The following is a 230686-nucleotide window of genomic DNA, read 5'->3' on the forward strand; positions in this document are numbered from 1 at the left end:
TTCCACTCCATCGATCTGAAAATAACCTTCGCCTGCAATCGTATAGGTAATGAGCCAATCACCCATCCCTTCTGACCGTTTAATGGAGTAGTTGTCGGGCTGTTGAAAATGGTTGGCGATGACCCTATTTCCGCCTTGTTCCTTGATATAGGAAGGTAATTCGGGTCCCTTTGTGCTCATGTCCGGCTCACTCCTCTGAAACTCATTATAGCAGGATAGTAGGAGTAATTAGCAACATTCTTACTTCTGCATTCGCATGAAATTAACTACAATAAAGATACAGTGATGTACTGTTATCATCTACTTATTTACTAGGGGGAAGTGGCATGTCAGACGCTTTGCGAGTTCTCACGGCAGAACAAAAGCAGCAATTCGATAAGGAAGGGTATCTCATTGTGAAAGGGTTATTCGCGCCTTCAGATCTGTCTGAAATTGTAGAGACCTTCGATACGATGAGCCATGAGACGATTCCGGGCTATTTTGAACCTAACCTTGAGCAGGGTGTTACCGATCCGCTGCAGCGTTATCCGCGTGTCATGCATCCGCATCGGTATAACGACACGGCGATGAAATATATGCTCCATCAACCGGTTATGGAAGTGCTGGCTGATCTATACGGAGAAGAAGCGTATGCGGCGCAAAGTATGTTCTACTACAAGCCGCCCGGCTCCAGAGGCCAAGCGCTGCACCAAGATAATTTCTATTTGCAGGTTGAACCCGGCAACTGCATTGCGGCATGGACAGCAGTCGATGATGCTTATGAAGAGAATGGCGGACTGCTCGTTGTTCCGAAGACGCATGCACATGAAATTTCATGTCCGGATGAGGCCGATACGACGGAATCTTTCACGACCCATTATGTGAAACCGCCTAAAGACGGCGTTGTCATGCCTGTCATTATGGAGAAGGGCGATGTGCTGTTCTTTAATGGAAATTTGATCCACGGCTCATATCGGAACAAAACGAAAGACCAATTCCGCCGTGCGTTCATTTGCCATTACGCGAACTCTTCCGCGAGCCGGATAAATGTACATTACAACCCGCTCTACAAAGCAGACGGAACAAAGGTCGAGCTGGAAGGAAATCCGGACGGCGGTCCATGCGGCGTCGAAATGGGAGAATTTACGTATCATTAATGAGCTGATAACGCGAGCCGCAGCACCGGATGGTGCTGCGGCTTGTATGGATTGCCGAAGATATGCATACTTTATCGGTAAAGATGCGAAGCAGATGGATGCCGAAGCGAGCGATAATAGAAACAGATTAATATCGCTTAGGAGGCATTCAAATGTCCAATATCGCAAACGGTCGATTGACACAAGCAGAAGTGGATTTTTACAATACAAATGGATATACCCTGTACAAGAACCAATTGTTCAGTGCCGAGAAGCAAGCTGAACTTTCCGCAATCTTCGAGGAACAATGGGAGCTGGTCGGCCGTCGCCTGAACAGCGAGCTCGACACGCCGCATTTCCGCGACGAGCGTCTCTTGAAGTTTCTGCTAAGCGATGAAGTGCTTGATTTGGTGGAGCCGATCATTGGACCGAACATCGGTTTGTGGTCGAGCCACTTTATCTGCAAGGAGCCGCTCATTGGCAAACAGACACCTTGGCATGAAGATTCCGCGTATTGGAAAGGCCGTCTGAGCCGCTATGACAAAATCGCAACCGTATGGCTTGCAATTGACCGCAGCTGGAAAGAAAATGGTTGTATGCGCGTCATTCCGGGTACTCACAGCAACGGCTTCTCCGATTATGAAGACGTCGATACAGATGACAGCATCTTCAACACGCAAATCAAGAATATTGATGAATCCAAAGCCGTATACTTCGAGCTGGAGCCGGGACAATGCTCGATCCACGACTCGCGGATCATTCACGGCGCTACGCCGAACCCGAGCCCGTTCCGCCGCTGCGGATACACGATGCGTTACTTCTCTACCGAAGCACGCGTCATTCCGGAGAAAAACCCGAACTTCAAGATTTGGCTTGCCCGCGGTAAAGATATCGCAGGAAGCGACTTCGTTAACGTATAATACGGATAACGAAGAGAACCGCACACGAACCATCAACTACAGGCGAAAGGCAGAGTGAGATGAGCGTCTATAAAGGCCCAGAACGATTATTAAACGACAGTTATATGACTTTGTCTGCTCCCTTCCGCCTCTTCAAGCATTCCATTGACGGATTGATTGATACGCATTGGCATGAGTTTTTTGAAATGGGCTTTGTTGTATCCGGCAGCGGTACGCATGTGCTGAACGGCGTGCCAACTCGGCTGACGAGGGGCTCGGCATTTCTGCTGACCCCGGCCGACTTTCATAGCTTAAAGTCCGATCCGGGAGAGACGCTCCAGCTGTACGACTTTATATTCAAAGAGCAATTTATCCGAGAACCGCTCTTCGAGCTGCTTTTCGGTCCGAATACGGAGCATACGTACTGGTATGTTGGGGAAGAAATCGATACGATTGAACGGGAGTACGAGCGCATCTGGGATGAAACGCTGCACTGGCAAGCAGGCAGCGACCTGCTGATCCAAGGCAGTGTAGAGCGATTGCTCATCGACCTCTCGCGCAAATGCAAAGGAACCCAGCCGACGCAAGTCTCAACGCCTGACCCTATGCAGCCGGTTCAATCATCGGTACGTAAAGCGCTGATCTATATCCAGCATCATTTCCGGGAAGCCATCCCGCTTGAAGAAGTGGCATCCTATTGCGGACTGTCCGCTAATTATTTCAGCGAATGCTTCCGGAAAGGGACAGGCTCCACCTTCCAAAGCTACGTACAGGAGCTGAGGCTGCAATTTGCCAAGTCGCTGCTGAAGACGACACAGCTGCCTGTTACGGAAATTTGCTTTGCATCCGGCTTTAATACGCTTCCGCATTTTGAACGTGCCTTTAAGAAACGGTTCAGCTTGCCGCCAAGACTATTCCGGAAACAATAATAGAACCGCTCGGTATCACCCGGCCCGGCTCTCGCCCCCCAGCAGAGCTTGGTCGGTTTTTTTTGCGTTCACGAACCGAGCACTCAATGTGAAGTTTGAGTAGACGGGAAGAAGAAGTAATCCCTTTTCAACGCAGAATGCAGCGTCGCGATGCTGCAGTTTTTTGCGATTTTATAGGGTTTGCCGACGATCTTGTAGAATCGCTATTTGCTTTTGGAATCGGTATACTAATAAAGTGAGTTTAAGAGAGACAAAGAAATAAGAATTCGTGGAGAAGCTCCATGCGGGGAGGCACTATGGCCGTTAGATTGACAATCATTCTATCGATATTTCTAGGCTTGCAGGTTTACATCGGATGGCATTTGCAGTTATTTCTTTCAGAAGCGGGCGGCAATGTTCCTTCGGGGTTGTTTTGGCCGGTGTTTGGCATCGTAGCATTCTCTTATCTGCTAGCGAGGCTGCTTCGCAAAGCATTGCCCGGATTTATGGGGGAAGGTCTGAAATGGATCGGGTCTTATTGGATTGCAGTGATGCAATATAGTGTGCTGCTTCTTCCCTTCGCCGATTTGGCTGCATGGGGCATTCGCGCTGGTTCGATCTCAAACAGAGATTCGATCCTAATAACCGGTATAGCGGTCATCGCGATTTTGTGCATCATCCTGGCCATTGGCTCATTCAATGCCTGGAGTCCGATTATTCGGCGGTACGAGGTTGCGATTCCGAAGTCAGCAGGAGATGAGGGGCCGCTTCATATCGCAGTTGCTTCGGATCTTCATCTCGGATCGACAGTACGCGGAAGGCATCTGCAGCGTCTGGTGGATCAAGTGAATGCGCTGAAGCCGGATCTCATGCTGCTGCCTGGTGATGTGCTGGACGATGCTGTAGAGCCATTCGTGAAGCATAAATATGGACGCAAATTGGCGGAAATCAAAGCGACGTACGGCACGTTTGCGATACTGGGCAATCATGAGAATTACGGCGGCGGTGTCCCTATTTATGTCAAAGAAATGAAGGAAGTTGGCATTCCGGTACTGCTTGACGAAACGCAGCTCATTGACAATCGCTTCTACCTCATCGGGCGTAAGGACAAATCCGATCATCACCGAAAACCAGCTGCGGAGCTCGTAGAGGGGCTGGATCGCTCACTTCCGCTTATTCTTATGGATCATCAGCCAAGCTCAATCGGAGAGATTGCCCAAACAGGTGTTGATCTATCGGTGCACGGTCATACGCATCGAGGTCAGATGGCACCGAATCACTTGGTGACCAAACGGATTTTTGAGCTGGATTACGGATATTTGCTCAAAGGACAATTGCATGCATTTGTTTCTTCCGGATTCGGAACATGGGGACCGCCAATACGGATTGGTAGTCGGAGCGAGATTCTATCCATTCAGGTGACTTTCGCGAAACCCAGCAATGACAACAAATAGCTGTTGGTTAGGGCTCGAATGCGGCGTATAATCGAGATATAATCTATGAATCCGAGGAGCCATCTATGGAACTTGAACTCATAACGCCGATGCCGGCGCCACCTGCGAGAGAGAGTTTCTTGAAGAGACTTGCGAGTTGGCTGCTGGATCGGGCTAAACATACTTTTCAATACGACACGACCATTTGGCGGTACGCTTTAGCCGGCGTGTGGATGGTTTGCAGTACATTGCTTATTATTGCAGCGCTCGGGATGCCGACAGGGATTGGTGTCCTCTTTGACTGCGTACTTATTATTCTGCTTGGTGTCATCGTGATGGGTGCAGCAGGTGTGATCGGTGCGTATTTGCTGACACTTTGTTATGTGCCCGTCCCGCGGCTCACATTGGCCGTGTTTGCTATTGCCGGGACGGTTATGTATAAAATCTGTGATGAAACAGATATCGGGGATCCGTTATCTATTATCTTGAGCATAAGCTTCGCATTGATCGGCGTATTAGGCGGACTGTTTATCGGCATGCTTGCAAGCCGCCGGATCGCGGTGCTTGTGAAAGTGACGTTGGTTATTGTCATTACGCTGGCCGGTTTGACCTTTGATAAATGGCCGATGAATGTACAGTCTGCCGCGCTTCCTGTGACTGCGCTGCCTACCGAGGGTTCGGATTCGCCGACTTCTATGGGAGTAGAGCTTCTGACTGGCGACAATCCCGCGGATCCCGGACTTTACCGTGTTCGTAGTTTCACCTATGGCAGCGGGAATGATACGCATCGCGACGAATTCGGCTCGGGTGTAGAACTAACTTCGCAATCTGTGGATGCTTCGCCATACATTAAACGCTGGAATTGGCTGCGTCAATTCTTCTGGGGATTCGATCAACACGAGCTGCCTGTGAATGGCCGTGTATGGATGCCCGAAGAGAAGGGCAATTATCCGCTTGTTCTCATCGTGCACGGGAATCATTTGATGGAGCAATTCTCGGACGCTGGCTATGAGTACCTAGGTGAAATGCTTGCAAGCCGAGGCTTCATCGCGGTTTCCGTCGATGAGAATTTTTTGAATTACTCCTTCTGGGGCAATATCCCGAACAACGATATGAAGGTTCGGGCATGGATGCTGCTGAAGCATTTGCAGCAAATTGCGGTGTTTAGCGAGCAGAAGGATAATCCGTTCTATCAGTCGGTTAATCTGCAGCAAGTGGCCTTGATTGGCCATTCCAGAGGCGGACAGGCCGTTGCTATGGCGGCGGACCGCAACAAATGGTTTAAGGATGACAAGACGCTGGCCAGCATGAACAACATCAACATTCAAGCCGTTGTAGGCGTGGCGCCGACAGATACGAACGTGGATAAAATGAAGGCCGAATTGAAAGATAAATATTATTTGTCGCTGCAAGGTGCAAGTGACGGTGATGTGGATACATTTAACGGTGAACGGCAGTATATCCGTACGACGTTTTCTCCGGATTCGGAGCGATTCAAGGCGACGCTCTATATTGGAGAGGCGAACCACAGCCGGTTTAACACGGACTGGGGCACGATGGACGATAGCTTGCCCGGCGGTCTGCTGCTGCGCAGAAGCGGGATGATTCCGGCAGAAGATCAGCGTGAAATTGCCAAAGTGTATATCAGCGCTTTTCTGGAAGCCGCGCTTTATGGGAAGAAGGAATACGAGCCGCTGTTCAGCGATTATCGCACGGGTTTGGAATGGCTTCCACAAGCCACGTTTATCAACCGTTACGAAGACAGTAGCTTCTTACCGCTCGCTCGAATTGACGAGGATTACGACAAGTCGAAGATGAGCAGAGGCGTAAAAGCGAAAGCCGAGAATCTGCAGTGGACAGAAGAAGGTGCGGAGGATCGAGACGGCAACAACAAAGGCTCCCGCGGCGTTGTGCTGCAGTGGAAAGAAGAAGATGGCAGCTTTACTTTGGAACTGCCGGATAGTGTCGGCGAGCAGGTCGGTGAGGCCGGCGATGACAAGCAGCTCATGTTCTCGATGACGAACCTTGAGCAAGACTTGATGGATGATGATGAAGGAAGCGACGTCCCGCTTCCAGATATAGATGTGGAGCTGAAGAGCGTGGACGGCGCGACGGTTCGCCTGCCGCTAGACGAGTTCAAACCGGTTACACCGCTGCCTTATACGATCTTTACAAGGTTTCCGTGGCTCGAGAAAACGATCAAGAACGGCAAGTATAAAGTGCCGACTGAAGCGGTATTTCAGACGTACAATCTGCCATTCGAGCGGTTCGAGGAAGCGAATCCGGCGTTCGACCCTGCAGAACTGACGCAAGTTACCTTCTATTTCACGAGCGATCAAGGCAAAGTGATGATGGATGATATCGGGATCAGCGACGAAGTGTCGGTTAATTAAGGAAAAGGTCACCTAGTACCTACTAGGTGACCTTTTTTCTATCTATCCCTAACTCTAAGAGCTAAATCCAATCTGATCCACCTGGTAGTACGCATTCCAGATCGAAGTAGAATTGGCGCTGAACCAGATTTTAATTTTGTCGATGCTGCCTTTGTATGCCCAGCCGCTAAGATCCATCGAATACTTGTTCCACGTATCCGGTGTCATCGTCGCTTTACCTTCAATGATGTTGCTGCCGCTGTAAAGTCGGACGGTCACATTATACTGCGTGGCACCTGGGCAAGCCCCATACGAATCTAAAGCAAATTGGAACTTAGGCGTGCCCGTCACGTTGATAGGCGAAGAGAGCACCTTCGTGATGCCTTTCTCCGCCCGTGCACCGCCTTCGCCATCGCCGGTTGTGGCGTTGTTGATGTTAATCTCTAAGGCTTTGGTACCGCTGAACGGAGTACCCGGACTATTGGCGAAGCTGGATACGGTCGATGCCGATTGCGAATATTCGGAGATGGCCCAGCCATCCGTGGAAGATTCGAAGGTGGACACATTAGCCGTCGGCGTGATGGAGCCCACAGACGAGAGCGTGCCAGCTACCGGAGGCGTTCGGTCGGCTAGTAGAGATGCATTATAACCTGGGATGACGGAAGCCCAGTCGCTAATCCCGATAATCGCTTTCGCAAAATCCGTCACCGCCGCGGAATCGCTCGTATCGATCTTCTGGAACACATTGTAGATGTACTTCTGATCCTTCGGCGCATATAGCACCGATTTCGTCGTATCTCGTGTCCATAATCCGAGGTTTAAGCCGCCTTCTCCGCCGTGGTCTACATGTCGATGCAGAATGAAGGAGTCGATGCCGCCAAGGAATTTCGCCTTGTAGTAGGAGTAGGCGTACGCGGCAGCCTGCGTTTTCTGATCCGCCAGCGAGTTGCTGAGGGAGTGGAACCCTTGCTCGGACAATATAATTCGCCGTTTATTCCCGCCATACAAATAGTTCGAAGCTCCGATGTAATTGGTCAGCACTTGCAGGTTCTTGAAATTAATTCGGACGGTATCTGAACTGTTCGTCACGCTCGTATCGTTCCAGATCGTCGGATCAAACAGATCCTCCGGATAAGGATGGTAGGCGATATTCCACGGGATGTTCCCCTCCGCAGTGATTCGCTTGTTGAATTCATCCATAATTCCTTTGCCTTTGTAGGTTCGCAGCGCATCGGATCCTACGCTTCCGTTCCAGTAATGATCCAAGGAGATATAGGTTCTTGCATTAGAGTAATACTTCTTCACAGCAGTCTCCGCAATGCGATACGCCCGTGCGTACTGCTCTACGAAGTCCTGCAGCAGCTTATTGCCCATGTCGTACCAATAGGCTTGTGAGTCTACTTCGTTGCCGACAATATAGTTAACGGCTCTTCCGTACAACTCATCACTTCTCGTGTATCTGCTTGCGAGGAACTCGACCCCTGCTTTCCAATACCTGACGCCATCGGCATTGGTTGTATTGATTGCCGCAACAGTGCCGCCGGCATAATCGGGATGAAGGAGCTTCGAGTTTATCGTGCCGGCTGCATAGTACATGATCAGAATAAGGCTCACGATGACATCGTCATCCGACAAGGTCTTGATGTCATGGTCAAGCCCATTAATGTAAGATTGCTTGAAATAATAAGTAGTGCCGTCCATCACGAATGGTATGGCTCCTGTTGCGCTATCTAGAAACAACTCGTTGAAGGACACATTTAATGCCGCGTGGCTGATGCCGAGCTTCTGCGCGTCATCGACCGTTTGGACCTGCAGTCCTTTGATCGAGCTTGCCGTTGGAAAAGCGAACGTGTTGACGGAGGCCGTTTGCTGCGTGACATAAGTGGGACTTGCTACGAGTTTCTTGGTGGTGTGATCGATGACTACGAACTTGGAGTAGACTTTGTCACGGGAGGAGGCATAACGCGCGGTGGAGAGTGAGAAACTGGCAACCCCGCCGCTTGGCGTTACGGTTTGTGTGGCATCAGCGGTGTAAGTGGTGTTGATGTTGTATTGTTCATAGGTTTGAAGCTCGATCAGGTCAAGCTGGACCGAGGACGCGGTGGTGTAGGTGCCGGCTGCTGTAATCTGCGTAGAACTGGCAGATACCGAACTAATCGAGCCGGGATAAGAGGCGGGGTAAGCAGAGAATCCGATATTATCGAGCTGATGTTTACCGTTCCAAGCGGAAGTGTAGGTGACAGAGCGGTAAGCTACTTCGATCTGCGTAATGTTCGTCCGATAAGCCCAGCCACTGAGGTCGACACTCAGCTCGTTCCAGGAGTCACCGGCAATGGCTTGCGTGGAGACTAAGGTTTGGGTGCCGCTGGTAAACGTAATTCTCACCTCGAACTGCGTATGCGATGGGTTTATGCCATAGGTGTTGAAAGCGCCGTGAAAGTACGGTGTCGCGGAGACGTTGAGAGCAGGGGAAAAGTTCTTGTAGGTCGATCGCCACGTCGTTCCCGCTACCGATGAGGTTGTCAGCTCGCCCATGCGGTTGCCGCTGTATGGCGTTTGCGGACCATTCAGACTGCTCGTTACATTCGATAATCCGGTGACGTTGCTGCCCCATTGCCAGCCGTCCGTTCCCGACTCAAAGCTTCCGATATCCGTCTGCAGCACAGCGGCCTCGGCTGCTTTTGGACCCGGAATGAACGGAATGAGCACCGCCAAGCAAGTCATCAAAATCATCCAACGCTTTACCTTCTTCATAATTAACCTCCTTAATAAGTATACTTACACATACTAATATATACTTTAAAGAAGGCGTTTTCAATGATGGATTCGCTGTATTAACGAAAAAATTCAGGTCTTTACAGCGTTATGATTAACTTCATGTTTAAAGTATACTTTGTAAATAATCGACAGCTTTTCACGGCATCCAGCCGTAAATGTTGACACGCACGATATGGACAAAACAAAAAGACGTGCATCGGACAAGCCGATCGTCATCAGAAAACGAAACGATCGCTGCCCAATCACACGTCTCTTCTAGCAGTTCTAACCTTGTTTCTTCACCGAACGCCGCACAATGAGCTCCGCAGGCAGCATGATCCGCTTCCACGGAGGCGCGCTGTTGCGTTCTTGAATCCGCTCGATCAGCATTTGCATCCCTAAATAACCGAATTGATAGGCTTGCTGCGCGGCCACGGTGATGAACGGGTCCATCTCGGAGTTCAACCCGAAATCATCGAAACAGACAACCGAAATATCTTCCGGAATACGCAGTCCGCGTTCGCGAAGCAGTCGGATAAGTACCACCGCAAGGACATTGTTTCCTGCCATAATTGCAGTAGGCATCGATTCCCCAACCATACTGTCAATCCATTGCCCCAAGGCCTCGACATCCAGATGCGGTCCGAAGGTTGTTTCATGAATATCCTGTTCGCGCAGCGTCAGATCGTTCAGCTTGATCGCTTCTTGGAAACCCTGCAAGCGAAGCCTGGCGCTTGAGATCGAAGGAGAACCGTTCACGAGTGCGATACGACGATGTCCTTGCTCCACGAGATGTTCAACCAAAGAGCGAGCGCCATCCTTGCTGTCGCCGAGGACGATATCGCAAGCGATGCCTGGTACCTCGCGATCGAGGAGGACGAACGGAACATTGTGCTTCCGCAGCTGCTCCAAGTGGGGGAGCGAAGGATCGCCTGCCGGCGCGAGAAGCGCACCGTCCACCCGGGTGGTCAGAATGGTATTGATATATTCCCCTTCCTTATCCAGGCTCTCGTCGCTGTTGCCAAACAGCAGGCGGTAGCCTTGTTTGCGTGCAGCATCCTCAGCACCGCGCGCAAGTGTCGTATAGAAAGGATTCATAATGTCCGTTATGAGCAGGAACAAGATACGGGTTTGCTGTAATACAAGGCTGCGCGCCATCTGATTAGGCACATACCCCAGCTCATCCATCACCTTTTTCACCTTCAAACGGGTTTTCGCGCTGATTTTCCCAGTGTTATTGATAACCCTCGAAACGGTCATTGCCGACACATTCGCTTGCGCCGCAATATCATAGATTGTAACCATGCTATCCGTACTCCTTATCGACAAATCATGCACTAATATTATACAACAAACGGATTGACAGCAAGCGGTTTCATTGCTATTTTTATGTTATCGGTAACATCGTCTCAAAACATTGATTATGGAGGGATTAACTGTGGCAGATATCGGCACTCGATTTGAATCCTCATTTCCCAAGATTGGGATTAGACCTGCAATTGATGGCAGACGCAAAGGAATCCGTGAGTCGCTCGAGGAACAAACGATGGAGATGGCGAAGTCGGTAGCGAAGCTATTCTCGGAAAATCTGCGCTATCCAAACGGGGAACCGGTAGAATGCGTCATTGCAGATACCTGCATCGGCGGCGTTGCGGAAGCTGCGGCTTGCGGCACCAAATTTGCACGTGAGAACGTTGGGGTATCTATCACGGTAACACCTTGCTGGTGTTACGGTACGGAAACGATCGATTTGGACCCTTCGATTCCGAAAGCCGTATGGGGCTTCAATGGTACAGAACGTCCGGGTGCGGTATATCTTGCTGCGGTGTTGTCCGGTTACGCACAGAAGGGACTCCCTGCCTTCGGCATTTACGGGAATGAAGTGCAAGATACGGGCGATACGTCGATCCCATCGGATGTGCATGATAAGTTGCTCGGGTTTGCCCGTGCGGGACTTGTTGTCGCCTATATGAAAGGGAAAACTTACCTGTCCATGGGTTCGGTTTCCATGGGGATTGCAGGTTCTATCGTAAACGATGCTTTCTTCCAAGAATACCTCGGTATGCGTACCGACTATGTAGATATGACCGAGTTTGTTCGCCGCATGGAACAGGGCATCTACGATCCTGCCGAATACGAGCTTGCGCTCGAGTGGGTGAAGAAGAACTGCTTGGAAGGGCCGGACAACAATCCGGAATCGATCCGTACTACCCGCGAACAGAAGGATAAGGACTGGGAGACGGTTGTCAAAATGACGCAGATTGCCCGAGACCTGATGGTTGGCAATCCAAGGCTCGACGAGCTTGGGTATGGCGAAGAAGCGCTTGGCCATAACGCCATCGTTTCAGGCTTCCAGGGGCAGCGGGCGTGGACCGACCATTTCCCGAATGGCGACTTCTTGGAGGCGATGCTCAATTCCTCCTTCGATTGGAACGGCATTCGTGCGCCTTACATAGTGGCCACAGAGAATGACAGTCTAAACGGCGCAGTGATGCTGTTCGGCTCCCTCTTGACGAATACCGCTCAAATCTTCGCCGATGTGCGCACGTTCTGGAGTCCGGATTCCGTTGAACGCGTGACGGGGCACCGCTTGGAAGGCCATGCCGAGAACGGCATTCTTCATCTGATCAACTCCGGGCCGGCAACGCTTGACGGAACAGGTCAGCAGGAGCGTGACGGCAAACCGGTCATGAAGCCGTTCTGGGAAATCAGCGAGGAGGATGCGCAACGCTGCTTAGATGCTACCTCATGGCGCCCGGCCTCTTTGGAATACTTCAGAGGCGGCGGCTACTCTTCGGATTACTTGACCCGTGGCGGAATGCCAATGACGATGTCCCGCATCAACCTCGTGAAGGGAATCGGACCTGTTCTGCAAATCGCAGAAGGCTATTCGGTCGACCTGCCGGAGCATGTCCATGATACGCTCGACAAACGTACAGATCCGACTTGGCCGACAACGTGGTTTGCACCTACGCTGACCGGCAAAGGTGCGTTCCGCAGCGTTTACGATGTGATGGACAATTGGGGCGCGAACCACGGCTCCATCAGCTATGGCCATATCGGTGCGGATCTGATTACGCTGGCTTCCATGCTCCGTATTCCGGTCAATATGCACAATGTGCCAGAAGCGAACATTTTCCGTCCACGCGCTTGGTCGCTGTTTGGTACGGACAATCCGGAGAGCGCGGACTACCGGGCATGCAACAATTTCGGAGCACTATACAAATAAGAATAACTACCTCAAGGAGGATCATTCATGTTATACGGAATCCCGAATATCATCTCACCTGAATTGCTCAAGATCTTAATGGAAATGGGCCACGGCGACGAAATCGTCATCGGGGACGGGAATTACCCTGCAGCCAGCAACGCGCAGCGTTTGGTGCGCTGCGATGGCCACAATGCGCCGGAGCTACTGAACGCCATTCTGCAATTGTTCCCGCTGGATCAATACGTCGAGAAGCCGGTGACGCTGATGCAGGTTGTACCCGGTGACAAGGCGGAGACGCCGATCTGGGGCACCTTCGAAACGATTATCCGCGAGCGGACCGGGAAGAGCGAGACCTTCGAAATGATTGAACGCTTCGAGTTCTACGACCGTGCACGCAAAGCCTATGCCATCATTGCTACAAGCGAAAGTGCTTTATATGCGAATCTCATTCTCAAGAAAGGCGTTATCGCCTAATTTGAACGAATCCAATACAACAAAAATGAATTACAGCATTAAAAACCCTGTTTCCCGCTAGTGGATTCGGGGTTTTATGTTGTAGTAAGTTTGTTGGCTACGACTCGACAACTGATCTGCGCTTCAAGGTGTCAACTTTGCTGGAACATCCCCCTTACTGAACTTCTTCCTTACCATGGTAAGGAAGAACACAATCGGAATGTAGATGAAGGCAAAATAAAACCCAACTTTCGAATGCAGCATTTTCATTGTTCTTAAATGCTCGGGGTCTTTAATAAACAACTGTAAGATTACATATAGGACAAGGATAACAATTAAATTGTGAATGGGTTTTGTCCGCCAAGACATCTTCAAACTATGACAAGCAATCCATAATCTGACAGAGACGCAGGCAAGCGTTTTAAGCAGCCATATCGAAAGTAGAATGTACTCCACTCTTTGAAACAGCGGTATTTCAAGTATTCCGATCACTTTCAGCGCCGGCCACACCATGTGAAGAAGTTGACTTTGGCTGAAATACAATAGGCAAACGACCAAGGAGACTAAAAAAAACAAGCCAGAAATCCCCACTGCAATATGCGCCCATTTTTGCGACTTCGCTTGCGTTTGTATATACGGATATATCCCTAGTAAAACCTCGGCTCCCAAAAAGCTAAACGCCATCTGATGAGTTGACTTCAGGATCTGCATCGGGGAATGATTGAAGAAAGGCAATAAGTTTTGAGGATACAGATTAGGTATTAACATTAACAGGATAATAATTGGCAGTAATATAATGATTACAATAAAGAAGGCCCAGAAACAGATCCCTGTAACGGTTTGAAAGCCGCCTGACACCGTGTAGTAAATAAGCACGAGAAAGACAATACTGATTGGCCATAAATTCATTGTGGGAAATGCGGAAATTTGAATCAAATCCAGGTAACCTCGATACGTAACGAGTGCTCCTAAAACGAAATACAGGATAATCGCCTGGTTCAGGCATGCGCCAAGGAATTTCCCGAAATAGGCAGGATTGATGGAAATGAAATCGGGGGTAACGGGATTCTGATTGGAAAGGATTTTAAACATCATCCAGACTAAAAGATGTGTGCATAGCCAGATAAGAAGAGTAGAGACCCAAGCATCTTGGGCTGCATCCATTACAACATCATGTTGAAAGCTCAAATAATTGATGTCTATGATATTCACGTACACAATAAAAAACAGATGGATAGGAGAAACGGTGAATTTTTCGCTAATCATGCTGCTCATAAGCCCCTTTCTCCTCTTCCTTAAAGCCTTTATTCGTAAAGACCGGTCTGGACAATTGTAAGATCAATCTTGATCATGGTCTTTAATGACGAGTAAGATGCTTGAAATTCTTTTTCATTCCACCCCCTCGATTTGCTTCGCAAAAAGTCGCCTAGTCCAATCGGATCGACCTGTTTCGACTTGCATAGGGAGATAAAGTCTTCGGCTTTCTTAACTATATACGCAGCCAATTTTTGTTCAAAAGCAGCTATCTCCTCTTTCGTTTCAAAATGTAAATACTCAGGTGAATCCCGTAAGGAAACCTTCATCTTAATTTTTATGAGGATGGCAGGTGCCGGTTCCTGTGAGACGAGTTGGAAAGTCCTATTCGAAGCGATGTTTCTCATCAAAACAAAATCATCATGAAGCGAGCCAGACGCTTTCAATGGCATTAAAATGCTTCCATGCCGAGCGTTTTCGGTAAGCAGTTTCAGAATGAAGGCATCGCGATTATCCACGTTGGTTACGAATTTATCATCCTTAAACAAGGCGATACCATCGATTTTTATAGCGTCGCCTTCCATATTTAAATAAGGCAGGAACAGGTCTCGTCCCGCTGTATAATAATTATACAGCGAGGTTTGAAGATTCAATTTCGGCAAGTTACCCCACTTCCCATTTTGCTCGACCAAATTCGTGATAAACACAGTGTCGTGCGTTTTAACGGTAGAGGACAAAAGCTCAGCAGCCGTCGTACCGGATACTGCCAGCTGCATTCGGCTTGAAATCGAAGGTTCGCGGAATAATCTTTCCAATATGGTTCCGATTCCTTGTCTGGCAAACTCTTTGCCGAACAACACCATACTCATCTGACCGGTTTGAATGGATTTGTTGGATTTTGTGTTTTGCTTCTGCAAAGTTTCCAGGCTGGAAATCGATTCGGTACTTAGTATTTTGATATTTGTTTTCTCTTTCTCCGAATAATCGCCGAACAATAGCGTGCTTTTGACGCGCTTTCCGTCTATATCATAACCTGCGCTTTGTATAAGCGTAACTTGATCCACGATTTTTCGGTCGCTGCAAGAACTAATAAGCAAACAGGTCAAAACCAGGATCCATATGCAGCCTGTATACCTTAAAAATCTTGCCCGAACGGCAGCTTTATTCCTCATTAAAATCACTCTTCGATTTCACTTTTTTAGGTCTATATCTAAGGTGGGAGTCCGGTTTTAAATAACCTGGTCTCGTGTTGGTAAATTGCAGACTCGATCGTACAAAGCTGTCGTTCATATCTTTGATCCGAAAAGGGTACAACGGCACGCTGTATGGATATCCCAGAGATCTCAGTCTCGTGATATGGACGAGCAAAAAACTGACGCCGATAAAAATGCCGATGCCTCCCCAGAGATCGGCTAGGATGATAATGGGGAATCGGAGAAAGCGAATCGTGCTGGACATCTTGTAAATCGGAGTTACGAAAGAGGCTAACGCCGATAAAGAAATAATGATGATGAGAATGTTACTGGTCAATGCTGCATCTACTGCAGCAGTACCCAAAACAATGCCGCCTACGATGCCGAGTGTTCCGCCGACCCTGCTCGGCAGCCGCGCACCGGCTTCCCGAAGAGCTTCAACCGTGATCTCAAGGAGCAGTACCTCAAGAACGGGGGGGAATGGGACATTTTGTCGTGAATAAATCAAGCGGACAAGCAAATCCCGCGGTACCACCTCGTAATGATATGTCGTAATAGCAACATACAAGGCGGAAGCAAAGAGCGAGAATATGACACCGAATATTCGGATTGCTCTGAAGAAAGAACCTAATAACCATGGCAAATAATAATCTTCGGGAGAGGTAAAAAAGTCATATAACGTCGAGGGCCCCGTTACAAAATAGGGAGAACCTTCGCTGATCATGGCCACTTGACCCTGCAGCAAGGCATAGACGACCCGATCCCTTCGTTCCGTTGTAATAAACAAAGGAAACGGGGAAAAGGAATTGTCGGAGATGAGTTGATCCAGAGTCAGCGTATCAAAAATAACATCGAAATCGATAGCCGATAACCTTTTCTCAACTTTTGCAACGTTTTCGTTATTTGCGGCGCCTTCAATATGGAGAATCATTACTTTCGATTTGGATAGACTTCCGATCGTCAATTCTTTCGCGATCAGATTCGGGACGTTCAATTGCAAGCGAAGCAGATGAAGATTCGTGTCCAGATCTTCGACAAACCCGACTTTCGGTCCCAGAACGCTGAATTCATTCTCGGTTTCATTGGACTTGCGTAAGCCATCTTTGCTTTCCAATGGAACTAATGCGCATAATGGATCATGTTTTTTCCATTGAACGATGGCGTGACCCTTCAACAGCTTGGATTGGATGACATCGATTTTGTCGGTAATTTCGATTCCATCAAAGGGAAGGAGCGCTTTTATGTCCTCCAGACAGTTAAGTTCTAATCGATTATGAATTTGCAGCGCGCTCATGAATTGTTGTTGAAGCAGTTTACTATCAATCATTGTTTTGTAATATGAAATATATAATGGAGGTTCGGTGAACGATAGCTTATTCGTAACGAAATCACTGGATTGCCGGGACATTGTGAGCAATTTTTCAAGATCTTTAGCATCCACGTTCACCTTGGAAATATTCATCCTCTCTTCATTTTTTTGGTATTTTGTGTTTAAGCTTTTTATTTTATTCGGGCAAAGGAAAAACGAACGATTCAGCAGCTTGTTTCGTCTCATCGTTACATCCTACATTCATCCATATGACCGCTAAAAGCATCCATGTAGAACGAAGTCAATTAGCCCTATACTGGTAAACGACTAGGGTTAAATAAGTCGTTTTAGACGGCCTCCACGGAGAGTCGTTTATTCCATAATAGGGAGAGCTGCTCATGTCGATTATTTTTGATTCCGCTACGAATCTCTTTCACCTTCAAACCCGTTCGATGAGCTATGTTTTCCAGTCTCTGCACGGATTTCCGACTCATTTGTATTGGGGTCGCAAGCTCACTAATCCGGATGCATCGCGTCTGTTGCAGCGCATGGAACGTTGTTCGTTCAGTCCGAATCCAATTCCGGAAGACCGTACGATTTCACTCGATACGCTTCCGCAAGAATATCCAGGCTACGGCTCAAGCGATCTGCGGAACCCGGCCTACGCGGTGCAGCTGCCCAACGGAACAACCGTGACGGAGCTGCTCTACGTCTCGCATCGCATCGTAAACGGCAAACCGGTGCTGGAGGGGCTGCCTGCCGTCTACGCGGAATCCGATGAGGAAGCGCAAACCTTAATCGTTACATTGGCGGACAAGCTTGCCGGCCTTACGGTAGAGCTTTCCTATACGGTGTTCGCTGCGTTTGATGCCGTCATTCGATCGGCTCGCATCGTGAATGACAGCCAATCTGTCATGCAGTTGACGAGAGTGCTTAGTGTTAGCGTCGATTTGCCGCATGATGGATTTGAGCTGCTGCAGCTTTCCGGCACGTGGGCGCGTGAGCGTTATATTCATAAGCGCGCTTTGACGCCTGGGGTTCAGGCAATCGAAAGCCGCCGCGGATCAAGCAGCCACGCCAACAATCCGTTCTTCGCGCTGCTTGGCGAAGGGGCGACTGAGGATCATGGCGACGTTTATGGCTTCAGTCTCGTATACAGCGGCAGTTTCACGGCCGGTGTCGAGGTGGATCAGTACCACACGGCGCGCGCATATATCGGCATTAATCCGTTTGATTTCTCGTGGCGGTTGGAGCCGGGTGAATCATTCCAAACGCCGGAGGCTGTTATGGTCTTCTCCTCGGCAGGTCTTGGTGCCATGTCCCATACGTACCACGAATTGTACCGTACGCGTCTGTGCCGCGGTGCATTCCGCGATGCGGTAAGACCCATCCTGGTCAACAACTGGGAAGCTACCTATTTCAACTTCAATGCTGACAAAATCGAAGCGATCGCGAAAGCGGGCAGCGAGCTCGGGCTTGAGCTGTTCGTGCTGGATGACGGCTGGTTTGGCAAACGCGACAGCGACAACAGCTCGCTCGGCGATTGGATCGTTGATCCGAAGAAGCTGCCGCAGGGCTTGGAGGATTTGGCTGAACGAGTACGCAGCCATGGCCTGCAGTTTGGACTATGGTTTGAGCCGGAGATGGTATCGCCGGACAGCGATCTTTATCGCGCACATCCGGACTGGTGTCTGCATGTGCCGGGACGTCGCCGTTCTGAGGGCAGAAAACAGCTTATTCTCGATCTCTCGCGCGCAGATGTACAAGCTTATATTGTCGAGGCAATAGGCTCGATTCTGAAGAGCGCTCCGATTACGTATGTGAAATGGGATATGAACCGCAACATGTCGGAGATCGGCTCGGCACTGCTGCCGCCGGAACGCCAGCGTGAAACCGCGCACCGTTACATGCTCGGACTTTATAATGTATTAGAGCAAATTACGACTGCATTCCCGCATATTTTGTTCGAGAGCTGCTCCGGCGGTGGCGGTCGCTTCGATCCCGGAATGCTGTACTATATGCCGCAAACATGGACAAGCGACAACTCCGATGCGATCAGCAGGCTGAAGATTCAATACGGCACGAGTATCGTTTACCCGATCAGCTCGATGGGCGCCCATGTGTCGGCATCGCCGAACCATCAGGTTGGCCGTGTTACGCCGCTGAAGACGCGCGGGGATGTGGCGATGTCCGGCAATTTCGGCTATGAGCTTGATTTGACGGCATTTACGGAAGCGGAGAAGGAAGAAGTGAAGCGCCAAGTCGAGCTCGTGAAGGAAGTGAGGGAGCTGGTGCAATACGGTACCTTCTACAGGCTGCTCAGCCCGTTTGAAGGCAATGAGACGGCATGGATGTTTGTCTCGCCGGATCAGAAGGAAGTGCTGGTAGTCCATGTAGTGGAGCTTAATGAGCCGAATGCGCCGCTTAGCAGACTGAAGCTTAAAGGATTGCGAGAGGACTACAGCTATGAATGGATCGGAACGGACGAAGTTGTTGGCGGCGATGAGTTGATGTATGCCGGTGTAGCCAAGGCCATCCCGCGCGGCGATTATTTCAGCACTGTATATCGATTCGCAGCACGAGATTAGTTAACCTTAGTTATCTGAAAATCTAACGAAAACCTATACAAACGATATACGTTTCTAAGGCGATTTGACGGACAACCTCATACTCTCCTGCATATGATAGATTGTAAGCGCACTACGAAGGGAGAGTGAGGTTGTGCCGCACACCATCGTCTGTACCATAACAGCTTTGTTTGGATCACTTGTGACCTTCTCCTTCGGAATGTGGCCGGAATCCTTAACCCTCCTTCTCGTTGCCATGGGGACGGATTATATTACAGGGATAACGGCTGCTATTAAGGAGAAGAAACTAAACAGTTCCATAGGATCATGGGGAATTGCCAGAAAAGGGATCATGCTAGTCGTGATCCTTCTGGCGCACCGAATTGACATATTACTGGAGCTAAGCAGCATTGCAATGGGCGGAGCCATTTACTTCTATTTGGCGAACGAGCTGATTTCCATAACGGAAAATTTAGGCCGGATCGGCGTTCCCATGCCGGACCGCCTCCGTCAACTTATAGAAGTGCTTAAGAACAAAAAGTAAGTATAGCTCGCTTGTTTTGAGGCCATCCTGTTTGGGATGGTCTTTTTCTTATCCTTACACCGCTTACACGGCTTGCAACTTCAAATCGCACTTGTTATAATGAGAACAAATGTTCTTATGCGCAGTGCTTTGGAGGGGTCAATATGGCTGTAGATATGGTGGGGTCTTCACCGCCCGTTCAGATTGGCAAGGAGCTGGAATTAGTGAAACGCTACGTGCTGCTTGGTATCGTGAATCAAATTCTCGACCACGATATTCGAATCATTGGCGCCACACCTACGAAGCTGCCAAGGCTTTATGAATCGATGATTCGGGGGCTCCAAGATCGGGTGCTGCTGGAGCTGGCTGCCATGCGTAGACAATTTCGGGACAGCGGCATCGGCGTCGACAAGGAGAAACGAAGTACGGCAGGCCTCTGTGCAGCATACAGCTGCATGGGCTATCGACATTCGTTCTCGATGCCTTGGACCTTCGTAAAGGCGGAATCCGAGCGGCTGTTGAAGAACTACTTGACGAAGTGACGTTCATCATTTTGTCAAAAAGCCGAAAAAAGTTTATTTGCAGAAGCGGTTTAAGGTTGAGAAGAACGGACGATCTTATGTAATATAGGGAGTAGACATTTGATGAAAAGGGGAGCAAGAAGCAATGCATAAGTGGATTATGTTTATCGTTTTCGCAGCGGCTTCGGTTTTGGGCGTATACTTGCTGACTACTCAGCTTCCGGGTAAGCCGGTTGACGAGGCAGCGACATTGCCGCCGGGCGTTACATTAATGAAAGTGGAAGCTTCCGCTGACTTCGTATTCGACAAGAAAGAATACAAAGTAAAGACAGGCGATAAAGTTAAGATCAAACTGATTAACAAAAGCGGACTTCATGGTCTGGCTATTCCTGATCTGGGTATCGACTTGCAAGGCGATAAGATGGAGCAAGAAGTTGTATTCGATAAACCGGGTAAATATGAGATGCACTGCGCCGTTATGTGCGGAACAGGCCATCAGGATATGAAGTCCGTTCTAATCGTTGAATAACAAGCAAAAAGGAGCCCGCTAACGGCTCCTTTTTTATCATTATCACTCCATTAGTCATACGAGCGGCGACGGCCTCTGCGGCTTCGCCCAACTGCATAGTCGCAGATGAAGCCGAGCAGCGCCCAGCTGGCAATCGTAAGCACATACATGAGGTACACGTTAACCTCATGAATGTCCACGATCATGTCTGTAATCCATGCAGGAACGCTGAACATGAAGAACACCAGATTGTGGGGATCATAGCCTGTGGAGTTATAAAGGCATAAAGCGACGCCGATAAGCGTTGCTGCAATCGTTACCGGATAGCGCATGCGTTGAATCTCCTTTACTGGAAGATTGCCGATAGTCGGCACCTTGGGTTATTATGTGACAAAAGGATGCTTTGCATCCCATTCCACTCTCGAAGGAGCGAACTTATTATGATAACGCATATCGTATTGTTTAAATTGAAGGACGGCAGCCCGGAAAGTGTTGCTCGTACCGTTCAAGTGCTCAGAAACATGGAAGGCAAAATCGATGAGCTGCTGTCCATTGAAGTAGGTACTGACGTTCTGCACTCGGAACGTTCGTATGACATCGCGCTTATTACGAAATTCGAATCCATGGACACGCTGGCGGCTTATCAGGTTCATCCGATACATAAAGAAGTTATTGCGCATATCACGGAGGTTCGCGAAGCATCCGTATCCGTGGACTTCGAGAGCTAAGAAAAAGGGTAAAGGGCGATTTAAATCATGGGTGATGTATTTGAAATGATGACGTACCTGATCGTCGTGATCATCAGCGCGATTGTCATGACGGTTTGGCTGAAACGGAAAGCACGTAAGAACAAGAGGTAATTACGGAACAGGGGTTTTGCAGGTATGTATTATGTGAACCGCGAGCAGCTGGCTGTGCGGCTGTCAGTCATTCCGGAAGTAATAACTGCGTTAACGCAGCTTAAGCAGAACTGGGACGGCAGCTTGCTTCAAGGGCTTGCACAGGAGCGCGCATTGCATTTAGCAATCGAAACCGTTACGGATATCGGAAGTTATCTGATTGACGGATTTATTATGCGAGATGCGAGCAGCTATGAAGATATTGTTACGATTATCGAAGGGGAGCGCGTGTATCCGGCAGAGCTGCAGGAAACTCTTCTTGAGCTCGTTCGGCTGCGCAAACCGCTCGTCCAGGATTATTTTGAATGGAACCGGGCTGAACTCCATCCCTTAACGACTCAGCTGCCAATGACGTTGTCTGCATTCAAATCCGCTGTAGAAGCGTATCTCATCCAAGAGCTGGGCAGTTAGCTGCCGGAGGCTGTTGTCGATTTACGAAACGGCGAAAATGCGTTACAATGACGACATTAGAACGTGCTGAAGTGCCGAAGGTGGTGAGGGAATGGAACAGGATGGAACTCCGATGAGTATGCAGAAGGAGCCGTTATTCAGGCTGGAAGGCTCGACAAGGCAAACCGTGCTCACGCTGCTCAAAACAAACGGACAGATGAATGCCGGTGAGCTCGCGAAACATCTGCAGATTACAGAAATGGCTGTACGCCGCCATCTAAGCACGCTTGAGCGGGATGGTCTTATTGCGCCGACTATCGTGCGTCAGGCAATGGGGCGACCGACTCATATGTTTCGTCTAACGGAGCAAGCCGAGCTGTTATTCCCGAAGAACTACCATGTTTTCGCACTGGACTTGCTGGAAGAGCTGGAGGACGATCCGGAGACGGCTATTATCGTTGACCGATTGTTTGAAGGCCGTAAACGCAAGCTGATCGAACGCTATGCCTATCGCATGGATGGGAAGTCGCTGGAGGAGAAAGTAACCGAGCTTGCTTCGATTCAGAACGAGGGCGGCTACATGGTTGCACTCGAGAATGACGAGAACGGCCTTGTGATGCACGAATACAATTGTCCCATTGCGCAGGTCGCAAATCGCTATCAGCAAGCCTGCCAGTGTGAGCTGTCATTATTCCAGCAGCTCCTTGGAACGGACGTGGAACGAACGGAATGTTTGGCTAAAGGCGGGGGCAAGTGCAGCTACCGAATAGCCGGTATATAAGGATAAAGAGGTGTTAGGAGATGGTCCTAACGCCTCTTTTTTTTTCGTGAGTTGTGTCAAAACAAGCCCATGCTGGGTATTATGTCAGTAAGTAAATGGGCATTAGCCCGCAAGGCAGTACGTTAGGAGGTGTCCGCTCATGGATTCGATATGGCTTGAGGGAGTAGCTGTTGCAGCGTTCGTCGCGTTGGTAATTGGGATTTTGCTCTGGCTGCGATCCGCGGATCGTAAGCTGGCGAAGCTGATTCAAACGGCCGAAGCGATGGAGCATTATACGCAGCATGCGGCAGCTCAGGTGAGTGCGCTGATGGATCCGGTGACCGCTACCGTCAGAACTGTGCAGAAGCAGCTGGACGGCATGTCCAAATTAGCCGAAGCGACAAAACGAATTGGCGATGCAGCGAATCAATTGTCCTTCACCGTGAACCGGGTTTCCACAGACCTGAACGATACGGTCGAGCGGCATGCTGCAAGGTCAGGCGAGAAAGTGAAGCATGGCATCACAGAAGCGCTTGATTGGGCTGAGGTTAGTTATGCGGTGTGGCAGTTTTGGCAAAACAAACGGAAAGATAACCATTCCTCTGCATGCTCAAGCTATGACCAAGGGCAGGATACTACTAACTAATTATACAGTTGCTATGCTGCTGCGTGTACGAAAGCAGCGCAAGCCGCTGTACCAAAGGAGTGTATTGAAGATGGCAAAAAGCAGTGGAAAAAGTTTCTTATTTGGTGCAATTGCAGGTGGCGTAATTGGTTCCGTAACAGCTCTGTTGCTTGCACCTAAATCAGGTCGCGAGCTTCGTAAAGATATCGCAGACGGAACACAGGTTGTTTCCGAGCACACCGTTCGCATTGCCGGTCAAGTCGGCGACTCGACGACTCGTATCGCGAAACAAGTGGGCAGCGGCGTAACGGTAGCTGCTAGCAAAGCGAAAGAAACAGCAAGCTCGGTCATTGACAATGTTCGCAGCTGGCGCCATGCAGGCAAAGAAGAAGTGGCTGAAGTGCTGGATGATGCCGGAGACCTTGTGCAAGAAGCCGGAGATGCAGTACATGATAAGGTTGAAGAGCTGACGCAAGACCGCAAAGAAGAGCTTCAAACGATCAGCTAATTGATTGCAATTGATGGTTGAATCATGAAGAAGGCTACGCTGCATGAGATCATGCGGCGTAGCCTTCTTTTTTCTTTTATTTGAAGTTTCGAGCGTGCAGGCGGTATTCGGAAGGCGAATAGCCGAATGTTTTGCGGAACTGTTTGGAGAAATAGAGGGCATCGGTGTAGCCGACAGAAGAAGCGACCTGGTCGATCGACAGGTGATACTGCCCATTCAGCAGCTCCTTCGCCCGCTCCATCCGTACCTTGAGCAGAAATTGCATCGGTGACACGCCGGTTACTTGCTTGAACATTTTGGATAAATGCGTCCGATGGTAGCCTAAGCTTCGCGACAAATCCTCGATTGAAATTTGCTGTGCATATTGATACGACAACCAGCGAACCGCTTGTTTAATTTGTCTGTCGATGTCGGATACGATGGCGATGGAATTAAAGGCCAGATTGCCTGCATTCAATAGCCCAAGCTCCTTCAGGAAGATACGCAGCAGCCCGTTTGCTTCCAAGTCGGCAAGCTCCGGAAACGGAGTCGATTCAAGCGTGCCACGGATTTTGCGGTAAAGCGCGGCAAGCGGACGAACATCATCCGTATGAACGATGGGGCGTGCCGGGGAGAAGCCAAGCGTCAGCAGCAGGTGCTCGGAGATATGGCCTTTGAAGGCGACCCACATATAATGCCAGGGTTCTTTCTCATCGGCTCTATACGTGAACAGTTCATCCGGAAAAATAATAAAGGTGTCGCCTTTCACGCACGAATAACGGACACCGTCAATCTCGAAGGTCCCGCGGCCCGACAGAACGGTGTGAATGAGATAGTAGTTATGAACGGCCGGTCCAATGAAATGGCCGCCAACCGGCTTGCCTTCCCCGCTGAAGAGCAGCGATAATTCGCCTTGAGCCGGCTGCGAATTATTGTAATCCGTAAATTTATAGTGATCCGAGGTGCGGTACAGACTATCTTGCTTGCTGCTTGTCTTCGGCATCGTGAAAGCCCCAATCCTTATCATTTCAGTAGGATAATTGTAGTTCAAAAAACTACAAATGTACATATAAAACATGCTTTATTTCCTACTCAATCCGTTATTCCCTGCACTATAGTAGAGAAGAGAAGAATACATTAATCCGCTTACATGGCGGACCATTTTCAAGGAGGATACGATGCCGAAAATTACTTTTATTGGCGCAGGAAGCACTGTGTTTGCGAAAAACGTACTAGGCGATGTATTGCACACACCAGCACTCCAAGGATTCGAAATCGCATTGTTTGACATTAACCAAGAACGCTTGTCCGACTCCGAAACGATGCTGAACCATATCAAGAATACGTGCGGAAGCACTTCAACTATTAAAGCGTACACGGACCGCAAGGAAGCGCTTCGCGGTGCCAAATTCGTCGTTAATGCGATCCAAGTTGGCGGCTACGATCCTTGTACCATTACGGACTTCGAAATTCCGAAGAAATACGGCTTGCGCCAAACAATTGCGGACACTGTAGGGATTGGCGGTATTTTCCGAAACCTGCGTACGATTCCGGTCATGCTTGATTTTGCTAAGGATATGCAAGAAGTATGTCCGGACGCGTTGTTCCTCAACTACACGAACCCAATGGCGGTTCTGACGAACGTCATGAACACATACGGCGGCATCAACACAGTTGGCCTTTGCCATAGCGTTCAGGTTTGCGTCGATCACCTCTTCTCAAACCTCGGCATGGATATGACGGGTGTTAAATCCAAAATCGCCGGTATCAACCACATGGCTTGGCTGCTTGAAGTTTCCAAAGACGGCGTAGACCTGTATCCGGAAATTAAACGCCGTGCGCGTGAGAAACAAAACGAGAAGCACTGGGATATGGTGCGTTACGAAATGATGCTTAACTTCGGCTACTACATTACCGAATCTTCCGAGCACAACGCCGAGTACCACCCGTACTTCATCAAGCGCAATTATCCGGAGCTGATCGAACGCTTCAACATTCCGCTGGATGAGTACCCGCGCCGCTGCATCGAGCAAATCGGCAACTGGAAGAAGCTGAAGGATGAGCTTGTTCGCAATCCGGAGCTTCAGCATAAACGTACGCACGAGTATGCGTCGTACATATTCGAAGCGATCGAAACGAACGTACCGTTCAAAATCGGCGGTAACGTGATGAATACCGGCTTGATCACGAACTTGCCGAAAGAAGCTTGCGTAGAGGTTTCCTGCCTTGTCGACCGCAATGGCGTAACGCCGACATTCGTTGGCGATCTGCCGCCGCAATGCGCTGCGCTGAACCGCACGAACATCAATACGCAGCTGCTCACGATCGAAGCTGCGATTACAGGCAAACGCGAGCATATCTACCATGCGGCGATGCTTGATCCGCACACAAGTGCAGAGCTGTCGATGGATGATATTAAAGCAATGTGCGATGATCTGATCGAAGCGCATGGCGACTGGCTTCCAGCGTATAAATAAGTCGAAATCATAAACAAAGCCGCTCCGGCTGCATGAGCAGATTTAGATGCTCATGCAGTACGGGAGGCTTTTTTCTTTATTTTCCAGCTATACCTAGGCATAGCGGCGTTTGTTGAACCTTGTCTGGTTTTGCGCTAAGATGTAGGTACCTTTTCTTCATCGTATTCATATTCTATTGAAGTCCTGCCAAAACGTTCAAGAAAGCGGTGTGTCTGTGCAACAACCGATCGCAATATTGGATTCTGGTGTAGGCGGTTTAACAGTCGTCAAGGAAGTCATGCGCCAGCTTCCCCGGGAAAAAATCATGTATTTCGGCGATACCGCTCGTACCCCGTACGGCCCGCGGCCCGCTGAAGAGGTGACTCGGTTTACTAGGCAAATCGTTGAGTATTTAATCCAATATCGTCCGAAAATGATCGTCATTGCCTGCAACACGGCAACGGCTGTCGCCCTAGAGGATATCCGCTCCCGTGTCGCGATCCCGGTAGTCGGTGTGATTCATCCCGGCGCTCGCGCTGCGAACGGCCGCACACAAACTGGGAAAGTCGGTGTCATCGGTACGGAAGGGACGATTCGCAGCAGCGCCTACGAACATGCGCTTAAGCAGCTATCTCCGAACATTGAAGTGATCAGCTTGGCTTGTCCGCGGTTTGTTCCTCTTGTCGAACAAGGTAATTTCCGCTCGAGAGAAACACAAGAAGTGGTGGAATCGTCATTGGCACCGCTGAAGAAACGCGACATCGATACGTTAATTTTAGGGTGTACCCACTATCCGTTCTTATCCGATACGATTGCTGCGGTAATGGGCAGCGATGTAACGCTGATCAGCTCCGCGGATGAAACCGCTCGCGAAATCAGTACGATCCTGCATGATCGCAACCGATTGACGCGCGACGGAGATATTCCCGTGCATCAATTCTTCTGCAGCGGAGATCCGCGCATGTTTAGGAAGATTGCCCAACAATGGTTAGGTGAGCAAATCGAGCTAACGCCTGTCGTATGGCAGGTGCCCAATATCGTATAGATGTTCCGCCAACAAACCGGAGCCGTCTCCTTCAGTCAGATGACAGGGGCGGCTCTTTCCTATGAATTGGCATGCCGGGCAGCGGAGCGGCATAGCATGTGACTAGACCTATTCAGAGGTGATCACATGCTGCATCCTTATGTTGTTCAAACCGGCGATACGCTGCTGCGGATTGCCCGCAGCTTTAGAATAAATCCCGAAGCGCTGTTAGCTGCCAATCCGCGCATCCTTGCGAGCGAGCGATTGCAGCCCGGGCTGCTGCTTACCGTACCCGCTCTGCCTACGATCACTTATCGGGTAAACGCTGGCGATACGCTGCTGCGTATTGCAGCTCTTTTTGCTGTTTCCACACATGCATTGATAGCGGTGAACAGCCATATTGATCTTACGTTATTACAGCAGGGTCAGCTAATCAGCATTCCGGTTGGAGGCTCCTCGGACCGCATAGTGGATGGAAGCGCTGAGTATGGCGCTAGGGAGCTCATGAAGGACATTGAGCAGCTTCAGAACAGCTATCCATTTCTGCAGTCCAGACGAATTGGGCAAAGCGTCATGGGCAAGCCAATTACGGCGATTCGTCTTGGCGAAGGGCCGGCCAAAGTGCATATCAATGCAGGCATGCATGCAAATGAATGGATTACAACGCCGCTCTTAATGGCATTTGCAGAGGACCTGGCACAGGCAGCAGCTGCCGGGAATCAGATTTGCGGCGCTGATATTAGGTCGTTGCTGCGTCAGGTGACGTTGTGGCTCGTACCGCTCGTAAATCCGGATGGAGCTGAGCTCGTCCAAGAAGGCATGAATGAGGAACATCCGTATTATCATGAGCTGCTGGACTGGAACAAGGGTTCATCTCGATTCTCGAAGTGGAAAGCGAACATTCGCGGCGTAGATCTGAATGATCAATTTCCGGCCTTCTGGGAAGTCGAAGCGGAGCGGCGCGATGCGGCGGGGCCGGGCCCACGGGATTATCCCGGCTCGCAGCCGTTATCAGAGCCGGAGGCACAAGCGCTCGCCGCCTTTACCGAGGAAGAGCAGTTTGACCTCGTCGTTGCGCTGCATACGCAGGGGCAAGAGATCTACTGGAACTACCGCGGCTATGAACCGCCTGCCGCGGAGCTGCTTGCTGCGAGATTAGCCAAAGCAAGCGGGTATAAAGCCGTGAAGCTGATAGGCAGCGATGCCGGATATAAGGATTGGTTTATTCAGGACTATAGGAAGCCGGGTTTTACGGTAGAGGTTGGTTATGGGGTGAATCCGCTGCCGATCTCGTCGTTTCACGATCTGTATGACGAGGTAAGGCCATTGCTCATTACTGCCATGGAGGCGGCCATTCCGGATATGTTATAATAGACGGAAGAAGGAGGCGGTTCCCATGAGGAAGTTGCTTTCGCTCCGCCACTGGCGGACGGTGTTTGTCCGAATCTACCGCTTGCTGACGGCAAGGGAAGTTCGGCTGATGGACAAGCTGCTCTACGTAATTCCTGTGCTGATTTACTGGGTAATGCCTGACGTGCTCCCTTTTCTGCCTATCGACGATATCGCGGTTACGATGATTGCCGCCGAATGGTACACCCGATATATGGAACGCAAATACAGCAATCGATTGAGATAGCGGTTGAACAATGCTCCTTGTTTCTTTACAATAGGGGAGATGAAGGAAAAGAAGGAACGCCGGATTTACGGTAAACGGCTGCATCCATAAATAAGGAGATGAATCGACGATGAATTGCAAAATTACACGCAATGCCGCGAAAGTGCTTCGTGAAGAAGTGGACAAGCCTGAGAACGAAGGTAAGTTTCTGCGTATTTTCATTACGCATTCGCACGGTGATCATGCCCACTATGGCATGAAGATGGACGATGCAACGGACAATGACGAAATCATTGAGACAGATAAAGACATCAAGGTTGTTCTGGAGAAAGGTGTTGAACTCCTGGACGGTGTCAGAATCGACTATTTCTACGTGCCTCAGGAAGGCTTCATGATTTCCAACCCGACTAAAGGCAACCACGGCGACCATTAATTCGTAAACGGTTAGGGAGAGAAACATGGCAAACGATATTATCATTTGCGATAAATGCAAACATACGCGTACCAAGACCATGCTATCGAAGCTTGAGCAGATTGCACCTGGTACGGAAATCAAAGTTGCATGCAAATCGTACTGCGGTCCATGCTCGAGGTTTGCGTTCATTTTCATTAACGGCCGCTATATTACGGCTCCGACTGAGGATGAATGTATCGAGAAGGCACGCAAATATGTGAAGAAATAAGAAGAAGAACCCCCGGCAGGCTTCATCAAGTGAAGCTTGCCGGGGGTTCTTTGTATACATGCAGGTTATCGATTCAGCATCGACTTGACTAGGTCATGCTCGATCACGAGGTCTGACGCTTCAAGCTCAAGCCTAGCAGCCGCTGCCCCTGCAGTGCAGACACTAGGATCCGTGAGCGCCTCACCGGTAGTGAAGGCGTAACACTTACTGTGCTGAGTTAATCCATCCTCAGCCGGCAGGTAGAGGACGGCTCCGTCCGTGAATGCGCCGTTTCGGAAAACGATCCTTTTCTGATATTGCTGCATATCCTTCTGCGCAATAATGAGCGGTGTTCCGATCATCGCTTTATCGGCGCTGGAGATCCCGAGAAGATGGAGAACTGTCGGTGTAATGTCCAGCTGCCCGCCAACCTGCTCATAAGTACCGGCTCTCTCGTCATGGGGCAAATGCACGACGAACGGTATTCCTTTTAGAATCCGGAATTGTTCGGTTTCGTTTAAAGGATGACCGAGGAACGTTTCGAAAGGCTCCCATTCCCGGATGGAATTATCGTGGTCGCCATAGAACATGAAGATCGATTGATCCCACAAACCGGCTGCTTTCAGCTCATCCACCAGGCTGCCAATTGCAGCGTCGACATAGTGAACAGCCTCCAGGTAGTCGCCGAAGATGGTGTTCTTGAAGGGACCAACATCCAATGTCTGCGCGGATTTCGGCAGCTGGTAGGGATGATGGCTGGAGAGCGAAATGAGGAACGAGTAGAAAGGCTGCTTCTCGTTTTTCATCCGATCCACGGACTGTTTAAAGAAGGATTTGTCCCCAAGCGACCAACCGATGGGTTCATCGATCCGATAGGCGTTTTTGCTGAAGAAGGTATCGTATCCTAATCGGTCGTACATCATATTGCGGTTCCAGAAGCCTCCGTCATAGGCGTGAAAGACGTTGGCGGTATATCCGTGGTCTTTCAACGTTTGCGGCATACTATCGTAGTCATGCTGTGCATAACGGATGAAGACAGAGCCGGTAGGCAGCGGTTGAAGGGACACATTGGCTGCTAGGTCGGCATCCGATGTGCGCCCCTGCGCGGTTTGATGATAGAAGTTGCTGAAATAGATGGATGATCCCAGCAGTTTATTGATGTTCGGCGTTACCTCGATGCCATTCAGCCGCCGGTTGATGACGAAGCTCTGAAAAGCCTCCAGCTGAAGCAGGATGACATTCTTGCCTTTGTATTTCCCGAATAAGGCGTCGGATTCGAGTGTTTTGCGCTGGTCTGCGCGGGTTTCGAACCATTGTTTCGCTTCGGCTGTCTGTTCGGCCGTAACGGTGTTGTTTTGGAACCAATGCTCATTCGCATAGCGATACAGATCATAACCATGGAAGCCAAGCACGCCGGTCACATTGTATAGAGATAGATTCCACCAGTTGCCCGTGAAGAGTTCCGCGGCCCATGTCTGCTTCGCTTTATGAACGGGGACGTAGACAAGCATGAACCCGACTATAAACACGAGAAGTCCTGCGGTCAAACGACGAAAGGCGGTTCTGAGCCGATTCGGTTTGATGAAAGACAGCTGCGCGCTGTCGCTTCTGTTTCGAAGCCTCTGCATCCGCATCCGGTAGAAGGTATAGATGGCAAGGGGAAGCAGCAGCAGCCAATCGGCGAAAAACCACAAATCTACGCCTTTGAGCAAAGAATCGATGCTCTCTCCGAGTGCACCGACTTGTCCGGCCTGCATCAATACGGGTATCGAAATTAGATCCTGAAAGTAGCGGAAGTAGATGAGATCAGAGTAGATAATAGCTGTCAGGATAATGTTTAGTGCAATTAGCGCGATCCTTCGGCCCTTTGCCGGTAACCATAAGGACCAGAAGGAAGTAAGCGCCAGTGTTCCGGCCGCAGTCATCAGATCATCGCGGTTCATAGCCATGTTCGGCACATGAACGAGTCGGTCGAACAAGATTAGCTTAAACAGCATGAGTCCGATGAAGAGCAGCGGGTCAAGCGCGATAAGGAGGGGAATAGCATAAAACGACGTCCGTTGCCGGCGCCGTTTTATGCTTCGAGAAGGTATATTCATCGAGTAGTCGTTTCCTTTCACAGCAGCTACGATTTGGCAGGACTGTCCGTTTTGTTGCGTGGAGGGAGCGGTCCGAAATACTGATAATACGTACATTCAATGCGGCCGTTGAATAGCTTGCGCTTCTTATCCGCCTTGCGGCCGATCGTATCCTCGAACGTGCGGGATTGTGTCAAAGCGAACATCGACCATGTCGGGATATAGAGAGAACTGAGGCCAAGCTGCCTGATCGCTTTCTCTGCTTCGTCCTCGTCGCCGAGCCTTGTACCGTAAGGCGGGTTGGTGATGATGCAGCCATAGTCGCCTTCCGGCTTCACGCGGGAAACCGCCATCTGCTGCAGCTTGATCTCCTTCGCGAAGCCGGCTTTCTTCACGGCAGCCTCTGCGATTTCAAGTGCGCGCGGGTCGATATCCGAGCCTGTAATGTGAAGCGGGACGTTGTCCTTCACCGAGTCGAAAGCTTCCTCGCGTGCTTGCTCCCAGAGCTCTTCGGGGATAATGGACCAGCCTTCGCTGTTAAACGTACGACGTAGTCCGGGCGCGATGTTCCAGCCGATCATTGCGGCTTCGATCGGAATCGTGCCGGAACCGCAGAACGGATCATACAGCGGGCGTTCAGGGCGCCATCTGCTGAGCAGCACCATTGCCGCTGCCATTGTTTCTTTGAGCGGTGCTTCGGTAACGAGTTTGCGGTATCCGCGCTTATGCAGGCCGGGGCCGGTAGTGTCCAGAGTCAGCATCGCCATGTCATTCAGCAGCCAGACTTCAATGACGTAGCGCTGTCCGTTGTCCTCGTGGAACCACTCGGTACCGTAGACCGATTTCATTTTCTCGACGATCGCTTTCTTTACGATACTTTGGCAGGCAGGCACGCTGGTCAGCTGCGACTTATGCGAGCGTCCTTCCACCGGAAATTCAGCGTCCTCGGGAATCCAATCCGGCCAATTGACCGCCTTGGTGCCTTCGAACAATTCTTCAAACGTTCTGGCAGGAAATTCCGCCATCTTAATCAATACGCGGTCAGAGGTGCGGAGCCATAGATTGGCGCGGCAAATATCTGCCAGACCACCCGTAAAAATAACGCGTCCGTTCTCCACCTTCTGATCCGTATAGCCAAGATCCATTAATTCGCGTGCGACGACCGCCTCCAGCCCCATAGGAGCTGTTGCAATCAGCTGCAGTTTGTCCATTTGTGTATCACTCCGCCTTCACGACTCCGGTTGTTTCCGGTCCAAGGTGAAACGGCTGTCGTCGTCCATTAGGCGGCGCAGCGCGTTTCATTCCAGAGAAAGATATGCATCGTATAAGGTGAAACTTATACTTTCTTATCTTTCATAAAAATCATACAATCAAGTATAGGTCATCCAAGGGATTAATTACAAACATTACATTCGTTATTATGGAGAGGGGCAGGAATCGATGTCGACGGAACAGTATGTAGAACAGCTGCTTGGGGAAGACGCGGATTTGGCTCGGGTACATCAGACGATCCAACAATTAGGTATGCCGGAGATTTCGATTGCGGCCGGTTATGGTCGTCTGCTTACGATGCTTGTTCGCATGTCCGGTGCGAAAAACGTGCTTGAAATCGGCGCGCTTGGCGGCTATAGCGGGATTTGCCTTGCCAGAGGCTTAACGGACGGCGGGCGTTTGACTTCTCTTGAGCTGCTGCAGAATTATGCGGATGTTGCGCGCGGGAGCTTAGAAGCAGCCGGTCTTGGCGACCGCGTGGAATACCGAGTCGGGGATGCCAAAGAAAGTTTGGCTGTACTCGCAGAAGAAGGCCGCAAGTTTGACTTCTTCTTCATTGACGCGGACAAAGAGAGCTATCCGCTCTACCTGGAGTGGGCGATCAAGCTCGCTAACCCAGGCGCGGTTATTACAGGAGACAACGCGCTGCTGCATGGCAGAACGATCGACCCGGAGAAGAACGGCCCATCCGTTCTCGCTATGCGCGAGTTCAACGCATCGATGGTCGGCGACGAGCGGCTCCTCGGTACGCTGCTGCCGGCTTATGACGGCCTCGCTGTTGCGGTTGTGAAGTAGGAGTGAACAAAGTGGCTGAGCATATATGATGCTCAGCCACTTTGTTTGTTTGATTTGGAAGCGAGGGGGGCTCCGTTATGTGAGGTGCTTCGTTCGGCTAGCGGCTAGTGCACGGGGCAAAGTGAATGCGCTAACGAATCGTACAGGGCTTATTTGTCCATAAAAGGCTCGGATAAAATTCTAACGAATCGTAGCGGTCTTATTTGATGGTATTTGGGGTGTTAGGAGTCAACTAGCACCAAATAAGGCTTTTACGATTCGTTAGAATCTCGAAACTCCGAAATCGCGATGAATAAGGCTTCTACGATTCGTTAGAGTTTCGCGGCTAGTGAGATGACGGTACGAGAGAAACGATTCGTGATTCAGAGTGCGAATAACGGAACATGCGAGATCAGGGATGTGGACGCGGAGCGTGAGAAGTAGGTATGTGGGATGTAAATGTGGACGCGGAGTTGGGAAGTGAGTATGTGTGATGCGAGTGAGATGTGGACGAGGAGTGAGAGATGCGGGAATGCGAGAGCAGGTATGCGAATTGCCGCTTGGCGGAGGGACACCGGGCAGCGGGCGCCTGGCACGCAAGCGTGCGAACGTTCAGCTCCCCGTGAGCAAATCACAACTTTCCCCAACAGCGAAAAGCTGGCACAGGGCTCACTCCCTGTGCCATTCTTTTATTCTCGCTTAGTGCCAGCGGATACTGCTCGCTTCGACACAACAAGCGTCCGCCTAACCCATACGGCATTGATGACAAACAACGCCGATGAGATGAGAAACACGCCGCGTATCCCTGTCCAGCCCGAGATGATGCCGCCGACGATGGGGCCAATCATGTTGCCAAGTGACAGCATGCTGCTGTTAATGCTGAACGCTCGGCTTTCCATCCCGTCCGGCGTGAACCGGCGGACGAGCGAATTGACCGACGGGATGAGACCGCCTAAGAAGCAGCCTTGCAGCAATCGGAAGAGCAGCAGCTGCCATACCGAACCGGCAAATGCCTGCGGGATGAACATCAGCGCCGCCCCAATCAGCGAAATGCCGAGGATGCGTTCTTGGCCAATCCGGTCGCTCAGCCTGCCTAGCAGTGGGGAGGCGACCATGTTGGAGAGACCGGCTGCGGAGCCGACGAATCCGGCCCAGAAGGCCAAATTGACGACTGTGCCGTGCAAATCCTGCACATAGAGCGGCATGAGCGGCATCGGGCCGATGATCGCAAACTGCAGCAGGAAGGTAACCGCGAAGAGGGACATCAGCTGAGGCACACGTGAGAGCTGTCGAAAGCCGGCAATGACCGACATGTTTGGACGAGCCGCAGCCTCCTGCCGATTGAAACTCTCCCGAACGATAAAGTAGGCCAGCAGAGAAGCTAAGAACAGCAAGCTGCCGGTTAAATAGAAAATCGGGCGGTACCCGACGGCATCTGCAAGCAGCCCGCCGATAAACGGCCCCAGAATGCTGCCTGCAATCCCACCGGATTGCAGCGTTCCCATCGCGAAACCCATCCGCTCCTTCGGTGTCGAAACCGAGATGAGCGAGACGGCCGCGGGATTAAAGCCGGAGATCGTGCCATTGACCATCCGCAGCAGCAGCAAATGCCATGGTGATGTGGCGAAGCCCATAAGAATCATAACGATGGCCATGCCGAAGCCGGAGCGAAGCAGCATCATTTTGCGTCCATAGCGGTCCGATAGTTTTCCCCATAAGGGTTGAAAGAGGAATGCCGTCACGAAGTTACCTGCGAAAATCACGCCGGCCCAAGTCGCGATCTCATGTTTATTGGTTAATCCGATGCGTTCCGACTGCAAATAAAGCGACATAAATGGGATAATCATCGTCATTCCGCCCATGACGAGAAACTGACCGATCCAGAGGACGGCCAGATTTTTCTTCCACTGTTCCATTTCGATTCTCCCATCGTAAGACTTCGAATTGTAAGACTGTAAACACCATATCGACAGTATAGCATAGCCGAAACCTAACATTGTCATATGTTTGTCAATGATAGCAGCGGGCGGGCGGTTGTTACACTTGGGCAAAAAGGGCATAATGGAAACGTAGGGAAAACGATAGAAATGGGGAACTTCAATGAGCTACAACGACATTTTCATCCGCGCGTGCCGAGGAGAACAGGTCGATCGCTTACCCGTCTGGTATATGCGACAAGCGGGACGTTACGATCCCGATTACCGTAAAATAAAAGAAAATTACTCGCTGCTGGAAATTTGCAAGAGACCGGAATTGGCCGCTGAGGTAACCCTCATGCCGATTAAGAAGCTCGGTGTGGACGCAGCGATTTTGTATTCCGATATTATGAATCCGGTCGCGTCGATCGGCATTGATTTTGACATTGTGGCTAACGTTGGCCCGGTCATTGCGAATCCAATTCGCTCGGCCGCGGACGTGGATAAGCTGAAGCCGATCGATGTGGAAGGCGACTTGTCTCACGTGCTAGAGACGATTCGTATCTTGGATCGCGAGCTTGATGTGCCGCTTATTACGTTCGCAGGTGCACCGTTTACGATTGCTAGTTACTTGATCGAAGGACGTCCATCGAAGTCGTACATCAGAACGAAGTCGCTTATGTACTCGGAACCCGCAGTTTGGTTTAAGCTGATGGACAAGCTTGGCGACATGGTCATTGCTTATCTTCGTGCCCATATCGGCGCAGGCGGCAAGGCGTTCCAACTGTTCGACAGCTGGGTAGGCGCACTTGCTCCTCATGATTTCAAGACGTTTGTGCTGCCGACGATCGAACGGATTTTCAGCGAGCTGTCGGATCTGCCGCAGCCGAAAATCTACTTCCCGGGCGTAGCATCTGGCGAGCTGCTTCCAACACTGAAGAATGTCAAAGCCGATGTAATCGGTCTTGACTGGCGCGTGCCAATTAATGAAGGTCGCCGCAGACTTGGCGGTTCCTTCGCTGTACAGGGCAATCTTGATCCGTACGTACTTACTGCACCAATGGAAGTCATCAAGGAGCATGCGAAAGCAATCATTGATGAAGGCATTAAGCAGCCGGGCTTCGTGTTCAACCTGGGACATGGCTTGTTCCCGGAAGCGTCGCTCGACAAGCTGCGCGAGCTGACCGAGTTTGTGCATGACTACTCCGCTGAAGCGATTAAAGCGTTGAGCGGCAAGCAGGAGGAGCTTCGCCATGGCTAACGCTACAATCGGCGTACTCGTCATGTCCTACGGAACGCCGGAGAGCATGGACGGGATCGAAGAATATTACACGCATATTCGCAGAGGTCATGCGCCGACGCCGGAACAACTGGCTGAGCTGAGCAGTCGCTACGAAGCGATTGTCGGCGGCGTGTTCCCGCTGCGAGAGAATACAAACCGTCAAGTAGCCGGCCTGCAAGCCGCACTTGACGCTGCAGCACCCGGCCGCTATAGCTGCTATCAAGGTTTGAAGCATGCACGCCCATATATCGAAGATGGCGTTTCCGCTATGGCTGCGGATGGCATTAAGCATGCGGTAAGCATTGTCCTGGCGCCGCATTACTCCACGATGAGCGTCGGCAGTTATATGAAACGTGCGCAAGAGAAAGCGGAAGAGCTGGGCATTCAATTCGCAACGGTAGAAAGCTATCATACGCATCCGAAGCTGATTGAAGCGCTCGTGACTCGGGTCAAAGCCGCACATGAAGCCCTTCAGGATGTACAGCCTGTAAAAGTGCTCTTCAGTGCACACAGCTTGCCTGTCAAAATCCGGGAGATGGATGATCCTTATGAGGAGCAGCTGCTGGTAACGTCCAAGCTTGTAGCGGATGGAGCGGGTGTTACGGATTGGCAGTTCACCTGGCAGAGCGCGGGACGTACCCGAGAGCCGTGGCTTGGCCCGGACATTCTCGAAACGATGAAGGAAACGGCTGCCGCGGGCTACAAAGGCATACTGGCTGCCCCGATTGGATTCGTATCCGAGCACTTGGAAGTGCTCTACGATGTTGATATTGAAGCGCAAGCCGAAGCCCGTAAACTCGGGATTAAGCTGCGGCGTATTGAGATGCTGGGCACAGATCCGCTCTATATGGAAACCTTGGCCGATTCCGTTCAGGACGCGGCAAGAGCGGTTTTCGCTTAGCGGATAGCGTTATTACAGAGGAGATGACTCGCATGCGGGGGAACGGTAAGCTCGATCGCTTCGTCGTTATCGGAGGCGGTATCAGCGGACTCAGCTCCGCTTTTTATTTGCTCAAGGAAGCGAAGCAGCGCGGCCGGGAAGCGGTCATTACGCTCGTGGATCCGTCGGAGAGAATCGGCGGCAAAATCAACACGCTTCGGCGCGACGGCTTCATTATTGAACGCGGTCCGGATTCCTTCCTGGCACGCAAGACGCCGATTATTGATTTGGCCTATGATCTTGGCATCGAGCATGAATTGACCGGCACGAACCCGGCTGCCAAGAAAACGTATATTCTTCATAATGGCAAGCTGCATTCCATGCCTCCGGGTCTCGTGCTTGGCGTACCAACGGAAATTGCACCTTTTGCGAAGACGAGCTTGCTGACATGGAAAGGCAAGCTTCGCGCCTTGATGGATTTCGTACTGCCTGCGAGCAAAGAAACAGGCGACGAATCAATCGGAGACTTTCTGTCCCGCCGATTGGGCAGTGAAGTGATGGAGCGGGTTGCAGAGCCGCTGCTTGCGGGCATTTATGCAGGTGAGCTGCGGAATTTAAGCCTCGCCGCGACATTCCCGCAGTTTCGAGATGCGGAGCGGAAGCATGGCAGCTTGATTCGAGGGATGCGCGCCAATAAGCGGAAGGCGGCATTGGCGCCCCCAAGTGTGAGCAGAGTGCCTGCAGCCGTCAAGAACAGCATGTTCCTGACGTTTAAGGGCGGACTTGCTACGATGCTGGATGCACTGGATTCGGCGCTGTCCACTGTGGAGCGGCGAATGGGACGGAAGGCAGTCGCTTTCCGCCAAAATGATCCCGATGAGCATGGCGAAGATTCTGCGCCGTACGAAGTGCTGCTGAGCGACGGTGAGATTCTGGAGGCAGATGGCATCGTCATTACGGCACCTGCCTTTGATGCCGCAGATTTACTGGAGCCGCATATGAACGTTGATGCGCTTCGTGACATTCGTTACGTATCGGTAGCTAATGTCGTCATGGCCTTCGATAAAGCGTCGCTTGGCATGAATTTCGACGGATCAGGATTTGTTGTACCGCGTTCGGAGGGCACGACCATTACAGCTTGTACATGGACATCGGCCAAATGGCTGCATTCAAGTCCTAGCAATAAAGTGCTGCTGCGCTGTTATGTTGGCCGCGCCGGCGATGAAGCGGTTGTCGATTTGCCGGATGAGGTATTGAAAGAAGCCGTTCGGAGCGATGTTCGCTTGGTGATGGGCATTACAGCCGAGCCGCTGTTTACAGAGATTACTCGTCTGCATCATTCCATGCCGCAATACCCGGTCGGTCATCTTCAGAAGACCGCGCAGCTTCGTACAAAGCTGCGCGCAGAGATGCCCGGAGTATGGTTAACCGGCGCCGCATTCGATGGCGTTGGACTGCCGGATTGCATCCGCCAAGGGAAAGAAGCCGCTTCCGGCGTCTACAAGTCGCTGCTTGGGGAATTTAAATAAGAGAAGGGCCACGGGAAACGTCTGCGACAGACGAACCGCGTGGCCCTTTTTATTTTGCAAATTAATCGATCGGAGGCCCAACTCTCCCTTCACGCTCCGCCTGCTTTCGGTGAGCAACCCGGCTGCTTGCGGCAGCTGCGATCGCTCCGACGATATCATCGAGGAACGTGTGACACTGCGCATCTTCTTTATCGTTCAAGCGCTTTAGAATGCCTGGTTTTAATTTATCGACATAACCGAAGTTCGTGAATCCGATACTGCCGTAAACGTTCACGATGGACAGGGCGAGAATTTCATCGCACCCGTAGAGCCCCTCGTCATTTTCTATCATTTCTTGAAGCGGCGACAGCAGCTTGCCTTCCTCTGCAAGCAGATCCAGCTGAATACCGGTCAAGATGGCGTTCTGCACCTCGCGCTTGGTCAGCACGGCTTCCACATACATTTCACATTCCTGCATCGTGAGCTCCGGATAATAATCCTTCTGCAGAAATAGAACCAGCTCTGCGATTTGCGGGATCTCGACACCGCGTTTGGTGAGCCATTCGCGCGTCGCTTCTGCGATTTTCGTACTGTTTAGGCGGTAATCACTGGACTTCGTCATCGCTACACCCCTTGTCTCAAAATGGTGGACAAAACTGGTCTAATTGATTTGGAGGGCTCGTATATATAGTACTACAAAAGCAGAACTTGTACCAAAGCAATCGAACTATTCAAATGGGGAGGAAAATGAACAATGACTTACAATCGACTGTTTCGCCGGGCTGCGCTCGCCGGAGTGCTTGCTTTGCCCATTTTGACGACCGGCTGCGGATTATTCTCACAGCCCGCCAGTGAATCGATCGATCCACCGCAAAACAGCACTCAAAACGTCGACGCCGACATTAATCCCGGACAAACGGTAACCGAGGGCGATCAATCGCAAATGACGCTGTACCTGAAGGACCGCAATGGCCTGCTGGCACCTGTCACGGTTATGGCAACGCTCGGACCGGATGAGAAGCTGGGGCAGAAGGCGCTTGAGATGATGGTGGAAGGCGGCGCTTACGAAAGTGAAATCCCGGATGGCTTCCAAGCGGTGCTGCCGAAAGGGACAACTGTGAAGGGGCTCAATATCGTTCCGGATCAGAAGCTGGCCGTTGTTGACTTCACGAAATCGTTTGTCGACTACAATGTATCGGACGAGCGTAAAATCGTTGAAGCCATAACATGGACGCTGACAAGCCTTGAAGGTGTGCAGAACGTCGAGATCGATCTTGAAGGGCAGAAGCTGAGCGAAATGCCGCAGGATGGATTGCCAATCGACGATCAACTGACTCGCGCTGTCGGCATTAACCTTGAAGCTGCCGATAACGTCGACTACAGCCAATCGACACCGGTTACGATCTACTTCTCCGCAGTTACGCCTGACAACGAACAGTACTATGTACCGGTGACAAGACTCGTGACGCGCTCGAACAACAAAGCCAAAACAGCGATCGAGCAGCTAATTAGCGGACCGCTCAATGATCTGCCGCTCAAAGCCGTTATGACGCCGGATGTGCTGGTCAAGAATGTCACGAAGAAGAATGATATCGTGACCGTCGAGCTCCAGGATGACAGCTACCAGCAAGGTCAGCAGGAGCCGGCTGAAATGTTGGAGGCAGTCGTGCTTGCTCTGACCGAGAACACAGGGCTAAGCAAGGTTCAAATCAAGCTCAATGGTAAAACGGACTTCGTCGATACGAAGAACCAGTCCTACAGCGCGCCGGTCAGCCGACCTGAACATGTGAACGCATTTAAATCGTAATGAAGCTTCGCAAATAGAAGACCTGCCGTGATGCGCCAATGGCGTGCGCGGCAGGTCTTTGGTTTTGGTGCGAGAGTACGGCAGAGGGCTTCGTGCATGCGATGTAGGTGGACAGCGTCGCATGAAGCGCAACAGGAGGTCTATATTAGAGCGAAGTTGGTGGACAGCGGCACATGAAGGGCAAGAGTCACACATGCACATCAATCGCCAAATTTGAGCGCATGTGTAGCTCTGGGTGCCACACATGTGCAGGCAATCGCTGAATTTGTGCAGATGTGTAGCTCTGTGAGCCACACATGCGCACCAATCGCTGAATTTGTGCAGATGTGTAGCTCTACGAACCACACATTTGCGGCAATCGCTGAATGTGAGCAGTTGTGTAGCTCTACGAACCACATTTGTGGAGGGAATCTGGTGGAAATCGCAACAAAGCACAACAGTACATCTAAAAGGGGGCGAAATCAGCAGCTATATCGGAGCAAAACCCTCAATACCTACGCAGGTATACAACATTTACAAATTGGGTATTATAATAAAAATAGTACCTTGACAGTCATAGTAGTGTGCTGTATTATGTGTTTAGGAGAGGTGATCAAATGAGCGAGAACAAAATTACATCCGACCTCCTGCGGGGACATACCGATACGATGATTTTACGGCTCCTTTCCGAATCGGATCGATATGGGTACGAAATCGTCAAGTTAATTGCCGAGCGATCGAGCGGCGAGTATGAGTTAAAGGAAGCGACGATGTACTCCAGTGTCCGGAGGCTTGAGACGGACGGCGATATCGAGTGGTATTGGGGCGATGAATCGCAGGGTGGAAGACGCAAGTATTTTCGAATTACCGCGAAGGGCAAGGACACCTATGTTCAGAACAAAAGCAACTGGGAGTACGCACAGCGTGTACTAGAAAACTTATTATAAGGAGAGTTGATCCTATGAATTCCAAATTAACCAACTATTTGAACGGTGTATTTACGCCCTATGAAGGCGTAAGAAGCGTCTCTGAGCTGAAGGCTGACCTGCATTCCGATTTACAAGAGCGGTACAACGAACTAAGGGCTGAGGGCAAAGACGAAGAAACGGCTTTTAAGCTGACCATTGAGAGTATCGGCGATATCGAGCAAACGATTCTGGAAGTTTCCAACCTCTCCCGCTCTTTGGAGCGGCAGGTACTGACAAACTTTAGCGCGAGCAACCTGCCTCAGAGCGACTTTGCAGGCGTTACGGCACGTAAGGGACAATTTAATGCCAGCGCATTACGCGGCTCCGACTTTGCAGGCGCAGATTTGACCGGCAGCACATTTAAGAGCAGCGACGTTAGCGAAGCTAATTTTGACGGCGCCAATCTGACGGACTGCAGCTTCAACACGCTTGACCTGAGAAATGCAAGCTTCAATAAGTCCATTCTGGTACGTACCAATTTCAGCAAGTCTGGTCTGGATGGCGTTACTTTCACAGGAGTAAGAATGACCGACGTAACCTTTTCGATGACCGATCTCAGAAAAACGGTTTTTGAACGTTGTTTGTTTGATGGGGTTGATTTCAAGTACGCCGATCTGACCGGAAAATCTTTCGAGGGACAGACGTTTGTAGGCGTTAAGTTTGACAAAGCGGCATTGACCGAAGCATCGTTCAAGGGTGCTACATTGAATAATGTATCGTTCCAGCCTGGATTTACGCTAACGAATAAGTACTACCGCATGATCAAAACGATCAGCTTTGACGGCGCAACGATGGATAAGTTGACTTATGCCTCGCTCAAAGGAATGGGAGCCGATTTGTCCAACGTTACAGTTCACTAAGGGAGGAATGAATATGCAAAGCAAAGCGATTCAAGTAAAGGGACTACAGAAATCCTATAAGCAGCTTCAAGTCCTAAAAGGCGTTGATTTCGCGGTGGAGAAGGGCAGTATCTTCGCATTGCTCGGCTCCAACGGCGCGGGTAAAACCACGGTTGTCAAAATTCTCACCACGCTGCTTAAACAAGACAGCGGGACCGCCATCATAAACGGTTTCGATGTTGGCTCCAAACCGGATCATGTACGACAAGCGATAAGTCTAACCGGACAATTCGCGGCCGTAGACGAAATTTTGACCGGACGGGAAAATCTGATCATGATCGCCAAGCTGCGCTACCTCCCAAATCCGCGCCAGATCGCGGATGATCTACTGAAACGCTTCGGCTTGACGGAGGCTGCCGACCGCAAAGTATCCACCTATTCAGGCGGCATGCGTCGAAGGCTTGACATCTCCTTGAGTTTGGTGGGGAAACCTCAAATTATTTTCCTCGACGAACCGACCACCGGGCTTGACCCCGAGGCGCGCATCGAGGTTTGGAAGATAGTGAAGGACCTTGCAAACAGCGGAACCACGGTATTCCTCACCACGCAGTATCTTGATGAAGCAGAGCAGCTTGCCGACCAAATCGCGATTTTGCATGAAGGTAAGATTATTGCTAACGGTACGCTATCGGAGCTCAAAAAGCTGTTCCCGTCGGCAAAGGTGGAATACGTGGAGAAACAGCCTTCGTTAGAAGAGATATTCCTCGCCATAATTGGCAAGAAAGAGGGAGCATAAATGGAGACAGTAAAGAAACATTTTTTCAGCGATCTAAGCATCATGCTCGGACGCTCCATGCGCCATATTACGCGCAGTATGGACACGATCATTTCCGTTACCATTACACCTATTGCACTCATGCTGCTCTTCGTCTATGTATTCGGCGGTGCGATTCAATCCGGCGCAGATAACTATGTGAATTATTTGTTGCCCGGGATACTGCTCATCGCGATTGCCAGCGGAATCGCCTACACGTCCTACCGCTTGTTCATTGATGTACAACGGGGCATATTTGAGCGATTTCACTCCATGCCGATTTCACGTTCTACCTTGCTTTGGGGCCATGTGCTAACTTCGCTTGTATCCAACGCCATATCGCTTGTCGTCATCATCATTGTCGCGTTGATTATGGGCTTTCGTTCCTCAGCCGGGGTACTAGACTGGCTTGCCGTAGTAGGCATACTCGCACTATTTACGCTAGCCTTAACCTGGGTCGCGGCTATTGCCGGACTATCCGCTAAATCGGTCGATGGTGCCAGCGCCTTCTCCTACCCGATTATCTTCCTGCCATTCATCAGTTCAGCATTCGTGCCGACAGAAACAATGCCTAAAGTTATTCGTGCATTCGCCGAGAACCAACCCGTAACTTCAATCGTTGCAGCCATCCGCTCATTGCTTTCAGGCCAGCCGGTGGGGAACGATATTTGGGTCGCGCTAGCATGGTGTCTTGGTATTCTGCTCGTAGCTTATTTCTTTGCAATGAAGGTATATAAGAATCGATTCTGACCGGTCGAATCACGATCATAGGTCGAAATCAAGCTGCCGGCACTATGACCGGCAGCTTGTTCTGTTATTTGGAAGTGGACCGGTTCAGGGGGACGGGTGCTTTTCCAGCGCCATTTTGGTAAAATGGTTTAGATTGCGCTTGAGCCAGGATATGGCACATGAAACTGCTGCAGAAAGATGGAGGCTACACAATGAGAATAGATGGACGTCAGGCAAACGAGCTGCGGCCGGTTACGATTACAATGAATCCCAATAAATATGCGGAAGGTTCGGTGCTGATTGAGTTCGGCGACACGAAGGTGCTCTGCACTGCTTCGACCGAGGAACGCGTTCCGCCTTTCATGAAAGGGCAAGGCAAAGGCTGGATCAACGCGGAATATTCCATGCTGCCACGCGCCACGCAAGTCCGCAATCAACGGGAATCGGCCAGAGGGAAACTGACGGGCCGTACGATGGAGATCCAGCGTTTGATCGGCCGCGCACTGCGTTCGGTTGTGGATTTACATGCGCTGGGTGAGCGTACGATTACACTGGATTGCGATGTTCTTCAAGCAGACGGTGGAACACGTACAACGTCGATTACCGGGGCGTTCGTAGCACTAGCCCTGGCTGTACATAAGATAAACAGCAATAATGAGTTTGCCAAATACCCGCTCACAGATTTTCTCGCGTCGGTTAGTGTAGGCGTGATCGGCGAGCGCACGCTGCTTGACCTCAACTATGAAGAGGACTCCAAAGCGAAGGTCGATATGAATGTTGTCATGACCGGGGCAGGGAAATTCGTAGAGGTGCAGGGAACAGGTGAGGAGTCGCCGTTCTCGCGTGAAGAGTTTAACGAGCTTCTGGCCAGCGCTGAAGAAGGAATCGCGAGCTTGATTGCGAAACAGCGGGACGCGCTTGGCTTAATGGGCAGCCGGATCGGGAATCCGAAAGCATGAAGCAGGGCGATACGGTAGTTGTAGCGACCAAAAATGCCGGCAAGGTACGTGAGTTCGCGCATGCGTTCGGCAAGCTTGGCATGCAAGTCGTTAGCATGTTCGATTACCCGAATCTGCCGGATGTGGTGGAGGACGGAGTAACCTTCGCGGAGAATGCCCGCAAGAAAGCGAAGACAGTTGCCGAAGCACTTGGACTGCCTGTGCTTGCGGATGATTCCGGTCTTCAAGTTTCCCGGCTCGGCGGTGAGCCCGGCGTGTACTCTGCGCGATACTCGGGTGAAGGTGCGACAGATACTCGCAATAACGAGAAGCTGCTGCAGGAGCTGGCTCGTCTTACAGAGGGCGAAGCGGAGCTGGAGCGGCTCGCGGATGGAACGAAGCTGCTAAGCGAAGCGAATTTTATATGCACGTTGGCGTTATATGATCCTGCTGCAGCAGTCTTTATGGAAAGTGAAGGCTTGGTTGACGGATATATCATGGACAGGCCAAGAGGGAACGGCGGCTTCGGTTATGATCCGTTGTTTTATTTGAAATCGCAAAACAAAGGAATGGCAGAGCTGACGACAGAAGAGAAGCAGGCGATCAGCCACCGCGGTAAAGCGCTCGCGGAACTGTTGAATAAGCTGGCATCGAACGACTAGCAGCTGCGTTCCGATATATCCGCTCAATATAGAGTCCGCAAATTAGCAATTAGCGGGCTCTTTTTCTTGTGCTGTTATCCAATGAAAAGGCTGTCTCCTAAGCGTGCGGTCGCACACTTAGGAGACAGCCTCTTATTTCAGAACATTAGCGAATCACTACCTTGTATTCCCTCAGCCACATATCTACCTGCAGCAGGTAAGCGAACAGCTGTGGTCCTGACATTAATTGACCAAACCATGGCAGATTGCTGCTGGCGGCTTCGGATTCCGCAAGCTCCCGAATCTTCTTCACATTGATGAGCTGCAGCAGTGGGGAGGTGCCTTCATGGATGATCTCCAGCACCTGCTTGCGAACCGCATTGAGATAGTTCGGGTTATGCGTTTTCGGATAAGGGCTTTTCTTCCGATAGAGCACATCATGAGGCAATACGCCTTCAAGCGCCATACGGAGAATCCCTTTCTCCCGGTCCCCGGCTGTTTTGATCGCCCACGGTATGTTGTAAACATACTCCACGAGCCTGTGATCGCAATAGGGAACACGTACTTCAAGGCCAACCGCCATGCTCATCCGGTCTTTGCGGTCAAGCAGCGTCGGCATGAATCGAGTGATGTTCAGATAAGACATTTGACGCATTTTGCGAGCTGCGGCATCTTCGCCGGCCAGATGCGGTACTTCGGCTATGGCATCCGAATAACGATCCCCAAGGTAGTCTAACGGTCGAATCCATGCGGCCACGTCCTGCGAGAGCAAGTCGGCTCTCATGCCTGCCGCAAGTGACCATGGGAACGTGCCTGCATTCAGCGCTTCCTCGCGGTGGAACCATGGATATCCGCCGAAGATTTCATCCGCCGCTTCACCGGAAATCGCAACGGTTGCTTCCTTCTTGATTTCGCGGCAGAAGAGCAGCAGGGAAGAGTCCACATCCGCCATTCCCGGCATATCGCGCGCATGCATCGCTTCACGCAGCGACGCAACCAGCTCAGGCGTATCAAAGACCATGGAATGATGAATCGTGCCCAGATGAGTAGTCATCCGTTCGATCCATGGCGCATCGGCATTCGGCTGGAACGCATGGGCTTTAAAGTGTTTATCGTTATCTACATAATCGACGGAGAACGTATGGACGACGCCTTGCCCCGTTTCATTGTAGTAATTGACCGCGAGTGAAGTGAGTGCGCTGGAGTCTAATCCACCTGAGAGCAGCGTACATAGCGGCACATCGGATACGAGTTGTCGCTCTACCGTATCTTTCAACAGATCGCCGACTGTTTTGGCCGTCTCCTGCACGGTTTCGGTATGAGGCTTGCTTTCCAATTTCCAATAGGTGCGGACGCTTAAGCCGGCACGGCTATAGATAGCGCAGTGTCCCGGCAGCAGCTCACCGATATCGCGGTAGACACCGACCCCCGGCGTACGCGCAGGTCCGACGATAAAGATCTCGGCCAAACCTTCCGGTCCAACCTCCGGTTTGACGGCAGGATGTTGGAGCAGTGCCTTCGGCTCGGAGCCGAATATGAACCGTCCCAGCTGTTTCGCATAGAAGAACGGTTTAACGCCGAGTCTGTCTCTGGCGATGAACAGATGCTGCTCCTTGGAATCCCATAAGGCAAATGCGAAGATTCCATTAAATTTCTCCACACAAGAAGGGCCCCATTCCATGTAGGCAACGAGCAATACCTCCGTGTCGCAGGTAGTTGTAAACCGTCTGCCCCTGCTTTCGAGCTCGCGCTTCAGTTCCGGTGCGTTATACAGCTCCCCGTTATAAACAAGGACATACGAATCGTCATCAGACGTACGAACCATCGGTTGTGCACCGTTCGCAGGATCGATAACGGAGAGTCTCCGGTGGCCAAGCGCACAATGCGGCGAGATCCAGGTTCCCGATGCATCCGGGCCGCGGTTTGCCAGCGTTCCGGTCATTTTCTCGAGAGTGATGGATTGTTTTGTCAGGTCATCGGTCCAGTCGATCCAGCCCGTGAATCCACACATGGTGCTCATTCCTTTCTCTTAGAGCTTCAAACAGCGATACTATGATGGTTATGCGAAAAATATGGATAAAATGTCTGTCCGTGGGGGGATGCTAGAGCAATGAAGGAGGGTGCTTTCGATATGGTCAATGATCACGATGAGTCATTTTACGCACGCAAACCCTATTATGTGTCCGTACAGGCAGGCTCAATATTAGAGGATCCAGAAGCGACTGCATTTGAGTTTGCCGTCACCGCAAATGAAGAAGAATTAAACCGTTTGCAAGAGTTGTTCGAGGAATATGCTTCGATGGATGAAGCACAAGCGGGACAGTATGCTACAACGCCGTTCAGTTCGGCAAGTGATAAGCAAATGAACGCAGGCGTGGACGGCATTCTTCTCGATGTCTATCGGCTATTGTACGAGCTGGGGACGGACGAGACTAAGCATCATATTGCAACGATGGGATTATTTCCAGAGGGGAGTTTGAAATGATCGTGACGGATGCACGCGTTAGACGCGCGGTGAAACGCGAGGGGATGCCCAGCTGTGAAATCGAAGTTCATACCAATGACGCGGGCACGCCTGAATTACTCGCTTATTTTGGCGCTTCACGGGATAACGATTACGATATGATCGCGGTCGTGAAGAACGATGCGAAGACGGAAATCGACTGGTACGACAACAATATGCATAACGCCTTTACCAATGTTACGGATGACTTGTTCGATACGCCGACGATGAAGACGGATTGGGGGGAGCGGGAGTCATTCAAGGAACAGGTGCTGTCGTTCCCGGGGATTCGAGCGGAGATCGGCCGATTGATGGATTGGTCCTAATGCTGTAAAATGCTGCCTCTTTCCTATGCACCCATGGTACAATGTAAGCATAATTGACAAACCATACCACGTAGTCCAAGTGAGGGAGGCGAGGCAGCCTTATGGGAACAACCTTGGTACGAAATGCAACCATTGTCACCATGAATAAACAGGACGAAATTGTAGTAGGCGATGTATTGTTCAAGGATGATGTCATTGTCTCTGTTGGCGGCCAAATTACGAGCGGCTACGATGTCGCTTCGACGACGGTCGTAGAAGCCAAAGGAAGGCTGCTGCTGCCCGGTTTCGTGCAAACGCATATCCATTTGTGTCAGACGTTATTCCGTGGCCGTGCAGACGATATGGCGCTCATGGATTGGCTTCGCACTCGGGTTTGGCCGCTTGAGGCGGCGCATGATGAGGAATCGGTTTATTACTCCGCTATGCTTGGCATCGGGGAATTATTGCGCAGCGGGACAACGACGATTCTCGATATGGAGACGGTGAGCCATACCGACTTTGCCTTCCAGGCCATTGCGAGCAGCGGAATTCGAGCGATCTCGGGCAAAGTGATGATGGATGCCGGCGGTGATGTGCCGGTTGGTTTACAGGAAGATACAAAACGTTCGGTCGAGGAAAGCACGGCGCTGCTGGAGAAGTGGCATGGTTACGACAATGGCCGAATCGGATACGCCTATTGCCCGCGTTTCGTCGTTTCCTGTTCGGAGGAACTTTTGAAAGAGGTGCGGGATTTATCGTTCCACTATCAGGTGCTCGTCCATACCCATGCAGCAGAGAATCGCGAGGAGATCGAGCTGGTTATGCGCCAGCGCGGGATGCGCAACATCGTGTATTTGGATCATATCGGGTTGACCTCGCCGCGACTTGTCCTTGCGCATTGCATCTGGCTCGATGATGAAGAGAAGGATATTCTCAAACGTACGGGAACCAAAATGACCCATTGTCCGGGATCCAATCTGAAGCTGTCATCCGGAATTGCTTTAGTTCCCGAGCTACTGGAGCAGGGCATCGGCATGGGCATTGGTGCGGACGGCGCGCCTTGTAACAATACGCTGGATATGTTTCAGGAGATGCGTTTAACGGCGATGCTGCATAAGGTGCGATGCGGTCCGGAGTCTATGAATGCGCGAACGGTGCTGCGTATGGCAACGATGGGCGGAGCCGAGGCGCTTGGGCTGGATCATCTGATCGGCAGTATCGAACCAGGTAAGAAAGCCGATCTTGTTCTGCTGGATTTGAATGATTTTCATACGTTCCCCTCCTATGATGCGGATCCGTACTCACGGGTTGTCTATGCGGCTTCAAGAGGAAATGTATCCGATGTGTGGGTTGACGGCAAGATGGTTGTGGAACGAGGGAAAGTAAGAACGATCGATAAACGAACGGTGCTGCGCGAGGCGGACCGATCCATAGCGCGACTGTTAAAACGAATCTAGATAAAAGCCGACCGCTGCGTGAACTCGAAATGAGATCACGCAGCGGCCGGCTTTTGTTGGTATGGGCTGATGATTAGCCGTTCACGATCTCGCCGCCATTCACATGAAGGACCTGGCCGCTCATGTAAGAGGAATCTTCGCAAGCGAGATAGACATAGGCAGGTGCAAGCTCTTCGGGTTGTCCTGCTCGTTTCATTGGCGTGTCGGAGCCGAATTTAGCGACTGTCTTCTCATCGAACGTCGATGGAATGAGCGGCGTCCATATTGGCCCCGGTGCTACGGCGTTAACGCGAATGCCTTGAGGAGCAAGATTCATCGCGAGGGAGCGGGTGAAAGCGACCTGGGCCCCTTTGGTCGAGGAATAATCGAGCAAATTAGCACTGCCATGATAAGCGGTTATTGAAGTCGTATTGATGATGGTCGCGCCTTTAGTTAGATGTGGCAAAGCTGCTTGAGTCAGGTAGAACATGCCGAATACATTGGTTTTGAACGTTCGCTCAAGCTGCTGTGGAGTAATAAGCGCAAGCGAATCCTTCGGATGCTGCTCAGCGGCATTGTTCACGACAATATCGAGGCCTCCCAATTGCGAGGTCGTATCATAAATGACCTTCTTGCAAAACTCAGGATCCCCGATATCGCCGGCGATCGTCAAGCATTTTCGGCCTAACCCCTCAATTAATCCTCGTATCTCACTCGCATCGCCATCTTCGTCTAAATAGACGATCGCGACATCCGCGCCTTCCTTGGCGTACATAAGTGCGACCGCACGGCCGATCCCGCTGTCTCCTCCGGTAATAACGGCAACCTTGCCCGAAAGCTTGCCTGCTGCTTTATAAGCCGGCGACTCAAATTGTGGGCGAGGGGTCATCTCGCTTTCAAGCCCGGGCTGGCGATTCTGATGCTGCGGTGGGAACGACGTCGGTCTTTGTGGTGCTTGCTGATTGGATGGCATTTTGTTAACCACTCCTTTCCAAGGAGTAGTTTGCGTCATTACAACAGTGTTGATTCGGCTTTCTGTTTACCTGCTGAGACATTGAGCAAATAGTCGGTGAATTGATGCAGCTGATGCAATAGAACACCGTTCTGCTGATCCAGCAGTTTAACGGCGTTACCGCTGACAAGACCTTCACGGGATAACATCGCCGTTTGCTTCAAGTACAGCGCGCCGCCTTCAGGGAAGACGCCGAATGTGCCGAGCGGGAGCTGGATGTTGAGGATGCTGATCGCCTTAAGCAGCTCCGCTTCATGATCTTTCGAAGTTTGATGAGCCAGCACAGCGAAGGATTGGAAGAGATACACACCTTCCTGATTCAGCTCTTGCAGCCCAGGCAGGAAACTCATCTCCAGGTCGATGTTCGCTTCGTGCTCTCCGATTTCCGTGAAACGGATAATGAGGGAGGTGTAAGGCGCTTCTTCTGTCGGCCCCATCAGTTTGGAGGTGATGCCAATATTCTCATAGAAACGAAGCGTCCGCTTCAAGTAATCGATACTGATCACGTCTTCTTGCAAGGACATGCGGGTCAGTCTCCTTTGTTAGTTATGCAGTTTCTTCGCAATCATTTCTTTCGTTGGTTTCTGTTTGGCGCTGTCAACGCGAAGCCCGATGCTCTCGATGATCGACTTGCTGTCCGCATCGTCGCCGCGCACGCCGCTTTCAAACAGCATACCTGCCAGATCCGTCACGATTTGGGCATAACACTGGTCTACGCTGTTAAAGCCTTTCTCTTCGATAAGCTGCTGCCTAACTTTATCTTTGCCCGCTTTCTCATTCTCAGGCTTCTTCATCGCGTCATCGACCTTAAGAACGCGATCGACGAACGATTCTTTCCGTTTATATTTCTTGTAAAATTTCACGATCGCCGCAACGCCGCCGAGAATCGCAGCGAGTGCGATCAGGATCGGGCCGGCAGGCGAAGCGGCTGCGATTAAGAGTGCGGCGCCGCCTGCGACCATTAGCGCGCCTTTGACGGCTGTCGCTTTGTTCTTTTCTTTGTTCATTTCCTGCGTTGAACCGCCAAGGTTAGCGGCATGGCCGAGATCAGTGGCACGCGTATCGCTGGCCTGTTTCATTTTGTCTTCCATCTCATGCAGGTTCTTGGCGTTCTTCTTGTTCTCACGGTAACCGGCAACGCCGCTGACCATATAGGCCGCGCCGCCAACGATGCCAGCCGCACCGGCAGCAACGGTTGCTCCGGCGTTCAGCCCCATGTCCGCAACCGTACGGACACTATTCACGGTACCGGCGCTGAAACGTGCCAGATCGGCGGCGCCTGCGCCGCCTTCTCCTATGACTTGCTGTGCTTTGCCAGTATTGCTTAACGATTCATCATAGTTATCGGTTGCATTGTAGATCTGGGAGATCGAAGCTAGGCCGCTTAGTGCACCTGCCGCGGGTCCGATTCCTTCCGCTACAGGCAAGGCGTCCTTCGCCCCTAATCCGGCGCTAATGGTAGCCGAACCGCCGGCACCGCCTGTAGAAGCCGAAGTGCCAATTGCAGCGTAGCCGAGATAGTCCTTGTCCGTATCTGCATTGTAGTTCTTCGTATCGGTCTTGCTGGCATCGCGAGAGAAAACCGAAAACTTATCCCAATCGACGGATTTACTGATGATACCTTTGACCATCGTTTTCTTCACTGTATCCAGGTCAACGAATCGTTTGCTAGCTCCGTTCATCGCACGAATCGCAGACATTTTCTGTTCCGGCGTCAAGGCGTCGAAGTAGGCGAAGAGAGCGGATTTCTTTTCTTTCGTGGACTGCTCTTTCAGCCAGTTATAGACCTCGCTGTATCCTGCCTTGCCCTTCAAATTGGCGGGGATCGGCGGTGGAGTGAAGGCTGCTGGAGCGGCAGCCGCAGCCGGAGCTGATGGTGCGGCAGGGGCTGCAGGACTGGCCGGTGCGCTTGCGGTAACGGTTGGAGCTGTTACCGGCGCGGCGGCCGCTTCTTGCGCTTGTTGTTCCGGCGCTGCCGGGGCAGGTGCTTGAGTAGGCGCTTGTGTCGCAGGCATTGTAGAAGAAGCCGGACTATTGACTCGGTCAGGTCTGCCCATCCGAGCTGCGCCGGTTTGACGCATAATCGTTCTTTTGCCTGATTGCATCATCTGCAGCACGGCTTGGTTGCCGGATGCGCGCTGCATTTGTAGAAGCTTTCCGGGTTCCGATTCGCTTTCTCGGCTGTTAGCTGGCGAGGCTGCTGCTCGGCTGCTCTGCTCGGCGCTTTCACGCTGGATGGGTGAAGCGGTTTTACGCGTATGGCGATTTGATTCGGCAAATGAGCTCATTTCGACAGCCTCCGACATTGAAAGTCATTATTCGCTAGAATGATAGACTAATAGTACCACATTTTGAGAGAAATCACGGGAATAATTGAAGGCGCTATTTAAGCATTTAATGAGGGGATATGGCATTCTAACGAACTGGCGAAGGGAGAGAGGGGCGTACGGAGGGATTCCATAATTCCAAAGCATTGTAGCTCGAAGGACGCTGAAGCGTCCTTCAAAAGCTGAAATAACAAAAAAAGCCTCCCGGAAAATGTGCCGAAGCACAATTCAACAGGAGGCTGTAATTAATGAAGCAGTGTCTGAAACGCTTGGTATAAATGGCGTCCCAGGAGGGATTCGAACCCCCGACAACACGCTTAGAAGGCGTGTGCTCTATCCAACTGAGCTACTGGGACACGTAAGAAGTAGTATATCACGGAGTGTTCCGGTAGTGCAACTACTTTTTTTTGAAAGGAATAAATCTAAAGCAGATGAAGGGAATACTCGGAATTCTTCCCGAATTCCTAACCGGATGGTTATATGTAAATCATGGAGCGGGTGAAGGGAATCGAACCCTCGCCTCAAGCTTGGGAAGCTGGCGTTCTGCCATTGAACTACACCCGCACAGAAAAAACAAAGTAGACAAATAATAGCACAGGCTAAAATGGAAATCAACAGCAGAGAGTGATATAATCGAAATCTAACTGTACATAATACGCATTTCTGCAGGCAGTTTGACTGATAAGGCGGTGATTCTATTACAACCTCAGGCCCCTCGCAGGGTGATAACAGAGAGAATGTATATTTGTTTCCGAATATGCTGGATCAATATCAGAACCAACTGACGCGCATGCTCGAATCCGAACAATATGGAGAAGCTAAGGGACTGCTTCGTTTCTTGCTGAATTGCCAGGGCGAAGAGAAGCGTCACTACGAAGAATGGACCAATTTATTATCATGGCTTGATGTTGCTTTTCCGGGCTATGGAGACTCGAACGACAGCATACATACGGATTCAACTGAACCAGAGGGCGATGAGGAGACACTTCGCCGGGAGGCCTTGACTTCCGGTGAGCACGATGAAGCTTACGTGCAGCAGGTTCTTTATATCATGCAGCATCATCCCGTTGCCGATCAGCAAATTTTGGCATTGGAGCGGGCTGCATATCTCAAGCATCCCAGTGTGGATGAAGCAATCATTACGTGGCTGACGAGAACGGATTTGCATCCTGCCCTTCAATTCAAGGCGCTGCAATCCTTGAAGAAGCGCGGTGTAACCGGAGCCATTAGGTTGGATCGACTTGGGGAGCAGGTGGATCTCGAGATCGAAGCGACTCCGCTTTCGATGGATGATTTTCCGCCGGTGGTTACAAGGGTCGTAGAACGGGTAGAATCGGTAACAGAGGTACAGGAAGCATCGATGCCCCATTTTGCAAGAGAGCTGTGGAAAGAGTGCTTGCAATGCTTATACGGCACGACGGCATACAGCCGGCTGCTATCTGACGACGATGAGACTGTGGATTGCTACTCAGCTGCACTCCATCAAGTGCTTGAACTGTCACTTTATGGCAGAGTAGATGACGACGATGTGCGGGAAACTTACGGGATTACCGATGCTCTACGGTTCCGTTATGAGCAGGCTTGCAGGTCGTTACGGCAAATCGCGCAATTAAAATTGGACGGTGATGGTGGCTAGTCTTGAAATTAATGAAAATGTTGATTATAATAGAATGGTTTATTACGGGTAAGATCTGACGCAGAAGCGTTATTTAATTTGGAGGGGAAAGCATAACATGACAGCAACTTGGGAAAAAATAGACAAGAATCTTGTCTCCATCAACGTAGAGGTTGAGGCAGGACAAGTTAATGAAGCGATTGACAAGGCATTTAAGAAGGTCGTTCAGAAAGTAAACGTACCTGGTTTCCGTAAAGGTAAAGTACCGCGGGGTATCTTCGAGAAGCGTTTCGGAATCGAAAGCTTGTACCAAGATGCAATCGACATTTTGCTTCCTGACACGTATGCAGCGGCACTGAAAGAAACTGGTGTTATTCCGGTTGATCGTCCTGACATCGATGTTGAGCAATTCGCGAAAGACCAAACATTCAAGTATGTTGCAAAAGTAACTGTTAAGCCGGAAGTTGAGCTTGGCGAGTACAAAGGCATCGAAATTCCTTCTGCTGAAGCAGTAGTGACAGAAGAAGAAATTACAGCTGAACTTACTCGTCTGCAACAACGTCACGCTGAGTTGAACGTGATCGAAGAAGGCGCAGCTGAGAACGGCGACACTGCAGTAATCGACTTTGACGGTTATGTTGACGGTGTAGCGTTCGATGGCGGCAAGAGCGAGCGTCATTCCCTTGAGCTTGGTTCCGGTGCGTTCATCCCAGGATTCGAAGATCAAGTTATCGGTATGGCTACTGGCGACTTCAAGGATATCGAAATTACGTTCCCTGAGGAATACCATGCGGCACACCTTGCTGGCAAACCTGCAGTATTCAAAGTGAAACTTCACGAAATCAAACGTAAGAGCCTGCCGGCACTTGACGATGAGTTCGCGAAAGACGTAAGCGAGTTCGATACTCTTGAAGAGTACAAGCAAGATCTGGCAACAAAGCTTGCTGACAGAAAAGCAAAAGAAAACGAAGCAGCTCGTGAAACAGCGGTCGTTGAGAAAGCAGCTGAAGCGGCTGTCGTTGAAATTCCAGACGCAATGGTTGAATCCGAAACTTCGTTCATGCTTCGCGATTTCGAGAATCGTCTTCGTCAACAAGGCATGAACTTGGATCTGTACTACCAGTTCTCCGGTCAAGACGAAGCAGCTCTTCGCACTCAAATGCACGCTGACGCAATCAAACGCGTTCGCAACAACCTTGTTCTTGAGCAAATTGCGAAGAACGAAGGCATCACTGCCGGTGAAGAAGATCTGAACGAAGAGCTTGAGAAACTTGCGAAACAATACAGCCGTACGGCTGAAGAGCTTCGTTCGATTTTCACAGCTAACGGTAACTTGGAAAACATCCAAGAAGATCTTGTACTGCGCAAAACAATCAAGTTCTTGCTTGACAACAGCAAAACAGCTCCAGTAGTTGCATAAGAAATGAAACGATAAGGCACGTATTTACGTGCCTTATTTTATCCTCATCGCGGCTTCGCGGCATGCGGCAGGAACCGAAACATACATATGTATTTACCCTTATCGTATAATGTAATAGTCAGAAAAATGACATTACAACTGGAACATGTTAAAATAAGAACGGATTAGAAGAAAAAGCTTTCGGCGCTAGACGTTGCCGCGGTGAATATCTTCAAAAAGTCGATTACGAAAGAAGGTTGATCGCATGAATCTGGTGCCTATGGTCGTTGAGCAAACGAATCGGGGAGAACGTTCTTACGACATCTACTCCCGCTTATTGAAGGATCGGATTATTTTTCTAGGAAGTGCGATCGACGACGATGTTGCCAACGCCGTCATTGCGCAATTGCTATTCCTTGCAGCCGATGACCCGGAGAAGGACATCCATCTGTACATTAACTCGCCCGGCGGTTCGGTTACCGCGGGAATGGGTATTTATGATACGATGCAGTTTATCAAGCCGGACGTTTCTACGATCTGCGTAGGCTTGGCTGCCAGCATGGGTTCACTTCTGCTTACGGCAGGAGCCAAAGGCAAGCGTTTCGCGCTGCCAAACGCTGAAGTTATGATCCATCAGCCTCTTGGCGGAGTTCGTGGTCAAGCTTCGGATATTAAGATTCACGCGGATTGGATTCTGAAGACCAAACAGAAGCTCAACCAAATTTTAGTGGATCGTACAGGTCAGCCTTATGAAAGAATCGATCGCGATACGGATCGTGACTATTTCATGAGTGCTGAAGAGGCGTTGAATTACGGTCTGATCGATAAGGTCGTAAACTCTCTGTAATTCGCGCGAATCAACAAGAAGGGGTGAAAACTCATGTTCAAATTTAACGACGAGAAGGGCCAGTTGAAATGTTCGTTCTGCGGCAAATCGCAAGATCAAGTTCGCAAACTCGTAGCCGGACCTGGCGTCTATATATGTGATGAATGTATCGAACTGTGTACGGAGATCGTTGAAGAAGAGCTCGGTCATGAAGAAGAGCTGGATCTGAAAGATATTCCGAAACCGCGCGATATTCGCAACATCTTAGACCAATACGTTATTGGTCAAGAACAAGCGAAGAAGTCGCTTTCTGTAGCGGTTTACAACCACTACAAACGCGTAAACTCGCAGAATAAACTTGAAGATGTAGAACTGCAGAAGAGTAATATCTTGCTTGTAGGTCCTACAGGTTCAGGTAAAACACTTCTTGCTCAAACCATGGCCAAAATTTTGAACGTTCCGTTTGCTATCGCGGATGCGACTTCCCTTACGGAAGCCGGTTATGTCGGTGAAGACGTTGAGAATATTTTGCTCAAATTGATTCAAGCAGCAGACTACGATGTAGAGAAAGCTGAACGCGGCATCATCTACATCGATGAGATTGATAAAGTAGCGCGCAAATCCGAGAACCCGTCGATTACACGCGACGTTTCCGGTGAAGGCGTACAGCAAGCGCTCCTCAAAATTCTTGAAGGCACTGTTGCTTCCGTTCCACCGCAAGGCGGCCGCAAGCACCCGCATCAAGAATTTATTCAAATCGATACAACAAACATCTTGTTCATTTGCGGCGGTGCTTTCGATGGTCTTGAGCAGCTGATCAAACGCCGGATTGGCAAGAAAGTTATCGGATTTAACGCGGCCGGAGACGGTCAGAAGGATCTGAAACCGGGTGAATATTTGTCGATGGTACTTCCGGAAGACTTGCTCAAATTCGGACTTATTCCGGAGTTTGTCGGCCGTTTGCCTGTCATATCGACACTAGAGCCGCTTGATGAGAGCGCCCTTGTCCGTATCCTCTCCGAGCCGAAGAACGCGCTCGTGAAGCAGTATCAGAAGCTGCTTGAGATGGACAATGTGAAGCTCGAATTCGAAGCTGCAGCACTTGATGCAATCGCGAAAGAAGCGATTAAGCGTAATACAGGTGCTCGTGGTTTGAGAGCGATCATTGAAGGGCTGATGCTTGACGTGATGTACGAAGTACCTTCACGTGACGATGTAAGCAGCTGTCTGATTACAGAGAAGGTCGTTCAAGACCGGATCATGCCTGAGCTTGTTTCCAAGAAGGGCAAGAAGAAGGAAGAAAGCGCCTGATCCAATAAATAACACCTCAAATGCTTCCACCCTTGCGGCGCGGCAACGCTAATCGCAAGGGTGGACTTTGACGTTCATGGGAGAGGTTACCTGATGTATTTGCGTAAAGATACGGTACCGGTCAAAGTCGGCCCGCTGACGATTGGCGGTAGTGATGAAGTTATTATTCAAAGTATGTGTACGACCAAAACAGCAGATGTTGAGGCAACCGTTGCCGAAATCCTGCGTCTGGAAGAAGCAGGCTGCCAAGTTGTCCGGGTTACGGTCAACAACAAGGAAGCTGCCGAAGCCATTAAAGAAATCAAGAAACGCATTCATATTCCGCTTGTTGCGGATATTCATTTCGATTACCGCCTTGCACTTGCTGCGATTGAGAACGGCGTAGATAAAGTTCGGATCAATCCGGGCAATATCGGACGCCGCGAGAAAGTCGAAGCCGTCGTGAAGGCTTGTAAAGAGAAGAACATTCCGATTCGAATCGGAGTTAACGCCGGCTCGCTTGAGAACCATTTGCTTGAGAAGTATGGTTACCCGACTCCCGAGGCTATGGTAGAGAGTGCACTTTTCCATATCGGTATTCTTGAAGAGCTTGATTTCCATGATATTATCGTTTCGCTTAAAGCTTCTGACGTGCCGATGGCAATCGAAGCCTATCGTATGGCTGCGGAAGTGATTCGTTATCCGCTTCACCTTGGGATCACGGAAGCCGGTACGCTTCACACCGGTACGATTAAGAGTTCGGCAGGTATTGGTGCATTGCTTGCAATGGGCATCGGTAACACGGTTCGAATCAGCCTTAGCGCAGACCCGGTAGAAGAAGTGAAAGTGGCGCGTGAATTGCTGAAGACCTTCGGTCTGATTACGAACGCGGCAACACTGGTTTCTTGCCCGACGTGCGGACGACTGGATATCGACTTGTTCTCTATCGCCAATGAGGTTGAAGAATACATCAGCAAAATCAAGGTGCCGATCAAGGTTTCCGTTCTTGGCTGTGCTGTTAACGGCCCGGGCGAGGCGCGTGAAGCGGACATCGGGATTGCAGGAGCTAGAGGCGAAGGCATGCTCTTCCGTTACGGAGAAATGATTCGCAAAGTGCCTGAAGCCGAGCTGCTCTCGGAGCTGAAGAAGGAAATTGACGAGATTGTACGCGTCTTTGAAGAGACCGGCGAAATTCCGGGGCGCAAGCATCAGCCCGGACCTCATGTAACCACATAGGAAAACCGTTCAAACTTTACGTATTCATAGCGATTATTCCATCCGGCCGGGGGCAATACTGAACAGTATGAGCCCCGTAAAGCCGGATTTTTTGTATGAAGAAAAACGGCGTAAGCCGTTTCTTTTCTTTTCATCCCGAGAAGGAACGAAACTGCCCGCGCCGCTAGTCTTCTTAAGAGAGGAGTAATTGCTATGAGTTTAAGTTTGATTTTGATGTTGATCCAGGTGTTTTTCGCAATTGTGATTGGTTTGTACTTCTGGAATTTGCTGCGCAATCAGAAAACAAATCGAACGGCTGTCGACCGAGAGTCACGGAAAGAAATGGATAAATTGCGCAAGCTGCGCTCCGTTTCGCTGACGAAGCCGCTGTCTGAGAAAACACGGCCGCAAACGATTAATGATATTGTGGGACAACGGGACGGTCTGCGCGCGCTCAAAGCGGCGATGTGCAGCGCGAATCCGCAGCATGTCATTATTTACGGCCCTCCGGGCGTTGGGAAAACGGCTGCCGCGCGGGTTGTACTGGAGGAAGCGAAGAAGAATCCGACTTCACCGTTCTTGCCCGATGCGAAATTTACGGAGATTGATGCCACTACGGCTCGCTTTGACGAACGCGGGATCGCGGATCCGCTTATTGGATCGGTACATGATCCGATTTATCAAGGGGCCGGCGCCATGGGAGTAGCCGGTATCCCGCAGCCGAAGCCCGGTGCTGTAACGAAAGCGCATGGCGGGATGCTGTTTATTGATGAAATAGGTGAATTGCATCCGATTCAGATGAATAAGTTGTTAAAAGTACTGGAAGATCGCAAGGTGTATCTGGAAAGCGCGTATTACAATTCCGAGGATAACAATATCCCGATGTATATCCATGATATTTTCCAAAATGGCTTGCCTGCTGATTTCCGTCTTGTGGGTGCTACGACGCGTTCACCGCAGGAGCTCCCGCCGGCGCTGCGCTCGCGCTGTATGGAAATCTATTTCCGTCCGCTGCTGCCGGACGAGATCTCGCAAATTGCCGTGAATGCGCTGAAGAAGATCGGCCTGCCTCCTTCTCAAGAGGCCATTGATGTCGTAACGCGTTACGCAACCAATGGCCGCGAAGCTGTAAACGTTATTCAACTCGCCGCAGGACTTGCGCTATCGGAGAAACGAGACACCATTTCGGCCGCAGATATTGAATGGGTCGTCAACAGCAGTCAAATCCCTCCGCGTCCTGACCGTAAAGTGCCGTCTGCACCTCAGGTTGGTTTTGTGAACGGACTGGCCGTCTACGGGCCGAATATGGGGACGCTGCTGGAAATCGAAGTAAGCGCAATTGGTGCAAGAGCCGGAAAAGGCGTGTACACGATCACAGGCGTTGTAGATGAAGAAGAGCTGGGCGGCGGAAGCAGCCGTACGCTCAGACGCAAAAGCATGGCTAAAGGCTCGATCGAGAACGTCCTTACTGTACTTAGAAGAATGGGCATGAAACCGGAAAACTACGATTTGCACATTAACTTCCCCGGTGGAACACCGATTGACGGGCCGTCTGCCGGTATCGCGATGGCTACGGCAATCGCTTCTGCCATTAAAGGAGAGCCAATCAGCAATAAGCTTGCCATGACCGGTGAAGTAGGGATTCATGGTAACGTGAAGCCCGTCGGCGGTGTGCTTGCTAAAGTAGAGGCGGCTTTCCAAGCCGGAGCAGATACCGTATTGATTCCAAGGGAAAATTGGCAGGCTATCTTTGCTGATTTACAAGGTGTGCAAGTTATTCCTGTAGAGCATGTGGATGAGGTATTCCGCCATGTGTTTGGTGCTGAAGATACGCAAATGCAGTCTGCTTCGCAGGCGCCTGCAGCCGACGTATTTATCGCAACAGGACTGCCCTATTTGCAGGCGGATTCCGTTGAGTGATAAAATGGATGAAAGCCCTAAGACTTAAGGCCGAGGGAATCGGTTACGAAAGATCTGTGAGGAAGCTTCAAAGACGGAGGTGCTGGAATGGGACCTGCTAAATGGAAAGGTCGTCGTATGCCCCTGCTGCCGCTTCGGGGGCTGCTTGTATACCCCAGCATGGTGCTGCATCTGGACGTAGGCAGGGAGAAATCTGTGCGAGCGCTGGATCGCGCAATGCTGGACGATCATATGATTTTGCTTTGTTCGCAATCGGAAGTGAATATTGAAGAGCCGTCACAGGAAGATATCTACCGCGTCGGCACGGCTGCAAGAGTCAGACAAATGCTCAAGCTGCCAAACGGTACAATCCGCGTACTGGTGGAAGGCGTTGTCCGTGCCGAAATCGTAGATTATTTGCCGAATGATGACTACTACGAGGTCACGATTAAAGAACTGCCGGAGGCGGAATCGACAGATCCGGAAATTGATGCACTCATGCGGACGGTGCTTAACCAGTTCGAGCATTACATCAATTTGTCGAAGAAAGTAACACCGGAGACACTGGCGGCTGTCTCGGATATTGATGAGCCGGGCAGGCTTGCCGATGTGATCTCCAGCCATCTGTCGCTCAAGATCAAGGATAAGCAGGATATTCTTGAAACGATTGATGTACGTGAGCGGCTTGAGCGCCTGCTCGATATCTTAAACAACGAGCGCGAAGTGCTGGAGCTGGAACGTAAGATCAGCCAGCGCGTGAAGAAGCAGATGGAGAAAACACAGAAGGAATACTATTTGCGCGAGCAAATGAAAGCCATCCAGAAGGAGCTCGGCGAGAAAGAAGGCCGTGCCGGCGAAGTTGAAGAGCTTCGCGCACAGATGGCGGACTCCGGTATTCCGGATAAAGTGAAAGAGAAGGTCGAGAAGGAAATCGACCGTCTGGAGAAGATGCCATCGACTTCGGCCGAGGGCGGTGTCATCCGCAATTATATTGATTGGCTTCTTTCCTTACCTTGGAACAAGCTGACGGAAGATGATCTGAATGTCGCGAAAGCGGAGGCTATCCTTAACGAGGATCATTACGGACTCGAGAAGCCGAAGGAACGCGTGCTGGAATACTTAGCGGTACAGCAGCTCGTGAAGAAGCTGAAGGGCCCGATTCTCTGCTTGGTTGGCCCTCCGGGGGTCGGTAAAACCTCTATGGCGCGTTCGATTGCAAAGTCGCTTGGCAGACAGTTTGTCCGTATCTCGCTTGGCGGCGTACGCGACGAAGCTGAAATTCGCGGACATCGCCGTACATACGTCGGCGCGATGCCGGGCCGTATCATTCAAGGCATGAAGACGGCAGGATCGCTCAACCCGGTGTTCTTGCTTGATGAAATCGATAAGATGGCCATGGATTTCCGTGGAGATCCGGCTTCGGCACTGCTTGAAGTGCTTGATCCGGAGCAGAACAATACGTTCAGCGATCATTTCATCGAAGTGCCGTTCGATCTCTCGAATGTCATGTTCGTGACGACGGCGAATGCTATTCACAACATTCCAAGGCCGCTGCTAGATCGGATGGAAGTGCTGTACATTCCCGGCTATACGGAGCTTGAGAAGCTGCAAATCGCCAATCGTTATTTGCTTCCGAAGCAGAAACGTGAGCATGGCTTACTTGAAGAGCAAGTAGATCTCGGAGAAGACGGCCTACTTCAAATCATTCGCGAGTATACAAGAGAATCCGGCGTGCGTAACCTTGAGCAGCAAATTGCGGCGATGTGCCGGAAAGCTGCGAAAGCGATCGTGACGGATGAGAATGTTACTCCGATTAAGGTCGACTCTGCGAAAATCAAGGAATGGCTCGGGCCGTCCAAATTCCGGTACGGCATGGCGGAGGTCGAGGACCAGATCGGCGCCGTTACCGGCCTTGCTTGGACCGAGGTTGGCGGCGATACGCTCGTTATTGAGGTAACGGTGCTGCCGGGCAGCGGTAAGCTTACGTTGACAGGTAAGCTCGGCGATGTGATGAAGGAATCTGCGCAAGCAGCATTCAGCTATACACGCTCCCGAGCCAATGAGCTTGGTATTGACCCGCTGTTCCATGAGAAGAATGATATTCATATCCATATTCCTGAGGGTGCAATTCCGAAGGACGGACCGTCTGCAGGCATTACGATGGCGACGGCACTTATTTCTGCTTTAACGAATCGTCTGGTGGATAAAGAAGTGGCGATGACCGGTGAGATCACGCTTCGCGGCCGTGTGCTGCCAATCGGCGGTCTCAAAGAGAAATCACTCGCAGCACACCGGGCGGGCATCAAGAAGGTGCTGATTCCTAAGGACAACGAGCGTGACTTGCGCGATATACCGGACAGCGTCAGAGCCGATTTGGAATTCGTTCCGGTCAGCTCGATGGATGAGGTTATCAAGCATGCGCTTGTGAAGGTGGAGGCAGCAGCGCCGGTACAGACGCATTAAGAAAGCAGGTTGCTCAAACGTGAAGATTAAGAATGTTGAATTTGTTATATCCGCAGTAAGGCCGGATCAATATCCGGTCGATGCCTTGCCAGAGTTCGCTCTGGCAGGGCGTTCTAATGTCGGCAAATCATCACTCATCAATAAGATGATTATGCGCAAAGGCTTAGCCAGAACAAGCTCGCAGCCGGGGAAGACGCAGCAGCTCAATTATTACCGTGTGAACGACGAAGTTTACTTGGTCGATTTCCCCGGTTACGGCTATGCCAAAGTATCGAAAGTACAGCGTGCGCAGTTCGGCACGATGATCGAGACTTTCCTGAGCGTCCGTGAGCCGCTGAAGATGGTATTCCTTATTGTCGACATCCGTCATGAGCCATCCGTGGATGACTGTCTCATGTACGACTGGTTGAAGCATTATGAAATTCCTGTTTGTGTCGTGACAACAAAGGCTGATAAAATCCCGAAGAGTAAATGGGACAAGCATGTGAAGATCGTGAAGAAGAAGCTGGGCTTTCAAACAGGAGATTATCATGTTCTCTTCTCTTCTGAGACAGGCCTCGGCCGCGATGAGCTTTGGGCAATCATAAATCAAACGATAGCGGAAACAAGCGAAGAAGCGGAAGAAACCGAAGAAGTTTCAATCGAAAAGTGAGGATAACGCATAAAAGCAACGACTCTTCGTAAAATCTCCTTGATTATTCAGAAATATGCGTGAATATCGCGAATGGGCGGCAGGAATAAACCGCTTCGATCGGGTATAATATAGGTAAGCAACTGATTTACAAACGCGTTACTTTATAGAATTGAGGAGATTTTTATGGCTCAGCGGATAGCCACGGAGTATGTCAATGCTTCTCTGCAATTAACGGCTGAAGAGATGGCGGGATTTGTCCAGTTTTTTGAAGACCAGCATATTAAGCAGCAGGTGCGGGTACTAGAGAATGGCAATCACGAGATGGTTCTCGAGGACGACGCAGGACGAGAAGAAGTCCGCCTTACTTTCGAACGTAAGCAAGATTTGTACGTATGCGCACTTTCATGCCGTATCGTACATCCAAGACTTACGAACGCAATGCGCAAAGCGGTATCGCTGTTCCGCGGAGATGCAGTCGTCAATCGCATTTATCCACATTATACGATGATCTATCATTATGCTGAAGGAACTGTTCGCAAAATTGTCGAAATCAAGAACAATGAGTCGAGAGTCATCTTTGAATTCAAAGATACCGTCGGTCAGCTTGAAGCGACATTCCGCGTGAACGACATCGAGAAGGAAATTGAAATCGTGCAAGGTGCGATTAATCAATTGCTCGATTTGCGCAATCAATGCAGTGATCGCGGGCAAATTTCGCTTATTGACCAACGTCTGGCACAGCATGCAAGAGCGCTGTTCTTGATGGAGGCATAAGTAAAACCGTAGAGAATCATTCTTCCAAAGCCGCTCATATGCGGCTTTTTTATTTGCGATAAATTTTGCTGAGGACCATCACCAGCTCAACAATTCGTACATACGTTGTTTACTGGAGTTTACTGCATGTTGTCAACTTAATTCTGCCCAAAAAAAACTGTTGCATTTCTGAGCGATAGATGTTATTTTTATTTTCGTTGCAATGAATAGGAACCAGGATTCACTCAGGACATGGTAATGTTGCGAGAGGAAAGTCCCTCGGGCAGTGAATGACGTAGGTCCTAGCGGATGAAATTACAAAACATTTTATTCCTAGGAAGGGGGAACCGAGAGATGGAATATTCAACTTTCGGAAGACACGTTGCTGTTGACACTTGGGGTGTAGATTTTGACCTGCTCAACAACGCGGAATTTTTACAAGCCCAAATGGTAGAGGCTGCAGAAGCATGCGGCGCTACAGTACTCTCAGTTCAAGCGAAACAATTTGAGCCACAAGGCGCAACAGTGCTCGTACTGCTGTCAGAAAGTCATCTTTCCATTCACACGTATCCTGAGAGAGGCTTTGCGGCTCTTGATTGCTATACATGTGGAGAAACAGTCGATCCACAATTGGCGATTGACTACATGATGTCTGTTTTGAAACCAAAAGTAACACATGCTAAGAAACTAGTTCGCGGTATGGGTGAATTGCAAGTCGTGGAAGCGGATATGAAGCAAGTTGAACTTGTGTAGCATTTTCATATGACTAAAGAGGGGCCATGGAGAAATCCGTGGCCTTTTTTGATGCCATAAACCAGGTTGCGCGTTTTCAAACAATTTTCATATTTGCAGGGGTACATCATGTCTAACTGTGCTATACTAAATGATGAAAAAATGATTAGTGAAGGGCAGGTGAACGCGCATGCACATTATAGTCGTCGGTCTTAATTATCGCACAGCACCGGTTGAAGTGAGGGAAGGATTTACATTCTCCGAACGAGATCTGCCTGAGGCGCTTGAGCAGTTGAAGCAAACGAAAAGCATTATGGAAGGTGTCATTGTTGCGACCTGTAACCGCACTGAATTGTATGCTGTTGTTGACCGTCCGACGTTGTGCGGACATTATATACGCAGTTTCATGGAGAAATGGTTTAATACGCCGAGACAGAAATTTACCTCGGATCTATATATGTATGAGGATGAGAAGGCGATCGACCATCTGTTCCGTGTCACTTGTGGACTTGATTCCATGGTCATTGGCGAGACTCAGATTCTGGGTCAAGTGAAGAATGCGTTCCTTCTTGCACAGCAGCAGAAGACTACAGGCACATTGTTTAATACGATCTTTAAACAAGCTGTTACTTTAGCGAAGAAGGCACATTCCGATACAGCTATCGGTGAAGCCGCGGTTTCGGTCAGCTACGCAGCAGTTGAGCTGGGTAAACGGATCTTCGGACAATTTAACGGCAAGACGGTCATGATCGTCGGCGCCGGCAAGATGAGTGAATTAACAGCTAAGCATCTGTATGCGAACGGTGTGGAACGAGTATTCGTCGTCAACCGTACCTATGACCGTGCCGTGCAGCTGGCAGATAAGTTTAACGGAACTCCGCTGTCGATGGCAGATGCGATTTCGCGATTGCATGAAACGGATATTGTTATCAGCTCCACAGGTTCAGATGGATATGTACTGGGCCGTGAGCAGGTTGCCGCAGCTATGCAGAAACGTAAATCCCGTCCGCTCTTTATGATTGATATTGCGGTACCGCGTGACCTTGACCCTGCAATTGCATCGGTGAAGAACGTGTTCCTATACGATATCGATGATCTGGAAGGCATCGTGGAGAGCAACATGGAGCAGCGTCGTACGGAAGCTGCGAAGATCGAAACAATGATTGCGGCTGAACTGGATGTGTACCGCGGATGGTACAAAACATTAGGCGTTGCACCGCTGATTCGCGCGCTGCAGGATAAAGCGACGGACATTCATGCGGAAACGATGGACAGCTTGGCGAACAAGCTTCCTGGTCTAAGCGATCGTGAGCTTAAAGTCATCCACAAGCTGACGAAGAGCATCGTCAACCAAATGATGCATGATCCGATTCTGCGCATTAAAGAAATGGCAGGAGAGAAGCATGCAGACGAAGCTATGGATATGTTTGTGAAATTATTCGCCTTGGAAGAGAAGCTTGAACAAACGAAGAACAACGCAGAGCAACGTAATCCGGCAGGGGCGAAAGAAGTCGCATCCAATGGAGATACAATGCCGGTACTTAAGGGTACAATTGCGGCAATTACAACCTAAAGTCCCGGTCGTAATAACAGGACTTTAGGTTACCAGATAACTTGTTCAAAGTTTGCGGAGGCCATCTATGGTTACACAAAATTGGTTTTATGATGGAATGCTGTATATCTATGCCCTGAGCCTTCTGTTTTACTTCTCCGATTTCGTTGATCGAAATCGGCAAGCGAAACAAGTGGGAACAGGGCTGCTTATTTTCGTCTGGGTGCTGCAAACAGGCTTTATTGTGAATCGGATTATTTCGCATCTGGACATGACCAACATCTCATTGTTCGAATATTTGCTCGTTTTCTCTTGGCTGCTTATCACGGTTTCACTTGTGATGAGCCGTTTTTTTAGGATGGAGTTTATCGTCTTCTTCGTAAATGTTATCGGTTTCGCAGTATTGACCGTCAATTTGTTCGGCATCGGCTCAGGCGCATCTCTAGCGAGATGGGAATTGGCGCAGAACATGCTGGTCGTTCATATCATTCTCATGATCTTGGCGTATGCCGCGTTGACGATCAGCGGGATTTTCTCAGGCATGTATATGTTCCTGTTCGCTCGCCTCAAAGGCAAGCAATGGACCAAGAGTATGCAGAGAATGCCTAGCTTGGACGTAGCGGATCGCTTCATGTTCAGAGCAGCGCTGATCGGCACGCCGCTGCTTACATTATCGCTCGCAATGGCTGTTACTTCGATTCTCATAGAAGGCCGCTATGGACTTCTGCTTGATTTGAAGGTTATTTCATCTTTTATAGCGCTGTCGATATATATCTGGAATTTGCTGGGGCACAAATGGTTTGACGGTTCAGGCTGGAAGTTCGCGCGGCTGAATTTGATCAGCTATGGCGTCATGCTGCTTAATGTATTGATGAATCAAGCCTCGAATTTTCACGGCTGGTCTTAAGGAGAGCCAAGGAGTTGGTTGCATTCGTGAAGATCTATTATCCAATGATGGTGAAGCTTCAAGGAAAGCGCTGTGTTGTAGTCGGAGGCGGCTCTGTTGCAGAGCGTAAAGTGCAAGGATTGCTGGATGGGGGAGCGGATCAGGTAGAGGTGATTGCCCCTGCTGCATCATCTGTGCTTCATGAGCTTGCTAAGGCAGAGTCTATACGGCTTGTGCAAAGGGAATACAGGGAAAGGGATCTGCAAGGCGCGATGCTTGTTTTTGCTGCGACGAACAATCGTCAAGTCAATGAAGAGATTGCAGCCTTGGGGGACCGGCTTGGCACACTCGTAAATGTTGCCGATCTTGGCGAAGAAGGCAGCTTCGTGACTCCTTCCACAGTAAGACGCGGCGAGCTGCTGCTAGCTGTCACGACTGGCGGAGCAAGCCCGGCTTTGGCTGCGATTGTGAAGCGGCGGTTAGCTAAGCAATTTGGCGAAAGCTTCGGAGATAACGTCGAAGGACTTCGATTGCTGCGGACGCGCGTGTTGTCGAGCGGCTTGAATCCGGAGCTGAGAGGCGCAATATTGCGAATGGCTGCAGAAGAGGTTGCAGAGCAAGCAGGGCAAAACGTTGGACGAGTTACCTATACAGAGAATCAGATCGAAGAATGGATGAGCAGGCTGCTGCAAGCGGCTGAGAGGAGCAACTAATATGTCCCACAGAAATAAAGAACCCCGCGTTATTGTGGTCGGAACACGCCAGAGCGCACTCGCTTTGACGCAAACCGGTCAAGTTATAGATCAGCTTAAAGCGCTAAGCGAGCAGCATGGATTGCCGTATACGTTCGAGATTCGCAAAATCGTGACAAAAGGCGACCGCATTCTGGATGTCACCTTATCCAAGGTCGGAGGTAAAGGTCTGTTCGTGAAAGAGATCGAGCAGGCATTGTTTGATAAAGAGATTGATTTAGCTGTACATAGTATGAAGGATATGCCATATGAGCTTCCAGAAGGATTGATGAACGGTGCGGTGCCTAAGCGGGTTGACCCGAGAGACTGTATCATTACATCAAACGGTTTTACGTTCTCTGACTTGCCTAAAGGGGCAAAGGTTGGGACAAGCAGTCTGCGTCGTTCCAGTCAGCTCAAGAACGCTCGCCCGGATTTGCAGATCGAGTCCATTCGGGGCAATATCGATTCCCGAATCAAGAAGCTGGAGAGTGAAGGCTTCGACGCAATTGTGCTGGCAGCAGCCGGACTTCATCGCATGAGCTGGGAATCGAAAATTTCTTCCTATCTGCCGGAAGATCTGTGCGTACCTGCGGTTGGTCAGGGTGCACTTGGCATCGAGTGCAGAACAGAGGACGCAGAAGTACGTCACTTGCTGTCCCTTCTCAATGATCCGCTCACAGCGCTCACCGTATCCGCTGAACGTAGTTTCCTTGGCGCGCTTAACGGGGGCTGTCAAATTCCGATTGGGGCACATGCTACGATCGTCGAGACCGATGAGAATGGAGAATCCTGTCTGCTTGAATTGACGGGAATTGTCGGTTCGCCGGATGGCGGTATTTTGCTTAAAGAAACGTTGCGCGGACAAGACCCGGTAGCATTAGGGTTACAAACAGCAGAAGCATTGAAAGCTAGAGGAGCAGATCGTATTTTAGCAGAAGTAAGGGGATGAACGTTTTGCTGAAGGGGAAGAGCAAAGGGAAAGTCTACTTGGTTGGAGCCGGACCAGGCGATCCAAAGCTGATTACGCTGCGCGGAAAAGAATGCATCAGTAAATGTGATGTCGTTGTATATGATCGACTTGCCAGTCCCAGACTGCTCCGGTATTTAAAGCCGGGTGCTGAGAAGGTTTACGTGGGCAAGCTGCCGGATCGGCACACCATGAAACAAGAAGATATCAATCAGCTGCTTGTGGATCTGGCGCTCGAGGGCAAGATCGTGACCCGTCTGAAAGGCGGCGATCCTACCATCTTCGGACGTGTCGGTGAAGAGGCTGAATTGCTGTATCACAATGACATCGAGTTCGAAATCGTCCCAGGCATCACCTCAGCCATTGCTGTTCCGGCCTATGCGGGTATTCCTGTGACACATCGCGATTTGGCTTCTTCCTTATCGATTATTACCGGACATGAAAGTCCGGACAAGCTTGATCAATCCATCCACTGGGATAAAGTAACCCATGCTACAGGGACGCTTGTTTTCTTAATGGGTGTCGCTAAGATCGGCTATATAGCAGAACAGCTTATTAAGCATGGTAAGCCTGCACAGACGCCTGTTGCTCTGATCCGCTGGGGGACAAGAGTGGAACAAAGAACGGTGACGGGCACGCTTGAAACCATTGAGGAGATTGTTAAAGCAGCCAACTTCCAGCCGCCGGCAGTCATTGTTGTCGGTGATGTAGTCAAGCAGCGCGAGAAGCTGAAGTGGTATGAGCTTAAGCCGCTGTTCGGTACTCGCGTGCTGATTACACGAGCCAGAGCACAGAGCAGCGACTTGGCGGAGCGGATTGAGGAGCTAGGCGGTGAGCCATGCGAATTCCCGGTCATTGAGACTCGTGAGCCTAAGGAAGCTGCGATTGTGGACTCGGTTAACAATGCGCTGAATGAAGCCGAGCAATACGACTGGATTATGTTTACGAGCGTAAATGGTGTAGACTATTTCTTCAGCTGGTTAAACAAGCTGCGTATCGATATCAGACGGTTCCACAAGGCACGTATTGCCGCCGTTGGGCCTAAAACAGCAGAAGCGCTGGAGAAACGCGGATTGTTCGTCGATGTACTGCCAGTGAAGTTCCAAGCAGATGATCTGCTTGACAGCTTGTCGGATCACTTAATTGCCGGCCAACGTGTCTTGCTGCCAAGAGGTGATCTCGCTCGTGAAGTTCTGCCGAGAGACCTAAAGGCGAAGGGACTAATCCCAGTAGAAATCGACGTGTATGAAACGATTCTTGCGGATAATCAAGATGAGGAGACGCTTGAGCTGCTTCAGAAACGAAGCGTTCATGTGATTACGTTCGCCAGCTCCTCCACCGTTACCAACTTATTCGAAGTACTGCGTCGCATGGGGGTGCAAGATCCCCTTGAGCTGCTGCAAGGTATAGACATCGCCTGTATCGGCCCGGTAACGGCGAAGACGGCTGAAGAAGCCGGTCTGAAGGTGACGATACAGCCGGAGGATGCAACGATTGATGGACTTATTGATGCTATAGCCGAGTCACGGCTCGTGCATCGCAATTAAGAAGGAGGCTTTCTAATTATGGCATTTCCAATTACGAGAAACCGCAGACTTCGCTCATCAGGCGCGCTGCGTTCGCTGGTGCGCGAAACACATTTATCTGTAGACGACTTTATATATCCGTTATTTGTTACCCATGGTACAGGCGTGAAGGAAGAAATCTCTTCGATGCCTGGTGTTTATCATCTTTCCCTCGATCTGCTCAAGCAGGAAGTGGCTACAGTAGTGGAATCAGGCGTGAAAGCCGTTCTGCTCTTCGGCGTTCCGGATTCGAAGGACGCGGCTGGTTCCTCCGCATACGATCCGAACGGAATCGTTCAACAGGCAACAAGGGCAATCAAAGAATGGGCGCCGCAGCTTCTGGTCGTTGCAGATACGTGCTTGTGCCAATTCACGGACCATGGCCACTGTGGCATGATCCATCATGATGCCCGCACCGGCAATGCCGAGATTGACAATGACTCTTCGCTGGAATTGTTGGTCAAAACAGCAGTGTCGCAAGCAGAGGCTGGCGCAGATATTATCGCACCTTCGAATATGATGGATGGGTTCGTGGGAGCGATTCGCGAAGGACTGGATGCGGCAGGCTTTGAAATGGTGCCGATCATGTCCTACTCGGTTAAATATGCTTCGGCTTTCTACGGACCTTTCCGTGAAGCCGCACATTCCACGCCGCAATTCGGCGACCGTAAGACGTATCAAATGGATCCCGCAAATGCGCGCGAGGCGCTTCGTGAGGCTGAAGCGGATATTATCGAAGGGGCAGACTTCCTTATGGTGAAGCCTGCGCTTGCTTACATGGATGTCATACGGATGCTGAAAGAGCACTTTGACCTGCCGGTTGCAGCGTACAACGTGAGCGCTGAATATTCCATGGTTAAAGCAGCTGCGGCGAACGGTTGGATTGATGAGCGCGCAGTCGTTCTGGAGACTTTGACGGGGATGAAGCGTGCAGGCGCGGACTTGATTATTACGTATCATGCATTGGATGCAGCACGCTGGCTGAGAGGCGAAGCGTAACAAATGGCCGTAAAAAAGCCTGGACGGCGTTAACCGTTCAGGCGGGCCAAGTCGAGTTTGTATTCGTTAAAGCCAAACGTTAATATTTTGCGATCCTCAAGGTCTCGAAGCACTTGGGAAAGTGCCAGCTTGGCTACACCGGCCATTTGAGCGAGTTCATCGTAGTTGAGCGGCATCTTGATCGTAATAATGTTTCCGGCCCGTGTGCCATGTCGGTTCGCCATCAGAATGACATTCTTCAGCACCCGAGTACGCGAATCAACAAAGGTAAGATCGTAGACATGTTGATTGGTATCACGCAGTCTGCGGCAAAGCTCGGTCATAATATGGCGCGTTATTTCGAATTGCTCGCGAAGCAGGGCATGAAAGTCATTGGCGGAGATAACGAGCAGTGTCGAGTCTTCCAGCGTTTGAGCAGATGCAGAGCGTGGACGACCGTCGAGCAGCGACAGCTCGCCGAAGCTTTGACCGGACTGAATCAGCGATAACACTTTCTCGTCACCGGAAGTACTGCGGGTATAAATCTTAATGGAGCCTTTAAGCAAAATATAAAAGGCTGCCCCAGGGTCCTTCTCTTGAAAGAGCACTGTCCCGGGCGTGAATGTTTGTTTTCGAGTAATCGACAGTATACGCTGCAGCTGATCTTCGTTTAAATTTTCAAATAGCTGTACTTGCTTAAGCAATTCAATCACGTATGACCAGCCTCTCCCTATGAACTGCACAACAGTTATAACCTGATAATCTCTTAGCAGTTTACCATACGAAAGTCACAATTTAACAGGCAGGTGCGAGAAATGAGCGAAAAGAATCATAAAAGAGCGGATGAACGTTCCAAAGAAGCTTTTGCACGCGCGAAAAAAGTCATTCCGGGCGGCGTAAACTCCCCGGTTCGCGCATTCAAATCTGTTGGCTTAAATCCCGTCTATATGGACCGTGGCGAAGGCTACAAAGTCTATGATATCGACGGCAACAGCTACATCGATTATGTAGCATCCTGGGGACCGCTAATTATGGGCCATGCCCATCCGGAAGTTATTGAAGCGATCAAGAAAACGGCAGAGAAAGGCACCAGCTTTGGCGCCCCTACTGAAATCGAGACGTTAATGGCGGAGCTCGTCTGCGAGCGCGTGCCATCCGTAGAGATCGTACGCATGGTCAATTCCGGGACGGAAGCGACGATGAGCGCGCTTCGCTTGGCACGCGGTTATACGAAACGCAGCAAAATCCTGAAATTCGAAGGCTCTTATCACGGTCATGCCGACAGCTTGCTAATAAAAGCAGGTTCAGGCGTAGCCACTTTAGGCTTGCCTGACAGCCCCGGCGTTCCGGAAAGTGTAGCTTCGCATACGATAACGGTGCCTTACAACGACCTTGCTTCCGTGAAGCTTGCTTTCGAAAGCTTCGGCGAAGAAATCGCTTGTATCATCGTTGAGCCGGTTGCCGGTAATATGGGCGTTGTACCACCGCTTCCCGGCTTCCTGCAAGGGCTGCGCGAGGTTACGGAGCAGTACGGCAGCTTGCTCATCTTTGACGAGGTTATGACCGGCTTCCGCGTGCACATGAACTGTGCGCAAGGTCTGTACGGCATAACACCGGATCTCACTTGCCTTGGCAAAGTAATCGGCGGCGGTTTGCCCGTTGGCGCGTACGGCGGTAAACGCGAGATTATGGAAATGATGGCGCCTAGCGGCCCGATCTACCAAGCTGGTACGCTCTCAGGCAATCCGCTTGCCATGGCGGCCGGCTACACTACGCTTAGCCTACTCACTCCGCAAACCTATGAGCACATGGAGCGGATGGCGGTTCGTTTGCAGCGCGGGTTCGAAGCAAATGCAGCGAAGCATGGTATTCCAAACACGATTAACCGCGTTGGATCGATGGTGTGTCCGTTCTTTACCGAGCAGCATGTCATCAACTACGATACGGCGAAAACATCGGATCTGGAGCGGTTCAAAGTATATTTTGCGGCAATGCTCGATCTCGGTATTAGTATTGCGCCTTCCCAGTTCGAAGGGATGTTTGTCTCCGGCATTCACGATGAAGCTGCCATTGACGCGACCATTGCGGCGCATGATGAGGCGTTTCGTCGCTTGTAAGTAAGCGTATTGTAGGAGCTGAGCAATAATGAGAAATACGATGAGCTACGAACGCAGTGGGGAATGGCTGAAGCTGCCTTCGGCAACGCTGGCCAGCTTCGCTGGTTCCGCCGCTGTTCCAGTACTAGAGGCCGGGAGTCATCCGCATCATGTGCGGCAATGGCTGCTGGCCCTTGGTTTATTTCCGGAGAAATGGCTGAACCGGCTGTTCTCTGTCGGTGGTATTCGGATGGAGGGAAGCAGCATTCTGCTGCGCACCTTTATCTCGGCGGATGCAGGGAGCGATGCCATCTTCCGTATGATCTCGCAAGGAGATGCAGCGCAAGCTTCGTCGCTAAAAGCTGGCCTTCTCTACTACGATGATTGGTGCCTTGTGATGGATAAGCCTGCAGGCATGCCGGTGCATCCTTCTGCACCTGGTCAGCGCGGAACGCTGGACGAGGAGGCGGCGCGTGCGGGGCTTCTTCGCGGGGATGGACTGCCTGCCAAGCATATTCATCGGTTAGATGATGACACGGCCGGCCCGGTACTCTATGCGAGGAATGAACTCGCACAGCTGCGGCTCGACGAAGCGATGCGAGAGAAATCAATCGGCAGGCAATATGTCGCCCTGGTGCAAGGTGTATTGAATCGGAGTCGCGGCACAATCGATAAACCAATCGGCAAAGACCGTCATCATAGTGGCCGTAGACGCGTTTCACCGAATGGTGAGCATGCGATTACCCATTACGAAACGATTGCGGTTTATAAGCGCGCTTCGCTGGTCCGAGTATGGCTCGAAACCGGGCGGACGCATCAAATTCGGGTACATATGAGCGATTTGGGACATCCGTTAGTCGGCGATACGCTTTATGGCGGCTCAGACAGCAAACTTCGTCATCAAGCCCTCCGTGGCGAGCAGCTGACATTTCGACACCCTTGGACGAATGAGGAGACGGTTTTGTCCGCCTCCGAGCCGGATTGGTTTACTGAGGTCCGAGAGCGGTACGCGTCTCTGTGAAAATCGTAGTCATGCCTACCCACCCCTTGCCATATAGATAAATAGGGAAGAAAGCTGTAACCAAGCTTCTTGACAAGGGGAAAGGAGGACGACAAGCGTGCCCAGTCCGTCTAGTGGTTTGCGTTTTGACATTTATGAACGTGTACATTTACCCGAAGATGTAGCAGCGATCGATGAGCTTGATGAGATCGAGCTTGTGCCGCGAATCGGGATTGTTCAGCAAGACGAGCAGGTTTTATTAAAAGGCCATTTGCTCCTTACAGGAGTTTATCGAGCACAAGATGAGCCTTTAGCCGAACAATCTCTGGAGCATTGGATTCCTGTCGAAATTACGCTGCCTTTGAATCGTGTACATCGATTGGATGACATTTCCGTTGAGATTGATAACTTTGACGTGGATCTGCTCTCCACTCGAACACTCAATATTACGGGGGTTCTATCCTTATTAGGTATCGAGATCGAGCAATTCGAGCCTGAACAATCCTGGCAGCGCGAGGAACCAATTACGGTCGTTCATTCTAGGGAAACCGAGGAAGCGCCGCAATTCACCCAATATGATTACGAGCAGCAGCGATTAGCGGCGGAATATGAACGGCAAGCAGTAGAAGAAGCAGCTCTGCGTGAGGCTGCTGAGAACGAGGCGATCGCGGCAAGAGCGTCGGCTTGGGCAAGGGAGCAGGAGAGACAGGAAGCGCTGAATCGTGAAGCTCAGGCTGCCTTATTTCAAGTGCCGATTGCAGAGCCTACCGTATATGAACCGAGCCCGTTTTCGGTGAATGCCAGCGCCTCTGAACAGGAGGCCGTCATACCGGCTGCTGCTGAGCGCGAACCACAGGTTCGCCCGCAAGTTCAGGCCGCGACGGTTCCCGTAGAAGCTCAGCAATACGGCGACGTCTCCGCATCGGAGTCAGAAGCCGCCCGCAAGCAGATGCGCGTCGCACTCGCAAGCAAGCAAGCCGAGGAGGAGGCCGAGCCGCAGTCTGCCGGCGGAGTCGGGTTCAGAGCGCTGCTGCAATCGAGCCGCAGGGAGCAGGAAGCCAGGGCCGCTGCTGAGCAAGTTGCAGAAGCGAAGGCTGCAGAAGCTCGCAAATCGAGCGGTGACGAGATCGAGTGGAAGAACTTGTTCTATGGCAGAGCAGGCGATGAGCAATCGTTCCGGAAGCTGCGCATCTGCATTGTGCAGCGTGAAGAGACGCTTGATGTTATTGCCGGGCGCTACCAGCTGCAAGCCCGCGAGATCGCACTTTACAACCGACTCTCCGACCAAAGCGTCAGTGAGGGCCAGGTGCTCTATATTCCGTAGTCCGGCATGGTGATGGCAGGACTCGCGATACTTAAGTGAACGACAGCGAACAGCCCCTTTAGGAGTGACCTTAACCGGTCCCCGGAGGGGCTTTTTGCCAGTTGTGGAAAGCTTGAATTAGGCCGCTATCCTGCTGGGATTGACGTGAACAAATAATAACGTGTATGATAGAAAAAATAGGGTAATACTTTTATTATAATGAACGTTGATGGGGAATATTGGCAGGAATGCCTTCAGAGAGCAGAACCGCTGCGCTGAGAGGTTCTGTAGGATATGAACTGCGATTTGTCGCCCCGGAGTTGCTGGATGAACGAAGCGTATTTTCTTCGTAAGTACCGGCCGGCTGCAGCCGTTATCTGTTTAAAGTTGTCGAGCCGATTGCGTCATGCAGGGCTCGGAACAAAGGTGGTACCGCGGAAGCTAAACCTTTCGTCCTTTGAATTAAGGGCGAGAGGTTTATTTTTTTTCGTTAATTATGCGTATTGGAATCCTTGAATGGATTAGAAATACAGTGGAGGTAGGATAAGCTGATGACACAAAAACAAGCAACGACTGAAATGCCGACAACGTACGATCCGAAGACGGCAGAGGCGAAATGGTATCCGTATTGGATGGAAGGCAAGTTTTTTGAAGCGGGCAAGCGCCCTTCGGCAGAGCCATATACAATCGTGATTCCGCCGCCAAACGTAACGGGCATGCTGCATATCGGTCATGCGCTCGATTTTACGCTGCAGGATATTCTGATTCGTACGAAGCGGATGCAGGGCTATGATGCCCTATGGCTGCCGGGCAGTGACCATGCAGGTATCGCTACGCAAACAAAGGTAGAGCAGAAGCTTCGCGAAGAAGGTCAGTCTCGTTATGACCTGGGCCGTGAGAAGTTTTTGGAGAAGGTATGGGATTGGAAAGCGCTGTACAATGAGACGATTCGCGAGCAATGGGCCAAAATGGGCTTCTCTCTCGACTATTCGCGCGAGCGTTTCACGCTCGACGAAGGTTTGTCGCAGGCGGTACGCGAAGTGTTCGTTCGTCTCTACGAGAAGGGACTTATTTACCGCGGTAAAAAAATCATTAACTGGGATCCGGCTGCCCGTACGGCGCTATCGGATATCGAGGTTGAGCATAAAGAAGTAAACGGTCACCTGTACCACCTGCAATACCCGCTGAAGAACGGTTCCGGTTTCATTACGGTTGCTACGACGCGTCCGGAGACGATGCTTGGCGACACTGCGGTTGCGGTACATCCGGAGGATGAGCGCTATAAGCACCTGATCGGCGAAATGATTGTACTGCCGATCATCGGCAGAGAAATTCCGATCATTGCGGATGAGTATGTAGAGAAAGAATTCGGTTCCGGCGCGGTTAAGATTACACCGGCTCACGACCCGAACGACTTTGAAGTAGGTCTTCGTCACGACTTGCCGCAAATCGTTGTGATGGATGAGAGCGGTACGATGAATGCCGAAGCAGGTCCTTACAATGGCATGGATCGCGCAGATTGCCGCAAGAAGATCGTAGCTGATATGCAGGAGAGCGGCGTTTGCATCAAAATCGAAGATCACGTTCATCAAGTCGGCCACAGCGAGCGCAGCGGAGCCGTAGTCGAGCCGTACTTGTCGACGCAATGGTTCGTTGATATGAAGCCGCTCGCGGAAGCTGCAATTAACGCGCAGCAGTCCGGTAAAGGCGTAAACTTCGTTCCGGATCGCTTCGAGAAAATCTACCTGCAATGGATCGAGAACGTACGCGACTGGTGTATTTCCCGCCAGCTGTGGTGGGGTCACCGCATCCCGGCTTGGTACTGCGACTCTTGCGGCGCCATGCATGTTGCCCGTGAAGATCAAAGCGCGTGCTCCGCTTGCGGAAACGAATCGCTTCGTCAAGATGAAGATGTCCTCGACACTTGGTTCAGCTCAGCGCTATGGCCTTTCTCGACTCTGGGCTGGCCGGAGCAAACGAATGATCTGAAACGGTTCTACCCGACAGACGTACTTGTAACCGGCTATGACATTATCTATTTCTGGGTTGCTCGCATGATCTTCACCGCGCTTGAATTTACGGACGAAATTCCGTTCAAAGACGTATTGATGCACGGTCTCGTTCGTGATGAGAACGGTAAGAAGATGTCGAAGTCGCTCGGCAATGGCGTTGATCCGCTTGATGTGATTGAGAAATACGGCGCAGATGCGATGCGTTATATGATTTCGACCAGCAGCACGCCTGGACAGGATCTGCGTTTCCGCTGGGAACGTGTAGAGCAAGCGCGTAACTTCGCGAACAAGATCTGGAACGCATCCCGCTTTGCGTTGATGAACCTAGAAGGCGTAACCGCTGCGGATATCGATATTAACGTGAAGCTTGGCACGGCTGACCGCTGGATTCTGCACCGTTTGAATGCTGCAGTTGCCGATGTTACACGTCTGATCGACAGCTACGATTTCGGCGAAACCGGCCGTGTATTGTATAACTTCATTTGGGATGATCTTTGCGACTGGTATATCGAGTTCGCGAAGCTGAACCTGAATGGTCAAGATGCGCATGCCAAACGCGCTACACAATCGGTGCTTGCCTACGTGCTTGATCGCACGCAGCGCCTGATTCATCCGTTCATGCCGTTTATCAGCGAGGAAATATGGCAACACTTGCCGCATGAAGGCGAGACCATTACACTTGCAGAGTGGCCGGTCTATGATAAAGCCCTTGAAGCACCTGATGCAGTAACCGAGATGGAACTGCTTATGGATATGATTCGCGCGGTTCGGAATATTCGTGCCGAGGTTAATGTCCCTATGAGCAAGAAGGTCGAGCTGCAAATTAAGCCGTCCAGCGAGAGCGAAGCTGCTATTCTGGCACGCAACGAAGAGTTCATTATCCGCTTCTGCGGTACGTCGAAGCTTACCATGAGTCTGGATCTGGCTGCGCCGGATAAAGCCATGACGGCGATCGTGACGGGCGCTCAAATGTATCTGCCGCTGGCAGGCTTAATTGATATCGAGCAAGAGATTGCTCGTCTTGAGAAAGAAATTGCCCACCTGACGAACGAGGTAGAGCGGGTAGAGAAGAAGCTTGGCAATGAAGGCTTCGTTGCGAAAGCGCCTGCTAAGGTAATCGAAGAAGAGCGTGCCAAGATGGCTGATTACGCCGAAAAACGGGATATGGTGAAAGCGCGGATTGCCGAGCTAAGAGGCTAATCCGGACCGCCAGGAAGAAGGAAGAGAATCATGACAGAACAACAGATGACTACGGAGTCGGATACGGCGGCATCGCTCACCAGTTATGAAGAAGCACGAGATTGGATCGAAGGACTCGTTGCCTTCGGCATCCGTCCGGGCATGGAACGAATCGAGAAGCTGATGGAGCTTACGGGTCATCCGGAGCGCCGGCTCAAATTTATTCATGTCGCCGGGACGAACGGCAAAGGCTCGGTCTGCGCTTATTTAACAAGCGTCCTGCTTCGCTGCGGGTATGATGTGGGGACGTTCACGTCCCCTTATATCACGAAATTCACGAACCGTTTCCAATACAATGGAGCGGATATTCCGGAAGAAACGCTGCTGAAGCTCGCCAACCGGCTGAAGCCTTTGGTGGAAGAGATCGCAGCCACGGATCTTGGCTCCCCATCGATGTTCGAGGTATCGACGGCGCTTGCCATTCTCTATTATGGCACCGTAGCTTACCCGGATTTTGTTGTATGGGAGACCGGACTTGGCGGCCGTTTGGACGTGACGAACATCGTCACTCCGATTGTTTCGGTCATTACGAATGTCGGGCATGACCATATGGACATTCTCGGGGATACGATTGAGGCTGTGACAAGAGAGAAGGCCGGGATTATTAAAGCCGGTGTTCCGGTCATCAGTGCAGTCAGCCAACCGGAAGCAGCCGCGATCATTAAGGAAACAGCTAAAGCGAAGAATAGCTCGCTCTATATGCTCGGAGATAAGTTCGCGATCCAACCGCTGCATGTGGAGGAGAATGAACAAACCTTCCGTTTTGAAGGCATGTTCCGTTCGATTGAGCCGCTCACCATTACGCTTAACGGTGTACATCAGCAGTCGAATGCCGCTGTTGCGGTGATGACGCTTGAAATTATGCGACAATACTATGCGCTTATTCTCGAAGATGAGGATTTAAGAGAAGGGCTTCGCACGGCCGCTTGGCCGGGAAGGCTTGAAATGATCGGTACATCGCCGCGACTTCTGATCGACGGCGCACATAATCCGGAAGGCGCGCAAATGCTGGCGGAGTCGCTGCGAAGCACGTACCGGTACGACAAACTTCATCTGATGATGGGTATGCTCGCGAACAAGAATCATCGTGACACATTGCGGCATATACTACCTCTAGTGGATACGCTTGTCGTGACCGAGCCGGATTTTCGCAAAGCTTTGCCGGCGCAAGAGCTGGCAGCGCTTGTTCAGGAAATTCGGGAGACAATCGACCGTTCCTTCGAGCTCATCATCGAACCGAATTGGAAGCTTGCACTTGAGCGGCTGCAGTCGCTCACGAATGCGGATGATTTGGCAGTCGTAACCGGAACACTCTATCTGATTGCCGACGTCCGCTCCCAATTGCTCTATAATAAGGATTCTGAAAAAGGTTGGTGAACCGTCTTTGAATACGGCAGAACACGTACATTTCATCGGAATTGGCGGTTACGGCATGAGCGCAATCGCGCGCGTTATGCTGGAGATGGGCTATAAAGTGACCGGCTCTGATGTTGCTCGGCAAGAACTTACAGAGAAGCTTGCTGCTAATGGAGCCCGCATTTACATCGGCCATGAGCCGGAGCATGTCAAAGGGGCAGATCTGGTCGTCTATTCGACTGCGCTGTCTCGAGACAATGTGGAACGCAAAGCGGCAGAAGAGCTGAACATTCCGATTTTGCACCGCGCTCAGATGCTTGCAAGATTGATGAATAACGGCAAAGGCGTCGCAGTAGCAGGAGCACATGGTAAAACGACGACATCTTCTATGATCGCGCTGGTCATGGAAAACTGCAAACTCGATCCTACTTATATTATCGGGGGCGAAATCGTCAATGTCGGCACAAATGCTAAAGCGGGCAAAGGCGAGTATGTCGTTGCGGAAGCAGATGAGAGCGACGGATCTTTCTTGCAGTACCATCCCACAATCGCAATTGTAACGAACATTGAACCGGATCATCTCGAAAATTATGACGGTGATTTCAATAAATTGAAAGCGGCTTACGTGCAGTTTCTAAGCCAAGTGAAGGACGGCGGCAGCGCGATTGTGTGCGCGGACGACACGAATATGCAGGTGATGCTGCCAGAGCTGATCGCAGGTCCACTCGGCAGTGAAGGCGTGCTGACGTACGGTATCGATCAAGAAGCGACATACCGTGCACAGAATATCTCGCTTGGCGATCGCAAAGCCTCTTTCGATATGACACGCGAAGGTCAGCTGCTCGGTCGAATCGAGCTGTCTGTTCCTGGGCGCCATAACGTATATAATGCGATGGCGACCGTTATTACTTGTCTGGAAGCAGGTGTTTCTTTCGAGGCAATCGCGGCAGCTATCGTTGATTTCCGCGGGGCGAAACGCAGATTCCAGGTGCTCGGCGAAGTCAATGACATTCTGGTTATTGACGACTACGCGCATCATCCGACGGAGATTGAAGCTACAATCAGTGCAGCAAAGTCGACCGGTAAACGGATCATCGCGGTATTTCAGCCGCAGCGTTACACCAGAACCTTCTTCTTGCTTGATCAGTTCAGCCGTGCTTTCACAGAGGCGGATGAGGTGCTGATCACGGATATTTATTCTCCGGCCGGCGAGCAGCAAATCGAAGGCGTGAACTCGAAGAAACTCGTAGAGCTTATCATAAAGAACAGCAATGCGAATACATCCTACTATCCTACGAAGGATGAGGTGCTAGCCGTCCTGACCGATCAAGTGCAGCCTGGTGATCTCGTGATTACGATGGGTGCGGGCGATATTTGGAAGGTAGCGGATTCGCTTGCGAAGACGCTGCGCGCTAGAGCGCAATAGCATGCAGTAGTATCGGCGTGAATGCCGATAGTAAAGAACCCCCACTTCTAAGAGTGGGGGTTCTTTTGTAATGGGATGCTTATCTATACCTATCTATCTAAACGACGACCGCCCCTCCTACTCTCCGGCATTCTCATCTTTCCCTTGCAGCTTCTTTAAATATTCATCTAATTGATCGAATCTCTCTTCCCATGTACGGCGGAAGGAACTTAACCAATCGTCGAGTTCTTGGAGCGGTTTCGTCCCGAGTTTATAGATTCGCTTGTTGGCGACGGGGTGAACCTCGACGAGACCGGCTTCCAGCAGAACGCGCAAATGTTTGGACACTTGCGGCTGATGAAGGCCAAGCCTTTCGGCGATTTCACCAACAGTCAGCGGGCCGTCCCGCAAGAGCTCGACGATTCGTAATCGATTAGGCTCGGCAAGAGCGCTCATTGTGGAATTCATAAACTGAATATACCTTAGAAGGAATATACCGGTCAAGGAATGCAAAACGTCCAATCTTGCAGCTTCGAGCGGCGGGTCATATTCCTCTTAACTTTTTCATAGACTCTTACTAGAGTATGTGGACAAGGAGAGAATGCGATGAGTGCTAAAGGACGCATTACGTACCGTTTCGATCGGCAGAGCGGAGCACGAGTAGAGCAGAAACCGGAACAGAAGCAGGAACAGAGGCAGGAACAGAGGAATTCCTCGAATGTCGTGCCGTTCTTTCAAGAGGAAATGAAATTCACGTCTGAAATAGGTTCATGGAACAGCCCCTTCCAAAATGATGCCCATGCCCTGGAGCAGCTCATTCGTGAAGCAGACGGCCAGAAAACAAGGAAGCCGAGCCCGAACGAGCCGGCGCGGACGATAAAGCATGACAATCAACTATACGATGCTCCGCAGGAGCAGCTGCCACCGCATATCGAACAGACGGATACGATCCTGCTGGGAGACGAGTATGAGGAGCCTCGCAAACGGATCCAAGCGGATCGGAACGTAATCGATATGTATCCGATTCTCGATGAGGAAATGGAAGAGCGTGAGAGACGGCGGAACGAGATGCAAATGAATGCCCGCACATCATTCGGTTCGTATATGAACGGAACAAATCAACGGCCGTCCAAAGGACCGTCATGGTTTAAAGTGTTTGCTTCTGTAACCGGGGCTATTGCGACAGGCGCTTTATTCGGGTACTTTGTGTTGGCGCTGTTCACGGGGAACGGATCGTTTGGATCGGATAGTTCCACCAATCAGCCGGAGGCCTCCGTAAGCGGTACGATTACTGACGGGGCAGGAACGACTGGCCAAAACGCAAGCACATCCGCTAATGGCAAGGTCAATACACCTTCATCCAATGGTGCCACTAACAGCAGCGGCGCAGTCGATAACGGCGGAAACGGCTCAACAGCAGCCCAGCCGATGATCAAAGTTCATATACCGGAGAGTTCCTATTACATGCTTCAATATGGCGTATTCAGCAACGAGGAAGGTCTGAATGCAGCGGTTGATGAGCTTGCGGCTAAAGGGCTGGCAGCTGCCCCGCTTACAACGCAAGAGGACTACCGGGTCTATGTAGGGATGTCGCCGGATCGTGATGAGGCGCAGATGCTTGGCCATTTGCTGACGAATATGGACGTATACGTCAAGCAAATCGATCTTCCTGCAGTGACCAGCATCGCCTTCAAAGGTGACGCATCTGCGGTGGAAGCCTTCTTCGAGCAAACGAACGGACTGATCGCCAGCTTGGACCGCCTTACGGTAGAACGGTTGAGCGGCACTACAGATGATGCGGGGGACTGGAAAGAGCTGCACCAGCAGTGGATCACTTCTGCTAATGCGCTTGCCGCTGGTTTAACCGATAAAGTAAACAAGTCATCGCTTCAGAAATTGACGCAATTGATTAACACAGCAGCCGTGGCAGCTGATGAGTATACGAAGAAACCTTCCGATGCTTATTTATGGTCGATGCAGGCCTCCCTCATGAAAGCCGTGTTCGCAGAGAAAGCCTGGTTTGAATCGATGGATGCATTGTAAAGCGTTCCCGTGGCGCGTATAATAAAGTATACGTGTCAAAATATGGCGAGGGACGTTGGAAGATGAAGAAAAACATCTGGGTTTTGCTGCTTTTCATTCTGATCGGGCTGCTTACGGGCGCACTGGTGTCCCGCTGGTTGTCTCAGGTGCCGGGGCTTGCTTTCCTAACCAAAACGTCACCTGTCGTATGGTCACCGGCTGCGGATTTACTCGTTCTGAGCTACTCGTTTACGCTGCGGATCGAGATTAGTCTCCTAAGCATCATCGGACTGATCGTCGCAATATGGGTCTACCGCAAGCTTTAGGGAACCGACACAACGCGTTAAGGAGCGCTGCATCCATGAAAGTATCCCTTCCTACAAGTTCATCGAACGTTCGCCGGCTCGTGCTGGCTTCATCATCTCCTCGCCGGCGGGAATTGGTCGCAGCTCTTGACCTTTCCTTGCCGGTTCTCATTTTGTCAAGCGATACCGATGAAAGTACCCCAACAGATTGGCTGCCGGCTCAAATTGTCGAGCAGCTTGGCTTGCGTAAAGCACGAGCATCCGCGGAGATGCTGCATGATGACGATGCATCCCATTCGCTTGTAATTGGTGCGGATACAATCGTCGTACTGAATGGACAAGTGCTGGGCAAGCCAGCGGACGAGCAGGATGCGATCCGTATGCTGACCGAGCTGCAAGGCCGGGAGCATGAAGTTTATACGGGAATTGCCCTTGTCGATACGTCTTCAGGACGAGAGCTGATTCATCATCGCATGACGCGGGTAATGATGAAATCTATGAATAATGATCAAATTATACGTTATGTCGCATCCGGCGAGCCTATGGACAAAGCAGGCAGCTATGGCATACAGGGACTTGGCGCAACACTTGTTGACCACATCGACGGCTGCTATTTTAACGTGGTAGGACTTTCTCTATCTCTGTTGTCGGACATGCTGGCTGAATTTCATATCGATGTCATTTGACCGATCAGTTCGCGGGAAGGCAGGGAACAGAGATGGAATCGCAACGAGAATCCTATGCACTGAAGGATATTCCAACCACCGAGAGGCCCAGAGAGCGGATGCTGGCCGTTGGCGCTGAAGCATTAAGCCATGCGGAGCTGCTGGCCATCTTAATACGTACCGGCACGAAGCGGGAATCTGCTGTGCTGCTTGCATCCCGGATTCTCGGCCAATGCGGCAATTTGCGCGGACTTGTGGATATGAGCGTTGCCGAGATGACCAAGATTCGCGGAATCGGCCCGGCTAAGGCGGTTCAGCTGCGTGCAGGGATCGAGCTTGGCCGCCGAATTGCAAGGAGCGAGCAGGGTGAACTGCCGACCATTCGGAAGCCTGCAGATGCGGCGAACCTCTTGATGGAGGAGCTTCGTTATCTGAAACAGGAACATTTCATCTGTTTGTTTTTAAATACGAAGAATCAGGTTATTTTAAAAGAAACGTTGTCGATCGGAACACTGAATGCGACACTGGTGCATCCGCGGGAAGTTTTTCGGGCCGCGATCAAATGCAGCAGTGCCTCTCTCATTTGCGTACATAATCACCCAAGCGGTGACCCCACGCCAAGTTCGGAAGACATTGCGCTGACTCAGCGTCTCATAGAAGCCGGAGAGCTCGTCGGGATTGACGTATTAGATCATTTGGTAATAGGTGACAATCGCTTTATAAGTTTGAAGGAGCAAGGTCACATGTAATATAATAAGAAGTATTGTCTTAAGAAAGAAAGGAAGATTAAACATGTTTGGTGGATTCACAAAAGATTTAGGTATTGACCTTGGTACAGCGAATACGCTGGTATATGTGAAAGGCAAAGGCATCGTAGTAAGAGAGCCTTCCGTAGTTGCTATACGTACAGATACGAAAACAATTGAAGCTGTAGGTGAGCATGCCAAGAAGATGATTGGCCGTACACCTGGCAACATTCGTGCGATTCGTCCGATGAAGGACGGCGTTATTGCGGACTTTGAAACAACTTCAACGATGATTAAATATTTTATCCGCCAAGCCCAGAAGCAGCGTTCTCTATTCCCTCGTCATCCGAACGTTATGGTATGTGTACCATCCGGGATTACAGCGGTTGAACAACGTGCGGTTAAAGATGCTACGGTGCAAGCAGGCGCGCGCGAAGCGTTCACAATTGAAGAGCCGTTCGCAGCAGCAATAGGCGCGGATCTACCGGTATGGGAGCCGACAGGCAGTATGGTCGTCGATATCGGCGGGGGTACGACAGAAGTTGCCGTTATTTCGCTGGGCGGTATTGTAACCAGCCGTTCGATACGTATCGCAGGTGACGAGATGGACGAAGCGATTATGCAGTACATCAAACGGATGTACAACCTGATGATCGGTGAGCGTACAGCAGAGCAGCTGAAGATGGAGATCGGCTCTGCACTCTCCTTGGACCGTCAGGAAACGATTGAAATTCGCGGACGTGACCTCGTGTCCGGTCTGCCTAAGACATTGCCAATCTCGTCGGAGGAAATTTGCGAAGCGCTGTCCGATACGGTTAATGCGATTGTAGATGCGGTCAAAATTACGCTGGAGAAGTGTCCGCCGGAATTGTCTGCGGATATTATGGACCGCGGTATTGTACTGACAGGCGGCGGCGCGCTGCTGAAGAATTTGGACAAGCTGCTTTCCCGCGAAACGGGCATGCCTGTTATTGTGGCCGAGAATCCGCTGGATTGCGTGGCAATCGGTACTGGCCGCGCGCTGGACAATATCGAGCTGTTCAAAACACGTGGAGGCCCGGTTTCTCGTTCCAAGCGATAATATCCGGATAGCTGTCTAGGGGAAAACGGATGAGCGACGCTGATTGGTTTGTACGAGCCTTCTGGTCGTTCAGCATTGAGCGTGGAATGGGCGGGTGAAGAGAAGTTGTTTAATTGGATGCGTAATAAGCGGATGTTTGTATTAATGATCGTGTTTATCCTATTCGTTGCTGTCATGGGCTTCTCAATCGGTGACCGGAAGAAGCTGACATGGCCGGAAAACTTCTCGCTCGATTCCACGGCATTCGTGCAGGAATGGCTATATCGTCCAGCCGGATATGTGTCCGGACTGTTCAAGGATTTATCCAACCTGCACGCCATTTACAAGGAGAACGAGGAGCTGCGCATTGCGGCCGCTGCCTATGCAAGAGACAGCATTAAGTATAATTTTGTGGAAGCCAAGAACAAAGAGCTGCAGGAAATGCTGAACTTTACGGAACGGCAGAAGCAGCTGTACAACTATAAGTACTTGATCGCGCAAGTAGTTGCCGTAGGCAACGACCCTTATTCGGAAACGATCCGCATTAATTTGGGCTCCAAAGACGGCATCAAGATAAACATGGTTGTCGTTACAGACAAGGGGCTTGTCGGCCTCGTGAACCGTGTGGATCCGTTCTTCTCGTCGGTCATGCCGATTACGAAGTTAAGCGAAACTTCACCGGATACGAAGGCGATCGCCGCTACGGTGCTTGGCAAAGAGAAAGATTCCTTCGGGATTGTTGATAACTATCATTCGGACACAGGCAAGCTGTCGATGTCCAAAATTTCCGAGCATGATCCGCTTACCAAAGGCGATACCATCATTACATCAGGACAAGGCAATGTATTTCCACGGGGGATGGTTATCGGCACAGTCGATTCCAGCCAAGTCGGAGATTTTGGTTTGACGTACACGGCAACCATTACGCCGGCTGCGGATTTTGACCATCTGACGGAAGTATTTGTCGTACAATTGCCAGAGACTGGAGAGAAAGCAGAATGAGTATGCAGCGTATCGTTGCCGTCATTCTGCTGTTCTTCCTTGTCGAAGGTACGTGGTTCTACTGGCTGCTGCCTGATAGCATGGTAGGACGGATCATTCCTCATTTCACTCTAGCGTTTGTACTCTTTGCCGGATTATATCGAGGCAGACATACAGCGCTTATCCTTGGATTGGCGTTTGGACTCCTGCAGGATTTGGCTTTCTATGGCCGGATTCTTGGGGTTCACTCATTCTCTATGGGACTGGTTGGCTATATGACCGGTTTTCTTCTGGAGCGCAAAAGAAGCACCTTGCTGATGGCGCTGCTCATGATCTGCATGTCCACACTTGCCTATGATACCATCGTATATTTCATCTATCGTGTGTTCCGGTTGACGGATCAGACGTTTGAATGGGCAGTATCCCATCACATCATTCCGAGCGTTTTTCTTCAAATTCTGTTTGCATTAGCGATTTACGTGCCTGCAAGGCGATGGTTTGAACGAACTGGCAGCAATGCTAAGTCGGAAGAGGAAGAAGAATAGCGAATGCCAGGCAGGAAAATACGCATCCGTGAAAGAATCGTATAGAGAAGGGGTGAAGACGAGCGTGGCCGAGAAGCAGCATATTACGATCAAAGGCGTCAAAGATGGTCTGATTTTCCTTCTTGACGACACATGTGATTTTTCCGCATTGCTGGATGAGCTGCAATTCAAATTGGAAAAGTCGCATCAACAGCTGCTGACAGGTCCCATTGTTCACGTTCAAGTGAAGCTCGGCACCCGGCAAGTGAATGAGGAAGACAAGGAACGAATAAGAACCGCTATTCGGAACCAGGGCAATTTGCTTGTGCAGTCGATTGAAAGCGAACCGCGCCCGGAGCCGAAGGTGGAAGACGGAAACAATTTGAAGGTGCTGACCGGTATTATCCGTTCAGGCCAGACACTTGAGCATGACGGAAACCTGCTGCTAATGGGGGATTTAAACCCAGGCGGCTCGCTGCTCTGTACAGGTGATATTTATGTGCTCGGCGCTCTTCGAGGCTTGGCGCATGCAGGCTACAAAGGGAAAGAAGATTCCATTATCGCGGCATCGCTCCTAAGGCCGACACAGCTTCGGATTAGCGAAGTAATCAGCCGGCCGCCGGATGAGTGGATGACCGGTGATGCCACGATGGAATTTGCGTATTTGAGCGAAGGCGTCATGAAAATCGACAAAATGACACAGCTGCAGCGGCTGCGAAAGCTGCCGGTCGTGTTTCGAGCCTAGCTGGCGCAGCAATAACGGGAAACAATTTTGCAGCAGGTCTGTATAGCAGCAGTACCAATGGCTGGAGCGGGGAGAGTTGAGTCATGGGAGAAGCGATCGTAATCACATCGGGTAAAGGCGGCGTTGGCAAGACGACGACCTCAGCGAATATTGGAACGGCGCTTGCGTTATTGGGGAAAAAAGTTTGCATGGTCGACACCGACATCGGCCTGCGCAATTTGGATGTCGTCATGGGGCTGGAGAATCGGATTATTTATGACTTGATCGATGTAGCGGAAGGACGCTGCCGTCTGAATCAAGCGCTTGTCAAAGATAAACGGTTCGAGGAGCTTTACATGCTTCCGGCCGCCCAGACGAAAGATAAATCAGATGTGACACCGGAACAAGTTCGCGATATGATCCTTGAACTGAAGAAAGACTTCGATTATGTCATCATCGATTGTCCTGCGGGCATCGAGCAAGGCTTCCGCAATGCAGTAGCAGGCGCGGATCGTGCAATCGTTGTCACTACACCGGAGAATGCGGCTGTCCGTGATGCGGACCGTGTCATCGGTTTGCTGGAGCAGATTCATGTGCCGGCGAGACTGGTCATTAACCGTATTCGCGCCAATATGGTACGCAGCGGAGAGATGCTCGACATCGATGAAATCTGCCAAGTGTTAGCCATTGATTTGCTGGGTATCGTTCCCGATGACGAGAAGGTCATCCGCTCGGCGAATGCAGGCGAACCCACCGTGATGGACCCTTCCTCACGTGCCGCGATTGCTTACCGGAATATCTCGCGCCGCATGCTCGGCGATATGGTGCCGCTGATGCCGCTTGAGGAGAAATCAGGCGTCATTAAACGGTTCCGCAAGTTTCTTGGAATAGGATGATTGCTAGGTGCTAAACAAACTGAAAAAGGTTGACCTTGGCATGATAATCATTCTGCTGGCATTTATGGTCGTCAGTACGATGCTGGTACATAGCGCGACTTACGGGAATCCCGATTACGCCAATTACGACGTGAAGACGGTCATCTTTTACGGGTTGGGATTTTTCGTAGCGTTAGTAGCCACCTTGTTCGATTACCGGGTGTTTCTCAAAGCATGGATGTTTCTTTACGGCCTGGGGATTGTATTGCTCGTAGTCGTTTTCTTCACGGCCGTTGAAATTAACGGTGCGAAAAGCTGGTTCGAGCTGCCCGGCGGACTTCAGTTCCAGCCCGCGGAGATGGTGAAGATCATTCTGATCATTACCGTAGCTTACCTGATGGGCAGAAGGAATGGAGATGCGCTGCGGGTCCGGCAGGATTTGCTCGTTATTGCCTTCTTCTCTTTTATCCCGTTCGCTCTGGTTATGATTCAACCGGATCTGGGTAATGCCATTATCTATCTGGTTATCGTCCTTGGCATGCTATGGATCGGGAATGTCAAATATACGCATGTTCTGTTAGGTCTCGGCATCACAGTCGGATCGCTTGTCCTGTTCATGTTTCTGTTCAACACGTACAACAAGCAAATCCACGACTATTTGCAAGAACACCAGAAGACGCACTGGTATGAGCGAATTAACGGATTCATTAATCCCGAGACGGCCTCCGAGAAAGAAGTCTATCAAGCCCAGAAGGCGAAGATTGCGATTGGCTCCGGGGGATTAACGGGCGATGGTTATATGAAAGGCGAGTCGAAGAACCGGAAGTTTATTCCTTATCCGTATTCGGATGCGATCTTTGTCGTCATCGGCGAGGAATTCGGGTTTCAAGGAGCCGCCGTCGTGCTTATGCTTTACTTCTTATTGATTTACCGCATGATTATCATTGCATTCCAGTGTTATGACTTGAAGGGCTCATTTATCATAATCGGGATTGTCTCGATGTACGTCTTTCAAGTCTTCCAGAACATTGGCATGATGATCGGGCTTATGCCGATAACAGGTATAACGCTGCCATTCATCAGCTATGGCGGTACATCCTTATTGCTCAATATGCTCTGTATCGGTCTTGTTTTCAGCGTCAAGGCGCATCAAGAGAAATACGAAATGGCCACTTAGCCGCTCAAGCAATCAGCTTGGCGGCTTTTTGCTGTTTACGGAGGTGTCACAACATAACTAGTCCCACATGCTCATATATATTAGCGATTAGAGATGGAGGGATTAGTATGGATACAAAAAGCAGTATCCGCGAGCGCAGACAAGAGCGTATCCGCCGGATCATGGAGCATAACACCAACACACTTCCGCTAAAGCAGGCGATGCAGCAGCCCCAGGCCCGCATTCAACCTTTGCCATTGCCAAGCCCCGCCGATCATCAGCCGAATCCCGACAAGAAGACCGCATCTTTGTCTGTGCCTGTGCAGCTCCCTGATATAGAAGATGACCCCGAGCGATTGTGGAAAGCGAATCCGAATCCGTGGGAAAGCGCCGGCTGGCGGATTGCCCCATTACCGAGTAAAGATGTGAAGGCCAGCAAGCAAGGCGGTCCGCCGAAAACACCGGCTCCGCGAGATTTTCGGTTCATCGTCAGAGGGCTGTTCATTCAAACGGCGATTGCAGGGGCGCTATTCATCATTGTGTTTGCGCTCTTTAAGCTGGATATACCTGCTGCGAAGCAAGGCCAACAGGTGGTGACGTCTGCGCTGACGGAGGAAATGAATTTCGATGCTGCTGCGGCATTATATAAGGATTGGTTTGCGGGTGCACCATCCTTCATTCCGTTGTTTGGCGACCACAGTGGTGAGAAGTCTGAACTAGCCGAGGGCGCTGTCGATCTCCCGATTGTGCCTCCGCTCTCTTCCAGTACCGTTGTCAGAACGTTCGCGGAAACATTAAGTGGAATCGAACTGGCAGGGGAGCCCGGTCAAGCTGTAGTTGCTGTTGAGACGGGCCGAGTGCTGGTCGTATCCAAGGATGATGACTTGGGCGAAACAGTTGTGGTGCAGCATGCCAATGATCGCGTGTCCGTCTACGGTCATCTGGGTTTAGTTCGTGTAGCCGTGAACGATTGGATCGAAGCGGGGAAAACGATAGGTAAGCTGCCGGTAGCGGAGGAAGGCCAGCAAAGCCTGTTGTATTTCGCTGTGAAGGAGAAAGGCCAGTACGTCGATCCGGCGGACGTCGTTCCGATTGATTAAACTTGGCGGCATCCGCTGGTCTGTGCACCCGCTCTTCGTGCTGGTCATGCTCGCCTCCGTTGTGACCGGGTATTTTGTTGAGCTGCTGACCTTATTTGCGATCGTTCTAGTGCACGAGCTCGGCCACATTATGATGGCAAAAGGTTTCGGTTGGCGTATTCGAGAAGTGAAGCTGCTGCCGTTTGGCGGTGTGGCTGAGGTCGAAGAGGGCAGCGGCGTCCCTGTTAAAGAAGAAGCTATTGTCGCGATTGCCGGACCGCTTCAAAATGTATGGATGGCGGCCGTAGCTTGGCTCTTCGGCCAGCTTGGGATTTGGAGTCATGAATGGGCCGAGTATGTGTGGCAAGCCAACGTGATGATCGGTCTGTTTAATTTGCTGCCGATTCTGCCGCTTGATGGCGGGAAACTTATGCAAGCCGCACTCAGCCGTTCGCTCACATTCTATGGAACGCTTGTCTGGGGCGGGCGGGTCAGCTTGCTCTTCAGCTTTATGATGCTGCTCTATGCCTTTGTTCCAGCGCTGGTGGAGAGAAATGCCGTCCATATTCACATGAATTTGTTCGCGGTCGGGTTGTTTTTACTGCTCACGAATTGGACAGCCTATCGGAATATCCCCTATTTGTTTCTGCGGTTCTTAACGACAAGAGCCATAGCATCGTCGCGAATTGTTGCAAGAGGGGTTTGGGCGATGCCCATCATCATTCCGAAAGGGTATACGGTTCAAAACACATTGCAGTTGTTCAAACGGGACAGCTATCATCTAATTGTCATTATGGAAGAAAAAGGTGACATCCTCGGTGTAGTCCCGGAGCAGCGAATCGTGAACGGATTTCTTGCCGATGGGAAGGCTGACCGTGCAGTCTTGGAGCTTTTCATGTAATATAAGTATCAGTAAAGACCGACTGGACAGGAGGTCGAAAGATGAGAAGAATGCTGGTACACAAGCAGAAGGATTGGCTGCAAATTGCCGTAGTGGACAACAACCGTCTATACGAATTTTATAGTGAAAAAACCGAAGATGCCGGTCAATTAGTGGGCAGTGTCTACAAAGGCAAGGTCATTAATGTGCTCCCAGGGATGCAGGCGGCATTCGTTGATATTGGCTTGACGAAGAATGCATTTCTATATATTGACGATGTGCTGCATCCGCATCTGGAACGACAGAGTAAGGAAAAACCGCAAATAAATCAATTGCTCACCGCCGGACAAGAGCTGATTGTTCAAGTGATGAAGGAGCCGCTCGGCGGCAAAGGAGCTCGTGTCACGACGCATTATTCGCTGCCTGGCCGCTTTCTGGTTTATATGCCTGCTGCCGATTACATAGGCGTCTCCAAGAAGGTCATTGGAGAAGCGGAGCGCGTCAGAATGCGCGGCATCGGCGAGCAGATTCGGTTGCCAGGCGAGGGCGTCATTATGCGAACCGCAGCGATCGGCGAGAGCAGTGAATCGCTCCGGCATGACGTGCAATTCTTGCGCGAGCTGTGGCAAGGAATTGAAGCACGAAGTGGAACATCTTCTGCGCCGTCATTGCTTCACCGCGAAGCGGATCTTGTCCATCGACTGGTGCGGGATTTGCTGACTGTGGAGATGGACGAGCTGTGGATCGATGATCGAACAGCCTTTCTCCAAACTGAGGCGCTTATGAAGCAAATGGCACCAGCGATGCTGCCAAGGTTGAGGTTGTTTGAGAAGCAGGGGCAAGCGCTATTTCAACATTACCGCATTAATGAGCAGTTGCATGAAGCCTTCGAGCGGCGTGTTCGTTTAGGCTGTGGCGGAGACTTGGTCTGGGATCAAACAGAGGCACTGACAGTAATTGACGTCAATACCGGCAAATTCGTCGGAACAAGCAATTTGGAAGATACAATATTCCGTACGAATTTGGAAGCAGCGGAGCAGATCGCAAGATTGCTGCGGATTCGCGACGTCGGCGGCATTATCATTGTGGATTTTATCGACATGGAGAAAGAAGAGCATCGGGACGAAGTGATGCAGCTGCTTGAGCGGCTCGTTCGTGCGGATCGAACCAAATGCCAGGTTGTCGGCTGGACAAGGCTGGGTTTGCTCGAAATTACCCGCAAGAAGGTCCGGGAGCAAACAACGTCTCCGGTCTTGCAGACGAATGAGTCTACCTCTTCACGGCAGTCATAACTCGTACATGCGAATGAGTTTATAAAAAGTAATTGCCATTGGGTGTTTGGATGTGCTATTATGTTATGGTGTCTGCAGAGGATATCTGGGCTGCAGTCAAATACCGCGCAGAACAGGTTTCTAAGCTCGGCCTTCTAAGGTCGGCACCTGCATCAGGCGAGTCTTCGATATAAGGAGGTGCAACATATGTTTGCGATTATTGAAACTGGTGGAAAACAGTACAAAGTTCAAGAGGGCGACGTTCTATTTCTTGAGAAGCTGAATGCTTTTGAAGGTGAAGAGGTAACGTTTGACCGCGTCTTGGCTGTTTCTAAAGGCGACGAGCTAGTAACTGGCGCTCCGGTTGTTTCCGGCGCTACTGTAACAGCTAAAGTCGAAAAACACGGCAGAGGTCAAAAAATCATCGTTTATAAATACAAAGCGAAGAAAAACTACCGCCGTAAGCAAGGTCACCGTCAGCCGTACTCCAAAGTAACGATTGGCAAAATCCAAGCTTAAGAGGTTAAATTATGATTACGGTCACCATTGAACGGCAATCCGCCGTTGATACACGGATCGTATCGTTTGCAATAGAAGGACATGCCAAGTTTGCAAAGGCAGGCAAAGATATTGTCTGTGCTGGTGTATCAGCCATTTCGGTCGGTACGGTAAACGCGATTGAGGAGTTGGCGGGACTAGCTCTCCCTGCTTCCATGAAGAGCGGCTGGCTCCGATCAGATATACCGGTAACGAGCGATGCGAGCTCTAACGAGAAGACGCAGCTGCTGCTGGAAGGTATGATCGTGATGCTGAATTCCATTGCAGCCTCATACGGGAAGTATGTTGATATTCGTCATCAATTTCGGGAATAAAGGAGGGAACATCCATGTTGAAACTGAATCTTCAGCTTTTCGCTTCGAAGAAAGGTGTAGGTTCCACGAAGAACGGACGTGACAGCCAATCCAAACGTCTTGGCGCTAAACGCGCTGACGGTCAAACGGTAACTGCTGGCAGCATCCTGGTTCGTCAACGCGGAACGAAAGTTCACCCGGGCAACAATGTTGGCATCGGTAAAGACGACACTCTTTTCGCGAAAGTGGAAGGCGTTGTGAAATATGAGCGTTGGGGACGCGATCGTAAGAAAGTCAGCGTTTACCCGATTGCACTTGCTCCGGTAGCGGCGGCAGAATAGTGAAAAATCCCTGGTCTGCATGCAGACCGGGGTTTTCTTTTTTTTATGAACAAAGCCATATGCAAAGATGATCTTTCTACTTTCTCGTGATATACTGTTTAAGGCTAGGAAAGAACAGGAAAGTAGGCTCGGCTCATGAATCGCATCGGAATGACCAAACAATTTGCGGCTGCATCCCTTTTGGTTCCTGCTGCTGCTGTTTTCATTTGGCCGGCGGAACTCTGGCTGCTGGCTGTGTTTATAGTCTGGGTGTTCCTTGTTGCTGTGTTCTGGATTCATACGGAACGAAGGGAACAAGAATCGCGGATGGCAAGGGCTGCTGCTGCGATGCAGCAGGCATCCATTCGAACGCTTAATCATCATCGCCATGATTGGATGAATGATCTGCAGGTCATATACGGATATATTCGAATGGGTAAAGCGGATAAGACCGTTCAGTACGTGGAACAGATAAGAGAACGGATGTTAACGGAGAGCAAGATCGCTAAGCTTGGCATTCCGTCGCTTGTTCTGTTTATACAGTCGTTTCGCACGATATCGCACTCATTGGTAATTGATGTGGAGATTGACGGTGATGTGAATTTAGCGGAGCTGCCGCTAGACGGTGAGCTTGCTGCGGAATCGATCGTAGGAATTATTAATGCCTATCGGTTCGCCATCAGACCAAGCACAGGCGATGCTGATCGGCTCGTTGTACGGATTACGCAGGACGAGCAGCAGCTAAGCGTATCTTTCCACTGTGAAGGTGTCATTAAAGAGATGGATGATTGGAAGATGAAATGCAAGCGGGCGCTTGATAATTCACCGCTTAAGCTGGCGGAGGACAGCCTGCAATCAGCAAGTGTCATGCTGCAGGCGCAGCTTGGGAAATAAACGGAGGCTAGGACATGTTTGTCGACAAAGCAAAGATATTCGTAAAAGGCGGCGACGGAGGAAACGGAATCGTTTCCTATCGCCGGGAGAAATACGTACCGAACGGCGGACCGGCCGGCGGTGACGGCGGAAGAGGCGGCGACGTTATTTTCCGCGTAGATGAAGGGCTTCGTACCCTGATGGATTTCCGCTACCAGCGGCATTTTAAAGGGGAGCGCGGCGAGCGCGGCAAAGTGAAATCGATGCATGGCGCTAACGCGGAGAACATGATTGTTCGGATCCCGCCGGGAACGGTCATCATCGATGATGAATCCGAAGCAATCATTGCGGATATGACGCAGCACGGCTCGGAGATTGTTGTAGCCAAAGGCGGACGCGGTGGACGAGGCAACTGCCGTTTCGCTACGGCGGCCAATCCGGCTCCGGATTTCTGCGAGAACGGTGAGGAAGGCCAAGAACGCACCATTACGCTTGAGCTTAAAGTTATGGCGGACATTGGCCTTGTCGGCTTCCCGAGCGTAGGGAAATCGACGCTGTTGTCAGTCGTGTCGGCTGCAACACCAAAGATTGGCGCTTATCACTTTACAACGCTGTCGCCTAATCTTGGCGTAGTTGATGTTGGCGATGGACGCAGCTTCGTGATGGCGGATCTTCCGGGTCTAATCGAAGGAGCAAGTGAAGGCGTCGGTCTTGGCCATGATTTTCTGCGGCATGTTGAACGTACAAGAATTATTTTGCACATTCTCGACATGTCGGGGTCCGAGGGGCGCGATCCTTTCGACGACTGGGTGAAAATTAACCAAGAGCTCAAGATGTACAATCCGATTCTGGCAGAACGCCCGCAAATTATTGTGGCGAACAAGATGGATATGCCGGATGCTGAGGAACAGCTTGCCTTGTTCCGCGAACAGCTTGAAGCAAGCGGCGATGCCGAGAAGCATCAGCTGGTTGCGATGTCCTCACTCACGAAACAAGGGGTTCAAGAGCTGCTGTACAAGGCTGCCGATTTGCTGGCGACCGTTCCGGATACCCGCTTGATCGAGGAAGTTAAGGATGTAGCGGAGCGCAAAGTATACACGCTCGAGCAAGAAGAAGATCGTTCGTTCAAAGTGGGCAAGGAGAACGAAGGCTTCTACGTGGAAAGTGCCACGATCGAGAAGTTCATGAAACGGGTTAACCTCAACAATTCCTACGATGCGATTATGCGTTTTGCTCGTACGATGCGTAAGATGGGCGTTGACGCGGAGCTTCGTAAGATCGGTGCGAAAGACGGCGATATCGTTCGAATCGGCGACTATACGTTCGAGTTCTTCGAGGGCAGCGATTTCTCCTATCACGAATAAGTAAAGCGAAACTGCTGCGGCGGTGTCTGTGCATGAAAGTGCAGACACGCTGCAGCAGTTTTTTGTTCATTCCAAGGATAAAATAGGTATAATGAGAATGTTGTGTTTCTCGATTGCCTATTGCCGCATTCGCCATTATTCGATATAATGTCCTCTATGGAAGAACAAATGTCTCTTGAGGGAGGACGGCAAGTGGAAGAACGATATTTTGTCGTCCGCGAGGACATGTTGCCGGAAGCGATCGTGAAGACGATCCAAGTGAAAGAGATGCTCCGGCGCGGCGAAGCCGCCACTGTTCATGAAGCGACGGAACGGGTAGGCTTAAGTCGAAGCGCCTTCTACAAATATAAAGACGGCGTCTACACACAGAATCAATTGAAACGGGAAGCGATCGTAACCATTTCCATGGATCTCGACCACCGGTCGGGTGTCCTCTCGAAAGTGCTTGGTCTTGTAGCCGGCACGGAAGGAAATGTACTTACGATTCACCAAACCATCCCGCTGCAAGGGCTTGCCAATGTCATTATTTCCGTTGATACCTCGATGATGAACGGCTCGCTGTCTGAGATGATTGACGGCATCCGCAAGCATGACGGTGTACGCAAAGCGACGATCATTGGGCAAGGATAGAGAATTTGAGAGTTGAATTGGAGGATATCAGAATAATGAAGCCGATCAGAGTAGGTTTGCTAGGGCTGGGAACAGTCGGTACAGGTGTGGTACGCATCGTAGAAGGACATCAATCCGATTTGGAAAGCCAAGTGGGTTCCCCGATCGTCATTGAGAAAGTACTCGTGCAAAATAAAAATAAAGTCCGTTCCATCAGCGTTTCTCCAGAGAAGCTGACAGAGGACGTTTGGGAAATTATCTATAATCCTGATATCGACGTCATCGTTGAAGTGATGGGCGGCATTGAATTAACGAAGAACTATATACTTGAAGCATTATCCCGCGGCAAACATATCGTTACAGCGAACAAAGATTTGATGGCACTGCACGGACCGGAGATTCTGGCTAAAGCCCAAGAGAATGGCTGCGACGTGATGTATGAGGCGAGTGTTGCCGGAGGTATCCCGATAATTCGCACACTTGTGGAGGGCTTCTCGTCCGATCGCATTACGAAGATTATGGGTATCGTAAACGGTACTACGAACTATATCCTGACTAAAATGAGCAAAGAAGGCGCAGCTTACGGCGACGTGCTGAAGGAAGCGCAGGATCTTGGCTATGCCGAGTCCGATCCGACTTCGGATGTTGAAGGTTTGGATGCTGCTCGCAAAATGACGATTCTCGCGACGCTTGGCTTCCGCGCTAACGTTGCGCTTGAAGATGTGGATGTAAAAGGGATTTCCTCGATCACGAAGGAAGACATTCTCTATGCGAAGCGCCTTGGCTATGAAGTAAAGCTGCTTGGTATCGCTGAGCGACAAGACGACTATATCAGTGTCAGCGTACAACCAACGATGGTCAAGCTTTCTCACCCGATCGCATCCGTTAACGGCGTATTCAATGCTGTTTATGTATATGGCGAAGCAGTAGGCGAAACGATGTTCTACGGAGCAGGTGCAGGCGAACTGCCGACGGCCACTTCCGTAGTCGCGGATCTTGTCGCTGTCGTGAAGAACCTGAAGCTTGGCGTGAACGGCAAACAGGAGAAGCTCGCTTATAAAGAGAAGAAACTCAAAACCGACGAGCAAATTGCTTCGAAATATTTTATGCTGCTCCATGTGGATGATCGTGCAGGTGTTCTTGCGCGCATCACGCAAGCTTTTGCCGAGTATGAAGTGAGCCTCGAGTCTGTGTTGCAACAGCCAAACCCGAGCATCCCTGAAGCGGAAATCATCATCATTACGCATGATGCCAATAAAGCCGCTGCGAAGAAAGTGCTTCAAGCACTGGAAGGCATGGAAGTCGTAAAAGCGATCAAGAGTGTGTACCGCGTAGAAGGCTAACTATAATTTCACATAAAGGAGTCCTATTTTCCATGAGATATCTAGGCTTGCTCGAAACGTACAAAGAATTTCTACCTGTCAACGAAAATACGCCGATGCTCACGCTTCAAGAAGGCAATACGCCGCTTGTACGTGCCGAGAACCTGTCCAAGGAGCTTGACTTGAACCTGTTCTTCAAATATGAAGGCTTGAACCCGACAGGTTCTTTCAAAGACCGCGGTATGGTTATGGCAGTTGCGAAGGCGATGGAAGAAGGCAGCACAACGATTATGTGCGCGTCTACAGGCAACACTTCGGCAGCGGCTGCAGCTTATGCGGCACGCGGGGGTCTGAATTGTATCGTGCTAATTCCGAATAACAATATTGCGCTGGGCAAGCTGGCCCAAGCGATTATCTACGGTGCCAAAGTCATTGCGATCAATGGCAACTTCGACCGCGCGCTTGAAATCGTTCGCGAGATTACGGCGAAGCACCCGATTACACTGGTAAACTCCGTCAACCCTTACCGGATTGAAGGCCAGAAAACAGCAGCATTCGAAGTTGTGGATCAGCTTGGCGGCGAAGCGCCTGACTACTTGGCGATTCCGGTTGGAAACGCGGGCAACATTTCGGCGTATTGGAAAGGCTTCAAGGAACTGCACGCACATGGCAGAATCACTTCGCTGCCGAAGATGGTCGGTTTCGAAGCTGAAGGCGCTATGGCAATCGTGAAGGGCGAACCTATTGCCGAGCCTGAAACGATTGCAACAGCAATTCGGATCGGTAACCCGGCCAGCTGGAAAACAGCTGTTGCTGCTGCGGAAGAGTCACAAGGCCAAATCAACTATGTGACGGATGAAGAGATTCTCGATGCGTACAAGTTGATCGCACGCCGCGAAGGTATCTTTGCAGAACCGGCATCGGCGGCCTCGATTGCCGGCGTTCTTAAGCTGAAGCGCGAAGGTGCATTTAAAGGCGGCGAAACGGTAGTTTGCGTATTGACTGGCCACGGCTTGAAGGATCCTAACATCGCCATTAAAAGTGTACAAGCAGAGCCTATCGTTGTTGATGACAACGAAGAAGCGGTCATGAACGCGATCCGTCAGCTTGAAGGTGCGGCAAAATGATGAACCGCCGGGTAATGGTAAAGGTCCCGGCCAGCACGGCGAATCTCGGTCCGGGTTTTGACACGCTTGGTATGGCGTTGTCGCTCTACACATGGATCGAAATGGCGATCCCAAGTGATGGAAACACCGTCATTGAATTGCATGGGGACGGTCTGGAAGGTATTCCAACCGATAAGTCCAATTTGATCTATAAAGTTGCGCAGCAGGTGTTCGAGGCTGCCGGTATGGAAGAGCCGGAGCTGCATATCGCGATGTACAGCGATATTCCGCTGACACGTGGGCTTGGCAGCAGTGCATCCGCCATTATCGGAGCGCTAACGTGTGCGAATGCGTTGATCGGCAAGCCGCTTAGCGACGATGCGCTGTTTCAGATAGCCAGTGAGCTTGAAGGCCATCCGGATAATGTCGGCGCATCCCTGTTCGGGGGAATCGTCGTCTCGGCCTGGGATGGATCGCGGGCGGAGAAGGTTCGGTTAGAACCGCATGCCGATATGGACGTGCTGGTAGCCATTCCATCGTTCCAGCTATCGACAGAGAAGGCACGCCATGCGCTCCCGACTCAAATCGCAATGAAGGATGCTGTCTTTAATGTAGGCAGCAGCTCGCTGCTGGTCGCGGCATTCGCAAGCGGCAACTTGGATCTGATCGCTTTCGCGATGCGAGATCGTCTTCATCAGCCATACCGGGCGGCAATGGTTCCGGGTATGGAGGAAATTCTGGATCATGCTACGGAGCACGGCGCTTTAGGCGTTGCGCTTAGCGGAGCGGGTCCGACGCTTCTTACGCTCGTTCACAAGAACAGCCCCCGTAAGGCGGAGCTGGAGGCTTTTCTCAGTGATACCCTAGGCAAACACGGCATTCAGGCAGAGACCATGTGGCTGAAGCCTTGTGCGGAAGGTCCCGAGATCACGGTGAGCGGCAACCAGCAGGAACAATCATTCATGGAACGGATTAAAGGAGAAGTCAGGGCATGATTAGCGTAGCATGTTTGACGAAAGGCTCAACGTCAGATGAAGCAGCAAGGTACTTATTAAACGGTCATGGTGCCGATATTCACTATTCCTATCATCGTATGATTGCGGATGTGTTTCTCTCCACCGCGGAAGGCAAGACAAACTATTCTATTATTCCGATTGAGAATACGATCGACGGTTCCGTTGGTCTGCATACCGATTGGATCGTGGATGAAGTAAACCTGCCTATTCAAGCGGAATGGGTATACCCTTCCATTCAAAACTTGATTGGCGAAGCGAACGAGCTAACGACTGACGGCGAGCTCGCGTACGACAGGATCGTTAAGGTGCTCAGTCATCCCGTAGCCATGGCGCAATGTACCCAGTATCTGAAGAAACACATTCCGCATGCAGAGCTTGAGCATGTTGGCAGTACTTCGGAAGCTGTGCGCATTGTTCGCGATAATCCGGGACGCGGCTGGGCGGCAATCGGACAAGTGTCGGCAGCGGCAGATAATGAATTGGCCGTGCTCGAAACGGCCGTAACCGACCATGACAACAACTTCACTCGTTTCTTGTTAGTGGGAACTGAGCCGTTTACGCTTCGTGACTCACAGAAACATAAGACGAGTATCTTGATTACGATGCCAGAGGATTATCCGGGTGCGCTGCATCAGGTGCTGTCCGCGTTCTCCTGGCGCCGCATCAACCTTTCGCGGATTGAATCCCGTCCAACGAAGAAGCAGCTCGGCAATTATTATTTCTTGATCGACATCGAAATGTCGCTGGATACGGTCCTGCTTCCGTCTGCTATTGCTGAGATTGAAGCGATCGGCTGTCAGGTGCGGGTGCTCGGAAGTTACCCAAGTTTCAAATATGCAGCCTCTGAATAGTCATGATGGCGTGATGAAATGCGCAAATTTGTAATTGAAACACCCGGAAAGTTAAAGCTCTGCCTCGTCTAAATGGGGTGGAGCTTTAACTTTTTTTTGTAAGGAAGGGTGACACTCGCCCATCTCATGCATAGGATGTAGGGATTGATAACGGGCGTTTACCACGTCTGCCCAAGGCGTACAAACGTGACAGGAGGTTTTTGACGGGTGAAAATTCATATTGTCAAAAAAGGCGATACACTATACCTCATTGCCCAGAAGTATAATGTTTCGCAGGAAGAAATCATGAAACTGAATCCTACTATCACCAATCCCGACGTGATTGACATCGGAATGAAAATCAAAGTACCGACTTCTCAAACGGGAAATATGGAGTTTATGCACCAGCATGTTGTACAACAAGGTGATACATTGTGGAAACTCTCCAAAGCATGGGGGATCCCGCTCAGTGATATGATTAAAGCTAATCCGCAGCTGAAAAATCCAAACGTGCTGCTGACCGGCGAAGTCGTAAATATACCTAAGCCAGGCTCGTCACATCATATGCATGAGACGCATATGCAAAGTAACAACCAACACGCAAACGGTCATCATCCGCTTCACCCTTCATCGGTGATGCAAGGCGTTCAAGGCTTGATGGGCAAAATGTCAACAGCGCCTTCGTTACTCGGCGGTAAGAAATCGACAGGTCAAAAAGCAAACACAGCGCCGGTTCCGACGCCGATGCCGGTGGCACCGGAGCAAATCGCTCCGACACCGATGCCAGAGCCGGCTCCAATGCCGATGCCGGTGCCTGAAATCATGCCTGCCGTTGAGAAGAAATATCCGGTCTACAATTCCTATGACCAGCATGTCGATTTATTCAAACAATACGGCGTTCCGGCCACTGAGGTTATGTCGCTTTATGATATGCCGAAAATGCCAGAAGCGGTATCTCCGGTATCGATGGGCGGCGGCTATGGGCAGCCGACAGCCGTATCACCGGCATCGATGGGTGGCGGCTATGGGCAGCCGACAGCCGTATCTCCGGCATCGATAGGAAGCGGCTATGGATATTCGACTCCGACAGCGGTATCTCCGGCATCCATGGGAAGCGGTTATGGGTATTCGAATCCGACCGCGGTATCCCCTGCATCGATGGGAGGCGGTTACGGGCAGCCGACAGCGGTATCTCCGGTATCGATGGGAGGCGGCTACGGTTATCCGTCTGCTGTATCTCCTGCTGAAATGGGTCCGCAAGGCGGCTATGGCTATCCATCTGCAGTCAGTCCTGCAGAAGACATGGAATGGTGTCCGCCGGTAACATTGCCATGGGGAGCGCCAAGCTATGGCTGGGGTCCGCAGGCTGTATCTCCGGCTGAAATGGGTCCACAAGGCGGTTATGGTTTCGATCCGTCAATGGTATCTCCGGCCAACATGGGCCCGCAGGGCGGTTATGGTTTCGATCCGTCAATGGTATCTCCGGCTAACATGGGCCCGCAAGGCGGCTATGGTTACCATGATCCGTCGATGGTATCCCCGGCCAACATGGGTCCGCAAGGCGGCTATGGTTACTATGATCCATCAATGGTATCTCCTGCTGAAATGGGTCCGCAGGGCGGCTATGGTTACTACGATCCATCGATGGTATCCCCGGAGAATATGGGTCCGCAGGGCGGCTATGGTTACTACGATCCGTCGATGGTATCCCCAGCGAATATGGGTCCGCAGGGCGGCTATGGTTACTATGATCCGTCGATGGTATCCCCGGCTAACATGGGTCCACAAGGCGGTTACGGCTACATGGGTGGCGGTCAAATATCGCCTGTCGTAGCAGGAGCTTCAACGGGGAAGAAAAATTGTAACTGCGGCTGCCATGAGAAACGCGATGACGAAGTCGAGCAGTTCGAAGAAGAAGACGCCCTGGTTGCGTCCCCGGGCAAATCGGCTTCACCGCGCAAAACAAGCAAAAAAGTAGTCGTTCGCCAAACACGCACCGTGAAACCGAAACGCCGCGGAAGTTTACCGTGGATTAATCGCTAAGCGATATAACGAAATAACCCCGGCAGTCATTGCGCGCATGGATACATGCGGCGATGATGCCGGGGTTATTTTTGTGAAATGAATAAGACGGCAACATCCATTTCTACTTAACGGAGCAAAATGTGCATAATTCTCCAGCAGAGGTGAGACACTAGCAAAAAAGGTAAAAAGGGGAGTTCCCGATGATGGAATTCAGCCTCTGGAAGAAATTGAAAAAAAGGTTGCTGCGAAATCGACGGCCGATGTGGCAATTAGGCTGTCTGCTTGCTGTGACCTTACTCTCGCTTACAAGCGTCCGTTCTGTACAAGCTATGAAGCAGATAAATCCGCCTTCCACCGGAGCAGGAACACGAAGCGTAATCGAAGTGCTGGCATCGCCTGCAGAGCAGGTGACCGTCAAGCTGCACCGTATTTTCTTATGCGGCGAAGAGATGAGCACACTTGGACAGATGACCTCGAAAGAAGCGCTTCGTTTACTCAAGGAGCATCCGGAGTGGACGGCCGTGCTTGATACAGAGGCAGCGGTGGTAATGGAGCAGCGCATTGACGACTTATCGGAAGCCTGCAAGCAAAGCGGCTATATCAGTATGGATAAGGCAGGCAACTTAACGTTATTTGATGGCTCTCCGAAGAAGGAGAAGGTGCTGCGTACTTTTTTTCAACTGGATGTCAACTACATGGAGAGCAGCTTGCCGAAGGAACGGATCGAGGAGCTGGTGAACGGAATTCGGATTACGGACAAGGACGAGTACAACAGTGTATTGTCCACCTTCAGTGATTATGCGGTCGATCGCACGGAGAAAGTAATGAAACGAGACTTCTGACCGGCTGTTTCTAACAGCCAGGCCCAATAATCGATCGGACGAGAGACGGACGCACGCAGCGTCCGTCTTTTATGTTGTTCCGGGAGCGTTCCCGAAGGACAAAACGCGTGTTCTCATCGTGCCTATCATTTGCTATAATAGATGGAAGCCAATTTTTGATCATACTATTTTTTGGCATGGGGAGAGAAGAGGCTTGCGTGTTTTAGGGATAGATCCAGGGATTGCAATCGTTGGATTTGGTTTCATTGACAAAATCGGGAGTAAGCTGGTTCCCGTCCAATACGGCTGTATTCAAACCGAGGCGCATACCCCTCAAGAGGAGCGGCTCAAGCAGGTCTACGAATCTACTTGTGCGCTGATGGATCGCTACAAACCGGATACCGTCGCCGTAGAGAAGCTGTTTTTCAATAAGAACGTGACGACGGCATTTTCTGTCGGTCAGGCACGTGGCGTTATGATTCTGGCAGCAGCCCAGCGCGGATTGCCTGTGACGGAATACACGCCTTTGCAGGTGAAGCAGGCGGTTGTCGGATACGGCAAAGCGGAGAAGAAACAGGTGCAGGAGATGGTCCGCATGTTCCTGAAGCTTAGCGCAATACCTAAACCGGATGACGTTGCGGATGCGCTTGCGGTGGCCATTTGCCACGCCCATTCTTCCGTTCTGATGGATAAAATTAACGGGGTGAACCGGAAATGATCGATTATGTACGAGGACGCATCGTCCATTTGGATACAGAGTTTGTCGTGGTAGATGTTCGAGATATCGGTTACCGGGTGTTTACGCCAAACCCGTACGCTTTTGCCAAGAGTGATGAGCCTGTGACGATTTATACCCATCATCATGTTCGGGAAGACGCGACGCTGCTCTTCGGCTTCGCATCTCGTGAGGAACAGGCTATGTTCCGCAAGCTGCTTGAAGTGTCCGGCATTGGACCGCGCGTGGCACTGGGAATTCTGGCGGGCGGTAAGCCGGAAACGATCGCGGCTGCCATCCAGCAGGAGAATTTGACGTTTCTAACCAAGCTGCCCGGCATCGGCAAGAAGACGGCGCAGCGGATGGTGCTTGATTTGAAGGATAAGCTTGATGCGATTCCGGGAGGCTTCAGCTTCGCAGCGGCAGGCATCGTACTGGACGATGGCGCAGACAGCGGAACGTTGTTCGGCGGCAATCCGAATTGGAAGGAAGCGCGAGAAGCACTCACGACGCTCGGGTATACGGCAGCTGAGCTTGATCGCGCATGGCAGGGCATGAAGGATGACGCGGCAGCTGATGAATCTGTGGATGCACTGATGAAACGGGCGCTGCAGCAATTGTTTAAAGGCTAGCAGAGAGGGGTAAGCGTGAATGGACGATCGGATTATTTCCGCCAACCTCATGATGGAAGATCAAGCGGTGGAGCTGAGTTTGCGTCCTCGCTATTTGGCTGAGTATATTGGTCAAACTCAAGTGAAAGAGAATCTGAAAGTATTCATTGAGGCGGCAAAGCTGCGCAAAGAAGCGCTGGATCATGTCTTGCTCTATGGTCCTCCGGGACTTGGCAAAACAACATTATCGAATATCATCGCCAACGAGCTTGGTGTTAATCTACGAACCACGAGCGGTCCTGCAATCGAGAGGCCCGGCGATCTTGCCGCGCTGCTGACGAATTTACAGGAAGGCGATGTCTTGTTTATCGATGAAATCCACCGCTTGCATCGGACGGTGGAGGAAGTGCTTTATCCGGCGATGGAGGACTTTGCGCTCGACATTATGATCGGTAAGGGTCCCAGTGCACGATCAGTCCGCTTGGAGCTTCCGCCGTTCACATTGATCGGCGCTACGACGCGAGCAGGTTTGTTGTCCGCGCCGCTGCGTGACCGTTTCGGGGTAGTAAGCCGGCTGGAGTTCTATTCGGTGGATGAACTTGCATTCATCGTGTCGCGGGCAGCGGAAATTCTAGGTGTGAGCGTTATTGGAGAAGCCGCGCAGGAAATTGCGATGCGCTCCCGTGGGACGCCGCGGATTGCGAACCGATTGCTGAAGCGGGTCCGTGATTTCGCACAGGTACGGAACGACGGGATTGTTACGCATGAACTGGCCCAGTCGGCGCTTGGTCTCATCCAAGTGGATCCGCTCGGGCTAGACAGTATTGATCACAAGATGCTCCGTGCCATGATTTCCATCTATCGCGGCGGTCCGGTGGGACTCGATACGATAGCGGCTACAATCGGTGAAGAAAGTCAAACGATTGAAGATGTCTATGAGCCTTATTTGATGCAGATCGGTTTCCTCCAGCGCACACCGCGCGGTCGCATGGTAACGCCGCTTGCCTACCGGCATTTGGGCCTCCCTGTGCCGCAGCAGCCAGGTGCTGACGCCGATAATGGTGAGGGAGGTAGCTCCGTATAATGGCCAAGAAAGAACGCAGTACGGATGAGAGCAAACGCGAGAAGCTTATTGTCTTGTATGATGGTACCTGCAACTTATGTCTGGGCAGTGTTCGTAAGTTAAAGGAGCTGCAGTCGACTGCCGTGCTGCGATTCATTCCGGTTCAGTCGTTAGATGAAACCTATGAGACCATCCCCGGTCTGGCATCGCTTAATACGGAGACTTTATTGACGAAGATGCATGTTGTCGAGGCAGATGGGACGCTGCATGCCGGAGCGGCAGGCGTCATTCGAATTATGCGTACGGTTAAAGGCTTAAGATGGCTGGCTTGGCTGTACCGTGTGCCCGGTCTTAGAATCGCGGCAGATGGAATCTACCGGGTCATCGCGGCGAAACGTTATGACTGGTTCGGCCGAACAGATGACAGCTGTCACGAAGGCGTTTGTGCGTTACCCAAAAAAGATTAATGGCGAGGGGGAATGGATGTTTTGCCGATGAAAGGCATAAACGTCGTTCATGCGAACGAATCCACAGAGCCGGCAGTGAAACGCTCAAGACTGCCGAAGACGATGCGAACATTTACGTTGCTGTTGACCGGAGTCATAGGCCTCTCGGTTTGGACATCTGTACCTTCCAGTGGTGCGGCTGTACCTAAACTGGATAATATACGTGTAGCCATCTTCCTGAATACCAGTAAGTATAAACTGGATACGGCGGCAGCGACCTTCAGTTCGGCTGCTGCGCTGCAAGTTGGCGTTCGTCAGCCTTCAGGCGTTGTCCCGATGTTTCAAAGTGCAATCGGTGAAACGACGAGATTCACTCTTGACGATTACAAGCCGCTGTTGCTGGAGACATCCGATTATATGACGGCGTTAGCCGCATATAAACGGCTCAAGGCAATGGGAGCGGCAGGTTTCATGACAGCGGTGAACGACTCTCGCGGTAAGGTGTATCAAATCGAAGAAGGTTCTTATGCCACTGCTGCGGAAGCGAAAGCTGCCGGAGACCGCTGGTTGAAGGATGCAACGCTGGCTGGTTATGCCGGCAAATCGAGTAAAGCAGACCTGATCGGACCGCTGCATTTGGATACCGGTATGGTCTATGCCTCCAAAGACGAAGCTGTGAAAGCGGCGCAGGCACTCGGCTCAAGCGGGGTAGAGGCTTATGCTGCCATGAAACAGACCGGGATGGATGCAGGTGTTTATACCGTCGTAATCGGCTCAGAGAGCGATCAGACGGCGCTCGGTCAAGTCAAAGCCCAGGCGCAGAAGGTGAACGGTGCCTTGACGCTGCGGCAGACGGATGCGGCATCCGCTTATTTCGTAATCCGGGACGACTACACGACGGTTGATTCAGCTTCGAAACCGCCTGTCTCGCTCTATTCCGTACCAACCGCAGGAGCAAAGCTATGGATTTCTGCAACCTCCACTACAGGCGTTAAGCTGATGGAACGTTATAATCGGAGCTATCGCGGGCAGTTTGAGGTAAGCGGATTAAACAATAAGCTTGCCGTCATCAATGAATTACCGTTTGAGCAGTATTTGTATGCCGTTGTAGGCGCGGAGATGCCGGCATCCTGGCCTGCCGAAGCATTGAAATCGCAGGCGGTTGCAGCACGTACATATGCGATTTACCAGGGATTTGGCTTTCAAGTTGCACATGTCGTAGACACTACACTCAGTCAAGCCTATGGAGGCATCGGTTCCGAGAAGCCTTCAACGATTGCGGCGGTTGATGCGACAAACGGCGAAGTGGCGATGTACAACGGCAAGGTCATCGAGACGGTATTCTCATCCAGTGCCGGCGGCGTAACAGCCGATTCGAGTGAGATATGGGGCAATAGCATCGGCTACTTGAAGAGTGCGCAAAGTCCGGATTCTTCGTCGGAGAAAGGGTTGTATCAGTGGTACCGGATCGCTCTCCCGAATGGATCGGTAGGCTATATGCGAGAGGATTTGCTGGAGGTTACCGATCAGAAGTCAAAGGTCGGACAACCCCTTCTGCGCGTGAATGCGGATGGTGCGAAGCTGCGTCCGATTCCGCTCATTCAAGACAATGTACCGGTCGTGGATCAGGCAAACCGTGGAACAATGGCCGTCCAACTGGAGAAAGTGCCGCAATCCAATGAAATGTCATGGGTAAGAGGAACGTATACGGCCGCAGAGCTATTGGCATTCACGAACGGTAAGCTGCAGAAGCCGATAACAGGCAAGATCGCGACACTGGAGATCAGTCAAAGCGGTCCGTCGGGGCGTCCCACTGAGCTGCTAGTGAACGGAGAGAAGCTGCAGGTGAAGTATCCGGATGTGTATCGCGCTGCGTTCGGAGGATTGCCAAGCACCTTGTTCAAAATCGATGAAACCGCCAGAATGACCATTGAAGGCGGCAATCATGAAGTAAGAGAACGCCCGACTTTGAATGATAACGGCACGATGTACCTCATTGGCGGAGATGGGGCAACGAAGGAATTGAAGGATCGCAATGTCTTCATCATGAATGGCGAAGGCGAAGTGCGGGCCGCGACGAAAGATCCCGGCTTCCGATTCGTCGGTTCCGGTAACGGACATGGCGTGGGCTTGTCTCAGTATGGAGCGCGCGGGTTGGCAGACCTTGGGTATGACTATAAATATATAATGCAATACTATTACAAAGACGTGACGATCGTTAAGGAATGAGAACTAGTCGATGAATGTAAATGAGTTTGATTTTGAATTACCGGAACATTTAATAGCACAAACGCCGCTTGCGGACCGCACGTCCTCACGGCTGCTAACACTAAATCGCGAGTCGGGTGCAGTGGAGCATCATACGTTTACGAAGCTGGCTGAGCTGCTTCAGCCGGGGGATACCTTAATCCTTAACGACACTCGGGTGATGCCGGCTCGATTGATGGGGATGAAGTCCGATACAGGCGCTAAAGTCGAGCTGCTGCTGCTCAAGCAGCTTGAAGGTGACCGCTGGGATACATTGGCGAAGCCGGGCAAGCGGTTAAAGGTTGGCGCGCAACTATCTTTCGGTGACGATGGTAACGGACAGCCTCTACTGCGGGCAACCGTGGTAGGGGAAGGTGAAATGGGCGGTCGCGAGATCGAGTTTCATTATGAAGGTATCTTCCCTGAACTGCTGGATCGGCTAGGAGAAATGCCGTTGCCGCCTTACATCAAAGAGCGTCTTGGCGATCGCGAGCGCTATCAAACGGTGTATGCCAAGCATGAGGGATCAGCTGCGGCACCGACGGCGGGTCTTCATTTTACAAGACCGTTTCTCGATCAGCTGGCGGCTAAAGGCGTGCATATCGGTTATATTACGCTGCATGTTGGTCTTGGCACGTTCCGTCCGATGTCGGTTGATACAATCGAAGAGCATACGATGCACACGGAATACTACGAATTAAGTGAAGAAACAGCAGCGATGCTTCGGTCCGCGAAGGAACGAGGCGGTCGAATTGTTGCGGTCGGCACAACTTCCGCAAGAACGCTTGAAACCGTTTCGGCTCGGTTTACGTATGAGGATATACAGGCTTGCAGCGGCTGGACAGATATTTTTATTTTCCCAGGCTACGAGTTCAAGCTGGTTAATGCACTGCTAACGAATTTCCACTTGCCGAAGTCAACGCTGGTGATGCTCGTCAGCGCATTAGCCGGACGGTCAGCAGTTATGAATGCGTACAAGGAAGCGATTGAACGGGAATATCGATTCTTCAGCTTCGGCGACGCCATGTTTATTTACTAGGACAGAAAGAGGAAGTGCACGAGTGGCAATCACATACGAGTTAATTAAGACTTGCAAGCAATCGGGGGCGCGCCTTGGACGCGTACATACGCCTCACGGAATTATCGAAACACCTGCTTTCATGCCGGTAGGCACGCAGGCTACAGTAAAGACGATGAGCCCGGAAGAACTGAAGACGATGGATGCTCAGATTATTCTGAGCAACACGTACCATCTGTTTATCCGGCCGGGACATGAAATTGTTCGCAAAGCGGGCGGCCTGCATAAATTCATGAATTGGGATCGCCCAATTCTGACGGATAGCGGCGGATTTCAAGTATTTAGCTTAAGCAATATGCGTAAAATCAAAGAAGAAGGCGTAGAATTCCGCAGCCATTTGAGCGGCGACAAGCTGTTCTTGTCACCTGAAGTGGCGATGGAAATCCAAAATGCGCTCGGCTCCGACATTATGATGGCATTCGATGAATGCGCACCTTACCCAGCCGATTACGACTATGTTAAGAAATCGCTGGAGCGTACGACACGCTGGGCAGAGCGCTGCTTGGCTGCCCATGCTCGTCCGCATGATCAAGGATTGTTCGCGATCGTGCAGGGAGGCATGTATGAAGACTTGCGCCGTCAGAGCGCGGCTGAGTTGACTTCCATGGATTTCCCGGGGTATGCTATTGGAGGATTAAGCGTCGGAGAACCGAAGAATCTCATGTACAATGTGCTTGATTGTACGGTTCCTTTGCTGCCATCTAACAAACCGCGCTACTTAATGGGCGTAGGCTCACCCGATGCGCTGCTCGAAGGCTCTATCCGCGGAATCGATATGTTCGATTGCGTGTTGCCTACTCGAATTGCTCGCAACGGTACTACGATGACGAGCTCAGGTCGATTAGTCATCCGCAATGCGAAATTCACAGAAGATTTCGGTCCGCTGGACCCGGAATGCAGCTGTTACACCTGTACGAATTACTCCCGAGCGTACTTGCGTCACTTGATCAAGGCTGACGAGACGTTCGGAATTCGATTGACTACCATTCACAATTTGCATTTCCTTCTAGAGATGATGCGAGGCGTGAGACAAGCAATCATGGATGACCGATTACTTGATTTCCGTGATGACTTCTTCAATAAGTACGGCCTGCACGAGAACGATAAAGGATTTTAAGGAAAGGGGTGAACTAATATGGGATCAGCAGCATCTTTACTCCCGTTTGTACTTATGTTTGCGGTATTTTATTTCCTTCTGATTCGTCCGCAGCAGCGTAAATCGAAGCAGCGCAACTCGATGCTTAGCTCGCTGAAGAAAGGCGATAAAATCGTAACAATCGGCGGTATGCACGGAACAATTATGGAAATCTCGGATGACGTTGTTGTCCTTCGCGTCAACGATGCGACGAAGATTACATTTGACCGCAGCGCGATTAACACGATTACAACGAGCAGCGCGGCAGTTGCAGCAGCTCCATCTGCGCCAGTGGTAGAGAAGAAAGAAGATCAAGCAGAGAATATTAAAGCGTAATCCAGCAGTACTATTGAAAGAAGCCGGAACGAGAGAGGACTAGTAGTCCTATTCGTTACGGCTTCTTTTTATTCCCTATATGAGGGAGGGTTGACTCATAATTTCCAGCATTTGCGCACATAATGAACGTACGTGCTTGGCGCGATGGAGGTGGAGAACAGTGGGTAATTGGATGGAGATCATGTGGCGGACGTTAATGGCTGTCGTCTTCTTGCTCTTGATGACGAAGCTGCTTGGGAAACGCCAGGTTACAGAGCTGTCCGTTTTTGAATATATCACAGGTATCACAATAGGTAACTTGGCAGGGTATATTTCACTTGATACGGATGCGAAATGGTACTTGGGTATGTTGTCCTTAGGGGTATGGGTTGCAGTCTCCCTTGGCATCGAGCTGCTTCAATTAAAAAGCAAGAGAGTCCGAAACTGGATTGACGGGACGCCGACAGTATTGATTCAGAAGGGCAAAATACTAGAAAAGAACTTGAAGAAAGAGCGTCTGACAACCGATGAGCTGATGCAGCAGCTGCGTATGAAAGATGTGTTCAAAGCAGCTGACGTCGAGTTCGCGATCATGGAGGCGAGCGGAGCGATCAATGTGCTCCTGAAGTCCGAGAATTTACCATTAACCCCGAAGCAGCTTGGTATTAAAGTGACGCCGGAACGAGAGCCGATGGCAGTCATTATGGATGGCGTGGTGCTGACGGATCCCCTTCATGTGAGAGGCTTTAACGAGACATGGCTGGTCAAAGAGCTCAAGAAATCGGATCTTCGCGTTGAGGATGTGTTTCTGGCTCAAATTGACGATTTCGGCACGCTGACTATTGATTTGTACGATGATAAGGTTAAACAGCCGAAGAGTCAGAATCAAGCAACACTGCTGGCCGCATTGAAGAAATGCGAAGCAGACATGGAGATGTATGGGCTGCTGACAGCGGACGAAGCCGAGAAGCAGAAATATGCAGCCTGCTCTAAGCAGCTGCAGCACTTGATTGATGAGGTCAGACCGCTTATTTATCAATAGAACAAAAAGAGACCGCCCGGTTACACATGCAACCGGCGGTCTCTATTTTGTTTATTTCGCATCCTCGCGCAGATAAGTAATATTAGCTGCAGGTATGGATCCGTTGCGACGACCCCGGCGGAGCGACAAGTTCAATGCGCTTAGGCGCATGCCCATCGTGGAAGCGAATGTAGCGAGCACCAGGCCGCCGCACATGTCGATCAGCCAGTGGATACCCAGATAGAAGATTGCAAAGATAATGATTACGGCACAGATACAGCAGAACCATGCCCATCGTTTGATACCCGAGCGAACGGCCAATATCGCAAGCGTAACGGATATCGAAGTATGCAAGCTTGGGAAGCAGTTATCCAGGCCCGATAAGGCGCGGTACTGGTTCTCGAAATCCGGGAACACGTTTAACATCAGGAACGAAACGTGCGTCGGATCGTGATACCAGACTTCATTAACCGGCAGAAACAAGTAGAACGGGATCGCGATTAAATAGTTAATCATAATCGCGTAACATAAAGCGTAGAACATGCGTTTATTTTTGCTTCGTTTGGAGTAAATTCCGATTGATGCAATGAGCATCGCTTGGAAGACGACCACGTACATGAAAGCCAGAAAAACAGTTAAATACCGATTCTCAAACGTATGTTGAAGATTGGCGACGAAGTTTCCTTCAATCGATTGGAAGAATGTAGCGAAATCATAAGTGTACGTCATATGATGTTCGATGCGCATCTCCAGCTTGTTGCAGAACAAGATCAGCATCAATGCGCCGAAATGCAGCAAATATTTGCGGTTCAGTGCCATCTCTTTGAGAAATAATCCGCCAACCTTGAACGGGTTCGTTGCAGCTCCATACCAGATCAGAAGCGTCACCGTAATGGCCGAATAGATCGCGACCGTCGTCATGTTGTCAAACAAAGTCATGATACGTTCTTTCCTCCTAAAGCACCTTCGTAATTTCAGCTCGATCTAGTATATCACAATCTATACCCAAGTGAGACCATTTCCAAAAGTGTTCACAAACGGGACAAGCTGTCAGGACCGTTTGGTGTTCACGCCAATCATGCCGCCGAATGCTCCGCAAAGCAGCGTTTCGACCAGCATTGTAAATGTTCTGCCACTGATACCGGTGTTCGTGGAAAGAAAGCTGACTAGCAGTATCAATAAGCCATAGGCAATGCCGAGCATGCCGCCATAATACCATCCACGCATCCCGGATCTTCTGCCGGATACGAATCCGCCCGCAAGGGAGCAGTAGCCGTGCACGATCAAACTGTAAAGCGGCAGCTGGGTCTCCTGCATGCTCCCCCATCTCAGCATAGTCGAGAGCAGAATAGCCCCTAAGGCCAGCCAAATGGATGCATACAAAATGCCTGCGAGCATCGGTGAAGCCATGTGCACTTTAGGAACATTTTTCATGGCGTTGATTGGTTTCATATCGCTATCCCTCCAATTATTTACGCTCGTGTTCACGATTATTACAAGATATGGTCAAGCTGATCAGAATAGTACAAGTAGGCCCGCAGCAGCAGGGACTCCGCTTGATTACCAAATATTCGAACATCAACCTTCGTATGATGTACTTTGCAACAGGTGACAATAGTTGTACTTTGTGCTGGCATGAAACAACTACAGCTGGCAGCGATAAATCAGCCAGATGCGAATGCGGGGATGCAGCAGCCTCGCACTACATCCAAGGAGGGCGGCTCAAGTGGAATACTTGACACTGATGTTCCGGACGCTTCTCATCTACTTTATCGTGTTTCTCATTATGCGGCTTATGGGGAAGAGGGAAATCGGTAAACTTTCCGTATTTGACCTCGTCATTTCCGTCATGATTGCCGAAATCGCCGTCTTCGTTATTGAGGATACGGATCGCCCGCTAATGGACGGCATATTGCCAATGGTCTTTCTGCTCGTCATTCAGATCGTCATTGCCATCATTTCGCTGAAGAGCCGTAAGCTGCGCATTTTGTTCGACGGTGAGCCGGTTGTACTGGTGGAGCGTGGCAAGCTCAACCGTGAAGCGATGCGCAAACAGCGATATAATTTAGATGATCTGATGCTACAGTTTCGGGAAAATAAAACGAATATTGCGGATGTGGAGTTCGCCATATTGGAGACAACCGGGAAACTTTCCATTATTCAAAAGGATCGGCATGAGCATCACCATCGGGGGTCATCGAGTGAAGAGGGTCAGGGAGGGCAAGGCCATGGGCAGGATTCCCATTTCCCGAAGCCGTTCCCCAAAAATTACCGCTTCGAAACGCTGCCCGTGCCGCTCATTATGGATGGTGAGATTCAGAAAACGAATTTGGAGCAGCTTGGCAAAGACCGCTTCTGGTTGAATAATCAGCTGCGTCAGCGTGGAATTACAGATGTAAAGCAAGTATTCTTATGCACGATCGACCATCGGGGCAAAATCTTTCTCGACGCAAGACGGGGGAGACATCCACATAAGTAAGCGACTTACAGACGGACACCGGCTTAACTATAAGCCGGTGTTTTGTTAGGATTTGAACCATCTGCCGAGATAAGGGATGCGCTCTGCATCATAGCGGTCGATGATGCGCATTAGCACCATGAGGATGAGATAGACGATAATGCCGGCTGTGCAGGCGACGAACAGGTTATGCCACAAGGCAGGCAATACCTGCAGGTTCATTACCCATAATGAGGCAGCTCCCATAATGAACATTGCCGCGCCGACTTTGAGGAAATCAAGGATGTCCATGCTGAAACCAACGGAGCGAACAACGGCAATCCAGTGCAGCACCGTGACAAGTACGATATTTACGTTGATGGCGATTAAGGCTCCGTATATGCCAAGGGATGGATCTGATGCGAGCTCAACGATGAGAACAAGCTTCACAACCGCGCCGATAAAGGTGTTCATAAGAGCGGTGGTCGGTTTATCGAGCGCTTGGAGCGCTGCTTGAAGCGGAGCCTGCAAGTAGATGAATAAGCCGACAGGGGCCATCCATTGCAGCATCGGCGCAATTTCAACATGGTTGTAAAGAATACGGCAAAGCGGTTCTGCGAAGAGAACCATGACAACAACGAAGGGAGCCCCCGTTACAAGCGAGAGGCGCATCGACTGATGCAGCCGTTTATGGATCGTTGCGCGGTCGCCTTTGGCTGCTGCTTCTGAGAGGGAAGGCACAAGCGAAACGGCAAGGGAGTAAGTGAGTGCAGTCGGGAGCAAGAGAATCGGAATGATCATCCCTTGCAGGGCACCATATTGGGACGTGGCCACGCCAACAGCAATCCCTGCCGCGAGCAAAGCACGTGCTGTCAGAATGGATTCCAAGAGGTAGGATAATGACCCGATCATCCGGCTGCCGGTTACAGGAACTGAAAGACTGATCAATCGGCGCATAACCGGAACACGCCGTTTATGAAATGGAATATGGGATTTTAAACTGCCAATGGTTGGCGCTGTACCTTGTAATGCAGTCTCAGATTCAGAATTCTCTCTGATTACTGCGAGCTTGACTCGTTTACGATCCATGGCATATTGCCAGAGCAGAACGACAAGACCACCGATCTCTCCGACCACCACGCCGAGCATGGCTCCTGCAGCTCCCCAGGCTAGTCCAAATGGAAGCAGCCACTTCGCGAATAACAGCGCAAATACGATGCGAATCACCGTTTCGAGCGTTTGCGAAAGGGCAGTCGGGATCATGTTCTGCTTGCCTTGGAAATACCCCCGATAGACCGATGAGATGCCGATTATGAGCAGAAGCGGGCTCATCATGAGGAACGTCTGATAGACGCGCGGATCTGTCATAAGACGTGTCGTAATCCATGGCGTCAGCCAAACAAATAAGCCGGTAAGCAGAAGTGATAGCAGCACTGTAAGTGCCATGGCCGAACGGAAGATTTGCTTGACCCGTTTAGAATCGCCCTTGGATTCGGCTTCGGCGATCCATTTGGCCACCGCAAGTGGAATCCCGCCGGTAATGATGGTGAGCAGGACGATCAAAAACGGATATCCGAGCTGGTACAACCCTACTCCCTCTGCACCGATGATGCGGGGAAGCGCAATACGCGGTACAAAGGCAAGGATACGATTCACAATGCCTGCAAGCAGCAGAATCAACGCGCCTTTAATAAAAGATTGCTTCGTCACAGTCGGTTCCTCTCCCTTTACGTTCGATCCCTATCGTTCACTTCCCATTACCAGCAAGACCTGTCCTGTTCTATCCTTATGCTTATGCGCAGCATGTCCGAATCCATGTCATTTTTTCAAGATGCCGATGGGAGAAGCAGGAATGTGAGGAGAAGACATCGAATGAATATAGGATAAAGGGCATAGTAACGTGAGGAGGTCGTGAGTATGACGGGCGAACTATTACCATTAACGAATGAAGAATGGATCGCGACCATCGAGCATTTATGTGATAGCAAAGCGGATGAATTCCGATTGATCGGTTACGAGCATGTAACGGGAAATGATATTTGGCAGTGCGTGAAGGACCGGTACACCAAAACAGGCGAACCGGCCATGCATCAGGTCGTCAACGATATTTTGTCGCTGAAAGTGACAAAATTTATGAACTTTTTGACGGTAAGTGCCTATAAAGGGACCCATTTTTAACGAGTGGGCTCTTTTTTTTGACTCGTTTTTCAGGCATCGCTATAATAGGAATGTTGACACAAGAGAATTTAAGGGGGAACTGAGGGTATTATGAATCGTCTGTTAGCATTCGTACTCATCGTCGTGCTATCTGCCGGCGTAGTAGCGGGAACAAGCTCTTGGCTTTTCAACGACGTAAAACTAGGACTTGATTTGAAAGGCGGATTTGAAATCCTGTATGAAGCTCAGCCTATTGAGGCTGGCGGAAAAGTGACGAAGGAGTCTCTGATCGAGACGGCTAAGAGCCTTGAGGCACGTGCCAATGCAACAGGTGTAGCAGAGCCGGAAGTAACAACAGAGGGCAGCAATCGGATTCGCGTGAAGATTGCGGGCGTTTCTGACGAGAACAAAGTGAGGGATATCCTCAAGAAGCCTGCAGAACTGACATTCCGCAGTGCGCGCGGCTGCGCAGCTGATAAAGGATACTGTAAAGTCGAGCTTCACGGCAGCGACTTCAAACAGAACGGAGCTTCGGTTCACCAAACGAACCTGAATGCTTACGAGATTTCTATTAAGCTCAAAAGCGCAAGTCAATTCGCTGAAATCACACGCGAAATTGCTAAGCTGAGCCCGAACAACCAATTGGCTATCTACTTGGATGACAAAGAGTTGTCCGCGCCAAACGTTGCGGCCGAAATTAACAGCAACGAAGCGGTTATTACGGGTAACTACACGCGTGAAGAAGCGAATGACCTTAAAAATACAATCAACTTAGGTGCGTTGCCGCTTAAGCTGACCGAGAAATACACGCAAAGCGTCGGTGCTACGCTGGGTAAATTGTCCCTGAAAGAGACAATTGTCGCCGGTGCTATCGGTACTGTGCTGATTTTGCTCTTCATGATGGTGTTTTATCGTTTACCGGGTCTTATCGCGAGCTTCTGTATCGTTGTTTACATCTGGTTGCTGCTGCTCGGCTTCAACTTGATTGATGCGACGCTCACATTGCCGGGTATCGCGGCCTTCATTCTCGGAATCGGGATGGCGGTTGACGCCAATATCATTATGGCGGAGCGGATTAAAGAAGAAATGCGCAGCGGCAAGAGCATTCTGTCGTCGCAAAAAGCAGGCTCCAAGAGTTCGTTCCGTACGATTATCGATGCGCACGTTACAACAACAATCGCTGCGCTCGTATTGTTCTTTATCGGTGTCGGCTCGGTTAAAGGTTTTGCAGTAATCCTGCTTCTAAGTATCGTTATCAGTATTTTGACGAACGTATTCTTCTCTCGCCTGCTCCTTACTTTGATTATCCGCAGCGGCATTGTGAAGAAGAAATCCTACTTCGGTGTCAAGGAGAGTGAAGTACGTGCGCTTTAGTGGATTTGCAGAGGTTTCGGATCGTAAGTTCGATTTCGTGAAGAAGGCTCGATACTTCTTTATTTTCTCGATTATTATTACGGTGCTTGGTATCATTACACTGGGCGTCCATGGCTTAAATTACGGGGTCGACTTCCGTGCCGGCTCGAGCGTTGATATTGCAGTGAAGAAAGATTTGACGGGTCAGAAAGATGAGATTGAGAAGTACCTGAAGGATAACGAGTTTGGCGAACCTGGTTTAACGGTTGGTACAAGCCGTGTCACGCTTCGTTTCGACGATGTGCTGACAGATGCGAAGGAGAAAGCGCTGAAGCAAGGCTTTGCCGAGAAATTTGACAAGGACGCTTCCGCCGAGGTAAATACGGTAGACGTTGAAATCGCCAAAGAGCTTCAGACGAATGCACTTTATGCGGTCCTCGTAGCCAGTATCGGTATTGTGATCTATGTCAGCATCCGGTTCGAGTGGCGTTTCGCCATTGCTGCGATCGTCGCTTTGCTCCATGATGCATTTATCGTAATCAGCTTGTTCTCGATCTTCAAACTGGAAGTGAATCTGCCTTTCATCGTAGCGATCTTGACCATTATCGGTTATTCCATCAATGATACGATCGTTATCTTTGACCGGATCCGTGAGAATTTGCGATTCGCCAAACTCAAGAATGCCGCGGATATTGCTAAACTGGTAAATGAGAGTATCTGGCAAACATTGACGCGTTCCATTAATACGGTTATGACGGTTGTCGTGGCTGCGCTTTGCTTGCTTATCTTCGGCAGCGAGTCCATCAGACTGTTCTCACTGGCGATTTTGTTTGGTCTTGTCAGCGGAGCTTATTCCTCGATCTTTATCGCGAGTCAACTCTGGCTTGTCATGAAAAGGAAGCAAAAACCAAAATCAGCAGTCAAGTCTCCGGCTGCATCGTAGTATGATTAGTAGAGGGTGGCCGAACCTGGCTCATCCACATGAACAAAACTTAAGCGAATATGCTTGAACAGGAGGCGTCCATGACAGCGACCCAACGTTATGCCAAAGCCGAGTCTGCCGCATGGACCGGACTTATAGGTAACGTCTGTATAGCAGTAATTAAAGGCGGAATCGGTATGTTGTCAGGCAGCAAAGCGTTACTGGCTGATGCTTGCCGTTCCGCTTCGGATGCCGCCGCCTCATTCGTCTCCTTAACAGGTGTCCGTCGATGCAGGCAGCTGGGATCGCCCCATGCACCTGTACCGGCAGCCAGAGGACGTGCGGAGGCAGCAACCGGCGTAGTGGCATCCATTCTGCTTATGATTATAGGTCTGGAAATTGGCATCTCTGCCATCAAATCCATCGCAGACGGTGTTGATGAAGCACCTGGCTGGCCTGCAGCCCTTGTCGTATTCCTTGCTTTCATTCTTAAAGAGGTTCGCTTCCCGATCAAGGAACGGGGAGCGGACTTATATGCTTCACTTGCAGCGCTTGTCGGAACAGGCGGTGCAATGCTGGGCAAGCCGCTTGGCATGCCTGTCATGTATTACTTGGATCCGGCAGCTTCGCTGATCATCGTTGTGATTGTCTTCTCCAGCGGGTACCGAGTCGCATCCGCTTCCGTTATGCGCAGCCGGTTCCTGGAAGTCGAGCCTGCTGATATGTCGGAGCTCAAAGCAGTCGTGCTTCGCATGGAAGGCGTAATCGGCGTCGAGGTGCTTCGCGCCAGAGAGCACGGTCATTACGCAGTTGCTGATGTGGTCATCAGCGTCAATCCGCGCATTTCGGTGCTGGAGGGCAATGAGATCGCGAAGCGCGTGAAATATTTTCTGATGAAACGGTTCAGTCATATGACAGAGGTTACTGTTCATGTGGAACCGTATGATCCGGGTTACCCGTATAAAACAAATCACGATCCCAGTCAGGAACAACTACCGACGCTACTGCAATAGCAGCAGCGTTGATTTTTTTTGAGAAAAGAGGTGTCAGGCCAATTGATGCAATCCAAAACACGCTGGAGTCTCGCTTCGTTTGATTTGGAGGGAGAGGCGCGTGCAGCCGGCTTAGCGCGCAGCTTGTCCCTTTCACCGCTTGTCGCGAGACTGCTGGTTCAGCGCGGCTACGACCGCGTTGAATCTGCGCGTCAGTTTTTGAACGGGGGCATCGAATGTCTGCATGATCCTTTTCTGCTAAAGGGCATGAATGAAGCCGTAGCTCGCATACGAGCGGCGGTGGAGAGCGGCGAACGGGTGAGGATTTATGGCGATTACGACTGTGATGGCGTGTCGTCCACGACACTCATGACGTATCTGTTCACGCGGCTTGAGCTGAATTTTGATTATTATATCCCCCATCGAACATTAGAGGGGTATGGTCTCAACAAAGCTGCCCTACGCGCAGCTGCCGATATTGGCATTACGCTGATCGTGACCGTCGATACCGGTATTAGCGCGGTTGAAGAAATCGCCTATGCAAACGAGCTTGGCATCGATATTGTGGTTACCGATCACCATGAGCCGCCTCACCAGCTTCCGGAAGCCTATGCGATCGTGAATCCGAAGCAAGAGGATTGCGGTTATCCGTTCAAGGGGTTGGCCGGTGTAGGTGTCGCGTTTAAGCTTGCGCAGGCGCTGCTGGACGAACCTCCGATAGAATGGACGGATGTCGTCGCGTTAGGGACGATCGCCGATCTTATGCCGCTTACAGATGAGAACCGGGTGTTAGTTAGATTCGGGCTGGAGCAGCTTCGTCAAACCGACAAGCCGGGCTTCCGAGCGCTTGCCGAGGTTGGGGGCATCGAGCTGGCCTCCCTGCAATCGTCGAATGTGGCATTTGGGATGGCGCCGCGTATCAACGCAGCGGGCAGACTCGAGCATGCGCAGCAGGCAGTGGCACTGCTGACTTCAACAGACCATGAGACGGCAGCCGCGAGCGCGATCAGTCTGGATGCGTTGAACCGTCAAAGGCAGCTCATTGTAGAGACGATCGTGCAGGAAGCGCAGGACATGTGGACGGCCAAATGCAAAGCGGCAGCGGAAGCAGGAGTGCCGGAGCCATCCGTTATCGTGCTTGCAGGCGAAGGCTGGAACGTGGGCGTTGTCGGCATCGTGGCATCGAAGTTTATTGAGAAATACTATAAACCGACGCTGATTCTCGGGATCGATGGTGAAACAGGCAAATGCAAAGGCTCTGCTCGTTCTATCGAAGGGTATGACCTGCACGCGGCATTAACCGAATGTGACGCGCTTCTGGATCATTACGGAGGGCATCAAGCGGCGGCTGGCATGACCTTGCATCGAGACAACCTGGTGGCCTTTGAAGCACAGCTTAGCGCGCTTGCCGACAGCTGGTTGACGGAAGAAGACTGGATTCCGAAAACGATGATCGATTTGACCTGCAAAATGGAAGATGCGACGCTGCGCGTCAGAGAACAGCTCGCGCACCTGGAACCATTCGGTATCGGTAATGAAGCGCCGAAGCTGCTGCTGACAGGCGTCACGCTTGCCGATCGCAAAGCGATGGGGAAAGAGAGCAAGCATTTGAAGCTGTCCATCAGCGGACAAGGTAAAATGCTCGATGCGGTCTGCTTCGGCAGCGGACATTTATCCGAACATCTGTCCCATGGTGCTGCCATTGAACTGGTCGGAGAGCTTTCAGTAAACGAGTGGAACGGGCAGCGAAAAGCCCAGTTTATGGTGAACGATCTGCGTGTTCCGCATGTTCAAGTCTTCGATAAACGTACGGACGCCGGCAGCGAATCGCTCCGTGCACTCAGCAAACAGCTTTCTTCAGGAAATTACCGAGCCCCTGTTGTCCTGGTTCCAAGTGAGGCTTGGCTCGAGGCAGCTCAAGCTTCGCAGGAAGTCGTGACAGACGTATCGTTTATGACTTATGATGCCTTTGTACAGCAGCAGAAGGTCACATGTTGCCATTTATTCGTGTTTGGCAGACCGCAGTCTGCCGAGAAGCTATCATTTGCTCTTGCAGCCTGTGAAGGACTTGAAGCCGTTCATCTTCATTACGATATTAGCCGAGCCGGAGCGGCATTCCCAACCCGGGAGCAGTTCGGGGAAATGTACAAGCTGCTGCGACGCGAATGCCCGATGGATGAAGAGGGCATAAGTAAACAATTGGCATCTAAGCTCAGCGGAATCGCCGAATCCTCCATAGCGTTCATGATAAAGGTGTTTACCGAATTGCAATTTATTCAGACCGAAGAGGGTTTTGTGAACCTAAGCCCAGTAACAGTGAAGCGAGAGCTGTCGCATTCAACGGAGTACCGTGAAGCGCAGCGCATTGCCGAACTGAACGAAATCATTAGTGCACCGATTAAAGCGATGACCGATTGGATCACCAAAGAAGTGCAGAACTCATTATTACACCTAAACGAAGGAGTCGTTATTTCATGAATTACAAAGACTACATCCGCATCATCCCAGACTATCCACAGCCGGGAATCCGTTTCAAAGACATCACTACGCTGACAAACAACGGTCCTGTTTATGCGCATGCCATTGATGCTATTCGTCAAGCGGTTGCCGACAAACATATCGACCTGGTTGCCGGACCGGAAGCCCGCGGGTTTATTATCGGCGCTCCGCTTGCCGTCACGCTCGGCGCTGGATTTGTTCCAATTCGCAAGAGCGGCAAGCTGCCTGCTGAAGTCATTGAAGCCAGCTACGATTTGGAGTATGGCAATGACAAGCTGGCTATTCACAAAGATGCGATCAAGCCGGGTCAACGCGTACTCATTGCAGACGACCTTCTTGCGACCGGCGGTACGATTGCGACTTCGATCAACCTCATCCGTCAGCTTGGCGGTGAAGTGGTCGGTGCAGTATTCCTGATCGAGCTGGGCTACCTGGATGGCCGCAAGAAGCTTGACGGAATCGATATTTTCTCGCTTATGACGTATTAATTAACGTGAGGTTACCATGGCGCCGGACATGGAAGGGCAACCTTCTGCTGTCCGGCGTTCTCTGTACCTGCCTGTGCCGGCATAGCGAGAGGTTGACGGAAAGGCTTTAAAACAGGCATAATAATAGGAAAACTCGGGCGAATCTGATTATCGAAGTTAGGTTCATCACTTTAAATGATTTGGGAAGCAAAACGCGAGGCAGCGTGCTTTTCCGGAAAGGGACATTCATGGGCATAGAGCAGTTACTCGACAAAGCATCGACCTATATGAAGGAGCAAGATCTGACACGGATCAAAGAAGCATACGAATTTGCCGATCAAGCCCATCACGGGCAAGTGCGTAAATCGGGAGAGCCGTATATTTTACACCCTGTCGCCGTAGCTGAAATTCTCGTCAACATGCAGATGGATGTGTTGTCGATCATCGCTGCGCTCCTTCATGATGTCGTTGAAGATACAACTGTCCCGCTTGAAGAGGTCAGAACCCGTTTCGGTGAGGCTTGTGCCGCTGTTGTAGACGGACTCACGAAGCTGGAGAAGATTCAATTCCGCTCCAAGGAAGAGCAGCAAAACGAGAACTACCGTAAAATGTTCGTCGCGATGGCACAGGACATGCGTGTTATCCTCATCAAGCTGGCTGACCGTCTTCATAATATGCGGACGCTGAAATATCAATCCGAAGAAGCACAGCGTCGTATCGCATACGAAACGTTGGAAATTTTCTGTCCAATCGCCCACCGGCTCGGGATCTCGGCCATCAAGTGGGAGATGGAGGATATTGCGCTTCGTTATTTGAATCCGCAGCAATATTATCGCATCGCCAACCTTATGAAGAAGAAACGTGCAGAGCGGGAGCAATATATCGCAGATGTTATTACCCGGATCACGGAGAAGCTTGAGGATATGGGGATCGAAGGCGACATTTCCGGTCGTCCGAAACATATTTACAGCATTTATAAGAAGATGACCGCACGCAGCAAGCAGTTCACGGAAATTTACGATCTGCTGGCGATTCGGATCATCGTTGACAATATTAAAGACTGTTATGCAACGCTCGGTATCATTCATACGTTATGGAAACCGATGCCCGGCCGTTTCAAAGATTATATTGCGATGCCCAAAGCGAACATGTACCAATCTCTCCATACGACGGTTATCGGTCCTACAGGTGAGCCGACCGAAGTGCAGATCCGGACTTGGGATATGCATCGCACGTCCGAATTCGGGATCGCTGCCCATTGGGCTTACAAAGAAGGCGGCGTCGTTCCGGGTGGTTCATTCGAGGAGAAAATGACATTATTCCGCGAAATCATTGAGCTTCAGCATGAAGCCAGCGATGCATCCGAATTTGTCGAATCGCTGAAGATGGACTTTTTCTCTGACCTTGTATTTGTATTTACGCCGAAAGGTGAGGTTTTCGAGCTGCCGGCCGGCGCGGTGCCGCTTGATTTTGCCTACCGGATTCATACGGAAGTCGGGAATCGCACCATTGGCTCTAAAGTTAACGGCCGAATCGTGCCGCTCGATTATAAGCTGAAGACCGGCGATATCGTCGAGATTCTGACCTCGAAGCATTCCTATGGCCCAAGTCAAGACTGGATCAAGATCGCTCAATCGTCGCATGCACGCAGCAAAATCAAGCAGTGGTTCAAGAAAGAACGACGTGAAGAGAACGTTGTGAAAGGCCGTGACAACATTGAGCGCGAGCTCAAACGTCTGGGACTTGAAGCGTCCGCCTTTATGTCGGATGCCCAGCTGCAGGAAGCGGCTTATAAATTTACGTTTAACGATATCGACGACATGCTGTCTGCTGTTGGATTCGGCGGCATTACCGCTGCTCAGATCGTAACGAAGCTGACGGAGAAAATGCGCAAGGAAGCCGAAGAGGCGAATCAGATCGAGCTTACGAACGAGATGAAGGAGATGAAATCCTCCCCTTCGCTTCGTAAAACCCGTCCGACGCACGGCGTATCTGTTAAAGGAGTAGACAATCTGCTTGTTCGGTTTGCACGCTGCTGCAATCCGGTACCCGGCGATGCGATTGTCGGGTATATCACACGTGGACGCGGTGTATCGGTTCACCGTTTGGACTGTTTGAATGTGAGCCCTAATGGAGATGGGGAAGAAGCTGCTCGCGTAATAGAGGTAGATTGGGAACAGTCTGTCGAGGCGAACTATAGCGTTGATATTGAAATTACCGGCCATGATCGTCCGGGATTGCTCAATGAAGTGCTGCAAGCCGTGTCCGAGAGCAAAACAAATATTTCGGCCGTCTCCGGACGTTCGGATAAGAATAAGCTTGCCATGATCCATATGACGGTGTTGATTCGTAATATTGAGCATTTACAATCCGTGGTTGAGCGTATTAAACGGGTGAAAGATATTTATTCCGTGCAGCGGATTATGCAATAAAGGCAAATAAGGTAATAAACGCAGATACTGATTTTTGATTACGTTTGGGCAAGGAGAGTTTGTACGGGGATGAAAGTAGTTGTGCAACGAAGCAAACAGGCGTCTGTATCCGTAGACGGGGAAACAGTCGGCTCGATTGAAATGGGACTGATGCTGCTCGTAGGCATTACCCATGAGGATGATGAATCCGATATCCGCTGGATGGCGGAGAAGATTGCGGGCTTACGCATCTTTGAGGATGAAGAAGGTAAAATGAATCATTCCGTCAAAGACGTGGGCGGTGCGATTCTTTCGGTATCGCAGTTTACGCTATATGGCGACTGCCGCAAAGGCAGAAGGCCGAATTTCATGGCAGCGGCACGACCGGAGCAAGCGGAAGCGCTGTATGACGCATTTAATAAGCAGCTCGAATTAAGTGGACTAGCTGTGGCGACCGGCAAATTTGGAGCGATGATGGACGTGTCATTGACCAATTGGGGACCCGTTACCTTGATTATCGACAGTAAAGCTTAACCCAAGTCTCTGTTGGTTTAAGTGTTAGAATAGCTGCGAACGGGAACACTATCCTTAGACGTGCACAGCTCTACTCGTGCACGACAACGGTGGGGGGATTCTCGTTATGCATCAGTCGCGTAAGGAGCAAAGTGTCGAACGGGTTTCGCGGAGGCTGCTTCATGCGGATCGACGTGAAGCACTCATTTTCGCGGAAATGGAAGAAAATATAGAAGCCTCCGCCGACTTCGGCGGCTTCGCTGCAACGCCCAGACGTTCGCCGGTTGGCGAGCATATGTAACGGAACAGGAAGGACGGGCCGCTTCTTCGTCGAAGCGCTCCGTCCTTTGCTGTCGGTTGCTGCGGAAAAGGTGAGAAATCGCTTTATATTTTGTAACCAAACTGTAATGTGTTTAAAATGATTCTCTAACATGGGCGGGCTATAATAAAAGCCGACCCCCTTTTTTGAATATATTATTTGATGGACCTACAACTTGTTTGTAGGTCCCTTTCTTTTGTGGAGACCCCCTAAATCCCCCTAGAAGGGGGACCCCGAGGGACCCGTCCCTCTGGACACCCGGAATTTGAATAACGTCGGAGTTACAGTGTACCGCTCGCGATTATCGTTTGGGTAAAGGCGCGCTTTCGTCCCATACGGGACACGCTTTACTTCTGGCGGGGTTTATCGACCTGGTGTCCCTCACGGGACCATCCTAACGTGGCCGCCTCAGAGGCGCATGTGATCGGGTGCGTGCTTGTGCTCGCTTTCGTCCCATACGGGACACGCTTTACTTTAGGCGCGGGAAGGGATGGGGTTACCAGGTGCTCGCGGCTTTGCCGCTCGCACGGTAACCTGGAGGCCCGCTCGTAGCCCGCGGGGATGTTAGTGGGTTGGTCGCTTTCGCGACCTAAGAGCGAAGGGCATGGCCGCTATCGCGACCACAGGGCAAGAGCAGGGGCGAGGTATGTGGTGCAGTGATATGGGCATAATGGGAAGTGGAAATGATTGTGCGTTGATCTCTTGACACACGGTAAAGTGAACGGTACAATAAAGGTTATATTATGTCGATCCGTTGAAGGGACCGATTCGTTCTACCCGCACCGATTCAGAGAGGGATTCCTTGGCTGGAAGAATCCTTGGCGTGCTTGAGCGGACAGACTTCCCAGAGGACATGCGGTGAACCTGCAGGCGTTACGCTTGCTCATTAGCTGTATTGCGTAGTCGGGCGTTAACCGATTGAAGCGAATCAATTGCATTGATTCGGAATGTGGGTGGTACCACGGTAGCTTTGTATTTTACAAGCTCTCGTCCCTTTGCCTTTTTTGAGGCGGAGGACGAGGGCTTTTTTTGATGATCATCTCTGATCGCAGTACTTTTAGGGGGAATGGACATGGGCTTTCAGAAGCCTCCGGGCACGCAGGACTTTTTACCGGGCTCGGTAGAGAAATGGCAGTTTGTCGAGAGCAAAGCGCGTGAGATTTGCCGTCGCTTTAACTTCCGTGAGATCCGCACGCCGATGTTTGAAATGACGGAGCTGTATAAGCGCGGCGTCGGCGAAACGACCGATATCGTGGAGAAAGAAATGTACACCTTCACCGACCGCGGTAACCGCAGTTTAACGCTGCGTCCGGAAGGTACGGCAGGCGCGGTGCGTGCGTATGTCGAGAACAAGCTGTATGGCGAGCCTGATCTGACGAAGCTGTATTATATCGGGCCGATGTTCCGTTATGAGCGTCAGCAAGCTGGGCGCTATCGTCAGTTCCACCAATTCGGCATTGAAGCGCTTGGTGCCGTAGATGCTGCGCTGGATGCTGAAGTGATTGCACTTGGCTATACGTTCTACGCCGAAGTGGGATTGAAAGACGTTCGCGTTGAAATCAATTCTGTCGGCACACCGGCTGTTCGGGCAGCGTTCCGCGAGAAGCTGCTTGGTTTCTTGGAGCCCAAACGCGAGATCCTGTGCAAGGATTGCCAATCGCGTATGGATCGTAACCCGCTGCGGGTGCTGGATTGTAAGAATGATCAACATCATTTTGAAGGTGCGCCTTCCATTCTGGATAGCTTGGATGAAGAGTGCAGCACACACTTCGAAGCGCTGCAAATGCATTTGACGGGAATGAACATTCCCTATTCCATCAATCCACGTCTGGTGCGCGGTCTTGATTATTACACGCACACAGCCTTTGAGTACAAAGCTGAAGGCATCGGCGCCATCGATACGATCGGCGGCGGCGGTCGCTACAACGGGCTTGTGGCCGATATCGGAGGACCGGATCAGCCGGGCGTAGGTCTTGGGATTGGTCTGGAGCGTACGGTTATGCTGCTTGAGAGTCAAGGCGTGCAGCTGGCCAATTTGCATCAGGTTGATGTGTACATGGTAGGTCTTGGCGAGGCGGCTGATCGCGAAGTGACGCGTCTGCTGCACGGACTGAGAATGCGCGGTATTTCCGCGGAGCGGGATTATCAAGGTCGTAAAATGAAGGCGCAAATGAAGTCTGCCGACCGCCTTCAAGTTCGATTCACGGCTATTCTCGGCGACGATGAACTGGAACGCGGGGAGATCATGCTGAAGAACATGACAACCGGTGAACAGCAGTCTGTTGCGCTTGATCAGCTTGCTGATGAAATTTTGAAATAAAGCAACGCCCCATAATTCCATTATAAAAGGAGCCTCTAACCTATCATGATGTTAAAAACTCATTCATGCGGAACACTGACGAAAGCAGAAGTAGGACAAACGGTTACATTGAACGGCTGGGTACAACGCCGCCGTGACCTTGGCGGAGTATTGTTTATCGATCTGCGCGACCGTACAGGAATTGTGCAAATCGTATTCAACCCTGATTTCTCGGGCGATGCACTTGCGATTGCAGACCGTGCACGTAATGAATTCGTGCTTGCCGTTCGCGGTCAAGTCGTAGAACGTGATGCGGAGACGGTTAACAAAAACATCGCAACTGGCGAAATTGAAATCCGCGTGACGGAAATCGAAATTATGAATGCTGCGAAGACGCCTCCATTCCCAATCGAAGATGGCGTTGAAGTGGATGAGTCGCTTCGCCTGAAATATCGTTACCTGGATCTGCGCCGCCCTGAGATGCAGAAGACGCTTCTACTTCGCTCCAAGGCAGCTAAAGTGTTCCGCGACTACTTGGACGGTCAAGGCTTCATCGACGTTGAAACGCCGATTTTGACGAAGAGCACACCGGAAGGCGCACGTGACTACTTGGTTCCAAGCCGTGTTCACCCGGGCGAGTTCTTCGCGCTGCCGCAATCGCCGCAAATTTTCAAACAGCTCCTTATGGTAAGCGGACTTGAGCGCTACTACCAAATCGCCCGCTGCTTCCGCGATGAGGATCTTCGTGCAGACCGTCAACCGGAGTTCACGCAAGTCGACATCGAGACTTCCTTCTTGTCGCAGGATCAACTGCTGAACCTGATGGAAGAGCTTGTTGTTAAATTGTTCCGTGAAACGGTTGGCGTTGAAATTCCTACTCCGTTCCAACGTATCACGTATGCGGATGCGATGAACAAATACGGCTCTGATAAGCCTGACCTGCGTTTTGGCATGGAAATGGAAGACATTACGGATATCGTTGCTAACAGCGACGTGAAAGTATTTGCATCCGTCAGCGCAAGCGGCGGCGTCGTGAAGGTTCTGAACGCGAAAGGTTGTGCGAGCTGGAGCCGTAAAGAGCTTGACGATCTACAGCCGTTTGCAGCGCGTTACGGCGGTAAAGGTCTGGCTTGGGTAACGGTGAAGGAAGGCGAATGGCGCGGCCCGATCGTGAAATTCTTCAAGCCCGAAGAAATCGCAGCGATGACGGAGCGTCTTGGCGTAGAAGAAGGCGACTTGCTGCTGTTCTCCGCGGACAAGAAGAAAGTCGTTGCAGATGTTCTTGGTAACTTGCGTCTCAAAATCGGCAAACAGCTTGGTCTGATTGATGAGTCCAAATTCAAGCTGGAGTGGGTTGTTGACTTCCCGCTGCTTGGCTACGATGAAGAAGCGAAACGTTATGTGGCGGAACACCATCCGTTCACACGCCCGAACGATGAAGATCTGCCGTTGTTCGAAACAGATCCGGGCGCAATCCGCGCACAAGCTTACGACCTTGTACTTAACGGCTATGAAGTCGGCGGCGGTTCGATGCGGATCTACAAACGTGACGTACAAGAGCTTATGTTCAAAGCACTTGGCTTCTCCCTTGAAGAGGCGCATGAGAAATTCGGCTTCCTGCTCGATGCTTTCGATTACGGAACGCCACCGCACGGCGGATTTGCATTCGGATTTGACCGCCTTGTGATGCTGCTTGCCGGACGCACGAATCTTCGTGAGACGATCGCGTTCCCTAAAACAGCCAGTGCAACAGATCTGCTCAGCGATGCGCCATCCGAAGTGGATATTTCCCAGCTTCAACAGCTGCATATCCGTACAATTCAGAAGCCTGCGAAACAACCTGAGGTTGCAGCAGCCGGTGCTCCCGCACAGCCAACTAACTAATCCAAACAGCCGGCTTTCGTCCGCGTGTAGCGGCGAGAGCCGGATTCTTTATGTTTATCGCAGGTACAAATTTAAGCCAAGAGGTGTATTTCGATTATGCTGCACCAATTTTCACGAACGGAGCTCGCCATCGGTCCCGAAGGTCTGGAACTGATGAAAGGCAGCACGGTTGCGGTGCTCGGTATCGGCGGTGTCGGTTCCATTGCCGCAGAAGCGCTCGCGCGGACAGGGGTTGGCCGCCTGATCCTCATCGACAAAGATGTTGTGGATATTACGAATATCAACCGCCAAATACATGCACTCACCACGACGGTCGGGCAGCCCAAAGCGGATCTCATGCGCGATCGCATCAAGCTGATTAATCCGGATTGCGATGCGATTTCGCTGCGGATGTTCTACACAGAAGAAACGTACGAGAAGCTCTTCGAATATCCGCTCGATTATGTTGTTGATGCTTCGGATACGATATCCTATAAGATTCATTTGATCAAACAGTGTTTGGAGCGCAAAATCCCAATCATCTCCAGCATGGGTGCGGCAAACAAGATGGATCCGACCAAATTCCAGGTTGCGGACATTTCCAAAACCTCGATGGATCCGATCGCACGTGTCGTCCGCCAGAAACTGCGCAAAGACGGCATTAAGAAGGGCGTAAAGGTCGTATTCTCGACCGAAGAGCCGATGAAGCCGCGTGAGGATGTCACGCAGCGGATCGTGCCTGAAAATGCGCCTGAAATTCGTAAAGCACAGCAGCCGCCGTCCAGTAATGCTTTTGTCCCTCCGGTTGCGGGACTTATTATGGTGAGCGTAGTGGTGAAAGACTTGCTCGCTAATGGAGGTATTTCCTAGATGAACGCGGAACTCGTTAACAAATTACGTCTATCGCTCGATATGCGCATTGCGGTACTGGAAGCGCCTGCTCCTTCCTATGAGGAAGAGCTGGGTGTGGAGGACCACGAGCCGTTCGATGAAATGGACGCCGGCACCTATGATTTTGTCATGCTGTTCGCCAAGGACATTGCAAGCTTGAACGAACATGCGCCTAAGGCGCTTAAAGCGGTTAAGAAAGAGGGGCTCCTCTGGATCTGCTACCCGAAAGGGACGGCCAAAATACGGACAGATATTAACCGTGACCGCGGCTGGAAAGTCGTTAAGGAAGAAGGCTGGGAAGGGGTGGCACTCGTTTCGATCGATGAGACGTGGTCAGCTATGCGTTTCCGTCCAGTAGGTATGGCTCAGACTTCAGCGAGAGCAAGCCGTGCTGCCGATATCGGCCGTACGACCACAACTGCAACGAAGGAACTGGTTATTCCGGATGATGTCACTGCAGCACTTGCAACTAAGCCGGAAGCAGCCGCTTTCTTTGCAGAACTCGCTCCTTCGCATCGCAAAGAGTATATTCGCTGGATCAATGAAGCGAAGCAAGAAGTGACGCGTGTGAAACGCATTAATGAAATGGCGGAAAAGCTGCAGAAACAGCTTAAACGTCCGTCTGATAAATAACGCAAACAAGCCCGAATTTTGCAGGTGAATCCTGCAGATTCGGGCTTTTTTTTATTGGGAGATTTGTCCCAGTCAACAAAAGTTGCCTTTGACAAACTTTTTTGTATGTGTACAATGAAAGTAGGCAACAACAGTTTCACTCCTGCATATGTGTAAGGAGTATACAATACATTTGATGTTTACATGAGGTGAGAACAATGAGTGATCAATCGGCTCCGCTGGCACCAGAGAAAGGCTGGCGAAATCCAAGAACGTCGAATACACTGCCGGAAGTGTATCGTTCCATGAAGATTCCGAAGACGGGTTCGTGGTTTCGTAAATTTTTAGCATTCGCAGGACCGGGTTATCTCGTGGCTGTTGGCTACATGGATCCGGGCAATTGGGCGACTGACTTAGCGGGCGGCTCAAAGTTCGGCTATACGCTCTTATCCGTTATTTTATTATCCAATCTCATGGCGATTCTGCTTCAGGCACTTGCCGGCAAGCTTGGTATCGTAACAGGACGCGATCTGGCACAAGCTTGTAAGGACCATTACAGTAAACCTGTCGCAATGGGATTATGGGTGCTCTGCGAGCTCGCTATTGCTGCTTGTGACCTGGCAGAGGTCATCGGAACGGCAATCGCGCTCAATTTACTGTTTGGCATACCGCTCATCACGGGCGTCATCATAACGGTACTGGATGTACTGCTCATTCTCCTTCTGCAGAATAAGGGATTCCGATATATAGAAGCGCTTGTTATCGTGCTGATCGTGACCATCGGCGGCTGTTTCCTGGTCGAAATCTTCTGGTCGCAGCCTCAAGTAGGCGAAGTCATGAAGGGATTTATTCCGAGCTCGGAGATTATTTCGAACCCGGCGATGCTGTACATCGCGATTGGTATACTAGGTGCGACAGTCATGCCGCATAATCTGTATTTGCACTCCTCTATCGTACAAACGCGTCAAATCGAACAGACCGAGCTTGGTAAACGCCAAGCGATCAAATATGCGACTTGGGATTCCACCATTGCTTTGTTCTTCGCATTATTCATTAATGCAGCTATTCTCATCATTGCTGCTGCAAGCTTCTATGCGACGGGGCATACGGAGATAGCGGAGATCGGCGAAGCGTATCACCTGTTAGCCCCTATGCTGGGAACAACAGCGGCAAGCGTCCTCTTCGGTGTCGCGCTGCTCGCAGCCGGCCAGAATTCAACCTTGACCGGCACGCTCGCTGGCCAGATCGTCATGGAAGGCTTCCTGAACATCCGTCTGGCACCATGGCTGAGAAGACTGATTACGCGGCTTATCGCGATCATCCCGGCCGTTATTGTTACGTGGCTGTACGGTGCTAGCGGAACAGCGCAGCTGCTTATTCTAAGTCAAGTTATCTTGTCGCTGCAGCTCTCATTCGCCGTCATTCCACTCGTTAAATTCACAAGCGATAAACAGAAGATGGGTAAGTTTGCAAATCCGCTCTGGCTTAAATTACTCGCTTGGATTGTCGCAGTCGTCATTGCGGGATTGAATCTTTACTTGCTCTATCAGACATTTTTCGGCTAATTAACGCCAATCGTATCAGAAGACCTTCTCCGAACAGGGGAAGGTCTTCTTGCTTGTAGGGGATGCGTAACAATAGCGAACGTTTGTGCTAGTGTGCTATGATAAGCAGGAAAGGAACGGGTGAGCGATGGATTTATTTACCTATCAGAATGAGGAACAAGCGCCAAGAGCAAAGCTGCTCGCAGACCGTATGCGCCCTCAAACGATTGAAGAATATATCGGCCAGTCCGACATTGTAGGGCCGGGCAAGCTGCTTCGACGGGCAATCGAAGCCGATCAGATCACTTCCATTCTGCTGTATGGACCACCGGGCTGCGGCAAGACGACGCTTGCGCATATTATCTCGAAACGTACGCAAGGGGAGTTTGTGAAGCTGAATGCCGTGGATGCGTCCGTCAAGGACGTCCGGGAAGTGATTGAGCAGGCAAGGATCACCAAGTCGATGTACGGCCGCAAAACGATCCTGTTCTTAGACGAGGTGCATCGCTTCAATTCGGCGAGGCAGGACGCGCTGCTGCCGGCAGTTGAGCAGGGAATCATCATCTTTATTGGGGCAACTACGGAGAATCCGTTCCATTACGTGAACGGGGCCTTGCTTTCGAGATCGACGCTGTTTCAACTGGAGTCGTTGACTCGAGAGGATGCACTTACCGCCATGCGCCGGGCACTGGCAGACCGCGATCGTGGTCTTGGGTTTATGGATTTAACAGTCGAGGATGAAGCGCTGCAGCATATGGCATCCATGGCAGGCGGAGATATTCGTCGTGCCCTGAACGCGCTAGAGCTGGCAGCCGTGACGACACCGTCACAGCCGGATGGCTCCGTAATTGTGACGCTGGCAGTCGCGGAGGAGTCTATTCGCAAGCCGACCATTCGTGCAGACGAATCGACACAATACGACGTGCTGTCCGCCTTCCACAAGAGCGTGAGGGGTTCCAGCGATGCTGCATTATTTTGGTTTCTCTATGCCGTAGAGAAATTGGGCATGGATCCCATGACATTCATACGGCGGCTGATCGTAGCGTGCAGCGAGGATATTGGTCTTGCGAATCCGCAAGCGATGGTTCAAGCGGTAACGGCGATGGACGCTTATCATAAGATTGGCTGGCCGGAAGCGAAGTACAATATTACGCAAGCGATTCTGTTTGCAGTGGAAAGTCCGAAGTCCAATGCCGCTGCAGTGGCGATCGGGAATGCCATGAATGCCATTGAACAGCTTGGAGCAGCCGAAGTACCGCATCACTTGCGGGATACGCATTACAGCGGTGCTGAGCGTCTTGGCCATGTTGGCTACAAGTACCCTCATGATTACCCCGGGCATTATGTGAAGCAGGTGTATTTGCCTGAGCGAATCGCGAAGAAAACCTTCTATCATGCCACCAATCAGGGGATGGAGGACAAGATTCGACAAAATCAGGAGCGGCGGAAATGACGAAAATAACAGCTGAATCCCCAAAAACGTTAGCAGGAGCTAGAAAATAGCGCATAAAGGCCGACCTTTATGGAATAAACATAACTAGAACCGCGAATACGGGCTAGAAGGTGGGATGACGGCATTTGACGTAAAGTTGCTTCATCGACTACTCTAGTATTATAACGTTTCTTTATAATTTTAAGTTCCAGAAGGAGGTGCACCTGTTCGTCGCAATTGCGGCAAACAGGGAATCGTTGAGTAGTGACCCGTTACCCATATTGTTAAACTTACTTTTAATCGTTTTACTTGTTTTTCTGAATGGTTTTTTCGTAGCTGCGGAATTTGCCATGGTGAAAGTAAGAAGCAGCCGGATTGATTCACTGGCGCTGGACGGCAACCGCCGTGCCCATTTTGCATCCAGGCTAACTGGCAATTTGGATGCGTACCTGTCGGCTTGTCAGCTAGGTATTACGCTTGCATCGCTTGGTCTCGGCTGGGTAGGTGAGCCCGCCATTGCAGCGATGATTGAGCCTGTGCTCGAGAAGTTCCATTTTAGCCCGGTTGCCATATCTACGGTTGCGTTTATTATTGCATTCACAATTATTACGGTATTGCACATTGTACTTGGAGAATTGGCTCCCAAAACCTTTGCGATTCGCAAAGCTGAATCGGTCACATTGTGGACGGCTATGCCGCTCATAGGTTTTCACAAAATCATGTATCCGTTTATCTATCTGCTTAACGGTACAGCCAACTGGATGCTTAAGCGTGTTGGTATCGAACCTGCGGCAGAACATGAATCCGCCCATACCGAAGAAGAAATTCGCATCCTGATGAAGGAAAGTCATAAATCCGGACTAATTGATAACACGGAGCTAACGCTTGTCGATAATATATTTGATTTTGCCGAAACCCATGCGCGGGAGATTATGATTCCACGTACGGAAATGACCTGTTTGTATGCTAACCTGTCGTTCGACGAGAACCAGGCCATTGCGCTTAAAGAGATGCATACTCGCTATCCGGTTTGCGACGGTGACAAGGACAATATCATCGGATTTGTCCACATTAAAGACTTACTTAAAGTGACGCATCAAGGCTTGCCCGATATTCGCACGATTACGCGTCCGATGACTACCGTGCCTGATTCCATGCAAATCAGCAACCTGCTTAAGCTGATGCAGAAGAAGAAGACTCAGATCGCCATTCTTATCGATGAATATGGCGGAACGTCCGGACTTGTAACGCTTGAGGATATCATGGAAGAAATCGTCGGTGAAATTCAGGATGAATTTGATGAAGAACGCCCCGATATCGAGCCAAGAGATGACCAATCCCATTCCATCAACGGCATGATGCTGATTGAAGAGGTAAACAGCTTCTTCGGATTGGAAATCGAAAGCGACGATTACGATACGATCGGCGGCTGGTTTTACGCACAGATCGAGAATCCTCCGTCCAAAGGCCAACGTGTCGTGCATCCGGACGGCTTTGAGTTCGTGATCGAAGAGACGGATCACTTACGGATATCCAGAATCATCATCCGCAAACAGGGAAGCCACGTAGAAGAAGAAAGTATCGAATTGCAAGCAGAAACCGGCTAACCGCCATCATAATACTCATAAGAAGCTGCCCCAAAGTGCAAGATGACTTTTGGGGCAGCTTTTGTTTATATCATTTGATCAATGATACTTTCTTATTACAGACAGCCGCCAATTCGCGGTTAAGCCAAACAGCAGCATCAAACAGCCGACTACGAGCATAATGGCTCCGGAACCATACAGATCTGCGTAATACGAGGAAAGAACAAGACCCAAGGAAGGCGCTACACCCGTTAATGAGCCCAATGTGCCAAACATGCGACCCTGCAGCTCCTCAGCCACTTCTACGCGCAGCATGATGTTAATGAGCAAAGTACAGAAGGAAAACATAAATCCAATCAACACGATAAGTGGAATTGCAGCCGCTGCGCATTCTGTTCTTGCAAGCAGCATGTAGAGTGGACCGAGCAGCATGAGATTGATCATAATCCATTTCCCACGATGCCGCATACGGCTGCCGAGCAGCACAATCAGGCCAGAGCCGGCCATATAGCCGATCGGGATACAGGCTTCAATAAGACCGAATTCAATAGGAGAAGCATGCCATACTTTAACGGCCATCACTTGTGTCAGCATGAAAGCAGTCATGAAGAATAGCAGCAAGCTTGGAATGAGAATCATAACCGACTTTGCGAAAGGATTGCTGCGTACGCTGCGCATGCCGTCCATAAAAGCTTCTTTGAACGTCGAGCTTGACTTGTTCATCATCGAATTATTCGGAACCGATGTGGCGGTCAGTGAACCGGCACTCCACACGAGCAAGAACGAAGCCAAATACATCAGAGCGTCAATGATTATAGCCCAAGCCCCGCCGAAAGCCGCTACGAATATTCCACCTACTGCAAAGCCGACTGTTCGAGCGATGTTGTCCGAAATATTCATAAAGCCTACTGCGCGCTGGATATGAGCCTTTCCAACGATAGGTGTGATGGAGGCTTGCAAGGCGGGGGATTGAAATAATCCCAGGATGGTAACAAGTGCAGATAAGACAGCTATGATGGCAAAAGGCGTATGAGACAATCCGACACAGAGAGCGATGAGCAGCACGACTACAAAGCGCAGCAGATCAGCGACTAGAATGACAGTCCGCCTGTTCAGACGATCGGTGACGGTGCCGGCTACCGTTCCAAGCAAAGCGCTGAGCACAAGATTGGTCACCATCATGACGGTCATCAGCTTAGCGCTGCCGGTAACGCTGAGTACCCACAGGTTAATCGCGATGCTGTGGAAGGAGTTGCCGAATATCGATAAGGTATAGGCGGTAAAGAGATGAATGAATGGAATATTGCGGGATAAAGCCGTCGATGTTGACTGTTGAGATGGTTTTGAAGCTTCAATCGGAATGGACATAGGTTGAGGAATACCTCCTTATGATGGGCAACTTAATCGTTTAAGTAAATCGCAAAAAAATTTCTATCGCACGGAAACACGAAAAATAGTTTGTTCTTCATGCGTCGTTATTTCACGCTTTGAAAGCAGCATAGTCATGACTGAATAAGCAAGCTCTGCCTTGCTGCTGAAGGTAATGGGAATGATGTCGTTTCTTAGCATTTCCGGGCAACCGCATGTGCAAATAACGGCAAGTTTCTCCATGATCCCCTTATTACAGATTTGATTCGCGGCGAATTCATTCATGACGATCGCCTGTCGATATGGCAGCCCAGCAAGAAGCAGCGCATCAAGTTCATTCAAATTTCCATATGTGTAAGTTGGAATTTGAAGGGCAGTCGCACAATCCTCGATGAAGTTCATATAACCGGAATTATTACTTTTCCCAATCAATAAACAATGTGGAGCATCAAGCGCTTCAGAAGCCTTAATCAGCGCAGCTTCATGATCATAGGTAACCTGCTTAAACAAGTTATCCGGAATCAGACTGTCAATAAGAATCAGAGGGACGCCCATCCCGAAATTCCCGGATACCGTATAGAAAATATCGTCCATCACATCGAGCAGAAACACGACGTCGAGCTTTCTTTCCGTAATGACATTCAGGGAAGCGGGATCTGTCCCGTCAAATGTAAGCATGATCATATGGTAGCCTGCAGCAGTGAGGAGGTGCTCCAGTTCGCTGATGAAAGCCAACTGTTCGAAGGAAGCTCGCGGCGTAAGGGGCTTGCTATCGCTCTTGTTGATAAGTACACCGGCTAAGCCTGTTTTGTTCTTGATCAGCGAGCGGGCGGCTAAATTCGGCACATACCCAATTTCCTTAGCGATTTGCAGCACTTTCATCCGAGTGGATTCCGGTATGGACTGATTGTTGGCTTTATTGATAATATAACTGACGGTTGCAACGGAGACGCCGGCTTGCACCGCAATATCCTTCATCGTAACTTTACGCATAAGTCCGAATCATCTCACTTTCATTGGGGGACTGTCGCCTTAACTCGTGTTCAAGTAGTAGAATATCATATTCTACGCTTAACTTAAACGATTAAGTAAAAATCTCATAGCAGCATAAAAAAAGCATCTCCGATCATGAAGATCAGAGATGCCGCAACACGTATAATCAAACTTACTTGTTCACAATATCAATCGTTCCGCCGCCCAGACATACATCGCCGTCGTAGAAGACTACGGCTTGCCCAGGTGTAATGGCTTTCTGCGGTTTCTCGAACACGACATCGCCTGTTGTGCCATCTTCGTGCAGCGTCAATGTGACGGCTTGATCGGCCTGCCTGTACCGGAATTTCGCTGTAACCGTTATGGGTCCTTCCGGAATAACCGGAGAGATCCAGTTAATTCCGGTTGCAATCAAGCTCTTGGAATACAAACTTGCATGCTGGTCACCTTGCACGACATACAGAATGTTCTCTTTGAGATCCTTGTCCGCTACGAACCAGGGTTCGCCGTTGCCGGAGCCGCCGATTCCAAGGCCTTGCCGCTGCCCGAGCGTGTAATACATCAGGCCATCGTGACGGCCTTTCGTTTCGCCTGATTCAATATCAATCATCGGACCTGGCTGAGCAGGCAAGTAGCCGCTTAGGAACTCCTTGAAATTGCGTTCGCCGATAAAACAGACGCCTGTGCTGTCTTTCTTCTTAGCCGTATGAAGACCGAATTCCTCGGCGATTCTTCTTACTTCGGGCTTCGGAAGATGACCGATGGGAAACATGGCTTTCGCCAGCTGATCTTGACGAAGCGCGTGCAGGAAGTAGGTTTGATCCTTGTTGGAATCTACGCCTCTGAGCAGCTTAGCTTCCCCGTCAGCTGTTCGTTCCAACCGCGCGTAATGGCCGGTTGCCAAGTAATCGGCGCCAAGCTCAATCGCTTTCTGCAGGAAGTCGCCGAATTTAATTTCGCGATTGCACATAACATCCGGGTTTGGCGTACGACCGTTACGATATTCATCGAGGAAATAAGCAAACACCTTATCGAAATAGGCTTTCTCGAAATTAACCGTATAATAAGGAATGCCGATTTGATCGCAGACGCGGCGAACATCTTCCGCATCTTCTTCAGCCGTGCAATGGCCGAACTCGTCGGTATCATCCCAGTTTTTCATGAAAATGCCGATGACATCATAGCCCTGCTGCTTGAGCAGCAATGCAGTAACGGACGAATCCACACCGCCGGACATGCCTACAACGACTCGAATAGAAGAATTGCTCATCTTAAATACCACCGCCTTGATAGTTCAAAGCCGTTCCGGAGAAGCATTTTCGCCGTACGACCGATTCAATTCATCTATTGTAGCATAGATTGCGCATGATTTTCATGAAAGTGTCATGGTTTTTCAACAAATTATGTTTCCGATATGTTAACATAGATATGATATGGGAATACCATGAATTGTAATCCATGATCGCTCCAGCCTTTAAATACGATATAGTTTAGCCCGGGAAGAGGTGTCGCAGTTGAAAATTTCAACCAAAGGCCGGTACGGTCTAACCATTATGATGGAGCTTGCAGGTAAGTTCGGAGAAGGTCCAACATCATTGAAGAGCATCGCAGAGCGGAATCATCTTTCAGAGCACTACCTCGAGCAGCTTATTGCACCACTGCGCAATGCGGGTCTGGTGAAGAGTATTCGCGGCGCTTACGGCGGATACATTTTGTCGAAGGAACCGCAGGAAATTACGTCCGGCGATGTCATTCGTATTTTGGAAGGGCCCATTTCACCTGTCGATTTCACGGAAGAGGATGACCCTGCTAAGCGGAATTTGTGGCTCAGAATCCGCGATAGCATTGCCGAAGTGCTTGATTCGACAACGCTCGCCGATCTCGTGACATATAAAGAAGAGGAGCCTCAGGACTCCTACATGTTCTATATTTAAGGATGATTGTATAATGGAACGAATTTACTATGATCATGCAGCAACTTCACCTATGCATCCCGAGGCAGCGAAAGCGATGCTTGAAGTTATGACCGGTATTTACGGTAATGCTTCGAGCACGCATAGCTTCGGTCGTGGGGCAAGACAGCTCGTGAACCGTTCGCGCGATATAATAGCGCACGGCATCGGCTGTACGGCCGGCGAGCTAGTCTTTACCAGCGGTGGAACAGAAAGTGATAATACAGCGCTTATTGGCGCTGCCAGAGCTGCCCGCAAACAAGGCAAGTCCCATATCATTACGTCCGCAACGGAACATCAGGCAGTGCTCCAAACTTGCAAAGCGTTACAGCGCGAAGGTTTTCGCGTGACGATTCTGCCGGTGGACGAGCAAGGCCTAGTACACGTCTCTGACGTAGAACAAGCTATCGAAGCGGATACAGCGCTAATTAGCGTCATGTATGTAAACAATGAGACCGGAACGATTCAACCGATTGCAGAGATCGGTGAACTCGCCCGGTCTCGTGGCGTGCTTGTACATGTCGATGCGGTACAAGCGTTAGGAATTATTCCGATCGATTTGCGTCAGCTTCCGGTCGACTTGATGAGCTTCTCAGCTCATAAGATTAACGGGCCTCAAGGTATTGGTGCTCTATATATCCGCAAAGGCACGGCTGTGGAACCGTTGCTCAGCGGCGGCTCGCAAGAGCGCAAACGGCGTGCGGGTACTGAAAACATCGCAGGTATCGTTGGATTCGGCAAAGCGTTTGAACTTTCTGTGAATTCGATGGCAGAACGGAAACTTTTCTTAGACAAGCTTCGTTATACATGGATAGAACGGCTGCGCGAGATTGCAGGGACAGACCGACTTATCATCAACAGTCCTGCTGAACACTATGCTCCTCACATTCTGAATGTGAGCTTTATAGGAGTAAGCACGGAGTCGATGCTGATGAATCTGGATTTAGCCGGAATTGCGGCATCCGGTGGGTCTGCTTGTACATCAGGAGCCATCGAACCCTCGTATGTGCTCATAGCAATGAAGGTTTCGCAAGAAAGACTAGCTTCCGCTGTACGTTTCAGCTTTGGTTTGGGGAATACTATGGAGGAACTCGAACTGGCCGCCAAGAAAGTTGCAACTTTTATGGAGCGCGTTCGTACTAATGCCTAGGAGGCTCTGCCATCGATGTTGCGTTTACAGCATTTGATTGGTCTTCCTGTCATCGAAATGAGTGCCGGCAAGCAAGTCGGACATGTGAAAGATGCATGGTTTGACGAGCATTGGCAGCTTGGCGGAATCATATTGGACGCCGGCAGACGGTTTCTGACTGCGATGAAATCAGTGATCTGGAAGGAAGTTATGGTTTGCGGTGAGGATGCGGTCATTATTATGAATGAAGCGTCCGTACGGAAGTCGAAACAAGCCGATATTCAGCGCTCTTTTCATACCGGATCGATCCGATTGAAGGATTTACCCGTCATAACGGTGGATGGAGAACAACTTGGTCGTGTATCTGATGTTTATTTTGACGAGATACAGGGTACACAAATAGTAGGATATGAGCTGACTGACGGATTTATCGCGGATATTATGGAAGGCCGCAAGTGGCTTCCTGCTCCACGGCAAGCTGATGAGGTTATGCTTGGCGAGAATGTAATAATAGTACCGGCCGGAAGTGAGGCTTTTCTCTCACCGGTCGCAGTTTCTGAGTCGGATATAGGGAGAAATGAATTATGAAATGCCCAAATTGTAGTTCGAAGGATATCGGAAAGATCGGATCACACCAGTATTACTGCTGGGGCTGCTTCATTGAATTGACGGTTAACGGTGACAAAATGTCGGTCTATCAAGTAGAAGAAGACGGCACATTGAGCTCACTTGATGATTTGTTTTTTGAAGACGAAATGCCGCAGGTTCATGCGAACTAAGCGGAATTTAGTGGAAGAGGCGACCTTGCTCAAGGTCGCCTTTTTTGTGTTCACGGCGATGCCGAACAATCGGAAGGATGATTTGAACAACTTGTACATATACTGACAGTAAAGGGTATCGCGAGTCGAGGGGGAGTGAAGCCGTGGAACGGTTTACGAACAACCGTCTGTTTGCATGGCTTGTCTATCTCATATTGGGGCTGACGGCTCTATATCTATTGCTGCTGTTAAAACCGATCATCATCCACATTTACGTTTTTTTGCGCGCGGTTCTGGCACCGTTTCTGATTGCGATGATTATATCGTATGTACTCAATCCGATAGTCAGCCTTCTGAATGAACGCAAGGTGCCGCGCACGATCGCGGTGCTGCTTATTTATGCCGTTTTCTGCGCGTCGCTTACGGTCGTGCTTGTGAACGCTATTCCGATGTTTTTGGATCAGCTCAAGGAACTGAACCGGCATATGCCGGACATCACCATGCAGGCTAGGAGTATGGTCAACGACCTGAACAACTCGTCCTTTCTCCCGGAGAGCATCCGATCCGGAATAGAGAAGTCGCTCTATAAGCTGGAGAAACAGGGCTCCGATGCCATATTTGCGTTTATCAACAACATTGGTGAAATGATTAACGTGATCTTCATTGCGTTTATTATCCCGTTCCTCGCTTTCTACATCTTAAAGGATTTCGAGGTGTTTGAACGAACGCTGCTCACCTATGTACCTAAATCGCATCGTAAGCATGCCGTTCGATTGCTCAAGGATATCGATCATGCGCTTGGCAGCTATATTCGGGGGCAGTTCCTCGTCTGTGTTATTGTCGGTACGCTGGCTTATGTTGGCTACTTGATTATCGGCATTCCGTATCCGCTCCTTCTGGCGAGCGTTGTCGCGGTGACGAACATCATTCCGTATTTGGGCCCGTTCTTCGGCGCAGCACCTGCGCTTATTGTGGCTTCTACCGTTTCGATCAAAATGATGCTGCTGGTTGCGGTCGTGAACTCCGTCTGCCAAATTCTCGAGGGGAACATCATTTCGCCGCAAGTGGTCGGAAGAACGCTGCATATGCATCCGTTATCCATCATTTTTGCCCTGCTGGTTGGCGGGGAGCTGGCAGGCATTGTAGGCATGATATTGGCTGTGCCGATCTTTGCCGCGGTGAAGGTTATCGTGCAGCATATCTTCGCCTATTATGTTAGGCGAAAGACGATTTGACAGACCATGCCAAAAGTCGCTATACTTATGACAATTACGCCTGACTATCAATAAAAACGTTGATGAAACCGTAGTAGGTCATAGACCGCCAAGCAGAGAAAGAATTCCTTCGCGCATGCCGATTGGGCTTCGCGTTGGCTGAGAGAATTCTAGGGGTGAAGGATGACTGAAGGCTGGTTTCGGAGTGTGAATGAACTTCACCGGATCAGACCCGTTAACGTCTGTCTAAGGAGATCGTTTGTGCCTGCTCATCGTGAGCGGCTGGGGCGATAACCAGGGTGGTACCGCGAATGATTCGTCCCTGTTTTTTAGGGGCGTTTTTTTGTTTTTATTTTAAAATTGGAGGCTGAACCGTGATGAAAGCAAGTGAAATCCGTTCTAAGTGGCTCGCATTTTTTGAGAGCAAAGGGCACAAGATTGAGCCCAGCGCTTCATTAGTTCCTCATAATGACCCTTCATTGCTATGGATTAACGCAGGGATGGCACCGCTGAAGTCTTATTTTGACGGTCGCGTTATTCCTGACAATCCGCGGATTACGAACTCGCAGAAGTGTATCCGTACAAATGATATTGAGAATGTCGGTAAGACGCGCCGTCACCAAACGATGTTTGAAATGCTGGGCAACTTCTCCATCGGCGATTACTTCAAAGAAGAAGCGATTACTTGGGCTTGGGAGTTTCTGACCAGCAAAGAGTGGATCGGCTTCGATCCGGAACGTCTGTCCGTCACGGTTTATCCTGAAGATGAAGAAGCCTTCCGTTTCTGGAATGAGAAAATCGGACTTCCGGAGAAGCGCATCTACCGTTTGCAGGATAACTTCTGGGACATCGGCGAAGGCCCTTGCGGTCCTTGTACCGAGATTTTCTATGACCGCGGCGAAGCTTTCGGCGATCTGAATGATCCGGAATGCTGGCCAGGTGGAGAAAACGAACGTTTCCTGGAAGTATGGAACCTTGTATTTTCGCAATATAATCATAATAAAGACGGCAGCTATACTCCGCTTCCGAATAAAAACATCGATACAGGCGCTGGTCTGGAGCGTATCACTTCGATTCTGCAAAATGTAGACTCCAACTTCGACACGGATCTGTTCCGCCCGATTATCGATCGGACCAGCCAAATCGCAAACGTAACGTACCATGCGAATGCGGACACGGACATCGCGCTGAAAGTGATTGCCGATCATATCCGTACCGTGGCGTTTGCTGTTGGCGATGGCGTCATGCCTTCCAACGAAGGTCGGGGCTATGTCATCCGCCGTTTGCTTCGCCGCGCAGTGCGTTACGGCAAAACACTCGGTGTGGATCGTCCGTTCCTGTATGATCTGGTGAAAGTCGTTGGCGACATTATGGGCGGCCACTATCCGGAGGTTGTGGAGAAACGCGAGTTTATCGAGAAGGTTATCCGTACAGAGGAAGAACGTTTCCACGAAACGCTTTCTGACGGTTTGGCACTTCTGGGTGAGCTTGTGAAGACGGCAAAGGCTGGCGGTCAAACGCTGATCAGCGGTCCCGATGCGTTTAAGCTATACGACACGTATGGCTTCCCGTTCGATTTGACCGAAGATTACGCGGCTGAGCACGGCATGACTGTTGACCGTGACGGCTTCGACGCTTCGATGGAAGAGCAGCGTACACGCGCACGTGCAGCTCGTCAGGACACTGGCGGTATGAATGTGCAAGGCGGGCCGCTTGCTGATTTCACCGTGAAATCGGAATTTGTGGGCTATCAGGATCTGACGCTGGAAGGCGCGAAGGTAATTGCGATCGTTAATGGCGATGCTCTCGTAGACTCAGCGGTTGAAGGCAGCCATGTGCTTGTTATCCTGGATCGTACGACGTTCTATGCAGAGAGCGGCGGTCAAGTGGGGGATAGCGGTACGATTACAGGCAACGGGTTCACGCTGACGGTTGAGAATGTGACAAAAGCTCCGCATGGCCAGTCGGTGCATCATGCCGTTGTCGCAAGCGGTACCGTATCGGTAGGCGATCAAGTTCAAGCGGCTGTTTCCACGCAAACGCGCGAGGATACGATTAAGAACCATACGGCAACGCATTTGCTGCACCGTGCGCTCAAAGATGTGCTCGGCGAGCATGTTAATCAAGCGGGCTCCCTTGTTGAACCGGATCGCCTTCGTTTTGACTTCTCGCACTTTGGCAGCATCAGTCAAGAGGAGCTTACGGAAATCGAACGCCGCGTCAATCAACAAATTTGGCTGGGCACGACGCTCCAAATCGACTACAAATCGCTTGCAGAAGCAAAAGAGATGGGCGCTATGGCACTCTTCGGCGAGAAATACGGCGATGTTGTGCGTGTCGTTCGCGTAGGCGATTACAGCCTGGAGCTATGCGGTGGCTGCCATGTGACCAGCACAGCGCAAATCGGCTTGTTCAAGCTGGTGAGCGAGAGCGGTATCGGTTCAGGTGTTCGTCGTATTGAAGCTGTAACAGGCCGTAATGCGTACCTGTACATGGAAAGCCAGCTGGATCTGTTGAAGCAAGCAGCTGCACAGTTGAAGTCGAACCTTGCGGATGTGCCAAAACGCATCGAAGCGCTGCACGGTCAAGTGAAAGAGCTGACTCGCGACAATGAATCGCTGCAAGGCAAGCTGAGCCGTATCGAAGCGGGTTCCCTGGAATCGAAAGCGAAGGTAGTGGGCGACGTCACTCTGCTGGCTGCAGAGGTTAATGCTCCTTCGATGGATGCACTCCGCGGTATCGTGGATGAGCTGAAAACGAAGCTGGGCAATGCGGTAATCGTGCTTGGTGCGGTTGCAGACGACAAGGTAAACCTTGTTGTAGCCGTTTCACCGGAGCTCGTGAAAAAAGGCTTCCACGCCGGCAAAATCATCAAAGAAGCAGCTGCAGCATGCGGCGGCGGCGGCGGCGGACGCCCGGATATGGCCCAAGCCGGGGGCAAAGAGCCATCTAAATTGGGTGAAGCGCTCCAAATTGCCGAAGAACTGGTTCTATCACAAACAAATGTGATATGATAAGAGTATTAAACGGCTGTTAAGCGGCTTGGAAAGTGAGGTGCTGGCGATGAATTCGATGGACAAGACAATGAAATTCGACGTGAAGGCGGAAGGGCTTCAAGCTTCCTCGAGGGAAATTATGCTGTCTGTATACGATGCGTTGCTCGAGAAGGACTATAACCCGATTAACCAGATCGTGGGTTATCTATTGTCCGGAGATCCCGCATACATTCCACGGCATAACAATGCTAGAAGTTTAATTCGCAGGAAAGAGCGAGACGAGCTTATTGAAGAACTTGTCCGTTCCTACCTGAGTCAGCACAGCAAATAATTACCTTCAAGGAAATGAGGCAATCTGTCGTATGCGTCTTATGGGATTGGATTACGGTGACCGCAGAATCGGCGTTGCCGTCAGTGATGCATTCCGCTGGACCGCGCAAGGTTTAGGCGTCGTTGAGAAACGCCGCGATAACAGCGAAGACGAAGTCATTGCCAAGCTTATGGTTGAACACGAAGTATCCGAGATCGTAGTCGGTTTACCGAAGAACATGAATGGCACCATCGGGCCGCGTGGCGAAATTTGCATCGCATTCGCACAACATTTACAGCAAAAGCTAAATGTACCCGTACACCTTTGGGACGAACGGCTCACGACCGTTGCCGCAGAGCGCACATTGCTCGAGGCAGACGTTAGCCGTAAGAAGCGAAAGTTAGTGGTGGACAAAATGGCGGCAGCGCTAATTTTGCAAAATTATCTCGATTCTAAAACGAAAAGGTGAGGGTAACGATGACAAAGGACAACATGCAGTTTGAAGAGCCGGAAATCATCTACATTCCGGATGAAGACGGCAACGAAGAAGAATTCGAGGTAGTCATGAAGTTCGAGGTAGACGGCTCTGATCAGAAATATATGATGGTGGTTCCGCTCAACGTGGATTCCGAAGACGAGCAAGACGAAGACTCCGATGAAGTCTACGCTTTCCGTTATGAGGAAGATGGCGATGATTTGAAACTGTATACCATTGAAGATGAAGAAGAGTGGAACATGGTTGAAGAAACGTTCAACACCCTTCTTGCTGAAATTGACGATAACGACTAGGATTGGGGTCCATGGGATCCATTTAGTGCCATAGTCGAAGGGAGCTTAACGCACGTGTCTGATGTAAAACGTATTTCCGTTCTGAAGGACATCTACGGTACGGAAGTGGACCTGATTGGAGAAGAAGGCGCTACGGAACCATTCCAAATTATCGCCGAATTCCAAATGGGAGACCACTCCTACGCAGGATTGCAATCGCATGACATGCAGAAAGAAGACGAAATCGCATTCTTCCGCATTACGTTCAAGGAAGGCGCCGACCCGGAGCTGGAATCCATTGAAAGCGATGAAGAGTGGGAGCTTGTTTCTGAAGCTTATGACGATTTGCTGTTCGAAGGCGAAGATCAGCCTTAACATGCACCTCTAGCTTTAAACAGGGCAGCAAGGGCCCGGTTTTACTTATAGGAGTTCGGAAGGGGCGGCGCCGACCGCCCTTTTTCCGCGCTGATATAGAAATGGAGGATAGGTCGCTTGAGAAGAGCAGAGCATCAGATTGCAGAAGATTCACCGGATGAAGGAGCCATGCGGCCCTCCGGACCAAGACGCGGACGCATTACATTCTGGGTGATCGTATCGATACTCAGCTTTATGCTTATTACCGCGGGAAGTCTTTATCTCTACATCTGGAATGGCTTACGGCCTGCACCGGCAGGCGATGTAGTTCAAGTGGAGCTGAAGAAAGGGACATCTCCATTTCGATTTGCTGAAGTGCTCGAAGATCAAGGGATTATTCGCAATGCTTTTATTTTTAAATATTACTTGCGTTTGAAGGATGAAGGACCGCGGTTTCAAGCCGGTGTGTACGAGCTGTCACCGGGGATGGACAAGGATGCCATTATTGCAAAATTGAATGCCGGAGAGACGTTAAAGGTAGAAACAATGCGTTTCACCATTCCGGAAGGGTTTACGGTTGAGCAAATAGCGGAAACACTAGATAAAGCAGGCTATGCGAAGAAAGCGGATTTCATGGCGCTTGCAGATAAGGACCAAGTATGGAGCGACGTGGATGCCGTGAAGAGCATTCCGAAGAATCCGGACCTTCGCCATCGGCTAGAAGGATATATGTTCCCGGACACGTATGAGCTTGTGAAAGCAAGCAAGCCGGAGGATATCATCAAACGTCTGCTGCAAGAGCTGGATCATAAGCTGGATACGCTCCCTGAGAATTGGGAGGATTCGCTTGCTGCCAATAAGGTTGATTTTCATGGCATGATGACGATTGCCTCGCTTGTGGAGCGTGAAGTTGTCGTGGATGAAGAACGTCCAATTGTTGCTGGCATTATCTACAACCGACTGAAGAAAGGCATGCCGCTTCAGATTGATGCGACCGTGCAATACTTACTTGATAAACAGAAAGAACGGCTGCTTGTAGACGATTTGCAAGTGGACAGCCCCTACAATACGTACAAAGTTAATGGTCTCCCTCCAGGGCCAATCGCATCTCCGAGCTTGAAATCGATCGAAGCTGCGCTTTTCCCGAAAGAGACGGAATACTATTTCTATGTGACGAAGAAAGACGGCAGCCACGAGCATCTGTTTGCGGAAACGCTCAAGGAGCATAACCGCAACATCGAGAAGAGCAATCAAACGGCTGGACAATAGGAGGATTTACAATGGCAACAAAACCGGAGCTGCTCGTTGATGCGGGTTCTCTTGCGGATATGGAGCGGCTCATTGCTGCAGGTGCGGATGCATTTATACTTGGCGAATCCCGCTATGGGATGCGTCTGCCAGGAGAATTTGACCTAGCCCTGATGGCAGAAGCAGTGAAACTGGCACATTCGCATCAAGTTTCCATATATGCAGCGGTCAACAACTTGATGGATAACGAAACCGTTGATTCTTTGCCTGGCTACATTCGTGGTTTGGCTGAAGCGGGTGTAGACGGATTAGTATTCGGCGATCCTGCAGTACTGATGACTGCGCGCGTTGAAGCACCGAACATGAAGCTGCACTGGAATGCGGAGATGACCTCCACGAACTACGCGACAGCGAATTATTGGGGACGCCGCGGTGCAACAAGGTTCGTTCTGGCGCGTGAGCTGAACATGGACCAAGTCATCGATGTGAAATCCAATACTACGCTTGAAGTACAGGTGCAGGTGCACGGTTTGACTAACATTTATCATTCTAAGCGTCCGCTTGTTCAAAATTATTTCCAGCATCAGACGAAGGATGGGGAAACGATTGAGGTTCCGGTTCATGGCAAGCGGGAAGATGGCTTGTATTTAGTGGAAACCGAACGTCCCGATGAACGTTTCCCGATCTACGAAGATGCTGGCGGAACCCATATTATGAGCTCTGATGATCTGTGCATGATCGAGAACTTACATGAACTTATGGAAGTTAATATCGATAGCTTTCGGATTGAAGGACTGTTAAAATCAATTGAGTACAATGAGACGGTCGTTAAAGCGTATCGTGCTGCAATTGATGCCTATTGTGAGGATCCGGAAGGTTATGCCTTCAACGAAGAATGGTTGGATAGCATTGTGAAAGTACAGGATCCGTCCCGTGAGCTTTCGTACGGATTTTTCTATAAGGAACAAGTATATTAAACGTCACCCATGGAAGTTGTGGAGGTGAAGCAGGTGACCACAAAAACATCCCCCCGCTTTACGGGGAAGAGAAATCGTCTAGATAAACCGGAGCTGCTTGCCCCGGCAGGTAATTTGGAGAAACTTAAGTTTGCCGTACATTACGGCGCAGATGCGGTATACATCGGCGGTCAGAAATACGGCCTTCGTTCCAATGCCGATAATTTCACCTTTGCTGAGATGAAGGAAGGCGTTGAGTTTGCGGCGCGTTATGGCGCGAAAGTGTTTGTTGCAACCAATATTTATGCCCATAACGAAGATATTAGCGGTCTGGAAGAGTACTTGCGTGAGCTCGAAGCTGCCGGTATTGCTGCGATCATTGCTGCCGATCCGATCATTATCGAAACAGCACAGCGAGTAGCGCCTAAACTCGAGGTTCATTTGAGCACGCAGCAGTCGACGCTGAATTGGCAAGCTGTTCAGTTCTGGAAAGAAGAGGGGTTACCGCGTGTCGTGTTAGGCCGCGAGACGAGCCTCGAAGAAATTTCGCAAATTAAAGCGCATGTCGACATCGAGATCGAAGCGTTCATTCATGGCGCAATGTGTTCTTCTTTCTCGGGGCGCTGCGTACTTTCAAACCATTTCACGGACCGGGATTCCAATCGCGGAGGCTGCTGTCAGTCCTGCCGATGGAAGTATGATATCTACGAAGACGACCTTCAAATGGTTGGACCTGAAGCGGATAAATTCACGATGGGCTCCAAAGACTTATGTATGATCGAGCACATTCCGGACTTAATCGAGGTTGGCGTGGACAGCTTCAAGATTGAAGGACGGATGAAGAGTTTGCATTACGTTGCTACAGTCGTGAATGCTTATCGTCAAGCGATCGATTCATATATGGCAGATCCGGACAATTACGAGCTGAAGCAAGTGTGGCTGGATGACATTCAGAAAGCAGCGAATCGTCCGGTTAATACAGGTTTCTTCTACGATACGCCGGGACCTGAAGACCATATTTATGGACCTGAAGATAAGGCTGCACCTTACGACTTCGCTGGCGTTGTTATTTCGTATGACGAGGCAACAGGACTTGCGGTTGTTCAGCAGCGAAATCATTTCAAACCGGGTCAAGAAGTGGAATTCTTCGGACCGAACGGTACCTTCTTCAAACAAGCCGTTGGCCCAATTATGGACGAGAGCGGCAATGCACTTGATGCAGCCAGACATCCGTTGCAGCACATCGTGCTGAAGACGGAGCATCCGGTGAAACCGATGGACATGATGCGCAAACGAGTTCGTTAATAAGCATTTGGACCCAAATAATCCTAATCGATCGATCGATTAGGATTATTTTTTTTTTGAGAAAATATTCCCTATTTCCCTAACAATACGGAGATATGAAGCCGATATTAAGAATAATGCGTGTATTTTGTCGATAATTGGATTTGCGTGACGTAGGCATTTAGCAGCTAGTGTAAGTCAACAGACACATACCCACACGAACGCACCAGCTCCACACACGGAAAACTATCCTCAGATTAGGTGGTGTCATGAAGTGAAATTGAAGTTGAATTTGAAGAAAGAAAAGATGAAAACGCAAACAGAAGGTGAAAGTAACGGGGCGAATGTGAAAGCTTTATATTCTTCCTCCATAAATGGGATCAAGAATGTAAAGCTGACGAATCCGATTAAGTCTGTTGGACTTATGTTATTCCTTATTATTTTCAGCGCGATTCTCGTTTGCGTACTGGTAGTCGGACTGTTCTCCTACTCGACCTCGAAGAGCATCATCAAGAATAAAGTAGCGGATTCCAGCGCGGTGGCAATTGCTCAATCCAAGGGTAAGCTTGATTTAATGTTTAAGAACTATGAAGCTTTGTCGATGCAGATTCTGCTCGATAAGATTGTTCAAGACAATTTGTTGAAGTATGAACAAACCACGGACGACTATGAGCGTTTCGATGTGATGAAGAAGCTTAGTGATTCTATTCAATCTTACATACTCGGCAACTCGACGATTGTTGGTGCGGCAATCATCCCAATCGGAAGTGATGCGGCTTCGGTAACGGTTGGTTCATCCAGTATCAGTACGGAAGATGCGAAAGATACGGAATGGATGAAGACGATTGTAGATGGCGGCGGTAAATTGATGTGGCTTCCTGCTCAAGTGAAAGGGTACAGCGGCAGTGCATCAGAGCCAACGATTGCGATGGGCCGTGTGATGAAGAACACGGTAACGAATGAAGGCAAATTTATTATGATCGTTGAGATCTATTTGAAAGAGTTCTCTAAGCAGCTAGAGGATCTTAAGATCGGCGATAATAGCGATGTCACGATTGTCGATAGCGAGAATAAATTGGTTTACAGCAAAGATCTAGCGCAAATCGGACAACCGTCCCCGATTGCGATTTCAGCGAAACAGAAATCCGGATCTACTACACAAGAAATCGCAAGTGGAGAAGTACTTGCTATGTATAATCAATTCGCAACGGTAGACTGGAAGTTGGTTGGATCGGTTCCGGTAGCTGAGCTTGTGAAGGATGCATTGAAGATCCGGAATGCCACTTATATTATTGCAGGTATCGCTGCATTGTTAGCGATTGGTATCGGTTTGCTCGTAATTCGCATGGTTGCTATTCCGCTCGTTAGTTTGCGCAACCTGATGAACGAAGGCGAACGTGGTAACTTGACTGTTCGTTCGACGATCAATAAGAAGGATGAAATCGGTCAGCTGGCACAAAGCTTCAACCAGATGATGACCCAAATTACCGTGCTTGTCGCCCAGACGAACCAATCCGCACAGGATGTTCTGGCCACAGCAGGCGAGCTGTCTGACGCTTCGAAGAAAACGGCAGTATCTGCTCGTGAAATCGCAGTTGCGACCGAAGAGATTGCCAACGGTGCAACGAGCCTTGCGATGGAAGCAGAGAAAGGCAGCGACCTTACTTCGGAAATCAGTCAGCAAATGCAGCAAGTCATGACTGCGAATCAAGATATGGGCCAAGCTGCAAGCGAAGTGGAGAAAGCCAGCCGCCAAGGTACGGCATATATGAACAGCTTGATCGAGAAAACAGGTATGACAGAAGAAATGACGCGTTCGATGGTAGAGAAGGTTGACCGCCTCAAAGAAAGCACGCGCTCCATTCGTAAAATTCTTGAAGTACTCAATAATATGACGAAACAAACGAACATTTTGTCACTGAATGCAACAATTGAGGCAGCGCGTGCAGGTGCGGCCGGTAAAGGATTCATGGTCGTAGCGGACGAAATCCGTAAATTGGCGGATCAATCCCGTCAGTCCATCGATGTTGTTGGCCAAATTACAGAAACGATCCAAAAGGAAATCGACGAAACGGTACATGTTTTGTCTGATGCTTATCCGATTTTCCAAGAGCAAATTCAGTCGGTTAAAGAAGCGAATCAAATTTTCTTGACCGTTCAAGGTCAAATGGGCGATTTCGTTGGCAGCCTAAGCTCGGTAACAGATTCCATTAGCATGTTGGAGCGCTCGCAAGTGGTTCTCTCCGAAGCAATGGGCAATGTCAGCGCAGTTGCTGAAGAATCATCCGCTACTTCCGAGGAAGTGGCATCGCTGAGCAATGAGCAAAACAGCATCAGTGAGGGACTTGTTCGACTATCCGATAAACTTGAGACGGTATCAACAGGCCTTAAAGAAACGCTTAGCCGTTTCCGCACCTAAGGAATGAAAAAGCTGACACCGAGCATTCGATGTCAGCTTTTTCATTTACACTGGCACAACGAGAAAGAGGCGGGGGGACTTGATCCCCCGCCTCTTTACGATTTCAACATATTAATTAATCTCGGCTCTGCGTAAAGATCATAATGTACTTGATCAGCTCGAGCAGCGAAATCAACGCTGCTGCGACATAAGTCAGTGCTGCGGCATTAAGGACTTTCGCTACACCGCGTTCTTCCTCGTTTGTAATAAAACCTTCGGAGATCATAATTTCACGTGCTCGACTGCTTGCATTGAACTCTACAGGCAAAGTAACGAGCTGGAATGCTACTGCACAGGAGAAGAACAAGATACCAAGTCCGATCAGCCCAGTGGCTTGAAACAGGAAACCGGCGATTAGCAAGAAAGGTGCTACTCCGGAAGCAAAGTTAACGACTGGGAAAATTCTATGGCGCAATGCCAGCATCGGGTAATGTACGCTATGCTGAATCGCATGGCCGACCTCGTGACAGGCTACAGAAACGGCTGAGATTGAGTTCTCGTAGTACACGGGCTCTGACAGTCGTACAACGCGGTGTATAGGGTCGTAGTGGTCAGAGAGCGTTCCTGGCACCGGTTCAACCGGTACATCATGCAATCCGTTGCGATCGAGCATCATGCGAGCGGCCTGATAGCCTGTTAGACCGCTGTTAATTGGAACTTCCGACCAGCGGTTAAATGTGCCGCGAACTCTGAACTGTGCCCATACCGATAAAATGAAGGCGATGATGATAAGAAAATCCATTGGGTGAAAAAACATAAATAGTTCCCTCCATTAGTGTTGAAATCCTACATGAGGCCGCCTTTGTTAATAAGAAGCATCAAGGCTTCGACGCATGCGGCTGTTTGAGGCACCAGTCGTTTAAACACCTGCTTGGCCTGCTGGGGCTTCAATTGGTTCAGGACGGGTTCGATATCCTGAACTTCACGTTGCAGCTGTTCCAGATGAAGCTGGAGCTCCATTAGCCTGCCGGACACTTGATCCTCTGTCGAGACTTTGCGCCAGCCTGCCATATTTGCCTTGATTTCATCGAGCGTATATTTGTCTTTCTTCAACTGTACTATACGTTTGAGCCGATTCAAGGTTTCATCACTATAGAGACGATAATTTTTGGCTGACCGCCGTTCGGGTTCGATAAGACCCATTGATGTGTAGAAATCGATTGTACGTGGACTTACGCCGGCTAACTTGGATAATTCACCAATCCGGTGCAGCGCATGTTCGGACAATGGAATCACCTCTCTCTTTAAAACGGTTTGGGCTTCATTCTTCTAGTACCTATGATACAGAATCTATAACCATACAGTCAAACGTAATGCTTTGACGAATTTTGTTAGTAGTAAACCTAACATGAGGCTTAGCTACTAGATTGGATAATCGTAATTTATAGGAAGGATGTGACATAGGATAGGAGAAGAAATCGTTCAAAACGCGAAGGATAAGGCGGTGAAATGGCGGTTTTGATGCCTAAACTGTAAAAAAACTTAACATTCGATTCATTTGAAGAAGCGAATGTTAGATTTTTTTCGAGAAAGTGAAAAAACTGTATTGTCAAAAGTGGTACTTCTGACTATAATGACATTAAGTCTTTCCTAGCATGTCAAGAAACATTACATTAGGGAGTGGTCGTAGTGGTCAAAAAGTTGATTTTATCTTTAGGTGCTCTTTCGTTGTTATTTCCAGCAATGGCTTTCGCAGACGACCCGTCTGCAGGAACACTGAACATGGGTTTGAACTCGATCTGGGTTCTGGTCGCAGCAGTGTTGGTTATCTTGATGCAAGGTGGATTTATTCTTCTTGAATCCGGTTCGACACGCATGAAGAATGCCGGGCATATTGCCGGTAAAACAATCTTCACATTAGGACTTTGTACCTTGGTTTACTGGGCAGTAGGTTATGCATTTGCTTTCGGCGCAGATAACGCTGAGAATTCAATCAGTAAATTTATCGGATGGGGCAGCTACTTATTCGCTCCTGCAGTATCTGCAGCAGAAGGCGAAGCACTTCCTTCCACAATCTTCTTCGTATTCCAACTGGCTTTCGCCGCAGTATCGCTTTCCATCGCATGGGGCGGTTTCGCAGAACGCGCTAAGCTTTCCGCATACCTGGTCTTTACCGTATTGTTTACAGCACTGATCTATCCGGTCATTTCCCACTGGATCTGGAGCCCATCCGGCTGGTTGTTCGCTGAAGGCGCACAAGACTATGCTGGTTCCACAGTAGTTCACTTAACGGGAGCAATTGCAGCTTTCGCAGCAACCGTACTTCTGAAGCCGCGTATCGGTCGCTTCAATAAAGATGGCTCCGCAAATGAAATTCTAGGTCATAACCAAGTATTTGGTGCTTTGTCTGTTCTTATACTATGGGTTGGTTGGTTCGGCTTTAACGCAGGTAGCGCACTCGGTGTAGGCGATGGATTCTTCGGATACGTTGCCTTCAACACACAACTCGGCGCAGCAGGCGGCGCAGTAGCAGCACTCCTGATCTCCTGGCTGGTAAACGGCAAAGCTGATATTACAACAACATTGAACGGTGCACTTGCAGGACTTGTTGCGATTACCGCAACTTGCGCATTCGTTGACCCTTGGGCAGCGGTTGTAATCGGTTTGATCGCCGGTGTTCTCGTATTCTTCAGCGCTAAATTCTTCGAGAAAATCAAAGTTGACGATCCGATCTTTGCGCTTTCCGTACATGGTGCGGCAGGGGTTTGGGGTACGCTGGCAAACGGAATCTTTGCTACGGATGTACTTGCGAAGAAACTTAACGTTGGTCAAGGCGGTATTATTGATACAGGCAACTGGCATCAAATGTGGGTACAGCTTGAATCCGTACTCGTTTGCGGCGGCTATGTACTCGTAGTTTCCTTCGTATTGCTAGGAATCATGAAAGTTGTTATGGGCCTTCGCGTTACGGAAGAGCAAGAGATTATCGGTCTTGACCTTTCCGAGCATGGTACATTCGGCTATCCGGAGCAAATGAAAAAAGCGCAACAAAGCATGTAAGAGCAGCAAGCACAGCCTTAATAAGTTGTTCGATATACTGACATAGGGGTGAGCACAGCATGAGCGATCCGGTTCGTGCGAAGCTGCTTACACGCATCGGGACAACCGATGATGTGGTGACGCTGCGCGGCTTGCGGGATCAAATCCACGAGCGAATGGAAGCTCTGCACGCGAAACAGCCAATTGAACAATTTAATACGGATCTGAATGAGGTACATGACGCATTCATTCGTCGGGCGATCTCACTTTCGGAAGGGCAAATGGCACGGCTGGGGCATGGTTCCCCACCCGTGCCTTACGCGTATTTATTGTTCGGCAGCGGAGGCAGGGCGGAACAAACGCTGTCAAGCGACCAGGACAGCGGTATGATTTACGACGATCCGAAAGAGGAGTCGATGCGGGAGCAGGTAACGGTTTATTTTCATACCTTCGCCGAATTGATTGTCGCCATGCTTCAGAAGCTCGGTTATCCGCCTTGTGAAGGAGAGGTCATCAGCTCGAATCCGTTCTGGTGCCAATCGCTCTCACAGTGGAAAGCGAAGCTAGACAGCTGGTTTGAAGAGCCGGACTGGGAATGTGTCAGGTATCTTCTCATCGTAGCCGACAGTCGAATGATTTATGGTCAGAATCAGCTGCTGCAATCATTGAAGGATCATTATTATACGGATATGTTAAATCACCGTGTCATCGTTCGTCACATGCTTAACAATACGATGCGACATAAAGTGCTGATCGGTGTGTTCGGCCAGCTGCTTAAAGAACAATACGGCACAGACGCCGGCAGTTTGGATCTGAAATACGGTGCGTATATTCCAATGGTCAATGCGATGCGATTGTTAAGCATACAAGCAGGTGTGCGTGAAACGTCGACAATCGCGCGGATTCATCGATTACGTCAGCTAGACGTCTTAACGGAAGAGGACTGTGTCATGTATACCGGCATTTTTCGTCTATTCATGCGTCTTAGGCTGATGAGTACGGAGAAACGAGAAGATGGGTTATATATGAACAACGGCAAACTGCCGCAAGTGAAGCTGACGAAGGAATTAATCGAGGAGCTGAAAGCCGGACTCAAAGGCGTAAAGAAGCTGCAACGCTTCGTTCAAAAGCAGACGACGGGAAGGCTCTAGAGCAGCGGAGGGAGAACCATGAAGGAGCAAAAAAGTGTAGGCAGGATGTGGCATTTATACAAAATGGGCGGAATTACACCGGCGATTGCTTCGATGATGGGCGCTCAAAACGCACAGCAAATGGCCTTCATCCGCTCGATGTCGAAGGAGCAGCGCAAGGAATCGATTATGGACCAGCCGCTGCAAGATATGGAGGTCGTCGTATTTGATCTGGAGACGACCGGATTCTATCCGACAAACGGGGATGAAATCTTATCGGTTGGCGCTGTGCTCGTGAAAGGGGATCAGCTTGTAGAAGGCGGAACGTTCTACAGCCTAGTTAATCCTAAACGAAAAGTGCCAAAGCATATTACGGAGCTAACCGGGATAACGAATGAGATGGCCCGGGATGCACCGGATCTGATGCAGGTGCTTCATGATTTCATGGAGTTTGTCGGCAAAAGATTGCTCATCGCACATGCCAGCGGCCATGACAAGCAGTTTCTCAATGCCGCGCTGTGGCGGACATCGAAGGTTAATCTGACACATCGCGTGCTTGATACGATGCTTGTAGGGAAATGGCTGGAGCCCAATCGGCTCACGTATAACTTGGACGACATGCTCACATTGAGCGGAATTGAAATAACGCAGCGGCATCATGCGCTGGAGGATTCCCTCATGACAGCCAAGCTGTGGATACATTATTTGAAGCGAATGCATGATCGAAATGTGATTACACTTGAGGACTTATATGCTTATTTGAGTCAACATTAACGGTGTGAAGAGACCGTTCTCCGCCCAATAGGGCTGAATAACCGGTTGGTCCATCTGTTGCAGCGATACGATCCAATAATGAATGCCCGATTCCGAAGTATGCAGGCCATTCCAATCCGCAATGCTTGGGATCGGCTTTGACGAGGGATGGGAGTGAAAGTAGCCGACAAGCGATTGTCGGTTTTTTTGCATGCTGTAATAGACCCGAATCCATTCCTCAGGATCGAACGCGAACCGATTCGTCGGCTGATGCGACCGATTGCGAATGGCATGAATGCCTGTTACGGTCACGAGAGGCTGCCTTTCTTCCCTGGTTGGACCGGTCAATATCCCGCATGCCTCCTCTGGTAATGCCCTTACGCAGCATTCTACGAGGGCTTGATAGGCATCGGTTGTCATTGTCGCTTGAGTTAGCCCTGCTTTAGCAGCATTAGATTCTGAATCGTTAACGGCTTTGATGAAGTTGTTCATCTACACAATGCCTCTTTTCATTTCGAAGGTCATTGTCTCATTATAGCGATTCCTTTCCTTGGAAGACAATGAGCGGTTTTACTGCGTATCGCCGGCCTTCTTAGGCGGATGGACGAGGAAAATAATGATGAGAAGGGCGCCAAATGAGAGCACAGCGACAACACTGTACAGCAGAGTGTCGGAACGTTTGGCCATCCAACCGAATAAGGGAGGACCAAAAGCGACACCGAAGAAACGTAAGCTGCTATAGAGGGAGGTGACCATTCCCCGATGCTCACGATCTACCGAGCCGGTAATGAGTGTATTCAAACAGGGGAGCAATAGTCCGGTCCCGGCGCTGCTGAGTGCCGCGAAGCCGATTAATGCATATACACTGTTGTGGATGAAAGCAGCGGCTGCCAATGCCAAGCCCATCACGGTTAAACCGATGATCATGAGCCGCCGCATGAGTGCGCCGTTATTTTTGATTTTGCGGCCGGTTACGTAAGCTGTAATGACTAAGAAGAGGAGCGGGATCGCCAGAACGCCACCTTTCGCGACGCCGTCAATATTGTAGGGGGCCTCTTCTAAGACGTCGGATAGCCGGAATAGGACGCCGAACAGGATAAAGAGTCCAAGAGAACCGGATACGAAGGCAGAGATGAGCCAGCGCCCTTTCTCCTTGAAAACCTTGGCGATACCCGCAACATATTGTTTGACGGGCGTTTTCTCTTTATTTTCTTTGGGCGGTTCCTTGATTAAGAACATCATGGCGAAGAATGACCCTGCACAGAATAATGGAAAGGCAAACAAAGGGGCATACCAAGCCATTAAGGCGAGCAGAGAACCGATAATCGGACTGATGACTTTTCCGGCTCCATTCGAGGCTTCGATTAGCCCCAATGCTTCGCTTTCGCTCCCGTCCTTGTACATGTCGCCGACTAGCGCCATTGCGATGGGTGAGGTACCTGCAGCGCCTATTCCTTGGAGCGCGCGTGCGGCAATAAGCAGCCAGTAGGCATGCATAACGGCTCCTATGCCTGCAACTATCCCCGCAATTCCATAGAGAGCTAGAGAAGGCAGAATAACGGCTTTACGAGTGAAACGATCGGATAAGTATCCTGAGATCGGAATGATGAGACCGGCTGCAACCGAGAACAATGTAATAACAAGACTTGCTTGAAATCCTGAGATGCCAAGCTCCTTCTCCATATCCGGCAAAATAGGGACCAACATCGAATTACCTAGTACGAGCACGAGCGGTACAGTTGCGAGCGCTCCGTATTCAAGCCATTTGCCTTTGCCCTGTTCACCTTGCTTTTGCTTGTTCTTACTGCCGCTGCTCGATTCGCTCGTGCGCAGCTTGCCCGGTTTCCCTTGGGTCCATCCGGATTTCGTTGCTTGCTTCATTAGAACAGCTCCCATGGCGAATTTGTGTCATCTCGACGGTAATGTTCCCACGAACTTGAGCATCCATTCCCAAGCGTGGTAACATGTAGGAAGGTTGTCCAAAACAAGATATTGCATACGAAAGAAGGCGCAGGGATGAAACGTTCGATCGTACTGATCGTCATCGTGCTGGTATTGGCCGGTGCCGCAGTATACCAAAATAGAGGCAAACATAACGAAGCGCTTGCCGCTTCGAGCGACATGCTCCCCAAACCGGGCTATACGGCTCCCACACTGGAGCTGCCAAACTTAACGGATCAAGCAACAGCCATCGGCGGTAAACGCGAGAAGCTGCTCATGGTGAATTTCTGGGCATCCTGGTGCTGGCCTTGTGAGATGGAGGCGCCGGATATGCAGGCACTATCGGAGAAGTACGGCGATAAGCTGGAGCTCTACGGAATCAATGCAACAAGCTTGGATAAAGAGCGTCAGGCAAGAGAGTTTGTCACCGAGCAGAAGCTTAAATTTCCTATCCTGATGGATCGGGACGGCAAAGCGACAGACTTGTACAAAGTGAACACGTTCCCTACTACACTCTTGATAGACAGCAACGGGATTGTAAGAGAGCGGATAGGCGGGGTCATTTCCAAGAGCAAATGGGAAGCGATCATCGACAAATGGATTGATGTGCAAGAAGAGCAGCATACAGGCACATAACTACAAACCATGCGTAAAATAAAGAACGCCGTATCAGCCCATTAAGGCGGATACGGCGTTCTGCCGTTTAGTGATTGACCAATCCGAACTGTTCACGAGGTTCATCCATGGCATTATCGATCTTGGACATATTGAGCAGCGCATAACGAATGCTGTCCACCAGCGCTTCCCAGCTTGCTTCAATGACGTTGTTCGAGACGCCGACTGTGTTCCAAGTGTTCTTGAAGTCTGTCGATTCCATTAACACACGGACTTTGGCAGCCGTTGCATCCTTCTCATCAATGACCCGAACCTTGTAGTCGGATAAGTGGAAGTCGTTAATGCTTGGGTAGAACTGCTCCAGCGATTTGCGAAGCGCATTGTTCAGCGCATTAACCGGACCATTGCCTTCAGCCGCCATATAAACGGTTTGGCCTTCGACATTTACCTTAACGATCGCTTCGGCATTCATGTTGTTGCCGTTTGTTTTCTCAACGATCATTTTGAGTGATTCCAACTTGAAAATTTCTTTCATTTCGCCGAAGGCATCGCGCAGCAGCAGCTCGAGCGATGCATCGGCACCTTCGAATTGGTAGCCTTGGTGCTCCAGATCTTTGATCCGTTCCATAATTTCTTTGGTCTTGTCGTTATTCGCATTAATATCAAGTCCGAGCTCTTGAGCTTTGGAGATGATATTGCTTTGACCTGCAAGCTCAGAGACGAGCACACGCTGCTTATTGCCGACCAGCTCAGGGCGGATATGCTCGTACGTCTTGGAATCTTTCATAATCGCGGAAACGTGAATGCCGCCTTTATGCGCGAATGCAGCGTTACCGACATACGGCTGTGCTACAGGCATGTGGACATTCGCGATCTCGCTGATATAGCGGGCAGTATTCGTAAGGGATTGAAGCTGATCGTCACTCACGCAGCGATAGTTCATTTTGATTTGAAGATTCGGGATGATCGAGCATAGATTCGCGTTGCCGCAACGCTCGCCGTATCCGTTGATCGTGCCTTGCACCTGGCGAGCGCCGGCCTGTACAGCTGCTAAAGTGTTAGCTACCGCAAGCTCGCAGTCATTGTGCGTATGAATACCGATCGGTGCGTTAAGCTCCATTCGGATACGTGTGACGATATCATGCACTTCGCTTGGCAATGTGCCGCCATTGGTGTCGCAAAGCACGATCCAATCCGCGCCGGCATCTTGCGCTTTACGCAGTACCGAGAGCGCATATTCAGGGTTATGCTTGTACCCATCAAAGAAATGCTCCGCATCGAAGATCGCTTCAACGTCATTGCGTTTCAGGAAGGCAAAGGAATCATAGATCATTGCCAAATTCTCTTCAAGCGTCGTCTGCAGAGCGGTATGTACATGGAAATCCCATGACTTGCCGACCAGCGTCGCAGCAGGTACACCGGACTCGACAATGCGCAGCAGGCTGCTATCTTGCTCTGCCAGTGAATTTTTGCGTCTTGTGCTGCCGAATGCGGTGATCTTAGCTCCCAGCTTCAAATGCTTGACACGTTGAAAGAACTCGATATCCTTGCTGTTGCTGCCTGGATTTCCGCCTTCAATATAATGAACGCCAAGTAAATCAAGCTTCTGGGCAATTTTTATTTTGTCGTCTGCGGAGAGGCTGATTCCTTCGCCTTGCGTGCCATCTCTCAGCGTAGTATCGAAAATGGAGATTGTGTTAGCCATCATTTGCAGAAGCCCCCTTCACTAGTAAATCCTATGCGTAGTCATAATTTTTTATTATAGCATTACTTGTGCGGTGCGTAAATGTTAGGTTGCCACTCCCGAAAAGCCGCAAGTTGACTGGCCTTATCGGCAATTGTATGCTGAAGTGAGAAGCATATTTTGCGGAATAGGAGGAAGTTGGCCATGTCTGCGGATCAACAGAAACCAGCTGCTAAGAACCGGATTATTTTGCATCTGGACATGAATGCATTCTATTGCTCTGTACATGAAGCGGAGGAACCGCATCTATATAAAGGAAAGCCAACAGCGGTTGCCGGCAGCGTAGAGCTGCGCAAGGGCATTATTGTCACTTCTTCCTATGCAGCCCGCAAGCAAGGGGTGAGGACAGGGATGACCGTGCGTGAAGGAATGCGCCGCTGCCCGGATCTGATACTCATTCGCCCTGACTTTGATCTGTACCGCACCTATTCGCGAGGTTTCATGTCTATTGCCAGGCAATACACGCCACTGGTAGAAGCGATGTCAATCGATGAATGCTATATGGATATTACAGGCTCATCCACTTTCGGAGAACCACTGGAAATTGCGCATGCCATTCAGGATCGCATTCGCAACGAATGGAACCTGCCATGCTCGGTCGGCGTCGCGCCGAATAAGCTGCTGGCGAAGATGGCCTCAGATATGCAGAAGCCGAACGGGTTCACCGTGCTCCGCATTCGAGATGTTCCGAAACTGCTGTGGGATAAACCATGTGACTCGCTGTTTGGAATCGGGCGAAAGACAGCTGATAAACTGACGAAACTCAATATACGAACAATCGGGCAACTGGCGGAAGCCGATGAAGCCATGCTGACGAAACATTTTGGCGTACTCGGTTCATGGATGAAATCGGCATCGTATGGATATGATCATTCGCCGGTTAATGCAGCCAGAGAACGGAACAAATCCGTCGGTCATACGACGACACTGCCCAAAGACGTGAAAGATCGCGCGGATGTGCACCGGATCTTGCTGAATTTGGCCGATCAAACCGGACGCAGAATGCGTCATCAGAAAATGATGGCATCCACCGTACAGATCGTTATCCGCAGACCGGATATGACTACAGTGAGCAGATCCATTACGCTTCCTGTGCCTACAGATTCCGCTGCAGACATCCATAAAGAAGCTTGTAAACTATTCGATAAACATTGGCCGCTTGGCGAGCCTGTCAGGCTGCTAGGGATCACACTGCAGAATCTATCATTGCAGGAAGAAACGGCTGTTCAGCTAGACTTGTTCGAGTATAAAGAGCAGCCAAAGAAAGCCGCACTAACGAAAGCTATGGATATGCTTCGCGATAAGTTTGGCGAGGATGCTGTCCTAACGGCCGGCATGCTTGGAGACGATCCTTCCGCATTAATTCGTAACAAACGAATTAGGGGGACATCCTTGCAAACAGACGAGCATATGTTATATAGTGATGAGTGAGGGTTGTTCGCTAAAAAACCACACAATCGTAAGTTTCTTGGCTTACAATTAATAGGAGGGAATACGATGTCGAAGTTTACTTGGGTTGAAAAAGATACGTGCATTGCTTGCGGAGCATGCGGAGCAACGGCACCGGACATTTACGACTACGACGATGAAGGTCTAGCAGAGGTTATTTTCGGCAGCGACGGTAATCACGGCAATACAGAAATTCCATCTGACCTATACGATGATTTGCAAGACGCGGCAGACGGCTGCCCGACGGATTCCATCAAAATCGCAGACGCTCCTTTTAATAACTAATTCTGCTAAATAGGATTGAAGAATAATCCCATTTCTTGTTTCGACAAGAGGTGGGATTTTTCTTGTTGTTTCGACATGTTTATATTGCCATATCTTCTGAAGGTGAACTAGAATAGAAGGAAGATTACTAGGAAAAATTTACTGATTTTTGCGGGATTAGGGGGACATTATGCTTAGGCGGAAGTGGTTGATAACAACGGCCTCAGGGCTGCTGATTTGTTTGTTCTGGTCGTTTCTAAGCAGCCTGGGAACAGGCGGCACGCTAGGCCGGCTAGAGTCGATTTTGCAGGATAACATCATGCAAAAGGCAGATGCGGATCGTGCACCGAATGTGAATATCAAGCTCATCAAAATCGACCAAGCCTCGCTCGACAATTTAGGACAATTTCCATGGGACCGTGGACTCTATGCACAGCTAATCTCGATGTTGGCGGAAGCGGGTGCTAAAGCCATCGCACTGGACGTCGTGCTGGCTGAACCTGGGAATGATCCGGAGAGCGACAAGCTGATGGCAGAGTCGATGAAGAAGTACCCCAATGTCATCTTACCTGTCGTCTTTAACTTCAAGGCGAGACAAGATGAAGCCGGAGAGATTGAAACGGAATCGATTTCCTATCCTGCCGAGACAATCGGAGCAGGACCTGATCAATTAGGACATATCAATGTCCTACAGGACAAAGACGGAACAGTCCGTAAGCTGACGATCGGATTGAAAGATGATAAAGGCCAAGTGATTCCGGCATTCAGTGTGAAGCTGGCCAATTATTTGTTGGATCAAGCGCATCAAATTGCGTGGAATGAGGAGAAGAAAGATTGGTATCGCGGAGAGCAGCGAATTCCGGCAGACAGCCGTAATCAGATCGCCACGGAATTCTATACGGAGCCTCGTGAAGAAATGAGCCTAGCAACAGGTTATGATTCACAATCCTTCTTCGATGTGCTCTCTGGAAATATCCCGGCGGATTACTATCAAGGCGATGTTGTGCTGATCGGACCATTCGCGCCGGGCTTGCAGGACGAGTACTTAACTCCGCTCAGCCCGACGCTGAAGATGTATGGAGTTGAGATTCACGCCAATATGATTCAGTCGCTGGTTGCCGGGAAGTTCTCAACGAAAGCAAGTCCTGTTGTTAATTATGCTTTGATCATTCTACTGACGCTGCTTGCAACGCTTCTATTTGAACGGGTTACCGGCAGGAAGGCGTTTGCCGTATATGGAGCACTCGCAGCAGTATTTATTTTGGTGTGGATAGAGCTTTATCAGCTTAAATCATTCTTTATCACCTTTACCTATCCGTTCTTGGCATTAACTACGGTCTTCATATGGTCCGTCGTCAGCCATTATATTACGGAACGAAGAGAACGCAGCCGGGTCACGAATATTTTTGGACGTTTCGTGCCGCGTACGGTCGTGGATGAAATGCTCGCTTCCGGCGAGGAAGTAACAGTTGGCGGTCAACGCCGGGATATCAGCGTTATATTCGTCGATATTCGAGGCTTTACACCGATGTCCGAGAAGCTGGAACCGGAGCAGGTTATACAAGTTCTTAATGAATATTTGGATATTTGTACGAAGGCTGTTTTCAATTGGAATGGCACCCTCGATAAGTTCATCGGAGACGGTGTGATGGCGATCTTCGGCGCGCCGATATCGCAGCCGAACCATCCTGAGCTCGCTGTGCGTGCCGCGCTAGAGATGAAACGCCAATCGGCGGAGCTCGAGGAACGTTGTTTGCGCGAGATTGGTGTCCCCGTTCGATTCGGTGTCGGCGTGAACAGCGGCCCTGCCGTTGTCGGCAACATAGGCTCTCAGATGCTGCGGCTTGACTATACGGCGATCGGCGATACCGTCAATCTGGCAGCGCGATTGGAGTCTAACGCGAAGCCGGGGCAAATTCTGATCAGTGAAGAAACACTGGCCCGGGTGCAGGGCAAATTCATTACGCAATCGATCGGCGAAGTGAAAGTGAAAGGGAAAGAGAAGCCTGTCCTGGTTACGGAAGTATTAGGCGAGGCGGATGAACATAGCGAAGTGGATACTACGAATAAAGAGGCGATCTAGAAGGATCAGCTGAAAGGGAGAGTAGGAACATGATCAGCACAAACTACCGCAGGCTGCTCACGATGTTATGCTTGCTGCTCGCGATAGGACCGGCTTCATTTTTCGCAGGTGCGGGTAAGGCTTCGGCTCAAGTGATGCGCGTTGCGATCGTAGATTCGATGAAAGGTTCCGTTTCTGTTCTTAAATCGGGCGGAGCTAAGCCATTCGCGGCCTTTAAAAACATGAGCTTAAATGAAGGCGACCAAATTGCAACGAGTAAAGATGGCAGTGTTGTGCTTCAGCTAGCCAGTGATGATGCCAATAAGGATACGATTACAATCGGTCCAAGCTCTCAGGTTACGTTCACGAAACTGAAGGAAGCGAGCGGCACCAAAACCAAAATGAGCGTATGGGCAGGCTCGCTGTGGGTGAAAGTGAAATCCGTTTCCAATGCGAATGATCAATTTGAAGTGGAAACGCCAACCTCGATCATGGGCGTACGCGGAACTCAGTTCTTTGTCGGCGTCAATCCGAGAACGGGGCTGACGAGCGTGTTCTTGGCAGCCGGCGTAATTGAGTCCATTACAGGTGGTATTCGTCTTGGGACAGATGGGGAGTCGGAGCAAGATGATACAGTCTTGTTGTATCCAGCTCAGCAGCTAGATGAAGCGAACGATGCAGACGGAGAAGGTTTAATGACCTCCGTTTCGATCATGGATATTACAAACTTCATTAATAACGCTTCTCCGGAAATCATCAAAGCCATCCTTGAGGATGCCGCTAACATTCGCAAGGAGCAGGATGAAATGCTGGAGAAAGCGAAAAACAGCATGGATGATCCTGCGGGCAAAAATAACTTCGGCGGTACGATTAAATCGCAAGAGGATCTGCAAGCAGCAACCGATAATTTGACGAACCTGCTGTCGATCATGGCTCGCGAAGCGGTGGAGAAGCAGAAGATCGATAAATCTGTCATTGATCAGATTAATAAGGATGCCAAAGAGAAGCTGCTAGACCTGGACACAGTTGCAGAGCTGAAGCTTTCCGAAGCAGATAAGTTGAAGCAGAAAGCAGCTGAAGAGCTCAAGGAGAAGCAGAAGAAGCTTGGCGAAGCCAAAGAGAAGCAATTGCAGGAACAGAAGGAAAAAATGGCTGAAGCCGTAAAGAAGGCGAAGGAACAGCAGGCGAAGCTGGCCGAAGAGAATCGGAAGGCTTTGGACGAACTAACGAAGAAGCTGGAGCTGCTTTACTTCGAGAAGCTGACTAAAGCAGAGCAGGACAAGTTTAATGCGGACCGCGGGGAAATCGCGAAAGAGCCGATTAAAGAGAATAGTTCAAGCAGCGGTACCAACAATGGTACATCAACGAATGCGCTTGCCAGCTTGAAATTCAGTCAAATTGCCTATGCTACCTCGCCGCTCATCCTGTCCGGTCCTACGGGAGCGGTCGATCTGGAAGTCGAGTTTAGCGGGTTTATCGATTCACGTAAAATCAAAGGGTATCAAATTGAGATCGAATACGATGCAGGGCCGGCCACTTTCGATATAGGCAGCTTTGATGGCGCATCAACTTCCCTCAATTACCGCTCCGGTGGAGGCGGTTTCGTGGTTGAGCCTGAAGGAAAGAACGTATCAGGCGCAAACAGCGTAGACGACTATCGGATCGTAGACGGCGAAACGAGCAAGACGCTGGTTTATACGGTAGCGAAATTCTCAGGTGATTCTGTTCAAATCAGTAATGCCACGTCGGTCTTGAAGCTGCCGTTCCTTGTCAGAGCGATAATGCCTGGCAATGAGGAAATTGGCCCGGATACACTTGCAACGCCGATTCACTTCCGGATTAAATCCATTACTGCTGTAGATGCAGCCGGTGTTCCGGTAGCGACTGTTAAGGGACCGGAGCTAACGCTTCAAGTGAAGCCCGCCAAAAATTGACGTAAGGGGAAAAGCAGCTCATGATCAATAAACAGAAAACTGCCGCGCTTACACTTGCAGCGGCGGTACTGCTAGGTTCATTCAGCAGCAACCTATATGCTGCTTCATCTACAGCGACGGTTGATTCCGTGCTTAGAAACAAACCGCTTTATGAGGTGTATACGGCGGCAGGCACCGGCGCTTATGAATTGACTAATGGCAAATCAACGGCAGCAGCATTTCGCGAACCGACATCGCTGCTCTATGATGCCGGCGCCGATGCCTTTCTGGTTGCAGATTCCCGCAATCAGAATTTGCGTGTTGTGACACCTTCGCAGACAGCTACTGCAGCGGGGGTTTACATCGGAGATGACGAGTTCAATTCTCCACTTGGAAGCTTGGTAGATGGTTCCGTAGCGGAGTCCGCATTTAATCGTCCATCCGGATTGGCGGAAGATGCGAGCGGTGCCGTTTACATTGCAGATGCCGAGAATAATGCAATCCGTAAAATTTCGAATGAAGGTAAGGTGACAACCCTTGCCGGGAATGGAATCATTGGCTCGGCTGACGGCACCGGTGAAGCAGCGCGCTTCTATCATCCGCTGGATCTGGCTGTTACAGGCGATGGCGTCATTTATGTGGCGGATACGTTAAATCATGTCATTCGCCAAATCAAAGCGGGCAAAGTGACGACGCTGAACGCCGCTTCGACTCGGATTATCGAATATTTCCCCGGCGTAGTCGAAGGCGTCGGCGATTATGCGGACGGCCCGCTCAGCCAAGCGAAATTCAATGAACCGAGCGGCCTTGCACTAGATGCGAAAGGCAATTTATATGTTAGTGATACCGGCAATAATCGCATTCGTTATATTGATTTCAAAACGCAGACAGTTACAACGGTTGCCGGAGGCGTAACGGGTACGGCTGCCCAATATGAAGCCAAAGCTCCATACGCGGAGGGCGGTTATGCCGACGGCAAGGCAGCGGCTGCTAAATTCCAAACGCCGCGTGGATTGACCGTCACACCGGAAGGCGGCGTACTTATCGCCGATTCGCTCAATCATGTTATCCGTTATTTGAATCAAGGCGTGGTAACGACGGTTGCGGGTACGCCCGGTGAAGAGGGCAGATCCGGCGGAGTTGCGGGAAGTGCGACACTGAATCGGCCGACCGATGTTGTATGGATGGGACAAGGCGCATTCGGAATTGCGGATGCTGGAAGTAATACGGTTCGAGTAGTAGTCCCGTATACAGTGCCAGAGCAATTGAAAGCTGATGGAAGCATCCATTTGCTGTATCATCAGAATGTGATCCACTCCGATGCGGCGCCGATCATTAAGGCGGGAACAACGTTCGTACCGCTTAGAGTGCTGACCGAGAAGCTAGGTTTCCAAGTGAAATATTCAGGTGGATCGGCTGTGCTGGCGCTTAATGGCGTGAGCTATACGGTGAAGAGCGGCTCCGCTCAAATCGTGAAGAAGCTGCCAAGCGGAGCATCCGAAACATTGACACTTCGCTCGGCATCATTCACATCTGACAGCAGATTATTCCTGCCGGTTCGTTTCTTCGCGGAGGAGCTTGGACTTGATGTGCAGTGGTTAGCCGATTCCCGATCCGTCTTGCTGCGCGATAAGAAATTCTAAGATCGTACATTAAAATTTTCACAAAAAAGCTGTGCGGTGCAAACCGTACAGCTTTTTTTGCCGATATAGTAGCTACAACAATTCGAAGAACCGGAGGTTCAGTTTCATGTTCGAGGATCAGAATGACAAATCCTATTTGAAGCGCTACGTACAGAACCATCCGACCAATCGAATGGCGTGGTATCTACTAGGCAAACAATATATGGAAGAAGGCAAGGAAGCGAAGGCCAATTACTGTTTTCTGCAGTCGGGCAGTGTGTATGAAGCCTATGAACGTAAGCAGCATGAGCTGGCTCATGATCCGAGCGTTATGATCGAGCAGTGGAATAAGAAGCGACGGGTTAGAAATCTATTGATCCGCGTTTCTATTGCTTCAGTAGTCTTTCTCGGGATCGTACTGGCAGCGCCTTTCGGGATAGCGAAGGATGAGGCAGAGCAAGATACCGGCAAGGATACCGCAGCTATGCAGAGTCAAACCAATGCGAAAGATGAGCTGAGGGTTGCCTTCATTAAACCGGCAGGAGAGAAGACATTAGGCAATGCACTAGGAGCTTTGTTAACCGGTGGGGGGAATGTCTCGCAAACCGGATTAGCAGTCATGCTGCAGCGTGATGGGAAATGGAGCATATGGACAGGGAAGACGCGTATATTGGCGGAGGCGAAGCGGGAAACGAAGGCTGATGCTGCCGCGGTTCGTCTGCTTGATCGTCAAACCTGTGATTGCCAGCCGGGAAATACAGCCTCGGCTTACAAAGCCTATACCGAGTGGAGCCGCGAGCAAGAAATGCGCTGGACGCTTGGGAGTGCGATTACGCACTATCACGAGCGTACTAAGGCTTGGCCCTCCGGTATGGATGATCTGACGCGCTCTTATCCGAATAATGTCCTGTCCGGAACGTCGCCGCAGATGAAGAAGCTGTTTCCGGAGCTGCTGCAGGCAAGCAAGGATCGTGCAGCTGGGAAACCTGCAAGTGGTGGAGGTTCAACAACTAATGGAGGGAAAGCCGGAAGTGAAGGCTCAATTTCCAATTCAGCCTCGCAAACCACGGCTTCCGGTTCTTCCGAGACGAAGCTCTCCGATGAACCGTTATCGATTATTGTAGATCCAGACAGCCATCAGCTTGCAGTCGTCTCCGGTGATATTATTGTCCGCAGTTATACCGTAGGTCTTGGCGGCAAGAAGACACCATCGGGTCAGTTCTTCATCAGTGAGAAGGTGAAGAATCCGAACGGACGGGATGACAGCGAATTCGGCAGCCGCGGCATGACGCTCTCCAATACCCTTTATGCGATTCATGGGACGGATGATCCGGATAGTATTGGGAAGGATGAGTCACATGGCTGTGTGCGGATGAATAAGAAGGATCTGGAGGAGCTGTACGATCTGGTACCGCTCGGAACAAAAGTGGATATAAAAAGCGATGTTCTCCCCGGCGCTGCGACCCCGGCTGCTGAGCGTTTCCGCTTGAAGCCGGTGCAGGACGAGACGAACACCGCTGTTGTTTATCGCTGGTTAAGTTAGAACGAGATGCTATTTATTATCAAGAATTAGCAGCACGGCCATCACGATGACGACAACACTGAAAATTGATCCAATCCAAACGAGCGCCTTCTTATTGATTTGTTCTTTGGGCTTGCTCTTCATAATGGGGGGTCTCTTCTTGGCTTGGCTCATGTGGATCAACCTTTCTTTTACTTTAAGTGGGTTTGTACCCTTATTGTAATCGTTTTCTTACCTAGATACAACTACTCTACCGGTTGTAAATAAGGGGTTTGCGCGCAGGAAAGCCGCGGCAGGCTCTTTCTTTTTCCCTTCTAACACGTTAAACTGTTCGGTAGAGCTAACACGAAGAACGGAGTGAGTTACGTTGTTGTATTCAAAATTGGCCAAGCCTTATTTCTTCCGAATGGACCCCGAGAAAGCCCATCATATGGTCATTGATGGACTACATACCGCAAGCCGTGTACCGGGAATACCGGCACTGATGCGTGCGATGTACGGTGTTCCGGAAGCGAAAGAGCTTGAAGTCGATCTGTTTGGCCTCCATTTTGCCCATCCGATTGGACTTGCGGCAGGTTTGGATAAGAATGCCAAGGCTGTCGATATGTTCGCGAATATCGGCTTCGGATTTGCCGAGGTAGGAACAGTTACACCTAAAGGACAGATCGGCAATGATCTTCCGCGATTGTTCCGGCTGCCATCCGATGAAGCGCTGATTAACCGAATGGGCTTCAATAATGAGGGTGCGGCTGCAATGGCGGCTAGACTGGCGCAGGATACGAACAGACGTATACCGATCGCGGTCAACATAGGTAAGAACAAGACAACACCGAACGAACTGGCCCACGAGGATTACCGTGCTTGCTTGCAAGCCTTATATACATACGGCGACTTCTTTGTCGTCAACATTAGTTCTCCGAACACCCCGGATTTACGGGCGCTGCAGCATGGTGATGAATTGAGACTTCTGTTATCGACCGTAATGGAAGAAATGGCTGTTCAAGCAAAGAAGAACGGCGGTACGCGGAAGGCGGTTCTGGTCAAAATCGCGCCGGATATGACGGACGAGCAGCTCGGCTATACGGTTGATACCATTAAGGCGAGCGGCGTAAACGGCATTATCGCAACAAACACGACAATTAGCCGTGATGGCCTGCAGCATGCGAATGCGAAGGAAACAGGCGGCTTAAGCGGGAAGCCGTTAAAGGACCGATCAACGGAGGTTATTCGCGAGGTCTATCGACAAACTAGCGGAAAACTGCCTATTATTGGTTCAGGCGGCATCTTTACTGCTGCAGATGCATACGATAAAATTCGCGCAGGTGCAAGTCTTGTTGAAATCTATACGGCACTCATTTATCGGGGGCCGGAATTGCTGCGGGAACTTGCGGACGGGCTGAAGGATGCCTTGCGCAGAGATGGATTTAAGTCGATTAATGAAGCAGTAGGAGCAGATCATCGGTCTTAGACAGGAGGCGGCCGGATGGACGGTAGAGACTGGGGACTTTTTTTGCAGCCTTACGAGCAAGCGGTAGAAGAATTAAAGGTGAAGCTGAAGACGCTTCGCACGGAGCTAAAGAATAGGGAAGCTTATTCACCGATCGAGTTTGTAACCGGCCGGGTCAAGCGGATTTCCAGCATACTGGAGAAGGCGAAACGGTTGTCGGTGCCAATGGAGAATATCGATACCGGCATTGAGGATATAGCGGGCATCCGCATTATGTGCCAATTCGTCGATGATATTCATCGCGTAGCGTCATTTATACGGTTACGGCAAGATTTGAAGCTTGTTTATGAGAAGGATTATATTACGAATTTCAAAGACAGCGGCTATCGAAGCTACCATATGATCGTCGAGTATCCGGTGCAAACGGCTATCGGACTCAAGCATGTATTGGCTGAGATTCAAATCCGTACGCTGGCTATGAATTTCTGGGCGACGATCGAGCACTCGCTCAATTATAAATATAAAGAGAGCCTACCGGATGAGGTGCGCGGCCGTCTGAAGAAAGCGGCGGAAGCGGCATCTGTGCTGGATACCGAAATGTCGAGCATTCGCAAAGAGATTCTTAACGCACAGCGGGAATTTGAAGAGAAGTCGAATATGGTATCCAGCGTGCTCAGCGATATTCAGGAGCTGTATTTCTTCCATCGCGTTCGTGAAGCCGTTCAGTTCCAACTGAGGTTTAATGAGCTGTGGGAGCAAGAAGACGCCTATGGAATCCGGATGCTGTCCGATGAAATTCGCACAGCCATCAATCGGGCGAAGAAAGGCGGCACAACTTAAGTGGGAACGGATCATACGTATGATGAGAGGTTCGTTCACTTTGTAGTGCTGTTTAATGTAGATGAGGATTATTTCGAATGCCATGAAGTGATGGAGGAACTGTGGCTCGAGGAGGGCCGCAATGTCCTCTATCAAGGGCTTCTTCAGGCGGCAGTTGGCCTGCATCACTTCCGTAATGACAATTTCTCCGGTGCGGTTAAGCTATTCACGCAGGCGGAGAATAAGCTTGTCCATTATCCGGACGAGCTGATGGGATTGGACTTAAAGCAGCTGCGGGCAGATATCGCCCAAAGCTTGGCACCGCTTCGTGCGTGGCAGGAGCGAGGGGCAGCGTCCTCTGGCGAGGCACCGCCTGCTTTTGCTCCATTCCGCCTTGCCGTGCTCGATGCTGAACTGCGCGAACTTACGAAAGCGCTTGCGGAAATTCCGTTAGAAAATCGTCTTCATGGAGAGGATTAATCGATGATAGAGGTTCAAGGGTTAACGAAGGTGTACCGCGTCCACGTCAGGCAGCCCGGCTTTGCCGCTTCCCTGCGAAGCTTATGGCACCGGGAATACCGGGAAGTGCGAGCGGTAGACGGTATCGATTTTCATATCCCGGAGGGACAGATTGTTGGCTTCCTTGGGCCAAACGGGGCGGGCAAAACAACGACAATGAAGCTGCTAACAGGTCTTCTGCATCCGACTTCGGGTCAGATCAAAGTGGGCGGCTTTATTCCGTTTCAGCAGCAGAATGCGTTCAAGAAACGAGTGAGCCTTGTGATGGGACAGAAAAGCCAGCTGATCTGGGACATCCCGGCCTCTGAAACGTTTCTCATTCACAAAGAAGTCTACGATATTGCGCCGGCTGATTATCGCCGGCGGATCGATTATTTTACGGAAATGCTGGATCTCTCCGCAGTAATGGATAAGCCCGTTCGTCAACTGTCGCTCGGGGAAAGAATGAAATGCGAGCTGGTCGCCGCACTGCTGCACCGGCCTGATCTGGTGTTTCTCGACGAGCCGACCATCGGACTCGATGTGAATATGCAGGAAGCGATGCGCAGGTTCATCTCCTCGTATAACCGAGATTATAAAGCAACCATCCTGCTGACAAGCCACTATATGGCAGATGTATCTGCTTTATGTGAGCGGGTGCTGGTTATCAACCACGGTAAGTTGCTCTATGATGGCGCAATCAGCAAGCTCATTGATCGGTTCTCGCCGTATAAACGGATTTCCCTGGTATTAGGTGATCCGGTTGCGGCAGAAACCGTTCAAGCGGCTGTACATAGCGGCGGCGGAAGACTTGTATCGTATGTGTATCCACAGCTCGAAGTGGAAGCACCGCGCGAGGATGTGACCGGTTTATCGGCTAAGCTGCTCACTTCGCTGCCCGTCGTAGATTTGACGATTGAGGATCCTTCCCTAGAGTCGGTCATCGGAATGGCTTATGCGAATGGAGAAGAACCGCAGCAGGAGCAGGTCCAGCTGCCGAAGGAGATCGGGGTATGATGCTTGCGGCAGGGGCTTTCTGGCGTAAGTATGCGGTCGTCTTCAAAGCGGATTGGGCGATCATGATGGCCTATCGAAGCGAGAGTTTAATCTGGATGTTCGGTGCATTCGTGCAGCCTCTGGTCAGCTTGGCCGTATGGACATCACTTAGCGGCAGCGACTCTATTGCCGGGTATCGTGCATCAGATTATGTGCTCTATTTCTGTGCGGTGCTGGTCGTGGACCGTCTCACGCGATCATGGGATGTTTATGAGCTGGACAATGATATCCGGCAAGGGACCTTCTCTGGTAAACTGCTTCGGCCTTTTCATCCGATCCATTGGAGTATTAATGGGAATCTCGTCTACAAAATCTTCTTCGCGGTGCTGATGATTCCGTCTTGGCTCATTCTTGCCCTGTTCATTCCCTCGATGCGAACGACAGTCGGGCTCGGAACGTTTGGTCTTGTGCTGCTTGCTGTTGCGCTATCGTCGGCGTTACGGTTTCTGATCGGATACATGTTCGGCTTGCTTGCATTCTGGAGCAATCGGGCGACTGCAGTGTACGCCTTGTACGAAGGGGTTCATCTGTTTCTATCCGGACGGATCGCACCGTTGTCGATGTTTCCGGATTGGGTTACTTATGCGGCTAAGTATTTGCCTTTCTACGTAACAGTCGCGTTCCCTGTTGATCTGCTTACGGGTAGATTGCAAGGTGAGCCGCAGCAAATCTTAGTTGGATTCGTACAGCAGCTGGGCTGGCTTCTCGCATTGCTGCTCTTATTCCGTGTCATGTGGCGGCAGGGACTTAAACGCTACGGCGCGTCGGGAGGATGATGGCGATATGAGGCGAGCTTATCGATTGTTTCGAACTTTCTTCCATGCGTGCCTGGCTGAAGAATTTGAATACCGGGCGAACTTCGCGGCAAATTTAGGCTCCACTTTGTTCTCGCTTGCGATGTCGATTCTGACGGTCGTACTATTCTTTTACCGTTCGTCTTCGCTTGGCGGCTGGTCGTTTGATGAAGTACTTGCCCTTCTGGGCGTATTCAATGCGCTGCATGGCTTCGTGGAGCTGTTTCTACAGCCCAATATGTCGCGGCTGGTCGCGCACATTCGGCAAGGGACGCTCGACTTCGTCTTGCTGAAACCGGTGGACAGCCAGTTTTTCGTCAGTTTCCGGCATCTCGTGCTGTGGCGTTTCGCCGATATTGGTCTGGGGCTTGGTTTGACCGGTTATGCAGTATGGCGAATAATGGGGCTGCCAAGCGTTAGCGGCATAGTGATGTTTGGTTTGTTGTTTATAGCGTCGCTTGTTATTATCTATGCGCTCTGGACAGGCATGATGGTCATGTCCTTCTGGGCGGTTAAGGTCGATAATTTGGCGTTCCTGTTCGGTTCGTTATTCGAAACATCACGATATCCGGTCAGCGTCTATAAGGGTGCGCTTCGATTAGCTCTCTTGTATGTCATGCCGATCGGGCTTGTGACGACGGTTCCCGCTGAGGCATTAATAGGACGGTTCGATGCCTCGCATGCAATCGGCGCTTTGCTGCTGGCGATGCTGTTTCTACTCGCGGCTCGCTTGTTATGGAAGCGGGCATTGCGGGCTTATACGAGCGCCAGCAGCTAAAATGATAGTCCCCGTTTGCGGCAGAATGCCCGCGGGGGCTGTTTTTGTTTTTACCCGGGTGTTGGTCAAGCCAGCGCCTTTATTATACAATGGTTGAAGATGATGCATGTTGGAGGCGTAAAGGGAATGGCAAAGCGGATGCGGCTGGATAAGCTGCTGGCAAATATGGGGTTTGGAACGCGCAGTGAAATTAGACGGGCTGTGAAGCTGGGAAGAGTGACCGTGGATGGTGCGGTGGTCAAAGATTTCGGCTTGCAGCTTGATCCTGAAGCAGCGGTGGTACGCTTCGATGAAGAAGAAGTGATTTATCGCGAGACAATCTATGTCATGCTGCATAAACCGCAAGGCGTGGTATCGGCGACGGAGGATTCGCGAGATCGTACCGTGATCGACTTGTTGGATCCTGAGGATCGGGTGCTGCAGCCGTTTCCGGTTGGACGGCTGGATAAGGATACAGAAGGATTGCTGCTGCTGACAAACGATGGGAAGCTGGCACATGATCTGCTTTCCCCGAAGAAGCATGTACCGAAGCTATATGAAGCAATCGTCCACGGAGACGTGGATGCGCGTGATCAAGCGGCTTTCGCAGCAGGCGTGACGCTGGATGACGGCTATGAGACGATGCCGGCCGAGCTTGTTATTGGCGAGAAGGAAACCAAGGAAGACGGCATTTACAGCCGGATTACGCTGACCATTCACGAAGGGAAATTTCATCAGGTGAAGCGGATGTTCGAAGCCGTCGGCAAGACGGTTGTTTATCTTCGCCGCAACGCGATGGGACCGCTTCAGCTCGATCCGGAATTGCCGCTTGGATCCTATCGTCCACTTACAGAAGAAGAATTAATGCAATTGCAATCCGTTCATAAGAAGGCGGATGCATCCGAAGACTGACGGAGATAAAGAGAGGCTGACATAGGATGGGAACAATTAACTACGATATTATCGCATTAGATGTTGATGGAACGCTGTTAACGGACAATCATGAATTGACTCCTGCCGTGAGAGAGGCCGTAAGAGAAGCTCACGCACGTGGCGCGGAAATCGTTTTATGCACAGGCAGAGGGCCGGCTAATGCATTGCCTGTACTGGATGCGCTGGGGTTATCGGGTACGATGATTACTCACAATGGCGCAGCTACAATCGATGCGGCGCAGCGTAAAGTGCTGCACCAATATAGCATAGATGCCACTGAAGTAGCTCGGTTCCGTGATTATAGCTTACAGGGCGGGCATCATTTTGACATTAATACCGCGTTTGACATGCTGGTCGAAGGGATAAGTCCGGAGGCGGCAGAGATGTACCGCAAGTACGAAGCCAAACCGGTCATGCGCGATCCGAAGGATCCGTTGCCGGATGGACTTGTGAAATTTACGTTGTTCGGCAGCATTGAAGATCTCAATCTCATTGAAGCGGAATGGAATGGCTGGGAGCATGGGCTGCAGCACATTCGCAGCGGCGACTATTTCATCGATGTTCAGCACAAAGAAGCGAGCAAAGGAACGGCACTGCGGAAGCTTGCCGAAGTGCGGGGCGTCGATCCGAGCCGCGTGATGGCGATCGGGAACTATTTCAACGATGTGGGCATGCTGAAGTTTGCAGGTCTCGGTGTTGCGGTTGCGAACTCGCCGGATGGCGTGAAGGAAGCGGCGGATGTCGTGACCCTATCCAACCAAGAAGATGGCGTTGCAGCAGCACTACAAACCTACGCGTTCGTATAACATGAAAAACCGTCGAGGGGGTTAAATCCCTCGACGGTTTTTGCATATCAGATCGTGGCTATATTCCTACAGGATTAGTACATAAACCCGCGGGATACGATGACCAGCAGTATGAAAAGTACCAGGATCACGCCAGCAGAAGTAAAGCCTCCGTGCATACCGGACATGCAAATTCCTCCCTTAAAGGTAATTTCCGGCGCCAGATTGTGCAACTTGCGGTTGTTTTCTTGGCACTCGGTATACAGTATTGTATGAAATCTACGTCACAGCGATTGGACAGATGCCCTCGTTCTCTCACAATTGGGCATTTGTCTTAGGGAGAATGTCTTCGGTTTGAGACAGTCGTACCTGAGACAGATGGAGGCGTTACAATGCCTATAGACGTTTGCGGAATGGTCAAGTATGCTAGGAAAAACAGGTAATTAGTGGGAATGGAGGGGCATCTATGAACGTTATTTATAAGGAATTTGAAATTAGCGATGATAAAGCACGGCTGAATCTAGAGACTGTGAAACGGTTTTTGGAACAAAGCTATTGGGCAAGCAATCGCTCGCTTGAGCGCGTGGAGAAGTCGATCTCCAATTCGTTAGTTTACGGGATCTACAAAGGGGATACACAAGTAGGCTTTGCCCGGGCTGTGACGGACGGCGCGACGATGTACTGGTTATGCGATGTTTTCATAGATGATGCCTTTAGAGGCCAAGGACTTGGCAAGAAGCTGGTAGAAGTGATAACGGAATCGGAGCCGCTCAAGGAGCTAATGGGGTTGCTTGGCACACGTGATGCTCATGAATTGTACGAGCAATATGGTTTCATACGGGACGGAGATCGTTTTTTGCGAAAGCCGTCTTCCTACAGCGTTTAAGGATGGGAGTGAACATACGATTTGATCACGATTCGTACGGAAACGCCTGCCGATCATGAAGCGGTTCGGCAGGTGAATGTGGAAGCCTTCGACAAGAGGGAATATGAAGCGAAGCTTGTGGAGCAAATTCGATCGTCGGAATCTTTTATCGAATCCTTATCTCTTGTTGCTGAATCGGAGCAGGGCGTTATCGGCCATGCCTTATTCAGTAAAGCAAGTATCGTAGTCGGCGAAACGTACCATGAAGTTATCGTGCTCGCGCCGATCGCGGTTCTGCCCGGCTCTCAGAAGCAAGGTGTTGGCAAGAAACTGATCGAAGTGGGTTTAACGCGCAGCCGTGAGCTCGGGTTTCCGGGGGTCTTACTCATTGGGCATCCGGAATATTATCCTCGATTCGGTTTCCGGCCGGCACGTACATTTGGACTAACACTCAAGCAATTTGAAGTGTCGGATGACGTATATATGGCAGTAGAATTGACCGGTGGAGCATTGCTTGCTTTAGAAGGCGGGGAATTGAGATATCCTGATGCGTTCTTCGGCAGCTAAGAACAGAAGCAGTAGACCGGCATTTATGAACGAGGTGACTTCGCAGTGGTAACTGTAGAGACGGAAGTGTTGATCGACGCGCCTATTGAGGTGTGTTTTGACTTAGCCAGAGATATAGATGTGCATACCCGCACCGTATGGCGTCATACGAAGGAGAAAGCAGTTGCCGGCGTGACAAGCGGTCCGATCGGACTGAACGAGACGGTGACCTTCGAAGCGACGCATTTCTTCGTGAGACAACGTTTGACATCGAAGATTACGGAATTTCGTGCGCCGTATTTCTTTGTGGATGAGACGCAGCGCGGGGCTTTCAAGTATTTGCGACATGAGCATAGGCTCGAATCCCAAGAAGGCAAGACGCTCATGAAAGACAGACTAACCTTTGCCGCTCCGCTTGGCCCGCTCGGCTGGGCAGTGGAACGACTCGTATTGAAACGATACATGCGTCGCTTCCTTGAGGATCGGAATATACAGGTGAAACGCATCGCAGAAGGGCGCAAGGAGTGAACGCAATGATCCCTACGAAGCCATTTCCGGTACTTGAAACGTCGAGACTCCTCCTTCGCCAATTAAACGAAGCGGATGCCGGAGCGTTATATGATTATTTTAGACTGGATGAGGTAATTGTCTATTATGATCTGGAGAGCTTCACAGATCGGCAACAAGCCGTGGCGCTTATCGAAAGCTGGAACAACCGTTTCGATCGCTCGGAGGGGATTCGCTGGGCTGTAACTTGGAAAGAGACCGGCGATGTCCTGGGAACATGCGGCTATCACAATTGGGCCAAGGAGCATTATAAAGCCGAAATTGGCTATGAGCTTCATCCTGGCTACTGGCGCCAAGGCATCATGACCGAAGCGCTGAAGGCTATTCTGGCTTATGGGTTCAAGGAGATGGAATTAAACCGAATCGAAGCGTTTATCGATCCGGCCAATGACAGCTCACGGAGGCTTCTTATGAAGAGCGGCATGCGTGAAGAAGGACTAATGCGCGATTATTTCTACGAGAAGAACAGCTTCGTGGATGCGGTGTTGTTTGCGGTTCTGAAGCGAGATCAAGCTATGTAGGAGGCGAGTCGTATGAGCTTCATATCCGGATTTGCGGTTAACGACGGTGTGCGCATTCATTATTATGATTCGATCAACCATGAGAGTCCAGATCGCAAGCCTCTGCTTATATGTCCCGGCTTATCGGAAACGGCAGAAGATTACGTCGATTTACTCGCATATCTGCTGCCCAGACGATGTGTCGTTCTTTCTTTCCGAGGCAGGGGGAATAGCGACACGCCGGAGAGCGGCTATCATTTGGACGAGCATGTGAGTGATATCGAAGCTGTCGTTCATACGCTTGATTTACAGCAATTTCATCTGTTCGGACATTCCAGAGGCGCTTCATATGCGCTGGGTTACGCCGAAACACAAAATGCGCGGCATATTCTCTCCCTACTATTAGGCGATTACCCGCCGGAGCATCGTCTAATGCCAGGCGATTGGGCTGACGCGTACATCAATGATTATTTGATCCCGTTTCAGCGAACTTCGAATATACGAACAGAAGCGGTGAGGGGCATTGGGCGAGAATCCAAGCTTGTTGCTCTCGACGCTCCGTCTGCACTGCAGGCACTTATTTTACGAGGAACACTAGATGGATCGCTCATTGATGATTCAGATTTGCAGCGATATCATGACAAGTTCCAGCATCTAAAAGTAGAGGGATTTCATCGCTCCGGCCATGACCTCATGGGTACGGAGAGGGATGGTTGTTATGCGGCCATTCGAGATTTTTTGGCAGCTGTAGATTCGGTAAAGGGGTAAAATAGGATGCTCACGATTGGATTCGGTAACCAAGGTGATCTGGAGACCGCTCTGAGCTGGGATCGCCATACGCCAAAACATATCCTGTCATGGAAGCTCGATCACGAGGATATTATTATGGCAGAGCAGCAGAACGAATGTGTGGGATACATCAAGCTGGAGCATCTATGGTCACAGTTTCCGTATATCGGTTTAATTAAAGTGAAAGAAGAACTGCGTGGAAACGGAATCGGCAAGCAAATGCTCGAATTTGTGCAGGTCCATCTCAAGCAGCAAGGAGCGGCGAAGCTTTACAGCTCTTCGCAAGCCGATGAACCCGCACCTCAACTGTGGCATCGCAAAATGGGCTTTATCGAATGCGGCATTCTAAGCGGTATCAATGACGGCGGTGTTGGTGAACTGTTTTTTGTGAAGGAGCTCTAATGTTTGCGAGGGGCATGGAGGCGGTCATATGAATGTTATCATCGTAATTTTACTTCTATTCATAGTTATCTTGTTAATCGAAATAAACAGCAAGCTTCCGAAACGATCGAAACGCGATCCCGGAAAAGAAGCCTTGAACCGGGATTTGCGAGCAAGGCGCAAGCAAGAAAAAGAGGACCACTAATCATAGAGGTGATGATATGGGTACAGCTTATTCATCCATTCTTCCGGAGCATGCCGAATTTATCGCGAATCAGAAAATGTTTTTTGTCGGAACAGCCGCCGCTGAGGGTCATGTGAATCTATCGCCCAAAGGCCATGATGCCTTTCGCATCTTGACACCTAACCAAGTGGCCTATCTGGATCTAACCGGGAGCGGGAACGAGACGAGTGCACATCTGTCGGCTACCGGCCGCATTACCTTTATGTTCGTAGCTTTTGAAGGAAAGCCGCTTATTCTGCGATTGTATGGCACGGGACGTGTTGTTCTTCCAAGCTCCCCGGAGTGGGAGGAGACTGCAGCGCCGTTCCACTTGTATCCGGGCTACAGGCAAATTATCGTGGCTGACATTGATATTGTCAAAACCTCTTGCGGCTTCAGCATCCCGTATTATTCGTATGAAGGGGAACGTGATTTACTTCTCAAATGGGCGGTTAATCAAGGAGAAGAGAAGCTGGTGCAATATCGCGCCAACAAGAATAGTACCAGCATGGACGGCTATCTGTCACCAATAGGGATGGAGTTCGCAGCAGATGAAGGATGATCATACGAGTTCTCTTAGCGACGTTCAGGCACAATCAGAGATTGACATGGACGATGAAATTGCACTCGCGGAGCAATTGAAGCTGATATTGCGGGGGAACGAATCACTGATGCAAGATCTTCAGCTCGTTGCTAGCTTGCGGCTTCCACAATGTTACCTTGCAGCAGGTTACATACGTAATTTGGTTTGGGATCATCTGCATGGTTACCCTTACCGGGCGACACATGAGGATATCGATGTGGTCTACTTCGATCAGGGGCATCTCGATGAAGAGAGGGATCGCGAAGTTGAGCGTCAATTGGCGGTCTGCACCGGGAATACGAAATGGTCGGTCAAAAATCAAGCCAGAATGCATATTCGCAATGGCAGCGCCCCTTATCTCTCAACGGAAGATGCGCTCATGCGCTGGCCGGAAACGGTCACTTCAATCGGTGCACGATTGAATGCTCGAAATCAATTGGAGCTGTGCTGCCCGAACGGTTTATCTGATTTATTCCAGATGCAGGTGCGTCAGAGTCCTTATTTTGAAGATCGGGCGTATTATTTGGAGCGTATTCAGCGGAAAGCTTGGCGCACACTCTGGCCGAAATTAGTAGTTGTGGAATAAGACAATTTGGAAGCTGATGCTCAGTGGTGCGATTTTCGGTTACAATAAGTATAGTTATACGAATATACATCTAGATAGATACTGGGGTCTGACCACATGAGCATGGTAGTAAAGGGAATTATTATTGGATTATCGATTGCAGCACCGGTGGGACCCATTGGCATTTTGTGCATGAAGAGAACGATTAATCAAGGACGCCTGTATGGCGCGGTAGCCGGTTTAGGTGCGGCGACCGCCGACGGCATTTACGGGCTAATTGCCGCTTTCGGATTTGATGCGATTACGAGCGGGTTAGTAGCTCAGCAGATGTGGATTCGATTGATTGGCGGGTTGTTCCTTTGTTATTTAGGCTATCAATCCTTCCGCTCCAGTGCGGCGGATGCGAGCGTGGAACCGCGAATGAGCCGTAATGTTGCAGCTGCTTACGTCACGACCTTTTTGTTGACCATTACGAATCCAATGACGATCTTATCGTTCCTCGGTATTTTCGCAGGGCTTAACATTATGGACTCATCTACTGCGGATTCAGTAACACTTGTAGTCGGTGTTTTTGCGGGTTCTATGCTCTGGTGGTTGTTCCTAAGTGTTGTCATCGGGGTGATTAGAGAAACCTTGAATGCCCGTGCCATGCTTGTGATCAATCAAATCTCGGCATCGGTATTACTGGCTTTCGGGGTCTATTCGCTCTTTCAGGTTTTCTCGTCGTAGACACAAGACATGGATTTGAACAAAGCAACTAGAAGGATGATGGACCTATGAACAAACTAAATGTAACATTGAAGACGAAACATCTTACGCTTCGGATGATTGACGAATCCGATACGTCGAAGGTTTATGATTTTGTCCTTCGGAACAGAGAAGCGCTAGTCCCATGGGAGCCGGTCAGAACCCATGAATATTACACAGCGGAGTATCAGAAACAGCTTATTCAAAGCGATATGCAAAGCATTCACAGCGGGCAGAGCGTGAAGTTCTGGATTTGTAAAAACGATCATCCGAAAGGGGATCTCATTGGGACGGTTACGCTTAACAATATCGTCAGAGGGGCGTTTCAATCCTGCCACCTCGGGTATAGGATGGACGTCGCTGAGCGAAACAAAGGTTATATGAAGGAAGCGCTGGCCCATACGATTTCATATGCATGGCAAGAATTAAATCTACACCGCATCGAGGCGAATATTATGCCGCGAAATACGGCTTCCCTCAAAGTCGTGGAGCAGCTTGGTTTCAAGCATGAAGGACTGGCGAAGGATTACCTCCGCATTAACGGGGAATGGGAGGACCACATTCATATGGTGCTGCTGAACCCGTCATGGGATGAGTGATATCGGTTAGTCGAAGGCGAGCATGCATCTTAAGGGCATTCCAGTTGAAGCGGGTTTCGTGGTAAAATAAGTAGCGTGTCTCCATCGGAGATGTAGGAAGCGAAGGTAACGGAGAAATGCTATCACTGATGAAATCAACGCCTGAATATATCGCTAATGAGCTGGCGGTTTTGAACTCAAATCCGTATTTTAATTCTATTTCCAAAGATAAAGAACAGCTGACGGATGCAGACATTGCTGCTGATTTGAAGGATGCAGAACAAGTCGGAGCTGAACGATATATCATACGTGAGCAAGGAAACGACATTGGTATTCTCGAGTTTCTTATGCACAATCCCAATGATTCCTGTACATGGATTGGTTTGTTAGTCATTCATGGCGCTTATCAAGGGCGAGGTTATGGGCATGCTGCATTGGAACTGTTCGATTCCATCATGCGTGAACGCGGCGTGACTTCTCATCGGCTCGGCGTATTGCTTTCGAATGCGGCGGCTCATACATTCTGGCAGCGTAATGGCTGTGTGCAAGTAAAGCCTGCCGTGCTTCCTGACGGTAAAGATATCATCATTTATGAACGTACCGTCCGTTAGTTGGATGAGAAAGAAATTATAAGACGGGAGCATACATACGATGTACAGAACGGCGACGCTTTGCTTGCTGCTAAGCTTTCTTCTGCTGCTTAGTGCCTGTACAGCCAAAGACGAACCTGATAAAGACCAAGGCCCGGTTACCGGTGAACAAATCGACTATCAAGAGACAGGCGCCAATCGCGTCATGAACGCATATGAGGAATCCATGGTCGAGGCGATCAACAAGAAACGGTTCTCTTTGGTGGAAGGCTTGCTGGACCCGGCCGGTCCCCTCTATAAGCAGCAAGAAAGCCTGGTAAGACGGCTAAGCGATAAGAATATTAAAGAAAAGCTCATTCGCTACCAAATCATGAATATCCAGAAAATCAACGGTGAATACAAGTTTTATATTATCGAGAAAATCGGCATCTATTATGCGGATGGCCGTTCTTCAATAAATGAGTACAATTGGATCTATACAGTAACGGAGAACACAAGCAGTAAGTCGTTTAAGGTATACAGTATTGAACGGTGGGAATAGAACGGCATGTTAAACATAGGCGGGCAGGTGAAGGCTCCATCTGAGCTGTCTGCCTGCCTTCCTTGCAACTAAATAAGAATCGAATTACGAGGTGCAACTATCATGAGAGAACTAGCGTTTGAGAACTATACAGACCAATATTTGGAACAAGTGCGCCAAACGTACAATTATTTTGTGGAAAATACGACCGTTTCGTTTGATATGCAGCCGTATTCATTGGAGCAGATGAAACAGTTAATCGAACCGACGGCTGATATCTATCGTTCCTATATCGTAAAGCTGGATGGGCAATACGCCGGTTATGCACTGCTCACTCAGCATAAGAAGCGCCCTGCGTTTCAGGTAACGGCGGATGTAACGATTTATCTCGATCCGGCATTTACGGGCAAGGGGATTGGCCGAGAAGCGATGGTGTTTATCGAAGGGGTTGCGAGGGAGTTGAAATTCCATTCCTTGGTAGCACTGATCTGCACCGAGAACGACAGCAGTATGGCGTTGTTTAAGAAGTTAGGCTACGAGCAAGTCGCATGCTATAAAGAAATTGCTTACAAATTCGACCGCTGGCTCGACTTGGCGTCCTTTCAGAAGATTTTGAGATAACAGGTACTCGATAATGACTTGTATGGGCGGGATGCTGTGTGATTCATGGCAATCGAATGAGCGTCGCAGGTAGAGCTGCGTTTATAGCCGTTATCATCCTAGCGGCGACCAGCTGCAGCAATAAGGCGGCAGATCTGGAGCAGCAGGTGGTAGCACAGCAGAAGCAGCTAACGGAATTGCAAGAATCAAACAATAAGCTCGCCGCACAGCTGAAGGTATCGGAAGGGAAAGTTGCAGCGTTAACGACTGAGAAGGAGCAGCTTACTGCGCAGGCTGGGGAGCTTACCGCACAAGCTGAACTGCTTACCAAGGAAAGTGAGCAGGCGGCACTCATTGATAAGGAAATTCCAACTGACGTGTTAGCGTTTCTATTTGATTACTTACATACCGTTCAAGTAAAGCCAGATGCTTCAGCAAAAGTATGGAAAGACTACTTTGTCGATAGCGAAAGAACCAAATGGTTTATCGATGCCATTCTTTCGCAACCGGAGCTCTCATATACCAAGCTGACCTATCAAGGAGAAACAGTCTACAAGAAGCCGGGCAAAACGAACCGAATCATCGGTATCAATGCCTTCAAGGCAGATGAGCGGGTTGACGCCTATTCCCTTTCCAATGTGAATCATGCAGGCTGGAAAATTGTCGATGTCGATTAATAGGACGGATTTTATGGTGAAGAAGATGATCGGCCTAATTACGATCCTCTATTTATTGCTGCTCTTCTATTGGATGTTTATCGGCTTTGGCCGCTCGGGAACGCAGTGGTCGGGCTATCGCTATAATCTCGTTCCGATGCGTACCATTAGACTGTATTTCGATCACGCAGACAGCTTTACACCTACGCATTGGCTGGTTAACATCATAGGTAATGTGGCGGTGTTTGTCCCATTCGGTCTCTCGATTCCGTATTTATTCCGTGTTCGAATCCTGCGTTTAACGCTGCTTAGCGTTATCGTGCTATTCATACTCGAACTGCTGCAGCTGCTGCTTCATCGCGGCAGCTTCGATATTGACGATATTCTACTAAATACGGTAGGCGTGCTCGCAGGAGCGGGATTCTACAGCATGATTCGAAGGCGGGTGTGCTAGCTGTGTATAAAGCGATTTTGTTCGATTTGGACCAAACCCTGCTGGACTATAATACAAGCGAGTTCGAGTCCATGCAGAGCACCATTATGCATCATAGGCTCCCTGAACTTGCCGGCTTTGAATGGGAAAAATTCCGATCTTTGTATGCTGCAATCAATTGGACGTATTGGATCGAGCGAACGGAGCGGAAACTCCATATCTCGCAAGTGTTGACCTATTCTTTTCGCGATACGCTCGTGCAATTGGGACATGATGACAATTTATCGATCGATTTAGCTCAGACGTACTGGGAGTTCTTCTGTTCCAACTGCCATCTTATGGATGGTACGGAAGAGTTGCTCTCCACACTGTATGGCCGTTATCCGCTTGGCGTGATATCGAACGGTGTTGGCGAGGCACAGCGAAAACGGCTAACGGCAGGCGGTCTTTCGCATTATTTTGACCATCTGTTCATTTCGGATGAAGTGGACTGCCGAAAGCCGGAGCGGCGAATATTCGATCTAGCCATTCAATCACTCGGTGTGAACCGGCAGCAGGTGTTGTTTGTCGGCGATTCCTTAACCGATGATTACATCGGTGCGCAGAATGCAGGAATTGATTTCTGTTATTTCAATCCCGGAAGAGGATCGTTTGATCCGATGATTCGACCGACGTTCATGATTCATTCTTTAGCTGAGCTGCATGCACTATTGGAAGTGCCGAACGAGTAGTAGAGAGAGGAAGAGGACATCCGTGAAATTCAGACCTTGTATTGATTTGCATCATGGCAAAGTAAAACAAATTGTCGGGGAAACCCTTGGCGCGAGCAATAAGCAGGTGGTCGAGAACTTTGTATCCGAGCATGATTCGGACTATTACGCAGCTATGTTCAAACGTGATCGGCTTACCGGAGGACACGTGATCATGCTTGGCGGCGGCAACGAGGAAGCGGCTTTATCCGCATTGCGCGCTTATCCGGGCGGATTGCAGATTGGCGGGGGCATTCACGCAGAGAATGCTGCTCGATACTTAGAAGCAGGAGCTACACACGTTATCGTAACCTCTTATATATTCCGAGACGGCGAGCTCGATATGAATCATTTGCAGCGGATTGTCTCTGAAGTAGGCAAGGAGAGGCTCGTAATCGATTTAAGCTGCAAGAAGCGGGATGACGAATGGTTTGTAGTGACCAATCAGTGGAAAACATTCAGCGAGTTCCGAGTCAATGAATCGCATCTTCGCGAGCTGGCTCAATATTGCGACGAGTACTTGGTCCATGCGGTAGACGTAGAAGGCAAACGTACAGGTATATTGGCAGATTTGGCGCAGCAGCTTGCCGGTTGGGTGACCATTCCAACCACTTATGCCGGCGGAGCCAGGTCGTTTGAGGATTTAGAGCTTTTCCGTTCGCTTACGTCAGGTAAGCTTGATATTACAATCGGCAGTGCTCTCGATATATTTGGCGGCAGCTTATCCTATGATGAAGTTGTAACCTACTGCGGCAATCGCTCGTAATAGAGGTATATTCTAACAATGAAGGAGGGGTGATCAAATGGGTTCGATGGATCCTTTTACAGCAGGCGATCGTATGTTCAGCTTCATGAGTATTATTTTTCCGTTGATGTTTCTACTTGTGTTTGGTTTGATCATCTACGGCATCATTGCCTCTATTCGTCAATCGCAGCGGAATAACAAGCAGCCGATCTTGACCGTTCAAGCGAATATCGTCAATAAGCGGACGAATGTGAGAAGCAGTTCAACCCATCATCACAATAACGATGGCATTCTCAATCATTCATCCAGCACGAGCACGGACTACTACATTACGTTCCAAGTGGAGAGCGGCGATCGCATGGAATTTGAAGTGAGCGGTCAGGAATCCGGCATGCTGGCTGAAGGCGACACCGGAAGATTGACTTTTCAAGGTACCCGGTACCTAGGCTTTCAACGGTAAATGAAGTAAAAGTAACCGATCCGATAAGAGTGGCCCGAACCTCACATGTGAGGCTCGGGCTTTTTTGATTTGCGTACTCACGTACTAACACTTTCCAAATAAAAAGGCCGCAATATCACACAATTCAAACGACGATTAAGAACTTACCAAATATTTAGGTTCTATAATCAGTGTAGTGGTAATTCGAAGGAGGTACGCAATCTTGACACAGAAGAGCATGCGTATAGGTGAACAGATATGAAGCTGCTGGATTTCTACAAAGACCTGTTTGATGAAGCTACGAGTCGATTTGAACCTGTATGGCAAGTCGACGAAGATTATACACATGGATTCAGATGGACCAAAGAAAATTACCCCATTCATGAGCAGTTTCGAATAACGGATATGGGGGATGAGCCCCCGATTGTGATGTTCTCGGTTGCATTGCCTGATACGTACGCCGAAACGAATGTGTTTGATGAGGTATACCGCTATCCGACGCACAACGAGATGTCGATTGTCATCATGAACCAGAAAATTTGGGTCAACGCCTCGTTATGTACCAGCAAGATGGAGCATTCCATATTGGGTTTTGTGCATAGCGCCAGAAGCGAGATTATGAACATATTTGATTGTGCCATATTGACAGTTGACGTTGCTCACTTGAAAGAATCCGAGAGATACATGCCATAAACAACCCATTAAAACCAGTAGGAGGTTCAGACGGTGTCGAATTATATCGTAGTAGGGTTGAATGAAGAGAAGTTTGCACTTCCAATCACAGCTATTCAAGAAATCATAAAGGATATGCCGGTTACGGAGATTCCGGCTGCGAGGGCGCATGTCAGAGGGGTCATTAACCTGCGAGGGACGATTGTGCCGGTCATCGGTCTTCGATCCAAATTCCGTATGGTGGAGAGCGCTCCTTCAGCTGCTTCGAGAATCGTAATCGTGCAAACACCGGATGGAGAGCCGGTTGGACTATATGTCGATCGTGTAGAACAAGTCGCTTTCTTCTCGGAAATATTGCCTACTCCGGACGGCATCGGCGGAGCGAACGCAGGCTATTTGTCAGGGATCGGGAAAATCAATGAGCAATTGGTCAGCATCCTCCACTTGCCGGCCATTCTTAATACCGGAGGTGGACTTGGATGAGTGAATCTTTCGCAATGACCTATCTGGGCGTATTCCTGGATGAATTGGAAGAACAGCTGCAGGTGCTGGATGAATCGATTCTGGAGCTGGAGAATGGCGGCAATTCGCCGGAGACCATACAAACGATTTTCCGTGCAGCACATACATTGAAAGGTTCATCCGCCGCGATGGGCTTCCACTCCATGAAAGAAGTGACGCATAAGGTTGAAAGTGTATTCGAATTGCTGCGGCAGAATCGCCTGCTTGTCAGCAAGTCGCTAATCAACGTATTGTTCCAATGCATCGATTATTTGAAAGCGAAGAAAGAAACGCTGCGCAAAGGCGATTTCAATGATGAACCGATCGAAACGCTTGTAGAACTGCTTGATGGTATTATGAATGACCAGCCTGAGACGGTAAGTGTGGCGCCAGGCAATAACACGGGGAATGAAGCCAAATCGCAGCTTTTCCAAGGGTGGAGCGAATCGGAGATCGCGCTTCGTAACGAGAAGCAGAGCGAAGGTATTCCTTCCTACGAGGTAAGTATTACGCTGGCTGAACATGTGGACATGCCTACCGTGAAAGCGATGGTCATTCTGCGTAATCTCGGGGAGCTCGGTGAAGTAATTGGAACGACTCCGCCGATTGGCATGTGGGAGCAGGAAGATCTGCTGCGCTCCGAACCGATTTACTTCTTGCTTGCGACGGTATCCTCGGAATCGGACATTATTCGTAAAGTAGAAGAAGCATCGCAAATCTCCGAGTTTAGCGTGAAGTCGCTGATGGTCGAAGGAGCGCAAGCTGCAAGCCCGACGAAGGTCGTGAATCAGCCCATCCTCAGCGCTGAGCAATCTACAATGGCAGGCGCATCATTCACCGGAGATCAGACGGCCGGCGCTGCGCAGTCAGATGCCAAAGTACAAATTCAACATACGGTGCGAGTAGACGTTAACCGTTTGGAGCATCTGCTCAATTTGGTTGGAGAGCTGATTATCGACAACACAAGAATTAGGGAAGTACGCAGACGGTTCGAGGAACGCTTTAAGCAGGAGCCGGAAACGGTGTTATTAGGCGAAATTACGGATCATCTGGGCCGAGTGATCGCAGAACTGCAAGAAGGTACGATGAAGACTAGAATGATGCCGATCGAACAGCTGTTTAATCGATTCCCTCGGTTGGTGCGCGACGTTGCCGACCAATCCGGCAAAGAAGTGTCGTTTGTTCTGGAAGGAAAAGAAACGGAGCTGGACCGTACACTCATTGAAGAAATCGGCGATCCGCTCATTCACATTATCCGGAATGCGATTGACCATGGTTTGGAAACGCCCGAAGCCCGTGAGAAGCTTGGCAAGAACCGCAAAGGTAATCTGTTGCTTCGTGCCAGTCATCAAGAGAATGCCATCGTCATTACGCTCGCAGATGACGGACGCGGGATTGACCTGAATAGGATCAAGCAGAAAGCGATTCAGAAAGGGTTTATTTCGGAAGATGAAGCATCGCGGATGTCGGATAAAGAGATCATCGGTTTGATTTTCCACTCGGGCATGTCGACCGCGGAGCAAGTAACAGAGCTGTCAGGACGCGGCGTAGGCATGGATATCGTTCGGTCTCATATTGAGAAGCTGAACGGTATTATCAATATCGAGACAACACCCGGTGAAGGCACAGTATTTACAATCAAACTTCCGCTTACCTTAGCCATTTCCCGTTCGCTGCTTGTTCAGATGGGCAAGCATACATTGGCCATTCCGCTTACGAATGTCGTAGAAACGTTCCGGTTAACGCCTAATGATGTGCAGATCGTCAATGGCGAGGAAGTGTGCGTCGTTCGTGGTGAAATTTTGCCGCTTGTCCGTATGCATCGTCGCCTAGGCACTTCGGAGAATGAAAGCAGTGCCAAAGGTTACGCCGTTATGATCGGCCTTGCCGAGAAGCGAGTTTGCCTGTACGTGGATAAGCTGATCGCAAACCAAGAGATTGTCATGAAGTCATTAGGCTCCTATTTGGGGCAAGTCGCCTATGTTTCCGGTGCAACCATCCTCGGTGATGGCAGAATCGCTTTAATTCTTGACGTAAATGCCGTCATTCGCGATTCCGGCGCAACGATCAGAAAGAGCGATAACAGCGAACAGCAGGCTTCCGGCCGCAAGGTTAAACTGGTTACCTTTGATTTGGAGAAAGAACACTACGCGCTTGATATCAACCGGGCCAAAGAGATCATCAAGGTGCCGTCGATCCTTAGAATGGCTAACGCTCCTGCTGAGGTACTCGGTCTGATGAATTTGCGCGGAGAGCTGCTTCCGGTCATCGATATTAAAACCTGCTTAGGTATGTATCCTACTGAACCGGATCAGCATTCTCGGATCATTATCTTGAACGAGGATGGACGCGACATCGGTATATTGGTTGATCGCGTGAAAGAAGTTCAGCACGTTCGGGACAACCAGATAGAATCAGCTCCTAAAGATTTCGCGATGATATCGGAACAATATATTGGCGGCATTTGTAAAACCGATGACCAACTTGTGATCATTTTGAAACTCGATAGAATGCTGCGGTCGAGGGGTTGGGATCTAATTCATGCGTAAATTTCTAGGCTTAATGGAACGACCGGAGAGATACGGCGTATTGGTCGTTGATGATTCTGCCGTGATGCGGCGAATGATCATTACGCTCATTGAGAAGGACCCTAAACTATGGGTCATGGGTACGGCTGCAAACGGACAGGAGGCGCTCGACCAATTGGTCGAGCTTCAGCCTGATCTTGTGACGATGGATATTGAAATGCCTGTGCTCGATGGCCTTACAACCTTGAGCCAATTAATGATCCATTATCCCATCCCCGTGATCATGCTTAGCAGCTACACCGATGAAGGGTCTTCGCCTGCGTTGGCGGCACTTTCGAAGGGTGCCGCAGATTTTTTTCATAAAGACACATTGTTTCAATTTCCTCACAATGAGCAAGTCGAAGAGGAATTTCTGCTTCGCTGCCATGCGGCGATTGAAGCGAAACCATTCTGGAAGAAGCTTGAGCAGGATGAATTGACTAATCGGGAATTCAAGCTGCTGCTGGAGTTTATGACGGGCTGTCTCGTTGGTGAGAATACGATTCATGAAGAATTGAACCGTACGATGAGACTCTTGAATGGCATTTATGCTTCGGTGATCAAGGTTGACGGACAATTTACGTTTATGGACTTTAAAGGTGAGTTGTTGTACCGGTTTGGAAAGTCCAGTCAAAGTTTTGTCGGGCAGCCGATTGATCGTGTGTTCCAGCCTGAAAATGCGGCGATTCTAAATGAGCAGTTTCAGCGGGCGTGGAATGGAGATCAGTCCATCAGCTTCGAGATGGAATGGAAGAAAGCTTATTTCCTGCTCGTGTTACGTCCTCTGCGAGTAAATGGGGTTGTGAAGGAGCTGATCGGCGTTTGCTTCGAAGTGACGGATCAGAAGCGCATGGAAGAGAAGGTTCATTTTCTGCTTAATCATGATCAGTTGACAGGTCTGCCTAATCGGAATCAGCTTCAAGATGAGATGGACCGAGTCAATACGCGGTATGATCGATTCGCTGTGATGTACTTTAATTTCGACCACTTTAAATTAATTAATGATTCTATCGGGCATCAGAAGAGCGATTCCCTGCTTCAATTATTCTCGAGACGGCTGAAGCGGATTACAGATGATAAAACGATGATCATTCGGGCAGGCACTGACGAATTTATTTGCATTATTGGAGATGCCTCCGCGGAAATTACGTACCAGAAGGCGCAGAATCTACTGGATACGATTAGGACGCCGGTTATGCTCGACGGACAAGAGATTCATATGACGGCAAGCATTGGGATCAGTCAGTACCCGGGGGATCATCGAGATAAAGAGATGCTCATTCGTTATGCACATATGGCGATGAATATTGCGAAGAGCGATGGGGGCAATCGTCTTCAATTTTATGAGCCGCGTTTCCATGAACAAATCCATCGTAAGATGGATATCGAGAACCGACTCCGCAAAGCGATTGAACGCAAGGAATTTCTGCTGCATTTTCAACCGATCCTCAATGGCAGAGATCGTCTTATAACAGGCCTTGAATGTTTAATTCGCTGGCAAAGCCCGGAGCTCGGCCGCGTATCACCGGCAGAATTCATTCCGATTGCAGAAGAGACCGGACTGATTCATTCGATCGGAGAATGGGTGCTGCTGGAAGCTTGCCGGCAAAACAAACGCTGGCAGGAGGAAGGGCTGCCGAAAATTCCGATTGCGGTTAATTTATCGACGCAGCAGTTTAACGACGGTAAAATCATCGAACGCATTGAGAATATATTGAATGAGACCGGGCTGGAAGCGCAGTACTTGGTGATCGAGATTACCGAGAGTATGACGATGAATAAGCATCATGCCCTAACGTTATTGCGGAACTTGAAGAAGCTTGGGGTTTCCATTGCGATCGACGATTTCGGCACAGGCTATAGCTCTCTTAGTTATCTTAGCGAGCTGCCGATCGACAAGCTGAAAGTAGATCAATCCTTCGTAAAGGGGATGGACCTGCACAATGTGAATGCCTCGATTGTAAATACCATTATTACAATGGCGGAGAACTTGAAGCTGCAGGTTATCGCTGAAGGGGTCGAAACGGAAGAGGAGTGTAAACTGCTGCTTCAATACGGCTGCATGACGATGCAAGGTTACTTGTTTGGGCATCCGATGGGGCCGGAAGCTGTAAAAGAACTGTTAGCCTTGGAACAGCTTGTCTAGCAGCGCTATTCGATAGGCAGTATACGAGAAGAATCCAGTAACGGTACGTTACTGGATTCTTTGTTGTAAGGACGGCAACAGCGTATTCGTATGTTACATGATTAGTTTATAGCCAACGCCCCAGACGGTCTTAATAATTTCGGGCTGCTTCGGATTCTCTTCTATCTTCTTGCGTAAATTCGTTACATGGAAATCAATGGAGCGTTCGTTAATGAAAGAATCATAGCCTCGCAAGCTATTGACGAGGGCCTCTCTGCTGAAGACTTTCCCGGGAGAGTGGAACATCAGACGCATGATTTCGAATTCGGAGAAGGTCGTCTCGATCATATCGCCATGGATGAGAATATGTCTGCTATCCATATCCAGATTAATACGTTTCAAGGTATCGCTGGACAATCGGTCATTGTACGCTTCAACAGGCTTGGGCGAGGTTCGACGAAGGACCGTTTCAATGCGGGCTTTCAACTCCTGCAAACTGAAAGGCTTGCATATGAAATCATCGGCCCCTTCGGTCAACGAATGAATCTTCATCGAAACTTTCGTTTCGCTGGAAATGACGATGATGGGGATTGTCGTAAATTGTCTAAACAAAACACAGGGATTAGCATCCTGGGTGTCCGGCAGAATCAGATCAAGCACGATGAGATCCGGGGGGGCGCACTGCAGGGAAGCAATTCCGCTCGCGGCAGTCGACATCCGCGTCACGTTATAGCCTTCTTCTCTTAAATAAAGCGAAAGCATATCGCCGAAAATGATATCGTCTTCAACAATCAACAAATTCGTCAAACAATAACATCCCCTTGCAAATAAACATAGTCTTGTATTTTTCGGACAGGTTAAGTATCGTTGTAAGTACCATTATATATTGTCGAATCGTGTCAGTCTATCTCCTTTCGCGTCGAATAAGAGGAGGGAATTTCATGTATAAGGATTTATTGTTTAATTTTACCTTACTCGGCCTATGTGTTTTCCTCATCACGCGCTTATATGTCAAACTAAAGTCCGGCTCCCGCTTACGGCTCATTATCGCCATGGGTATTTCTAACGCCTTGGCTGCGATTCTCTTAGGTCAGTTTGGTTATGAAATCGGTCATGGGATATCAGTCGATCTGAAGACGATTGCGATCTTCATAGCTGCTGAGCTTGGTGGACCGTTTGGTGCGATCATCACTTTTATCGCGATGATGGTGTTCCGAGCAGCACATGATGCCATTTACTTCTACCACATCGCAAGCGTCGGTTTCTTCATTCTATTAATCTGTATCGTTCTGCACCGCTATGTCGCAAATTATTGGACACGATGGTGTTTGATGATCCTATCTCCCCTCCTTTGTATCCTCATTTATGATTTGTTATTTGATGCAATCACGTCTGAAACCGAATTAATGCTCTGGTCTTGTTATGTCATGTTAAGTGGTGCGCTTGTCGCGGCTTTCCTGCAATATCTGCTGAGCTCAGATGCCTATCGATCGGAGCTGCAAGGTGTCAAAATCGATTTATCCGAAATGTTGAACAATCAGCCAGGATTCTCCTTTAAATTAATTCGCCGAAAAAACAGTTTTATCTTCTCCGTCATGGGGGGGCAGCTGCTGCCTCATATCGCATTAAAACCTTCCGATTTCTTGGGTAAATCGATAGAGGAAGTGACAGCACTCTCGAAAGAAACAAACCGGTTTCTTGAAGAGCGTTATGTAGATGCCTGGAAGGGAACTATGCAGACCTACGAACTGAGTATTGAAGACGGTATTTTCATGACTAGGCTGTGCCCCGTCTATACCCATGGTGTTGTTACAAGTGTAATTGGCTCGGTCACCGATATTACAGAGCTGAAAGCAGCGCAAAATCGAATTCAGGAGAGTGAGGAGCGCTACAAGGTTATTGTAGAGAGCTCGCAGGATTGTATCGTTAGTTTGACACCTCAGGGAGAGATTATTTCCATTAATGCTAAAGGACTGAGTGTGTTCGAATGCAATGAAATGCCGCAGCTGAGCAGTTTGCATGAAGTGCTCGATATCGAGGATTGGATCGGCTGGGACGCCAAGTTTGCAAGCGCATTATCCAACCTGCAGGTAGAAGTGTTTGAGGCGAAAATTAGGGTGAAATCAGGACAAACGATCGATTACTATGTGACGCTCTCGCCGATTGTTGGAACTGATCTGGAGGTTGTGGGCTTGACTGCAACCTTGCATGACCTGTCTGCACTAAAACGAAGGCAAGAAGCCGATCAAGCCAATAAAGCCAAAAGCCAGATTATGGCCAAGGTGAGCCATGAAATTCGCACACCGCTCAATGGGATCATCGGCCTCTCGCGCTTGCTGCTCAATACGGAGTTGTCATTTGTCCAGAAGGATTACACGGATAAAATTATAACTTCCTCGCATTTGCTGCTTGGATTGATTAACGATATTTTGGACCTTTCCAAGCTCGAAGCCAGCAAGATGATGCTGGAGCAAAACTCGTTCAATTTGGATGACATGCTCTGTGAAATTACAAATACACTCAGTGTGTTAATGGACAAAAAGCAAATTGAAATTATTTTGGACACACCCGCCGAGCTTCCGGACCTTGTGCTTGGTGATCCGCTTCGGATGAAACAGACATTGCTGAACTTATGCAGCAATGCGATTAAGTTTACGGAGCTTGGCTATGTTCGTATTCAAGTAGTGCTTGTGAAACAGACGGACAGTACATTGTCGCTGCGTTTCTTGGTTGAGGATACCGGAATCGGGTTGTCAGAGGGGCAGATCAGCAGACTGTTTGAACCGTTCTGGCAGGGCGATTATTTAAATCAGCACAGCGGAACCGGGCTTGGCTTGTCGATTGCCTATCAGCTTGTCGGCTTGATGGGCGGGGAGCTCCAAGTGGAGAGTATGTGGGGTGTCGGCAGTAAGTTTTCGTTCACGCTGGAGTTTCCGATTGTGCAAAATTGCAACCCGGACAGCTGGGATTTGACACTTATCGGCGGACAGCTGCATGTTCTTGTAGTCGAGGATCATGAGGTCGCGCAAGAAAGCTTGAGTCAGGTGCTGGAATCCTTCTCCTGTATTGTCAGTACGGCGAACAATTGGAACAGCATGTTCAAGAAGCTGGAAGAGAGTAATGAGGTGCTCGGCCAAATTACATGTATCGTTCTGGACATGGAAATTGACGATATGTACGGTCAGTATTCTTGGGAAGAGCTAATACGCATCACTAGAAAACGAGGCATACATATCATTACGTTATCGACAGCCTATGCGAGAGAAGAGCTGCTGTCGATGATGAAGGACGATTATCCCGATGACATGCTCATCAAACCGATTAGCCGCAAAGAGCTTTTCCGAACAATGAACTCGCTCCTCTATCCATCGCTGAAGCATCGGTCAGACCATAGTGATTCATTCACCGTGAAGAGCAAGTCGATCCATTTGCTGCTCGTGGAAGACAACTTTATTAATCAGCAAGTAGCTCGTGAAACACTGCTTATGCATGGTTTTCAAGTAACTGTGGCGAGTTCCGGGCAAGAAGCGCTCGAGCTGCTGGAAACGACAAATGTGGATCTGGTGCTGATGGATATTTTTATGCCGGAGATGGACGGCGTAGAGACGACCATGCAGATTCGCTGTAATGATGCTTATAAACAGATTCCGATCGTGGCTCTAACGGCTAATGTGCTCAAAGAAGATCATGATACGTACATTGCGGCGGGGATAAATGAAGTGATCCTCAAGCCGCTTGATAGTAACCAGCTGCTGTCCGTGATCCAGAAATGGCTGCCAATGAAGGCTGCTCCCGCAGGGATTCCGCTGGATAAATTACGGCAGCGACTGGATGGAAATACAGCCATTATGGATCATGTGCTGAAGCTGTTTAAGAAGGAATACGAACATTTTACCGGACATGCCCTCATTGATCTGGAAGAAGGAAACGTTGTGAAAGTGAAACGGGATATACATACGTTAATTGGCGTAGCCCGCAACTTAATGGCGGACGAGCTTGCGCAAGCTGCAGCGCTATTCGAGGAGGTGTTGATCGAGGACGCAGCAAACTGCAAAGGCCAATTGCTAGAGGTTCAACGCATATTACGCCAGACCATTGATTCCATTCCTGAAGAAGTACAGTACTAAACAGTCAACGATAGGGGGTATTGGGAATGAATATTCGTACGAAGCTGCTAGGATCTTTTGCACTTGTTATCGTTCTGATGGTCGCACTGGGTTTGCTGGCTTATACGCATATGACGCACACGAAGACATCTTATACGGAGATGCTGCAGGATGGGGATGTTCGGTATCAGCTCAAATCCTTGCAAAATACAATTACCGGTATGTCAAACGATGAGCGTGCTTTTTTACTGTCAATGGACAAGCAGTTTGAAAGTGAAATCGCGGATAAGAATAAAGCAGTTGAAGATTTGCTTGCGAAGATTCTCTCGAATCCGACTTTGGATGAAGCGAATAAACAAACGATCGAACAAATCAAAGCGATGTTCGCGAAGTTCCATACCGACAGTACACAAACATTGGAGCTTATGAATGCAGGGAAGAGCAAGGAGGCGCTGGCGCTTCATTTCGGTGAGGAACGGTCGTCGCGCAAAGAAATTGAGAAGATTAATAATGCATTGCTTGCCAGTGTCGATGAAGAGATGGCAGCTGACGTCATTGACCGTGATCTAGAGGCGAAGACACAAAATCTGTGGATGATGTGTCTATTCGCTGCAGCGCTGCTCGCTGCAATCATCCTGGGGTTGCTGCTCACGCGCTCCATTACAAGACCGCTAAAAGTAATCAATAAGCAGCTCCGTGAGATTGCCGATGGTCGCGGCGATTTAAGCCGCGATCTGGAGATTCGTACGCAAGGTGAGCTTGCTGAACTGGCGACATCCTTCAACCTCATGATTGCGAATTTAAGAACGATTCTGTCCAGAGCCATGGGTACAGCGAAGCAGGTGTCGTTCTCCTCCGTACAGCTTAGTGAGAGTGCGGAACAGACAACGCGAGCAACGGAGAATATCGTAGAAGCGACGCAGTTTATCGCTATTCGTGCAGAGCAAGAACAGGAGCAGCTGGCCTCTGCTATCGACGCGATTTCACAAATGTCCGAAGGAATCGGCAGCGTGTCGGAAGCGAATGAGGAAGTAGCCAAGCTTGCATCCGCAGCCTCCGAATCTTCTGCGCAAGGGACTCAATCTATTAAAGAAGTGCTTCATGAGATGAAGGAAATTCATGAATATGTGCAGGATGCTTCCGGTGTTATTCTATCTCTTGAGAAGCAGTCCCAAGAGATTGGCGGAATTACGAGCATGATCTCCGAAGTGGCTAACCGAACGAATCTGCTTGCGCTAAATGCGTCGATTGAAGCTTCGCGTGCGGGGGAGCATGGCAGAGGGTTTGCAGTTGTTGCCCTTGAGATCCGGAAGCTGGCGGAGCAGTCTAAGGTTTCCGCGCAGCAAATTACAGAGCTGATTCAAGAGATATTAAGTCGTGTGAATCAGGCTGTGGTGAGCATGAACAACGTATCGAAGAAAGCGAGCAGCGGGCTTGTGAAAACAACACAGGTAGATCGCTTGTTCCAATCGATCGAGACGAGCATTGAAGCGGTATCGACGCGAGTTCAAAATACGTCCGAGACGACGATTGCGCTTGCGGATTCAAGCCGCATCATAGTTCGGATGGCCGAGACCGTTGCCGCGGCGAGCAACGAAGTAGCCGCGTCTTGCCAGAACAATTCGGCGGCAACAGAGGAGCAGCTGGCTACGATGGAGGAGATTTCATCTGCTTCCTTGGAGCTCACGAAGCTGGCTGATGATTTGCATGCCGTACTTAATGGATTCAAGCTCAGTTGATCCATGAGGTTAAGGGAATCAATAATTAGAGAGCTGGAAATAGAAACGAAATGGAAGGGAACTTGCTGAAAGTTCCCTTTTTGTTTTCTATTTTTGACATGTTATCATGTTGAATTTAAATGGCGGTTTACTTTCCATAATCTTATGGGGCTCTACAATTTCCGATATTTCTATCCGACCGCAATTCGCGAATTCTTGCTTGATGGAGTCGGCGTCATAAAAGAACATTTTCATGCCTTCCATAATCTCGTAATAGTCTTTATCCAGCTGCTTGCCTTTCCCGTACATAGGAGCATCCTTGGAGATCGTAGTAAAAATCATATATCCGCCTGGCTTTAACTGATCGTAGCAATCTTGAATGAATTTCGATCGCTCATCATGATTCAATAGGTGAATCAATGCGTAACAAAATATACCGTCATACAGCTTGTTATCAAACGGCATATCCGTAACTGAACCATGAAAAATATCCATTTGGAGGCCTTCTTGACGCGCCAAATCAATCGCTGTTTGGGAAATTTCAATCCCTGTAACTTGAATGCCGTTGTCTATAAAAACCTTCGCGTTTCTACCATATCCAACGCCGGGTATTAAGATATCCTTAACCTTCTTCTCTAGGAAAAAGTCCTTGGCTACGATTGCTGAATCTGCAGGTTCAAAACCCCACATCATTTGATTCGCTACGAAACTGGATTCCCATATTTCAGTCATATTCGATCTCCTTTAAGCTTATAGTGGCTTCACTTAGGCGTCGCTGCATCACTATGAAATGCTGACCATCAAGGTTCAGTATATCCTATTGCGCGGGATTGCAGAAATGAGAGCCGTTTATATGGATTGTAAAAGACAGGAGAATAAGCATAGCTTTTCATTCTGCAAGCGATTACAATGATAGGGTGATATTCTTCTGATTATTTATTCCAGTATAAGAGGAGAGGCTGACGAATGGCAGGAAATCGTGCAGTAGTGTATGTGGAATCCGGAAAAGTTGAAGTACGGGATATTTCGTATCCTGATCTGGTTTTGCGTGACGGCCCCGGTGTTAATCCGCTTAATGTCGGCAGAAAATGCGATCACGGCGTCATCCTTAAAGTAATTACTACTAACATATGCGGAAGTGACCAGCACATGGTGCGCGGTCGTACAACAGCACCGAGCGGTCTTGTGCTGGGTCATGAAATTACGGGTGAAGTTATTGAAGTCGGTCGCGACGTAGAGTTTATCAAGAAGGGCGATCTTGTATCTGTGCCTTTCAATATTGCATGCGGACGCTGCCGCAACTGTAAAGAGCGCAACACTAACGTATGTTCGAACGTGAATCCGGATCGTCCGGGCTCGGCTTACGGCTACGTTGATATGGGCGGCTGGGTTGGCGGCCAATCGGAGTACGTGATGGTGCCTTATGCGGACTTCCAATTGCTGAAATTCCCGGATAAAGAGCGCGCAATGGAGAAAATCCTTGATTTGACGATGCTCTCCGATATTTTCCCAACCGGATACCACGGTGCTGTTAGCGCAGGCGTGAAGCCGGGTTCCACGGTTTATATCGCAGGTGCCGGTCCTGTCGGCCTTGCGGCGGCTCACTCGGCTCAATTGCTCGGCGCAGCTGTTGTTATCGTAGGCGATCTGAACAGCGAGCGTCTTGCGCAAGCAAGAAGCTTCGGCTGCGAAACGGTCAACTTGCGTGAGCATGCGAATTTGGCTGAACAAATCGACCAGATTCTTGGTGTTCCTGAAGTGGATTGCGCCGTTGACTGCGTAGGCTTCGAAGCGCATGGCCACGGTAAATCGCATGGTGAAGCACCGGCAACCGTGCTGAACTCCATCATGGAAGTTACGCGTGCCGGCGGTAGACTTGGTATTCCAGGCTTGTATGTAACCGGCGACCCAGGCGCGGTGGATGAGGATGCTAAAATCGGCACACTCAAAATCCGTTTCGGCCTCGGCTGGGCGAAATCCCATACGTTCGTTACAGGTCAAACGCCGGTTATGCAATATAACCGCGATCTGATGACGGCGATTCTTAGCGGCAGAGCGCAAATTGCGAAAGCAGTTAACGCGACATTGATCTCGCTCGATCAAGCTCCTGAGGCTTACTCGGCATTCGATCAAGGTGCTTCCAAGAAGTTTGTTATCGATCCACACGGCTCTGTCCGTCGTTAATCGAATAATTGATAAGCTGCCTCAAAAGTTGATTGTGACTTTTGAGGCAGCTTTTTTGTTTGAAGAGGGCGGCATGTTCAGGGCCACACGAATGGGTTGAACTAGCTGATCTGGGCTTGTGTGAGGAGGAGAGAGAGTAATGAGAGTTCTAAAAACGAACTCTCACCGTCGCAACCTTGCAGAAAAGAAGCTGAGAGTTCTAAAAACGAACTCTCACCGTCGCAACCTTGCAGAAAAGAAGCTGAGAGTTCAGAAATTGAACTCTCAGCGGTAAAACTAACTAATCAGGTGCCGCATGAGGAGTTGAGAGTTCGAAAAACGAACTCTCACCACCGAAACCGCGCAGAAAAGAAGCTGAGAGTTTAGAAATCGAACTCTCAGCGGTCAATTAAACTAATATCCATCTCTCAACTCCTGAAACTCTCCCAAAAGGCCAGAGCCGAGAGCTGAGAGTCGAAATCAAAAACTATCCCAAACAGCCCCAGCCCAAAGGTGAGAGTCGGAAAATCCGACGTTCAGCGGTTAAACTAACTAACTTGGCTACTGGCTATTGTGAGTTTAATCGCGGATTGGCGCAAGAAGCATCAGGACGGATGGCTGCAGAAACTAGTGAATCGTGGCGAAACTTTTAATAAATTATGGTATATTAAGAGAAAAGCGGCTTGTTAGCGGATTCGGGGAGGAAAACTTTCAGTGAGAACGTTCGGTTCAGGCAAATCGATTCGTAAAATGGACAAAAGCACGTATGAGCAAGCTCCAGCCAATCGTGCTAAATCCGATTCGATGGCTCATGTGCAGCGTGCGCTGGCCAGCGGTGCGCCGCTTCAGGCAGCTGACATGCACACGCTGCAGCGGTCGATCGGCAACTCGGCTGCTAGGCAGTTGACCGCAGTCAGCGGGAAGCCAATCATGGCCAAAATGACGGTCACTCAGCCAACCGATGCGTACGAGCTGGAGGCGGATCAAGTCGCGTTTCGTGTAGCTAGCGACTTGCAGTCCGATTCGAAGGATAGCGATTCCGCAGCACAGCGAACGGAAGAGCAAGGCGAGTCCGAAGAAGAAGAGCTGCAGCTGAAAGCGGAGAGCGCCGGAGCGATTCAGCGTGAGGAGCAAGGCGAGAGCGAAGAAGAAGAGCTGCAGCTGAAAGCGGACAGTGCCGTAGCGATCCAGCGTGAGGAGCAAGGCGAGAGCGAAGAAGAAGAGCTACAGCTGAAGGCGGACAGCGCCGGAGCGATCCAGCGTGAGGAGCAGGGCGAGAGCGAAGAAGAAGAGCTGCAGCTGAAGGCGGACAGCGCCGGAGCGATCCAGCGTGAGGAGCAGGGCGAGAGCGAAGAAGAAGAGCTGCAGCTGAAGCGTGATCCGTACTCGGTTATCCAACGTGCTGCTGAGGGTGCTCCAGCAGAGGCTAGCCCGGGAGTTGAAGAAACGATCAACGAGCTTCGTGGTAAGGGTCAGCCTCTGCCGGATCGTCTGCGTAAACAGCTGGAGGATTCTTTTGGCGCTGATTTCAGTAAGGTTTCGATTCATACGGATAATGCGGCGGATGATCTTGCCAAGAAAGTCGGCGCGCGCGCATTTACAACCGGAAATGATATCTTCTTCCGCCAAGGTGAATATAAGCCGGGTACAGCAAGCGGGCTCCAGCTTCTCAGTCATGAGCTCACCCATATCGTCCAACAGAACTAATCGTTAAGAAGTATAAAGCAAACTATTCCGCTGAGGAAAGTTTGCTTTTTTTTGTTTTGTCATATATCCATAAGAAAGTCAATAAATAGTTACCAAACAAACCCGTGGACATGGTAAACTGATTACGGGTCAACCTAAAAGCGTTACAACACTTTGTGGGAGGTCATTCGCGATGCATAATTGCACTTTAGTTACGAAACCTGCCTTAAACATGGTCGGAATCAGCTATTGCGGTCCATATTCATCGTTTCCGGATGAAGCGATTCATCTGCAAAGCGAGTTTCGCTCCAGAAAGCATGAAATTGAAGGCGAAGTAAAGACAACCGTGCTTTACAGTCCTTATTTCGGCAACGAAGTATTTGCAACGTATTGGGCGTGTTTTGAGGTCCCCCATCTGAAACAGGTGCCGGAAGGCATGGTGCAGTTTACAATTCCGCAGCGCACCTACGCAATGGCAGCATGTACAAATAAACGCATCGGTGAAGGCTACGAGCAGCTATCGGCTTGGATGAACGAGGAGAAGCTGTTAAAGAGGGAAAATGCGGTATCCCTTGAAATCTTTTATATTGACGAACACTTGGAGGAGGAGCAGGTCGAACTGCTGATTCCCATTGTAGAACAATAAAGCTTCGTTCAGCTGGCTGCCTGCACCGTAAGAAGGAGAACTAGAATCAATCATGACAGCAGCCAAATTTTTCACACACCCGTTAGGCATAATTGGAGCTTCCGTCAGCGCAACTTTGCTCTGGGGAAGCTCTTATCCGTTTATTAAACTGAGTTACGCAAGGCTTGGCATCGGATCGCATGATACGCTGGAGCAAATTTTATTCGCAGGCTACCGCTTCACTTTGGCCGGTTTGCTAATTCTGGCTTATATGCTGCTCCGAAAGGAAAAGCTTCGTTATCAGCGAGGCAGTGGCGGAATGGTCGCGTCCATTGCGTTGTTCCAAACGGTTCTGCAGTACATTTTCTTCTACGCCGGATTATCAAAGAGCGCGGGCGTTGTAGGTGCAGTTATTGCCGGGACGATCTCGTTCTTCCAAATCGCATTGGCGCATTTCTTGTACAAAAATGACCGAATCAATGGTACCAAAGGTCTCGGGCTACTTGTTGGTTTCTTGGGGCTGCTGGTGCTTGGTTTATCCAAGCATGACGGCAACAGCGGACTTCATTTCTCTCTGGGCGAAGTGCTGCTTATAGCGGCGACACTGTTTAATGCGATTGCAAATTTACTATCCAAACGAGCTGCGGGTTCATACAGCATCCCGTACATTAACGGCTATCAAATGCTCATTGGCGGGATTGTGCTAAGCGTCATCGGTGCATGGAAGTCGGGCTGGGCTCCGTTTCATTTTGACGGCATCGCGCTGCTTATGCTTCTTCACTTGGCACTCGTATCGGCACTTGCGTTCATGCTCTGGAATAACGTCATGAAATACAACAGTGTAGGCAGTGTATCGATGTACCTGTTCCTCATTCCGGTATTCGGTGTGCTGCAATCCGCGATGTTCCTAGGTGAGCCGCTTTCTGCTGCAGTACTGGGGGCTTTAGCGCTGGTCAGCGCCGGGATTGTTATCGTAAACCGGCGTAAACGCGAGGTGAAGGTCGATCAAGCCGCATAATGGATTAAAGCTTGGCATAACAGCCGGACTGATTGCTGGTCTGCTGCTCGCCATGCTGCTCAAAGGGTTCCAAGCGTTATCCGGCAAACAGGTGTACACGCTGCTGCTGAATATCGATTGGCTGCCGAATATGCCGAATCGACTGCCGGAAACAGTGGAGTTTGCGCTCCATCTTGTCGTTTCGGTACCGATCGGCATTCTTTATGTGTGGATGACCAGGAGAATGAAGATCCAGCGACAATGGATGATTGGACTCCTAATCGGTCTAATTACGGCGATCACATGGTTTCCGTTAACTGCGTTATCTGACCGAGTTCCCACAACTTCGGACCTGTTGGCTCTACTATTATGGCTGTTCGGTCATATCTGTTATGGATTAGCGCTTGCCTTAGTGACTTCTTTACAGAGACGAGGCAGGTCCTGCACGACCAACCTACATAAGAGGTGATTGATACGATGTCCATTCCGATTTCGATAATTGATGCATTTACGTCCGTCCCTTTCCGTGGCAACCCGGCTGCCGTATGCTTGCTTGACGAAGCGTGGGACGAACAATGGATGCAAGACGTAGCTGCGGAGATGAATTTATCCGAGACCGCATTCTTACAGCGCAGAGAGGATGGCAGCTACGATCTTCGTTGGTTTACGCCGACCGTTGAAGTGGATTTATGCGGTCATGCGACCATGGCTAGCGCGCATTTCTTATGGGAAAATCAACATCTCGCAACCGATCGAACAGCATCCTTCCACACGCGCAGCGGGCTGCTCATGGCAGACCGGACAGAGAACGGGATCAGGCTGAATCTGCCTTCAGAGCCTGCTCAACCGATGAAAGCGCCGGAAGAACTCATTCAAGGGCTTGGTTTAATTCCGCGGTATGTCGGAATGAACCGCATGGACTATTTGGTCGAAGTCGACAGCGTTCAGACCGTCCAGACGTTAAAGCCTGATTTTGCGATGCTGGCTAAGGTTGAAGCAAGAGGGATTATCGTGACAAGCAAGGGCACGGGGAAACCGGGCGATTATGATTTTGTATCACGCTGCTTCTATCCGGCATCCGGATGCAATGAAGATCCTGTTACAGGATCAGCCCACTGCGCACTTGCACCATATTGGCAGCGACGGTTGCGTCAGACTACCTTTATGGCCTATCAGGCCTCTCCTAGAGGAGGCGAGCTGTACATCGAGCTAGAGAATGATCGCGTACTGATGTCCGGTCAGGCCGTAACCGTAGTGAAAGGGCAGCTTACCGGTCAGTAGGTGAAAATCCCTATCTAGATACAAGCAGCAACTTATGCTATAATTGCATATTGCAATTGCATAAAGGGGAAGGTGTGGAACGTGACTTACGAGATTCCGAAACATATCGAGCAGTTCGGCGAAGATATTCAGGAGCATGAGCTCAGATATCATAACCGACGGGTGATCGTTTCCAAGGAATTTACTTTTGATAGTGCGCATCATTTGCATTTATATGAAGGCAAGTGCAAAAGCCTGCACGGCCATACTTATAAGCTTCAGACGATTATGTCCGGGAAGACGGATCATCGTGGACTAACCATCGATTTTGCCGATATGAAACGGATTGCCAAAGAGCGGGTCATCGACAAGCTCGATCATCGTTATTTAAACGAAGTGCTGCCACCGATGAATACGACGGCAGAGAACATGGTCGTTTGGATTTATGAGCAAATCCACGATGCGCTTCTTGAAGAAGGGCATTATCCGAATATCCGCATTGAAGAGATTCGCTTATGGGAAACACCGACGAGCTATGCGGCTGTAACGCGCGATATGATGGAGGCGGACGAGAATGCCGGATAAGGATACAGCGCCGACTGAGGGGCGCTCCATTCGGCTTCCTATGGTGGAAATTTTCGAAACGGTCGAAGGCGAAGGCACACGTGCCGGGTTTCCGACCGTTTTTGTACGTCTGTTTGGCTGTAATTTGCGCTGTGTTTGGTGCGATACGAAGTACAGCTATCCACCGGCAGAAGCAGAATTTACGATGACGATTGAAGATATTGTGTCCCAAGTGGAACTGCAATATAAAGCCGAGCATATTTGCATGACCGGCGGCGAGCCGTTGTTATACGGCAGTCGCTCGGCAGCGCTGCTGCAGGCGTTATGTGATATCGAGCGGATCAAAGATGTACATGTGGAGACAAACGGAGCGATTGATCTTGCACCGTTCCTTCGCGATATCCACTCTTCGAAAGCTCGATACATTATGGATTATAAGCTTCCGGATTCGGGGGAGAATGCGGCGATGCTGCACGATAACTTCGCATTGCTGAGGGAGCAGGATGAAGTGAAATTTGTAATTGCTACGGACCGAGACTTTGATGCTGCTGTGCAAACGCTGAAGGATTATCCGACAGCTGCGCTCGCGCTGTTTAGTCCCGTGTGGGAGAGCATGCCGCCTGCGAAGCTGGTGGAAAAGATGCTTGCAAGCGGACTAACAGGAGTGAAGCTGAACTTACAGCTGCATAAGATCATTTGGGATCCGGCTAAGAGAGGTGTGTAAGGGATATGAAAAAAGCGGTTATTATTTTGAGTGGCGGTTTGGACAGTACGACTTGCATGGGTTACGCCAAAGAAGCGGGGTACGAGCTATACCCGATCACATTTAACTACGGACAGCGTCATATTATGGAGCTGAACAACGCGCGCGCGGTTGCTGAATTTTATGGCGTAAGCGAGCGCTTCAAAATCATCGAGCTTGGATTCTTGCGTGATTTTGGCGGAAGCGCATTGACGGACGATACGATCGATGTTCCTAAGATGGGTGCAGATCCGGTTCCGGATGAAGCCGGCGAAATACCTGTAACGTATGTACCGGGACGCAATTTATTGTTCTTGTCCATTGCTACGTCGTTTGCAGAAAGCGTTGGCGCAGAAGCGATCTATATCGGCGTAAATGCGCTGGATTACAGCGGCTATCCGGATTGCCGGCCTGAATTCATCGCGAAGGTGGAAGAGGTTATTGCAATCGCGACTAAAGTGGGTGTAGAGGGTAAACCGATCTCCATTGAGACGCCGCTCATTCATCTGACGAAAGCCGGCATCGTAGCGGAAGGTATGCGTATGGGCGTTCCTTATAACCTGACTACCTCATGCTATAACGGGGAACCAGAGGCTTGTGGCGAGTGCGACAGCTGCCGCCTGCGTTTGAAAGGGTTCGCTGAAGCAGGCACGACAGACCCGATTCCTTATAAATCCTAATAAAAAGACAGTTCATGCAACGAGGGAGCATCCCTGCCGCGTGAACTGTCTTTTATTGTGCAATATTCGGCGAAGGCCAGGCACAAGGCAAGCTGCTAGGCAAAGCTCAAATCCTTAAGCTTGCGAGCTCCGTTTGGCCGTTTCATCAGAGCTCCGTGTCCGCTGACGCATCGAGGAATGAAGGGTAACTTTGTTCTTGCCGGTCGTCTTCGATTGATACATCGCTTCATCTGCTTGACTTACGATCTCTGCGATAGACGCGCCTTCACGGCTCGCACTAACGCCGACGCTAATGGTGACCATCGTCTCTTTCTCAACCCGGCTGCGGATGGTTTCTGCCACGACCTCCGGCTTCACGTGAGGTGCAGCGACAAGACCGAGCAGCTCTTCGCCGCCATATCGGCCAGCCGTTCCGATCCCAGCTGTTTCTTCTTTCAATATTTCAGCGACCTGCTTAAGGACGCCATCCGCTTTATGGTGACCCTGCGTATCATTAAGCTTCTTGAAGTTGTCGATATCACAGAAAATGATGGCAATCCGCCGCGTATCTCGAAGCAGCTGTTCCGCTTTCTTCGTGAAGTGACGCCGATTGTACAAGCTTGTTAGGCCGTCCGTAATTGACGATTGGAAGGTCATCAACAACCGTTCCAGCACCCACTCGAACAAGAGCAGGAAAAGAAGCGTATAATAGATGACAGGGAGCAAGTGGCTTAGAATGACAAGCATCGGGACTTTCCCGTGAAATACATAGCCGTCCGCCAAATCGGACAGCTGATAGATAAAATAAACGATCAGGCTTGCTGAATAGTTAAACCGTTGATCAATGCCTCGTAAATTCAGCAAAATGATAAAGTTCAAGATGAGTCCGTAGAAATCAATTGCCAGCAGCTGCGTTTGAGCCGCATCGATGGATTCATTCACGGATTCGGTTGATAGTGAGAGCTGGGCTCCGGTCACAAGGATCAGCCCGATAAACATAAGCAAGAATGGCATACCTTTCAATCTTGTGCTGGGTCCGGTATACAATTTCATGAAAACAAAGTTTATAATAATAAATGAGAGCAAACTGACAAACGATTGCGTCAGCTCCAGGTAAGGCGAAGTCGATTGGCCAGGGAACGATAACCCGATGATGAAGCCGTTCTGCAAGATGACAATCGGAAGTACGACAATCAGAATGAGATAAGTGCGGTTGCGTCTGTAACTCTGATATAGCTTGACGGCCATAAAGAGCATGAGAACGAGAATGGTCATTACACAAGCAGATGCGAAAATTTGTCCGGTAGATCCGGCGAGCCACTGTAGAATCGTCATGTTAAGACCACCTAAGAAGAGGGTAAACGCAGGGAGTATGCAGGCTGTAAAGTAATCTTGACTCAACTTTACAGAAACGTATGTTCTAGTATATCATGTTTTTGGCAGGTCGAGAAGTATAATGCAAGTTTGATTGAGGAGGCTTTGCACATGAACATTTTGCAGGCATTGTTTTTTCCTCCGGAGCAACCGGGCGGCGTGTCCTCAATGGTTCCTTACATTCAAGAACGATTCAATAAAATCGGTTGGCCGATGGAGTTATTCTCCCTTCCGAAACGGGTAAGGGGAAAGGGCCAAGAGCCTGTAACGTTCGAAACATTCGATATTAGCAATTACGAGGGTAATCCCATTATCGATAAATATTTGCAAACCTATCGCGATTACGTTTGGTGGACGAAGCTGCGCATTCAGAAATCCTATGATCTCATTCATGCCCATCATCCGATTCCGGCGCTGGTAATGAAACAGCTTTATCCGGATACGCCGCTTGTGATGACGATTCATTCCAGTTACGAACGAGAGCTTATACTAAACGGCAAAATCATTGAAGGCGGCATGGAGCATCGTTTCTTAACTTCGATCTACAAAGAGCTTGAGCTGAAAGCAGATCGGATCTTGACGCCGTCAGAAGCATTCCGCAGTTATATGCGTCCATATGTGAACGATGCGGATGAAATCCAGGTCATTCCGAACGGGTTTGACGAGAAGCGATTCAAACCGATCTCCCATGAGAACGAGGTCGTACAGCTAATTACGGTATGCCGCCTTGTCCCTGCTAAAGGGTTGGATATTCTGCTGCATGCCTGCGCGCAGCTGAAGGCGCGCGGACAAAACTTCGTCCTTCATATTATCGGCGATGGACCCAGCAGACCTGAGCTGGAGCAGCTTGCTCAGAAGCTGAACTTGTACGATGACATTATCTTCTACGGTTACATGCTGCATCCGGAAGAGTTTATGCCTTTCTTCGATGTCTTTGTACTGCCGTCACGCGCAGAAGCATTCGGCTCTGTGTTCGCTGAAGCAGCGCTTTGCTGGCTGGCACTGGTCGGGACGAATGTAGGCGGAATCGCGGAGCAGATCGATGATGGAATCAATGGTCTATTAGTAGAACCGGAGAATCCGACCGCGCTTGCGAACGCGCTTGAGAAGGTCGTTTCGGATCAAGATTTCCGCTACAATATGGCCCGTGCGGCTTGGAATAAAGCGAAGCGCGTCTACTCGTTACAGCGGGTAATCGCGCAATTGAAGCAGGTTTATACGGAAATAAATCCGGATGCGGACGCGACAGAATAGGGAGTTAGGACATGGGAGTCTCATTTCGATTTATTCATGCGGCGGATTTGCATGTCGACAGTCCTTTCCGCGGATTGACGGAGGTGCCTCCCCATATACGGGAGGGACTTGTGTCCTCGACCTTTCAGGCTGTTAGCAATTTGGTCGAGGCGGCATTGCGCGAAGCAGTTGATTTTGTAGTTATTTCCGGTGATCTCTATGATATGGCCGACAGATCGCTCCGTGCGCAATTATCTTTGCAGCGGGAGTGGCAGAAGCTGCATGCCCAAGGCGTGCGGCTATTTGTTATTCATGGCAATCATGATCCGCTGTCAGGCTCACAGGCTAATTTAGATTGGCCATCGTCGGTCCATTTCTTCGGAGCGGATCAAGCGGAAGCTGTACCTGTCTATACGAAAAATGGAGAACTGGCTGCTCATGTCCATGGCATCTCCTATGGGACAAGGATTGTGACCGCAAATTTGGCGTCACGCTATAAGCCGGTTGCCGATGGATCCTATCAAATTGCGCTGCTGCATGGCACGGTGGATGGGCATGCCGGACATGATCCTTATGCGCCATGCAGCTTGACTGAGCTGGTAGGTGCAGGGTTCCAATACTGGGCGCTTGGACATATCCATCAACGCGCCGTGTTACATAGTTATCCGCATGTTGTTTATGCCGGCAATACACAAGGCAGACATGCCAACGAGACCGGCGCGAAGGGCTGTTATCTCGTAGATGTAAGCGATACCTTCGAGACAAAGCTGCAGTTTCTCCCTTTGGATACGATTCGTTGGGAGACTTTACGAGTCTCTATCGCAGGTATTCAGTCCGAGCAGGAACTGCTTTATGCAGTAGAACAAGCTGTGATAGCGGCAGCGGCGAATGGTGAAGGCAGATCGCTCATGATTAAGCTGCGCTTAGAAGGCCGCGGTCCGCTGCATCGTCTTTTAACGGATGCAGTAGTAGTCACGGAGCTGCTAGTTGGATTAAGGGAACGAGTCGGCGAGCTTGATTCAACGTCAGGTTACATACCAGGGACGCAGTGGAGCTGGGTTTATAGTTTAGAAGCTGCAACCGGAGCAGAACTGGATCTGGATGCTCTGGCAGCAGAGGAAAGTTTTACAGGTGAGCTTATTCGGAGCAGCAATGACGCACAAGCGGACGAGCTAGCGATGCAGCAGCTGCTGGATGAAGCCCTTCAATCGTTATCGAGCAATGCCAGAATTCGAAAAATGTTGCGTGTTCTACAGACGGAGCGGGCTGCAGGATGGTTTGAGCAAGCAAGGGAGCTTGCGGCCGGAATGCTGACTGAGGATGCCGATGGGCAGAGAGAGTCGTCACCTGAGCAGGAAGCAGGACAAGGAGGCGATCGAATATGAAGCTTCAAGGACTTCATGTAGAAGGTTTCGGGAAGCTGAGCGACCTTCAGTGCAAATTTGATGCGCCTGTAACGATTGTCTATGGACATAACGAGGCCGGCAAAAGCACCATGCTTGGGTTCATTCGCGCTATGCTGTTCGGTTTTGCTACTAAAGGCAATCCGGCTGAACGGCAGGAGCCTGTAAATGGCGGCCGACACGGCGGACGATTGTTTTTCCAAAATAGCGCGGGACAATCTTATGTGCTGGAGCGTTATAGCAGCGCTGCCGGGAAAGTGAATATTCGGCGGCTTGAATTGGATGGAAGCAGCGGAAGCGGCGGAAGTAGTGGAAGCAGCGGAATGGAATCACTCACGCAGTCGATATGGGAGCGTTTATTTCTTGGCGGCGTCAACGAGCGATTGTTCCGTGAGCTGTTTGCTATCTCGTTATCGGAGCTGCAGGCTATCGGAATGCTGGAGGGCGATGAGCTCGGCAAGCAGCTGTATCACGCCGGCTGGAATGGCGGAGGTGCGATCGCGAAGACCGAGAAGCTGCTGCAAACACAGTTAGACCATTTATATCGCCCGCGCGGCAGTACGCAGCAAATGAATAAATTAATGAAGGCGCTTGATGAAATCGACATACAGCTTCGTCAATCGGAGGATAGTATCGTCGCCTTTAATGAACTGAATTCATCGCTTTCTGAGATCGAAAGCGATCAGTCGCATGTGGAAGAGCGGCTTCCCTCATTGCGAGAGACGGAAGCGCTGCTGACAAGAGCTGTTCATCTGCGCCAAGCGTGGATCGAGCGGCTTGCACTGCTCCAGGAACAGGAGGCTTACGGCGATGCGCCAAGGCTGGTTGCGGATGCGCGTGCGAAGATGGAGGCAATAGCAGCGGAGCTTATTCGTTTGCATGCTGAGCGTCAGCATAATAATGAATTAGGGCAGAGGCTTGCACAGCAGTTGGCTTCATTGTCTTACGATGATCAGCTGATCGCTCGAGAGCATGAGATTGAAGCCTTACTGCTGTCTGCCGAGCATATAGCCGCGTCCAAGCAGAGTGCCGCAGAGCTATTGGCGGAAATGCGTGAGCACGAGGAGACGGCTCGCCGACTGATCCACCGCATTTCCCCGACATGGACGGAAACGGAGCTGCGGCAGTTCCCAATTGGAGTCGCAGACCGGGAGCAGGTACGGGTATACCGTGTCGCGCTTCAGGAAAGCGCGAAGGCTAAAGGGCAAGCTGAATCAGAGCTTCGCGCAGCATCGCAGCAAGTTAGGGAAGTGGCTGGACAGCTTTCAGAATTAGATGCGGACAGCGGTGTAAGGGCTCTTGGGACGTCTGTAGTCTTCGAGCTGCTCCCGGATTCCTCGGAAACGCTTCGGCTTGCTGCACGTCAGTTCGAGGAAGCTTGGCATGAGCTCGAATTGGCCAGGCTCCGCGCCGCTTCGTCGCAGCGTTCAGGTGAAGAAATGCAGCAGAATCAGGGCGAAGAGATGCGATCTGCGCTGCTGCGGGTTGGAAGCAGCGCTTATTGGGCTGTCGTAGCCGTTACAGCGGCCGGCGCAGCCGTGCTTGTCGCTATCGGCGAGCCTGTCGCTGCGGTTGTCGCGGGTGTTGCTGCAGTTGCGCTCGCGACGCCGGCGTTGATGAGCCTTGCGAAGCCGCCTGTCGGCGCTTCGCGCGGTCGAGCAATCGGGCGAAGCCGAGCAGGACGCGGTCGCGCACATGAGGCTTCCTCTGGGGCGGCAGCTGCGGCCGATGCACTGCTTGCCGACGCGGAGAAGCGCGTCGTTGCTGCGGTGCAGCAGCTTGTTCGCGAGCCTGCGGCAATAATAGCTGCGCTGCTGGCACGGGAGCAGCTCGAAGCTTCTGCGGCGCAGCAGGCCGAGCTGTCGGCGGCATGGCGGCAATCCGCCGCTGCCAGAGATGGCCGCGCCTCGACCGCGCCGTCGCTGCGCGAGGACTTCGCTGGCGGCGCGGCGGCAGGCTCGCCTGCGCAAGTGCTCTCGCGTCTGCGCGCTGCCATCGACGCGCGGCATGACGAGCTTCGCCTGCGCGCAGGCACCGCTGAGCGCCGCGGGGAGCTTGCTCGCCGCCATGCGCGTCTGCGCGCGCAAGAAGACGCCGCCCTCGCCGCGGTGGACCACGCGGCCGAGGCGGCTGCGGCCATCGCGGCCAGATGGCGCGATTGGCTGACCGATTGCGGCTTTCCGGCTTCGCTCACGCCGGAAGCAGCCGCGGAAAGCTTCGATCTTGCCGAGCAGGCGCTGCTGCGGCTGCAATCGCATGACCGTGCAGCGGGCAAGGCTGCACGGCTGCAGGCGGAGGTAGCCGCCTTCGAAGACGCGGCCCTGCAGCTTAGCGCGGCGTTCCCCGCGGCGGCGAATCGCGCGCATGGCGACGCGGCCGCAGCCGTTCGCATGCTGCACGCGGAAGCGAGCCGGCATGCGGCGGCAGCCGGCCGAGCCGGGGAGCTGCGAGCGCGGCTGGCGGAGCTGGAGCAGCAGGCATCGCAGCTGGCCCAGCTCACGCTTGACTTGGAAGCGAAGCAGCAGCAGTGGTTCGCGGCCGCGAAGGTGAGCAATGAGCTGGAATGGCTGGAAGCCTTGCAGCGTTCTGAGCGACTAGCGGAACTGGAAGCGGAACGATACAGACTGGATGCGGAGCTTACTGCGGGGCTAACAAGCGGACAGCGCGAGAAGCTGGAGACTTGGTATGCCTCTTGCGATGGCAATCAGCTTGTACAGATGCAAGTGGAAGCAAAGCGCGAGCTGAAGCAGCTGGAGCAGCGCAGAAGCGAGCTGCTTGAGCAGAGCGGCCGCAAGCGCCAGCAGCTGGAGCAGCTGGTGCAAAGCAGCGGCAGATCGCGGCAGATTATGGAGCGTGAGCAGGCAACGGCTGCGCTGGAACAGCTGGTTGAGCGCTATGCGGTAGGTGCGATCAGCATGACGATGATTCGCCGAACCAAACGAATCATGGAGGAGCAGCGTCAGCCCGGTGTTCTGCGCGAAGCATCGCGGATAATGGGCCGACTTTCTCAAGGAGGCTACAAGCGGATTTCGATTCCGGAGGGCGAGCAAACGATCTCGCTGGAGACGAAGGACGGAAGGCTGGTAGAAAGCAAACTGCTCAGCAGAGGGACTGCTGAGCAGTTGTATCTGGCGATGCGTTTAGCGCTCGCGGATGAGGCGGCAGCCTCAAATGAACTACCCCTTTTACTGGATGATCCGCTGGTTAACTTTGATCTGACCAGGCAGAGAGCCGCCGTCGAAGTGCTCGGTGAGCTTGCAGAACGCAGGCAAATTGTGCTGTTCACTTGCCATGATCATATGAGAGACTTAATACGTACGATTTTACCGCAAGCCGAATTCATCCATTTATCTTAATGGATCGTACCGCACACGATTCATTCCCCTATCGGAGGCCGCTGCTTAATCAGCAGCACCAGCCAACCCAGGCTGATGAGCCCAAAGAGCGGATAGAGCGTGGAGAGAAGCGGGCCGAATCCGATTTGGCTCGCTACATAACAACAGGCCAGAGTCAGAATTGTGAGCAGGGTCCGAGAGAGTTTGAGCCGTTCCTGCATCTGCAGCGTCAGTCCGTACACATCGGCAATCAGCGTTGTGAAGATTTCGGCAAAAATCAGGAAGATATAGATCCACTGAATGCCATGCCCCAGCTGGCGTGCGATACCGCCCATCGGAATCGCAAATTGCTGAATGCCCGGCATGTACACGGATAACGCGATATGGCCGGCAAGCAGCATGAAGCCGATCCCGATGCCGCCGATCCACGAGCCGTATACAATCGTTTTACGGTCTCGCATTTCTGCGCCAAGCGGTACGAGCACGGCCTGTGCCATCGATAAGTTGAAAGCGGCATAGAGGAATGGGGAAGCCCAAATGGAGATCGGCGAATGGTCGCTTGTCAGGAGCAGCCACCGATCCGAGCCGGGTGTTTTGACCGTATCGATGATGATGAGCACCGTGAAGAGCAGCATGACCGGCACCACGATCGCATTGACCGTCAAAATTGCATTCATCCCTTTACGCAGCAGGAAGAAGCAGCCGACCATCGTGATCAGCAGGCCTGATTGATAAGAAATATTCCAATTCTCGGAGAAGATGGCGCCTGCGCCTGCGAGCATAACGGCACAAACACCGAACAAAACAATGAGCATGAAATGACTGATCCAGCGTCCAAAACGATCGCCGAACAGCACTTTATTGACGTCTTCGTAGGATTTTGCCCTGACGTCGCTGGCGATCAGCATCATTTTGGCGCCAAGCCAAACAAACATGATCGTAGCCATTAGAATCGTAACGGCACCCAGAAAGCCAAATCGAGTAAAAAATTGCAAGATCTCTTGTCCGGTTGCAAAACCTGCGCCAACTACCGTACCCATATACGTAAACGCGATTTGCATGATTTTACTCGCTCTTTTCATCCTTTTACATGACCTGCCTTTCGTACAATACCTACTAGTAAAGGTATGTCCGACCGAGGACAGGCATGACTATTATCCTTCTTATAAGAGAAAGCGGTGGATTTGCCGGTATGGCTATAGTTGTTGCCATTAGTGTTTTCTCTGCATCCCTCGCGCTGATTGTCTGGAAGCCAAAAGGAATTCACGAAGCCATTGTCGCCTTTCTAGGTGCGGCATTGCTGTTCGTAGCCAGGCTTCTTACGCCGGAGGATGCGGCTTATATATGGAGCTTTGTTTGGAATGCGACCTTTTCCTTAATCGGCATTATGCTGTTTACGGCGCTTTTGGATGCGAATGGTTTTTTTCGATGGGCGGCGCTTCATATTGTACGATCCTTTCATCATAAGCAGCTGCGCTTATTAATCGGATTGTGCGCACTCGCTGCGGCAATCACGGTGTTCTTCAACAATGACGGCACGATTCTGATCATGATTCCGATTGTGCTTGAAGTAACGGCACTGCTTCAGCTGTCACGCAGGAGCCGCATTGCGTTCTTGCTTGGGGTAGGCTTAATGGCAGATACCGCGAGCGCGCCTCTAATGATGAGCAATTTAACGAACATTTTGACAGCGGATTTCTTTCACCTGACCTTCGGGGAATATGCCAGAACGATGATACTACCGGGAATTGTAGCGATACTGATAACGATTGCGGTTACGGCAGGCTATTTCGGCAGAAGCATTCGCACGGAGGAAGAGAGACCCCATGCGCCGCAATCCTTTCCAGATCCGACTTCGGCGATTGGCCATAAAGGGCTGTTTTACCTCTCTTGGGTCATTATTGCGTCGATTATGGCAGGTTATTTATTAGCGGATAAAATGGGAGTTCCGGTAGCGGCCATCGCTCTGACAGGAGCCGCTGTCCAGTGGCTGGCAAGTATGGTTGTCGGCCAAGGGAACGTGAAAAAGACGCTTCGAGGAGCGCCTTGGTTAATCGTTGTATTCGCATTGTCGATGAATCTTATTGTTTACAGTATGTATCTGCACGGTGCGGTCAGCTGGTTCCCCCACGCTATCGAACCTTTGACGGATCAAGGACCATTGCTTGGCATCCTTGGCTCAGGCGCTCTGTTCTCGCTGCTCAGTGCGGCAGTCAATAACTTGCCTGCAGTGCTCGTATCCTCGCTGGCGATCGAACAGACTGCCGGGCCGCATTATTTGCCTTACGCCAGCTTGCTCGGCACTTCTGTCGGCGCGAAGCTGACACCGATCGGTTCGCTCGCAACGCTTCTGTGGCTGCAATTGCTGCGCAGAGGCGGCATTGATATGTCTTGGCGCGAATACGCCAAATACGGGCTGCTGTTAACCGTACCGATTCTGCTTAGTGCACTCTTAACCTTGTGGCTTATCTTGAAGTAGAAAGAGCTTCATCGAAAGCACCTTTTTCGTTTGAGGATCAAGATCCAGCTTCAGCAATGCTCCGGCAGCTTGATAAGCGAGTACGCTTGCGGTATGCGTTGTCGGTTTCCCTAAAGCTGTAGTTACGGCGTTCTCGCCGTCACCCACACGAAGCCCGCTCAGGCCGCTTGAAATATTCTTCTCGAAAACTTCCACAAACCGGACTTTCTTATCCGAACCATATCCGACGGAGAATCCGGCATATTCAATAACGGTAATGGTCTCTTTCTCATCATCGATTGTATAATTGTCCGTTTGCTTGCCGAGTCGTGTATCCAAAGTAGATTTGGCATCACCGATGGCGATGCCATGAAGCTTAGGCGCTTTGGCATCCCACTTCGGCTCTTCTTTCACTACAGCCTGCTTTGTTCCGGCCTTACCGGTGGAGGATTCTGTCTTCGCATCCGCGATCGTTGCGTCCTGCGAGGAATTCTCCTCGAATAAGGCCTCTTGGCCGTCGCCTTTTGCAACATACGCTTTCTGAGGACTGTCGGAATGGTCGTCGATCAGTGACCCGGCTTGTTCAGCCGTTAACCGGCTCGTAGTTGTACTTTCGATTCCCGCGACGCCAAGCGAGCAGCTTGAAAGCAGGAGAAGCATCGTGCAGGCGGCAGCTGTATAGGCGATTTGTTTGGTAGTTAAGCTCGATATCATTCGTGTCATTCGTGTCACACCTCCTTGATGTTCGTCCAGCATCCGACCACTTCGTTGTTATATAGTTAGACGTTGGCAATGGAAAAAAGTTGCAATGATTAGCGCAGTTTTCATGTTATTTTTTGCCGATTAGTTGCGCTTTTGGTGCCCCATATGATACCTTTAACGGAAAAGATTTTTTTGGTGGAGGGAAAGCGAATGGAACTGCTAAAAGAACGCATACTGCGTGAAGCCTCTATTCTAAATCAAGATGTACTTAAGCTGGATGCCCTGTTAAATCATCAGGTCGACCCGATTCTTACGCAAGAAATGGGTAAAGAATTTGCGCGTCTATATGCTGAAACGCCGATTACGAAAGTAATCACAGTGGAATCGTCCGGCATACCGGTTGCTTTTACGACAGCCCTTGCGCTTGGGGTACCGCTCGTTTTTGCACGTCGGAAGAAAACACTTATCGCTGATCCGGATGCCTATTGCGAACGCGTACCGTCATTCACGAAAGGCATTGTAACGGACATTATGGTTTCCCGTCAATTCCTAACGCCTGATGATACCGTACTGTTCATCGACGATATCATCGCTAATGGCGATGCAGCACGTGGTCTAATCAAAATTATTGAGCGTTCCGGTGCAACCTTGGCAGGACTTGGCATCGTCGTGGAGAAATCCTTCCAGGCCGGTGCTCGTACGATTCGCGAACAAGGCATTCGCGTAGAATCGCTGGTGCGAATTGCTTCACTGGATGGCGGAAAAATTCGTTTCGAATAAGTTCCAGTTAATTTCCATGATCATCATCTTTTCGAGTTGAATGAATTGGCTTATAATGATCGTAAGTGACGGATTGGAGGCACAACTATATGGGACAATTATCTGCTGATTATTTAGTAACCAAATTGTCGGAAGCGAAGAACCATTTCGAACGTGCTCTTGACTGCAAGCATACTGATTTTGATGACTTGTACCCTTATATGATTGAGCATCCGCAGTTTTTCTGGTATAAACGGTATGTTGCATGGTCCGAACTCCTTACGATTGTGAAGCTCTCGACAGAGCTAGAGATGGATTGGAAAGAACAATTCACCGAGAAACAAGCGGAGTATATCACGAGCCGTGTCATGTCTTCCCGGGTTCTGGATGAATGGTATGAAACGAATGATTCGAAAGAGCATGTTAGCTGAGCGCAGAACTAACAAGTGAATCGAAAGACCTCAATGCTGGCATTAACTGCCGTATTGAGGTTTTTTTATAGAAATGGAGCGATTGAGGATGATATCGGAAGAACAGTTGGATCAATTTCGGGTTGCCGGAACTTCGGTGCGTGTCGTGAGAGATGGGATGGAAGCCAATGATGTGCTGGGCATTGTTGTTGCGTGGGATGCGGACTCCGTCGTCATTCGCAAGCGCAGCCGCAGAGTAGTAAAGCTTAGCAGAAGCTATGTTTATGAGCCGGTGACTGCACCTCGAACAGAGCTGTAAGCAAAAAGTTGAAACAAAATGCAGGTTCATTCGTATTGTTGTAACAAACGTTACTGGAGGTTATATGAATGAAATGTCCTGTATGTTCAGATGTTCGTATGCGCGAGGTAGAGAAAGACGGCGTTCTGATCGACGTTTGCCCGGATTGTAAAGGGGTATGGCTGGATCGCGGCGAGCTGGACAAGCTTGTACGCGGTGTCAAAGAGGCTCGCGATGATTATGACCGCTTGGAGCGCAGCGTGAATGTCAATCCTGCGTATTCGCCGAATGAGACTCATTACGACCAAGATCGTGATCGCCACCGCAGTCAGGGTCAGGATTACAATTACAATACCGGCAAAGGCTACAGCCAGAACGGGTATGACTCTCACGGGTATGATAAGAACGGTTATGACAAATACGGTAAGCCGCGCAAGAAGAAAACGATGCTCGATGTTTTCGGAGACTTGTTCGATTGATCTATAGTTAGAAAATTTCAACTTTCGTTCTTCATCTTGACTTCGCCTGAACCGGATGCCATAATAAAAAACGTGATTGCAGCTTGTATGCAACCACATCTGCCAGATGCGGTCGTGGCGGAATTGGCAGACGCGCTAGATTCAGGTTCTAGTGGTGTAACAGCCGTGGAGGTTCGAGTCCTCTCGACCGCACCAATTATACAAACACAGAGAAGCCTTGCCTATGCAAGGCTTCTTTTTTTGCACTTAAGCTGAGGTAGATCCCTTAACGCAAGCCTCGGGGGCTAGTACGGAATTGCCTAGGACTCAGTCCGAAATGCGCGGTGAAATGCCGCGTGAACGAATGGATCGACGTGTAACCGAGCTTCTCTGCAATGGCCGTAATGCTGAGATCGCTCTCCTGGATAATTTGCGAGGCTCGCTTCATTAATTGTTTGTGCTGATAAGCTTTAGGAGTCAAGCCGGTTTCGCGCAGGAACAGCTCGTGAAAGTACGTCCGCTTCAATCCGCATGACCTCCACCAATCCGATACGGGCTCTCTTTTCTCCGGATGGGCATCGAGCCTAGCCAGCAGCCGAACGATCCGATAGTCGCTCGGCTGATGCGTATGGACGGCATTGTACCAAGCCAGCATCCAGCCGTAAAACAAGCTGTTAACCGTTTCTTGCCGATGGCAGCTTAAATCCTCGAATGACTTGGAGATGAGATGCAGCAGATCGAAGAGCAGCGGATGTGCCTGCAGCGAGAAGACGCTTGGCATGCTGTCCAGCTCTTCGCAAGGTAATGTCGGTGTGGCGGTATGCGGCTGAAACTTCTCCGGATATCGGAAGAAGAAGCGATTCAAAGAACGCGGTTCCTGCTGCTCCCATAGATCGAAGTAGAGATTGTAGGAAGATTGCGGATGCTCCGGTGAGAAATGAAAGGCATGAGGTTGACCGGGACGCAGGAAAACGAGCGTTCTTCTGCCGACGGGGTACCGTTTGCCGTCGACTTCCATCTCGCCGGGTCCGTCCGGGAAGAGATGCATGGCGTATACGCTGCAGGTCCGAAGCCCTTCGTTTGAGCTTCCGTCATATTGATAGGGCATATAGTCCCCAAGGAATGGAGTAAGTTCTGTCAGTTTCTTCACCGCGGTAATTCCTTTCGTTACCGGATTTTTCGTTAACTTTTGGATGAGTGACCAAATACGAATATACCTTTCAATGATACGATAAATAGAGGAAATTCGAAATATGTACCTGCTTTCATGTACGGATGAAAGCATCAACTTCTTCAAGGAGTGAGCGATGATGAAAATATGGTATGACCGTTCCGCTTCGAATTGGACGCAGGGACTGCCGATCGGAAATGGAAGCCTGGGTGCCGTTGTTTGCAGCGGAGCGGAGACCGAGACATGGCACTTGACGGAAACGACTTATTGGTCGGGCCAGAGTGAGCGAACGCCCAGCCGTTCTGAGGGGAAAGCAGGCTTAGCCGCAATGAGAGAACTGTTCTTCGAAGGCGATTATGCCAATGGCGAACGACTAGTTGAACAGCAGCTGATGCCGACGAAAGGTAATTTCGGAACGAATGTGTCCATGTGCGATGTGAAGATCTATTTTGGCCATTCGGAGGAAGGCTTTGCAAGGGAATTGGATCTGGAGGAAGCGATCGTACGCACCGGCTATACTTCAGGCGGCACGCGATATGAACGCGAAATGTTCGCGACGCATGCCGATCATGCTATCGCAGCTCGTTATAGAAGTGATCAGCCGGGTTCACTATCTTTTTCAGTCGCAATCGAAGGCAGATCTTCTACTTTCCATTCATGGGCAGGAGCGAGCGAAGAAGGAAGCGGTTCGCTATATTTCAACGGACAAGCCACCGAGAACGTACACAGCGATGGCACATGCGGTGTGAATGGACGAGGTATAGTGAGCGTAATCGTACGCGGCGGAACGGTGAGTATTCAAGGAGATGCGATAGTCGTAGAGCAAGCTGATGAGGCATGCCTCTATTTCACGGCAGCAACCGATTACGGCAGAGTGGATGAGCAATGGAAGGAAGAGCCTGCATGGAGAATAGAAAATGCGTCCCATAAAGGGTTCGATGCTTTGAAAGCCGCGCATATTGCGGATTACCGCAAGCTGTATGAGCGCGTAACCATTGCGCTTGCTTCGGCATCGTCTCGTTCGGAAGAGCTCGCAACCGTTACAACTGACAAAAGAATGCTGCACATGCGCGAGAATGGCGGTCATGACGATCCGCAGCTGTTCGCTTTGTTCTATCAATATGGCCGTTATCTTATGATTGCCGGTTCCCGTGAGGACTCCAGGCTGCCCATGCATCTTCAGGGAATTTGGAACGACGGGGAAGCGGCGCGCATGGCGTGGAGCTGTGATTTCCATCTGGATGTGAACACGGAGATGAATTATTATCCGGCGGAGACCGGAAATTTAGCGGAATGCCATCTGCCGCTGCTTCGCTTCGTGGAGCAGCTGGCGAAATCCGGACGCCAAGCGGCACAGGATTTCTACGGCTGCGAGGGCTGGGTAGCGCATGTGTTCACGAATGCTTGGGGATTCGCGGCACCGGGCTGGCACTACTCGTGGGGGCTCAATGTTACCGGCGGCCTATGGCTGGCGACTCAGCTTATTGAGCATTACGAATTTAGCCGAGACGAAGTTTTTCTGAAGAATCTCGCCTATCCGGTATTGCGAGATGCGGCTATATTCTATCTGGATTATATGGCGGTTCACCCGGAGACCGGACAACTGGTCACAGGGCCTTCCAATTCACCGGAGAACAGCTTCTATCCGGGCGGGGTGCAAACAGCATCCTATACGATGTCGATGGGTTCGGTCATGGATACGATGCTTGTACGTGAACTGTTTGAATTTCTCATCGATGCCTCATCGCGGTTAGGAGCTGATGATGCCTTTTGTTCACAAATGATGGCGGCACTGCCGCTTCTCCCGCCGCTTGCGGTTGGACGAGGCGGACAGCTGCAGGAATGGCTGCAGGATTATGGCGAGGCTCAGCCTGATCATCGCCATTTATCGCATCTGTACGGATTGTATCCGGGTAGAGAAATTACACCGGATGGCACGCCTGACCTTGCTGCAGCAGCAAGGCAGACACTAGATAATCGGCAGCGTGGCGCAGATTTGGAGGACGTGGAATTTACGCTTGCTATGTTCGCAGCGGGAAGAGCCAGACTTCATGATGGGGATAGGGCACAGGAGCATCTGACCTACTTGATCAGCCAGCTCTGCTTGGACAATATGCTGACTTACTCCAAATCCGGTATCGCTGGAGCGGAAGTCGATATCTTCGTCGTAGACGGAAACTTCGGCGGTGCTGCCGCATTCGCAGAGATGCTGCTCCAAAGCCATGCCGGCGCAATCCATCTGCTGCCTGCACTTCCGCAATCATGGACGAACGGCCGATTCGCCGGACTTCGCACGCGCGGAGACGCCGAGGTCGCCGTGCAATGGGAGAACGGCAGCCTTGTTAGCGTTACCGTCAGGGCGAACAAGCCTCTCGAAACAAAACTGCGGTATGGTCGCATGGTCATAGACTTGCACTTAGCAAGCGGGGAATCTCGTACTTTCAACGGGGCATTGGATTAAATTGTAAGATGAGAGGGAATGAGCGGAATAGATGGAAAATGAAGGTGAGCGGCTGAGGGGAAGTATCCTTT

General features: G+C 50.2%; 219 protein-coding genes and 3 tRNA genes (1 of these 222 cut by a window edge). 184 read left to right on the forward strand and 38 right to left on the reverse strand.

The features are described 5' to 3' along the window. Window positions 1–180: the 5' end (the start) of a helix-turn-helix domain-containing protein gene (locus tag AC50Y3_RS00785; RefSeq protein ID WP_494816881.1), read on the reverse strand. It extends 636 nt beyond the left edge of the window; only the first 180 of its 816 coding nucleotides appear in the window; its start codon is at window positions 178–180; its stop codon lies beyond the left edge, outside the window. A 146-nt stretch (window positions 181–326) separates the two neighbouring features. On the opposite strand from AC50Y3_RS00785, the gene AC50Y3_RS00790 reads away from it, so the two are divergent. The 5 genes from AC50Y3_RS00790 (at window position 327) to AC50Y3_RS00810 (ending at window position 6748) form a co-directional block, all read left to right on the forward strand. After that, a complete protein-coding gene (locus AC50Y3_RS00790) occupies window positions 327–1136 on the forward strand; it encodes a phytanoyl-CoA dioxygenase family protein (protein WP_494816882.1) in 810 nt (269 codons plus the stop codon). 152 nt (window positions 1137–1288) lie between these two features. After that, complete coding sequence (locus tag AC50Y3_RS00795; protein ID WP_210654958.1) at window positions 1289–2035, forward strand: phytanoyl-CoA dioxygenase family protein; 747 nt, start codon at window positions 1289–1291, stop codon at window positions 2033–2035. A 59-nt stretch (window positions 2036–2094) separates the two neighbouring features. Beyond that, on the forward strand, window positions 2095–2943 hold the full coding sequence (locus AC50Y3_RS00800) for a helix-turn-helix domain-containing protein (protein ID WP_494816883.1): 849 nt from the start codon (window positions 2095–2097) through the stop codon (window positions 2941–2943). 296 nt (window positions 2944–3239) lie between these two features. Then, window positions 3240–4376 (forward strand): metallophosphoesterase, encoded by a 1137-nt coding sequence (locus tag AC50Y3_RS00805; protein WP_494816884.1) that lies wholly within the window; start codon window positions 3240–3242, stop codon window positions 4374–4376. A gap of 65 nt (window positions 4377–4441) precedes the next feature. Further along, window positions 4442–6748 (forward strand): alpha/beta hydrolase, encoded by a 2307-nt coding sequence (locus tag AC50Y3_RS00810; RefSeq protein WP_494816885.1) that lies wholly within the window; start codon window positions 4442–4444, stop codon window positions 6746–6748. Between the two features lie 54 nt (window positions 6749–6802). Here the strand turns inward: AC50Y3_RS00810 and AC50Y3_RS00815 are convergent, their stop codons facing one another. Together AC50Y3_RS00815 and AC50Y3_RS00820 are read right to left on the reverse strand one after the other, a co-directional pair. Further along, complete coding sequence (locus tag AC50Y3_RS00815; RefSeq protein ID WP_494816886.1) at window positions 6803–9481, reverse strand: DUF5722 domain-containing protein; 2679 nt, start codon at window positions 9479–9481, stop codon at window positions 6803–6805. 288 nt (window positions 9482–9769) lie between these two features. Beyond that, the gene (locus tag AC50Y3_RS00820; RefSeq protein WP_494816887.1) at window positions 9770–10789 is read right to left on the reverse strand and encodes a LacI family DNA-binding transcriptional regulator; all 1020 of its coding nucleotides are present in this window, start codon (window positions 10787–10789) and stop codon (window positions 9770–9772) included. 118 nt (window positions 10790–10907) lie between these two features. On the opposite strand from AC50Y3_RS00820, the gene AC50Y3_RS00825 reads away from it, so the two are divergent. Both AC50Y3_RS00825 and AC50Y3_RS00830 read left to right on the forward strand, forming a co-directional pair. Further along, window positions 10908–12713 carry an L-fucose isomerase gene (locus AC50Y3_RS00825; RefSeq protein WP_494816888.1) on the forward strand — a complete coding sequence of 602 codons (1806 nt, stop codon included), beginning with the start codon at window positions 10908–10910 and terminating at the stop codon, window positions 12711–12713. A gap of 27 nt (window positions 12714–12740) precedes the next feature. Beyond that, complete coding sequence (locus AC50Y3_RS00830; RefSeq protein WP_494816889.1) at window positions 12741–13169, forward strand: RbsD/FucU family protein; 429 nt, start codon at window positions 12741–12743, stop codon at window positions 13167–13169. 123 nt (window positions 13170–13292) lie between these two features. Here AC50Y3_RS00830 and AC50Y3_RS00835 read toward each other — a convergent pair whose 3' ends face one another. From AC50Y3_RS00835 to AC50Y3_RS00845, 3 genes are read right to left on the reverse strand one after another with little or no spacing between them, the layout of a single operon-like run. Further along, complete coding sequence (locus tag AC50Y3_RS00835; protein WP_494816890.1) at window positions 13293–14423, reverse strand: GerAB/ArcD/ProY family transporter; 1131 nt, start codon at window positions 14421–14423, stop codon at window positions 13293–13295. Window positions 14424–14452: 29 nt separating this feature from the next. Further along, entirely contained in the window at window positions 14453–15574 is a 1122-nt protein-coding gene (locus AC50Y3_RS00840) for a Ger(x)C family spore germination protein (RefSeq protein ID WP_494816891.1), read from the reverse strand. Next, window positions 15564–17057, reverse strand: coding sequence for a spore germination protein (locus tag AC50Y3_RS00845; RefSeq protein ID WP_494816892.1), 1494 nt, complete (start codon window positions 17055–17057; stop codon window positions 15564–15566). The genes AC50Y3_RS00840 and AC50Y3_RS00845 overlap by 11 nt, the downstream gene beginning before the upstream one ends. 245 nt (window positions 17058–17302) lie before the next feature. Between AC50Y3_RS00845 and AC50Y3_RS00850 the strand changes: the two genes are divergently transcribed. The 4 genes from AC50Y3_RS00850 to AC50Y3_RS00865 all read left to right on the forward strand — a co-directional run bounded on the left by AC50Y3_RS00850 (window position 17303) and on the right by AC50Y3_RS00865 (window position 21044). Next, window positions 17303–19492 (forward strand): alpha-galactosidase, encoded by a 2190-nt coding sequence (locus AC50Y3_RS00850; protein WP_494816893.1) that lies wholly within the window; start codon window positions 17303–17305, stop codon window positions 19490–19492. Between the two features lie 133 nt (window positions 19493–19625). Next, entirely contained in the window at window positions 19626–20015 is a 390-nt protein-coding gene (locus tag AC50Y3_RS00855; RefSeq protein WP_091214630.1) for a phage holin family protein, read from the forward strand. Between the two features lie 143 nt (window positions 20016–20158). Then, complete coding sequence (locus AC50Y3_RS00860; RefSeq protein ID WP_494816894.1) at window positions 20159–20536, forward strand: YhjD family protein; 378 nt, start codon at window positions 20159–20161, stop codon at window positions 20534–20536. 124 nt (window positions 20537–20660) lie between these two features. Next, entirely contained in the window at window positions 20661–21044 is a 384-nt protein-coding gene (locus AC50Y3_RS00865; RefSeq protein ID WP_494816895.1) for a cupredoxin domain-containing protein, read from the forward strand. A 50-nt stretch (window positions 21045–21094) separates the two neighbouring features. On the opposite strand, the gene AC50Y3_RS00870 is transcribed toward AC50Y3_RS00865, so the two are convergent. After that, a complete protein-coding gene (locus AC50Y3_RS00870; RefSeq protein WP_494816896.1) occupies window positions 21095–21355 on the reverse strand; it encodes a hypothetical protein in 261 nt (86 codons plus the stop codon). 108 nt (window positions 21356–21463) lie between these two features. On the opposite strand from AC50Y3_RS00870, the gene AC50Y3_RS00875 reads away from it, so the two are divergent. The 5 genes from AC50Y3_RS00875 (at window position 21464) to AC50Y3_RS00895 (ending at window position 24205) form a co-directional block, all read left to right on the forward strand. Further along, window positions 21464–21751 (forward strand): Dabb family protein, encoded by a 288-nt coding sequence (locus AC50Y3_RS00875; RefSeq protein WP_494816897.1) that lies wholly within the window; start codon window positions 21464–21466, stop codon window positions 21749–21751. A gap of 156 nt (window positions 21752–21907) precedes the next feature. Further along, window positions 21908–22333, forward strand: a complete 426-nt coding sequence (locus AC50Y3_RS00880; RefSeq protein ID WP_494816898.1) for a DUF86 domain-containing protein — start codon at window positions 21908–21910, stop codon at window positions 22331–22333. A 91-nt stretch (window positions 22334–22424) separates the two neighbouring features. After that, window positions 22425–23093: a helix-turn-helix transcriptional regulator gene (locus AC50Y3_RS00885; protein WP_494816899.1), complete on the forward strand. Its 669-nt coding sequence runs from the start codon at window positions 22425–22427 to the stop codon at window positions 23091–23093. 139 nt (window positions 23094–23232) lie between these two features. Next, window positions 23233–23718 carry a hypothetical protein gene (locus AC50Y3_RS00890; RefSeq protein ID WP_494816900.1) on the forward strand — a complete coding sequence of 162 codons (486 nt, stop codon included), beginning with the start codon at window positions 23233–23235 and terminating at the stop codon, window positions 23716–23718. Between the two features lie 70 nt (window positions 23719–23788). Continuing rightward, on the forward strand, window positions 23789–24205 hold the full coding sequence (locus AC50Y3_RS00895) for a YtxH domain-containing protein (RefSeq protein ID WP_494816901.1): 417 nt from the start codon (window positions 23789–23791) through the stop codon (window positions 24203–24205). 76 nt (window positions 24206–24281) lie between these two features. On the opposite strand, the gene AC50Y3_RS00900 is transcribed toward AC50Y3_RS00895, so the two are convergent. Continuing rightward, window positions 24282–25187, reverse strand: a complete 906-nt coding sequence (locus tag AC50Y3_RS00900) for an AraC family transcriptional regulator (RefSeq protein ID WP_494816902.1) — start codon at window positions 25185–25187, stop codon at window positions 24282–24284. Between the two features lie 175 nt (window positions 25188–25362). On the opposite strand from AC50Y3_RS00900, the gene AC50Y3_RS00905 reads away from it, so the two are divergent. The 6 genes from AC50Y3_RS00905 to AC50Y3_RS00930 all read left to right on the forward strand — a co-directional run bounded on the left by AC50Y3_RS00905 (window position 25363) and on the right by AC50Y3_RS00930 (window position 29962). Beyond that, window positions 25363–26661 (forward strand): alpha-glucosidase/alpha-galactosidase, encoded by a 1299-nt coding sequence (locus tag AC50Y3_RS00905; RefSeq protein WP_494816903.1) that lies wholly within the window; start codon window positions 25363–25365, stop codon window positions 26659–26661. Between the two features lie 214 nt (window positions 26662–26875). Next, the gene (gene racE, locus AC50Y3_RS00910; RefSeq protein WP_494816904.1) at window positions 26876–27685 is read left to right on the forward strand and encodes a glutamate racemase; all 810 of its coding nucleotides are present in this window, start codon (window positions 26876–26878) and stop codon (window positions 27683–27685) included. Between the two features lie 126 nt (window positions 27686–27811). Then, window positions 27812–29035, forward strand: coding sequence for a M14 family zinc carboxypeptidase (locus AC50Y3_RS00915; protein ID WP_494816905.1), 1224 nt, complete (start codon window positions 27812–27814; stop codon window positions 29033–29035). Window positions 29036–29060: 25 nt separating this feature from the next. Next, window positions 29061–29300, forward strand: a complete 240-nt coding sequence (locus AC50Y3_RS00920; protein ID WP_494816906.1) for a hypothetical protein — start codon at window positions 29061–29063, stop codon at window positions 29298–29300. Between the two features lie 109 nt (window positions 29301–29409). Further along, window positions 29410–29712: an iron-sulfur cluster assembly accessory protein gene (locus AC50Y3_RS00925; protein WP_494816907.1), complete on the forward strand. Its 303-nt coding sequence runs from the start codon at window positions 29410–29412 to the stop codon at window positions 29710–29712. Window positions 29713–29737: 25 nt separating this feature from the next. Beyond that, window positions 29738–29962 (forward strand): YuzB family protein, encoded by a 225-nt coding sequence (locus tag AC50Y3_RS00930; RefSeq protein ID WP_494816908.1) that lies wholly within the window; start codon window positions 29738–29740, stop codon window positions 29960–29962. Window positions 29963–30027: 65 nt separating this feature from the next. On the opposite strand, the gene AC50Y3_RS00935 is transcribed toward AC50Y3_RS00930, so the two are convergent. After that, entirely contained in the window at window positions 30028–32040 is a 2013-nt protein-coding gene (locus tag AC50Y3_RS00935; protein WP_494816909.1) for an LTA synthase family protein, read from the reverse strand. Between the two features lie 26 nt (window positions 32041–32066). Beyond that, the gene (locus AC50Y3_RS00940) at window positions 32067–33230 is read right to left on the reverse strand and encodes a THUMP domain-containing class I SAM-dependent RNA methyltransferase (protein WP_494816910.1); all 1164 of its coding nucleotides are present in this window, start codon (window positions 33228–33230) and stop codon (window positions 32067–32069) included. Between the two features lie 229 nt (window positions 33231–33459). On the opposite strand from AC50Y3_RS00940, the gene AC50Y3_RS00945 reads away from it, so the two are divergent. Continuing rightward, entirely contained in the window at window positions 33460–34086 is a 627-nt protein-coding gene (locus tag AC50Y3_RS00945) for an O-methyltransferase (RefSeq protein ID WP_494816911.1), read from the forward strand. A gap of 668 nt (window positions 34087–34754) precedes the next feature. Here AC50Y3_RS00945 and AC50Y3_RS00950 read toward each other — a convergent pair. Further along, window positions 34755–35981, reverse strand: coding sequence for an MFS transporter (locus AC50Y3_RS00950; protein WP_494816912.1), 1227 nt, complete (start codon window positions 35979–35981; stop codon window positions 34755–34757). Between the two features lie 184 nt (window positions 35982–36165). On the opposite strand from AC50Y3_RS00950, the gene hemE reads away from it, so the two are divergent. Genes hemE through hemG form a run of 3 tightly spaced genes read left to right on the forward strand, consistent with a single transcriptional unit; the run spans window position 36166 to window position 39672 of the window. Further along, complete coding sequence (hemE, locus tag AC50Y3_RS00955; protein ID WP_494816913.1) at window positions 36166–37242, forward strand: uroporphyrinogen decarboxylase; 1077 nt, start codon at window positions 36166–36168, stop codon at window positions 37240–37242. After that, window positions 37235–38164 (forward strand): ferrochelatase, encoded by a 930-nt coding sequence (hemH, locus tag AC50Y3_RS00960; protein WP_494816914.1) that lies wholly within the window; start codon window positions 37235–37237, stop codon window positions 38162–38164. The genes hemE and hemH overlap by 8 nt, the downstream gene beginning before the upstream one ends. A 32-nt stretch (window positions 38165–38196) precedes the next feature. Next, window positions 38197–39672, forward strand: coding sequence for a protoporphyrinogen oxidase (hemG, locus tag AC50Y3_RS00965; RefSeq protein WP_494816915.1), 1476 nt, complete (start codon window positions 38197–38199; stop codon window positions 39670–39672). 61 nt (window positions 39673–39733) lie between these two features. Here hemG and AC50Y3_RS00970 read toward each other — a convergent pair whose 3' ends face one another. Next, window positions 39734–40273, reverse strand: coding sequence for a phosphatidylglycerophosphatase A family protein (locus tag AC50Y3_RS00970; RefSeq protein WP_494816916.1), 540 nt, complete (start codon window positions 40271–40273; stop codon window positions 39734–39736). 132 nt (window positions 40274–40405) lie between these two features. Between AC50Y3_RS00970 and AC50Y3_RS00975 the strand changes: the two genes are divergently transcribed. From AC50Y3_RS00975 to rdgB, 7 genes are all read left to right on the forward strand, one after another. Then, window positions 40406–41458 (forward strand): GerMN domain-containing protein, encoded by a 1053-nt coding sequence (locus tag AC50Y3_RS00975; RefSeq protein ID WP_494816917.1) that lies wholly within the window; start codon window positions 40406–40408, stop codon window positions 41456–41458. A 596-nt stretch (window positions 41459–42054) separates the two neighbouring features. Then, window positions 42055–42384, forward strand: coding sequence for a PadR family transcriptional regulator (locus AC50Y3_RS00980; protein WP_494816918.1), 330 nt, complete (start codon window positions 42055–42057; stop codon window positions 42382–42384). A 14-nt stretch (window positions 42385–42398) separates the two neighbouring features. Continuing rightward, complete coding sequence (locus AC50Y3_RS00985; protein ID WP_494816919.1) at window positions 42399–43265, forward strand: pentapeptide repeat-containing protein; 867 nt, start codon at window positions 42399–42401, stop codon at window positions 43263–43265. A gap of 13 nt (window positions 43266–43278) precedes the next feature. After that, window positions 43279–44040 carry an ABC transporter ATP-binding protein gene (locus AC50Y3_RS00990; RefSeq protein ID WP_494816920.1) on the forward strand — a complete coding sequence of 254 codons (762 nt, stop codon included), beginning with the start codon at window positions 43279–43281 and terminating at the stop codon, window positions 44038–44040. After that, a complete protein-coding gene (locus tag AC50Y3_RS00995) occupies window positions 44041–44808 on the forward strand; it encodes an ABC transporter permease (protein WP_494816921.1) in 768 nt (255 codons plus the stop codon). It begins immediately after the preceding gene. Window positions 44809–44999: 191 nt separating this feature from the next. Then, window positions 45000–45746: a ribonuclease PH gene (gene rph, locus AC50Y3_RS01000; protein ID WP_494816922.1), complete on the forward strand. Its 747-nt coding sequence runs from the start codon at window positions 45000–45002 to the stop codon at window positions 45744–45746. Continuing rightward, window positions 45743–46387 carry an RdgB/HAM1 family non-canonical purine NTP pyrophosphatase gene (gene rdgB / locus AC50Y3_RS01005; RefSeq protein WP_494816923.1) on the forward strand — a complete coding sequence of 215 codons (645 nt, stop codon included), beginning with the start codon at window positions 45743–45745 and terminating at the stop codon, window positions 46385–46387. The genes rph and rdgB overlap by 4 nt, the downstream gene beginning before the upstream one ends. 145 nt (window positions 46388–46532) lie before the next feature. Here rdgB and asnB read toward each other — a convergent pair whose 3' ends face one another. Beyond that, on the reverse strand, window positions 46533–48377 hold the full coding sequence (asnB, locus tag AC50Y3_RS01010) for an asparagine synthase (glutamine-hydrolyzing) (protein ID WP_494817763.1): 1845 nt from the start codon (window positions 48375–48377) through the stop codon (window positions 46533–46535). Between the two features lie 99 nt (window positions 48378–48476). Between asnB and AC50Y3_RS01015 the strand changes: the two genes are divergently transcribed. The 3 genes from AC50Y3_RS01015 to AC50Y3_RS01025 all read left to right on the forward strand — a co-directional run bounded on the left by AC50Y3_RS01015 (window position 48477) and on the right by AC50Y3_RS01025 (window position 50631). Beyond that, complete coding sequence (locus tag AC50Y3_RS01015) at window positions 48477–48851, forward strand: hypothetical protein (RefSeq protein WP_494816924.1); 375 nt, start codon at window positions 48477–48479, stop codon at window positions 48849–48851. Continuing rightward, window positions 48848–49195: a hypothetical protein gene (locus AC50Y3_RS01020; protein WP_494816925.1), complete on the forward strand. Its 348-nt coding sequence runs from the start codon at window positions 48848–48850 to the stop codon at window positions 49193–49195. Before AC50Y3_RS01015 ends, AC50Y3_RS01020 begins: the two co-directional genes overlap by 4 nt. A gap of 101 nt (window positions 49196–49296) precedes the next feature. After that, window positions 49297–50631 carry a 5'-deoxyadenosine deaminase gene (locus AC50Y3_RS01025; RefSeq protein ID WP_494816926.1) on the forward strand — a complete coding sequence of 445 codons (1335 nt, stop codon included), beginning with the start codon at window positions 49297–49299 and terminating at the stop codon, window positions 50629–50631. Between the two features lie 73 nt (window positions 50632–50704). Here the strand turns inward: AC50Y3_RS01025 and AC50Y3_RS01030 are convergent, their stop codons facing one another. From AC50Y3_RS01030 to AC50Y3_RS01050, 5 genes are all read right to left on the reverse strand, one after another. Continuing rightward, window positions 50705–51583 (reverse strand): SDR family oxidoreductase, encoded by an 879-nt coding sequence (locus tag AC50Y3_RS01030; RefSeq protein WP_494816927.1) that lies wholly within the window; start codon window positions 51581–51583, stop codon window positions 50705–50707. Between the two features lie 38 nt (window positions 51584–51621). Beyond that, window positions 51622–52146 carry a hypothetical protein gene (locus AC50Y3_RS01035; protein WP_494816928.1) on the reverse strand — a complete coding sequence of 175 codons (525 nt, stop codon included), beginning with the start codon at window positions 52144–52146 and terminating at the stop codon, window positions 51622–51624. An 18-nt stretch (window positions 52147–52164) separates the two neighbouring features. After that, window positions 52165–53910: a hypothetical protein gene (locus AC50Y3_RS01040; RefSeq protein ID WP_494816929.1), complete on the reverse strand. Its 1746-nt coding sequence runs from the start codon at window positions 53908–53910 to the stop codon at window positions 52165–52167. A gap of 318 nt (window positions 53911–54228) precedes the next feature. Beyond that, window positions 54229–54305, reverse strand: a tRNA-Arg gene (locus AC50Y3_RS01045). Window positions 54306–54439: 134 nt separating this feature from the next. Further along, a tRNA-Gly gene (locus AC50Y3_RS01050) sits at window positions 54440–54513 on the reverse strand. Window positions 54514–54694: 181 nt separating this feature from the next. Here AC50Y3_RS01050 and AC50Y3_RS01055 point away from each other — a divergent pair. The 16 genes from AC50Y3_RS01055 (at window position 54695) to hemB (ending at window position 73478) form a co-directional block, all read left to right on the forward strand. Beyond that, window positions 54695–55585, forward strand: a complete 891-nt coding sequence (locus tag AC50Y3_RS01055; protein ID WP_494816930.1) for a hypothetical protein — start codon at window positions 54695–54697, stop codon at window positions 55583–55585. 97 nt (window positions 55586–55682) lie between these two features. After that, window positions 55683–56984: a trigger factor gene (tig, locus tag AC50Y3_RS01060; RefSeq protein ID WP_494816931.1), complete on the forward strand. Its 1302-nt coding sequence runs from the start codon at window positions 55683–55685 to the stop codon at window positions 56982–56984. 244 nt (window positions 56985–57228) lie between these two features. Further along, complete coding sequence (gene clpP, locus AC50Y3_RS01065; protein WP_494816932.1) at window positions 57229–57810, forward strand: ATP-dependent Clp endopeptidase proteolytic subunit ClpP; 582 nt, start codon at window positions 57229–57231, stop codon at window positions 57808–57810. A gap of 33 nt (window positions 57811–57843) precedes the next feature. Beyond that, window positions 57844–59100, forward strand: a complete 1257-nt coding sequence (gene clpX / locus AC50Y3_RS01070) for an ATP-dependent protease ATP-binding subunit ClpX (RefSeq protein WP_494816933.1) — start codon at window positions 57844–57846, stop codon at window positions 59098–59100. Window positions 59101–59193: 93 nt separating this feature from the next. Next, on the forward strand, window positions 59194–60315 hold the full coding sequence (gene ispG, locus AC50Y3_RS01075) for a flavodoxin-dependent (E)-4-hydroxy-3-methylbut-2-enyl-diphosphate synthase (protein WP_091214737.1): 1122 nt from the start codon (window positions 59194–59196) through the stop codon (window positions 60313–60315). Between the two features lie 192 nt (window positions 60316–60507). Then, a complete protein-coding gene (gene lonB, locus AC50Y3_RS01080; protein ID WP_494816934.1) occupies window positions 60508–62214 on the forward strand; it encodes an ATP-dependent protease LonB in 1707 nt (568 codons plus the stop codon). An 87-nt stretch (window positions 62215–62301) separates the two neighbouring features. Continuing rightward, window positions 62302–64656 (forward strand): endopeptidase La, encoded by a 2355-nt coding sequence (gene lon / locus AC50Y3_RS01085; RefSeq protein ID WP_494816935.1) that lies wholly within the window; start codon window positions 62302–62304, stop codon window positions 64654–64656. A 19-nt stretch (window positions 64657–64675) separates the two neighbouring features. Then, window positions 64676–65308 (forward strand): ribosome biogenesis GTP-binding protein YihA/YsxC, encoded by a 633-nt coding sequence (gene yihA, locus AC50Y3_RS01090; protein ID WP_494816936.1) that lies wholly within the window; start codon window positions 64676–64678, stop codon window positions 65306–65308. A gap of 165 nt (window positions 65309–65473) precedes the next feature. Continuing rightward, complete coding sequence (locus AC50Y3_RS01095; protein WP_494816937.1) at window positions 65474–66064, forward strand: non-ribosomal peptide synthetase module; 591 nt, start codon at window positions 65474–65476, stop codon at window positions 66062–66064. 333 nt (window positions 66065–66397) lie between these two features. Then, window positions 66398–66796 (forward strand): adenosylmethionine decarboxylase, encoded by a 399-nt coding sequence (gene speD, locus AC50Y3_RS01100; RefSeq protein WP_090983026.1) that lies wholly within the window; start codon window positions 66398–66400, stop codon window positions 66794–66796. 169 nt (window positions 66797–66965) lie between these two features. After that, window positions 66966–68348: a glutamyl-tRNA reductase gene (gene hemA / locus AC50Y3_RS01105; RefSeq protein WP_494816938.1), complete on the forward strand. Its 1383-nt coding sequence runs from the start codon at window positions 66966–66968 to the stop codon at window positions 68346–68348. Between the two features lie 67 nt (window positions 68349–68415). Further along, complete coding sequence (locus tag AC50Y3_RS01110) at window positions 68416–69234, forward strand: cytochrome C assembly family protein (RefSeq protein WP_494816939.1); 819 nt, start codon at window positions 68416–68418, stop codon at window positions 69232–69234. 26 nt (window positions 69235–69260) lie between these two features. Next, window positions 69261–69926 (forward strand): precorrin-2 dehydrogenase/sirohydrochlorin ferrochelatase family protein, encoded by a 666-nt coding sequence (locus tag AC50Y3_RS01115; protein WP_494816940.1) that lies wholly within the window; start codon window positions 69261–69263, stop codon window positions 69924–69926. 1 nt (window position 69927) lies between these two features. Then, the gene (hemC, locus tag AC50Y3_RS01120; RefSeq protein ID WP_494816941.1) at window positions 69928–70896 is read left to right on the forward strand and encodes a hydroxymethylbilane synthase; all 969 of its coding nucleotides are present in this window, start codon (window positions 69928–69930) and stop codon (window positions 70894–70896) included. Beyond that, window positions 70893–72461, forward strand: coding sequence for a uroporphyrinogen-III C-methyltransferase (gene cobA, locus AC50Y3_RS01125; protein WP_494816942.1), 1569 nt, complete (start codon window positions 70893–70895; stop codon window positions 72459–72461). The genes hemC and cobA overlap by 4 nt, the downstream gene beginning before the upstream one ends. An 18-nt stretch (window positions 72462–72479) precedes the next feature. Beyond that, window positions 72480–73478, forward strand: a complete 999-nt coding sequence (gene hemB / locus AC50Y3_RS01130) for a porphobilinogen synthase (protein WP_494816943.1) — start codon at window positions 72480–72482, stop codon at window positions 73476–73478. A 29-nt stretch (window positions 73479–73507) separates the two neighbouring features. Here hemB and AC50Y3_RS01135 read toward each other — a convergent pair whose 3' ends face one another. Beyond that, window positions 73508–74170 carry a Crp/Fnr family transcriptional regulator gene (locus AC50Y3_RS01135; RefSeq protein ID WP_494816944.1) on the reverse strand — a complete coding sequence of 221 codons (663 nt, stop codon included), beginning with the start codon at window positions 74168–74170 and terminating at the stop codon, window positions 73508–73510. Window positions 74171–74272: 102 nt separating this feature from the next. Between AC50Y3_RS01135 and hemL the strand changes: the two genes are divergently transcribed. The 6 genes from hemL (at window position 74273) to murC (ending at window position 83889) form a co-directional block, all read left to right on the forward strand. After that, on the forward strand, window positions 74273–75574 hold the full coding sequence (gene hemL / locus AC50Y3_RS01140) for a glutamate-1-semialdehyde 2,1-aminomutase (RefSeq protein WP_494816945.1): 1302 nt from the start codon (window positions 74273–74275) through the stop codon (window positions 75572–75574). Between the two features lie 28 nt (window positions 75575–75602). Next, a complete protein-coding gene (locus AC50Y3_RS01145; protein ID WP_494816946.1) occupies window positions 75603–76574 on the forward strand; it encodes an RluA family pseudouridine synthase in 972 nt (323 codons plus the stop codon). Window positions 76575–76671: 97 nt separating this feature from the next. Continuing rightward, the gene (locus AC50Y3_RS01150; RefSeq protein ID WP_494816947.1) at window positions 76672–77877 is read left to right on the forward strand and encodes a LysM peptidoglycan-binding domain-containing protein; all 1206 of its coding nucleotides are present in this window, start codon (window positions 76672–76674) and stop codon (window positions 77875–77877) included. Window positions 77878–78407: 530 nt separating this feature from the next. Continuing rightward, window positions 78408–81068: a valine--tRNA ligase gene (locus AC50Y3_RS01155; RefSeq protein WP_494816948.1), complete on the forward strand. Its 2661-nt coding sequence runs from the start codon at window positions 78408–78410 to the stop codon at window positions 81066–81068. A gap of 30 nt (window positions 81069–81098) precedes the next feature. Further along, window positions 81099–82484, forward strand: a complete 1386-nt coding sequence (locus tag AC50Y3_RS01160) for a bifunctional folylpolyglutamate synthase/dihydrofolate synthase (RefSeq protein WP_494816949.1) — start codon at window positions 81099–81101, stop codon at window positions 82482–82484. A gap of 7 nt (window positions 82485–82491) precedes the next feature. Beyond that, complete coding sequence (murC, locus tag AC50Y3_RS01165; RefSeq protein WP_494816950.1) at window positions 82492–83889, forward strand: UDP-N-acetylmuramate--L-alanine ligase; 1398 nt, start codon at window positions 82492–82494, stop codon at window positions 83887–83889. 117 nt (window positions 83890–84006) lie between these two features. Here murC and AC50Y3_RS01170 read toward each other — a convergent pair whose 3' ends face one another. Beyond that, complete coding sequence (locus tag AC50Y3_RS01170; protein WP_494816951.1) at window positions 84007–84336, reverse strand: ArsR/SmtB family transcription factor; 330 nt, start codon at window positions 84334–84336, stop codon at window positions 84007–84009. A gap of 138 nt (window positions 84337–84474) precedes the next feature. On the opposite strand from AC50Y3_RS01170, the gene AC50Y3_RS01175 reads away from it, so the two are divergent. The 34 genes from AC50Y3_RS01175 to AC50Y3_RS01340 all read left to right on the forward strand — a co-directional run bounded on the left by AC50Y3_RS01175 (window position 84475) and on the right by AC50Y3_RS01340 (window position 115945). Continuing rightward, window positions 84475–85911 (forward strand): SPOR domain-containing protein, encoded by a 1437-nt coding sequence (locus AC50Y3_RS01175; RefSeq protein WP_494816952.1) that lies wholly within the window; start codon window positions 84475–84477, stop codon window positions 85909–85911. Between the two features lie 62 nt (window positions 85912–85973). Beyond that, window positions 85974–86216 carry a DUF4321 domain-containing protein gene (locus AC50Y3_RS01180; protein WP_494816953.1) on the forward strand — a complete coding sequence of 81 codons (243 nt, stop codon included), beginning with the start codon at window positions 85974–85976 and terminating at the stop codon, window positions 86214–86216. A 35-nt stretch (window positions 86217–86251) separates the two neighbouring features. Beyond that, window positions 86252–86881, forward strand: a complete 630-nt coding sequence (locus tag AC50Y3_RS01185) for a Maf family protein (RefSeq protein ID WP_494816954.1) — start codon at window positions 86252–86254, stop codon at window positions 86879–86881. A 32-nt stretch (window positions 86882–86913) separates the two neighbouring features. Continuing rightward, complete coding sequence (gene radC / locus AC50Y3_RS01190) at window positions 86914–87609, forward strand: RadC family protein (protein WP_494816955.1); 696 nt, start codon at window positions 86914–86916, stop codon at window positions 87607–87609. Between the two features lie 43 nt (window positions 87610–87652). Then, window positions 87653–88687, forward strand: coding sequence for a rod shape-determining protein (locus tag AC50Y3_RS01195; RefSeq protein WP_494816956.1), 1035 nt, complete (start codon window positions 87653–87655; stop codon window positions 88685–88687). 105 nt (window positions 88688–88792) lie between these two features. Then, the gene (gene mreC / locus AC50Y3_RS01200) at window positions 88793–89668 is read left to right on the forward strand and encodes a rod shape-determining protein MreC (RefSeq protein ID WP_494816957.1); all 876 of its coding nucleotides are present in this window, start codon (window positions 88793–88795) and stop codon (window positions 89666–89668) included. After that, complete coding sequence (gene mreD / locus AC50Y3_RS01205) at window positions 89665–90192, forward strand: rod shape-determining protein MreD (RefSeq protein WP_494816958.1); 528 nt, start codon at window positions 89665–89667, stop codon at window positions 90190–90192. The genes mreC and mreD overlap by 4 nt, the downstream gene beginning before the upstream one ends. Window positions 90193–90256: 64 nt before the next feature. Next, entirely contained in the window at window positions 90257–90916 is a 660-nt protein-coding gene (locus tag AC50Y3_RS01210; protein WP_494817764.1) for a septum site-determining protein MinC, read from the forward strand. 83 nt (window positions 90917–90999) lie between these two features. Continuing rightward, window positions 91000–91791 (forward strand): septum site-determining protein MinD, encoded by a 792-nt coding sequence (minD, locus tag AC50Y3_RS01215; protein WP_091214800.1) that lies wholly within the window; start codon window positions 91000–91002, stop codon window positions 91789–91791. Window positions 91792–91798: 7 nt separating this feature from the next. Further along, a complete protein-coding gene (locus AC50Y3_RS01220; protein WP_494816959.1) occupies window positions 91799–92947 on the forward strand; it encodes an FtsW/RodA/SpoVE family cell cycle protein in 1149 nt (382 codons plus the stop codon). A gap of 107 nt (window positions 92948–93054) precedes the next feature. Then, a complete protein-coding gene (locus AC50Y3_RS01225) occupies window positions 93055–94026 on the forward strand; it encodes a peptidoglycan DD-metalloendopeptidase family protein (RefSeq protein ID WP_494816960.1) in 972 nt (323 codons plus the stop codon). Continuing rightward, a complete protein-coding gene (locus AC50Y3_RS01230) occupies window positions 94019–94906 on the forward strand; it encodes a M50 family metallopeptidase (RefSeq protein WP_494816961.1) in 888 nt (295 codons plus the stop codon). Before AC50Y3_RS01225 ends, AC50Y3_RS01230 begins: the two co-directional genes overlap by 8 nt. 41 nt (window positions 94907–94947) lie before the next feature. Further along, window positions 94948–96177 carry an Rne/Rng family ribonuclease gene (locus AC50Y3_RS01235; protein ID WP_494816962.1) on the forward strand — a complete coding sequence of 410 codons (1230 nt, stop codon included), beginning with the start codon at window positions 94948–94950 and terminating at the stop codon, window positions 96175–96177. A 186-nt stretch (window positions 96178–96363) separates the two neighbouring features. Beyond that, entirely contained in the window at window positions 96364–96675 is a 312-nt protein-coding gene (gene rplU, locus AC50Y3_RS01240; RefSeq protein ID WP_091214815.1) for a 50S ribosomal protein L21, read from the forward strand. 11 nt (window positions 96676–96686) lie between these two features. Continuing rightward, on the forward strand, window positions 96687–97028 hold the full coding sequence (locus tag AC50Y3_RS01245; protein WP_494816963.1) for a ribosomal-processing cysteine protease Prp: 342 nt from the start codon (window positions 96687–96689) through the stop codon (window positions 97026–97028). Between the two features lie 14 nt (window positions 97029–97042). Then, the gene (gene rpmA, locus AC50Y3_RS01250) at window positions 97043–97348 is read left to right on the forward strand and encodes a 50S ribosomal protein L27 (protein ID WP_494816964.1); all 306 of its coding nucleotides are present in this window, start codon (window positions 97043–97045) and stop codon (window positions 97346–97348) included. Window positions 97349–97483: 135 nt separating this feature from the next. Continuing rightward, window positions 97484–98221, forward strand: coding sequence for a Spo0B domain-containing protein (locus AC50Y3_RS01255; protein ID WP_494816965.1), 738 nt, complete (start codon window positions 97484–97486; stop codon window positions 98219–98221). Window positions 98222–98235: 14 nt separating this feature from the next. Beyond that, entirely contained in the window at window positions 98236–99564 is a 1329-nt protein-coding gene (obgE, locus tag AC50Y3_RS01260; RefSeq protein WP_494816966.1) for a GTPase ObgE, read from the forward strand. Between the two features lie 192 nt (window positions 99565–99756). Next, a complete protein-coding gene (locus AC50Y3_RS01265; RefSeq protein WP_494816967.1) occupies window positions 99757–100194 on the forward strand; it encodes an ACT domain-containing protein in 438 nt (145 codons plus the stop codon). A gap of 35 nt (window positions 100195–100229) precedes the next feature. After that, complete coding sequence (locus AC50Y3_RS01270) at window positions 100230–101516, forward strand: homoserine dehydrogenase (RefSeq protein WP_494816968.1); 1287 nt, start codon at window positions 100230–100232, stop codon at window positions 101514–101516. Between the two features lie 32 nt (window positions 101517–101548). Further along, the gene (gene thrC / locus AC50Y3_RS01275; protein ID WP_494816969.1) at window positions 101549–102622 is read left to right on the forward strand and encodes a threonine synthase; all 1074 of its coding nucleotides are present in this window, start codon (window positions 101549–101551) and stop codon (window positions 102620–102622) included. Further along, window positions 102619–103596, forward strand: coding sequence for a homoserine kinase (gene thrB, locus AC50Y3_RS01280; protein ID WP_494816970.1), 978 nt, complete (start codon window positions 102619–102621; stop codon window positions 103594–103596). The genes thrC and thrB overlap by 4 nt, the downstream gene beginning before the upstream one ends. Further along, a complete protein-coding gene (gene pheA, locus AC50Y3_RS01285) occupies window positions 103593–104468 on the forward strand; it encodes a prephenate dehydratase (RefSeq protein WP_494816971.1) in 876 nt (291 codons plus the stop codon). The genes thrB and pheA overlap by 4 nt, the downstream gene beginning before the upstream one ends. Before the next feature lie 207 nt (window positions 104469–104675). Further along, window positions 104676–106490, forward strand: a complete 1815-nt coding sequence (locus AC50Y3_RS01290) for a LysM peptidoglycan-binding domain-containing protein (RefSeq protein WP_494816972.1) — start codon at window positions 104676–104678, stop codon at window positions 106488–106490. Window positions 106491–106672: 182 nt separating this feature from the next. Then, entirely contained in the window at window positions 106673–107314 is a 642-nt protein-coding gene (locus AC50Y3_RS01295; protein ID WP_494816973.1) for a BofC C-terminal domain-containing protein, read from the forward strand. Window positions 107315–107507: 193 nt separating this feature from the next. Beyond that, on the forward strand, window positions 107508–108011 hold the full coding sequence (gene ruvC, locus AC50Y3_RS01300) for a crossover junction endodeoxyribonuclease RuvC (protein ID WP_494816974.1): 504 nt from the start codon (window positions 107508–107510) through the stop codon (window positions 108009–108011). Then, window positions 108008–108640 carry a Holliday junction branch migration protein RuvA gene (gene ruvA, locus AC50Y3_RS01305; RefSeq protein ID WP_494816975.1) on the forward strand — a complete coding sequence of 211 codons (633 nt, stop codon included), beginning with the start codon at window positions 108008–108010 and terminating at the stop codon, window positions 108638–108640. The genes ruvC and ruvA overlap by 4 nt, the downstream gene beginning before the upstream one ends. Window positions 108641–108659: 19 nt before the next feature. Beyond that, on the forward strand, window positions 108660–109703 hold the full coding sequence (gene ruvB, locus AC50Y3_RS01310; RefSeq protein WP_091214847.1) for a Holliday junction branch migration DNA helicase RuvB: 1044 nt from the start codon (window positions 108660–108662) through the stop codon (window positions 109701–109703). Beyond that, window positions 109703–110149: a thiol-disulfide oxidoreductase DCC family protein gene (locus tag AC50Y3_RS01315; protein ID WP_494816976.1), complete on the forward strand. Its 447-nt coding sequence runs from the start codon at window positions 109703–109705 to the stop codon at window positions 110147–110149. The genes ruvB and AC50Y3_RS01315 overlap by 1 nt, the downstream gene beginning before the upstream one ends. Before the next feature lie 27 nt (window positions 110150–110176). Next, a complete protein-coding gene (locus AC50Y3_RS01320) occupies window positions 110177–112357 on the forward strand; it encodes a SpoIID/LytB domain-containing protein (RefSeq protein ID WP_494816977.1) in 2181 nt (726 codons plus the stop codon). 10 nt (window positions 112358–112367) lie between these two features. Beyond that, window positions 112368–113414 (forward strand): tRNA preQ1(34) S-adenosylmethionine ribosyltransferase-isomerase QueA, encoded by a 1047-nt coding sequence (gene queA, locus AC50Y3_RS01325; protein WP_494816978.1) that lies wholly within the window; start codon window positions 112368–112370, stop codon window positions 113412–113414. A 22-nt stretch (window positions 113415–113436) separates the two neighbouring features. Continuing rightward, window positions 113437–114570, forward strand: coding sequence for a tRNA guanosine(34) transglycosylase Tgt (tgt, locus tag AC50Y3_RS01330; RefSeq protein ID WP_494816979.1), 1134 nt, complete (start codon window positions 113437–113439; stop codon window positions 114568–114570). Between the two features lie 18 nt (window positions 114571–114588). After that, a complete protein-coding gene (gene yajC / locus AC50Y3_RS01335) occupies window positions 114589–114924 on the forward strand; it encodes a preprotein translocase subunit YajC (protein WP_494816980.1) in 336 nt (111 codons plus the stop codon). A 160-nt stretch (window positions 114925–115084) separates the two neighbouring features. Further along, window positions 115085–115945 carry a DUF421 domain-containing protein gene (locus AC50Y3_RS01340; protein ID WP_494816981.1) on the forward strand — a complete coding sequence of 287 codons (861 nt, stop codon included), beginning with the start codon at window positions 115085–115087 and terminating at the stop codon, window positions 115943–115945. Between the two features lie 51 nt (window positions 115946–115996). Here the strand turns inward: AC50Y3_RS01340 and AC50Y3_RS01345 are convergent, their stop codons facing one another. Next, on the reverse strand, window positions 115997–116863 hold the full coding sequence (locus AC50Y3_RS01345) for a phosphatase PAP2 family protein (protein WP_494816982.1): 867 nt from the start codon (window positions 116861–116863) through the stop codon (window positions 115997–115999). Window positions 116864–116974: 111 nt separating this feature from the next. Beyond that, window positions 116975–117376 (reverse strand): TIGR04086 family membrane protein, encoded by a 402-nt coding sequence (locus AC50Y3_RS01350; RefSeq protein ID WP_494816983.1) that lies wholly within the window; start codon window positions 117374–117376, stop codon window positions 116975–116977. Window positions 117377–117650: 274 nt separating this feature from the next. On the opposite strand from AC50Y3_RS01350, the gene AC50Y3_RS01355 reads away from it, so the two are divergent. Beyond that, entirely contained in the window at window positions 117651–118403 is a 753-nt protein-coding gene (locus AC50Y3_RS01355; protein WP_494816984.1) for a YetF domain-containing protein, read from the forward strand. A gap of 45 nt (window positions 118404–118448) precedes the next feature. On the opposite strand, the gene AC50Y3_RS01360 is transcribed toward AC50Y3_RS01355, so the two are convergent. After that, window positions 118449–120071, reverse strand: a complete 1623-nt coding sequence (locus AC50Y3_RS01360; protein WP_494816985.1) for a putative polysaccharide biosynthesis protein — start codon at window positions 120069–120071, stop codon at window positions 118449–118451. Window positions 120072–120278: 207 nt separating this feature from the next. Here AC50Y3_RS01360 and AC50Y3_RS01365 point away from each other — a divergent pair, with 207 nt between their 5' ends. From AC50Y3_RS01365 to AC50Y3_RS01440, 16 genes are all read left to right on the forward strand, one after another. After that, window positions 120279–120539 carry a post-transcriptional regulator gene (locus AC50Y3_RS01365; RefSeq protein WP_494816986.1) on the forward strand — a complete coding sequence of 87 codons (261 nt, stop codon included), beginning with the start codon at window positions 120279–120281 and terminating at the stop codon, window positions 120537–120539. Window positions 120540–120629: 90 nt separating this feature from the next. Further along, on the forward strand, window positions 120630–121892 hold the full coding sequence (secD, locus tag AC50Y3_RS01370) for a protein translocase subunit SecD (RefSeq protein WP_494816987.1): 1263 nt from the start codon (window positions 120630–120632) through the stop codon (window positions 121890–121892). Further along, the gene (gene secF, locus AC50Y3_RS01375; RefSeq protein WP_494816988.1) at window positions 121882–122814 is read left to right on the forward strand and encodes a protein translocase subunit SecF; all 933 of its coding nucleotides are present in this window, start codon (window positions 121882–121884) and stop codon (window positions 122812–122814) included. Before secD ends, secF begins: the two co-directional genes overlap by 11 nt. 80 nt (window positions 122815–122894) lie before the next feature. Continuing rightward, window positions 122895–123806, forward strand: a complete 912-nt coding sequence (locus AC50Y3_RS01380) for a cation diffusion facilitator family transporter (RefSeq protein WP_494816989.1) — start codon at window positions 122895–122897, stop codon at window positions 123804–123806. Between the two features lie 45 nt (window positions 123807–123851). Beyond that, window positions 123852–126263 carry a single-stranded-DNA-specific exonuclease RecJ gene (gene recJ, locus AC50Y3_RS01385; RefSeq protein ID WP_494816990.1) on the forward strand — a complete coding sequence of 804 codons (2412 nt, stop codon included), beginning with the start codon at window positions 123852–123854 and terminating at the stop codon, window positions 126261–126263. After that, on the forward strand, window positions 126260–126772 hold the full coding sequence (locus AC50Y3_RS01390; RefSeq protein WP_494816991.1) for an adenine phosphoribosyltransferase: 513 nt from the start codon (window positions 126260–126262) through the stop codon (window positions 126770–126772). The genes recJ and AC50Y3_RS01390 overlap by 4 nt, the downstream gene beginning before the upstream one ends. A gap of 227 nt (window positions 126773–126999) precedes the next feature. Then, window positions 127000–129183: a RelA/SpoT family protein gene (locus tag AC50Y3_RS01395; protein ID WP_494816992.1), complete on the forward strand. Its 2184-nt coding sequence runs from the start codon at window positions 127000–127002 to the stop codon at window positions 129181–129183. A 69-nt stretch (window positions 129184–129252) separates the two neighbouring features. Continuing rightward, on the forward strand, window positions 129253–129696 hold the full coding sequence (gene dtd / locus AC50Y3_RS01400) for a D-aminoacyl-tRNA deacylase (protein ID WP_494816993.1): 444 nt from the start codon (window positions 129253–129255) through the stop codon (window positions 129694–129696). Window positions 129697–129802: 106 nt separating this feature from the next. After that, window positions 129803–129976, forward strand: coding sequence for a hypothetical protein (locus tag AC50Y3_RS01405; RefSeq protein ID WP_494816994.1), 174 nt, complete (start codon window positions 129803–129805; stop codon window positions 129974–129976). A 1090-nt stretch (window positions 129977–131066) separates the two neighbouring features. Then, window positions 131067–132314: a histidine--tRNA ligase gene (gene hisS / locus AC50Y3_RS01410; protein ID WP_494816995.1), complete on the forward strand. Its 1248-nt coding sequence runs from the start codon at window positions 131067–131069 to the stop codon at window positions 132312–132314. Between the two features lie 45 nt (window positions 132315–132359). Then, window positions 132360–134177 (forward strand): aspartate--tRNA ligase, encoded by a 1818-nt coding sequence (aspS, locus tag AC50Y3_RS01415; protein WP_494816996.1) that lies wholly within the window; start codon window positions 132360–132362, stop codon window positions 134175–134177. Between the two features lie 96 nt (window positions 134178–134273). After that, entirely contained in the window at window positions 134274–135026 is a 753-nt protein-coding gene (locus AC50Y3_RS01420; RefSeq protein WP_494816997.1) for a tRNA threonylcarbamoyladenosine dehydratase, read from the forward strand. Next, window positions 135027–135680 carry a YdeI/OmpD-associated family protein gene (locus AC50Y3_RS01425; RefSeq protein WP_494816998.1) on the forward strand — a complete coding sequence of 218 codons (654 nt, stop codon included), beginning with the start codon at window positions 135027–135029 and terminating at the stop codon, window positions 135678–135680. Between the two features lie 197 nt (window positions 135681–135877). Then, window positions 135878–137224: an Nramp family divalent metal transporter gene (locus AC50Y3_RS01430; RefSeq protein ID WP_494816999.1), complete on the forward strand. Its 1347-nt coding sequence runs from the start codon at window positions 135878–135880 to the stop codon at window positions 137222–137224. A gap of 127 nt (window positions 137225–137351) precedes the next feature. Next, the gene (locus tag AC50Y3_RS01435) at window positions 137352–138656 is read left to right on the forward strand and encodes a replication-associated recombination protein A (protein ID WP_494817000.1); all 1305 of its coding nucleotides are present in this window, start codon (window positions 137352–137354) and stop codon (window positions 138654–138656) included. A gap of 236 nt (window positions 138657–138892) precedes the next feature. Continuing rightward, window positions 138893–140242: a hemolysin family protein gene (locus AC50Y3_RS01440; RefSeq protein ID WP_494817001.1), complete on the forward strand. Its 1350-nt coding sequence runs from the start codon at window positions 138893–138895 to the stop codon at window positions 140240–140242. 78 nt (window positions 140243–140320) lie between these two features. Here AC50Y3_RS01440 and AC50Y3_RS01445 read toward each other — a convergent pair whose 3' ends face one another. The 3 genes from AC50Y3_RS01445 to mnmA all read right to left on the reverse strand — a co-directional run bounded on the left by AC50Y3_RS01445 (window position 140321) and on the right by mnmA (window position 143852). Further along, entirely contained in the window at window positions 140321–141589 is a 1269-nt protein-coding gene (locus tag AC50Y3_RS01445) for an MFS transporter (protein WP_494817002.1), read from the reverse strand. Window positions 141590–141652: 63 nt separating this feature from the next. Next, window positions 141653–142582 (reverse strand): LacI family DNA-binding transcriptional regulator, encoded by a 930-nt coding sequence (locus tag AC50Y3_RS01450; protein WP_494817003.1) that lies wholly within the window; start codon window positions 142580–142582, stop codon window positions 141653–141655. Window positions 142583–142754: 172 nt separating this feature from the next. Continuing rightward, on the reverse strand, window positions 142755–143852 hold the full coding sequence (gene mnmA / locus AC50Y3_RS01455) for a tRNA 2-thiouridine(34) synthase MnmA (RefSeq protein ID WP_494817004.1): 1098 nt from the start codon (window positions 143850–143852) through the stop codon (window positions 142755–142757). Window positions 143853–144096: 244 nt separating this feature from the next. On the opposite strand from mnmA, the gene cymR reads away from it, so the two are divergent. The 14 genes from cymR (at window position 144097) to AC50Y3_RS01525 (ending at window position 157970) form a co-directional block, all read left to right on the forward strand. Continuing rightward, window positions 144097–144516, forward strand: coding sequence for a cysteine metabolism transcriptional regulator CymR (cymR, locus tag AC50Y3_RS01460; protein ID WP_090983150.1), 420 nt, complete (start codon window positions 144097–144099; stop codon window positions 144514–144516). Window positions 144517–144529: 13 nt separating this feature from the next. Further along, window positions 144530–145684, forward strand: coding sequence for a cysteine desulfurase family protein (locus AC50Y3_RS01465; RefSeq protein ID WP_494817005.1), 1155 nt, complete (start codon window positions 144530–144532; stop codon window positions 145682–145684). Window positions 145685–145699: 15 nt separating this feature from the next. Further along, the gene (locus AC50Y3_RS01470) at window positions 145700–146251 is read left to right on the forward strand and encodes a PRC-barrel domain-containing protein (RefSeq protein WP_494817006.1); all 552 of its coding nucleotides are present in this window, start codon (window positions 145700–145702) and stop codon (window positions 146249–146251) included. Then, the gene (locus AC50Y3_RS01475) at window positions 146248–146442 is read left to right on the forward strand and encodes a YrzR-like zinc ribbon domain (RefSeq protein WP_494817007.1); all 195 of its coding nucleotides are present in this window, start codon (window positions 146248–146250) and stop codon (window positions 146440–146442) included. Before AC50Y3_RS01470 ends, AC50Y3_RS01475 begins: the two co-directional genes overlap by 4 nt. A 143-nt stretch (window positions 146443–146585) precedes the next feature. Further along, a complete protein-coding gene (locus AC50Y3_RS01480) occupies window positions 146586–147656 on the forward strand; it encodes an AI-2E family transporter (RefSeq protein WP_494817008.1) in 1071 nt (356 codons plus the stop codon). A 356-nt stretch (window positions 147657–148012) separates the two neighbouring features. Beyond that, window positions 148013–150649 carry an alanine--tRNA ligase gene (gene alaS / locus AC50Y3_RS01485; protein ID WP_494817765.1) on the forward strand — a complete coding sequence of 879 codons (2637 nt, stop codon included), beginning with the start codon at window positions 148013–148015 and terminating at the stop codon, window positions 150647–150649. A 49-nt stretch (window positions 150650–150698) separates the two neighbouring features. Then, a complete protein-coding gene (locus AC50Y3_RS01490; RefSeq protein WP_090983162.1) occupies window positions 150699–150962 on the forward strand; it encodes an IreB family regulatory phosphoprotein in 264 nt (87 codons plus the stop codon). A gap of 31 nt (window positions 150963–150993) precedes the next feature. Then, the gene (gene ruvX, locus AC50Y3_RS01495) at window positions 150994–151410 is read left to right on the forward strand and encodes a Holliday junction resolvase RuvX (protein WP_090983164.1); all 417 of its coding nucleotides are present in this window, start codon (window positions 150994–150996) and stop codon (window positions 151408–151410) included. Window positions 151411–151418: 8 nt separating this feature from the next. Then, window positions 151419–151730 (forward strand): DUF1292 domain-containing protein, encoded by a 312-nt coding sequence (locus AC50Y3_RS01500; RefSeq protein ID WP_090983166.1) that lies wholly within the window; start codon window positions 151419–151421, stop codon window positions 151728–151730. A gap of 54 nt (window positions 151731–151784) precedes the next feature. Then, window positions 151785–152084, forward strand: coding sequence for a DUF1292 domain-containing protein (locus AC50Y3_RS01505; RefSeq protein WP_494817009.1), 300 nt, complete (start codon window positions 151785–151787; stop codon window positions 152082–152084). Between the two features lie 117 nt (window positions 152085–152201). Continuing rightward, window positions 152202–153332: an endolytic transglycosylase MltG gene (gene mltG, locus AC50Y3_RS01510; RefSeq protein WP_494817010.1), complete on the forward strand. Its 1131-nt coding sequence runs from the start codon at window positions 152202–152204 to the stop codon at window positions 153330–153332. Between the two features lie 11 nt (window positions 153333–153343). Further along, on the forward strand, window positions 153344–154288 hold the full coding sequence (locus AC50Y3_RS01515) for a peptidase U32 family protein (protein ID WP_494817011.1): 945 nt from the start codon (window positions 153344–153346) through the stop codon (window positions 154286–154288). A 33-nt stretch (window positions 154289–154321) separates the two neighbouring features. Beyond that, window positions 154322–155572 (forward strand): peptidase U32 family protein, encoded by a 1251-nt coding sequence (locus AC50Y3_RS01520; protein ID WP_494817012.1) that lies wholly within the window; start codon window positions 154322–154324, stop codon window positions 155570–155572. A 403-nt stretch (window positions 155573–155975) separates the two neighbouring features. Next, window positions 155976–157970, forward strand: coding sequence for a methyl-accepting chemotaxis protein (locus AC50Y3_RS01525; protein WP_494817766.1), 1995 nt, complete (start codon window positions 155976–155978; stop codon window positions 157968–157970). A gap of 115 nt (window positions 157971–158085) precedes the next feature. On the opposite strand, the gene AC50Y3_RS01530 is transcribed toward AC50Y3_RS01525, so the two are convergent. Both AC50Y3_RS01530 and AC50Y3_RS01535 read right to left on the reverse strand, forming a co-directional pair. After that, window positions 158086–158766, reverse strand: a complete 681-nt coding sequence (locus AC50Y3_RS01530) for a zinc metallopeptidase (protein ID WP_494817013.1) — start codon at window positions 158764–158766, stop codon at window positions 158086–158088. A 29-nt stretch (window positions 158767–158795) separates the two neighbouring features. Continuing rightward, complete coding sequence (locus AC50Y3_RS01535) at window positions 158796–159236, reverse strand: MerR family transcriptional regulator (protein ID WP_494817014.1); 441 nt, start codon at window positions 159234–159236, stop codon at window positions 158796–158798. Between the two features lie 402 nt (window positions 159237–159638). Between AC50Y3_RS01535 and AC50Y3_RS01540 the strand changes: the two genes are divergently transcribed. The 3 genes from AC50Y3_RS01540 to AC50Y3_RS01550 are packed head-to-tail and all read left to right on the forward strand — an operon-like array spanning window position 159639 to window position 162892. After that, window positions 159639–161009: an ammonium transporter gene (locus tag AC50Y3_RS01540; protein WP_494817015.1), complete on the forward strand. Its 1371-nt coding sequence runs from the start codon at window positions 159639–159641 to the stop codon at window positions 161007–161009. Between the two features lie 59 nt (window positions 161010–161068). After that, window positions 161069–162139 (forward strand): DUF294 nucleotidyltransferase-like domain-containing protein, encoded by a 1071-nt coding sequence (locus tag AC50Y3_RS01545; RefSeq protein WP_494817016.1) that lies wholly within the window; start codon window positions 161069–161071, stop codon window positions 162137–162139. Window positions 162140–162157: 18 nt separating this feature from the next. After that, a complete protein-coding gene (locus AC50Y3_RS01550; protein ID WP_494817017.1) occupies window positions 162158–162892 on the forward strand; it encodes an exonuclease domain-containing protein in 735 nt (244 codons plus the stop codon). Here AC50Y3_RS01550 and AC50Y3_RS01555 read toward each other — a convergent pair. Together AC50Y3_RS01555 and AC50Y3_RS01560 are read right to left on the reverse strand one after the other, a co-directional pair. Beyond that, window positions 162866–163363, reverse strand: coding sequence for a M67 family metallopeptidase (locus AC50Y3_RS01555; RefSeq protein ID WP_494817018.1), 498 nt, complete (start codon window positions 163361–163363; stop codon window positions 162866–162868). The two genes, AC50Y3_RS01550 and AC50Y3_RS01555, sit on opposite strands and share 27 nt — an antisense overlap. 78 nt (window positions 163364–163441) lie before the next feature. Then, on the reverse strand, window positions 163442–164752 hold the full coding sequence (locus tag AC50Y3_RS01560; RefSeq protein WP_494817019.1) for an MFS transporter: 1311 nt from the start codon (window positions 164750–164752) through the stop codon (window positions 163442–163444). 135 nt (window positions 164753–164887) lie between these two features. Here AC50Y3_RS01560 and AC50Y3_RS01565 point away from each other — a divergent pair, with 135 nt between their 5' ends. Beyond that, window positions 164888–165448 carry a TlpA family protein disulfide reductase gene (locus AC50Y3_RS01565; protein ID WP_494817020.1) on the forward strand — a complete coding sequence of 187 codons (561 nt, stop codon included), beginning with the start codon at window positions 164888–164890 and terminating at the stop codon, window positions 165446–165448. 67 nt (window positions 165449–165515) lie between these two features. On the opposite strand, the gene cimA is transcribed toward AC50Y3_RS01565, so the two are convergent. Beyond that, window positions 165516–167132, reverse strand: a complete 1617-nt coding sequence (gene cimA / locus AC50Y3_RS01570) for a citramalate synthase (RefSeq protein WP_494817767.1) — start codon at window positions 167130–167132, stop codon at window positions 165516–165518. Between the two features lie 183 nt (window positions 167133–167315). On the opposite strand from cimA, the gene AC50Y3_RS01575 reads away from it, so the two are divergent. From AC50Y3_RS01575 to AC50Y3_RS01640, 14 genes are all read left to right on the forward strand, one after another. Then, entirely contained in the window at window positions 167316–168602 is a 1287-nt protein-coding gene (locus AC50Y3_RS01575) for a DNA polymerase IV (RefSeq protein WP_494817021.1), read from the forward strand. 66 nt (window positions 168603–168668) lie between these two features. Then, a complete protein-coding gene (locus AC50Y3_RS01580; RefSeq protein ID WP_091214960.1) occupies window positions 168669–168905 on the forward strand; it encodes a ferredoxin in 237 nt (78 codons plus the stop codon). 169 nt (window positions 168906–169074) lie between these two features. Then, entirely contained in the window at window positions 169075–170967 is a 1893-nt protein-coding gene (locus AC50Y3_RS01585) for a CHASE2 domain-containing protein (RefSeq protein WP_494817022.1), read from the forward strand. Between the two features lie 29 nt (window positions 170968–170996). Next, complete coding sequence (locus tag AC50Y3_RS01590) at window positions 170997–172880, forward strand: FecR domain-containing protein (protein ID WP_494817023.1); 1884 nt, start codon at window positions 170997–170999, stop codon at window positions 172878–172880. 20 nt (window positions 172881–172900) lie between these two features. Beyond that, window positions 172901–174502, forward strand: coding sequence for a stalk domain-containing protein (locus AC50Y3_RS01595; RefSeq protein WP_494817024.1), 1602 nt, complete (start codon window positions 172901–172903; stop codon window positions 174500–174502). A gap of 106 nt (window positions 174503–174608) precedes the next feature. Further along, a complete protein-coding gene (locus AC50Y3_RS01600; RefSeq protein WP_494817025.1) occupies window positions 174609–176024 on the forward strand; it encodes a L,D-transpeptidase in 1416 nt (471 codons plus the stop codon). A 346-nt stretch (window positions 176025–176370) separates the two neighbouring features. Then, window positions 176371–177471, forward strand: a complete 1101-nt coding sequence (locus AC50Y3_RS01605; protein WP_494817026.1) for a quinone-dependent dihydroorotate dehydrogenase — start codon at window positions 176371–176373, stop codon at window positions 177469–177471. A 15-nt stretch (window positions 177472–177486) separates the two neighbouring features. Continuing rightward, the gene (gene yjbM, locus AC50Y3_RS01610; RefSeq protein ID WP_494817027.1) at window positions 177487–178290 is read left to right on the forward strand and encodes a GTP diphosphokinase; all 804 of its coding nucleotides are present in this window, start codon (window positions 177487–177489) and stop codon (window positions 178288–178290) included. After that, window positions 178291–178749, forward strand: a complete 459-nt coding sequence (locus tag AC50Y3_RS01615) for a DUF309 domain-containing protein (protein WP_494817028.1) — start codon at window positions 178291–178293, stop codon at window positions 178747–178749. Window positions 178750–178752: 3 nt separating this feature from the next. Next, window positions 178753–179784: an ABC transporter ATP-binding protein gene (locus AC50Y3_RS01620; RefSeq protein WP_494817029.1), complete on the forward strand. Its 1032-nt coding sequence runs from the start codon at window positions 178753–178755 to the stop codon at window positions 179782–179784. Further along, entirely contained in the window at window positions 179781–180599 is an 819-nt protein-coding gene (locus tag AC50Y3_RS01625) for an ABC transporter permease (protein ID WP_494817030.1), read from the forward strand. The genes AC50Y3_RS01620 and AC50Y3_RS01625 overlap by 4 nt, the downstream gene beginning before the upstream one ends. Window positions 180600–180606: 7 nt before the next feature. Further along, window positions 180607–181395: an ABC transporter permease gene (locus tag AC50Y3_RS01630; RefSeq protein WP_494817031.1), complete on the forward strand. Its 789-nt coding sequence runs from the start codon at window positions 180607–180609 to the stop codon at window positions 181393–181395. A 126-nt stretch (window positions 181396–181521) separates the two neighbouring features. Beyond that, window positions 181522–182286, forward strand: coding sequence for a pseudouridine synthase (locus tag AC50Y3_RS01635; RefSeq protein ID WP_494817032.1), 765 nt, complete (start codon window positions 181522–181524; stop codon window positions 182284–182286). A gap of 26 nt (window positions 182287–182312) precedes the next feature. Further along, entirely contained in the window at window positions 182313–183113 is an 801-nt protein-coding gene (locus tag AC50Y3_RS01640) for a Cof-type HAD-IIB family hydrolase (protein ID WP_494817033.1), read from the forward strand. 74 nt (window positions 183114–183187) lie between these two features. Here AC50Y3_RS01640 and AC50Y3_RS01645 read toward each other — a convergent pair whose 3' ends face one another. Continuing rightward, on the reverse strand, window positions 183188–183280 hold the full coding sequence (locus tag AC50Y3_RS01645) for a sporulation protein YjcZ (RefSeq protein ID WP_090977881.1): 93 nt from the start codon (window positions 183278–183280) through the stop codon (window positions 183188–183190). 278 nt (window positions 183281–183558) lie between these two features. Between AC50Y3_RS01645 and AC50Y3_RS01650 the strand changes: the two genes are divergently transcribed. The 22 genes from AC50Y3_RS01650 (at window position 183559) to AC50Y3_RS01755 (ending at window position 200054) form a co-directional block, all read left to right on the forward strand. Then, the gene (locus AC50Y3_RS01650; protein WP_494817034.1) at window positions 183559–183978 is read left to right on the forward strand and encodes a GNAT family N-acetyltransferase; all 420 of its coding nucleotides are present in this window, start codon (window positions 183559–183561) and stop codon (window positions 183976–183978) included. Window positions 183979–183999: 21 nt separating this feature from the next. After that, window positions 184000–184524 (forward strand): GNAT family N-acetyltransferase, encoded by a 525-nt coding sequence (locus AC50Y3_RS01655; RefSeq protein ID WP_494817035.1) that lies wholly within the window; start codon window positions 184000–184002, stop codon window positions 184522–184524. Window positions 184525–184569: 45 nt separating this feature from the next. Next, a complete protein-coding gene (locus AC50Y3_RS01660) occupies window positions 184570–185031 on the forward strand; it encodes an SRPBCC family protein (protein ID WP_494817036.1) in 462 nt (153 codons plus the stop codon). A gap of 5 nt (window positions 185032–185036) precedes the next feature. Next, window positions 185037–185591, forward strand: coding sequence for a GNAT family N-acetyltransferase (locus AC50Y3_RS01665; RefSeq protein ID WP_494817037.1), 555 nt, complete (start codon window positions 185037–185039; stop codon window positions 185589–185591). Window positions 185592–185603: 12 nt separating this feature from the next. Then, window positions 185604–186338 carry an alpha/beta fold hydrolase gene (locus AC50Y3_RS01670; protein ID WP_494817038.1) on the forward strand — a complete coding sequence of 245 codons (735 nt, stop codon included), beginning with the start codon at window positions 185604–185606 and terminating at the stop codon, window positions 186336–186338. 6 nt (window positions 186339–186344) lie between these two features. Next, on the forward strand, window positions 186345–186761 hold the full coding sequence (locus tag AC50Y3_RS01675) for a GNAT family N-acetyltransferase (RefSeq protein ID WP_494817039.1): 417 nt from the start codon (window positions 186345–186347) through the stop codon (window positions 186759–186761). Window positions 186762–186961: 200 nt separating this feature from the next. Next, window positions 186962–187525: a pyridoxamine 5'-phosphate oxidase family protein gene (locus AC50Y3_RS01680; protein WP_494817040.1), complete on the forward strand. Its 564-nt coding sequence runs from the start codon at window positions 186962–186964 to the stop codon at window positions 187523–187525. Continuing rightward, on the forward strand, window positions 187515–188132 hold the full coding sequence (locus AC50Y3_RS01685; RefSeq protein ID WP_494817041.1) for a nucleotidyltransferase family protein: 618 nt from the start codon (window positions 187515–187517) through the stop codon (window positions 188130–188132). The genes AC50Y3_RS01680 and AC50Y3_RS01685 overlap by 11 nt, the downstream gene beginning before the upstream one ends. A 96-nt stretch (window positions 188133–188228) precedes the next feature. After that, window positions 188229–188840 carry a LysE family translocator gene (locus AC50Y3_RS01690; RefSeq protein WP_494817042.1) on the forward strand — a complete coding sequence of 204 codons (612 nt, stop codon included), beginning with the start codon at window positions 188229–188231 and terminating at the stop codon, window positions 188838–188840. A gap of 47 nt (window positions 188841–188887) precedes the next feature. After that, window positions 188888–189457, forward strand: a complete 570-nt coding sequence (locus AC50Y3_RS01695) for a GNAT family N-acetyltransferase (RefSeq protein WP_494817043.1) — start codon at window positions 188888–188890, stop codon at window positions 189455–189457. A gap of 128 nt (window positions 189458–189585) precedes the next feature. Next, window positions 189586–190047 (forward strand): GNAT family N-acetyltransferase, encoded by a 462-nt coding sequence (locus AC50Y3_RS01700; RefSeq protein ID WP_494817044.1) that lies wholly within the window; start codon window positions 189586–189588, stop codon window positions 190045–190047. A gap of 40 nt (window positions 190048–190087) precedes the next feature. Beyond that, window positions 190088–190567 (forward strand): TcaA NTF2-like domain-containing protein, encoded by a 480-nt coding sequence (locus AC50Y3_RS01705; RefSeq protein WP_494817045.1) that lies wholly within the window; start codon window positions 190088–190090, stop codon window positions 190565–190567. Window positions 190568–190669: 102 nt separating this feature from the next. After that, window positions 190670–191167, forward strand: coding sequence for a GNAT family N-acetyltransferase (locus tag AC50Y3_RS01710; protein WP_494817046.1), 498 nt, complete (start codon window positions 190670–190672; stop codon window positions 191165–191167). 38 nt (window positions 191168–191205) lie between these two features. Further along, window positions 191206–191823 (forward strand): hypothetical protein, encoded by a 618-nt coding sequence (locus tag AC50Y3_RS01715; RefSeq protein ID WP_494817047.1) that lies wholly within the window; start codon window positions 191206–191208, stop codon window positions 191821–191823. Then, window positions 191813–192256 (forward strand): VanZ family protein, encoded by a 444-nt coding sequence (locus AC50Y3_RS01720; protein WP_494817048.1) that lies wholly within the window; start codon window positions 191813–191815, stop codon window positions 192254–192256. The genes AC50Y3_RS01715 and AC50Y3_RS01720 overlap by 11 nt, the downstream gene beginning before the upstream one ends. Before the next feature lie 2 nt (window positions 192257–192258). Then, window positions 192259–192966: a YjjG family noncanonical pyrimidine nucleotidase gene (locus tag AC50Y3_RS01725; RefSeq protein ID WP_494817049.1), complete on the forward strand. Its 708-nt coding sequence runs from the start codon at window positions 192259–192261 to the stop codon at window positions 192964–192966. A gap of 22 nt (window positions 192967–192988) precedes the next feature. Next, window positions 192989–193750, forward strand: coding sequence for a phosphoribosylformimino-5-aminoimidazole carboxamide ribotide isomerase (hisA, locus tag AC50Y3_RS01730; RefSeq protein WP_494817050.1), 762 nt, complete (start codon window positions 192989–192991; stop codon window positions 193748–193750). 37 nt (window positions 193751–193787) lie between these two features. Further along, entirely contained in the window at window positions 193788–194189 is a 402-nt protein-coding gene (locus tag AC50Y3_RS01735; RefSeq protein ID WP_494817051.1) for a DUF2500 domain-containing protein, read from the forward strand. A gap of 237 nt (window positions 194190–194426) precedes the next feature. Continuing rightward, window positions 194427–194861, forward strand: a complete 435-nt coding sequence (locus tag AC50Y3_RS01740; protein ID WP_494817052.1) for a hypothetical protein — start codon at window positions 194427–194429, stop codon at window positions 194859–194861. Window positions 194862–194894: 33 nt separating this feature from the next. After that, the gene (locus AC50Y3_RS01745; RefSeq protein ID WP_494817053.1) at window positions 194895–195323 is read left to right on the forward strand and encodes a chemotaxis protein CheW; all 429 of its coding nucleotides are present in this window, start codon (window positions 194895–194897) and stop codon (window positions 195321–195323) included. Beyond that, window positions 195320–197890 (forward strand): chemotaxis protein CheW, encoded by a 2571-nt coding sequence (locus AC50Y3_RS01750; protein WP_494817054.1) that lies wholly within the window; start codon window positions 195320–195322, stop codon window positions 197888–197890. Before AC50Y3_RS01745 ends, AC50Y3_RS01750 begins: the two co-directional genes overlap by 4 nt. Next, window positions 197883–200054, forward strand: coding sequence for an EAL domain-containing protein (locus AC50Y3_RS01755; RefSeq protein ID WP_494817055.1), 2172 nt, complete (start codon window positions 197883–197885; stop codon window positions 200052–200054). The genes AC50Y3_RS01750 and AC50Y3_RS01755 overlap by 8 nt, the downstream gene beginning before the upstream one ends. Window positions 200055–200147: 93 nt before the next feature. Here AC50Y3_RS01755 and AC50Y3_RS01760 read toward each other — a convergent pair whose 3' ends face one another. Beyond that, window positions 200148–200840 (reverse strand): response regulator transcription factor, encoded by a 693-nt coding sequence (locus AC50Y3_RS01760; RefSeq protein ID WP_494817056.1) that lies wholly within the window; start codon window positions 200838–200840, stop codon window positions 200148–200150. A 134-nt stretch (window positions 200841–200974) separates the two neighbouring features. Here AC50Y3_RS01760 and AC50Y3_RS01765 point away from each other — a divergent pair, with 134 nt between their 5' ends. Together AC50Y3_RS01765 and AC50Y3_RS01770 are read left to right on the forward strand one after the other, a co-directional pair. Next, on the forward strand, window positions 200975–204160 hold the full coding sequence (locus AC50Y3_RS01765) for a response regulator (RefSeq protein ID WP_494817057.1): 3186 nt from the start codon (window positions 200975–200977) through the stop codon (window positions 204158–204160). Window positions 204161–204186: 26 nt separating this feature from the next. Continuing rightward, a complete protein-coding gene (locus AC50Y3_RS01770; RefSeq protein WP_494817058.1) occupies window positions 204187–205878 on the forward strand; it encodes a methyl-accepting chemotaxis protein in 1692 nt (563 codons plus the stop codon). Between the two features lie 87 nt (window positions 205879–205965). Here the strand turns inward: AC50Y3_RS01770 and AC50Y3_RS01775 are convergent, their stop codons facing one another. Next, window positions 205966–206589, reverse strand: a complete 624-nt coding sequence (locus AC50Y3_RS01775; protein WP_494817059.1) for a class I SAM-dependent methyltransferase — start codon at window positions 206587–206589, stop codon at window positions 205966–205968. Window positions 206590–206823: 234 nt separating this feature from the next. Between AC50Y3_RS01775 and fdhA the strand changes: the two genes are divergently transcribed. From fdhA to queC, 9 genes are all read left to right on the forward strand, one after another. Continuing rightward, window positions 206824–208041, forward strand: a complete 1218-nt coding sequence (gene fdhA, locus AC50Y3_RS01780; protein ID WP_090977975.1) for a formaldehyde dehydrogenase, glutathione-independent — start codon at window positions 206824–206826, stop codon at window positions 208039–208041. Window positions 208042–208734: 693 nt separating this feature from the next. After that, window positions 208735–209727: an eCIS core domain-containing protein gene (locus AC50Y3_RS01785; protein ID WP_494817060.1), complete on the forward strand. Its 993-nt coding sequence runs from the start codon at window positions 208735–208737 to the stop codon at window positions 209725–209727. Between the two features lie 172 nt (window positions 209728–209899). Further along, a complete protein-coding gene (locus tag AC50Y3_RS01790; RefSeq protein WP_494817061.1) occupies window positions 209900–210352 on the forward strand; it encodes a GyrI-like domain-containing protein in 453 nt (150 codons plus the stop codon). Window positions 210353–210404: 52 nt separating this feature from the next. After that, a complete protein-coding gene (locus AC50Y3_RS01795; RefSeq protein ID WP_494817062.1) occupies window positions 210405–211349 on the forward strand; it encodes a DMT family transporter in 945 nt (314 codons plus the stop codon). A 16-nt stretch (window positions 211350–211365) separates the two neighbouring features. Next, the gene (locus AC50Y3_RS01800) at window positions 211366–211797 is read left to right on the forward strand and encodes a hypothetical protein (protein ID WP_494817768.1); all 432 of its coding nucleotides are present in this window, start codon (window positions 211366–211368) and stop codon (window positions 211795–211797) included. A gap of 8 nt (window positions 211798–211805) precedes the next feature. Continuing rightward, window positions 211806–212609 (forward strand): PhzF family phenazine biosynthesis protein, encoded by an 804-nt coding sequence (locus AC50Y3_RS01805; RefSeq protein WP_494817063.1) that lies wholly within the window; start codon window positions 211806–211808, stop codon window positions 212607–212609. 81 nt (window positions 212610–212690) lie between these two features. Further along, window positions 212691–213173: a 6-carboxytetrahydropterin synthase QueD gene (queD, locus tag AC50Y3_RS01810; RefSeq protein ID WP_494817064.1), complete on the forward strand. Its 483-nt coding sequence runs from the start codon at window positions 212691–212693 to the stop codon at window positions 213171–213173. After that, a complete protein-coding gene (locus AC50Y3_RS01815) occupies window positions 213163–213876 on the forward strand; it encodes a 7-carboxy-7-deazaguanine synthase QueE (protein ID WP_494817065.1) in 714 nt (237 codons plus the stop codon). The genes queD and AC50Y3_RS01815 overlap by 11 nt, the downstream gene beginning before the upstream one ends. Window positions 213877–213881: 5 nt before the next feature. Then, window positions 213882–214574: a 7-cyano-7-deazaguanine synthase QueC gene (queC, locus tag AC50Y3_RS01820; RefSeq protein WP_494817066.1), complete on the forward strand. Its 693-nt coding sequence runs from the start codon at window positions 213882–213884 to the stop codon at window positions 214572–214574. Window positions 214575–214688: 114 nt separating this feature from the next. Here the strand turns inward: queC and AC50Y3_RS01825 are convergent, their stop codons facing one another. Further along, window positions 214689–215888, reverse strand: a complete 1200-nt coding sequence (locus tag AC50Y3_RS01825) for a GGDEF domain-containing protein (RefSeq protein ID WP_494817067.1) — start codon at window positions 215886–215888, stop codon at window positions 214689–214691. 150 nt (window positions 215889–216038) lie between these two features. Between AC50Y3_RS01825 and AC50Y3_RS01830 the strand changes: the two genes are divergently transcribed. The 3 genes from AC50Y3_RS01830 to AC50Y3_RS01840 are packed head-to-tail and all read left to right on the forward strand — an operon-like array spanning window position 216039 to window position 221919. Continuing rightward, window positions 216039–217181 carry a glycosyltransferase family 4 protein gene (locus AC50Y3_RS01830; protein WP_494817068.1) on the forward strand — a complete coding sequence of 381 codons (1143 nt, stop codon included), beginning with the start codon at window positions 216039–216041 and terminating at the stop codon, window positions 217179–217181. Between the two features lie 11 nt (window positions 217182–217192). Continuing rightward, window positions 217193–218545 (forward strand): metallophosphoesterase family protein, encoded by a 1353-nt coding sequence (locus tag AC50Y3_RS01835; RefSeq protein ID WP_494817069.1) that lies wholly within the window; start codon window positions 217193–217195, stop codon window positions 218543–218545. Beyond that, complete coding sequence (locus AC50Y3_RS01840) at window positions 218542–221919, forward strand: AAA family ATPase (RefSeq protein ID WP_494817070.1); 3378 nt, start codon at window positions 218542–218544, stop codon at window positions 221917–221919. Before AC50Y3_RS01835 ends, AC50Y3_RS01840 begins: the two co-directional genes overlap by 4 nt. Window positions 221920–221939: 20 nt before the next feature. On the opposite strand, the gene AC50Y3_RS01845 is transcribed toward AC50Y3_RS01840, so the two are convergent. Next, on the reverse strand, window positions 221940–222980 hold the full coding sequence (locus tag AC50Y3_RS01845; RefSeq protein ID WP_494817071.1) for a YkvI family membrane protein: 1041 nt from the start codon (window positions 222978–222980) through the stop codon (window positions 221940–221942). Between the two features lie 110 nt (window positions 222981–223090). Here AC50Y3_RS01845 and AC50Y3_RS01850 point away from each other — a divergent pair, with 110 nt between their 5' ends. Next, the gene (locus AC50Y3_RS01850; protein WP_494817072.1) at window positions 223091–224377 is read left to right on the forward strand and encodes an ArsB/NhaD family transporter; all 1287 of its coding nucleotides are present in this window, start codon (window positions 223091–223093) and stop codon (window positions 224375–224377) included. On the opposite strand, the gene AC50Y3_RS01855 is transcribed toward AC50Y3_RS01850, so the two are convergent. Then, window positions 224351–225079: a hypothetical protein gene (locus tag AC50Y3_RS01855; protein ID WP_494817073.1), complete on the reverse strand. Its 729-nt coding sequence runs from the start codon at window positions 225077–225079 to the stop codon at window positions 224351–224353. The genes AC50Y3_RS01850 and AC50Y3_RS01855 overlap by 27 nt on opposite strands. 189 nt (window positions 225080–225268) lie before the next feature. On the opposite strand from AC50Y3_RS01855, the gene AC50Y3_RS01860 reads away from it, so the two are divergent. The 5 genes from AC50Y3_RS01860 to AC50Y3_RS01880 all read left to right on the forward strand — a co-directional run bounded on the left by AC50Y3_RS01860 (window position 225269) and on the right by AC50Y3_RS01880 (window position 227199). After that, complete coding sequence (locus tag AC50Y3_RS01860; protein WP_090978007.1) at window positions 225269–225838, forward strand: xanthine phosphoribosyltransferase; 570 nt, start codon at window positions 225269–225271, stop codon at window positions 225836–225838. 89 nt (window positions 225839–225927) lie between these two features. Next, window positions 225928–226248 (forward strand): hypothetical protein, encoded by a 321-nt coding sequence (locus AC50Y3_RS01865; protein ID WP_090978009.1) that lies wholly within the window; start codon window positions 225928–225930, stop codon window positions 226246–226248. Between the two features lie 88 nt (window positions 226249–226336). Beyond that, complete coding sequence (locus tag AC50Y3_RS01870; protein ID WP_494817074.1) at window positions 226337–226546, forward strand: hypothetical protein; 210 nt, start codon at window positions 226337–226339, stop codon at window positions 226544–226546. Between the two features lie 68 nt (window positions 226547–226614). Next, complete coding sequence (locus tag AC50Y3_RS01875) at window positions 226615–227004, forward strand: TFIIB-type zinc ribbon-containing protein (protein ID WP_494817075.1); 390 nt, start codon at window positions 226615–226617, stop codon at window positions 227002–227004. Between the two features lie 108 nt (window positions 227005–227112). After that, a tRNA-Leu gene (locus AC50Y3_RS01880) sits at window positions 227113–227199 on the forward strand. Between the two features lie 70 nt (window positions 227200–227269). Here the strand turns inward: AC50Y3_RS01880 and AC50Y3_RS01885 are convergent. After that, window positions 227270–228133, reverse strand: coding sequence for a helix-turn-helix domain-containing protein (locus AC50Y3_RS01885; RefSeq protein ID WP_494817076.1), 864 nt, complete (start codon window positions 228131–228133; stop codon window positions 227270–227272). A 157-nt stretch (window positions 228134–228290) separates the two neighbouring features. Between AC50Y3_RS01885 and AC50Y3_RS01890 the strand changes: the two genes are divergently transcribed. After that, complete coding sequence (locus AC50Y3_RS01890) at window positions 228291–230615, forward strand: glycoside hydrolase family 95 protein (protein ID WP_494817077.1); 2325 nt, start codon at window positions 228291–228293, stop codon at window positions 230613–230615. Window positions 230616–230686 lie beyond the last annotated feature (71 nt).

The organism is Paenibacillus sp. J22R98, from assembly GCF_059383835.1.

Excerpts from the sequence above, each read along its gene's own strand:
- AC50Y3_RS00790 (WP_494816882.1), top strand. The coding sequence starts at position 327 with ATGTCAGACGCTTTGCGAGTTCTCACGGCAGAACAAAAGCAGCAATTC.
- AC50Y3_RS00795 (WP_210654958.1), top strand. The coding sequence starts at position 1,289 with ATGTCCAATATCGCAAACGGTCGATTGACACAAGCAGAAGTGGATTTT.
- AC50Y3_RS00800 (WP_494816883.1), top strand. The coding sequence starts at position 2,095 with ATGAGCGTCTATAAAGGCCCAGAACGATTATTAAACGACAGTTATATG.
- AC50Y3_RS00805 (WP_494816884.1), top strand. The coding sequence starts at position 3,240 with ATGGCCGTTAGATTGACAATCATTCTATCGATATTTCTAGGCTTGCAG.
- AC50Y3_RS00810 (WP_494816885.1), top strand. The coding sequence starts at position 4,442 with ATGGAACTTGAACTCATAACGCCGATGCCGGCGCCACCTGCGAGAGAG.
- AC50Y3_RS00815 (WP_494816886.1), bottom strand. The coding sequence starts at position 9,481 with ATGAAGAAGGTAAAGCGTTGGATGATTTTGATGACTTGCTTGGCGGTG.
- AC50Y3_RS00820 (WP_494816887.1), bottom strand. The coding sequence starts at position 10,789 with ATGGTTACAATCTATGATATTGCGGCGCAAGCGAATGTGTCGGCAATG.
- AC50Y3_RS00825 (WP_494816888.1), top strand. The coding sequence starts at position 10,908 with ATGGAGGGATTAACTGTGGCAGATATCGGCACTCGATTTGAATCCTCA.
- AC50Y3_RS00830 (WP_494816889.1), top strand. The coding sequence starts at position 12,741 with ATGTTATACGGAATCCCGAATATCATCTCACCTGAATTGCTCAAGATC.
- AC50Y3_RS00835 (WP_494816890.1), bottom strand. The coding sequence starts at position 14,423 with ATGAGCAGCATGATTAGCGAAAAATTCACCGTTTCTCCTATCCATCTG.
- AC50Y3_RS00840 (WP_494816891.1), bottom strand. The coding sequence starts at position 15,574 with ATGAGGAATAAAGCTGCCGTTCGGGCAAGATTTTTAAGGTATACAGGC.
- AC50Y3_RS00845 (WP_494816892.1), bottom strand. The coding sequence starts at position 17,057 with ATGAATATTTCCAAGGTGAACGTGGATGCTAAAGATCTTGAAAAATTG.
- AC50Y3_RS00850 (WP_494816893.1), top strand. The coding sequence starts at position 17,303 with ATGTCGATTATTTTTGATTCCGCTACGAATCTCTTTCACCTTCAAACC.
- AC50Y3_RS00860 (WP_494816894.1), top strand. The coding sequence starts at position 20,159 with ATGGCTGTAGATATGGTGGGGTCTTCACCGCCCGTTCAGATTGGCAAG.
- AC50Y3_RS00865 (WP_494816895.1), top strand. The coding sequence starts at position 20,661 with ATGCATAAGTGGATTATGTTTATCGTTTTCGCAGCGGCTTCGGTTTTG.
- AC50Y3_RS00870 (WP_494816896.1), bottom strand. The coding sequence starts at position 21,355 with ATGCGCTATCCGGTAACGATTGCAGCAACGCTTATCGGCGTCGCTTTA.
- AC50Y3_RS00875 (WP_494816897.1), top strand. The coding sequence starts at position 21,464 with ATGATAACGCATATCGTATTGTTTAAATTGAAGGACGGCAGCCCGGAA.
- AC50Y3_RS00880 (WP_494816898.1), top strand. The coding sequence starts at position 21,908 with ATGTATTATGTGAACCGCGAGCAGCTGGCTGTGCGGCTGTCAGTCATT.
- AC50Y3_RS00885 (WP_494816899.1), top strand. The coding sequence starts at position 22,425 with ATGGAACAGGATGGAACTCCGATGAGTATGCAGAAGGAGCCGTTATTC.
- AC50Y3_RS00890 (WP_494816900.1), top strand. The coding sequence starts at position 23,233 with ATGGATTCGATATGGCTTGAGGGAGTAGCTGTTGCAGCGTTCGTCGCG.
- AC50Y3_RS00895 (WP_494816901.1), top strand. The coding sequence starts at position 23,789 with ATGGCAAAAAGCAGTGGAAAAAGTTTCTTATTTGGTGCAATTGCAGGT.
- AC50Y3_RS00900 (WP_494816902.1), bottom strand. The coding sequence starts at position 25,187 with ATGCCGAAGACAAGCAGCAAGCAAGATAGTCTGTACCGCACCTCGGAT.
- AC50Y3_RS00905 (WP_494816903.1), top strand. The coding sequence starts at position 25,363 with ATGCCGAAAATTACTTTTATTGGCGCAGGAAGCACTGTGTTTGCGAAA.
- AC50Y3_RS00915 (WP_494816905.1), top strand. The coding sequence starts at position 27,812 with ATGCTGCATCCTTATGTTGTTCAAACCGGCGATACGCTGCTGCGGATT.
- AC50Y3_RS00920 (WP_494816906.1), top strand. The coding sequence starts at position 29,061 with ATGAGGAAGTTGCTTTCGCTCCGCCACTGGCGGACGGTGTTTGTCCGA.
- AC50Y3_RS00925 (WP_494816907.1), top strand. The coding sequence starts at position 29,410 with ATGAATTGCAAAATTACACGCAATGCCGCGAAAGTGCTTCGTGAAGAA.
- AC50Y3_RS00930 (WP_494816908.1), top strand. The coding sequence starts at position 29,738 with ATGGCAAACGATATTATCATTTGCGATAAATGCAAACATACGCGTACC.
- AC50Y3_RS00935 (WP_494816909.1), bottom strand. The coding sequence starts at position 32,040 with ATGAATATACCTTCTCGAAGCATAAAACGGCGCCGGCAACGGACGTCG.
- AC50Y3_RS00940 (WP_494816910.1), bottom strand. The coding sequence starts at position 33,230 with ATGGACAAACTGCAGCTGATTGCAACAGCTCCTATGGGGCTGGAGGCG.
- AC50Y3_RS00945 (WP_494816911.1), top strand. The coding sequence starts at position 33,460 with ATGTCGACGGAACAGTATGTAGAACAGCTGCTTGGGGAAGACGCGGAT.
- AC50Y3_RS00950 (WP_494816912.1), bottom strand. The coding sequence starts at position 35,981 with ATGGAACAGTGGAAGAAAAATCTGGCCGTCCTCTGGATCGGTCAGTTT.
- hemE (WP_494816913.1), top strand. The coding sequence starts at position 36,166 with ATGAGCTACAACGACATTTTCATCCGCGCGTGCCGAGGAGAACAGGTC.
- hemH (WP_494816914.1), top strand. The coding sequence starts at position 37,235 with ATGGCTAACGCTACAATCGGCGTACTCGTCATGTCCTACGGAACGCCG.
- hemG (WP_494816915.1), top strand. The coding sequence starts at position 38,197 with ATGCGGGGGAACGGTAAGCTCGATCGCTTCGTCGTTATCGGAGGCGGT.
- AC50Y3_RS00970 (WP_494816916.1), bottom strand. The coding sequence starts at position 40,273 with ATGACGAAGTCCAGTGATTACCGCCTAAACAGTACGAAAATCGCAGAA.
- AC50Y3_RS00975 (WP_494816917.1), top strand. The coding sequence starts at position 40,406 with ATGACTTACAATCGACTGTTTCGCCGGGCTGCGCTCGCCGGAGTGCTT.
- AC50Y3_RS00980 (WP_494816918.1), top strand. The coding sequence starts at position 42,055 with ATGAGCGAGAACAAAATTACATCCGACCTCCTGCGGGGACATACCGAT.
- AC50Y3_RS00985 (WP_494816919.1), top strand. The coding sequence starts at position 42,399 with ATGAATTCCAAATTAACCAACTATTTGAACGGTGTATTTACGCCCTAT.
- AC50Y3_RS00990 (WP_494816920.1), top strand. The coding sequence starts at position 43,279 with ATGCAAAGCAAAGCGATTCAAGTAAAGGGACTACAGAAATCCTATAAG.
- AC50Y3_RS00995 (WP_494816921.1), top strand. The coding sequence starts at position 44,041 with ATGGAGACAGTAAAGAAACATTTTTTCAGCGATCTAAGCATCATGCTC.
- rph (WP_494816922.1), top strand. The coding sequence starts at position 45,000 with ATGAGAATAGATGGACGTCAGGCAAACGAGCTGCGGCCGGTTACGATT.
- rdgB (WP_494816923.1), top strand. The coding sequence starts at position 45,743 with ATGAAGCAGGGCGATACGGTAGTTGTAGCGACCAAAAATGCCGGCAAG.
- asnB (WP_494817763.1), bottom strand. The coding sequence starts at position 48,377 with ATGTGTGGATTCACGGGCTGGATCGACTGGACCGATGACCTGACAAAA.
- AC50Y3_RS01015 (WP_494816924.1), top strand. The coding sequence starts at position 48,477 with ATGAAGGAGGGTGCTTTCGATATGGTCAATGATCACGATGAGTCATTT.
- AC50Y3_RS01020 (WP_494816925.1), top strand. The coding sequence starts at position 48,848 with ATGATCGTGACGGATGCACGCGTTAGACGCGCGGTGAAACGCGAGGGG.
- AC50Y3_RS01025 (WP_494816926.1), top strand. The coding sequence starts at position 49,297 with ATGGGAACAACCTTGGTACGAAATGCAACCATTGTCACCATGAATAAA.
- AC50Y3_RS01030 (WP_494816927.1), bottom strand. The coding sequence starts at position 51,583 with ATGCCATCCAATCAGCAAGCACCACAAAGACCGACGTCGTTCCCACCG.
- AC50Y3_RS01035 (WP_494816928.1), bottom strand. The coding sequence starts at position 52,146 with ATGTCCTTGCAAGAAGACGTGATCAGTATCGATTACTTGAAGCGGACG.
- AC50Y3_RS01040 (WP_494816929.1), bottom strand. The coding sequence starts at position 53,910 with ATGAGCTCATTTGCCGAATCAAATCGCCATACGCGTAAAACCGCTTCA.
- tig (WP_494816931.1), top strand. The coding sequence starts at position 55,683 with ATGACAGCAACTTGGGAAAAAATAGACAAGAATCTTGTCTCCATCAAC.
- clpP (WP_494816932.1), top strand. The coding sequence starts at position 57,229 with ATGAATCTGGTGCCTATGGTCGTTGAGCAAACGAATCGGGGAGAACGT.
- clpX (WP_494816933.1), top strand. The coding sequence starts at position 57,844 with ATGTTCAAATTTAACGACGAGAAGGGCCAGTTGAAATGTTCGTTCTGC.
- ispG (WP_091214737.1), top strand. The coding sequence starts at position 59,194 with ATGTATTTGCGTAAAGATACGGTACCGGTCAAAGTCGGCCCGCTGACG.
- lonB (WP_494816934.1), top strand. The coding sequence starts at position 60,508 with ATGAGTTTAAGTTTGATTTTGATGTTGATCCAGGTGTTTTTCGCAATT.
- lon (WP_494816935.1), top strand. The coding sequence starts at position 62,302 with ATGGGACCTGCTAAATGGAAAGGTCGTCGTATGCCCCTGCTGCCGCTT.
- AC50Y3_RS01095 (WP_494816937.1), top strand. The coding sequence starts at position 65,474 with ATGGCTCAGCGGATAGCCACGGAGTATGTCAATGCTTCTCTGCAATTA.
- speD (WP_090983026.1), top strand. The coding sequence starts at position 66,398 with ATGGAATATTCAACTTTCGGAAGACACGTTGCTGTTGACACTTGGGGT.
- hemA (WP_494816938.1), top strand. The coding sequence starts at position 66,966 with ATGCACATTATAGTCGTCGGTCTTAATTATCGCACAGCACCGGTTGAA.
- AC50Y3_RS01110 (WP_494816939.1), top strand. The coding sequence starts at position 68,416 with ATGGTTACACAAAATTGGTTTTATGATGGAATGCTGTATATCTATGCC.
- hemC (WP_494816941.1), top strand. The coding sequence starts at position 69,928 with ATGTCCCACAGAAATAAAGAACCCCGCGTTATTGTGGTCGGAACACGC.
- cobA (WP_494816942.1), top strand. The coding sequence starts at position 70,893 with ATGAACGTTTTGCTGAAGGGGAAGAGCAAAGGGAAAGTCTACTTGGTT.
- hemB (WP_494816943.1), top strand. The coding sequence starts at position 72,480 with ATGGCATTTCCAATTACGAGAAACCGCAGACTTCGCTCATCAGGCGCG.
- hemL (WP_494816945.1), top strand. The coding sequence starts at position 74,273 with ATGAGCGAAAAGAATCATAAAAGAGCGGATGAACGTTCCAAAGAAGCT.
- AC50Y3_RS01145 (WP_494816946.1), top strand. The coding sequence starts at position 75,603 with ATGAGAAATACGATGAGCTACGAACGCAGTGGGGAATGGCTGAAGCTG.
- AC50Y3_RS01155 (WP_494816948.1), top strand. The coding sequence starts at position 78,408 with ATGACACAAAAACAAGCAACGACTGAAATGCCGACAACGTACGATCCG.
- AC50Y3_RS01160 (WP_494816949.1), top strand. The coding sequence starts at position 81,099 with ATGACAGAACAACAGATGACTACGGAGTCGGATACGGCGGCATCGCTC.
- AC50Y3_RS01170 (WP_494816951.1), bottom strand. The coding sequence starts at position 84,336 with ATGAATTCCACAATGAGCGCTCTTGCCGAGCCTAATCGATTACGAATC.
- AC50Y3_RS01175 (WP_494816952.1), top strand. The coding sequence starts at position 84,475 with ATGAGTGCTAAAGGACGCATTACGTACCGTTTCGATCGGCAGAGCGGA.
- AC50Y3_RS01180 (WP_494816953.1), top strand. The coding sequence starts at position 85,974 with ATGAAGAAAAACATCTGGGTTTTGCTGCTTTTCATTCTGATCGGGCTG.
- AC50Y3_RS01185 (WP_494816954.1), top strand. The coding sequence starts at position 86,252 with ATGAAAGTATCCCTTCCTACAAGTTCATCGAACGTTCGCCGGCTCGTG.
- radC (WP_494816955.1), top strand. The coding sequence starts at position 86,914 with ATGGAATCGCAACGAGAATCCTATGCACTGAAGGATATTCCAACCACC.
- AC50Y3_RS01195 (WP_494816956.1), top strand. The coding sequence starts at position 87,653 with ATGTTTGGTGGATTCACAAAAGATTTAGGTATTGACCTTGGTACAGCG.
- mreD (WP_494816958.1), top strand. The coding sequence starts at position 89,665 with ATGAGTATGCAGCGTATCGTTGCCGTCATTCTGCTGTTCTTCCTTGTC.
- minD (WP_091214800.1), top strand. The coding sequence starts at position 91,000 with ATGGGAGAAGCGATCGTAATCACATCGGGTAAAGGCGGCGTTGGCAAG.
- AC50Y3_RS01225 (WP_494816960.1), top strand. The coding sequence starts at position 93,055 with ATGGATACAAAAAGCAGTATCCGCGAGCGCAGACAAGAGCGTATCCGC.
- AC50Y3_RS01235 (WP_494816962.1), top strand. The coding sequence starts at position 94,948 with ATGAGAAGAATGCTGGTACACAAGCAGAAGGATTGGCTGCAAATTGCC.
- rplU (WP_091214815.1), top strand. The coding sequence starts at position 96,364 with ATGTTTGCGATTATTGAAACTGGTGGAAAACAGTACAAAGTTCAAGAG.
- AC50Y3_RS01245 (WP_494816963.1), top strand. The coding sequence starts at position 96,687 with ATGATTACGGTCACCATTGAACGGCAATCCGCCGTTGATACACGGATC.
- rpmA (WP_494816964.1), top strand. The coding sequence starts at position 97,043 with ATGTTGAAACTGAATCTTCAGCTTTTCGCTTCGAAGAAAGGTGTAGGT.
- AC50Y3_RS01255 (WP_494816965.1), top strand. The coding sequence starts at position 97,484 with ATGAATCGCATCGGAATGACCAAACAATTTGCGGCTGCATCCCTTTTG.
- obgE (WP_494816966.1), top strand. The coding sequence starts at position 98,236 with ATGTTTGTCGACAAAGCAAAGATATTCGTAAAAGGCGGCGACGGAGGA.
- AC50Y3_RS01270 (WP_494816968.1), top strand. The coding sequence starts at position 100,230 with ATGAAGCCGATCAGAGTAGGTTTGCTAGGGCTGGGAACAGTCGGTACA.
- thrC (WP_494816969.1), top strand. The coding sequence starts at position 101,549 with ATGAGATATCTAGGCTTGCTCGAAACGTACAAAGAATTTCTACCTGTC.
- thrB (WP_494816970.1), top strand. The coding sequence starts at position 102,619 with ATGATGAACCGCCGGGTAATGGTAAAGGTCCCGGCCAGCACGGCGAAT.
- pheA (WP_494816971.1), top strand. The coding sequence starts at position 103,593 with ATGATTAGCGTAGCATGTTTGACGAAAGGCTCAACGTCAGATGAAGCA.
- AC50Y3_RS01295 (WP_494816973.1), top strand. The coding sequence starts at position 106,673 with ATGATGGAATTCAGCCTCTGGAAGAAATTGAAAAAAAGGTTGCTGCGA.
- ruvA (WP_494816975.1), top strand. The coding sequence starts at position 108,008 with ATGATCGATTATGTACGAGGACGCATCGTCCATTTGGATACAGAGTTT.
- ruvB (WP_091214847.1), top strand. The coding sequence starts at position 108,660 with ATGGACGATCGGATTATTTCCGCCAACCTCATGATGGAAGATCAAGCG.
- AC50Y3_RS01315 (WP_494816976.1), top strand. The coding sequence starts at position 109,703 with ATGGCCAAGAAAGAACGCAGTACGGATGAGAGCAAACGCGAGAAGCTT.
- AC50Y3_RS01320 (WP_494816977.1), top strand. The coding sequence starts at position 110,177 with ATGAAAGGCATAAACGTCGTTCATGCGAACGAATCCACAGAGCCGGCA.
- queA (WP_494816978.1), top strand. The coding sequence starts at position 112,368 with ATGAATGTAAATGAGTTTGATTTTGAATTACCGGAACATTTAATAGCA.
- yajC (WP_494816980.1), top strand. The coding sequence starts at position 114,589 with ATGGGATCAGCAGCATCTTTACTCCCGTTTGTACTTATGTTTGCGGTA.
- AC50Y3_RS01345 (WP_494816982.1), bottom strand. The coding sequence starts at position 116,863 with ATGACTTTGTTTGACAACATGACGACGGTCGCGATCTATTCGGCCATT.
- AC50Y3_RS01350 (WP_494816983.1), bottom strand. The coding sequence starts at position 117,376 with ATGAAACCAATCAACGCCATGAAAAATGTTCCTAAAGTGCACATGGCT.
- AC50Y3_RS01365 (WP_494816986.1), top strand. The coding sequence starts at position 120,279 with ATGACGGGCGAACTATTACCATTAACGAATGAAGAATGGATCGCGACC.
- secD (WP_494816987.1), top strand. The coding sequence starts at position 120,630 with ATGAATCGTCTGTTAGCATTCGTACTCATCGTCGTGCTATCTGCCGGC.
- AC50Y3_RS01380 (WP_494816989.1), top strand. The coding sequence starts at position 122,895 with ATGACAGCGACCCAACGTTATGCCAAAGCCGAGTCTGCCGCATGGACC.
- recJ (WP_494816990.1), top strand. The coding sequence starts at position 123,852 with ATGCAATCCAAAACACGCTGGAGTCTCGCTTCGTTTGATTTGGAGGGA.
- AC50Y3_RS01390 (WP_494816991.1), top strand. The coding sequence starts at position 126,260 with ATGAATTACAAAGACTACATCCGCATCATCCCAGACTATCCACAGCCG.
- AC50Y3_RS01395 (WP_494816992.1), top strand. The coding sequence starts at position 127,000 with ATGGGCATAGAGCAGTTACTCGACAAAGCATCGACCTATATGAAGGAG.
- dtd (WP_494816993.1), top strand. The coding sequence starts at position 129,253 with ATGAAAGTAGTTGTGCAACGAAGCAAACAGGCGTCTGTATCCGTAGAC.
- AC50Y3_RS01405 (WP_494816994.1), top strand. The coding sequence starts at position 129,803 with ATGCATCAGTCGCGTAAGGAGCAAAGTGTCGAACGGGTTTCGCGGAGG.
- hisS (WP_494816995.1), top strand. The coding sequence starts at position 131,067 with ATGGGCTTTCAGAAGCCTCCGGGCACGCAGGACTTTTTACCGGGCTCG.
- aspS (WP_494816996.1), top strand. The coding sequence starts at position 132,360 with ATGATGTTAAAAACTCATTCATGCGGAACACTGACGAAAGCAGAAGTA.
- AC50Y3_RS01420 (WP_494816997.1), top strand. The coding sequence starts at position 134,274 with ATGCTGCACCAATTTTCACGAACGGAGCTCGCCATCGGTCCCGAAGGT.
- AC50Y3_RS01425 (WP_494816998.1), top strand. The coding sequence starts at position 135,027 with ATGAACGCGGAACTCGTTAACAAATTACGTCTATCGCTCGATATGCGC.
- AC50Y3_RS01430 (WP_494816999.1), top strand. The coding sequence starts at position 135,878 with ATGAGTGATCAATCGGCTCCGCTGGCACCAGAGAAAGGCTGGCGAAAT.
- AC50Y3_RS01435 (WP_494817000.1), top strand. The coding sequence starts at position 137,352 with ATGGATTTATTTACCTATCAGAATGAGGAACAAGCGCCAAGAGCAAAG.
- AC50Y3_RS01445 (WP_494817002.1), bottom strand. The coding sequence starts at position 141,589 with ATGTCCATTCCGATTGAAGCTTCAAAACCATCTCAACAGTCAACATCG.
- AC50Y3_RS01450 (WP_494817003.1), bottom strand. The coding sequence starts at position 142,582 with ATGCGTAAAGTTACGATGAAGGATATTGCGGTGCAAGCCGGCGTCTCC.
- mnmA (WP_494817004.1), bottom strand. The coding sequence starts at position 143,852 with ATGAGCAATTCTTCTATTCGAGTCGTTGTAGGCATGTCCGGCGGTGTG.
- AC50Y3_RS01465 (WP_494817005.1), top strand. The coding sequence starts at position 144,530 with ATGGAACGAATTTACTATGATCATGCAGCAACTTCACCTATGCATCCC.
- AC50Y3_RS01470 (WP_494817006.1), top strand. The coding sequence starts at position 145,700 with ATGTTGCGTTTACAGCATTTGATTGGTCTTCCTGTCATCGAAATGAGT.
- AC50Y3_RS01475 (WP_494817007.1), top strand. The coding sequence starts at position 146,248 with ATGAAATGCCCAAATTGTAGTTCGAAGGATATCGGAAAGATCGGATCA.
- alaS (WP_494817765.1), top strand. The coding sequence starts at position 148,013 with ATGAAAGCAAGTGAAATCCGTTCTAAGTGGCTCGCATTTTTTGAGAGC.
- AC50Y3_RS01490 (WP_090983162.1), top strand. The coding sequence starts at position 150,699 with ATGAATTCGATGGACAAGACAATGAAATTCGACGTGAAGGCGGAAGGG.
- ruvX (WP_090983164.1), top strand. The coding sequence starts at position 150,994 with ATGCGTCTTATGGGATTGGATTACGGTGACCGCAGAATCGGCGTTGCC.
- AC50Y3_RS01500 (WP_090983166.1), top strand. The coding sequence starts at position 151,419 with ATGACAAAGGACAACATGCAGTTTGAAGAGCCGGAAATCATCTACATT.
- AC50Y3_RS01515 (WP_494817011.1), top strand. The coding sequence starts at position 153,344 with ATGGCAACAAAACCGGAGCTGCTCGTTGATGCGGGTTCTCTTGCGGAT.
- AC50Y3_RS01525 (WP_494817766.1), top strand. The coding sequence starts at position 155,976 with ATGTTATTCCTTATTATTTTCAGCGCGATTCTCGTTTGCGTACTGGTA.
- AC50Y3_RS01530 (WP_494817013.1), bottom strand. The coding sequence starts at position 158,766 with ATGTTTTTTCACCCAATGGATTTTCTTATCATCATCGCCTTCATTTTA.
- AC50Y3_RS01545 (WP_494817016.1), top strand. The coding sequence starts at position 161,069 with ATGAGCGATCCGGTTCGTGCGAAGCTGCTTACACGCATCGGGACAACC.
- AC50Y3_RS01550 (WP_494817017.1), top strand. The coding sequence starts at position 162,158 with ATGAAGGAGCAAAAAAGTGTAGGCAGGATGTGGCATTTATACAAAATG.
- AC50Y3_RS01555 (WP_494817018.1), bottom strand. The coding sequence starts at position 163,363 with ATGAACAACTTCATCAAAGCCGTTAACGATTCAGAATCTAATGCTGCT.
- AC50Y3_RS01560 (WP_494817019.1), bottom strand. The coding sequence starts at position 164,752 with ATGAAGCAAGCAACGAAATCCGGATGGACCCAAGGGAAACCGGGCAAG.
- AC50Y3_RS01565 (WP_494817020.1), top strand. The coding sequence starts at position 164,888 with ATGAAACGTTCGATCGTACTGATCGTCATCGTGCTGGTATTGGCCGGT.
- cimA (WP_494817767.1), bottom strand. The coding sequence starts at position 167,132 with ATGGCTAACACAATCTCCATTTTCGATACTACGCTGAGAGATGGCACG.
- AC50Y3_RS01575 (WP_494817021.1), top strand. The coding sequence starts at position 167,316 with ATGTCTGCGGATCAACAGAAACCAGCTGCTAAGAACCGGATTATTTTG.
- AC50Y3_RS01580 (WP_091214960.1), top strand. The coding sequence starts at position 168,669 with ATGTCGAAGTTTACTTGGGTTGAAAAAGATACGTGCATTGCTTGCGGA.
- AC50Y3_RS01585 (WP_494817022.1), top strand. The coding sequence starts at position 169,075 with ATGCTTAGGCGGAAGTGGTTGATAACAACGGCCTCAGGGCTGCTGATT.
- AC50Y3_RS01590 (WP_494817023.1), top strand. The coding sequence starts at position 170,997 with ATGATCAGCACAAACTACCGCAGGCTGCTCACGATGTTATGCTTGCTG.
- AC50Y3_RS01595 (WP_494817024.1), top strand. The coding sequence starts at position 172,901 with ATGATCAATAAACAGAAAACTGCCGCGCTTACACTTGCAGCGGCGGTA.
- AC50Y3_RS01600 (WP_494817025.1), top strand. The coding sequence starts at position 174,609 with ATGTTCGAGGATCAGAATGACAAATCCTATTTGAAGCGCTACGTACAG.
- yjbM (WP_494817027.1), top strand. The coding sequence starts at position 177,487 with ATGGACGGTAGAGACTGGGGACTTTTTTTGCAGCCTTACGAGCAAGCG.
- AC50Y3_RS01620 (WP_494817029.1), top strand. The coding sequence starts at position 178,753 with ATGATAGAGGTTCAAGGGTTAACGAAGGTGTACCGCGTCCACGTCAGG.
- AC50Y3_RS01625 (WP_494817030.1), top strand. The coding sequence starts at position 179,781 with ATGATGCTTGCGGCAGGGGCTTTCTGGCGTAAGTATGCGGTCGTCTTC.
- AC50Y3_RS01630 (WP_494817031.1), top strand. The coding sequence starts at position 180,607 with ATGAGGCGAGCTTATCGATTGTTTCGAACTTTCTTCCATGCGTGCCTG.
- AC50Y3_RS01635 (WP_494817032.1), top strand. The coding sequence starts at position 181,522 with ATGGCAAAGCGGATGCGGCTGGATAAGCTGCTGGCAAATATGGGGTTT.
- AC50Y3_RS01640 (WP_494817033.1), top strand. The coding sequence starts at position 182,313 with ATGGGAACAATTAACTACGATATTATCGCATTAGATGTTGATGGAACG.
- AC50Y3_RS01645 (WP_090977881.1), bottom strand. The coding sequence starts at position 183,280 with ATGTCCGGTATGCACGGAGGCTTTACTTCTGCTGGCGTGATCCTGGTA.
- AC50Y3_RS01650 (WP_494817034.1), top strand. The coding sequence starts at position 183,559 with ATGAACGTTATTTATAAGGAATTTGAAATTAGCGATGATAAAGCACGG.
- AC50Y3_RS01665 (WP_494817037.1), top strand. The coding sequence starts at position 185,037 with ATGATCCCTACGAAGCCATTTCCGGTACTTGAAACGTCGAGACTCCTC.
- AC50Y3_RS01670 (WP_494817038.1), top strand. The coding sequence starts at position 185,604 with ATGAGCTTCATATCCGGATTTGCGGTTAACGACGGTGTGCGCATTCAT.
- AC50Y3_RS01675 (WP_494817039.1), top strand. The coding sequence starts at position 186,345 with ATGCTCACGATTGGATTCGGTAACCAAGGTGATCTGGAGACCGCTCTG.
- AC50Y3_RS01680 (WP_494817040.1), top strand. The coding sequence starts at position 186,962 with ATGGGTACAGCTTATTCATCCATTCTTCCGGAGCATGCCGAATTTATC.
- AC50Y3_RS01685 (WP_494817041.1), top strand. The coding sequence starts at position 187,515 with ATGAAGGATGATCATACGAGTTCTCTTAGCGACGTTCAGGCACAATCA.
- AC50Y3_RS01690 (WP_494817042.1), top strand. The coding sequence starts at position 188,229 with ATGAGCATGGTAGTAAAGGGAATTATTATTGGATTATCGATTGCAGCA.
- AC50Y3_RS01695 (WP_494817043.1), top strand. The coding sequence starts at position 188,888 with ATGAACAAACTAAATGTAACATTGAAGACGAAACATCTTACGCTTCGG.
- AC50Y3_RS01700 (WP_494817044.1), top strand. The coding sequence starts at position 189,586 with ATGAAATCAACGCCTGAATATATCGCTAATGAGCTGGCGGTTTTGAAC.
- AC50Y3_RS01705 (WP_494817045.1), top strand. The coding sequence starts at position 190,088 with ATGTACAGAACGGCGACGCTTTGCTTGCTGCTAAGCTTTCTTCTGCTG.
- AC50Y3_RS01710 (WP_494817046.1), top strand. The coding sequence starts at position 190,670 with ATGAGAGAACTAGCGTTTGAGAACTATACAGACCAATATTTGGAACAA.
- AC50Y3_RS01720 (WP_494817048.1), top strand. The coding sequence starts at position 191,813 with ATGTCGATTAATAGGACGGATTTTATGGTGAAGAAGATGATCGGCCTA.
- AC50Y3_RS01735 (WP_494817051.1), top strand. The coding sequence starts at position 193,788 with ATGGGTTCGATGGATCCTTTTACAGCAGGCGATCGTATGTTCAGCTTC.
- AC50Y3_RS01740 (WP_494817052.1), top strand. The coding sequence starts at position 194,427 with ATGAAGCTGCTGGATTTCTACAAAGACCTGTTTGATGAAGCTACGAGT.
- AC50Y3_RS01750 (WP_494817054.1), top strand. The coding sequence starts at position 195,320 with ATGAGTGAATCTTTCGCAATGACCTATCTGGGCGTATTCCTGGATGAA.
- AC50Y3_RS01755 (WP_494817055.1), top strand. The coding sequence starts at position 197,883 with ATGCGTAAATTTCTAGGCTTAATGGAACGACCGGAGAGATACGGCGTA.
- AC50Y3_RS01765 (WP_494817057.1), top strand. The coding sequence starts at position 200,975 with ATGTATAAGGATTTATTGTTTAATTTTACCTTACTCGGCCTATGTGTT.
- AC50Y3_RS01770 (WP_494817058.1), top strand. The coding sequence starts at position 204,187 with ATGAATATTCGTACGAAGCTGCTAGGATCTTTTGCACTTGTTATCGTT.
- AC50Y3_RS01775 (WP_494817059.1), bottom strand. The coding sequence starts at position 206,589 with ATGACTGAAATATGGGAATCCAGTTTCGTAGCGAATCAAATGATGTGG.
- fdhA (WP_090977975.1), top strand. The coding sequence starts at position 206,824 with ATGGCAGGAAATCGTGCAGTAGTGTATGTGGAATCCGGAAAAGTTGAA.
- AC50Y3_RS01790 (WP_494817061.1), top strand. The coding sequence starts at position 209,900 with ATGCATAATTGCACTTTAGTTACGAAACCTGCCTTAAACATGGTCGGA.
- AC50Y3_RS01795 (WP_494817062.1), top strand. The coding sequence starts at position 210,405 with ATGACAGCAGCCAAATTTTTCACACACCCGTTAGGCATAATTGGAGCT.
- AC50Y3_RS01805 (WP_494817063.1), top strand. The coding sequence starts at position 211,806 with ATGTCCATTCCGATTTCGATAATTGATGCATTTACGTCCGTCCCTTTC.
- AC50Y3_RS01815 (WP_494817065.1), top strand. The coding sequence starts at position 213,163 with ATGCCGGATAAGGATACAGCGCCGACTGAGGGGCGCTCCATTCGGCTT.
- queC (WP_494817066.1), top strand. The coding sequence starts at position 213,882 with ATGAAAAAAGCGGTTATTATTTTGAGTGGCGGTTTGGACAGTACGACT.
- AC50Y3_RS01825 (WP_494817067.1), bottom strand. The coding sequence starts at position 215,888 with ATGACGATTCTACAGTGGCTCGCCGGATCTACCGGACAAATTTTCGCA.
- AC50Y3_RS01830 (WP_494817068.1), top strand. The coding sequence starts at position 216,039 with ATGAACATTTTGCAGGCATTGTTTTTTCCTCCGGAGCAACCGGGCGGC.
- AC50Y3_RS01835 (WP_494817069.1), top strand. The coding sequence starts at position 217,193 with ATGGGAGTCTCATTTCGATTTATTCATGCGGCGGATTTGCATGTCGAC.
- AC50Y3_RS01840 (WP_494817070.1), top strand. The coding sequence starts at position 218,542 with ATGAAGCTTCAAGGACTTCATGTAGAAGGTTTCGGGAAGCTGAGCGAC.
- AC50Y3_RS01845 (WP_494817071.1), bottom strand. The coding sequence starts at position 222,980 with ATGAAAAGAGCGAGTAAAATCATGCAAATCGCGTTTACGTATATGGGT.
- AC50Y3_RS01850 (WP_494817072.1), top strand. The coding sequence starts at position 223,091 with ATGGCTATAGTTGTTGCCATTAGTGTTTTCTCTGCATCCCTCGCGCTG.
- AC50Y3_RS01855 (WP_494817073.1), bottom strand. The coding sequence starts at position 225,079 with ATGACACGAATGATATCGAGCTTAACTACCAAACAAATCGCCTATACA.
- AC50Y3_RS01860 (WP_090978007.1), top strand. The coding sequence starts at position 225,269 with ATGGAACTGCTAAAAGAACGCATACTGCGTGAAGCCTCTATTCTAAAT.
- AC50Y3_RS01865 (WP_090978009.1), top strand. The coding sequence starts at position 225,928 with ATGGGACAATTATCTGCTGATTATTTAGTAACCAAATTGTCGGAAGCG.
- AC50Y3_RS01870 (WP_494817074.1), top strand. The coding sequence starts at position 226,337 with ATGATATCGGAAGAACAGTTGGATCAATTTCGGGTTGCCGGAACTTCG.
- AC50Y3_RS01875 (WP_494817075.1), top strand. The coding sequence starts at position 226,615 with ATGAAATGTCCTGTATGTTCAGATGTTCGTATGCGCGAGGTAGAGAAA.
- AC50Y3_RS01890 (WP_494817077.1), top strand. The coding sequence starts at position 228,291 with ATGATGAAAATATGGTATGACCGTTCCGCTTCGAATTGGACGCAGGGA.